At 63.7% G+C, this 222,996-nt stretch carries 199 protein-coding genes, 10 tRNA genes, 1 other RNA gene and 10 pseudogenes (1 of these 220 cut by a window edge); 132 read left to right on the plus strand and 88 right to left on the minus strand.

Annotated elements, in window-relative coordinates; genetic code table 11:
• Nucleotides 1–228 precede the first annotated feature (228 nt).
• On the plus strand, nucleotides 229–1,011 hold the full coding sequence (locus CCZ28_RS01465; protein ID WP_140215294.1) for a PhzF family phenazine biosynthesis protein: 783 nt from the start codon (nucleotides 229–231) through the stop codon (nucleotides 1,009–1,011).
• A gap of 42 nt (nucleotides 1,012–1,053) precedes the next feature.
• Here the strand turns inward: CCZ28_RS01465 and argF are convergent, their stop codons facing one another.
• Together argF and CCZ28_RS01475 are read right to left on the minus strand one after the other, a co-directional pair.
• Nucleotides 1,054–1,971 carry an ornithine carbamoyltransferase gene (gene argF / locus CCZ28_RS01470; protein ID WP_140215296.1) on the minus strand — a complete coding sequence of 306 codons (918 nt, stop codon included), beginning with the start codon at nucleotides 1,969–1,971 and terminating at the stop codon, nucleotides 1,054–1,056.
• 212 nt (nucleotides 1,972–2,183) lie between these two features.
• Nucleotides 2,184–2,588 (minus strand): DUF3597 domain-containing protein, encoded by a 405-nt coding sequence (locus CCZ28_RS01475; RefSeq protein WP_140215298.1) that lies wholly within the window; start codon nucleotides 2,586–2,588, stop codon nucleotides 2,184–2,186.
• A gap of 236 nt (nucleotides 2,589–2,824) precedes the next feature.
• Here CCZ28_RS01475 and grxD point away from each other — a divergent pair, with 236 nt between their 5' ends.
• Nucleotides 2,825–3,151: a Grx4 family monothiol glutaredoxin gene (gene grxD / locus CCZ28_RS01480; protein ID WP_007162748.1), complete on the plus strand. Its 327-nt coding sequence runs from the start codon at nucleotides 2,825–2,827 to the stop codon at nucleotides 3,149–3,151.
• A 57-nt stretch (nucleotides 3,152–3,208) separates the two neighbouring features.
• On the opposite strand, the gene bfr is transcribed toward grxD, so the two are convergent.
• The 4 genes from bfr to pyrC form a co-directional block, all read right to left on the minus strand.
• Nucleotides 3,209–3,685 carry a bacterioferritin gene (gene bfr / locus CCZ28_RS01485; protein ID WP_140215300.1) on the minus strand — a complete coding sequence of 159 codons (477 nt, stop codon included), beginning with the start codon at nucleotides 3,683–3,685 and terminating at the stop codon, nucleotides 3,209–3,211.
• A gap of 190 nt (nucleotides 3,686–3,875) precedes the next feature.
• Complete coding sequence (locus CCZ28_RS01490; RefSeq protein ID WP_058760977.1) at nucleotides 3,876–4,091, minus strand: bacterioferritin-associated ferredoxin; 216 nt, start codon at nucleotides 4,089–4,091, stop codon at nucleotides 3,876–3,878.
• A 266-nt stretch (nucleotides 4,092–4,357) separates the two neighbouring features.
• Nucleotides 4,358–5,029 carry a ribonuclease T gene (rnt, locus tag CCZ28_RS01495; RefSeq protein ID WP_205894660.1) on the minus strand — a complete coding sequence of 224 codons (672 nt, stop codon included), beginning with the start codon at nucleotides 5,027–5,029 and terminating at the stop codon, nucleotides 4,358–4,360.
• A 2-nt stretch (nucleotides 5,030–5,031) separates the two neighbouring features.
• Nucleotides 5,032–6,075, minus strand: coding sequence for a dihydroorotase (gene pyrC / locus CCZ28_RS01500; RefSeq protein WP_140215304.1), 1,044 nt, complete (start codon nucleotides 6,073–6,075; stop codon nucleotides 5,032–5,034).
• 140 nt (nucleotides 6,076–6,215) lie between these two features.
• On the opposite strand from pyrC, the gene CCZ28_RS01505 reads away from it, so the two are divergent.
• Together CCZ28_RS01505 and CCZ28_RS01510 are read left to right on the plus strand one after the other, a co-directional pair.
• Entirely contained in the window at nucleotides 6,216–7,166 is a 951-nt protein-coding gene (locus tag CCZ28_RS01505; RefSeq protein ID WP_140215306.1) for a flagellar protein MotY, read from the plus strand.
• A 188-nt stretch (nucleotides 7,167–7,354) separates the two neighbouring features.
• Complete coding sequence (locus CCZ28_RS01510) at nucleotides 7,355–8,572, plus strand: argininosuccinate synthase (protein WP_140215308.1); 1,218 nt, start codon at nucleotides 7,355–7,357, stop codon at nucleotides 8,570–8,572.
• 50 nt (nucleotides 8,573–8,622) lie between these two features.
• Here the strand turns inward: CCZ28_RS01510 and CCZ28_RS01515 are convergent, their stop codons facing one another.
• From CCZ28_RS01515 to CCZ28_RS01535, 5 genes are all read right to left on the minus strand, one after another.
• Nucleotides 8,623–8,802, minus strand: coding sequence for a PA3496 family putative envelope integrity protein (locus CCZ28_RS01515; protein WP_140215310.1), 180 nt, complete (start codon nucleotides 8,800–8,802; stop codon nucleotides 8,623–8,625).
• 142 nt (nucleotides 8,803–8,944) lie between these two features.
• Nucleotides 8,945–9,583, minus strand: a complete 639-nt coding sequence (gene nth, locus CCZ28_RS01520; protein WP_140215312.1) for an endonuclease III — start codon at nucleotides 9,581–9,583, stop codon at nucleotides 8,945–8,947.
• On the minus strand, nucleotides 9,580–10,665 hold the full coding sequence (locus CCZ28_RS01525; protein ID WP_437179244.1) for an RnfABCDGE type electron transport complex subunit B: 1,086 nt from the start codon (nucleotides 10,663–10,665) through the stop codon (nucleotides 9,580–9,582). Before CCZ28_RS01525 ends, nth begins: the two co-directional genes overlap by 4 nt.
• A 64-nt stretch (nucleotides 10,666–10,729) precedes the next feature.
• Nucleotides 10,730–12,769, minus strand: a complete 2,040-nt coding sequence (gene metG / locus CCZ28_RS01530) for a methionine--tRNA ligase (RefSeq protein ID WP_140215316.1) — start codon at nucleotides 12,767–12,769, stop codon at nucleotides 10,730–10,732.
• Nucleotides 12,770–12,868: 99 nt separating this feature from the next.
• A complete protein-coding gene (locus CCZ28_RS01535) occupies nucleotides 12,869–14,020 on the minus strand; it encodes a M14 family metallopeptidase (protein WP_140215318.1) in 1,152 nt (383 codons plus the stop codon).
• 121 nt (nucleotides 14,021–14,141) lie between these two features.
• Between CCZ28_RS01535 and apbC the strand changes: the two genes are divergently transcribed.
• The 5 genes from apbC to CCZ28_RS01560 all read left to right on the plus strand — a co-directional run bounded on the left by apbC (nucleotide 14,142) and on the right by CCZ28_RS01560 (nucleotide 18,697).
• Nucleotides 14,142–15,236 (plus strand): iron-sulfur cluster carrier protein ApbC, encoded by a 1,095-nt coding sequence (gene apbC / locus CCZ28_RS01540; RefSeq protein ID WP_140215320.1) that lies wholly within the window; start codon nucleotides 14,142–14,144, stop codon nucleotides 15,234–15,236.
• An 80-nt stretch (nucleotides 15,237–15,316) separates the two neighbouring features.
• The gene (dcd, locus tag CCZ28_RS01545) at nucleotides 15,317–15,883 is read left to right on the plus strand and encodes a dCTP deaminase (RefSeq protein WP_007162761.1); all 567 of its coding nucleotides are present in this window, start codon (nucleotides 15,317–15,319) and stop codon (nucleotides 15,881–15,883) included.
• A gap of 118 nt (nucleotides 15,884–16,001) precedes the next feature.
• Nucleotides 16,002–16,934, plus strand: a complete 933-nt coding sequence (locus tag CCZ28_RS01550) for a chemotaxis protein CheV (protein ID WP_140215322.1) — start codon at nucleotides 16,002–16,004, stop codon at nucleotides 16,932–16,934.
• Between the two features lie 72 nt (nucleotides 16,935–17,006).
• The gene (locus CCZ28_RS01555; protein WP_140215324.1) at nucleotides 17,007–17,810 is read left to right on the plus strand and encodes an MOSC domain-containing protein; all 804 of its coding nucleotides are present in this window, start codon (nucleotides 17,007–17,009) and stop codon (nucleotides 17,808–17,810) included.
• Nucleotides 17,807–18,697 (plus strand): S66 peptidase family protein, encoded by an 891-nt coding sequence (locus tag CCZ28_RS01560; RefSeq protein ID WP_140215326.1) that lies wholly within the window; start codon nucleotides 17,807–17,809, stop codon nucleotides 18,695–18,697. The genes CCZ28_RS01555 and CCZ28_RS01560 overlap by 4 nt, the downstream gene beginning before the upstream one ends.
• 21 nt (nucleotides 18,698–18,718) lie before the next feature.
• Here the strand turns inward: CCZ28_RS01560 and CCZ28_RS01565 are convergent, their stop codons facing one another.
• Complete coding sequence (locus tag CCZ28_RS01565; RefSeq protein WP_140215328.1) at nucleotides 18,719–20,572, minus strand: pyruvate kinase; 1,854 nt, start codon at nucleotides 20,570–20,572, stop codon at nucleotides 18,719–18,721.
• 211 nt (nucleotides 20,573–20,783) lie between these two features.
• Here CCZ28_RS01565 and nadA point away from each other — a divergent pair, with 211 nt between their 5' ends.
• On the plus strand, nucleotides 20,784–21,842 hold the full coding sequence (gene nadA, locus CCZ28_RS01570; RefSeq protein WP_140221257.1) for a quinolinate synthase NadA: 1,059 nt from the start codon (nucleotides 20,784–20,786) through the stop codon (nucleotides 21,840–21,842).
• An 18-nt stretch (nucleotides 21,843–21,860) separates the two neighbouring features.
• On the opposite strand, the gene CCZ28_RS01575 is transcribed toward nadA, so the two are convergent.
• Complete coding sequence (locus CCZ28_RS01575) at nucleotides 21,861–23,300, minus strand: M48 family metalloprotease (protein ID WP_140215330.1); 1,440 nt, start codon at nucleotides 23,298–23,300, stop codon at nucleotides 21,861–21,863.
• 96 nt (nucleotides 23,301–23,396) lie between these two features.
• Here CCZ28_RS01575 and CCZ28_RS01580 point away from each other — a divergent pair, with 96 nt between their 5' ends.
• Nucleotides 23,397–23,651 carry a sulfurtransferase TusA family protein gene (locus CCZ28_RS01580; protein ID WP_140215332.1) on the plus strand — a complete coding sequence of 85 codons (255 nt, stop codon included), beginning with the start codon at nucleotides 23,397–23,399 and terminating at the stop codon, nucleotides 23,649–23,651.
• Here the strand turns inward: CCZ28_RS01580 and CCZ28_RS01585 are convergent, their stop codons facing one another.
• Both CCZ28_RS01585 and CCZ28_RS01590 read right to left on the minus strand, forming a co-directional pair.
• A complete protein-coding gene (locus tag CCZ28_RS01585; protein WP_140215334.1) occupies nucleotides 23,652–24,125 on the minus strand; it encodes a peroxiredoxin in 474 nt (157 codons plus the stop codon). It abuts the gene before it with no gap.
• A gap of 26 nt (nucleotides 24,126–24,151) precedes the next feature.
• Complete coding sequence (locus CCZ28_RS01590) at nucleotides 24,152–24,712, minus strand: glycine cleavage system protein R (RefSeq protein WP_140215335.1); 561 nt, start codon at nucleotides 24,710–24,712, stop codon at nucleotides 24,152–24,154.
• A 313-nt stretch (nucleotides 24,713–25,025) separates the two neighbouring features.
• Here CCZ28_RS01590 and dapA point away from each other — a divergent pair, with 313 nt between their 5' ends.
• The 6 genes from dapA (at nucleotide 25,026) to CCZ28_RS01620 (ending at nucleotide 31,066) form a co-directional block, all read left to right on the plus strand.
• Complete coding sequence (gene dapA, locus CCZ28_RS01595; protein ID WP_140215337.1) at nucleotides 25,026–25,904, plus strand: 4-hydroxy-tetrahydrodipicolinate synthase; 879 nt, start codon at nucleotides 25,026–25,028, stop codon at nucleotides 25,902–25,904.
• 14 nt (nucleotides 25,905–25,918) lie between these two features.
• Nucleotides 25,919–27,103, plus strand: a complete 1,185-nt coding sequence (bamC, locus tag CCZ28_RS01600; protein ID WP_140215339.1) for an outer membrane protein assembly factor BamC — start codon at nucleotides 25,919–25,921, stop codon at nucleotides 27,101–27,103.
• On the plus strand, nucleotides 27,042–27,800 hold the full coding sequence (locus CCZ28_RS01605) for an MBL fold metallo-hydrolase (protein WP_140215341.1): 759 nt from the start codon (nucleotides 27,042–27,044) through the stop codon (nucleotides 27,798–27,800). The genes bamC and CCZ28_RS01605 overlap by 62 nt, the downstream gene beginning before the upstream one ends.
• A 159-nt stretch (nucleotides 27,801–27,959) precedes the next feature.
• Nucleotides 27,960–28,670 carry a phosphoribosylaminoimidazolesuccinocarboxamide synthase gene (purC, locus tag CCZ28_RS01610; protein ID WP_140215343.1) on the plus strand — a complete coding sequence of 237 codons (711 nt, stop codon included), beginning with the start codon at nucleotides 27,960–27,962 and terminating at the stop codon, nucleotides 28,668–28,670.
• 80 nt (nucleotides 28,671–28,750) lie between these two features.
• A tRNA-Ser gene (locus tag CCZ28_RS01615) sits at nucleotides 28,751–28,840 on the plus strand.
• Nucleotides 28,841–29,401: 561 nt separating this feature from the next.
• Nucleotides 29,402–31,066, plus strand: a complete 1,665-nt coding sequence (locus CCZ28_RS01620; protein WP_140215345.1) for a hypothetical protein — start codon at nucleotides 29,402–29,404, stop codon at nucleotides 31,064–31,066.
• A gap of 69 nt (nucleotides 31,067–31,135) precedes the next feature.
• Here CCZ28_RS01620 and CCZ28_RS01625 read toward each other — a convergent pair whose 3' ends face one another.
• Nucleotides 31,136–31,672 (minus strand): hypothetical protein, encoded by a 537-nt coding sequence (locus CCZ28_RS01625; protein ID WP_140215347.1) that lies wholly within the window; start codon nucleotides 31,670–31,672, stop codon nucleotides 31,136–31,138.
• 516 nt (nucleotides 31,673–32,188) lie between these two features.
• On the opposite strand from CCZ28_RS01625, the gene CCZ28_RS01630 reads away from it, so the two are divergent.
• From CCZ28_RS01630 to CCZ28_RS01645, 4 genes are all read left to right on the plus strand, one after another.
• Nucleotides 32,189–32,527, plus strand: coding sequence for a helix-turn-helix domain-containing protein (locus CCZ28_RS01630; protein ID WP_140215349.1), 339 nt, complete (start codon nucleotides 32,189–32,191; stop codon nucleotides 32,525–32,527).
• Between the two features lie 128 nt (nucleotides 32,528–32,655).
• The gene (locus CCZ28_RS01635) at nucleotides 32,656–34,098 is read left to right on the plus strand and encodes an AAA family ATPase (RefSeq protein WP_140215351.1); all 1,443 of its coding nucleotides are present in this window, start codon (nucleotides 32,656–32,658) and stop codon (nucleotides 34,096–34,098) included.
• A gap of 77 nt (nucleotides 34,099–34,175) precedes the next feature.
• Entirely contained in the window at nucleotides 34,176–34,928 is a 753-nt protein-coding gene (locus CCZ28_RS01640; protein ID WP_140215353.1) for a hypothetical protein, read from the plus strand.
• Between the two features lie 230 nt (nucleotides 34,929–35,158).
• Entirely contained in the window at nucleotides 35,159–36,163 is a 1,005-nt protein-coding gene (locus CCZ28_RS01645; RefSeq protein WP_140215355.1) for a replication initiation protein, read from the plus strand.
• 109 nt (nucleotides 36,164–36,272) lie between these two features.
• Here CCZ28_RS01645 and CCZ28_RS01650 read toward each other — a convergent pair whose 3' ends face one another.
• Both CCZ28_RS01650 and CCZ28_RS01655 read right to left on the minus strand, forming a co-directional pair.
• Nucleotides 36,273–37,550 (minus strand): tyrosine-type recombinase/integrase, encoded by a 1,278-nt coding sequence (locus CCZ28_RS01650; protein ID WP_140215357.1) that lies wholly within the window; start codon nucleotides 37,548–37,550, stop codon nucleotides 36,273–36,275.
• A gap of 329 nt (nucleotides 37,551–37,879) precedes the next feature.
• Nucleotides 37,880–38,140, minus strand: a complete 261-nt coding sequence (locus CCZ28_RS01655) for a hypothetical protein (protein WP_140215359.1) — start codon at nucleotides 38,138–38,140, stop codon at nucleotides 37,880–37,882.
• A 635-nt stretch (nucleotides 38,141–38,775) separates the two neighbouring features.
• Here CCZ28_RS01655 and CCZ28_RS01660 point away from each other — a divergent pair.
• On the plus strand, nucleotides 38,776–39,237 hold the full coding sequence (locus CCZ28_RS01660) for a hypothetical protein (RefSeq protein WP_140215361.1): 462 nt from the start codon (nucleotides 38,776–38,778) through the stop codon (nucleotides 39,235–39,237).
• 23 nt (nucleotides 39,238–39,260) lie between these two features.
• Here the strand turns inward: CCZ28_RS01660 and CCZ28_RS01665 are convergent, their stop codons facing one another.
• Nucleotides 39,261–39,467, minus strand: coding sequence for a carbon storage regulator (locus CCZ28_RS01665; RefSeq protein ID WP_205894628.1), 207 nt, complete (start codon nucleotides 39,465–39,467; stop codon nucleotides 39,261–39,263).
• Between the two features lie 80 nt (nucleotides 39,468–39,547).
• On the minus strand, nucleotides 39,548–39,820 hold the full coding sequence (locus CCZ28_RS01670; RefSeq protein ID WP_140215364.1) for a hypothetical protein: 273 nt from the start codon (nucleotides 39,818–39,820) through the stop codon (nucleotides 39,548–39,550).
• Between the two features lie 260 nt (nucleotides 39,821–40,080).
• On the opposite strand from CCZ28_RS01670, the gene CCZ28_RS01675 reads away from it, so the two are divergent.
• A complete protein-coding gene (locus tag CCZ28_RS01675) occupies nucleotides 40,081–41,667 on the plus strand; it encodes a catalase (protein WP_140215366.1) in 1,587 nt (528 codons plus the stop codon).
• A 53-nt stretch (nucleotides 41,668–41,720) separates the two neighbouring features.
• On the opposite strand, the gene rfbD is transcribed toward CCZ28_RS01675, so the two are convergent.
• Complete coding sequence (rfbD, locus tag CCZ28_RS01680) at nucleotides 41,721–42,596, minus strand: dTDP-4-dehydrorhamnose reductase (protein WP_140215368.1); 876 nt, start codon at nucleotides 42,594–42,596, stop codon at nucleotides 41,721–41,723.
• Nucleotides 42,597–42,845: 249 nt separating this feature from the next.
• Nucleotides 42,846–43,670, minus strand: a complete 825-nt coding sequence (locus CCZ28_RS01685) for a sigma-54-dependent transcriptional regulator (RefSeq protein ID WP_240795214.1) — start codon at nucleotides 43,668–43,670, stop codon at nucleotides 42,846–42,848.
• A gap of 219 nt (nucleotides 43,671–43,889) precedes the next feature.
• Here CCZ28_RS01685 and crcB point away from each other — a divergent pair, with 219 nt between their 5' ends.
• On the plus strand, nucleotides 43,890–44,273 hold the full coding sequence (crcB, locus tag CCZ28_RS01690; RefSeq protein ID WP_140215370.1) for a fluoride efflux transporter CrcB: 384 nt from the start codon (nucleotides 43,890–43,892) through the stop codon (nucleotides 44,271–44,273).
• 17 nt (nucleotides 44,274–44,290) lie between these two features.
• Complete coding sequence (locus CCZ28_RS01695; RefSeq protein WP_140215372.1) at nucleotides 44,291–44,683, plus strand: hypothetical protein; 393 nt, start codon at nucleotides 44,291–44,293, stop codon at nucleotides 44,681–44,683.
• An 81-nt stretch (nucleotides 44,684–44,764) separates the two neighbouring features.
• On the opposite strand, the pseudogene CCZ28_RS01700 reads toward CCZ28_RS01695, so the two are convergent.
• Nucleotides 44,765–45,484, minus strand: a pseudogene (locus CCZ28_RS01700) (exodeoxyribonuclease III); the annotation flags it as partial.
• 450 nt (nucleotides 45,485–45,934) lie between these two features.
• Between CCZ28_RS01700 and CCZ28_RS01705 the strand changes: the two are divergent.
• Both CCZ28_RS01705 and CCZ28_RS01710 read left to right on the plus strand, forming a co-directional pair.
• Entirely contained in the window at nucleotides 45,935–48,634 is a 2,700-nt protein-coding gene (locus CCZ28_RS01705) for a glycoside hydrolase family 5 protein (protein ID WP_140215374.1), read from the plus strand.
• Nucleotides 48,635–48,858: 224 nt separating this feature from the next.
• Nucleotides 48,859–49,044, plus strand: coding sequence for a hypothetical protein (locus CCZ28_RS01710; RefSeq protein ID WP_140215376.1), 186 nt, complete (start codon nucleotides 48,859–48,861; stop codon nucleotides 49,042–49,044).
• Between the two features lie 19 nt (nucleotides 49,045–49,063).
• Here the strand turns inward: CCZ28_RS01710 and CCZ28_RS01715 are convergent, their stop codons facing one another.
• Both CCZ28_RS01715 and CCZ28_RS01720 read right to left on the minus strand, forming a co-directional pair.
• Entirely contained in the window at nucleotides 49,064–49,405 is a 342-nt protein-coding gene (locus CCZ28_RS01715; protein ID WP_140215377.1) for an FKBP-type peptidyl-prolyl cis-trans isomerase, read from the minus strand.
• 65 nt (nucleotides 49,406–49,470) lie between these two features.
• Nucleotides 49,471–50,568 (minus strand): LacI family DNA-binding transcriptional regulator, encoded by a 1,098-nt coding sequence (locus CCZ28_RS01720; protein ID WP_140215379.1) that lies wholly within the window; start codon nucleotides 50,566–50,568, stop codon nucleotides 49,471–49,473.
• A gap of 304 nt (nucleotides 50,569–50,872) precedes the next feature.
• Here CCZ28_RS01720 and CCZ28_RS01725 point away from each other — a divergent pair, with 304 nt between their 5' ends.
• From CCZ28_RS01725 to CCZ28_RS01745, 5 genes are all read left to right on the plus strand, one after another.
• Nucleotides 50,873–51,964, plus strand: coding sequence for an ABC transporter substrate-binding protein (locus CCZ28_RS01725; RefSeq protein ID WP_140215381.1), 1,092 nt, complete (start codon nucleotides 50,873–50,875; stop codon nucleotides 51,962–51,964).
• Between the two features lie 120 nt (nucleotides 51,965–52,084).
• A complete protein-coding gene (locus tag CCZ28_RS01730; protein ID WP_140215383.1) occupies nucleotides 52,085–52,906 on the plus strand; it encodes an ATP-binding cassette domain-containing protein in 822 nt (273 codons plus the stop codon).
• Nucleotides 52,903–54,150 (plus strand): sugar ABC transporter permease, encoded by a 1,248-nt coding sequence (locus tag CCZ28_RS01735; RefSeq protein ID WP_140215385.1) that lies wholly within the window; start codon nucleotides 52,903–52,905, stop codon nucleotides 54,148–54,150. Before CCZ28_RS01730 ends, CCZ28_RS01735 begins: the two co-directional genes overlap by 4 nt.
• 37 nt (nucleotides 54,151–54,187) lie before the next feature.
• On the plus strand, nucleotides 54,188–54,916 hold the full coding sequence (locus CCZ28_RS01740) for an SDR family oxidoreductase (RefSeq protein WP_140215386.1): 729 nt from the start codon (nucleotides 54,188–54,190) through the stop codon (nucleotides 54,914–54,916).
• Between the two features lie 4 nt (nucleotides 54,917–54,920).
• Complete coding sequence (locus tag CCZ28_RS01745) at nucleotides 54,921–56,543, plus strand: FGGY-family carbohydrate kinase (protein WP_140215388.1); 1,623 nt, start codon at nucleotides 54,921–54,923, stop codon at nucleotides 56,541–56,543.
• Between the two features lie 8 nt (nucleotides 56,544–56,551).
• Here the strand turns inward: CCZ28_RS01745 and CCZ28_RS01750 are convergent, their stop codons facing one another.
• The 3 genes from CCZ28_RS01750 to CCZ28_RS01760 all read right to left on the minus strand — a co-directional run bounded on the left by CCZ28_RS01750 (nucleotide 56,552) and on the right by CCZ28_RS01760 (nucleotide 59,757).
• Complete coding sequence (locus CCZ28_RS01750) at nucleotides 56,552–57,412, minus strand: pirin family protein (RefSeq protein ID WP_140215390.1); 861 nt, start codon at nucleotides 57,410–57,412, stop codon at nucleotides 56,552–56,554.
• A gap of 80 nt (nucleotides 57,413–57,492) precedes the next feature.
• Nucleotides 57,493–58,578: a sigma-54 interaction domain-containing protein gene (locus CCZ28_RS01755; RefSeq protein ID WP_140215392.1), complete on the minus strand. Its 1,086-nt coding sequence runs from the start codon at nucleotides 58,576–58,578 to the stop codon at nucleotides 57,493–57,495.
• Between the two features lie 12 nt (nucleotides 58,579–58,590).
• A complete protein-coding gene (locus tag CCZ28_RS01760) occupies nucleotides 58,591–59,757 on the minus strand; it encodes an acyl-CoA dehydrogenase family protein (protein WP_140215393.1) in 1,167 nt (388 codons plus the stop codon).
• A 211-nt stretch (nucleotides 59,758–59,968) separates the two neighbouring features.
• Between CCZ28_RS01760 and CCZ28_RS01765 the strand changes: the two genes are divergently transcribed.
• Entirely contained in the window at nucleotides 59,969–60,394 is a 426-nt protein-coding gene (locus CCZ28_RS01765) for a PAS domain-containing protein (RefSeq protein WP_240795215.1), read from the plus strand.
• 83 nt (nucleotides 60,395–60,477) lie between these two features.
• On the opposite strand, the gene CCZ28_RS01770 is transcribed toward CCZ28_RS01765, so the two are convergent.
• A complete protein-coding gene (locus CCZ28_RS01770; protein WP_140215395.1) occupies nucleotides 60,478–61,722 on the minus strand; it encodes an acyl-CoA dehydrogenase family protein in 1,245 nt (414 codons plus the stop codon).
• A 185-nt stretch (nucleotides 61,723–61,907) separates the two neighbouring features.
• Here CCZ28_RS01770 and CCZ28_RS01775 point away from each other — a divergent pair, with 185 nt between their 5' ends.
• From CCZ28_RS01775 to CCZ28_RS01785, 3 genes are all read left to right on the plus strand, one after another.
• Complete coding sequence (locus CCZ28_RS01775; RefSeq protein ID WP_140215397.1) at nucleotides 61,908–62,867, plus strand: ribonuclease Z; 960 nt, start codon at nucleotides 61,908–61,910, stop codon at nucleotides 62,865–62,867.
• 146 nt (nucleotides 62,868–63,013) lie between these two features.
• Nucleotides 63,014–64,135 (plus strand): YncE family protein, encoded by a 1,122-nt coding sequence (locus CCZ28_RS01780; protein WP_140215399.1) that lies wholly within the window; start codon nucleotides 63,014–63,016, stop codon nucleotides 64,133–64,135.
• A gap of 122 nt (nucleotides 64,136–64,257) precedes the next feature.
• Nucleotides 64,258–64,728, plus strand: a complete 471-nt coding sequence (locus tag CCZ28_RS01785) for an MEKHLA domain-containing protein (protein ID WP_140215401.1) — start codon at nucleotides 64,258–64,260, stop codon at nucleotides 64,726–64,728.
• Between the two features lie 110 nt (nucleotides 64,729–64,838).
• On the opposite strand, the gene CCZ28_RS01790 is transcribed toward CCZ28_RS01785, so the two are convergent.
• The 4 genes from CCZ28_RS01790 to CCZ28_RS01805 all read right to left on the minus strand — a co-directional run bounded on the left by CCZ28_RS01790 (nucleotide 64,839) and on the right by CCZ28_RS01805 (nucleotide 69,549).
• Complete coding sequence (locus CCZ28_RS01790; RefSeq protein ID WP_140215403.1) at nucleotides 64,839–65,507, minus strand: LutC/YkgG family protein; 669 nt, start codon at nucleotides 65,505–65,507, stop codon at nucleotides 64,839–64,841.
• On the minus strand, nucleotides 65,504–66,958 hold the full coding sequence (locus CCZ28_RS01795) for a LutB/LldF family L-lactate oxidation iron-sulfur protein (protein WP_140215405.1): 1,455 nt from the start codon (nucleotides 66,956–66,958) through the stop codon (nucleotides 65,504–65,506). The genes CCZ28_RS01790 and CCZ28_RS01795 overlap by 4 nt, the downstream gene beginning before the upstream one ends.
• Nucleotides 66,955–67,779, minus strand: coding sequence for a (Fe-S)-binding protein (locus tag CCZ28_RS01800; protein WP_140215407.1), 825 nt, complete (start codon nucleotides 67,777–67,779; stop codon nucleotides 66,955–66,957). The genes CCZ28_RS01795 and CCZ28_RS01800 overlap by 4 nt, the downstream gene beginning before the upstream one ends.
• Nucleotides 67,780–67,851: 72 nt before the next feature.
• Entirely contained in the window at nucleotides 67,852–69,549 is a 1,698-nt protein-coding gene (locus CCZ28_RS01805) for a lactate permease LctP family transporter (protein ID WP_140215408.1), read from the minus strand.
• Nucleotides 69,550–69,768: 219 nt separating this feature from the next.
• Between CCZ28_RS01805 and CCZ28_RS01810 the strand changes: the two genes are divergently transcribed.
• The 18 genes and pseudogenes from CCZ28_RS01810 (at nucleotide 69,769) to CCZ28_RS01885 (ending at nucleotide 88,082) form a co-directional block, all read left to right on the plus strand.
• On the plus strand, nucleotides 69,769–70,536 hold the full coding sequence (locus CCZ28_RS01810) for a GntR family transcriptional regulator (protein WP_140215410.1): 768 nt from the start codon (nucleotides 69,769–69,771) through the stop codon (nucleotides 70,534–70,536).
• 595 nt (nucleotides 70,537–71,131) lie between these two features.
• Entirely contained in the window at nucleotides 71,132–71,878 is a 747-nt protein-coding gene (locus CCZ28_RS24955; protein WP_437179245.1) for a methyl-accepting chemotaxis protein, read from the plus strand.
• Nucleotides 71,879–71,890: 12 nt separating this feature from the next.
• On the plus strand, nucleotides 71,891–72,262 hold the full coding sequence (locus CCZ28_RS01820; RefSeq protein WP_140215412.1) for a response regulator: 372 nt from the start codon (nucleotides 71,891–71,893) through the stop codon (nucleotides 72,260–72,262).
• Between the two features lie 19 nt (nucleotides 72,263–72,281).
• On the plus strand, nucleotides 72,282–72,587 hold the full coding sequence (locus CCZ28_RS01825) for an STAS domain-containing protein (protein ID WP_140215414.1): 306 nt from the start codon (nucleotides 72,282–72,284) through the stop codon (nucleotides 72,585–72,587).
• On the plus strand, nucleotides 72,584–74,749 hold the full coding sequence (locus CCZ28_RS01830) for a chemotaxis protein CheA (protein WP_140215415.1): 2,166 nt from the start codon (nucleotides 72,584–72,586) through the stop codon (nucleotides 74,747–74,749). Before CCZ28_RS01825 ends, CCZ28_RS01830 begins: the two co-directional genes overlap by 4 nt.
• Nucleotides 74,750–74,772: 23 nt before the next feature.
• A complete protein-coding gene (locus CCZ28_RS24960; RefSeq protein ID WP_140215417.1) occupies nucleotides 74,773–77,211 on the plus strand; it encodes a methyl-accepting chemotaxis protein in 2,439 nt (812 codons plus the stop codon).
• A gap of 47 nt (nucleotides 77,212–77,258) precedes the next feature.
• Nucleotides 77,259–78,554: pseudogene (locus CCZ28_RS24965) on the plus strand (MCP four helix bundle domain-containing protein); the annotation flags it as partial.
• Between the two features lie 12 nt (nucleotides 78,555–78,566).
• Nucleotides 78,567–79,430 (plus strand): annotated as a pseudogene (locus tag CCZ28_RS24970) (methyl-accepting chemotaxis protein); the annotation flags it as partial.
• 192 nt (nucleotides 79,431–79,622) lie between these two features.
• On the plus strand, nucleotides 79,623–79,886 hold the full coding sequence (locus CCZ28_RS01845) for a hypothetical protein (protein WP_140215420.1): 264 nt from the start codon (nucleotides 79,623–79,625) through the stop codon (nucleotides 79,884–79,886).
• 296 nt (nucleotides 79,887–80,182) lie between these two features.
• Nucleotides 80,183–81,361 (plus strand): annotated as a pseudogene (locus tag CCZ28_RS24975) (methyl-accepting chemotaxis protein); the annotation flags it as partial.
• A gap of 57 nt (nucleotides 81,362–81,418) precedes the next feature.
• Nucleotides 81,419–82,136: pseudogene (locus CCZ28_RS24980) on the plus strand (methyl-accepting chemotaxis protein); the annotation flags it as partial.
• A gap of 156 nt (nucleotides 82,137–82,292) precedes the next feature.
• Entirely contained in the window at nucleotides 82,293–82,796 is a 504-nt protein-coding gene (locus tag CCZ28_RS01855) for a chemotaxis protein CheW (protein WP_140215423.1), read from the plus strand.
• Nucleotides 82,797–82,879: 83 nt separating this feature from the next.
• Nucleotides 82,880–84,541: a methyl-accepting chemotaxis protein gene (locus tag CCZ28_RS01860; RefSeq protein WP_140215425.1), complete on the plus strand. Its 1,662-nt coding sequence runs from the start codon at nucleotides 82,880–82,882 to the stop codon at nucleotides 84,539–84,541.
• Nucleotides 84,541–85,023, plus strand: coding sequence for a chemotaxis protein CheW (locus CCZ28_RS01865; protein WP_140215427.1), 483 nt, complete (start codon nucleotides 84,541–84,543; stop codon nucleotides 85,021–85,023). Before CCZ28_RS01860 ends, CCZ28_RS01865 begins: the two co-directional genes overlap by 1 nt.
• A gap of 11 nt (nucleotides 85,024–85,034) precedes the next feature.
• On the plus strand, nucleotides 85,035–85,838 hold the full coding sequence (locus tag CCZ28_RS01870) for a CheR family methyltransferase (RefSeq protein ID WP_140215429.1): 804 nt from the start codon (nucleotides 85,035–85,037) through the stop codon (nucleotides 85,836–85,838).
• A 2-nt stretch (nucleotides 85,839–85,840) separates the two neighbouring features.
• On the plus strand, nucleotides 85,841–86,350 hold the full coding sequence (locus CCZ28_RS01875) for a chemotaxis protein CheD (RefSeq protein ID WP_140215431.1): 510 nt from the start codon (nucleotides 85,841–85,843) through the stop codon (nucleotides 86,348–86,350).
• Nucleotides 86,347–87,417, plus strand: coding sequence for a protein-glutamate methylesterase/protein-glutamine glutaminase (locus CCZ28_RS01880; protein WP_140215432.1), 1,071 nt, complete (start codon nucleotides 86,347–86,349; stop codon nucleotides 87,415–87,417). The genes CCZ28_RS01875 and CCZ28_RS01880 overlap by 4 nt, the downstream gene beginning before the upstream one ends.
• Nucleotides 87,418–87,506: 89 nt before the next feature.
• On the plus strand, nucleotides 87,507–88,082 hold the full coding sequence (locus tag CCZ28_RS01885) for a DUF1349 domain-containing protein (protein ID WP_140215434.1): 576 nt from the start codon (nucleotides 87,507–87,509) through the stop codon (nucleotides 88,080–88,082).
• Nucleotides 88,083–88,098: 16 nt separating this feature from the next.
• Here CCZ28_RS01885 and CCZ28_RS01890 read toward each other — a convergent pair whose 3' ends face one another.
• The gene (locus tag CCZ28_RS01890; protein ID WP_140215436.1) at nucleotides 88,099–88,569 is read right to left on the minus strand and encodes a MaoC family dehydratase; all 471 of its coding nucleotides are present in this window, start codon (nucleotides 88,567–88,569) and stop codon (nucleotides 88,099–88,101) included.
• 257 nt (nucleotides 88,570–88,826) lie between these two features.
• On the opposite strand from CCZ28_RS01890, the gene CCZ28_RS01895 reads away from it, so the two are divergent.
• From CCZ28_RS01895 to CCZ28_RS01910, 4 genes are all read left to right on the plus strand, one after another.
• Nucleotides 88,827–90,506 carry a long-chain fatty acid--CoA ligase gene (locus CCZ28_RS01895; RefSeq protein ID WP_140215437.1) on the plus strand — a complete coding sequence of 560 codons (1,680 nt, stop codon included), beginning with the start codon at nucleotides 88,827–88,829 and terminating at the stop codon, nucleotides 90,504–90,506.
• A 152-nt stretch (nucleotides 90,507–90,658) separates the two neighbouring features.
• Nucleotides 90,659–91,438 carry an SGNH/GDSL hydrolase family protein gene (locus CCZ28_RS01900; RefSeq protein WP_140215439.1) on the plus strand — a complete coding sequence of 260 codons (780 nt, stop codon included), beginning with the start codon at nucleotides 90,659–90,661 and terminating at the stop codon, nucleotides 91,436–91,438.
• Between the two features lie 142 nt (nucleotides 91,439–91,580).
• Nucleotides 91,581–95,606 (plus strand): ATP-dependent RNA helicase HrpA, encoded by a 4,026-nt coding sequence (hrpA, locus tag CCZ28_RS01905; RefSeq protein WP_140215441.1) that lies wholly within the window; start codon nucleotides 91,581–91,583, stop codon nucleotides 95,604–95,606.
• A gap of 58 nt (nucleotides 95,607–95,664) precedes the next feature.
• Nucleotides 95,665–96,387 (plus strand): Mut7-C RNAse domain-containing protein, encoded by a 723-nt coding sequence (locus CCZ28_RS01910; RefSeq protein ID WP_140215443.1) that lies wholly within the window; start codon nucleotides 95,665–95,667, stop codon nucleotides 96,385–96,387.
• Here the strand turns inward: CCZ28_RS01910 and CCZ28_RS01915 are convergent.
• Nucleotides 96,384–97,217, minus strand: a complete 834-nt coding sequence (locus CCZ28_RS01915) for a DUF1206 domain-containing protein (RefSeq protein ID WP_140215445.1) — start codon at nucleotides 97,215–97,217, stop codon at nucleotides 96,384–96,386. The genes CCZ28_RS01910 and CCZ28_RS01915 overlap by 4 nt on opposite strands.
• Before the next feature lie 141 nt (nucleotides 97,218–97,358).
• On the opposite strand from CCZ28_RS01915, the gene CCZ28_RS01920 reads away from it, so the two are divergent.
• Nucleotides 97,359–97,832, plus strand: a complete 474-nt coding sequence (locus CCZ28_RS01920; RefSeq protein ID WP_140215446.1) for a GreA/GreB family elongation factor — start codon at nucleotides 97,359–97,361, stop codon at nucleotides 97,830–97,832.
• A gap of 254 nt (nucleotides 97,833–98,086) precedes the next feature.
• Here CCZ28_RS01920 and CCZ28_RS01925 read toward each other — a convergent pair whose 3' ends face one another.
• The 5 genes from CCZ28_RS01925 to CCZ28_RS01945 all read right to left on the minus strand — a co-directional run bounded on the left by CCZ28_RS01925 (nucleotide 98,087) and on the right by CCZ28_RS01945 (nucleotide 101,421).
• Nucleotides 98,087–98,374: a hypothetical protein gene (locus CCZ28_RS01925; protein WP_140215448.1), complete on the minus strand. Its 288-nt coding sequence runs from the start codon at nucleotides 98,372–98,374 to the stop codon at nucleotides 98,087–98,089.
• A 16-nt stretch (nucleotides 98,375–98,390) separates the two neighbouring features.
• A complete protein-coding gene (locus CCZ28_RS01930; protein WP_140215450.1) occupies nucleotides 98,391–99,416 on the minus strand; it encodes a TerC family protein in 1,026 nt (341 codons plus the stop codon).
• A 143-nt stretch (nucleotides 99,417–99,559) separates the two neighbouring features.
• A complete protein-coding gene (locus CCZ28_RS01935; RefSeq protein WP_140215451.1) occupies nucleotides 99,560–99,991 on the minus strand; it encodes a DUF4440 domain-containing protein in 432 nt (143 codons plus the stop codon).
• A 125-nt stretch (nucleotides 99,992–100,116) separates the two neighbouring features.
• Nucleotides 100,117–100,428, minus strand: a complete 312-nt coding sequence (locus CCZ28_RS01940; protein WP_140215453.1) for a DUF6482 family protein — start codon at nucleotides 100,426–100,428, stop codon at nucleotides 100,117–100,119.
• A 90-nt stretch (nucleotides 100,429–100,518) separates the two neighbouring features.
• Complete coding sequence (locus CCZ28_RS01945) at nucleotides 100,519–101,421, minus strand: LysR substrate-binding domain-containing protein (protein WP_140215455.1); 903 nt, start codon at nucleotides 101,419–101,421, stop codon at nucleotides 100,519–100,521.
• A 198-nt stretch (nucleotides 101,422–101,619) separates the two neighbouring features.
• On the opposite strand from CCZ28_RS01945, the gene CCZ28_RS01950 reads away from it, so the two are divergent.
• From CCZ28_RS01950 to CCZ28_RS01970, 5 genes are read left to right on the plus strand one after another with little or no spacing between them, the layout of a single operon-like run.
• Entirely contained in the window at nucleotides 101,620–102,447 is an 828-nt protein-coding gene (locus CCZ28_RS01950; protein WP_058765008.1) for a transporter substrate-binding domain-containing protein, read from the plus strand.
• Nucleotides 102,448–102,457: 10 nt separating this feature from the next.
• Nucleotides 102,458–103,120, plus strand: a complete 663-nt coding sequence (locus tag CCZ28_RS01955; RefSeq protein ID WP_140215457.1) for an amino acid ABC transporter permease — start codon at nucleotides 102,458–102,460, stop codon at nucleotides 103,118–103,120.
• 7 nt (nucleotides 103,121–103,127) lie between these two features.
• Nucleotides 103,128–103,805: an amino acid ABC transporter permease gene (locus CCZ28_RS01960; protein WP_140215459.1), complete on the plus strand. Its 678-nt coding sequence runs from the start codon at nucleotides 103,128–103,130 to the stop codon at nucleotides 103,803–103,805.
• A gap of 11 nt (nucleotides 103,806–103,816) precedes the next feature.
• A complete protein-coding gene (gene argH, locus CCZ28_RS01965; RefSeq protein WP_140215461.1) occupies nucleotides 103,817–105,316 on the plus strand; it encodes an argininosuccinate lyase in 1,500 nt (499 codons plus the stop codon).
• Nucleotides 105,313–106,050 carry an amino acid ABC transporter ATP-binding protein gene (locus CCZ28_RS01970; RefSeq protein ID WP_140215463.1) on the plus strand — a complete coding sequence of 246 codons (738 nt, stop codon included), beginning with the start codon at nucleotides 105,313–105,315 and terminating at the stop codon, nucleotides 106,048–106,050. The genes argH and CCZ28_RS01970 overlap by 4 nt, the downstream gene beginning before the upstream one ends.
• A gap of 215 nt (nucleotides 106,051–106,265) precedes the next feature.
• Here CCZ28_RS01970 and CCZ28_RS01975 read toward each other — a convergent pair whose 3' ends face one another.
• From CCZ28_RS01975 to CCZ28_RS01990, 4 genes are all read right to left on the minus strand, one after another.
• The gene (locus CCZ28_RS01975) at nucleotides 106,266–107,318 is read right to left on the minus strand and encodes a lipocalin-like domain-containing protein (RefSeq protein WP_140215465.1); all 1,053 of its coding nucleotides are present in this window, start codon (nucleotides 107,316–107,318) and stop codon (nucleotides 106,266–106,268) included.
• Complete coding sequence (locus tag CCZ28_RS01980; RefSeq protein ID WP_140215466.1) at nucleotides 107,308–109,767, minus strand: ABC transporter permease; 2,460 nt, start codon at nucleotides 109,765–109,767, stop codon at nucleotides 107,308–107,310. The genes CCZ28_RS01975 and CCZ28_RS01980 overlap by 11 nt, the downstream gene beginning before the upstream one ends.
• Entirely contained in the window at nucleotides 109,764–110,429 is a 666-nt protein-coding gene (locus CCZ28_RS01985; RefSeq protein ID WP_140215468.1) for an ABC transporter ATP-binding protein, read from the minus strand. Before CCZ28_RS01985 ends, CCZ28_RS01980 begins: the two co-directional genes overlap by 4 nt.
• Before the next feature lie 63 nt (nucleotides 110,430–110,492).
• Nucleotides 110,493–110,783 carry a hypothetical protein gene (locus CCZ28_RS01990; RefSeq protein ID WP_140215470.1) on the minus strand — a complete coding sequence of 97 codons (291 nt, stop codon included), beginning with the start codon at nucleotides 110,781–110,783 and terminating at the stop codon, nucleotides 110,493–110,495.
• A gap of 255 nt (nucleotides 110,784–111,038) precedes the next feature.
• Between CCZ28_RS01990 and CCZ28_RS01995 the strand changes: the two genes are divergently transcribed.
• From CCZ28_RS01995 to CCZ28_RS02005, 3 genes are all read left to right on the plus strand, one after another.
• Entirely contained in the window at nucleotides 111,039–111,815 is a 777-nt protein-coding gene (locus tag CCZ28_RS01995; protein ID WP_140215472.1) for an FKBP-type peptidyl-prolyl cis-trans isomerase, read from the plus strand.
• A 150-nt stretch (nucleotides 111,816–111,965) separates the two neighbouring features.
• Nucleotides 111,966–112,430, plus strand: a complete 465-nt coding sequence (locus tag CCZ28_RS02000; RefSeq protein ID WP_058765028.1) for a YkvA family protein — start codon at nucleotides 111,966–111,968, stop codon at nucleotides 112,428–112,430.
• Nucleotides 112,431–112,436: 6 nt separating this feature from the next.
• Complete coding sequence (locus CCZ28_RS02005) at nucleotides 112,437–112,808, plus strand: hypothetical protein (RefSeq protein WP_140215474.1); 372 nt, start codon at nucleotides 112,437–112,439, stop codon at nucleotides 112,806–112,808.
• A 3-nt stretch (nucleotides 112,809–112,811) separates the two neighbouring features.
• On the opposite strand, the gene CCZ28_RS02010 is transcribed toward CCZ28_RS02005, so the two are convergent.
• A complete protein-coding gene (locus CCZ28_RS02010; protein WP_140215475.1) occupies nucleotides 112,812–114,557 on the minus strand; it encodes a bifunctional diguanylate cyclase/phosphodiesterase in 1,746 nt (581 codons plus the stop codon).
• A gap of 93 nt (nucleotides 114,558–114,650) precedes the next feature.
• On the minus strand, nucleotides 114,651–116,732 hold the full coding sequence (locus tag CCZ28_RS02015) for a carboxy terminal-processing peptidase (protein WP_140215477.1): 2,082 nt from the start codon (nucleotides 116,730–116,732) through the stop codon (nucleotides 114,651–114,653).
• 236 nt (nucleotides 116,733–116,968) lie between these two features.
• Between CCZ28_RS02015 and CCZ28_RS02020 the strand changes: the two genes are divergently transcribed.
• The gene (locus CCZ28_RS02020) at nucleotides 116,969–117,931 is read left to right on the plus strand and encodes an NAD(P)H-quinone oxidoreductase (protein WP_205894629.1); all 963 of its coding nucleotides are present in this window, start codon (nucleotides 116,969–116,971) and stop codon (nucleotides 117,929–117,931) included.
• 160 nt (nucleotides 117,932–118,091) lie between these two features.
• Here CCZ28_RS02020 and CCZ28_RS02025 read toward each other — a convergent pair whose 3' ends face one another.
• The 6 genes from CCZ28_RS02025 to CCZ28_RS02050 are packed head-to-tail and all read right to left on the minus strand — an operon-like array spanning nucleotide 118,092 to nucleotide 123,193.
• A complete protein-coding gene (locus CCZ28_RS02025; RefSeq protein ID WP_140215479.1) occupies nucleotides 118,092–118,745 on the minus strand; it encodes an HAD family hydrolase in 654 nt (217 codons plus the stop codon).
• A complete protein-coding gene (locus tag CCZ28_RS02030; RefSeq protein WP_140215481.1) occupies nucleotides 118,742–119,731 on the minus strand; it encodes an ABC transporter ATP-binding protein in 990 nt (329 codons plus the stop codon). Before CCZ28_RS02030 ends, CCZ28_RS02025 begins: the two co-directional genes overlap by 4 nt.
• Entirely contained in the window at nucleotides 119,728–120,513 is a 786-nt protein-coding gene (locus CCZ28_RS02035) for an ABC transporter permease (RefSeq protein ID WP_140215483.1), read from the minus strand. The genes CCZ28_RS02030 and CCZ28_RS02035 overlap by 4 nt, the downstream gene beginning before the upstream one ends.
• Nucleotides 120,500–121,333, minus strand: coding sequence for an ABC transporter permease (locus CCZ28_RS02040; RefSeq protein ID WP_140215485.1), 834 nt, complete (start codon nucleotides 121,331–121,333; stop codon nucleotides 120,500–120,502). Before CCZ28_RS02040 ends, CCZ28_RS02035 begins: the two co-directional genes overlap by 14 nt.
• The gene (locus CCZ28_RS02045; protein WP_140215487.1) at nucleotides 121,330–122,127 is read right to left on the minus strand and encodes an alkaline phosphatase family protein; all 798 of its coding nucleotides are present in this window, start codon (nucleotides 122,125–122,127) and stop codon (nucleotides 121,330–121,332) included. Before CCZ28_RS02045 ends, CCZ28_RS02040 begins: the two co-directional genes overlap by 4 nt.
• Before the next feature lie 4 nt (nucleotides 122,128–122,131).
• On the minus strand, nucleotides 122,132–123,193 hold the full coding sequence (locus tag CCZ28_RS02050) for an ABC transporter substrate-binding protein (protein WP_140215489.1): 1,062 nt from the start codon (nucleotides 123,191–123,193) through the stop codon (nucleotides 122,132–122,134).
• 190 nt (nucleotides 123,194–123,383) lie between these two features.
• Here CCZ28_RS02050 and CCZ28_RS02055 point away from each other — a divergent pair, with 190 nt between their 5' ends.
• Nucleotides 123,384–124,112, plus strand: a complete 729-nt coding sequence (locus tag CCZ28_RS02055; RefSeq protein WP_140215491.1) for a UTRA domain-containing protein — start codon at nucleotides 123,384–123,386, stop codon at nucleotides 124,110–124,112.
• 7 nt (nucleotides 124,113–124,119) lie between these two features.
• Here the strand turns inward: CCZ28_RS02055 and CCZ28_RS02060 are convergent, their stop codons facing one another.
• The 6 genes from CCZ28_RS02060 to minC form a co-directional block, all read right to left on the minus strand.
• Complete coding sequence (locus CCZ28_RS02060; protein WP_140215492.1) at nucleotides 124,120–125,409, minus strand: M18 family aminopeptidase; 1,290 nt, start codon at nucleotides 125,407–125,409, stop codon at nucleotides 124,120–124,122.
• Nucleotides 125,410–125,483: 74 nt separating this feature from the next.
• Nucleotides 125,484–126,062 carry a class I SAM-dependent methyltransferase gene (locus CCZ28_RS02065; protein ID WP_140215494.1) on the minus strand — a complete coding sequence of 193 codons (579 nt, stop codon included), beginning with the start codon at nucleotides 126,060–126,062 and terminating at the stop codon, nucleotides 125,484–125,486.
• Between the two features lie 50 nt (nucleotides 126,063–126,112).
• On the minus strand, nucleotides 126,113–126,748 hold the full coding sequence (locus tag CCZ28_RS02070; RefSeq protein ID WP_140215496.1) for an RluA family pseudouridine synthase: 636 nt from the start codon (nucleotides 126,746–126,748) through the stop codon (nucleotides 126,113–126,115).
• Between the two features lie 57 nt (nucleotides 126,749–126,805).
• A complete protein-coding gene (gene minE, locus CCZ28_RS02075; RefSeq protein WP_058765058.1) occupies nucleotides 126,806–127,060 on the minus strand; it encodes a cell division topological specificity factor MinE in 255 nt (84 codons plus the stop codon).
• The gene (gene minD / locus CCZ28_RS02080) at nucleotides 127,057–127,875 is read right to left on the minus strand and encodes a septum site-determining protein MinD (protein WP_027597673.1); all 819 of its coding nucleotides are present in this window, start codon (nucleotides 127,873–127,875) and stop codon (nucleotides 127,057–127,059) included. Before minD ends, minE begins: the two co-directional genes overlap by 4 nt.
• Before the next feature lie 134 nt (nucleotides 127,876–128,009).
• On the minus strand, nucleotides 128,010–128,756 hold the full coding sequence (minC, locus tag CCZ28_RS02085) for a septum site-determining protein MinC (RefSeq protein ID WP_140215498.1): 747 nt from the start codon (nucleotides 128,754–128,756) through the stop codon (nucleotides 128,010–128,012).
• Between the two features lie 151 nt (nucleotides 128,757–128,907).
• Here minC and CCZ28_RS02090 point away from each other — a divergent pair, with 151 nt between their 5' ends.
• Complete coding sequence (locus CCZ28_RS02090) at nucleotides 128,908–129,843, plus strand: lipid A biosynthesis lauroyl acyltransferase (protein ID WP_140215500.1); 936 nt, start codon at nucleotides 128,908–128,910, stop codon at nucleotides 129,841–129,843.
• Entirely contained in the window at nucleotides 129,844–130,980 is a 1,137-nt protein-coding gene (locus tag CCZ28_RS02095; protein WP_140215502.1) for a patatin-like phospholipase family protein, read from the plus strand.
• 21 nt (nucleotides 130,981–131,001) lie between these two features.
• Here CCZ28_RS02095 and CCZ28_RS02100 read toward each other — a convergent pair whose 3' ends face one another.
• Together CCZ28_RS02100 and CCZ28_RS02105 are read right to left on the minus strand one after the other, a co-directional pair.
• Complete coding sequence (locus CCZ28_RS02100) at nucleotides 131,002–131,718, minus strand: MlaA family lipoprotein (RefSeq protein ID WP_240795323.1); 717 nt, start codon at nucleotides 131,716–131,718, stop codon at nucleotides 131,002–131,004.
• Between the two features lie 94 nt (nucleotides 131,719–131,812).
• Nucleotides 131,813–133,120 carry a serine/threonine protein kinase gene (locus tag CCZ28_RS02105; RefSeq protein WP_140215505.1) on the minus strand — a complete coding sequence of 436 codons (1,308 nt, stop codon included), beginning with the start codon at nucleotides 133,118–133,120 and terminating at the stop codon, nucleotides 131,813–131,815.
• Nucleotides 133,121–133,382: 262 nt separating this feature from the next.
• On the opposite strand from CCZ28_RS02105, the gene CCZ28_RS02110 reads away from it, so the two are divergent.
• Nucleotides 133,383–134,237 carry a glycine betaine ABC transporter substrate-binding protein gene (locus CCZ28_RS02110; protein WP_140215507.1) on the plus strand — a complete coding sequence of 285 codons (855 nt, stop codon included), beginning with the start codon at nucleotides 133,383–133,385 and terminating at the stop codon, nucleotides 134,235–134,237.
• A 176-nt stretch (nucleotides 134,238–134,413) separates the two neighbouring features.
• Here the strand turns inward: CCZ28_RS02110 and folD are convergent, their stop codons facing one another.
• Nucleotides 134,414–135,268: a bifunctional methylenetetrahydrofolate dehydrogenase/methenyltetrahydrofolate cyclohydrolase FolD gene (gene folD / locus CCZ28_RS02115; protein ID WP_058762801.1), complete on the minus strand. Its 855-nt coding sequence runs from the start codon at nucleotides 135,266–135,268 to the stop codon at nucleotides 134,414–134,416.
• A 248-nt stretch (nucleotides 135,269–135,516) separates the two neighbouring features.
• Here folD and CCZ28_RS02120 point away from each other — a divergent pair.
• The 3 genes from CCZ28_RS02120 (at nucleotide 135,517) to CCZ28_RS02130 (ending at nucleotide 135,840) form a co-directional block, all read left to right on the plus strand.
• A tRNA-Arg gene (locus tag CCZ28_RS02120) sits at nucleotides 135,517–135,593 on the plus strand.
• Between the two features lie 35 nt (nucleotides 135,594–135,628).
• A tRNA-His gene (locus tag CCZ28_RS02125) sits at nucleotides 135,629–135,704 on the plus strand.
• Nucleotides 135,705–135,755: 51 nt separating this feature from the next.
• Nucleotides 135,756–135,840, plus strand: a tRNA-Leu gene (locus CCZ28_RS02130).
• Between the two features lie 121 nt (nucleotides 135,841–135,961).
• Here the strand turns inward: CCZ28_RS02130 and CCZ28_RS02135 are convergent.
• A complete protein-coding gene (locus tag CCZ28_RS02135) occupies nucleotides 135,962–136,165 on the minus strand; it encodes a hypothetical protein (RefSeq protein WP_140215509.1) in 204 nt (67 codons plus the stop codon).
• A 108-nt stretch (nucleotides 136,166–136,273) separates the two neighbouring features.
• Nucleotides 136,274–136,432 (minus strand): hypothetical protein, encoded by a 159-nt coding sequence (locus tag CCZ28_RS24355; RefSeq protein ID WP_167509194.1) that lies wholly within the window; start codon nucleotides 136,430–136,432, stop codon nucleotides 136,274–136,276.
• A gap of 422 nt (nucleotides 136,433–136,854) precedes the next feature.
• Here CCZ28_RS24355 and CCZ28_RS02140 point away from each other — a divergent pair, with 422 nt between their 5' ends.
• The 7 genes and pseudogenes from CCZ28_RS02140 to CCZ28_RS24995 all read left to right on the plus strand — a co-directional run.
• Nucleotides 136,855–137,217, plus strand: coding sequence for a hypothetical protein (locus tag CCZ28_RS02140; RefSeq protein WP_140215511.1), 363 nt, complete (start codon nucleotides 136,855–136,857; stop codon nucleotides 137,215–137,217).
• A gap of 199 nt (nucleotides 137,218–137,416) precedes the next feature.
• Nucleotides 137,417–138,202, plus strand: a complete 786-nt coding sequence (locus CCZ28_RS02145; RefSeq protein ID WP_140215512.1) for a sulfite exporter TauE/SafE family protein — start codon at nucleotides 137,417–137,419, stop codon at nucleotides 138,200–138,202.
• A gap of 112 nt (nucleotides 138,203–138,314) precedes the next feature.
• Nucleotides 138,315–140,183 (plus strand): annotated as a pseudogene (locus tag CCZ28_RS02150) (PAS domain-containing protein); the annotation flags it as partial.
• 165 nt (nucleotides 140,184–140,348) lie between these two features.
• Nucleotides 140,349–140,795: pseudogene (locus CCZ28_RS24985) on the plus strand (methyl-accepting chemotaxis protein); the annotation flags it as partial.
• Entirely contained in the window at nucleotides 140,792–142,261 is a 1,470-nt protein-coding gene (locus CCZ28_RS02155; RefSeq protein WP_140215516.1) for a chemotaxis protein CheW, read from the plus strand. The pseudogene CCZ28_RS24985 and the gene CCZ28_RS02155, both read left to right, overlap by 4 nt.
• A gap of 251 nt (nucleotides 142,262–142,512) precedes the next feature.
• Nucleotides 142,513–143,283 (plus strand): annotated as a pseudogene (locus CCZ28_RS24990) (PAS domain-containing protein); the annotation flags it as partial.
• A 105-nt stretch (nucleotides 143,284–143,388) separates the two neighbouring features.
• Nucleotides 143,389–143,826 (plus strand): annotated as a pseudogene (locus tag CCZ28_RS24995) (methyl-accepting chemotaxis protein); the annotation flags it as partial.
• Here the strand turns inward: CCZ28_RS24995 and CCZ28_RS02165 are convergent.
• Both CCZ28_RS02165 and CCZ28_RS02170 read right to left on the minus strand, forming a co-directional pair.
• On the minus strand, nucleotides 143,798–144,454 hold the full coding sequence (locus CCZ28_RS02165; RefSeq protein WP_140215520.1) for a histidine phosphatase family protein: 657 nt from the start codon (nucleotides 144,452–144,454) through the stop codon (nucleotides 143,798–143,800). The pseudogene CCZ28_RS24995 and the gene CCZ28_RS02165 sit on opposite strands and share 29 nt — an antisense overlap.
• 5 nt (nucleotides 144,455–144,459) lie before the next feature.
• Complete coding sequence (locus CCZ28_RS02170) at nucleotides 144,460–145,635, minus strand: sensor histidine kinase (protein ID WP_140215522.1); 1,176 nt, start codon at nucleotides 145,633–145,635, stop codon at nucleotides 144,460–144,462.
• Between the two features lie 633 nt (nucleotides 145,636–146,268).
• Between CCZ28_RS02170 and CCZ28_RS02175 the strand changes: the two genes are divergently transcribed.
• The 7 genes from CCZ28_RS02175 (at nucleotide 146,269) to CCZ28_RS02205 (ending at nucleotide 153,368) form a co-directional block, all read left to right on the plus strand.
• Nucleotides 146,269–147,036: an SDR family NAD(P)-dependent oxidoreductase gene (locus CCZ28_RS02175; protein ID WP_140215524.1), complete on the plus strand. Its 768-nt coding sequence runs from the start codon at nucleotides 146,269–146,271 to the stop codon at nucleotides 147,034–147,036.
• Nucleotides 147,037–147,046: 10 nt separating this feature from the next.
• Entirely contained in the window at nucleotides 147,047–148,231 is a 1,185-nt protein-coding gene (locus tag CCZ28_RS02180; RefSeq protein WP_140215526.1) for an acetyl-CoA C-acyltransferase, read from the plus strand.
• Nucleotides 148,232–148,243: 12 nt separating this feature from the next.
• On the plus strand, nucleotides 148,244–149,029 hold the full coding sequence (locus CCZ28_RS02185; protein WP_140215528.1) for an enoyl-CoA hydratase: 786 nt from the start codon (nucleotides 148,244–148,246) through the stop codon (nucleotides 149,027–149,029).
• A gap of 244 nt (nucleotides 149,030–149,273) precedes the next feature.
• Nucleotides 149,274–150,176 (plus strand): LysR substrate-binding domain-containing protein, encoded by a 903-nt coding sequence (locus CCZ28_RS02190; RefSeq protein ID WP_140215530.1) that lies wholly within the window; start codon nucleotides 149,274–149,276, stop codon nucleotides 150,174–150,176.
• 179 nt (nucleotides 150,177–150,355) lie between these two features.
• Nucleotides 150,356–151,666 carry an MFS transporter gene (locus tag CCZ28_RS02195; protein ID WP_140215531.1) on the plus strand — a complete coding sequence of 437 codons (1,311 nt, stop codon included), beginning with the start codon at nucleotides 150,356–150,358 and terminating at the stop codon, nucleotides 151,664–151,666.
• Complete coding sequence (locus CCZ28_RS02200; RefSeq protein WP_140215533.1) at nucleotides 151,663–152,916, plus strand: metal-dependent hydrolase family protein; 1,254 nt, start codon at nucleotides 151,663–151,665, stop codon at nucleotides 152,914–152,916. Before CCZ28_RS02195 ends, CCZ28_RS02200 begins: the two co-directional genes overlap by 4 nt.
• A 59-nt stretch (nucleotides 152,917–152,975) precedes the next feature.
• Nucleotides 152,976–153,368 carry an ester cyclase gene (locus CCZ28_RS02205; RefSeq protein WP_140215535.1) on the plus strand — a complete coding sequence of 131 codons (393 nt, stop codon included), beginning with the start codon at nucleotides 152,976–152,978 and terminating at the stop codon, nucleotides 153,366–153,368.
• 88 nt (nucleotides 153,369–153,456) lie between these two features.
• On the opposite strand, the gene lpdA is transcribed toward CCZ28_RS02205, so the two are convergent.
• From lpdA to CCZ28_RS02225, 4 genes are read right to left on the minus strand one after another with little or no spacing between them, the layout of a single operon-like run.
• Nucleotides 153,457–154,839 (minus strand): dihydrolipoyl dehydrogenase, encoded by a 1,383-nt coding sequence (gene lpdA, locus CCZ28_RS02210; protein WP_140215537.1) that lies wholly within the window; start codon nucleotides 154,837–154,839, stop codon nucleotides 153,457–153,459.
• A 2-nt stretch (nucleotides 154,840–154,841) separates the two neighbouring features.
• Complete coding sequence (locus tag CCZ28_RS02215; RefSeq protein WP_140215539.1) at nucleotides 154,842–156,134, minus strand: dihydrolipoamide acetyltransferase family protein; 1,293 nt, start codon at nucleotides 156,132–156,134, stop codon at nucleotides 154,842–154,844.
• 1 nt (nucleotide 156,135) lies between these two features.
• On the minus strand, nucleotides 156,136–157,194 hold the full coding sequence (locus CCZ28_RS02220) for an alpha-ketoacid dehydrogenase subunit beta (protein WP_140215541.1): 1,059 nt from the start codon (nucleotides 157,192–157,194) through the stop codon (nucleotides 156,136–156,138).
• Between the two features lie 4 nt (nucleotides 157,195–157,198).
• Nucleotides 157,199–158,431: a thiamine pyrophosphate-dependent enzyme gene (locus CCZ28_RS02225; RefSeq protein WP_140215543.1), complete on the minus strand. Its 1,233-nt coding sequence runs from the start codon at nucleotides 158,429–158,431 to the stop codon at nucleotides 157,199–157,201.
• 223 nt (nucleotides 158,432–158,654) lie between these two features.
• On the opposite strand from CCZ28_RS02225, the gene CCZ28_RS02230 reads away from it, so the two are divergent.
• The gene (locus CCZ28_RS02230) at nucleotides 158,655–159,116 is read left to right on the plus strand and encodes an Lrp/AsnC family transcriptional regulator (protein WP_058762821.1); all 462 of its coding nucleotides are present in this window, start codon (nucleotides 158,655–158,657) and stop codon (nucleotides 159,114–159,116) included.
• A 175-nt stretch (nucleotides 159,117–159,291) separates the two neighbouring features.
• On the opposite strand, the gene CCZ28_RS02235 is transcribed toward CCZ28_RS02230, so the two are convergent.
• Both CCZ28_RS02235 and CCZ28_RS02240 read right to left on the minus strand, forming a co-directional pair.
• On the minus strand, nucleotides 159,292–159,501 hold the full coding sequence (locus CCZ28_RS02235; protein WP_140215545.1) for a hypothetical protein: 210 nt from the start codon (nucleotides 159,499–159,501) through the stop codon (nucleotides 159,292–159,294).
• 65 nt (nucleotides 159,502–159,566) lie between these two features.
• On the minus strand, nucleotides 159,567–159,974 hold the full coding sequence (locus CCZ28_RS02240; protein ID WP_058762823.1) for a response regulator: 408 nt from the start codon (nucleotides 159,972–159,974) through the stop codon (nucleotides 159,567–159,569).
• Between the two features lie 395 nt (nucleotides 159,975–160,369).
• Here CCZ28_RS02240 and CCZ28_RS02245 point away from each other — a divergent pair, with 395 nt between their 5' ends.
• Nucleotides 160,370–162,142, plus strand: a complete 1,773-nt coding sequence (locus CCZ28_RS02245) for a glycoside hydrolase family 5 protein (RefSeq protein WP_140215547.1) — start codon at nucleotides 160,370–160,372, stop codon at nucleotides 162,140–162,142.
• A 58-nt stretch (nucleotides 162,143–162,200) separates the two neighbouring features.
• Here the strand turns inward: CCZ28_RS02245 and CCZ28_RS02250 are convergent, their stop codons facing one another.
• The 6 genes from CCZ28_RS02250 to CCZ28_RS02275 all read right to left on the minus strand — a co-directional run bounded on the left by CCZ28_RS02250 (nucleotide 162,201) and on the right by CCZ28_RS02275 (nucleotide 169,222).
• Nucleotides 162,201–162,752 (minus strand): ATP-dependent Clp protease proteolytic subunit, encoded by a 552-nt coding sequence (locus CCZ28_RS02250; protein ID WP_140215549.1) that lies wholly within the window; start codon nucleotides 162,750–162,752, stop codon nucleotides 162,201–162,203.
• Between the two features lie 133 nt (nucleotides 162,753–162,885).
• Nucleotides 162,886–163,686 carry a universal stress protein gene (locus tag CCZ28_RS02255; protein WP_140215551.1) on the minus strand — a complete coding sequence of 267 codons (801 nt, stop codon included), beginning with the start codon at nucleotides 163,684–163,686 and terminating at the stop codon, nucleotides 162,886–162,888.
• A gap of 344 nt (nucleotides 163,687–164,030) precedes the next feature.
• Nucleotides 164,031–165,083, minus strand: coding sequence for an enoyl-CoA hydratase/isomerase family protein (locus CCZ28_RS02260; protein WP_140215553.1), 1,053 nt, complete (start codon nucleotides 165,081–165,083; stop codon nucleotides 164,031–164,033).
• Entirely contained in the window at nucleotides 165,080–165,976 is an 897-nt protein-coding gene (gene mmsB / locus CCZ28_RS02265) for a 3-hydroxyisobutyrate dehydrogenase (RefSeq protein WP_140215555.1), read from the minus strand. The genes CCZ28_RS02260 and mmsB overlap by 4 nt, the downstream gene beginning before the upstream one ends.
• A 13-nt stretch (nucleotides 165,977–165,989) precedes the next feature.
• Nucleotides 165,990–167,498, minus strand: coding sequence for a CoA-acylating methylmalonate-semialdehyde dehydrogenase (locus CCZ28_RS02270; RefSeq protein WP_140215557.1), 1,509 nt, complete (start codon nucleotides 167,496–167,498; stop codon nucleotides 165,990–165,992).
• Nucleotides 167,495–169,222 (minus strand): AMP-binding protein, encoded by a 1,728-nt coding sequence (locus tag CCZ28_RS02275; RefSeq protein ID WP_140215559.1) that lies wholly within the window; start codon nucleotides 169,220–169,222, stop codon nucleotides 167,495–167,497. Before CCZ28_RS02275 ends, CCZ28_RS02270 begins: the two co-directional genes overlap by 4 nt.
• A 210-nt stretch (nucleotides 169,223–169,432) precedes the next feature.
• Between CCZ28_RS02275 and CCZ28_RS02280 the strand changes: the two genes are divergently transcribed.
• The 7 genes from CCZ28_RS02280 (at nucleotide 169,433) to CCZ28_RS02310 (ending at nucleotide 179,096) form a co-directional block, all read left to right on the plus strand.
• The gene (locus CCZ28_RS02280) at nucleotides 169,433–170,389 is read left to right on the plus strand and encodes a LysR family transcriptional regulator (RefSeq protein WP_140215561.1); all 957 of its coding nucleotides are present in this window, start codon (nucleotides 169,433–169,435) and stop codon (nucleotides 170,387–170,389) included.
• A gap of 98 nt (nucleotides 170,390–170,487) precedes the next feature.
• Nucleotides 170,488–170,934: a hypothetical protein gene (locus CCZ28_RS02285; protein WP_193756155.1), complete on the plus strand. Its 447-nt coding sequence runs from the start codon at nucleotides 170,488–170,490 to the stop codon at nucleotides 170,932–170,934.
• A 174-nt stretch (nucleotides 170,935–171,108) separates the two neighbouring features.
• Entirely contained in the window at nucleotides 171,109–172,419 is a 1,311-nt protein-coding gene (tig, locus tag CCZ28_RS02290) for a trigger factor (RefSeq protein WP_140215563.1), read from the plus strand.
• A gap of 89 nt (nucleotides 172,420–172,508) precedes the next feature.
• Entirely contained in the window at nucleotides 172,509–173,150 is a 642-nt protein-coding gene (gene clpP, locus CCZ28_RS02295; protein WP_140215565.1) for an ATP-dependent Clp endopeptidase proteolytic subunit ClpP, read from the plus strand.
• 109 nt (nucleotides 173,151–173,259) lie between these two features.
• Nucleotides 173,260–174,540, plus strand: a complete 1,281-nt coding sequence (gene clpX, locus CCZ28_RS02300; protein WP_058762833.1) for an ATP-dependent Clp protease ATP-binding subunit ClpX — start codon at nucleotides 173,260–173,262, stop codon at nucleotides 174,538–174,540.
• Nucleotides 174,541–174,666: 126 nt separating this feature from the next.
• Nucleotides 174,667–177,063 carry an endopeptidase La gene (gene lon, locus CCZ28_RS02305; RefSeq protein ID WP_140215567.1) on the plus strand — a complete coding sequence of 799 codons (2,397 nt, stop codon included), beginning with the start codon at nucleotides 174,667–174,669 and terminating at the stop codon, nucleotides 177,061–177,063.
• A 173-nt stretch (nucleotides 177,064–177,236) separates the two neighbouring features.
• Complete coding sequence (locus CCZ28_RS02310; RefSeq protein ID WP_140215569.1) at nucleotides 177,237–179,096, plus strand: SurA N-terminal domain-containing protein; 1,860 nt, start codon at nucleotides 177,237–177,239, stop codon at nucleotides 179,094–179,096.
• A gap of 92 nt (nucleotides 179,097–179,188) precedes the next feature.
• Here CCZ28_RS02310 and CCZ28_RS02315 read toward each other — a convergent pair whose 3' ends face one another.
• Nucleotides 179,189–180,472: an NAD(P)/FAD-dependent oxidoreductase gene (locus CCZ28_RS02315; protein WP_140215571.1), complete on the minus strand. Its 1,284-nt coding sequence runs from the start codon at nucleotides 180,470–180,472 to the stop codon at nucleotides 179,189–179,191.
• Between the two features lie 94 nt (nucleotides 180,473–180,566).
• On the minus strand, nucleotides 180,567–181,541 hold the full coding sequence (gene cysK / locus CCZ28_RS02320; protein WP_140215573.1) for a cysteine synthase A: 975 nt from the start codon (nucleotides 181,539–181,541) through the stop codon (nucleotides 180,567–180,569).
• A gap of 110 nt (nucleotides 181,542–181,651) precedes the next feature.
• Between cysK and CCZ28_RS02325 the strand changes: the two genes are divergently transcribed.
• Both CCZ28_RS02325 and CCZ28_RS02330 read left to right on the plus strand, forming a co-directional pair.
• Nucleotides 181,652–182,485 (plus strand): AAA family ATPase, encoded by an 834-nt coding sequence (locus tag CCZ28_RS02325; protein ID WP_140215575.1) that lies wholly within the window; start codon nucleotides 181,652–181,654, stop codon nucleotides 182,483–182,485.
• 8 nt (nucleotides 182,486–182,493) lie between these two features.
• The gene (locus tag CCZ28_RS02330; protein WP_140215577.1) at nucleotides 182,494–183,666 is read left to right on the plus strand and encodes a vWA domain-containing protein; all 1,173 of its coding nucleotides are present in this window, start codon (nucleotides 182,494–182,496) and stop codon (nucleotides 183,664–183,666) included.
• Between the two features lie 258 nt (nucleotides 183,667–183,924).
• Here the strand turns inward: CCZ28_RS02330 and htpX are convergent, their stop codons facing one another.
• Nucleotides 183,925–184,803 carry a protease HtpX gene (gene htpX, locus CCZ28_RS02335; protein ID WP_140215579.1) on the minus strand — a complete coding sequence of 293 codons (879 nt, stop codon included), beginning with the start codon at nucleotides 184,801–184,803 and terminating at the stop codon, nucleotides 183,925–183,927.
• Between the two features lie 194 nt (nucleotides 184,804–184,997).
• Complete coding sequence (locus tag CCZ28_RS02340) at nucleotides 184,998–186,209, minus strand: pyridoxal phosphate-dependent aminotransferase (protein WP_140215581.1); 1,212 nt, start codon at nucleotides 186,207–186,209, stop codon at nucleotides 184,998–185,000.
• A gap of 153 nt (nucleotides 186,210–186,362) precedes the next feature.
• On the opposite strand from CCZ28_RS02340, the gene msrB reads away from it, so the two are divergent.
• From msrB to CCZ28_RS02360, 4 genes are all read left to right on the plus strand, one after another.
• On the plus strand, nucleotides 186,363–186,764 hold the full coding sequence (gene msrB / locus CCZ28_RS02345) for a peptide-methionine (R)-S-oxide reductase MsrB (protein WP_140215583.1): 402 nt from the start codon (nucleotides 186,363–186,365) through the stop codon (nucleotides 186,762–186,764).
• Nucleotides 186,761–187,246, plus strand: coding sequence for a glutathione peroxidase (locus CCZ28_RS02350; RefSeq protein WP_140215585.1), 486 nt, complete (start codon nucleotides 186,761–186,763; stop codon nucleotides 187,244–187,246). The genes msrB and CCZ28_RS02350 overlap by 4 nt, the downstream gene beginning before the upstream one ends.
• 90 nt (nucleotides 187,247–187,336) lie before the next feature.
• Nucleotides 187,337–188,233, plus strand: coding sequence for an ATP-binding protein (locus CCZ28_RS02355; protein WP_437179187.1), 897 nt, complete (start codon nucleotides 187,337–187,339; stop codon nucleotides 188,231–188,233).
• On the plus strand, nucleotides 188,230–188,718 hold the full coding sequence (locus CCZ28_RS02360) for a GAF domain-containing protein (RefSeq protein ID WP_140215588.1): 489 nt from the start codon (nucleotides 188,230–188,232) through the stop codon (nucleotides 188,716–188,718). Before CCZ28_RS02355 ends, CCZ28_RS02360 begins: the two co-directional genes overlap by 4 nt.
• 24 nt (nucleotides 188,719–188,742) lie before the next feature.
• Here CCZ28_RS02360 and CCZ28_RS02365 read toward each other — a convergent pair whose 3' ends face one another.
• Nucleotides 188,743–189,507, minus strand: coding sequence for a hypothetical protein (locus tag CCZ28_RS02365; protein WP_240795218.1), 765 nt, complete (start codon nucleotides 189,505–189,507; stop codon nucleotides 188,743–188,745).
• Nucleotides 189,508–189,678: 171 nt separating this feature from the next.
• On the opposite strand from CCZ28_RS02365, the gene CCZ28_RS02370 reads away from it, so the two are divergent.
• From CCZ28_RS02370 to CCZ28_RS02405, 8 genes are all read left to right on the plus strand, one after another.
• Nucleotides 189,679–189,754: transfer RNA gene (locus tag CCZ28_RS02370), tRNA-Glu, on the plus strand.
• 5 nt (nucleotides 189,755–189,759) lie between these two features.
• Nucleotides 189,760–189,835, plus strand: a tRNA-Gly gene (locus tag CCZ28_RS02375).
• 63 nt (nucleotides 189,836–189,898) lie between these two features.
• A tRNA-Glu gene (locus tag CCZ28_RS02380) sits at nucleotides 189,899–189,974 on the plus strand.
• Between the two features lie 4 nt (nucleotides 189,975–189,978).
• Nucleotides 189,979–190,054, plus strand: a tRNA-Gly gene (locus CCZ28_RS02385).
• Nucleotides 190,055–190,117: 63 nt separating this feature from the next.
• A tRNA-Glu gene (locus tag CCZ28_RS02390) sits at nucleotides 190,118–190,193 on the plus strand.
• Nucleotides 190,194–190,197: 4 nt separating this feature from the next.
• A tRNA-Gly gene (locus tag CCZ28_RS02395) sits at nucleotides 190,198–190,273 on the plus strand.
• A gap of 641 nt (nucleotides 190,274–190,914) precedes the next feature.
• Nucleotides 190,915–191,049: a hypothetical protein gene (locus tag CCZ28_RS24815; protein ID WP_276613564.1), complete on the plus strand. Its 135-nt coding sequence runs from the start codon at nucleotides 190,915–190,917 to the stop codon at nucleotides 191,047–191,049.
• A gap of 159 nt (nucleotides 191,050–191,208) precedes the next feature.
• On the plus strand, nucleotides 191,209–191,847 hold the full coding sequence (locus CCZ28_RS02405; RefSeq protein ID WP_140215590.1) for an alanyl-tRNA editing protein: 639 nt from the start codon (nucleotides 191,209–191,211) through the stop codon (nucleotides 191,845–191,847).
• Nucleotides 191,848–192,136: 289 nt separating this feature from the next.
• Here the strand turns inward: CCZ28_RS02405 and CCZ28_RS02410 are convergent, their stop codons facing one another.
• A complete protein-coding gene (locus CCZ28_RS02410; protein ID WP_140215592.1) occupies nucleotides 192,137–193,138 on the minus strand; it encodes a sulfate ABC transporter substrate-binding protein in 1,002 nt (333 codons plus the stop codon).
• 170 nt (nucleotides 193,139–193,308) lie between these two features.
• Between CCZ28_RS02410 and smc the strand changes: the two genes are divergently transcribed.
• The 3 genes from smc (at nucleotide 193,309) to ligA (ending at nucleotide 200,405) form a co-directional block, all read left to right on the plus strand.
• The gene (smc, locus tag CCZ28_RS02415) at nucleotides 193,309–196,794 is read left to right on the plus strand and encodes a chromosome segregation protein SMC (protein ID WP_140215594.1); all 3,486 of its coding nucleotides are present in this window, start codon (nucleotides 193,309–193,311) and stop codon (nucleotides 196,792–196,794) included.
• Nucleotides 196,795–196,999: 205 nt separating this feature from the next.
• Nucleotides 197,000–197,905: a cell division protein ZipA gene (gene zipA / locus CCZ28_RS02420; RefSeq protein ID WP_140215596.1), complete on the plus strand. Its 906-nt coding sequence runs from the start codon at nucleotides 197,000–197,002 to the stop codon at nucleotides 197,903–197,905.
• Nucleotides 197,906–198,020: 115 nt separating this feature from the next.
• Nucleotides 198,021–200,405 carry an NAD-dependent DNA ligase LigA gene (ligA, locus tag CCZ28_RS02425; protein ID WP_140215598.1) on the plus strand — a complete coding sequence of 795 codons (2,385 nt, stop codon included), beginning with the start codon at nucleotides 198,021–198,023 and terminating at the stop codon, nucleotides 200,403–200,405.
• A 217-nt stretch (nucleotides 200,406–200,622) separates the two neighbouring features.
• Here ligA and galE read toward each other — a convergent pair whose 3' ends face one another.
• Complete coding sequence (gene galE / locus CCZ28_RS02430) at nucleotides 200,623–201,711, minus strand: UDP-glucose 4-epimerase GalE (protein ID WP_140215600.1); 1,089 nt, start codon at nucleotides 201,709–201,711, stop codon at nucleotides 200,623–200,625.
• A 358-nt stretch (nucleotides 201,712–202,069) separates the two neighbouring features.
• Here galE and CCZ28_RS02435 point away from each other — a divergent pair, with 358 nt between their 5' ends.
• The 10 genes and pseudogenes from CCZ28_RS02435 (at nucleotide 202,070) to CCZ28_RS02480 (ending at nucleotide 212,129) form a co-directional block, all read left to right on the plus strand.
• Nucleotides 202,070–203,248 (plus strand): glycosyltransferase family 1 protein, encoded by a 1,179-nt coding sequence (locus CCZ28_RS02435; RefSeq protein WP_140215602.1) that lies wholly within the window; start codon nucleotides 202,070–202,072, stop codon nucleotides 203,246–203,248.
• Nucleotides 203,239–204,417 (plus strand): UDP-galactopyranose mutase, encoded by a 1,179-nt coding sequence (glf, locus tag CCZ28_RS02440; RefSeq protein ID WP_140215604.1) that lies wholly within the window; start codon nucleotides 203,239–203,241, stop codon nucleotides 204,415–204,417. The genes CCZ28_RS02435 and glf overlap by 10 nt, the downstream gene beginning before the upstream one ends.
• An 8-nt stretch (nucleotides 204,418–204,425) precedes the next feature.
• Nucleotides 204,426–205,547 (plus strand): beta-glucosidase, encoded by a 1,122-nt coding sequence (locus CCZ28_RS02445; RefSeq protein ID WP_140215606.1) that lies wholly within the window; start codon nucleotides 204,426–204,428, stop codon nucleotides 205,545–205,547.
• Nucleotides 205,544–207,310, plus strand: coding sequence for an ABC transporter ATP-binding protein (locus CCZ28_RS02450; protein WP_140215608.1), 1,767 nt, complete (start codon nucleotides 205,544–205,546; stop codon nucleotides 207,308–207,310). The genes CCZ28_RS02445 and CCZ28_RS02450 overlap by 4 nt, the downstream gene beginning before the upstream one ends.
• A gap of 98 nt (nucleotides 207,311–207,408) precedes the next feature.
• Nucleotides 207,409–207,505, plus strand: an RNA gene (gene ffs / locus CCZ28_RS02455) — signal recognition particle sRNA small type.
• A 182-nt stretch (nucleotides 207,506–207,687) separates the two neighbouring features.
• Nucleotides 207,688–207,969 (plus strand): hypothetical protein, encoded by a 282-nt coding sequence (locus CCZ28_RS02460; RefSeq protein WP_140215610.1) that lies wholly within the window; start codon nucleotides 207,688–207,690, stop codon nucleotides 207,967–207,969.
• A 178-nt stretch (nucleotides 207,970–208,147) separates the two neighbouring features.
• On the plus strand, nucleotides 208,148–210,112 hold the full coding sequence (gene dnaX, locus CCZ28_RS02465) for a DNA polymerase III subunit gamma/tau (protein WP_140215612.1): 1,965 nt from the start codon (nucleotides 208,148–208,150) through the stop codon (nucleotides 210,110–210,112).
• Nucleotides 210,113–210,145: 33 nt separating this feature from the next.
• Nucleotides 210,146–210,472, plus strand: a complete 327-nt coding sequence (locus CCZ28_RS02470; RefSeq protein WP_058762856.1) for a YbaB/EbfC family nucleoid-associated protein — start codon at nucleotides 210,146–210,148, stop codon at nucleotides 210,470–210,472.
• A gap of 81 nt (nucleotides 210,473–210,553) precedes the next feature.
• The gene (gene recR / locus CCZ28_RS02475; protein WP_140215614.1) at nucleotides 210,554–211,153 is read left to right on the plus strand and encodes a recombination mediator RecR; all 600 of its coding nucleotides are present in this window, start codon (nucleotides 210,554–210,556) and stop codon (nucleotides 211,151–211,153) included.
• Between the two features lie 101 nt (nucleotides 211,154–211,254).
• Nucleotides 211,255–212,129: pseudogene (locus tag CCZ28_RS02480) on the plus strand (AraC family transcriptional regulator).
• A 130-nt stretch (nucleotides 212,130–212,259) separates the two neighbouring features.
• Here CCZ28_RS02480 and fnr read toward each other — a convergent pair.
• Together fnr and hemN are read right to left on the minus strand one after the other, a co-directional pair.
• Nucleotides 212,260–212,991, minus strand: coding sequence for a fumarate/nitrate reduction transcriptional regulator Fnr (gene fnr / locus CCZ28_RS02485; protein ID WP_074527668.1), 732 nt, complete (start codon nucleotides 212,989–212,991; stop codon nucleotides 212,260–212,262).
• A 63-nt stretch (nucleotides 212,992–213,054) separates the two neighbouring features.
• A complete protein-coding gene (gene hemN / locus CCZ28_RS02490) occupies nucleotides 213,055–214,437 on the minus strand; it encodes an oxygen-independent coproporphyrinogen III oxidase (protein WP_140215616.1) in 1,383 nt (460 codons plus the stop codon).
• A 112-nt stretch (nucleotides 214,438–214,549) separates the two neighbouring features.
• On the opposite strand from hemN, the gene CCZ28_RS02495 reads away from it, so the two are divergent.
• Nucleotides 214,550–215,197 (plus strand): alpha/beta family hydrolase, encoded by a 648-nt coding sequence (locus CCZ28_RS02495; protein WP_140215618.1) that lies wholly within the window; start codon nucleotides 214,550–214,552, stop codon nucleotides 215,195–215,197.
• On the opposite strand, the gene CCZ28_RS02500 is transcribed toward CCZ28_RS02495, so the two are convergent.
• Together CCZ28_RS02500 and CCZ28_RS02505 are read right to left on the minus strand one after the other, a co-directional pair.
• Nucleotides 215,194–216,762, minus strand: coding sequence for a rhodanese-related sulfurtransferase (locus CCZ28_RS02500; RefSeq protein WP_140215620.1), 1,569 nt, complete (start codon nucleotides 216,760–216,762; stop codon nucleotides 215,194–215,196). The two genes, CCZ28_RS02495 and CCZ28_RS02500, sit on opposite strands and share 4 nt — an antisense overlap.
• Nucleotides 216,759–217,361, minus strand: coding sequence for a cysteine dioxygenase (locus CCZ28_RS02505; protein WP_140215622.1), 603 nt, complete (start codon nucleotides 217,359–217,361; stop codon nucleotides 216,759–216,761). Before CCZ28_RS02505 ends, CCZ28_RS02500 begins: the two co-directional genes overlap by 4 nt.
• A 254-nt stretch (nucleotides 217,362–217,615) precedes the next feature.
• Between CCZ28_RS02505 and CCZ28_RS02510 the strand changes: the two genes are divergently transcribed.
• The 6 genes from CCZ28_RS02510 to CCZ28_RS02535 all read left to right on the plus strand — a co-directional run.
• Entirely contained in the window at nucleotides 217,616–218,395 is a 780-nt protein-coding gene (locus CCZ28_RS02510; RefSeq protein WP_140215624.1) for a class II aldolase/adducin family protein, read from the plus strand.
• Nucleotides 218,392–219,345, plus strand: coding sequence for an ABC transporter substrate-binding protein (locus tag CCZ28_RS02515; RefSeq protein ID WP_140215626.1), 954 nt, complete (start codon nucleotides 218,392–218,394; stop codon nucleotides 219,343–219,345). The genes CCZ28_RS02510 and CCZ28_RS02515 overlap by 4 nt, the downstream gene beginning before the upstream one ends.
• Nucleotides 219,342–220,316: an ABC transporter substrate-binding protein gene (locus tag CCZ28_RS02520; RefSeq protein WP_437179188.1), complete on the plus strand. Its 975-nt coding sequence runs from the start codon at nucleotides 219,342–219,344 to the stop codon at nucleotides 220,314–220,316. The genes CCZ28_RS02515 and CCZ28_RS02520 overlap by 4 nt, the downstream gene beginning before the upstream one ends.
• A 276-nt stretch (nucleotides 220,317–220,592) precedes the next feature.
• Nucleotides 220,593–221,621: an ABC transporter substrate-binding protein gene (locus CCZ28_RS02525; RefSeq protein ID WP_140215628.1), complete on the plus strand. Its 1,029-nt coding sequence runs from the start codon at nucleotides 220,593–220,595 to the stop codon at nucleotides 221,619–221,621.
• A 60-nt stretch (nucleotides 221,622–221,681) separates the two neighbouring features.
• On the plus strand, nucleotides 221,682–222,524 hold the full coding sequence (locus CCZ28_RS02530; RefSeq protein WP_140215630.1) for a MetQ/NlpA family ABC transporter substrate-binding protein: 843 nt from the start codon (nucleotides 221,682–221,684) through the stop codon (nucleotides 222,522–222,524).
• Nucleotides 222,521–222,996, plus strand: the 5' end (the start) of a protein-coding gene (locus CCZ28_RS02535; protein ID WP_140215632.1) for a methionine ABC transporter ATP-binding protein. Its footprint extends 619 nt past the window's final position; the window shows 476 of its 1,095 coding nt (coding positions 1–476); it begins with the start codon at nucleotides 222,521–222,523; its stop codon lies beyond the right edge, outside the window. Before CCZ28_RS02530 ends, CCZ28_RS02535 begins: the two co-directional genes overlap by 4 nt.

Consider the following 222,996-nt stretch of genomic DNA (forward strand, 5'->3'; position numbering starts at 1 on the left):
TGTTCGCAACCGAAAATCTAATTTCAAATATGAAAACTGTCAAAGCTCCTGAGCGCAAAAACAGTGACGACGTTCGACAATTCATTGCCAAGGCGACGCTGGCTGCTACCTTGGTCGTGAAGGTTCGCGAGACGATGCGCAGGTTGTCCGGTCTGATGCTGGACACCTCGCTGCCGTAGTGGCCGCCGTCGATGTCCGCTGTTTTCTCTCCCAGCCCAGGTAGCGCGCATGCCCTTTGAATTCCACCAGGTCGACTCCTTCACCGATCAGCCTTTCCGCGGTAATCCAGCGGCTGTCTATTGTCTGGAAAGCTGGCCTGACGACGAGCTGCTGCAGCGCATCGCCAGCGAACACAACCTCTCGGAAACCGCCTTCGTGGTGCGCGAGGCCGATACCTGGCGCATTCGCTGGTTCACCCCTCGGGTGGAAGTTCCACTCTGCGGTCATGCGACCCTGGCGACGGCCCATGTGCTGTTCGAGATCCTGGGTGAACCCGGTGATCGCCTAGAATTCATCAGTCAGGCAGGCAGCTTGCGGGTATTTCGCGAGCCGGATGGGCTACTGGCGCTGGATTTCCCGGCCTTGGTGCCGTCGGAGCTGGGGGTGACGCCCGAACTGGAACGGGCGCTGCGGCTGTCGCCAGTGGACGCTCTGGCGGCGGACAAGCTGCTGGTGCTGCTGGAGTCGGAGCAGGCAGTGCGCGACTGCAAGCCGGATCTGGCCGCCATAGCGCGTTTGCCCTGGCAAGGCGTCATCGTGACCGCACGGGGGCGGGAGGTCGATTTTGTCTCACGCTTCTTCGCGCCCGGCATAGGCATCGATGAAGACCCCGTCACTGGCTCGGCGCATTGCAGCCTGATTCCCTACTGGTCGCGCCGCCTGGCCAAGCGGATGCTCACCGCCCAGCAACTTTCCGCCCGTGGTGGCCAGCTCTGGTGTCGTCTGGACGGGGATCGCGTGAGTATCGCAGGGAGGGCGGTGACGGTCTTCAGCGGCCGTCTGCTGCTGTGACCGCTAGGCCGGGCGTCTGAAGCGCCCGGCCAGGGCCGCTCATCAGCCGTGCAGCGGCGGCTTGATGAGAAATTCGAGCAGCGCCTTCTGCGCGTGCAACCGGTTCTCGGCTTCGTCCCAGACCACGGCGCGAGGATCGTCCAGCAGCGTGTGACTGATCTCTTCGCCACGATGGGCCGGCAGGCAGTGCATGAACAGGACGTCGGGAGCTGCGCCGTCGAGCAGTTCGGCAGTGACCTGATAAGGCTTGAAGGCCGCCAGGCGCAGACGGGTTTCCTCTTCCTGGCCCATGGAGGTCCAGACGTCGGTACTGACCAGATGCGCCTGGGCCACCGCCTCGCGTGGATCCCTGACCAGTTGAACGCGATCACCCGCCCGCTCCAGGAAACGCGGATTGGGCTCGTAGCCTTCGGGGCAGGCGATGCGCAGGTTGAAGTCCAGCTGTTCGGCCGCCTCGATATAGCTGTTGCACATGTTATTGCCATCGCCGATCCAGGCCACGGTCTTACCCTGGATGTCGCCGCGATGCTCGAAGAAGGTCTGCATATCGGCCAGCAGCTGGCAGGGATGCAAATCGTCGGACAACCCATTGATCACCGGCACCTTGGAGTTGGCGGCGAAGGTGGTGAGCATTTCGTGGGCGAAGGTGCGGATCATCACCCCGTCGAGCATGCTCGCCATGACCCGGGCGCTGTCCGGCACCGGCTCGCCACGGCCGAGCTGGGTATCACGGGACGAGAGAAAGATCGCCTGGCCACCGAGCTGGATCATGCCAGCCTCGAAGGAGAGGCGGGTACGGGTGGAGGCCTTTTCGAAGATCATGCCCAGTACGCGATTGCGCAGGGGCTCGTGCAACACGCCCTGATTGCGCAGGGCCTTGAGTTCGATGCCGCGATTGATGAGTTGCCGCAGTTCCGCGGGGGAACAATCCATGAAAGAAAGAAAGTGCCGAGCCGTCATTTCGCTACCCTAGCGTCCCATCCCGGTAACGACCGCCCATCAGGGCGTGGCGAACCTGAGACCATGCCGTTTCGAACGGCGGAAAGACCAAAGGCGAAATGGTATAAGTTCATGTCGCATTTTACCACCATCGCAGGTGCGGCCTTTATCGCGAGGCCTCACCTGCGATGAGCGTACAGCTCTCTAGCACCCCAGTGGGCACTCAGTAGAGATCACAGCAGCTCGGCCGGTACGTTGCCGCCATTGTCGGCGAGCTTTTGCAGGACGGCCTTGTGCAGCCACATGTTCATCTGGGCGGAGTCGTTCAGTTTGTCCTCGGGGCAGTGCAACTCCTTGGCCAGTTCCTGACGGGCGGCCAGGCTGCTGTCCAGGTCGAGCAACTTGAGCAAATCGACGATGGACGTCTTCCAATTGAGCTGTTCGCCCTTCTGCGCGGCCAGGGCATCCAGCTTGGCGGTGACGTCCACCTGACTGATGGGCGCCGCGCTAGCGGTCGGAGCGCTGCTGCCGGCGGGGGCGGTGGTTTCGTTGGTGCTGGTGGTAGGTGCAGCGGCGGTATTGTCCGCCTGGGCTTCACCGATGCCGAGCTTGGATAGAATCTTGCTGAACAGGCTCATGGAATTCTCCTGGGTCTGGGGAAAAGAGGCACCAAGCGGCGCCTGCCCTTAACCTGACCACAGGTATGACGCCAAAGTTTGCTGGTCGATGATCACTCTTTTGCCGCGAACGGCCTGACGGGCGTGTGGTCGATTGGCAGATCATGGCGCGTCGGCTCTGGCCCGCCGGCATGGAAATTCCGGCGTGTGACTGGCCTTTCCGTTACAATCGTCCCACCGTATTAGCGAGGTGCATCGTGGACATCATCGATACCATCAAAGACCAGATTGCCAACAATCCCGTGCTGCTCTACATGAAGGGTTCGCCGAACGCACCCCAGTGCGGTTTCTCGTCCCGTGCCGCTCAGGTGCTGATGGCCTGTGGCGAGAAATTCGCCTACGTCGATATCCTGCAGAATCCGGAAATCCGCGCCAATCTGCCCAAGTACGCCAACTGGCCTACTTTTCCCCAGCTGTGGGTCGGTGGCGAATTGGTTGGCGGGAGCGACATCCTGGCCGAGCTGTACGAGAAGGGCGAATTGCAGACCCTGATCAAGCAAGCTGTGGAAACCAAGGACGCCTGAGTCCCTGGCCCATGAAAAAGCCCGCACTAGGCGGGCTTTTTCATGGGCGCGATTTGATCAATCGTCGTCGTGCATCTGCGACTGGATGTAGTTCTCGATACCGACGCTGGCGATCAGGGTCAGCTGGGTTTCCAGCCAGTCGATGTGTTCTTCCTCGGACTCCAGGATGTCCTTGAGCATATCGCGGCTGACATAGTCGCGGACCGTCTCGCAGTAGGTGATGGCTTCGCGCAGGTCGGCCACGGCGCTGATCTCCAGGCGCAGGTCGCACTGGATCATTTCCTGGGTGTTCTCACCGATCATCAGCTTGCCCAGGTCCTGCAGGTTCGGCAGGCCTTCCAGGAACAGGATGCGCTCGATCAGGCGATCGGCGTGCTTCATCTCGTCGATGGATTCCTTGTACTCGTGGTGACCGAGCTTGCGGATGCCCCAGTCGTTGTACATGCGCGAGTGCAGGAAGTACTGGTTGATGGCCACCAGTTCGTTGCCGAGGATCTTGTTCAAATGCTGGATAACGGTGATATCGCCTTTCATGGCCTGACCTGCGGAGGGGGTGGGATTGCCGGCAGTCTGAGCGCCGAAAAGCCCTTTGTCAAAAGCTTAAGTTGTTGAAAAATCGACGAAAATCGAACGGTAATCGAAAGCTTTTCCATCCTTCGCGTAAGCTTTTGATTAACCAATAAAAAAGCCGGACACAGGGTCCGGCTTTTGCTGCAGCGATTTTTTATACGCGGGGAACGTCGAGGGCGTAGGCGAGTTGCTGAGCGCCGTGCAATTCACCGAGCGTCTCCTTGACCACCTGCTTGGCGAGGCAAGCGCACTTGCCGCACTGGGTGGCGCAACCGGTGCTTTCCCGAACTTCCCGATAACTGCAGCAGCCGTCATAGATGGCTTCGCGGATCTGCTTGTCGGTCACGCCACGGCAAAGACACACGTACATGGATCGCCTGCTGTATGAGTGGAGGTGCCGCCAAAGCTAATGACAATGAGAATGATTGTCAAAGTTGTAGGCGGCGAAATCTCATTACAAAGGTGACCTAGGCGACGAACGGTAGATCAACTGGAGCGGTTAACAGCAGGTAGCGAGCGGTATCAGGAGGACGCCCTCATCGCGCAGGAACCTGGCCGAATTCAAGCGGGCATAGGACGAGTCCGAGCCCTGCACGTCTCCATCTGGTGGACGCGCAGGGGGTTTATCGGCCGCTCTCAGTCGAGATCGACCCAGCCACCCATTTCCCGCCAGCGATTGACGATGCCGCAGAACAGCTCGGCGGTCTTCTCGGTGTCGTAGCGGGCCGAATGGGCTTCGCGATTATCGAACTCGATCCCGGCGGCCTGACAAGCCTTGGCCAGTACCGTCTGGCCATAGGCCAGGCCGGCCAGGGTGGCGGTATCGAAGCTGGAGAAGGGATGGAAGGGGTTGCGCTTCAGGCCGCAACGGAGCACCGCAGCGTTGAGGAAACCCAGGTCGAAGCTGCTGTTGTGGCCAACCAGGATGGCTCTCTTGCAGCCACTGGATTTGAGCGATTTGCGCACGCCCTTGAAGATCTCGCCGAGGGCGTGCTCTTCGCTGACCGCCATGCGCAGCGGATGGTCGAGTTTGATCCCGGTGAATTCCAGGGCCGCCGGCTCGATATTGGCTCCGGCGAAGGGCTCGACGCGGAAGAAGTAGGTGTGATCCGGGTAGAGCACTCCTTCATCGTCCATGGCCACGGTGGTTGCGGCGATTTCCAGCAGGGCGTCGGTGGCGGCGTTGAAGCCGCCGGTCTCCACGTCCACGACCACCGGCAGGTAGCCACGGAAGCGGCGCGCCATGGGAATGCGCGAGTCGGACATCGGCTGGCTGGCGTCCAGCTCGTCGCTGAAGGTCTCGTCCATGCTCATGCGCCTACCTCCAGGCGCCAGCGCAGCGTTTCGCCGGCGCGCAGCGGCACGACGTCATGGTCGCCGAAGGGCAGGGAGGCAGGTGCCTGCCAGTCTTCGCGTACCAGGGTGACGGTCTCGGTGTTGCGCGGCAGGCCGTAGAAATCCGGACCGAAGTGGCTGGCGAAGCCTTCCAGGCGGTCCAGGGCGTTGCGGCTCTCGAATGCCTCGGCGTAGAGCTCCAGCGCGCCGTAGGCGGTGTAGCAGCCGGCACAGCCACAGGCCGCTTCCTTGGCGTGGCGGGCATGGGGTGCCGAGTCGGTGCCGAGGAAGAACTTGGGGTTGCCGCTGGTGGCGGCGTCCAGCAGGGCACTCTGGTGGGTGTTGCGCTTGAGGATCGGCAGACAGTAGAAGTGCGGCCGGATACCGCCCACCAGCATGTGGTTGCGGTTGTAGAGCAGGTGATGGACGGTGATGGTGGCGCCGACGTTGGCCGGGGCTTCGCGGACGAAGGCGGCGGCGTCGCCGGTGGTGATGTGTTCGAACACCACCTTCAGCGTCGGGAAACGCTGGACGATACGCACCAGGTGCTCGTCAATGAATTTTTTCTCGCGGTCGAAGACGTCCACCTCGGCATGGGTGACCTCACCGTGGACCAGCAACGGCAGGCCGACCTCGGCCATGGCTTCGAGGGTGGGGAAGAGGTTGTCCAGCGAGGTGACGCCGGAGTCAGAGTTGGTGGTGGCGCCGGCCGGATAGAGCTTCGCGGCGTGTACGAAGCCGGTGGCCTTGGCGGTGCGGACATCTTCCGGGCTGGTACGGTCGGTGAGATAGAGCACCATCAGGGGTTCGAAGCGACTGCCGGCGGGGCGGGCGGCGAGAATGCGCTCGCGATAGGCGGCGGCCTGCTCGGCATTGCGCACCGGCGGGACCAGGTTGGGCATGACGATGGCGCGACCGAACTCGCGGGCGGCGTCGGCGACGGTCTGTTGCAGGGCGGCGCCGTCGCGCAGGTGAATGTGCCAGTCATCGGGACGGGCAAGGGTGATCCGGTCGGTCATGCGGGATTCCAGGCTGCGGGAAAGTGCGGAAATGCTACCGGAAAAGCCAGGCTATCGGCACCCGCCGGGGTGGTCGGGCTCAAGTTTTCCGCCCGGTCGACCGATAGCTCTGGAGTCAGTCATATCCCCTGGAGCCCACCGTGCGCCCGCGTCACCTGCTACTTTCCGCTCTGCTGCTCAATGCGCCGGTTTGGGGGATGACCTTCCAGGACCGGCTCGAGAGCGCCGAATGGAAAGTGGAGGGCGACATCTTCGCCTGCCGCCTGCTGCAGCCGGTCCCGCGTTTCGGCAGCGGCGGCTTCCTCAAGCGTGCTGGTGAGGCGACGGTCTTCGAGCTGCGCACCACCGGTCCCTGGCTGGCCACTGGCAGCGCCAGTCTGCAGGCCGCCGCGGCGCCCTGGCGCCCGGGCCTGGGCAACGTCAACCTGGGCACGGTGCAATTGGTCGCGGGCGACCAGCCGCTGTCTTCCTCGGCGCAACAGGCGGTGCGCCTGCTCACGGGCCTGCGGGAAGGCCGGACGCCATTGGTGACTGGACGCGACGGCCTGGCCCAGCGGGTCGAGGTGCGGCTATTGCCGATGCGTTTCGATAAGGCCTACCAAGACTTCGAGGCCTGTACCCGCAAGCTGCTGGCGGTCAACTTCGAACAGATCCGCCATTCGCAGATCAACTTTCCGGACGGCGGCGATGCCCTGGACGACGTGGCCAGGGCCAAGCTCGACCTCATCGACGATTACCTCAAGGCCGATCCGCGCGTGAATCACGTGGTGGTCTCCGGCTATAGCGACAATCACGGCACCCGGCTGGACAATCGCCAGGAGTCGCGGCTGCGCGCCCTGGCGGTCATGGAATACCTCAAGGCCAAGGGCTTTCCGGCCGAGCAGATCGAGCTGCGCTTTTTCGGCGAGCAGTATCCGCTGGTCCCCAACACCAGTAAGGCCAACCGCGCGCGCAATCGTCGGGTGACCCTGGTGTTCTCCCAGGGACCGGCCACGCCGCCCCAGCCCACCACCGCGCCGACCGCCACCGCGGCCAATCCCGCCGAACCACCCGCACCCACCCCGGCACCACCGGCCAAGCCCAAGGGCTAGTGTGGTGCTTTAGACGTTCGCACCTGCCCAGGAACAAAAAGCGCCGCCAAAATCGTGCAGTCAACTTCTGAAGCGCCGCACTGGGTGTCGCCTCGACATCCGGCTGCGTCGCGCCTCTATAAAACCCCCGCTGTGATCGGTAGAATCGGCGCCTTTCCGATTCAACGCGACGCACGGGAGCAAATGGCATGGCGGATGTGAAGAAGGTAGTCCTGGCGTATTCCGGCGGCCTGGACACCTCGGTGATCCTCAAGTGGCTGCAGGACACCTATAACTGCGAAGTGGTGACCTTCACCGCTGACCTCGGCCAGGGTGAGGAAGTCGAGCCGGCACGTGCCAAGGCCCAGGCCATGGGCGTCAAGGAAATCTACATCGACGACCTGCGCGAAGAGTTCGTTCGTGACTTCGTCTTCCCGATGTTCCGTGCCAACACCGTCTACGAAGGCGAGTACCTGCTGGGTACTTCCATCGCCCGTCCGCTGATCGCCAAGCGCCTGATCGAGATCGCCAACGAGACCGGCGCCGATGCCATCTCCCATGGCGCCACCGGCAAGGGCAACGACCAGGTGCGCTTCGAGCTGGGCGCCTATGCGCTCAAGCCCGGCGTCAAGGTGATCGCGCCCTGGCGCGAGTGGGATCTGCTTTCCCGCGAGAAGCTGATGGACTATGCCGAGAAGCACCAGATCCCGATCGAGCGCCACGGCAAGAAGAAGTCGCCGTACTCCATGGATGCCAACCTGCTGCACATCTCCTACGAGGGCGGCGTGCTGGAAGACACCTGGACCGAGCACGAAGAGGACATGTGGCGCTGGACCAAGTCCCCGGAAGCCGCGCCGGACACCCCCACCTACCTCGAGCTGACCTACCGTAACGGTGACATCGTCGCCATCGACGGCAAGGAGCTGAGCCCGGCTACCGTGCTGGCCGAGCTGAATCGCATCGGTGGCGAGAACGGCATCGGTCGCCTGGACATCGTCGAGAACCGCTATGTGGGCATGAAGTCCCGTGGCTGCTACGAGACCCCCGGCGGCACCATCATGCTCAAGGCCCACCGCGCGATCGAGTCCATCACCCTCGATCGCGAAGTGGCGCACCTCAAGGACGAGCTGATGCCCAAGTACGCCAGCCTGATCTACACCGGCTACTGGTGGAGCCCCGAGCGGCTGATGCTGCAGCAGATGATCGACGCCTCCCAGACCAACGTGAACGGCGTGGTGCGCCTGAAGCTGTACAAGGGCAACGTCATCGTCGTTGGCCGCAAGTCCGACGAGTCGCTGTTCGACGCCAACATCGCCACCTTCGAGGAAGACGGCGGTGCCTACAACCAGGCGGACGCGGCCGGCTTCATCAAGCTCAACGCGCTGCGCATGCGCATTGCCGCCGGCAAGGGTCGTACCCTGTTGTAAGGGTCGCCTGGAAACGCAAAACCCCAGCTTTGGCTGGGGTTTTTTATGAGCTACAGATCGAAATCGTATTCGGAGATCTGCTTTTTCAGGCGGCGCTCTTCGAGCATGTTGTCGATCAGTCGCCGCTTGGTCAGGTTGGTCTTGCTGACGATGGGTTCGACGGTATCGGGCGCCTCACCCTCGGTCTCGAAATCTTCGTCTACATCGATATCGCTTTTGTCTTCGGCCATTGGTAACTCCTGCAAGGCTGAACAGGGTCACACGCCCGTCATCGACAGAACTGCGGGACCTTTTCGCGCACCTTATAACGACAAAGCAGGGGCCGGTAAAAAAGATTTTTTCAATCGCTAGAGGGCCTTGATCAGCCCTTTTTCAATCGTCGGAGGTTTTCGCCCTGTACTCGCACAGGTCTTCGATCCGGCAGCTGCCACAACGCGGTTTACGTGCCTGGCAGACGTAGCGGCCATGGAGGATGAGCCAGTGGTGGGCATCCAGCAGATAATCCTTGGGCACCACCTTGAGCAGCTTCAGCTCCACTTCCACCACGTTCTTGCCGGGTGCCAGGTTGGTCCTGTTGCTGACCCGGAAGATATGGGTATCCACAGCCATCGCAATCTGCCGAAAGGCGGTGTTGAGGACCACGTTGGCGGTCTTGCGGCCGACGCCGGGTAGGGCCTCCAGTTCTTCGCGCGTCTGGGGTACCTCGCCGCCGTGGCGTTCCAGCAGCAGTCGGCAGGTCTCGATGACGTTCTTGGCCTTGCTGTTGTAGAGCCCTATGGTCTTGATGTACTCCGACAGCCCCTCCACACCCAGGTCGAAGATGGCCTGGGGCGTATTGGCTACCGGATAGAGGCGGGCGGTGGCCTTGTTGACGCTGACGTCGGTGGCCTGGGCGGAGAGGATCACGGCGATCAGCAATTCGAACGGCGAGGCATAGGACAACTCCGTCTTGGGATCGGGGTTGTCCTCGTGCAGGCGACGGAAGATCTCCAGGCGTTTGGCGGCGTTCATGACGTGGTCTGTTCTTCCAGAGCGGCGAGGTGACGGGCGGCCTGCTGAGCGGCGGTGCGCAGGGCATCCAGCTGCTGGGCCTGCTCGGGCGCGGGGGTGGCACCAAAGGTCCGTTCGGCCTTGGTCAGCTGGGCGCGGGCCAGGGTGGCGGCGATGCGCGCCTGCTTGAGCGCGGCGGGATTCGGCGCCACGGTCGCGGCGGTCCCTTCTGCCTCTGGCTGCTGCGCAGCGTCCAAGGCTCGTTGGGCCTGCAGGGCGGCTTCGCGCAGCTGTTGTACCTGAGCCTCCAGGGCGGTCGTGCCGTATTGGGCCAGTTGCCGCTCGGCCTTCTGCAGAGCGACCCGGGCCATGGCGGCGGCGATCTTCAGCGGCTTGAGTGCAGGCTCCGTCGTTGCAGAGGCCACTGGGGGCGCCACGGCTACGGCGGGTGCCTGCCGACGCTGACGCTCGGCCTCCAGCCGCTCGCGCTCCCGCTGCAGGCGCGCCTGGCGGGCGTCGAAGCGCCGACGATAGTAGCGGGCACGCTCACGTTCCGCGGCGCGGTCGACCGGCCCGGGGGTCGCCACCAGATCGATGCAGTCCACCGGACAGGGCGCGAGGCAGAGTTCGCAGCCACTGCATTCGCTCTCGATCACCGTATGCATCAGCTTGGCCGCGCCGAGGATGGCGTCGGTGGGGCAGACCTGGATGCACTTGGTGCAGCCGATGCATTCGGCTTCGCGGATCACCGCGCGCTGGCTGGGCGTCACCGGGTAGGGCGAACCCAGTGGCAGCGCGGGGCGCTGGAGCAGCGCCGACAGTTCGAGAATGGTGGCCGTGCCACCGGGCGGGCACTTGTTATGCGCTTCGCCCGCGGCGATGCCGGCCGCATAGGGTTGGCAACCGGGATGGCCGCACTTGCCGCACTGGGTCTGCGGCAGCAGGGCGTCGATGGCGGTGATCAGATCAGGTTGAGCGTTCATGGTCATGACAGAAAGAACGGCGCCCTGAGAGCCTGTACAAAGTCGGCTGCGCGTCGGCCAAACTGCGTTGAAAATGGCTTCGGAATGCTCATTTACGCCTTGTAAACTCCGCTTCCTCAGCCATTTTCGCCTTGTTTGTCGCTAGCTCGCCCGCCTTTGAACAGGCTCTCGGGCGCCGTAGCTATCACATCACCCGCTGACCCGGCTTGGCGCCGCTGTCGGGGCTGAGCAGGTGGATCTCGCTGCCGCCGGGGCCTGCAGCCAGGACCATGCCTTCGGATACGCCGAACTTCATCTTGCGCGGCGCCAGGTTGGCGACGTACAGGGTCAGGCGGCCTTCGAGCTGGCTCGGCTCGGGATAGGCGCTCTTGATGCCGGAGAAGACGTTGCGCTTGGCATCGCCGATATCCAGGGTCAGGCGCAGCAGCTTGTCGGCGCCCTCGACGAATTCGGCCTTCTCGATCAGGGCGATGCGCAGATCGACCTTGGCGAAGGTGTCGAAGTCGATGGTCTCGGCCAGCGGGGCCTTGGTCAGTTCGCCGTTGCCGGTGGGCTGGGGCGCGGCCTGGGCGGCCAGGTCTTCCTTGGAGGCGTCGATCATGGTCTGGACCTTGGCGGGTTCGATGCGGGTGAGCAGCGGCTGGAAGGCGTTGAGCTGGTGATTGGCCAGGCGCTTGTCCAGGTCGGCCCAGGTCAGGGGAGCGACGTTGAGGAAGCTCTCGGCAGCGGCGACCAAGTTGGGCAGTACCGGCTTGAGCAGGATCGCCAACTGGCGGAACAGCTCGATGCCCTGGGCGCAGATGGCCTGGACTTCGTCGGCCTTGCCGTCCTGTTTGGCCAGGCTCCACGGCGCCTTGTCGGCGATCCAGGCGTTGGCGCGGTCGGCCAGCGCCATGGTCTCGCGCATGGCGCGGCCGAAGTCACGGGTCTCGTAGGCCTCGGCGATGCTCGGCGCGGCGGCGCGGAAGGCTGCCTCCAGCTCGGGGGCGGCCTGAGCGTCCACCAGCAGGCCGCCGTTGCCCTTGTGGATGAAGCCGGCGCAGCGGCTGGCGATGTTGACCACCTTGCCCACCAGGTCGGAATTGACCTTTTGCACGAAGTCCTCGAGGTTCAGGTCGATGTCCTCGACATGGCGCGAGAGCTTGGCAGCGAAGTAGTAGCGCAGGTACTCGGGATTCAGGTGATCCAGGTAGGTGCGCGCCTTGATGAAGGTGCCACGGGACTTGGACATCTTCTGGCCGTCGACGGTAAGGAAGCCGTGGACGTTGAGCGCGGTCGGCTTGCGGTAGCCGGCGCCTTCGAGCATGGCCGGCCAGAACAGCGCGTGGAAATTGACGATGTCCTTGCCGATGAAGTGGTACAGCTCGGCGCTGCTGTCCTTGTTCCAGAAGGCATCGAAGTCGAGGTCGTCGCGGCGGTCGCAGAGGTTCTTGAAACTGGCCATGTAGCCGATGGGCGCATCCAGCCAGACATAGAAGTACTTGCCCGGGGCATCGGGGATCTCGAAGCCGAAGTAGGGCGCATCGCGGGAGATGTCCCACTGCTGCAGACCGGCATCCAGCCATTCGGCGATCTTGTTGGCCACCGACTCCTGCAGGGCGCCGCTGCGGGTCCAGCCCTTGAGCATGTCGCTGAAGTCGGGAAGCTTGAAGAAGAAGTGCTCGGATTCGCGCAGCACCGGGGTCGCGCCGGAGATGGCCGACTTGGGGTCCTTCAACTCAGTGGGCGCATAGGTGGCGCCGCACTTCTCGCAGTTGTCGCCGTACTGGTCGGCGGCGCCACATTTAGGGCAGGTGCCCTTGATGAAGCGGTCGGCCAGGAACATCTGCTTGTCCGGGTCGAAATACTGGGTGACCGGGCGGGTAGCGATGTGGCCGGCGTCGCGCAGCTTCAAATAGATGGCGCGGGACAGCTCGCGATTCTCTTCCGCATGGGTGGAGTGGAAGTTGTCGAAGGCCACGCCGAAGTCGGCGAAGTCGGCACTGTGCTCGCGCTTGACGTTGTCGATCAGCTGTTCGGGCGTGATGCCCTCGCGCTCGGCGCGCAGCATGATGGCCGAGCCATGGGCGTCGTCGGCGCATACATAGAGGCACTGGTTGCCGCGCAGCCGCTGGAAGCGGGCCCAGATGTCGGTCTGGATGTACTCGACCATGTGGCCGAGATGGATGGAACCGTTGGCGTAGGGCAGGGCGCTGGTGACGAGAATCTTGCGGGGCTCGGTCATGGTCTTGGCTGGATCGCGACGCTGATAAGGTGACCGACCATCATAGCGAAATGGCCGGTCGGTTTCATCCGTGGGGGATGGGCAGGGGTAGGTCCGGACTCAGATATCCGCCAACTGCCAGTACAGGGCGCTGACCATCGCCGCGCCGAGGGCAGCGCTACGGGCACCGTTCCAGCCAACGTCCGGGCGGGGATCGTTGGCGTTGTCCTTGAATGGCAGTTCCAGGGTCAGGGCCAGGCAGCCGTAGGTGTGGCCGACGTACTTGGTGGCGAGCTTGAGCGTCTCGCTGCCGAAATGCCCGCGCGGGTAGCCGTAGCGGGTCTGGAAGTCCGGGCTGGCGCGCAGGAAGCGTTGCAGGAAGGCTTGCTGCTCGGCCTCTTCGCGCTCGCCGAAGTTGGGCAGGCCGTTGCAGCCGTCGACGAAGACATAGGGCAGGGCTTCGTCGCCATGGATGTCGAGGAAGAGGTCGCAGCCGGTCGCGGCGATGGCGCGGCGTACCGCCAGGACCTCGGGACTGCGTTGCTCATCCGGCTCCAACCATTCGCGATTGAGGTTGGCACCGGCGGCGTTGGTTCTCAGGTTACCCAGCGCCGAGCCGTCGGGATTCATATTCGGCACCACGTGCAGCACCGCGTGCTCCAGCAGCTTGGCGCCGACCGGATCGCCCTGGTGGTCGCCCAGGCCGAGCAGGCGTCTCAGCAGGCCTTCGACGAACCACTCGGCCATGGGTTCGCCGGGGTGCTGGCGGGCGATGACCCAGATGTTCTTCTTGCCGGTACCCGGCGTGCCGATGCGCAGCAGGTCCAGCGAACGCCCCAGCAGCGAACGGCCGACGGTTTCCAGACGGACGGCGGGATGCCGCTGCGCTTCGCCCATGAAGGCCAAATGACGGCTTTCCGGATAGGGCTCGAAATAGGCGAAGAACAGGCTGTCGTGCTCCGGGGTGACCGTCCAGCTCAGGGTCTTGCCGTCATAGCGGCTGGGGATGCGGAACCACTGCTGGCCGCAGTAGCTGGCCACCACGCCATAGTCGCGCCAACCTTCGGGGTAGGCGCACTCGCTGGCGTTGTCGAAGCTCAGTTGGCAGGGCAGGCCGCGGGCGCCCTCTAGGCGGAAATGGAACCACTGGGTGAAGGGCGAGGCGGTGTCGGGGCGGATGCGCAGGCGGATGTCGGTATGGTCGGCCAGGGACAGCACCTCGACGGCGCCGCTGTCGAAGGTGGAACTGATGTGCAGGGAAGAGGCGTTCACGCTGGGCTCCGCGGGCGAGGGGAAAGCCGGGAGTGTAGCGCCGCGTGGATAGGCTTTAGCAAGGACAGTGGGTAGCATAGGCCGCAACTGCTTTTCTCATCCGTCGTTTCCGGGAGTCTGCATGACCGCTCCGACTCGCGAGGCCATCGAGGCCGCGCTGCGCCAGTACCAAGATCCCTACCTCGAACAAGACCTGCTCAGCGCCGGCGCCCTGCGCGACCTCGCGCTGGATGGTGGTCGCGTGCGTGCCCGCTTCGAACTGGGCTATGCCGCCGGACTGTTCAAGGGTGGTCTGGCCCAGGTGCTCAAGACCGCTCTGGAGAACGTCCCTGGGGTCGAGACCGCCGAGATCCAGATCGACTGCCACATAGCGCCCCACGCCGCCCAGCCGCAGCTGGACGCCATGGGCAACGTCAAGAACATCATCGCCGTGGCGTCGGGCAAGGGCGGGGTAGGCAAGTCCACCACCGCCGCCAACCTGGCGCTGGCACTGGCCCGCGAAGGCGCCCGGGTGGGCGTGCTGGATGCCGACATCTATGGTCCCAGCCAGGGCATCATGTTCGGTTTCGCCGAGGGTACCCGCCCCGAGGTGCGCGACGAGAAATGGTTCATTCCGCTGCAGGCCCATGGCGTCGAGGTCATGTCCATGGCCTTCCTGACCAACGACAAGACCCCGGTGGCCTGGCGCGGGCCGATGGTTTCCGGTGCCCTGATCCAATTGATCACCCAGACCGCCTGGAACGACCTCGATTACCTGGTGATCGACATGCCGCCCGGCACTGGCGATATCCAGCTGACCCTGGCGCAAAAGGTCCCGGTGGCTGGCGCGGTGATCGTCACCACGCCCCAGGACCTGGCCCTGCTGGACGCCAAGAAGGGCGTGGAGATGTTCCAGAAGGTCAACATCCCGGTACTCGGGGTGGTGGAGAACATGGCAGTGCACATCTGCTCCAACTGCGGCCATGCCGAGCACCTGTTCGGCGAAGGCGGCGGCAGCAAGCTGGCCGAGCAGTATGGCGTGGACCTGCTGGCCTCGCTGCCGCTGGCCATGGCCATCCGCGAACAGGCCGATGCCGGGCGGCCCACCGCCATTGCCGATCCCGACAGCCAGATCGCGCTGATCTATCAGGAGCTGGCGCGCAAGGTCGGGGCGCGCATCGCCCAGAGCGGTCAGGCCGGTGGCGGCATGCCCACCATCACCGTCAGCGACGACTGATTTCGTCCGTTCGCCTTTGAGACCGCGCCGCTATCTAATAGAATGCGCGGTCATTTTTTCGCCCCGGAGCTAGACCTGCCATGAGCATCAAATCGGACAAGTGGATTCGCCGCATGGCCCAGGAGCACGGCATGATCGAGCCTTTCGTCGAGCGTCAGATGCGCGGCGCGGACGACAGCCGGGTGATCTCCTACGGGGTGTCCAGCTACGGCTACGACGTGCGCTGCGCCAACGAATTCAAGGTGTTCACCAACATCCATTCGGCGGTGGTGGACCCGAAGAACTTCGACGACAAGAGCTTCGTCGACGTGGTCAGCGACGTCTGCATCATTCCGCCGAACTCCTTCGCCCTGGCGCGCACCGTGGAATACTTCCGCATCCCGCGCGACGTCCTGACCATCTGCCTGGGCAAGAGCACCTATGCCCGTTGCGGCATCATCGTCAACGTCACCCCGCTGGAGCCCGAGTGGGAAGGGCACGTGACCCTGGAGTTCTCCAACACCACCACCCTGCCTGCGAAGATCTATGCCAACGAAGGGGTGGCGCAGATGCTGTTCCTGCAGTCCGACGAGGCCTGCGAGGTCTCCTACAAGGACCGCGGCGGCAAGTATCAGGGCCAGCGTGGCGTGACCCTGCCACGCGCCTGAGTCTCTCGCCGCTCGCTGAAGCCGCCCACTCGGGCGGCTTCGTCGTTTCTCGGTACTCAAGACCTGGCGATTGCAGCCGATAGCCTTCTACCTGACTTATCTTTGGAGCGGATTTTCCATGGCCAGTATTCTCGATACCGTCGATCAACGTACCCAGTTGGTTGGCGAGAACCGCCTGGAAATTCTCATGTTCCAGCTGTCCAGCCGGCAGATGTTCGCCATCAACGTGTTCAAGGTGCAGGAGGTGCTCAAGCTGCCGCGCCTGACCCTGATGCCCAAGCGGCACCCGGTGGTCTGTGGGGTCGTCCACCTGCGCGGCCAGACCCTGCCGGTGATCGATCTCGCCGCCGCCATCGGCATGCGCCCCATCACCCCCGACGAGAACAGCACCATCATCGTCACCGAGTACAACCGCTCGGTGCAGGCCTTCCTGGTGGGCGGCGTCGATCGCATCATCAACCTGAACTGGGACAGCATCCAGCCGCCGCCCGGTGGCTCCGGGCGCCAGCACTACCTGACCGCCATCACCCGCATCGAAGACAAGCTGGTGGAGGTCATCGATGTCGAGAAGGTGCTGGCCGAAATCGTCCCCTACAACGTCAAGGTCTCCCAGGAGCGCTTGGCCGATCCCTTGCTGGCCAAGGCCCGCGGGCGCGAGGTGCTGCTGGTGGACGACTCCAGCACCGCCATTGGCCAGCTGCGCGATACCCTGGTGCAGCTGGACCTGAAATTCCATGTCGCCACCGATGGCCTGCAGGCCCTGCGCAAGCTCAAGGCCTGGGCCGACGAAGGCGTGGTGCTGACCGACAAGCTCTTGATGGTGCTGACCGATGCCGAGATGCCGGAAATGGACGGCTATCGGCTGACCACCGAGATCCGCCAGGATCCGCGCCTCGCCGATCTCTATGTCGTGCTGCACACCTCCCTGTCGGGCAGCTTCAACGAAGCCATGGTGAAGAAGGTCGGCTGCAACGCCTTCCTCTCCAAGTTCCAGCCCGATCTGTTGGTCGAGGAAGTCCGCCGGCGCCTGGCGCTGGCCGAAGAGAGCTGATCCCCGCGGTTTCGCCTGCCCGGCACCTCCCTTACACTGGCGGCCCTCGTCAGCTGCCAGGAAGCCGCGCCCATGCCGCACCTCAGTGCCCTCTACCGTTATCCCGTCAAATCGACGGCCGTGGAAACCTTGTCACGCGCCGAGGTGGACGCCCTGGGCCTGGTCGGTGACCGGCGCTGGATGGTGGTGGACGCCGATACCGGTCGCTTCCTGACCCTGCGCCAACTGGCCCAGATGAATCGCATCGAAGCGCGTTGGCTGGCCAATGATCGCCTGCGCCTAAGTGCGCCCGGCCGCGAACCGCTCGAGGTCTCGGTGCCCGATCCCCAGGCCGAGCGCCTGGGCGTCACCATCTGGCGCGATACCCTGCAGGCGCCGGTGGCCGCCGCGGCCGATGCCTGGCTGAGCGACTTCCTCGGACGTCGCTGCCGCCTCGTACACATTGCTGAAAGCCACGCCCGCCAGATCAATACCGACTTCGCCGAGCCCGGCCAGAAGGTGCATTTCGCCGACGGCTTTCCGCTGCTGCTGACCAGCGAAGCCTCCCTGGCCGACTTGGTGGCGCGGGTGGGCAAGCCATTGGAAATGCTGCGCTTTCGGCCCAACCTGGTAGTGGAGGGTGCGCCCGCCTACGCCGAGGACGGCTGGAAACGGCTGCGCATCGGCACCGTGGACTTCGCCGTGGCCTGTCCCTGTGCGCGTTGCATCGTCACCACCCAGGATCCGCTCACTGGCGAGAAGGATCCCGATCGGCAACCGCTCACTGCCCTGCGCGAATACCGCTTCGAGGACAACCGCATGCTGTTCGGCATGAACGTCATCCCCTTGGGGTGCGGCGTCATCGAGGCCGGCATGCCGGTGGAGGTACTGGAATGAGCCCGTTGCGCCGAGTGGCGCTGGTCAGTCCAGCGGGTGCGGTCAAGGAAGAGCTGGTGATGGCGGCCATGGCGCGGCTACGGGAGGCCGGCATCGAGCCGCTGCTCGGCGAGCAGGCACTCAGCCGGCATCGCTATCTGGCCGGTACGCCGCAAGAGCGGGCGGCGGATCTGCACTGGGCCTTCAGTCAGGCGGACGTCGACGCGGTCTGGTGCCTGCGGGGCGGCTATGGATCCGCCCAGTTGCTGCCCTGGCTGGACTGGTCGCGCCTCTCCAGTAGCAAGGGGCGGCCCTTGATCGGCTATTCCGATCTGACGGTGTTGCTAGAGGCCTTCCATCGTCGTGGGTTGACCGCGATCCACGGGCCCGGCGCCCTGGACTGGGGGCGTCGTGACGAAGATCCCGAGGCTCAGACGGCACGAACTCGCTCGTTGCAGTCGGTGCTGGAACTGTGCGCCGGTGCGCGTCCGGCCTGGAACCTGGAGCGGCTGGCCGGTCCCGCCCAGGTCCCGGCGGGTGAGTTGATCGGTGGCAATCTCACCACCCTGGCCAGCGTGGTCGGCACCTCTGCCGCTCTGCGACCCCACGATGGCGCCATCCTCATGCTGGAAGACGTCGGTGAACCCTACTATCGGCTGGAGCGCAGTCTCTGCCAGTTGCTGGGCGGGCTTACCGAGCATCGCATCGGTGCGGTCTGCCTAGGCACCTTCACCGATTGCCCGCAACGCAACGTCGAGCAGTCGCTGGCAGAGATCTTCGCCGAATGGCTGGAGCCGCGCGGCATCGCCCTTTATCGCGGCCTGCCCAGCGGTCATGGTCCGGAGAACCAAGCCTGGCCCTATGGTGCGCGGGTACGGTTGGACGCGGGCCGCCTCCAGGTGCTCTGACGCGATCCGCCCCGGTCCGGATCAGTCCGGCCAGGGCGATGCCAGTTGCAGCTTGCGCAGCAGCTGGCGCTTCTTGCTGTTATAGCCCTGCATCCGTACCAGCAAGTCGTCCAGGGTGGCGACGGCCTTGAGGATGTGCGGGCCTTTATTGAGCATCACGCATTCGGCGCGCACCCCGGTGGCCGCATCGGTGATCTCGGCGCGGGAGGGCGAGCCCTTCTTGGCCAGATTCTCCAGTACCTGGGTCGCCCAGATCACCGGTACCTGGGCCGCTTCGCACAGGCAGAGGATGTCTTCCTGCAACGCCGCCAGGCGCTCGAAGCCGCCTTCCACCGCCAGATCGCCACGGGCGATCATCACGCCGAACCCCCCGCGGCGCATGCCTGCCAGCAAGAGCGCGGGAAGATTGTCGAAGCCGCGCCGCGTCTCGATTTTCAGGACCATGGCCAGCCGATCCGCCTGCAGTCGGTCCAGCTCCGCGAGCAGATCCTGGACGTCGTCCGCCGTATTGACGAAAGACAGTTCCACCCCATCCGCCTGCTCGGCGGCAAAGGCGAGTGCCGCGAGATCCTGCTCTCCCAGCGCTGCCAAGCGCAGGGCGCTTTGGGGAAAGTTGATCCCCTTGTCGCCCTTCAGCTTGACGCCGCCCGGCGCATGGGTGATGCGTACGCGCAACGCCTCCTGAGTGGCGCGCTCCACCACGCCGCCGAGCTTGCCGTCGTCGAACCAGACGGGCTCGCCAGCTCGTACGTCGGCGAACACCTGGGGTAGGGTGCAGCCTAAGGTCGCCGGTGTCAGCAACCGATCGCTGCTATCGTGGCTGGCGGGCCGCCCGGGTGTCTGGTCGGCGGTCAGGATGAGCAGATCGTCTTCCGCCAGTCGCAGGGTGCCTGGCTGGGGGGCGAACTCGCCGATGCGACTGTGCTTCCTGCGACCGTCGCGCTCGACGGTCAATCGCAGGCCGGGGGCAAGATATGAGGTCTTGTAGGCCTCCACCCAGCATCCGTCGGTGGTCACTTCGATGACCTCCAGCTGTCGCCGTGCCTGACGCGTATCCACCAGCCGAATCCGGTCGCCCGCCTGCAACCCGCTCAGCCAGCGAGTGCCCACCTGAAGGCAGGCCGCGGCGGAAGAGGGCGCCGGGCGCGGGTTACGCCGGCCCGTCAGCCAGACGCGCGCTGCCTGCCGTACGCGGCCCTGGCGGTCCCGCTCGGGTTTCACCTTGCAGACCATCGGGCCGGGGGCAATGGGGCCGGTACGCAACTTGGGTCCCGGCAGGTCCATGAAGATCTTGCACGGCTGTTCCAGCTCCGCACTGGCGCGCCGGGTATGTTTGATCATTCGCGCCCAGGTGGCGGGTTCGTCATGGGCGCAATTGATCCGCACACAGTCCATCCGCGCCGCGAGCAGGTCCCGAACCAGCGAATAGTCGTCCGCCGCCTCGCCGGGCAGGGTGACCATGATGCGTACCTCCCTTTGCCGCGGTGCCACGCCGAACAGAGCGCGAGCATGCTGTGCCAGGGAGTTGTCGGGCCTGGTCACCGCCCTGGTCGTCGGACTGTGCCCCAGCAGACGCTCCAGGGTGTCGATGAGGGTCGCCACGGCGGGGAGTACGGCGGCTTCGGAACGGCCGAGGGACGACAGTCCCTGGGCTGACAGCTGCAATTGCAGCCTGTGCAGGTCCTGCCGGCGCAGCGCCAGGTAGGCCAGCAGATTCTGGGCGCTGGCGCGGTAGCCGGGGTTGAGCGCTTGGTGTTCCAGGCGAGGATCTGTTGCGGCTTGCTCCAGCGTGGTGTGCAGGTTGCGCAGGTCGTCGAGCAGGTTGGCGAGCTCGTGGTCGGATGACCGGGAACGGGAGGTCGAACGAGGCGGCACGGTGGGTCTCCATGAGGCTACTGGCGAGGCGCTCGCCGGGCATTCCTGTCTCGGACCCGTGCCTGCACGAGAAGTGAAAAGCCAAGTGTTGCCAGACGTTAGCGGCAGATGGCCATTCATCAGCCACGATCACTGCTGGCGACCGTAGGGAGTCGGCCAGGATGCTGCTATGATTCGCGACCTTGACGACCCCCGTTTTCAGGTACCCGCCATGGCGCAGATTTCCGAACGTCTCCTGGTCCAGGCCCATCTGGCCGCCAAGCAGCCCAAGGCGCTCGGGCCGGACGAGATCGCGGCCTACAAGACCGCCATCGCCCGCGAGCTCAAGGCGCAGAACGCGGTGTTGCTGGCCCACTACTACACCGACCCGCTGATCCAGGCCTTGGCCGAGGAAACCGGTGGCTGCGTCGCCGATTCCCTGGAAATGGCCCGCTTCGGCAATCGCCATCCGGCGTCCACGGTGGTGGTGGCCGGGGTCAAGTTCATGGGCGAGACGGCCAAGATCCTCAATCCGGAAAAGCGGGTGCTGATGCCGACCCTGGAAGCCACCTGCTCGCTGGACCTGGGGTGCCCGGTGGATGAGTTCTCCGCCTTCTGCGACCAGCATCCCGAACGCACCGTGGTGGTCTACGCCAATACCTCTGCCGCCGTGAAGGCGCGGGCGGATTGGGTAGTCACTTCCGGCTGTGCGCTAGATATCGTCGAGCATCTGATGGACAACGACGAAACCATCCTCTGGGCGCCGGATCGGCACCTGGGTCGTTACATCCAGCGCGAGACCGGGGCGGACATGCTCCTGTGGGAGGGCTCCTGTATCGTCCACGAGGAATTCAAGGCCAGCCAGCTGGAAGACCTCAAGCGCCTCTATCCGGAGGCCGCCATCCTGGTCCATCCGGAGTCGCCCGAGTCGGTGATCGAGCTGGCTGATCACGTCGGCTCCACCAGCCAGATGATCAAGGCTGCCCAGACCCTGCCCAACCAGCAGTTCATCGTCGCCACCGACCGCGGCATCTTCTACAAGATGCAGCAGGCCTGCCCGGACAAGGTTTTCATCGAGGCGCCCACCGCCGGCAATGGTGCTGCCTGCCGCAGCTGCGCCCACTGCCCCTGGATGGCGATGAACACCCTCGAACGTACCCTCAATTGCCTGCTCGACGGCTCCGGCGAGGTCCTCGTCGATCCCGCGCTCATTCCTAAGGCGGTCAAGCCGCTCAAGCGGATGCTGGACTTCACCCAGGCCCTGCAGCTGAAGGTCAAGGGCAACGCCTAAGGCCCGCTACACCAAGACCTAGCGCAGGATCTCTTCGCTCAGCTTGCGCTGGGCGATCATCTCCTGCTGGCGGGCGTCGATTCGCGCGGCGAGCTGATAGTTGCTGGCTGCCCGCTGCTTGGCGAAGCCCAGTTGCTGGATGGCCTGGTTGTAGTCGCCGGTCAGGGCGAAGTACTCGGCGCGTGCCTGGTGCACGCCCACCAGATCACCCGCCTGGCCACGGATATCCGCTGCCAGGTTCCACAGATCCGGATCGATAGGACGCTGCTTGAGCAGCTTGTCCAGTAGTTGGCTGGCCGCCTTGGACTGTTTGGTCTTGTTGAGCAGGTCGACTTGAGCCAGGGCGACGGCCAGGTCGTCCGGATAGAGCTCCATCAGCCGCTGGGCGCGTTTCTGGGCGTCGGGCAGGCGATTGGCGGTGATGTCCAGGTCGACCTGGGCAAGGTTGTAGCTGACGTCGTCCGGCGCCTTGCGCAGCAAGGGGGCCAGGGTTTCGCGTGCCTCGTTGAGCTGGCCCTGGCGAGTCAGGGCCATGGCCAGGCCGTAGCGGACGGAGTCGTTGTCCGGATTTTCCTGCAACTGGGCTCTATAGCGCTTCACCAGCAGGCCGGCGGTTTCCTCGAAATACATCTGAGCACGCACCTTCATCAGCTGGAAGCGCTTGCTGTCCTCAATGCCGCCCTTGGGAAAACGCTCGGCGCGCGCCTGGGTATCGGCGATCCGGCTATCGGTGACCGGGTGAGTCAGCAGGAACTCCGGCGGGGTGCGGTCATAGCGATACTGGCGGGCGAGCCGCCCGAACATCTCCGGCATGGCGCGTGGATCGTAGCCGGCGCGCTCCAGATTGACGATGCCGACGCGGTCGGCCTCCTGCTCGTTGAGCCGGGAAAAGCGCAACTGGCTCTGGATCGCCGCCGCCTGGGTCGAGGCAATGGCGGCGATTCCCGCATCGCCGCCGCCCGCCGCAGCCGCCACGATCCCGGCGAGCAAGGCCGCCATCAGCGGCAGCTGCATGCGCTGCTGGTTTTCCACCCCACGGGCGAAGTGGCGCTGGATCAGGTGACCCAGCTCGTGGGCCATGACCGCGGCATACTCGGCTTCGGTTTCCGACTTGAGGAACAGTCCGCCATTCACCCCGATCACCCCGCCGGGCGCGGCAAAGGCGTTGATCTCGGGATCCTTGATCAGGATGAAGACCAGGCGGTGGTCCTGCAGGTCGCTGGTCTCGGCCAGCTTGTAGACGGTCTGTTCGACGAACTGCTTGAGCTGCGGATCGTTGATGGTCGGTACCTGGCCGCGCAGCATGCTCAGCCAGGCGCGGCCCATCTGAAACTCCTGCTCGGGCGAAACGATCGAAGAGCTGGCATCGCCCAGCGAAGGCAGATCGTTCGCGCCATGCGCCAGAAGCGGCGCGGTCAACAGCGCCAGGGACAGCAGGGCGGGGCGCAGAGCTTTCATAACATGACTCGTGAACGCAAAGTCGTTACTTTAGCGGCCCGTCGTCCGAGTGCCTAGCAAGCGCAGGCACTGTCGTATCCCGTACCGGAGAATCCCATGGCTGACATGAGCCAACCCTATACCGGCGCCGTGACCGCCCATCTCGACGCCAGCGGCCTGAATTGCCCCATGCCCTTGCTCAAGGCCAAGCTCGAACTCAACCGACTGGCCGCGGGCGAGGTCCTCGCCGTGGTGGCCACCGATGCGGGCTCGCAGCGTGACTTCCGCACCTTCGCCAAGCTGTCGGGACATACCCTGGTCGGCGAAGAGGTGGCGGGAGAAACCTTCCGCTATTGGCTGCGCAAGGCCTGATCAGGCCTGGTTCAGCGCCTGGGCGGCGGCCAGCACTTCCGCAACGTGACCGGGTACCTTCACGCCACGCCAGATCTGGCGCACCACGCCGTCGCGATCGATGAGGAAGGTGCTGCGATCGACGCCGATGTACTCCTTGCCATAGAGCTTCTTCGGTTGCAGCACCTCGAACAGATTGCACAGGGTTTCGTCCTTGTCGCTGATCAGCTCGAAGGGAAAGCCCTGCTTGGCGCGGAAGTTCTCGTGGGTGCGCAGGCTGTCGCGGGAGATGCCCAGAATCTGGGTATCGGCGGCCTGGAACTGCTCATGTAGATCGCGAAAGCCCTGACCCTGGGTGGTACAGCCGGGGGTGTTGTCCTTGGGATAGAAGTACAGCACCGCCTGGCGCCCACGCAGGCTGTCCGGCGAGACCGCAAGGCCGCTGGTGGCCTGGGCCTCGAAGGCGGGAAGCGGTTGGTCGAGGGTCACGCTCATGGACAGGTCCTCTGGTTGCTACGCGATTAGTTGCTTTGCGGCCGCCAGGGCTCGATCAGGGCGTCGAGATTCAGGGCGTCGGCGAAATCCAGGAACTGGTCACGCAGCCAACTGATCTGGGTGCCGGCCGGCAGGGTGACGGTGATGGTGGCGTTGAGCATGGTGCCACCGGTCTGCGGTGCCTGGTAGGAGTCACAGACCAGGTTTTCCACTTCGATCTTGTGGTCGGCGAAGAACTGGCACAGCTCGTTGAGGATGTCGGGCCGATAGGCGGCACTGACATAAACGACGTACGGCAGCGCCTGCGGACGATTCTCCAGCGCGGCGCTACGGGTGACCCCGACGGTGAAACCATGGCGTTTGCCGAGGCCGGCGAGGCCGCCTTCGAGGCGCGCCAGGCCATCCCAGTTGCCGGAGACCTGCAGGATCAACGCGCTGTATTCTCCGTGCCGGCTCAGGCGGCTGCTGACCACGGCGCAGCGATTGTCCATGCAGCTGCGAAAGAGCACGTTGGTCAGCTCCATGGGATTGGCGCCCATGGCACTGATGACGAGAAATTGTTCGCGAATCGGGGGGGTAGCGGACATTGGGGTTCCTGGCAGGGGAGATACGACTAGTGTGCTGTTTCAGACGTTCGCGCAAGAATTGGCGAGTGATTTTTTGCCCTGGGCTAGGCGCCGCGACGAGTCATAGCAGGGCTATGGCGAGGAGTGGCAACAACGCCCAGGCCGAAAAAGCGCCGCCAAAATTGTGCAGTCAACTTCTGAAACAGCACACTAGCAAAGGCGAAAGGGTAGCGAAAAGCGCTCGCGGGGGGAATGCCCGTCGGGGCGCGTTGCTTGTGCTGGCGCAGAGGCGTCAGTACCATTACCGCTCTCTTTTTCCGGCAGGAGCGGTTGCATGATTGCGGGGAGTATGGTGGCGCTGGTCACCCCCATGGACGCCCAGGGGCGTATCGACTGGGATAGCCTGACCAAGCTGGTGGACTTCCATCTCGCCGAAGGCACCGACGCCATCGTCGCGGTGGGCACCTCGGGTGAATCCGCCACGGTCGATGTGGACGAGCACGTCGCCGTGATCCGTCATGTGGTCGAGCAGGTCAAGGGCCGCATTCCGGTCATCGCCGGCACGGGCGGCAATTCCACCCGCGAGGCGATCGATCTGACCCGCGCCGCCAAGGACGCCGGTGCCGATGCCTGTCTGCTGGTCGTGCCTTATTACAACAAGCCGACCCAGGAAGGGCTGTACCAGCACTTCCGCATGATCGCCGAAACCGTCGCCATTCCGCAGATCCTCTACAACGTGCCGGGCCGTACCGCCTGCGACATGCTGGCCGAGACCGTCGAGCGCCTGGCCAAGGTGCCGAACATCATCGGCATCAAGGAGGCGACCGGTGATCTGTCGCGGGCACGGGACATCCTCTCCCGGGTCAGCAAGGATTTCCTGGTCTATTCCGGTGACGACGCCACCGCAGCCGAGCTCATGCTGCTGGGCGGCAAGGGCAACATCTCGGTGACCGCCAACGTCGCCCCCAAGGCGATGAGCGAGCTGTGCGCCGCCGCCATGCGTGGCGATGCCGACACGGCGCGCGCGCTGAACGAAAAGCTGATGCCGCTGCACAAGAATCTGTTCATCGAATCGAACCCGATCCCGGTGAAGTGGGCCCTGCACGAAATGGGCATGATCGACGCCGGTATCCGCCTGCCTCTGACCTGGCTCAGCTCGCGCTGCCATGAAGTGGTACGTCAGGCCCTGCGTCAGGCAGGAGTGCTGGCGTGATTAGGAAGCAGGCGATGAAACGTATCCTGGGTATGACGACGCTGGGCTTGGCCGTGGCCACCGCGAGTGGTTGCAGTTGGCTGTGGGGTGAGCACGGTTACTTCCGTGATCGCGGCAACGACTACCTCGAAGCCCGCGAGACGCCTCCCATGCAGATCCCGCCGGATCTGCACACCAAGCCGCTCGATCCGCTGCTGCCGATCCCGAACAATGTGCCGGACACCCAGAACCGCGCCTATGGCTACCAGGTGCCGCCGCCTCCGGCGCTGAGCGTCCAGGGCAGTGGCAACGAGCAGTACAGCGTGCAGCGCAGTGGCAATGCTCGCTGGCTGGCGGCGCAGAAGGTCCCGGCCTCTGTTTGGCCGACGGCGCGCCAATATCTGACCGACAACGGTTTCCGCATCGCCGAAGAGCGCCCGCAGACCGGTGAGATCATCACCGCCTGGCAGTCGCCCACGGAGCTGTCCACGCCGCTGGCGCGTAGCCTGAGCGCCAATGGTCGCCTAAAGCCGGGCAACGAGGTGCGGGCTCGGATGCGCATCGAGCCGGGCGTAGCCTCCGGTAGCAGCGAGATCTTCGTCCAGACCCAGACCCGCAGCCAGGGCAGCACCAGCGATCCGGCCTGGTCCAGCAGCCAGGACAGCTCGGCGCTCGACGATGCCCTGCTGAACCAGGTCCTGGCCGGTCTGGATCGCAGCGCCGAAGGCGGTAGCTCGGTTTCTCTGCTCGCCACGGGCGCTTACGATACCCCCGAGCGCGTCACCTACGAGCTCGACGGCAGTGGCGTGCCCATGCTGGTGCTGGATAGCGACCTGAATCGCGCCTGGTCCAGCGTTGGCCGCGCCATCGAAGGGGCCGATATCCGCGTCGACGACATGGATCGCAGCCTGGGCGTGTACTACGTGAACCTGGCCGAGGGCGCGCAGAAGCCCGAAGAGCGCAAGCCGGGCTTCTTCGGTCGTCTGTTCGGCAAGGGTGAGACCAAGGAAGAGGAAGACGCCCGCGCACGGCGCTTCCAGGTCCGTCTCACTCAGGTCGGCAACGCCGTTCAGGTCACCCTGGACAAGACCATCAATACCGCAGCACCCAACGATATCGCCGAGGGCGTGCTGAAAAAGCTTCAGACGAGCATGCAGTATGCGCTTCGCAATCCTGGGCAGCGGCAGTCGGGGCAACTCGACCCTGGTGCACAGCCATAACAGCTACATCCTGATCGACTGCGGCTTCTCCCTGCGAGAAGCCGAGCGTCGGTTGGCCCGGCTGGGTGTGGTACCTGCCCAGCTGGACGCCGTCCTGGTCACCCACGAACATTCCGATCACGTCCAAGGCGTAGAGCTGCTGGCGCGCAAGCACGGTGTGCCGGTCTACTACAGCGCCGGTACCGGTCGTGGCCTGCGCAAGCCCGTGGCGGCCCAGGGACTGCTGGTGGATGGCGAGCGACTGGTGCTGGATGCGCTGGAAGTGACGGTGGTGCAGGTGTCCCATGACGCCCTGGAGCCCACGCAGTTCGTCTTCGACGATGGCCGCAGGCGGCTGGGTGTACTCACCGATCTGGGCGAGGCCACCCCGGGCGTGTTGGCCCATTATCGCGGCCTGGATGCCTTGGTGATCGAGGCCAACCACGACAGCGCCATGCTCGCCGCGGGGCCCTATCCCTACCACCTCAAGGCGCGCGTCGGCGGTGTCCGGGGCCATTTGAACAACCGCCAGTCGGCCGATCTGGTGGCGGAGCTGGGCTGTCCTGGCTTGCAACACCTGGTGCTCGCCCATTTGAGCGAGAAGAACAACAACCCCTGGCTGGCGCGGGCCTGCTTCACCAACGTCCTCGGCTGCGAGGCGGATTGGCTGCAGATCGCCGATCAACAGCAGGGGCTGGAGTGGCGAGCGATCGCCTGAAACAACATCTACCGAGTTTCTTTGAGGACCACGCCTCGCCGCGCGGCCAAAAGATCCAAGATCCTATGTAAACTGCGCTTCCCGGCTGTATTCATCCCGAACCGCTCGCCTCGCCTGGGTTCGTCCACAGCCTGCAAGCCATTCGAACCGGAGTCCAAGATGGAAAAACGCGCAGAACTCTACCGTGGCAAGGCCAAGTCGGTATTCACCACCGACGATCCCGATCGCCTGGTCCTGTTGTTCCGCAACGACACCTCTGCCTTCGATGGCGAGCGCATCGAGCAACTCGACCGCAAGGGCATGGTGAACAACAAGTTCAACGCCTTCATCATGCAGAAGCTGGAAGACGCCGGCATTCCGACCCAGTTCGAGCAGCTGCTGGGCGACAACGAATGCCTGGTGAAGAAGCTCGACATGATTCCGGTGGAATGCGTGGTTCGTAACTTCGCCGCCGGTAGCCTGGTGCGCCGTCTGGGCGTGGAGGAGGGCCTGGAGCTGACTCCGCCGACCTTCGAACTCTTCCTGAAGAACGACGCCCTGCACGATCCCATGGTCAATGAAAGCCACGTCCAGGCCTTTGGCTGGGCCACCCTCGACCAACTGGCGGAAATGAAGACGCTGACCTTCCGCATCAACGACATCCTCAAGCAGCTGTTCGACGATGCTGGCCTGCTGCTGGTGGACTTCAAGCTGGAATTCGGCCTGTTCCACGGCAAGGTGGTGCTGGGCGACGAATTCAGCCCGGACGGCAGCCGTCTGTGGGACAAGGCAACCCGCAAGAAGATGGACAAGGATCGCTTTCGCCAGGGTCTGGGTGGCGTGATCGAGGCCTACGAAGAGGTCGCCCAGCGCCTGGGCGTCCCGCTCTAAACGCAAGCCGCTGATACCAGAGCTTTTTTTGCAATTGCTTGTTCGCTTTTGCAGTCATGGCTGGTATCATGCGCCGCGTTGGAGAGATGCCGGAGTGGTCGAACGGGACGGATTCGAAATCCGTTGAGTCAGCAATGGCTCCTAGGGTTCAAATCCCTATCTCTCCGCCATATACAGAAAACCCTTGCAAATCAGTCATTTAGGTTTGCAGGGGTTTTTTATTTCTACCCCTTTTTCTATCCCCTTTTCCTACCCGCTCTCAGCCGCCGCCGCGGCGCTTTCTCAGCCTGCTTTAGGGCACGCCCCTGCATATCCCGCTTCGTCCCTAAGCGAATTTCAAGCCTCTTTAAGCCCCATTCTTGGCCTACCTATTGCTCACCCCTTGCTAGCTCTTATTCAGCCTCAAAACGCACCAAAACAAGTTTTGGCACCTTTTGAGGCTCCGCCTAAAAGCCATCGCTTCGGTTGAATCCAACTCGCCGGGAAAATCCAGCGCAAAGCCGCCCTAACAAGTCAGGCTAGCCGGACAAATCCGGCTAAAAGCAAAGCAGGCTTCGACCCATTTTAAAAATGTTAAACTATTTAAGTGGGCATATATTAACCCGTTGGGCTTACCACCACACTTTGCTGCGCAAAGACGCTTCGCTTGCGGTAGTAAGCACGGGTTCCTTGCCGGAAGGGCAGAAGCAAGGCCGTTATAGCTTAAAATTAACAATAAATATGAGGAGAAAATGAGTGGCAAAAAAACTGTTTCGATGATTTTTAAAACTTTGAACTATACGAATGAAATTAAGAAGAAATCCACCAATGGTCATGGTGGGCGACGTCAGCTAATTAAGAGCTTACGCCATTCCTTACGAATACCAGCCAGCACTCCCAAACAATTGGAATGGATAGATGAACAATCCCATCTTAATTTAATTTGGTTGCCAGAGATGGGGGTAATCAAGCTGGATGATTTCTCAGAAGAGCAGAGAGAGGAATTGCTTTCCCGGATCACGGACGAGGCGGAATCACCAACTATTGCAAATGACAATAGATCGGAGCTTCTGGAGTTAAGAACAAAATTAAAGAACAAGGTAAAAAACGCCAGTAAACAAGAGACCAACGAAGCTACGATTTCGGCCTTTCAAAAAATTTTGAATGTGCAAGGTATTGCCGAAATAGATGAGTTATTGACAGCTCTTACCCAATTCGAAATTAGGAGAAAATCCCAAAAGCTAAGCACGGCTAGACAATTTCTTGAGTGTCATAATGAAATAGAACGTGGTCCGAAGCCACTTATTAGAAAAAATCAAGCGGTAATCCAGGAGGCTTTTTTCAAGTTCCCTTCAAAAAATCAGGTTGAGGGTCTGAGTGCTGAGCAACGAATTGAGCTAATCAAAGACTTTTATGGAGTTGTATTTCCAGAATACCCGATACATTTTGTGGTGTTGCACGGCGATGAAGATGCGGATCTAACAGATCATAGCGACCATCCGCATATTTTCATCTCAACCAAAAATAGCAAAACAGGGCGTTATGATCTTCGTGAAACGCAGATCAACAAGGTCAATTCTTATCTCAAGAAACATAGGCCAGGAACGATTCCAGTTAGCGAAAAACCTGACTTCTTAGAATCTCAATTATTGTTCGGCTATTTACAAGATATGTTCTATTCCTTCACCAATAATAGGCTGCTGAAAGCAACGCCTTATTTCGCCAGGAAAAATAGCAAGACCGAAAGGTATGCGAATACGCTTAGATTTATTAACGATGAGTCAAGAAAAGCGAAATCAGAGCGGGAATTTAGCCTATACCAGTTGATTAAGGAAAAAAGAAGTCGGGCAGCCCAAGATTTAGAACAGGCACAAAGGCAGGCAGCAGAAGCTAAGGAATATACCCACAAAGCTAAGCAATATGTTTCTGTCCAAAAAGCCAAGGCAAAAGACGCCCAAGAGTCTGCTAGGGATGCAGAACAGCGTCAAAAGCTTGCTGAAGAGGCAACTGAAGAAGAGTATCAGCGAGCTGCCGCTTATCAAAGGCGAAGCGATTCATTTATCCAGTCCTTGCACAAGTCAAGTGTGCAGTATGACAGGATACAAGATGAGATAGAGAAGAAGCGCAAACAGCTTAAGTTATTTAAAACTAATCTTACCGATCTGATTGACGGCATAATGCAATGGCTAGACGAGTTTTTCCAAGATAAAAAACAGGATTTACAGGAGTTATGTCTGGAGCGCGCTAGACAAGCTTATGCAAGAATTCGAGAGAATGACGAATCCTCTGATGGAATATTTGTAAGGCAAGCCGAAGAGGCCATTGATCAACAATTAGGGTTTCTAGATGAATATGGCACAGCGCTACCAGAATTGCCCAAAGCACTAGAAATAAAGAGAAAAATTATCAAGCCTTAAATTAGACAGACCTTAATATTACTGGTCTGTCTAACCTAAGCATATGGCTCAAGAAGCTACAACGCCTATTTAGCGAAATATAGTATACCGATACTCACTATTTCCAAGATAAGAATGGTTTTTGTAAAACCATTCTGGTGTCTTGATTTCGTCCATTCCATCGCGGACCAGATAAATCTGAACCAATCCTGTATTACTCCCAATATTTATTTCAGCAGCATACTGTGGTTCGACGCTCGATACTCCAGGTTTTTTTCTTATGTCTAGATAGGCACTCTGTCCGCCATTGATGCCGTTTGGCAAAAGAATGTTCGGATAACTAAAAAGGGGGTTTTTGAGCTTGTAGAAGCTGGGAGAAACTAATATGTTCACTATGGCGGTTAGATTATATTTACTTCCTTTCGGTGGGGAGCCGCATGCTTTAACCATCTGCTTAATATCTTCAATTTCTCGGCTTTTAATAAAGTCACGATCTTCATACGCCTGCCATTTTTTAATCGAAGCTATTGTGAGTTCAGGCTTATAGTAGTAATAGCGATCATTACAAGCGGCTTGCGACTTAGTTGTTAGTAATAATGAAACGCCAATCAATAGTATTCTCTTCATCTAGGCGAATCCCAACAAAAAGCCCCTTTAACGGGGCTTAGAAAGGTGATGGCTTATCTGAATGCGCCACGAATGGCGGAGCGGATAGAGCTAGACACCTCATTTTTCAGTGAGCTAGCAGCATCTTTCGCCATGTCTGTAACGAAGGATGAGCCTCCGTCTGAGCTATCCCTCTGTGTTCCAGTGCGACCAGAGGCGGACTGACTGGCCCCCAAAGACTGCACTGGTTGACCTCCTTCATAAGCGACCTGCTGATTGCCTGCCTGTGAGGATGGTGTGAATCCGCCTGCTTGCTTTTGCAGATCAGCACATCCGCCCAAAGCGAGGCTGACTCCGATTGCCAACGCCATAACTGCTTGTTTCATAGCGATTTTCTCCATTTGGTAGCGCAGGATGCCAAGCTGCATCAGCGATACTATACGAAAAATAGCTAGTTTTTGGCAATTTTATAGACTCGCTATGAGCTTTAAGGGGGTGCTAATAGGTGTAAGCATCTGATTTTTGTAGGATTTTCAGATGATGCACGCAGCTGCTAAGGCTCTTGGCAAGCGAATCAAAGACTTGCGATTAGACAAAAGGTGGACACAGGCTAACCTTGCGGAGGCGCTTGGCTGCGAATCCATGACCGTGAGTCGTTATGAGAGAGGTGAATATGCACCAAGCATTGAGGTTTTAGAGCAGATTGCAAAGGCATTAGATGTTGAAATCGGAGAATTTTTTAACAATCGACGCGATGATGCAATTGTGCACTCTAAGCTAAGGCATGATCTTTGCGATATTGCATATCGTGCTGATGCTGATGCCTTAAAAGAAATTGTTAACGCGGCAAACAAGATTTTAGCGAGAAAAAGGTGAAGTTTCTATATTCAGACTGTATTTCTAAGTCGCTTTCTGAGCGTTGAGATATTAGATTCCTCATACTTCTAATCATAGAGGTATTATACACTTAACGATGTGTTAGTCATATCAGAAGGGAGATTGATGTGAATTTCGAAAAGATTATAGATGGGATGAATAAATCCGATACGCAGTCTTCACCTCTAATAGCATCTATATCAATTAAGGGTCTGTTTGGGCTTTACGACTATGAACTCCCTGCAGATGGCCTTTTTTCCAACGCTGCAATTCTTTATGGAGACAATGGCGTCGGTAAAAGCACTTTGCTTAGGTTGGCATTTCATTTGCTCTCTCCTAGTAATCGGAATGGTCACAGGTCGGCATTATACGAGGCCGAGTTTGATGAGCTAAGCGCGACACTTGCGAACGGAGTAACTGTTCGCGCTAAAAAGCAAATGACCAGAACTCGAGTTGCATCTGGTGACCACCTGAAAAAACTCATTCTTACGGTAGAGCGCGACAACGCAATACTAGCACTATGGGAGTTTGTTCCACGAGCCTATCGGTCCGAAACGAATGACTACTATTATCAGGATGCTGATGGTTCAGTAGTGATTCGTAATTCAAAAAAGAATATCGCGGAAAGATATAAGGTCGGAAGTGATGTTGTGGGAGAAAGCCACTTCATCTCTAGGCTAGAAACTGTAGCGCCCAACATTTTTATATTGAATGCTGACAGACGTTTGGATAGTGATGCTGTTGCAGACCCCGGCGATGAAGTTGAGTTGCGACGGTTTATGCGTATGGATGAGCCAAGGCGGCTATATGACATCGTCACAAGGTCCAGACAGATAGCTCTTACTCAAGCTTTAACGTCTGCGAGTAGATGGATTTCTCGCAAAGCTATATATAGCGCCAACCGTGGTTCTGAAAATGTCCATACTGTCTACACAAATGTCATTAAACAGCTGACAGCGACCAACTCGTCACCTGAGATAGATCCAGATTTCGCTGAGCTTCAGAACAAACTGTCAAGAATTGAACACAAAACTAGTGAGCTCGCGCGATATGAGCTTGCTACACCTTTAAATACTCTTGAATTGAAACGCTCTCTCAGCTCAAGATCAAAAAGTAAGAAGCGTTTGGCTGCTGAGCTATTAGTTCCCTATATAGAAAGCTTGCATAGCCGTCTAGACGCTCTTAATCCAATCTATCAGTTGATTGAAAAGTTTGTTACAACTATCAATAGTAACTACCTTAGGGATAAATACATAACTTACAAGGTGAGTCAAGGCTTTAGTATATATAGTGCTAAAGGGGAGCCGTTAGAAGCTAAACATTTATCTTCTGGCGAACAGCAGCTTATGCTTCTGTTCTGTTATGTGCTTTCTGGTCGCGATAAGCCATGTGTTTTTATGATTGACGAGCCTGAGATTTCTTTGAATGTTAAGTGGCAAAGACAGCTTATACAATCACTGTTAGACCTCACGAAGGAAAGCAGAATACAGTTTATATTTGCTTCCCATTCTATGGAGCTGCTCGCACAGCATAGAGATCGAGTCGTTCCTATGCAGAGTAAGCCTCAATGATTCCGAGACGAAAAATTGAGGAGCTTATTGTTCGTCACCACTACGAGCCGACATTGCGGGATATCTATGTAGAGGGCATGTTCGACAAAGAAGTGCTGACGTCTTTTATATCATCGGCGGGTAGTGACCAGGTTGTTTATGAAATTGATGGTATTGAAGTTGGCCCTGATATATTAGCTAAGCATGGCCTGACGGAAGGTAATAAACAGCGAGTGATAGCTCTTGCAAAGGAGTTATCCGTAGTAACAGCAGATAGTCAATATCGTTGTATTGTAGATAAAGACCTAGATCATTGGATGGACCTAGTCGAAAATATTCCTCGGCTAACGTGGACTGAGCATACTTCCATAGAGCTTTATTTTTATACGAAAAAGATTCTGACTGACATTATTATGGTTTCGGCGCGAGCCAAGATTACTCACATCGATGAGTTTATGGACTCATTAGCCGTAGTGCTCAAGTCTCTCTACGCGTTACGCGTCGTAGATCGCGAACTTGGTTGGAATATGGAATGGGTCGAGCCATTCAAAGATTTGTCGACCAAAGGAAGCATTCTCACGCTCAATCTAACCAGCTATATAAATCGGCTCGTGTCTAAAAATGGCAGGCATCAAGATCGGGCTCGACTTGTTGAGCAGTTAGATGTTTGGTTGCCCAAGCTAACTGGAGATCCACGTTCTTATATAAGGGGGCATGACTTTGTAAGCGTTCTGGCTTGGAGCGCGAAGGAGTTTAAGGGGATCAAAGAACTTGGTGATCCTATAATTATAGAGCGTATGTTAGTTCTGATATCGCACTCAGTAGAGGAATTGGCCGTCCTGCTGGAGTAAGTCAAGATGCCATCTTTAACTCTCGTTTGACTAATTGTGAAAACAAAAACCCCTTAAGGCTTGCGCTTTAAGGGGTAAATGCTATTTTAAGTAAAGGAGTAGAGATTACAGGCCGGCAAGCTAATTAATTTCTACACTTGTCACTCGCTAATTCAGTTTAACATTTAAAAGCAAAGTCGCAAGGGTAAGGTCAAGAATCTCCTCCTAAATAGAAATTTATAGAGGAGAAAATGATAAATGCACAATTAAGACTTGAAAATACGCTTGAGCTTTACAAGTCAAAACTTCCGTCGAAGCCATATTATACCAATAATTTTTTTTTAGGGAAAAAAATAGGCCATCTTAAGACCGCCCTATGTGCGAGTCATATTCAGTCGAATTCGTCCACTCACAAGTATTTTATACTGCTCGATCTGGACAGTGAAACAAGCACGTTTGATTGGGCTGATAAAGGATTGCCAGCGCCTCACCTAATCGTTAGAAATTTAAACGATGGGCGATCTCACATGACTTATATTCTCAAAACGTCAGTTAAAGTTGATCTTCTTGGCCATTACAAGCCTATTAAGTATTGCTCTGACATTGAGCATGGGCTGGCTGTAAAAGTAGGCGCGGACATGAACTACAATGGTCTTCTAACTAAAAACCCATTCAAGTCATCTCTCTATAAAGTTTTTTCATTTCAAGATGAACCGTATGATCTCGATTATCTTCATGAGTTCGTGGATAAAGACCTTGTGAAAAGACATAAAGAAGCTAAAAGGGAAAAAGGGATTGAGGATGGTTTTGCGTCAGGCAGAAACTGCACATTATTCGAGAACCTACGTCAGTGGGCTTATAAAAATTGGCACAGATGTGACTTGGCGGAGTTGCAATCAATGCTCTTTTCCCAAGCAATGGAGTTCAATGCTTTTGAGTGCCCGCTAAGCACGAATGAAGTTAGCACCATAGCAGATAGCGTATTTCGCTTTATAAGGCGTAATTTTTCAATTGGAAGACTTAGTGAACTGAAAAGCGAGCGTGCCAAGCGTTCAAGGCAGAAGAGTAAAGGGAATGTGATTTACAATGGTGAAAAACCATGGGAGACGGAAGGCATTCCATCTTCTACTTACTACTATAGGAAAACGAATAGTGTTAAATCAGAACGACAAACAATTTCCGAGATGAAGCCTTGGAAAAAACTGGGTATAGGACGAACGAAGTGGTATGAGCTCGGTAAGCCGGATAGTATTTAGTTGCGGACAAAAGTTGGAATTTTACTATATCAGGATAATAGCCCTGTAAGGGAGCCTCCCTGGCGAAGGTTTTCCTTATATGCATATAGGGATTTTCGCGATATGGTTGTTAAATCTCGAAATTTAAACTCTCTACTGCATCTGACTTTTGTTTGAGGCTTGGGCCGGCACTATATATATCAAATGTTATAGAGTTTGTTTTATGTCCTACGATAGATGTAATGGTTAGTGGGTCTATGTTGTTCCTTTGAAGCTCAGTAATTAATGACTTTCTGAGTGAGTGAAATACATATTCAGAGCCAAACCCTAGCGCCGTCTTGTGCCTTCCGAATCGTTTAGACAAAGCATCGCTTCTATTCCCATACTTATTACCTGCGGAGCTTGGAAATAGATACTCATCATTAGGGTTAATCTTCTGATAGCTCTCAATTAAATCCTTAATGTGTGAGTGAATAGGAACTTTTCTTCGGCCTGCTTTTGTTTTGGCGCGGGAAACGTTGATGGATAATACGTCCTGGTGTTTCTCTATTTCGGCTTTCTTGATCTTAAATAACTCCTCTATTCGCATGCCGGTGTATGCGCCAATTTTAATGATGTTGCGCAAGTTTTCATCATCAGCCTTTTGGTGAATGTCTTTTATTTCTGCGACTGTAAAGGCTTTTCGCTCCTTTATTTCAACGCTCAGTTTTTCTCTTAAGTCATGGCTTTCAAAAGGATTTGCTAAGTCTTTGTATTTTTCCCGAACAGTTTTATCGTATTTCTTTCCCCACTTGAAAAAGCTGTTATAAGCGAATAAATATTGCTTCTTTGTTTTTTGTGAATGTTCTAGAGAGTTTAAATGAAGCTCTACACTGTCGAAATTGAGATCCAAGTCGTTTTTTTCAAGCCATGCTCTGAATTTTTTCAGCCTAGATAGTTGAGTGTCTATTGTTTTAGGTATTATCCGGTCGTTTTGAAACTCTGCGTATGCTTTTAGACGCGCATCAGTGAATATTGTTTTGGCAGTATAAGTAGACTGTTTGGTCAAAATATTGATGAGCTCGTCTCTATCCTCTACGCTCTTGATCTTGTGCTTCTCAACCAACTCAATAAATTTGATTGTCTCTATAGGAAGAGCGTTGCTCTCTTGTCGCATCGTTTCTGAGACGTATAGCGCTTCATCTTTCCAGTTTTCTTTGCGGCTTATACTTTTCTTCTTCCGTGCCTCAGCAATCTGTCGCTTCCACAGTTCGATAAATTCGTATTTCTTGTGATTCGCCTCGCTTTTAGAGGTGGTGCCAAGGCTTTTGGTCAAAACCTTGCGGTTCCCGAAGGCTTCGCGCACATCGACTGGGATGTCTAAGCGGACGTGGAAGATGCCCCGTTTGAGGATGAGCAGATCGGACATTTTTGGCGTCTCAGAGATTCAACTTCTATCCCGATTTCTACCCCCATTTTCTATCCCATGCAAGTCTGAAACCCTTGTATGATGCGGCATTGCTGGATTTTATAGTTCTTGTCATATAGTCCCTATCTCTCCGCCATATTGCAAATCGCTGAAGCCCCTGGAAATGTCGAATTTCCAGGGGCTTTGTCGTTTCTGGGCGATACGCTGGGACCACTTCGGGCCCGATGCAGCCTGCATCGTCCACCACGTCACTGTCTGACGCTTTGGGTTTGCAGCTCGCTGGCTTTAACTTGGCTGGCCTCGTTTGGCGATGTCTCGCTGCGGGAGTGTCACTCTTTGTGTGCTGCCGACTCAGTGGGGACGAGTGCATCGGCGGATGCGGAGAATTCCTTGATGCGGTGATAGCGGGTCAGCCAAAGGCCAAGTTCCAGGGTAAGCGTCTTGCGCTCCAGAGTGGTAAGCGCTGATAAATCTTCTCTAATAGCTCGCTCTGCGAATTCTATGGCTGCCAGTTGCCCAGTCGTACGTGCAGGGCAATTTTTAATCGCGTAGCGCAGTGCCTCTTTATAATCGCTACTCAAACCAGGCATGGCACGTCCTAATTAGTCTTTCGATAAGCAGTAATGTGTTGATGCTTATCGATAGGTGGTTGTTTGATATCTCGGCATTCTTGCCGCCTTTCACCTATCCCGAAGTGGCTGCTCGGCCCCATGGGTACGCTCGGGCTACGCCTGTGCTGCCATGAAAGGTGCTCAAACCCTCGTTGGCGCTCGATTCGTGTGGTGTGCTCAGCTCCTTTGGTCCGGAGAAGGCTAGGAGTCAATGATGTTTGGAGCGTAGCCGGATTGGTATCCCGTCTGGTGGCTTTTCCAGATTTAGTGATAAGCGGTCCATTAACTTGTACTCGATTTATATCGGGCTCTAAATCGGCACTTTTAAAGACTTTCGCCTATTAAAAGAGCCTCGGTATAAAGATAAAACCTGTATCGAAATTGGACGAAGCCGCGGGTACAGCCGCGCTGCACTGATCGGCCAGGGCTGCTGATCCATGCCGGCACAGCCGTCGAGCGGTAGGGGGGATCGCTGGAGATGGCTGGACGCGTTGTCTAAATGGAGCGATGCTGAAAACGTCCGCTGCAGAGTGGACGATCCCCTGAGCCAGGCCCGCAGTGCGGGGCCGGGGGGAAGTGGCTTCGCCGAATAAAAATAAGAGAGGAGTCGAGCGATGTTCTACAAGGTCAGCGTGTATTCACGGCCGGAAGATCGTGGGCTATTGGTCTGGCGGTGGAAGAAGCAGTTTCTCGGTGAATGGGTCGAGTCCCGTCAGGAGTTCGAGGACTGTGACCACTGCGTGCATCATGCACTGCTGGATGCCAAAGGCCAGCGCGTCCATCTTGAGACCGATCGCTGCACCCTGTATCGCTATCGTTTCCAGAGCATGCTTCACCAGTACGGAAGCTGCTACTGCCTGGGCGGTGGTCGAATGTCCGAGGCCATCCTCGATCTCATCGCCCAGATCGAAGAACGCCACAACATCATTGTCCTGCGGAACGGCCAGCCCTTCTTCGCGCATTACCGCGCCGACCTCCAGGCGGAGGGGACACTCGATCCCGAGTTATGGCAGGGTGTGGAATGGCGGAACCTGGAAGGGCGCTTCGAATACGCGCGCAATCCCAGACTACTCTGACCATCGAGCCAAGTTGGGGGAGCCTAGAAGGGTAGGAGTTCCTGGCGCATGATGCTGATGTCGGCAGGTGCCTGGATACCGACCTGTACCCGCTCCCCCTGGACCTTGATGATGCGGATGTTGATGCCGCCATTGAACAGCTGATCCAGCACCTGTTCCTCATCAGCACCTGGTTTCAGGGATAGATTGATGATTTCGTTGGTGCGGCGCGTCAAGACCAGATAAGACATGAGCATCCCTGCCATGATTTCAAGGTTCAGATGATAGCCAGTTCTGCTGAGTATGAGAACAAGTCGGCAGATTATTCGCTCTAGGACAGGAATCTCCGCCTATTCAGCCGCCGCTGCCGGGGTTTCAGTTGCCAACGCCGGATGACGAAACCCAGCAAGCCGGCAGCAATCGTCAGCAGATTCACCCGATCGGTAGGACCGCTGCCGTGATAGCCCGCGACAAATGCAACCAGGGTGGCGAGTGCCCACATCGAGATGGCTGACGCAATAGCGACGGCCATCTCATTCAAGTCCGAAGCCGGTGCTCGCCTCGCGGCCGGGAGCGCTTCGTTTTCGTAGTCTTCTTCAGGCATGGGGAGCTCCGGCGTGCGTCTTGTTTGAGATTATCGCCAAGTGTCTTATCGACTGCTTATGAGCAGTCTGGATGGGAGCGATAGCGCGATCAGCAATTTTTTCCGCCGAACGGACCAGAGGTACTCGCTAGAGCCATGGATGGTCAGCGGAAGCGGTCGAGGCGCCGTTTCGTTGTATGACAGCTCGTCTGACGGCGGACAACTGCTGAAGAAAAGGATCGGTCACTCCTGTGTTCGACGTGAACAGCCTGGAGACCATCATGAGCGACGACAAGATCACTCTCACTACCCGCCAGGGCCACCCGGTACGGGATAATCAGAGCCTGAGAAGCGTAGGGGAGCGCGGCCCGGCGACGCTGGAAAACTATCAGTTCATCGAGAAGATCACCCACTTCGACCGGGAGCGGGTACCCGAACGGGTCGTGCATGCCCGAGGAACCGCCGCCCATGGTTGGTTCGAGGCCTACGGCACCATCGGCGACGAGCCGGCCAGCCGCTATACCTGCGCCAAGGTGCTGACCAAGACCGGCGTGAAGACACCGGTCTTCCTGCGCTTTTCCACGGTGATCGGCGCCAAGGAATCCCCCGAGACCGCGCGGGATCCCCGCGGCTTCGCGATCAAGTTCTATACCGAAGACGGCAACTGGGATCTGGTGGGCAATAACCTGAAGGTGTTCTTCATCCGTGATGCCATCAAGTTTCCCGACATGATCCATGCCTTCAAGCCCGATCCCATCACCAACCGCCAGGAACCATGGCGCTTCTACGACTTCGTCCAGCACCATCCAGAAGCCCTGCACATGGTGACCTGGGTGAAGAGCCCCTGGGGTATCCCCGCGGACTACCGGCACATGCAGGGATCGAGTGTGAATACCTACAAGCTGGTCAACGACCAGGGTGTGGCAGTGCTGTGCAAGTTTTCCTTCGAGCCCAAGCAGGGCATCAAGAATCTCACCAGCGAGAAGGCGGCCGACATCCAGAAGTACGACGTGGGCCATGCCACCCGAGATCTCTACGACGCCATCGACCGCGGCGACTACCCCGAATGGGAGATGTGCGTGCAAATCATGACGGATGAGGCGCACGACGAGTTGCCCTTCGATCCTTTGGATGACACCAAGCGTTGGCCCGAGGATCAGTTTCCCCTGCTGCCAGTGGGTCGGCTGGTGCTGGATCGCAATCCCTCGAATGTCTTCGCCGAAACCGAGCAGGCGGCCTTCGGGACAGGGGTCCTGGTGGAAGGGATCGACTTTTCCGACGACAAGATGCTGCAGGGGCGGACGCTGTCCTATTCCGATACCCAGCGCTATCGGGTCGGTGCCAATTACCTGCAGTTGCCGATCAATGCGCCCAAGTGCCCCTATGCGACCAATCAGCGCGATGGCCAGATGGCCCTGCAGGTGGATCGCAGCGGCAGCAATCCCCATGTCAATTACGAGCCGAGTTCCGAGGGCGGCTTGAGCGAGGCACCGCGACCGCAACACGAGTATCGCCAGTGGATCGAGGGACACCTGGGCCGCTATCAGTCGCGCAAGACCGCGGCGGACTATCAGCAGACCGGCGCGCGCTACCGTTCCTTCGAGGAGTGGGAGCGAGACGACCTCATCGCCAATCTGGTCGCCGATATGCGGGCGTGTCCCGAGAACATCCAGCTGCGGATGGTCTGGCACTTCTGGCACTGCGATCCGGATTATGGAACCCGTGTGGCTAAAGGCGCCGGCATCGACCTGGAAAAGGCCAAGGCCTTGCCGAATCTACCGGGGCATCCAGCGCCCAACGAAGATGTGCCGGTCGCGACCTACCAGGGCGGTGAGCGGGAGGCGCCGAAGCCTGGACAGCCTGCCTAACCTGACGGCGACCCGACGGACAGGCGCCGTCGGCAGCGCCTTGATCAGCGCGGCTATTCGTCCCGTTCGAAGAGCATCCAGCAGCGGTCGAAATCCTCGCGCCAGTCGGGCAGGGCGAATGGCAGCACCGCCTGGGCCTTGCTGCAATCAAGCCGGGAATAGAGCGGTCGGGTGGCCGGGGTAGGATAGTTGCGCGTGGTGGTCGGATAGAGGCGGGCGCGCAATTCGCCACGGTTGGCCAGGCATTCGGCGATGGCTTCGGCGAAGCCGTACCAGGAGGTCTGGCCGGCATTGGTCAGGTGGTACAGACCGCCCAGTTCAGGCTGTTCGGTGAGGCGCTCGACCAGGTGACGAGTCGCCCGGGCGATCGTCGGTGCCCAGGTCGGAGCGCCTTGCTGATCGTCTACCACATGCAGTTCGTCACGCTCCGCGAGCAGGCGGCGCATGGTGTTGAAGAAGCACTGGCCATCGTGGGAGTAGACCCAGGAGGTGCGCAGGACCAGGGCGCGGCCACCGCTGGCCAGTACCGCTTGCTCGCCGGCCAGCTTGGAACGTCCATAGACGCTCAGCGGCGCTGGGGCGCAGCCTTCGGTATAGGGCTGGCGACCCGTGCCGTCGAAAACGTAATCGGTGGAGTAGTGGACGAAGGGGATGCCACGGTCACGTGCCCACTCGGCCAGGATCCACGGCGCCTCGGTGTTAATCGCGGTGGCGGTCTCGGCGTCGTCCTCGGCCTGATCGACCGCGGTATAGGCCGCCGCATTGATGATGAGATCGGCAGTGAGAGTTTCGAGCGCCGCGCGCAAATGGGAGGTCTTGGCGAGATCCAGCTCCGCCTGACCGATGACGGTGAGCCTATGGGTACTGGCGAACTCGCGCTGCAAGGCACGCGAAACCTGGCCGGAACGGCCGATGATCACAATATTCATGAAACCATACCTGGGCGCCTGGCTACGAAGGCGCACGTCCTGAAAATCGATTCCTGAAAAGCCCAAGGCTTTTCCCACACGAAAGCCAACCAGCCGCACGGGGCGACAAGCTTGGATTTCCGGTCATCTTTCGCGAGAAAGATGGCAGCCGCTGGCTATGGCGGAGTGAGCATCGATTGGCTGGACGAGGTGGTCATGGTGCGACTCGAAAGGGATACGCGGCTAGGACTGCCATCCATCGGCGTGAGTTCAGCTTGGACGGGACAGCGGTGCCAGCAGCTTGCCAAGCTCCAGACCTGTCGTCGAGGCGGTCAGCACGGCGGTATGGAGAACCTGTTCAAGTTCGCGGATGTTGCCGGGCCAGGCATAGGCGAGCAGGGCGGCTTCGTCCTGGGGCGTCAAGGCAGGCGGCGAGCGACCGAGACGCTCGGCGTGTTGCGTGACGAAATAGCGGGCGAGCGGCAGTAGATCGGCCGGACGCTCTCGCAAGGCGGGCACTGGTAGCTGCCCAGGACTTAGCAGCCGCCAGAGTCCAGCGTCGAAATTGCCTGCCGCGACCGTACGTTCGAGGTCCACACTGGAACCGGCGACCAAGCGCACGTCCACGGCGGTACGCTGGTTGCTCCCTTCGCGCAGGATGCTGCCGTCTTGTAGAACCTGGGCCAGCTCCTGCTGAAAGGCAAGCGGCAGATCGGCGATTTCATCGAGATAAAGGGTGCCGTGCTGGGCCGTACCGAACCAACCCATGCGACTACCCGAGGTACCCGCGTAGGCGCGGGGCAGATAGCCGAACAATTCGGCACCGGCATGGCGCCGGCTCAGCGAGGTGCAACTGAGGCTGCTGAACAGGCCGGAACGGCCACTGCGCTCGTGGAGGCGCCGGGCCAATAGCTCCCGGCCGGTGCCCCATTCGCCGGAAAGCAGGACGGGGTAGGGATGAGGGGCGAATTCATCGAGCTGGTCGAGCAACTGGCGTGAACGGGGATCGGCGAAGGCCAGCGCCTTGGCGCGAATGGTGAGGGTGTTCTGCTGATCCGCAGGTACGATCAGCAGATCATGGGAAAGGGTAGGCATGGTGACGTCACAGGCTGGCAAGGCGCCCAGCATAAAGGCTGAGCGTTATAGCTAAAAATAAGCATTAGCTATGCTTTTAGCTGTTTTGGTTATTTTGCCGAACGTCTGTCCCTGACGGGTATCGATATAGAATTCTCCGGTTGGCCATCGGTCCGCCGACGTGTCACGGAATCTAGCAGCCCGCTGGACGGATCCACCTTGAGTACAGGAGGCTCGGCTTTGGCTTTTTCTCTGTTGGCAGTGATCGTTGGCGGCGCCCTGGGGTGCGTGCTGCGCTGGTTGTTCGCGTTGAAATTCAACGGGCTGTTTCCCTCGCTGCCGCTGGGTACCCTGGCGGTGAATCTCATCGGTTGCCTGGTCATTGGCGTGGCTTTGGCCTGGTTCGCCAAGGCGCCAGGACTGGACCCCGCTTGGCGTACCCTGATCACGACCGGCTTCTGCGGCGGGCTGACGACCTTCTCCAGCTTTTCCGCGGAGGTGATCACCCTGCTGCAGGACGGTAAGCCAGGCTGGGCGCTGACGGCCATGGCGGCGCATCTGGTCGGCTCTTTGCTGATGACCGCCTTGGGGTTCGCGCTGGTGAACGGGTTCTACCGCGCCTAGCGCCGAGGTGAAGTTCTATGGCCGTCCTCCGTACGCCCTGTCCTCCCGGTGTCTGTACCTGCGAGCGTGAGCGCGTATTGGCCGATCCGCATCTCGATGCGCGGGCGCTGCTGCTCAACCGCACGGAAGAGCAGCGGCTGCTGGCACGCTTGGAGGAGGTCGCCAGTCTCTCCGACTTGCAGCGCTTGCAGCAGCGGCTAATCGACCAACTGGGTATCCATCTCGAAATCGCCCCGGGCCTGGGGGAGGTGCGCAGCGCGCGAGGCTTGGTGATCGAGTTGCAACCCCGTCCTGGGCTGTGTCGCAAGCTGCATCAGTCGATACCGGCAGCCATTCGCCGTGGACTGACGCAACGGCCGGAGATCCTCTACGAGCTGCTCAACGCCAACGACCTGCTACGCGACGCCTGAGCGGTTTCAGGCCTAGGTCGGCGCCGCGAAGTTAATCCAGGTAGGGGCATGGTCGCTGGTTTTCTCCTGGCCCCTTACCTAGCGATGTACGCCGGCGTCCTCCAGGTGGGGTGCCAGCGCGGGGCTCAACAGCAGATGGTCGATGCGCAGGCCCGCATTGCGCTGCCAGCGCTGCCGAAAATAGTCCCAATAGGTGTAGATCGCCTCATCCGGGTGTCTCGCGCGCAGGGCATCCAGCCAACCCTGGTCGAGCAGGCGTTGGAAACAGGCACGACTCTCGGGTTGCAGCAGGGCATCCTTGCGCCAGGACTTGGGATCGTAGATATCGCGGTCGGTGGGCACTACATTGTAGTCACCCGCCAGCACCACGGGGTGGTCGCTTTCGAGCAAACCCTGGGCATGCTCGATGAAGCGTTCGAACCAGGCCAGCTTGTAGTCGAACTTGGGCCCCGGCCAGGGATTGCCGTTGGGTAGGTATAGGCAGGCCACGACCACGCCTTTCACCGCCGCTTCGAGATAGCGACGCTGAGGATCATCCTCCATCCCGGGTAGGCCGCGACGGATCTCCAGCGGTTGATCATCGCGCGCCAGGATGGCCACCCCATTCCAGGATGGCTGGCCATCCCAGAGCGCACCGTAGCCTGCCGCTGCGAGCTCCGCCTGAGGAAAGTCGGTCGCCTTGGCCTTGAGTTCCTGCAGGCAAACGATGTCCGGGCGCTCCCGCTCCAGCCATTGCAGCAGGATGGGCAGCCGCGCGCGGATGCCGTTGACGTTATAGGTCGCGAGAGTCAGGTCGGCCATCTTGTGCTCCTGCAGGAAGTATCAAACCTGACCCATCAGGCTATAACTCGGTTCCTTGTCATAATTTATGTGATGCAGTTCACTTTAATTAATGACTTACTTTTTTTGGCACCTTCGGGAACTTTTGGTCGCCTGCCGAGATTTCCGCAAAGAAAAATTGACGATGAAGATGAAATCTCTGTTTCAGTGCTTGGTTTTAGAATGACCAGTCAAGCGAGGCGACGAGTGGTAAATATAAAATATCTATAAAAATCAGTGTCTTGAAATAATATAATGTAGTAGCCAAATAGTGGCCACCTTAATAAAGCGCAGAAGTTGGCATATCGCTTGTATGGATCGATAGGCCTGGAGGCATCGCTTCGCTGCACCCTGTCAGCGAAGCCCTTCTCTCACTTCATATCGGCGAGTGTTCAAGGAGAGCGTTCACGTGTCGATTTAGCGCAGTTGGTGATGATGAAACAAACCATCCTGAAGTTTTCCCGTGGGGTCGCGCAGACGTTACCCTTCATTGCCGCCCTGGCACTCGCTCCCAGTGCCAAGGCCGAACAGGTCAATCTGGTAGGTCTCAACCTGTCCGGTGCCGGCTTTGCCGGCCAGGTACTACCAGGCGTGAACGGTACTCACTACATCTTCCCGGTGGAGGCCTACTTCAAACAGTGGAGCGCCAAGGGGATCAAGCTGATCCGCTTCCCAGTCATCTGGGAGCGCTTGCAACCGACCCTGGGCGGACCGCTGGATTCGACCTATGCGGCCCTGATCGACCAGACCTTCGCCAATGCGCAGAAATACGGCATGCGCATCATCCTCGATCTGCACAACTACACCTTCTATCGCGGGTCGGTCATTGGCAGTGCCGCGGTTCCCTATGATCGCTACCAAGAGATCATGACGCGCATCGCCCAGCGCTGGAGCAACCAGCCGTCGCTCTATGCCTACGACATCATGAACGAGCCGCACGACTCGATGGCGCAGTGGCCGATCGCCGCCCAATACGGCATCAATGGCGTGCGGGCGGTCGACAAGACCCGCATCATCATGATCGAGGGCAATGGCTGGTCGGAGGCGACCCGCTGGCCGCTGTGGAACGACGCCCTGCTGGCGCTCAAGGACCCCTCCGACAACCTGGTCTTCCAGGCGCATTCCTATTTCGACGAAAGCGCTGGCGGCAACTACACCGGCATCGACGTGGGCAAGCTGAGCCAGGACTATGGTGTCGAGCGCGTACGGCCCTTCGTGGAGTGGCTGAAGAAGCACAACAAGAAGGGGATGATCGGCGAGTTCGGTGTGCCGGACAACGATCCCCGCTGGCTGCCGCTGATGGACCGCATGCTGGCCTATCTCAAGCAGAACTGCATTCCCTCGACCTATTGGGCGGCGGGCCCGGGCTGGGGTAATTACTTCCTGTCGGTGGAGCCGATCAATGGCGTCGACCGGCCGCAGTGGCCGACGCTGCGCAAGTACATCGACGACAGCAGCTGTACCTCAATCGGACCCATCGCCAGCGGCTCGGGCAACTCGTCCGGTAGCGGTACGGGTGCCGCAAGCGGCTCCAGTGGCTCCAGTGGCTCCAGCGGCAGTAGCGGCTCAGGCAGCAGCAGTGGCAGCAGCGGTTCGGCCAGTGGTGGCACGGCGGGAGCGGGCAGCGGAACCGACAGCGGCAGCGGCTCGACGACTACCACCGGGGTGACTACCTCGATCAACGATTTCACCAATGAAGACTGGCTCCATGGCGTCTATCGCAAGGCTGCGGGTTTCTCGATTCCGGCTTCCGCCGCGAACGTAGGGGCCTTCAAGGTCGGTGCGCTGCTCACGCCAGCCGATGGCAAGAGCTACAAGGTGACCTATGCCCAGGTCGTGGGCAGCAATATGAGCGTCTTCATCGAAAGCCCGCAGTTGGATGGCAATGTCTTCGGTTATCCCAAGACCTTGCGCACCGGGACCACCACGTCCGGGTCGAGCACCGCTGCGCCGGCTGTGACGACCGGCTCGACGGCTAGCAGTGGCAGCTCCGCCAGTTCCGGCTCGAATGCCAGTTCCGGCAGTGCGACGTCTGCCGTGACGGTACCGTCCGGGTCGGGTGCGTCCAGCAATGGAACCGGCGCCTCGACGTCGACGGGCAGCACCACGACGGCTAGCACTACCGCGCCCTCGGGGGCCACCACGGGTTCGACGGGAACCGCGGCGAATACGGCCAAGCTCAACCTGGTCGGGTTGAATTTCTCGGGTGCGGCCTTCGCTCCGCAGACTCTGCCGGGCGTGCTCAACGTCAACTACATCATGCCGGTCGAGGCGCATTTTCAGCAGTGGAGTGCCAAGGGGGTGCGCCTGATCCGCTTCCCGGTGATCTGGGAGCGCCTGCAGACCCGTTTCTTCGGCAGTCTGGAACCGGAATACACCCGGCAGGTCACCCAGGTGCTGGAACTGGCCAAGAAGTACAACATGAAGGTAATCCTGGCGCTGGATAACGGTGGTCGCTACAAGGGCACCGTGATTGGTACCGGCAACGTCACCAACTTCAACTACTGGGACCTGACGTATCGCCTGGCCTACCAGTGGGGTAACCATGCCGCGCTCTATGGCTACGACATCATGGGCAAGCCCAACGGGGCGGACAGCAGCTGGCCGGTGACGGCGCAGTCCGGTATTGACGGGGTGCGCACCATGGACCGGACCCACCCGGTGATCGTCCAGGGTAATGCCTGGGGCAGCGCAGTGAACTGGCCGGGCGCCAGCAACGCCTTGCTGGGCCTCAAGGATCCGGCGAACAACCTGATCTATGCGGCCAACGTGTACCTGGATCAGGACGGCAGTGGCAACTACGCGGCACAGGACATGAACAGCGTCGATCCGCAGGTCGGGGTCAATCGCGTCAAGCCCTTCGTCGAGTGGCTCAAGCGCAACGGTAAGCGTGGGATGATCGCCGAGTTCGGCGTGCCGGCCGGGGACAGCCGCTGGTTGACGGCCACCGACAATCTGCTGGCCTACCTGCAGCAGAACTGCATGCCGCTGACCTATTGGGCCGCGGGACCGGGCTGGGGCAGCTATGCCCTCGCGGTGGAGCCGGTGAACGGAGTCGAGCGACCCCAGTGGCCGATCCTGAAGAAATACGTGGATGCCAGCAACAGCTGCACGGCCATAGGGCCACGCTAAGCGCCACTCGGCTAGCCGGAGCGGCGGCGGATTCCCTGGGGAATTCGCCGCCGTTTTCGTTTTGGGTTATTGCGAGAGTCAGACTTTCCGCTGTCACATCGAGCAGGAAAGGGCAGCGAAACGGCTCTGGAACAGGTCTTAGGCGGACGACGAACGGCTATAGCTCGACTTATTGGCTCACGGGTAGAGTCCAGTTGTCACTTCAAGCACAGGGAGTAGGTGCCATGACGCAAACCACTCAGCAACGGCTGCAAAACTTGGAAGAACAGATCCTGAATCATCGTCAGGATCTCGCACGGAGTCGGCAACGCTTCCAGGAGCAATTCGTCATCTATACCAAGAAGCATGCTCGTCTGAGCGTGCTCGAAGCCCAGCTCGAGCTGGTACGCAAGAACGCCAGGACAAGTTGAAGCCCGGCGGCGCCATGGCTCAATCGTCCCGTGTCAGGACTTCCAGCAGCTCGATTTCGAAGGTCAGGTTGGCGTGTGGCTTGATCAGCGCGCCGACCTGACGTTCGCCATAGGCCAGCGCTGCCGGGACTTCCAGCCGCCGCTTGCCGCCCACCCGCATGCCCATCAGGCCCTGATCCCAGCCCTTGATCACTCGCCCGGTGCCGATGACGCACTGGAACGGGCGGCCCTTGGCGCGGGAAGAGTCGAACAGGGTACCGTCGTCCAGCCAGCCCTCGTAATGGGTGGTGATCAGGGCACCCTTGACCACGGCCTTGCCGTCGCCTTCCTGCAGGTCCTGGATCTTCAGGCTGTCGTCCATCGTCGTGCTCCTCGGCGCAAAGCGCGGATTCTAGCGGGAGGCGCGCGCTGCTGCAGCGGCCGCGATCAGGGTGTTTCGTCCTGTGCAATTGGCTGGTCCCACGTCGCATCGCTGGCAGGACGATCCAGCGGGCTGGGCAGGGCCGTGCGCGGTGGTACCAGCAGGGGCGGAACCTTGTGCAGGCGCACCGTGGCTTCGGGCTGATCCATCAGGGTGAAGGCGAGGTCCAGGATACGGTCGACGTTCTGCCGCATCATGTAGATCGGGAAGGGCAGGAAGGAGGCGAAGGGGTCGTAGTCGAAACAGCCCACCACCAGGTCGTTGAGCACCTCTGCCGACTGCTGCGGCAGCACGCCCAGCAGACCTTCCAGATTGATGGTGGAGTTGATGAAGACCCCCCGGGGCAGTCGCCCCTGGCGCTGGATGTAGCTTGCCAGGGCCTGGTGGGTCAGCGCTGGCGAATAGCCGGCGGCGCTGAAGACGTCTTCGCTGGCCGAGCTGCCGAAGTGCGCGCGTTTGGCGGCGACGAAGCCGCGCATTCGCTCGCGGCTGGCGTAGTCGGAATAGCCGCCGAACAGGCAGAGATCCTCGGCGACGAGATCTGGACGGCTGGCCAGTTCGCCGAGGATCGCCTGGGTCAGCTCGAAGGCGCCGACGTAGTTGTCGCTGGTCACCGAGGTCGCCAGGGTGCCCGGCAGGTCGAGGTTGAGATGCCGCACCCCGGCGCGTTCGCAGGCGCGGTGGATGCTGTCGGGATCGGTCGCGCCAGCGATGAACAACTCGTCGATCGAATAGGCCAGCAGCGACTCCACGGTACTGCGCTCCAGCTCGGGATCACGGCAGCCACTGACCACCAGCGGGCAGAGCCCACGGGCCCGTACCCGCGCCTCGAAACCCTGGGCCAGCGCCGAGAAGAAGCGGTTGTCGTACAGCGGCAGCATCAGCCCTACCAAGCCGGAGCGCGACTGGCGGAGCCCGCGCGCCTGTAGGTTGGTGCTGTAGCCATGTTCTTCGGCGAGGGACTGGATGAACTGGGCGGTGGCTTCCTTGATTCGCCGCTTGCGCCAAGAGCCGTTCAGCACGGCGCTGACCGTGGACGCGGAGCTGCCCGATAGCTGGGAGAGATCGTAGATAGTCGCTTTTTTCTTGCCACCAGGGGCCATGCTAGAGCTTTCCATTGGTCGTCGAGCCACTTGACAGTAGTGGATTTCACGGAGTAATTCTATTTGCACCATCGATTGTGCAATCTGTGCAGCATCGTCGAGGGGATTGCAATCCGGTCTGCAAGGCTGTGCCGCTGGCCGTATCCATCAGTCGTCGGGTCTCGTGATCGGCGCCGGTTGGATGCGCGCTGTCGGTGGGGAGTATAGCGATCCAGGTAGTCCCCACCGCAGCCGTTCCGCCCATCGGCGGAGCCACGGCTGGTGAAGTGTCCGGTTCGAAGCCCTATCCAAGGAAAACAAGAAAATGGCGCGAATCTCCAAGCTATCCCGGTTCACCCGCACCCTCCTGGCCGCGACCGTCGGGACGGGGCTGGCCGTCTCCGGTGTGCAGGCCGCGACGCTCACCGCGGCACCGGTGGCCTTCCTGATGCCCGACCAGAGTTCCACCCGCTACGAAGAGCATGACCTGCCAGGCTTCCAGCGGCAGATGAAGACGGTCTGCGCGGAGTGCCGGGTGATCTATCAGAACGCCAATGGCGATGCCTCGCGGCAACAGCAGCAATTCAACGCCGCCTTGGCCCAGGGCGCCAAGGTGATCGTCTTGGACCCGGTGGACTCCAAGGCTGCCGGGTCGCTGGTACGCATGGCCCATGCCAAGGGTGTCAAGGTGATCGCCTATGATCGTCCGGTCACCTCGGTGCCGGTCGATTACTACGTCTCCTTCGACAACGAGGCCATCGGCAAGTCCATCGCCACCTCCCTCGTCGAGCATCTGCAGGCGGAAAAGGTCGACCCCAAGAGCGGTGGCTTGCTGGTGATCGGCGGTTCGCCCACCGATGCGGCGGCCGGGCTGATCAAGAAAGGCATGCTGGCGGGCCTCGCCAACAGTGGCTATTCGATCCTGGCGGAGTACGACACCCCCGAGTGGGCGCCGTCCAAGGCTCAGCAATGGACCAGCGGCCAGATCACCCGCTTCGGCAAGCGCATCCTCGGCGTGGTGGCGGCCAACGATGGCACCGCCGGCGGTGCGGTGGCGGCGTTCAAGGCGGCCGGCGTCAATCCGGTACCGCCGATCACCGGCAACGATGCCACGGTGGCGGGTCTGCAACTGATCATCGCCGGCGATCAGTACAACACCATCTCCAAGCCCAGCGAGATCGTCGCCAGCGCGGCGGCCGACGTGGCCGGCGAGTTCCTCGCGGGCAAGACGCCCAAGCCCGAGACCACCCTGTACGACGCGCCCTCGCGGTTGTTCGTGCCGAACCTGGTCACCGCCAAGAATCTCAAGGCGGAGATCATCGATCAAAAGGTGGCCGGCCAGCCGATCCAGACCGCGGCCCAGCTGTGCACCGATCGTTATGCCGAGGGTTGCAAGCAGCTCGGTATCCAGCCCTGAGCCGCAGTGGGCGGCCGGGGTAGGGCGGGCGACACGCCGCGCCTGCCCGGGTCGCTCGCTCGGCTGGATCTTCTGACGACCGGCGCCCCAGGCGCCCACAACAACAATAGAGAGTCGAACATGGCTGAACAGTCCGGCCCGACGGCCCCGCGCGAGCCCGTGCTGAGCTTGCGTGGCATCTGCAAGAGTTTCGGTGCGATCTCGGTGCTCGCCGATATCGACCTGGATCTCTATCCCGGCGAGGTGGTGGCCCTGGTGGGCGACAACGGCGCCGGCAAGTCCACCCTGGTCAAGATCATTTCCGGCGTGCACCAGCCGACGTCCGGCTCGCTCAAGGTGGCGGGTCAGGAGGTGAGTCTCGCCAGCCCCGCCGCGGCCCAGGCGCTGGGTATCGCCACGGTGTTCCAGGACCTGGCGCTGTGCGAGAACCTCGACGTAGTCGCCAACATGTTCCTTGGCCGGGAACTGCAGCCCTGGGCGCTGGACGAGACCACCATGGAGGTGCGCACCTGGACGCTGCTCAGCGAGCTGTCTGCGCGCATCCCCAGCGTGCGGCTGCCCATCGCCGCGCTGTCCGGCGGCCAGCGCCAGACCGTGGCCATCGCCCGGTCGCTGCTGCTCGAACCCAAGGTCATCCTGCTCGACGAACCCACCGCCGCCCTGGGCGTGGCCCAGACCGCCGAGGTGCTCAACCTCATCGAGCGAGTGCGCGACCGCGGTCTGGCCGTGGTGGTGATCAGTCACAACATGGAAGACGTCCGGGCGGTGGCCGACCGGATCGCCGTCCTGCGCCTGGGCCGCAACAACGGCATCTTCGCCCCGGACGTGAGCGCCCAGGAGCTGATCGGCGCCATCACCGGCGCCGATGACAATTCGGTATCGCGGCGCGCTCGTCGACGCCAGGCCGCCTCCCTCGAAGCCACTCAGGAGCAGCCGCTATGAGCCAGCCCCACGAATCGGCCGCCTTGCTCGACCGCAGCGACAGCCGCGTCAACCAGACCGTGGGCCTGGCCGCCAGTCTCAAGGCGACGGCCGACCGCATCCGCTCCGGTGATTTGGGCCCGCTACCGGTGGTAATCGGCCTGGTAGTGATCTGGACGGTGTTCGGCATTCTCAACCCGGTGTTCCTGTCCAGCGCCAACCTGGCCAACTTGCTGTTCGACGCTGCCACCGTCGGCATCATTTCCCTCGGCGTGGTCTGCGTCTTGATGGTGGGGGAGATCGATCTCTCGGTCGGCTCCATCAGCGGCTTCGCCTCGGCCTTGGTGGGCATCCTCTGGGTCAACCAGGGCTGGCCGGTGGGCGCGGCGATCCTGGCCGCCCTGGCGGCCGGTGCGCTGATCGGCAGCCTCTATTCGCTGCTGTTCACCCGCCTGGGCATGCCCAGCTTCGTCGCCTCTCTGGCTGGCCTGCTGGCAGTACTGGGGTTGCAGCTCTATCTGCTGGGCAACGCCGGCTCCATCAACCTGCCATACGACTCCTTCCTGGTGAGCTTCGGCCAGCTCGATACCCTACCGCCGTTGTTGGCCTATCTGCTCGCCGCCGTTAGTGGACTGGTGCGCTTGCTGCTGGGTTACCGTGCCCATCAGCGGCGGCGCCAGGCCCAACTGTCGACGCCTTCGCTGGCCGGGGTGGCCCTGCAATCCCTGGCGCTCATGGCGCTGTTGGGCTTCGTCGCCTACTACCTCAACCAGGACCGCGGGGTGCCGTGGATCTTCGTCTTCTTCATGGCCCTGGTGGCGGCGATGCATTACGCCTTCACCCGTACCCGCTGGGGGCGCAGCCTGGCCGCGGTGGGCGGCAACCGCGAAGCGGCCCGTCGCGCCGGCATCAACGTGCGGCGTATCTACACCTCGGCCTTCGTACTGTGCGCCAGCTTCGCCGCCCTGGGCGGCATCCTCGCCGCAGCGCGCCTGGCGTCGGCCAGCCAGCAGGCGGGGACCGGTGACGTCAACCTCAATGCCATCGCCGCGGCGGTGATCGGCGGCACCAGCCTGTTCGGCGGGCGTGGCAGTGCCTATTCCGCATTGCTCGGAGTGATCGTCATCCAGTCCATCGCCAGCGGCCTGACCATGCTCGATCTGTCGTCCGCACTGCGCTACATGATCACCGGCGCCGTGCTGGCCCTGGCGGTGATCATCGACGCCCTGGCGCGTCGTTCGCGGGCTTCCCACGGACGGGCCTGAGGCCTGCCGTTCCTTTTCCGAATTCAGGGGTGAACACATGAACAAGAAACTGTCCCAGAAAGTCGCCGCCATCACCGGGGGTGCCTCCGGCATCGGCCTGGCCTGCGCCAAGGAAATGCTCGCCGCCGGCGCCCAGGTGGCCCTGGTCGACCGCTCTCGCGAAAACCTGGAAAAGGTCTGCGCCGAGCTGGGCCCCGATGCCTTTCCAGTGGTGATCGACCTGCTCGATCCGGCCAGCGTCAAGACCATGTTGCCGCAGATCCTCGAACGTTTTGGCCGCCTGGACATCTTCCACGCCAACGCCGGGGCCTACATTGGTGGCGAGGTGGTGGAGGGCGATCCGGATCAATGGGATCGCATGCTCAATCTCAACATCAACGCCGCCTTCCGTTCGGTGCATGCGGTGCTGCCGCACATGGTCGAGCGCGGCAGTGGCGACATCCTGCTGACCAGCTCCATCGCCGGGCTGATCCCGGTGGTCTGGGAGCCGATCTACACCGCGTCCAAGCACGCTATCCAGGCCTTCACCCACAGCCTGCGTCGGCAACTGATCAAGCATGACATCCGCGTGGGTGCGGTGGCGCCCGGGCCGGTGGTGACGGCGCTGATCAGTGACTGGCCGCAATCCAAGCTCGACGAAGCCATGGCCGCAGGGGCGCTGATGGAGGCCAGCGAAGTCGCCGAGGCGGTGCTGTTCATGCTGACCCGGCCGCGCAACGTGGTGGTCCGCGACCTGATCATCATGCCCAGCAGCGTGGATCTGTAACGCCATGCGCCGGCATTTCATAGGGGTCGACGTGGGAACCGGCAGCGCCCGGGCGGGGATCTTCGATGCCAGCGGGCGCCTGCTGGGTGCGGCCAAGGCGCCAGTGGAAACCTGGCACGCGCCGGGGCAGCGGGTAGAGCAGTCCGGCGAGCAGATCTGGCAGGCCATCGCCAGCAGTGTACGCGGTGCCCTAGTCGAGGCGGCGGTGGCGCCGGAGACCATCGGGGGCCTGGGCTTCGACGCCACCTGCTCGCTGGTGGCGGTGGCCGCCGACGGCAGCCCGGTCGGCATCGGTGATTCCGGTGACGACCAGCGCAACGTCATGGTCTGGATGGACCACCGGGCCACCGAGGAAGCCAACGAGATCACCGCCAGCGGCCATCCGGTGCTGCGCTACGTGGGGGGGCGCATCTCACCGGAGATGGAAACGCCCAAGCTGCTCTGGCTCAAGCGACATCTGCCCGCGGCCTTCGCCCGAGCCGGACACTTCTTCGATCTCGCCGACTACCTGACCTGGCGCGCCACCGGGGATCTGGCCCGCTCGGCCTGCACGGTCACCTGCAAGTGGACCTATCTCGCCCACGAGCAGCGTTGGGACGCTTCCTATTTCGAGACCATAGGCCTGGGCGAGTTGGTCGCCGAGGGTTTCGCCCGGATCGGCACGCGCATCGTCGAGCCGGGTACGCCGTTGGGCCAGGGCCTCGGCGCCGCTGCTGCGGCCGACCTGGGCTTGCTGCCCGGCACACCGGTGGGGGCGGCGCTGATCGACGCCCACGCAGGGGGCGTCGGCTCCCTCGGCGGTGCGGATGCTCAAGGGCGGACGGCGGTGACCCGGCGCCTCGCTTACATCTTCGGTACCTCGGCTTGTTCCATGGCTTCCAGCGAGCAGCCCGCCTATGTGGATGGCGTCTGGGGCCCCTATTATTCGGCCATGCTGCCCGGACTCTGGCTCACCGAAGGTGGCCAGTCGGCGGCGGGGTCAGCCATCGACCACCTGGTTTCCCTGCATCCCGCCGCCACGGCGGCGCGTGAGGTGGCCGAGCGTCAAGGGCAGGCGCTGCTCCCCTGGCTCGAAGCCCAGGTGGCGGTCCGGGGTAGCGCCGCGGTAGCCCTGGCCGAAGGGCTGCATGTGGTGCCCGAATTCCTCGGTAATCGATCACCCTTCGCCGATCCGGATGCCCGGGCGGTCATCGCCGGATTGACCCTCGACCGTGAGGTGGAGGGGTTGCCGGCCCTTTACGTCGCTGGCCTCTGCGGCATCGCTTACGGCCTGCGCCAGTTGCTCGAAGCCCTGTCACGCGACGGCATCGCTATCGAATTGATCGTCGCTAGCGGTGGCGCCGCCCAGAGCGATTTCGTCCGGCAATTGCTGGCCGATGCCACGGGCGTGCCGGTGGCGGTCAGCGATACGGAGGAACCGGTGCTGCGGGGCGCGGCGATGCTGGGGGCGGTCGCAGCGGCTGATGGCACCTCGCTGCTTGATGCCATGGGCCGCATGGCACGCCTCGACCGGGTGTTCAGCCCGGTGCAGGGCGCGCTCGCCGAGGAACACCGTCGCCGCTACGCTGCCTTCGAGATCCTGCAAGGCGCGGAGCGGCAGGTGCGAGGGTTGTTCGCCGCCCGCTAGGGCGGGCGTCAGTCCGGCACGTCGCCGAAGAGGCCCGCCTGGTAGTCACGGATCGCCTGGCGGATTTCCTCGGCGCTGTTCATGACGAAGGGCCCATGGGCCACGATGGGTTCGGCGAAGGGGGCGGCATGGCCATAGAGCAGCACGGCGCCGTCGCGGCTGGCGATCTCGACCTGGTCGCCATCGTCGGCGAATTCGAAGAGCTGCCAGGGGGCTTCGTCGCGGCCGGCGATCTGCAAGGTACCGCGGACGCCGTAGCAGAATACCGTCGTCCCGGCCGGGGCCGGCAGCCTGGCCGTGCCGCCAGGGGCGATTTCGACGGTCATCAGGGTGATGGGCGTCGGCGTCTGCACGGCGCCCTGGATGCCCTGGTGCGTGCCGGAGGCCAGCCGGATGCGTACCCGGCCCTCGTCCTCTTCGGTCAGCGGCATGGCCTCGGCGGGCACGCCATGGTAGGCCGGCGGTGTGAATTTGAGACGGGCGGGCAGGTTGACCCACAGCTGCAGGATCTCCAGGTCGCCACCGTCGCGCTTGAAGGCGGCCGGTGACAACTCGGCATGAACCAAGCCGCTGCCGGCGGTCATCCACTGGATACCGCCCGCTTCGATGACGCTCTCGTGGCCGCCACTGTCGCGGTGAGCGAGGGAGCCGGCGAGGATGAAGGTCACCGTCTCGAAACCGCGATGGGGGTGAGGCCCGAAGGGCAGGCCGGCGTTGTGGGGCGGATAGACCTGCGGCCCGTGGTGATTGAGGAAGAGGAAGGGGTCGAGATGGGGCAAGCCGGGGCCGGGCAGGGGGCGGCGGGTGTGGAGTTCGCCGATGTCGTCACGCTGGGCGGGATGACGATGCAGCAGGGTACGGGCGCTCATGCGGGACCTCGGGAGGCTAAAACCCCAGTGTAGGGCGACCCTCGCGACGCGGGTATCCCCAGGTGCTGCCGCCCGTGCTCTCAGATGGAGAACTGCACCTCGCGTTCCGGTCGCTGGGCGATCGGACGACGGTGATTGACCACCAGCTCGCCGATGCGGATGAGGTGGGCGCGGGTGACGTTGCGACTCAGCCCCAGCAGGCGGGCGGTGTGGACCTGGTTGCGGTGGCAGAAGCGGTAGGCGGCGCGTACCAGGGCATCTTCGACGCGCTCGTGCAGGCCATCGGGCTGTTCCTCGAACAGCTGGGTGAAGGCCTCGGTCAGCAGGGAATCGGTCGGGGCCGGCTCGGCGGAACGGGTCGGGGAGGTGGCCAGGGCAGGGCGCTGGACGAAGACCAGGTCGCCAGCGTCCAGCACACCCTGGGGCTTGAGCAGCAGGGCGTGCTGCAGGGTGTTTTCCAGTTCACGGATATTGCCGGGCCAGGGGTGTTCCAGCAGGCGCTGCTCGGCTGCCGGACTCAAGGAGACCGGCGCCTGGGCGTAGGCATGGAGGAAATGGCGGGCCAGCGGCAGGATGTCGCCCCGGCGCTGTCGCAGGGGCAGCAGCGGCAGGTTGACCACGTTGAGGCGATACCAGAGGTCTTCGCGGAAGGTCCCTGCGGCCACGGCCCGCTCCAAGGGTACGTTGGTGGCGGCGATGATGCGCATATCCAGCGGGATGCTGCGTCGGGATCCGAGGCGCACCACTTCGCGTTCCTGCAACACCCGCAGCAACTTGACCTGTACCGGGAGCGGCAGGTCGCCGATCTCGTCGAGGAACAGGGTGCCGCCATTGGCCTCCTCGAACCAGCCGGCACGAGCACCCAGGGCACCGGTGAAGGCGCCCTTTTCATGGCCGAACAGCTCGGCCTCGACCAGGCTTTCGGCGAAGGCGCCGCAGTTGACGGCGACGAAGGGCCCGGCATGGCGATGGCTGAGTGCATGGATATGGCGGGCGATCAGCTCCTTGCCGGTGCCCGTCTCACCGATCACCAGAACGCTGGCCTCGCTGGGGGAGATCTTTTCCAGATGCGCCAGCAGCTCGCGCGAACGCGGGTCGGCGAAGACCTGGGCGGTGGCCCGGTAGCGGGGTACCTCGGGAGTGCGCGTCAGGGTCAGCAGAGTCATGCGGGGTCCTCGTCAGGAGTAGAAGCTGGGGGTGGGCAGGACGTCGTTCAGGGCCCAATCGCCCAGTTCGTGCAGCTTGTAGTCGACCGGATCGTGCAGGGTCTGGGTGCGCAGGTTGCGCCAATAGCGATCCAGGCGCAGGGCACCGGCGGTGGCGCGGGCGCCGCCCACCTCGAACAGCCGGCTGGCGATCTCGAGGCCGTGCCGGCTGGCGGCGACCTTGGCGGTGGCGATGGCGATGGCCAGCTCGCCCCGCGCCTGTTCGGTGAGAGCTGTGCCCTGGCCCCAGGCCTCGGCGAAGTTGCCGTTCGCGCGCTCGACCAGCAGGCGTGTGCTTTCCAGGGCCACCCAGAATTCACCGTAGTGTCGCAGGACGTAGGGGTCGCCGCTGGCGGTGCTGGCGGGCGACTTGAACCAGGGGCGAGCCTGGGTACTGGTATAGCGCCGCGCCTCGGCGAAGGCGCCTTCGGCCAGCCCCAGGAAGATGTTGGCGAAGATCAGTTGCGCCAGCAGCGGGCGCAGGCAGGCGAAGGGCGTACTCAGCGGACCGGGGTCGAGCAGCCATTCCTGCTGTTCGACACGCACGCCGTCGAAGCGGGCGCTGCCGCTATCGGTCTGGCGTTGCCCGTTGTTGTCCCAATCATCGAATAGCTGGATACCGGTGCGCCCAGTGGGTACCACGGCGATCAACAGCCGGCCCTGGTCGTCGTTCTCCAGCGCCGAGAGCAGCAGTAGATCGGAGTCCAGGGCACCGCTGCAGAAACTCTTCTGGCCGTCCACCTGCCAGGCGTCGCCCAGGCGCCGCGCCACGGTCCGCCGATCCAGCGGGTTTAGGGCATTGCCCCAGAACAGCGCCTCCCGGGCGGTGCGTTCCAGCCAGGGACGCCACTGCTCGGGCCGGCCGAACAACTGGGCGGTGGCCAACAGCAAATGGTGGAAGCCGAAGACGTGGGCCAGGGAGCTGTCGACCCGGGCGAGTCGGCGCACCGCCTCCAAGGTTTCGTCCCAGGGCGCACCCAGGCCACCCAGCTCTCGTGGAATGCTCAGGGCCAGCAGGCCGCTGTGGCGCAAGGCGTCTCGTTCTGCCTTAGGCGTTCCGCCTTTGCGGTCGCGCTCCGCGGCCGTGGCAGCGAACGCCGACAAGAGGGGAATGAGGGGTTCCAGCAGGGGATAGGACATGAGCGACTCTTGTAATAGAGGGATTCGGCACTTGTTAGAACGTAAAGCCACTCAAACCCTTAGATAAAATATTTTTTTGTTATTAGGTAATGGTCAGGCTCCATCCGTCTCCCCGAGAGACCGTCTGGTTACCGGGTCAATTATCGGGCTGAAGGCCTGACTAATGCCCGTCGATACAGGTCTAACTCAATCTCGCGGGTAGGGACGTGCCATGTTCAACAAAGGCTTAAAACAAGAACTGCAACGCCTGCGGGAGCAGGTCGATTCGTTCAAACGGCTCAAGGCCGCGCTCGATGTGGAGATGATGGGCGTGGAGCTGGACGGCAGGGGCTGCGTCACGGCCGTGAACGTCAATTTCGAAAAGGAAATTGGCGTGCGCGCCGCGGATATGCTGGGCCGGCCCTTGGTGGACTCGATCCCGGCACATGTCAGGAACCAAGAATACAGCCGTCGACTCCAGCAGAGCCTGAACCGGGGTGAACCCTACAGCGGCGCCCTGCACTTGCTGCGCGGCGATGGTCGTGAAGCCTGGTTGCGCGGCATCCTGCATCCCTTCCATGACAGCCAGGGCCAGCAGGACGGTGCCCAGCGGGTGGTCGGTGCGGTGGGGCGTTTCGCCCGGCAGTTGTCCAGCTGACATCCGTCTTTCCGGGAGGCGAACGATGAAACGGCAACCCTGGGGTTGCCGTTTCGCGTTTGGCGCTGTTGCGAAGGGCGCGGCTAGCCTTGCTTGCTGCCGCCGCCGATTTGCCACACATAGGGCGGCTCGGTGCCTTCGATCTCCCAGGCGCCGACGATGCGCTCCTTGTAGATCAGCGGATTGTGCGAGGCGGCGGTGCGGGCGTTGCGCCAGTGGCGGTCGAGTCCCTTGGCCTGGCTGGTGCCCGAGGCGCCCAGGGCGTTGAACAGGTCGCTGGTGGCGCGCAGTACCAGGTCGGCTACCGCCGCCTGCGCCTGGGCCGATTCCAGTTCGGCCGCCACATTGGCCTGGTGCTCGGCTGCCTCGTCGCCGGCATAGCGGGCTTCGAAGGCGGCCTGGGCCGCTGCTGCCGCGCTCAGGCTGGCCGCCTCGGCGGCGTAGACGAAGGCCGAGGCCTTGCCCACCACCTGCTGCACCTGGGGATCGGCACTGGCCGCGCTGGCGTTGCCGTGGCTGTAGACCCTTTTGCGCGCCCGTACTTCCTGGGAAAAGTCCCGTACCGCCGCCCGGCCACTGCCGGTGACCACGGCGAGCAGCACCAGTTGGTAGAAGGCGGTCTGGTACTTGAAGCGGGTGGCGAAGTCGATGAGATTCTCCGGCTCTACGGTTACGTCTTCGAACACCGAGGTGCCGCTGGCGGTGGTGCGCTGGCCGAAGCCATCCCAGTCGTCGGATTGGCGTACGCCCGGCTGGTCGGTACGGATGGCGGCGATGACATCACCACCGGTGTCGTCGCGCTGGGCGTAGACATCGATCCAGTCGGCGAACAGGCTACCGGTGCTGTAGTACTTGGTGCCATTGAGGCGCCACTGGCCGTCACGCTGGCTGACGCGGGTGATGACCTCACCGAGCTTGACGGTGCCGATCTCGGTCCAGGCGTTGCCGACCAGCTCCCCGGCGACGAAGCGGTCGAACCAGACCTGCTGGGAAGCGCTGGCATGGGCGTTGAGGCGATCCTCGACGAAGGCGAAATGGCCACGTAGGGCCTGGGGCAGGTTACTGTCGGCCGCCGCCAGCTCGATCAGCAACCGCACCAGCTGCGGCAGGCTGGCGCCGCTGCCGCCGAACTCCACGGGCACCCGCACGGCGCCGAAGCCGGCCTCCTTGAGCCAGGCGACCGGGGCATAGGGCAGGGTGCGGGTACGTTCACGCTCCAGGGCACCCTCGGCGATCCGGGCGAAGATCGGCCGGAAGCGAGCGGCCAGCTGTTCGTAGTCGGGCGCAGCGGAACGGGCGGGTGGCAGGTGGCGAGCGGGCAGATTCATGATGGTCCTCGGCGGATGAAAGATCGACGGCAGAGCCATTGCAAGAGCGCTGCCAGCCCGCGAAGGCCGTCTTTGCTGGGTTTTTCGGCCGGTGGCCTGCCCTGGATGCAGCAGTGCTGCCCGATCACTGTTGCCGGGGCGACACCTGGCCGGTCACGCTAGACTGCCGCTTTTGCGGAGCGCCCATGGACATCCTCTTTCTCGGCACCTCGGCCGGGGTGCCAACCCGCCGGCGCAACGTCGCGGCCCTTGCCCTGATCGAGGACCAGGGCAAGGGCTGGTTTCTCGTCGACTGCGGCGAGGCCACCCAGCATCAGCTCCTGCGCACGCCGTTGTCGGTGGCGGACCTGCGGGGTATCTGCATCACCCATGTGCACGGCGATCACTGCTACGGTCTGCCGGGCCTGCTGGCCAGTGCCGCCATGAGCGGTCGCAGTGCGCCGCTGGCGTTGATCGCCCCGCAGGCCGTGCAGGACTGGCTCGCCGCCACCCAGGCGCTCACCGCCTTGCACCTGCCGTTCGAGTTGCAGTTCCAGGCCCTGGAAACCTTTACGGGCCTGTCGTTGGGCGGCTGGGACATCGACGCCTTTCCGCTCTCCCACCGGGTCCCCAGCCATGCCTTCCGCTTCCGCGAGACCCGCCGGCCGCAACGCCTGGACCCGCTGGCCCTGGCCGCGGCCGGGGTGCCGCGTGGGCCGCTGTGGGGGCGTCTGCACGCCGGCGAAGACGTGCTGCACGAGGGACGCCTGCTGCGCAGTGCCGACTTTCTGCAGGCCGCCTATGCGGAAAGGCGGTTGGTGGTAGCGGGGGATAATGACCGTCCCGAGCTGCTCGCCGAGGCCTGTCGCGGCGCCCAGGTACTGGTCCATGAGGCCACCTACGCCCAGGCGCATATCGACAAGACCGGCCAGAGTTGGGGCCACAGCAGCGCGGCTGGCGTTGCCCGCTTCGCCCAGGCAGAGCGACTGCCGGCCCTGCTGCTCACCCATTTCAGCCCGCGCTACCAGGCCGATCCGGGGCGCTTGCCTTCCATTGAGGAACTGCGTGAGGAAGCCGCGGCGTTCTTCCATGGCGAGTTGCAGCTGGCCGAGGATTTTTCGCGTTTCCGCCTGGATCGTCAGGGTCGGCTCAAAGCCGTGGACTAGAGCGGCGGGTAGGGCGCGCGGTGAAATCCGGGCGGCAACGGCCGGATGATTCGACCTTGTCTGACCTGTTCTGCTTGGGCATAGTGCGAACGTTTATCATTTCCGGGGTCACGCGATCCCTCGCACCTTATCCGTAGGAGAAGCAAATGGCGGTGTCTTTCAACGAGGTTTCCAAGCTGGGCGCCATGGCGCTGCTGTCGCTGGCAGTGGCTGCCTGCTCCACCCGCTCGGAGGCGCCACCGCCAGCCCCTCCCGCGCCGACGCCAGTCGCCGCCCAACCCGCCACACCCCAGGCACCGGCCGAGCTCAAGCGTATCGAGCTGGGCTATGGCGTCTACGAACTGGCCTACAGCCCGGCCAAGCAGTCGGTCTATGCGGCGACCGCCCAGTTGACCAAGGGCGTCACCGGCGGGGTGATCTACCAACTGGACCCGGTCACCCTGGCGATCACCGGGCAGATCCATACCGATCTGAAGAACTTCGCCCTGACCACCGATGCCAGTGGCGAGACGCTGTTCGTCACCAACTCCCTAGACGGCGGCCTGAGCCGTATCGATCTGCGCACCGGCAAGGTCGAGAAGCGGCTGAAATTCAACGAGATGGGCCGCGATGGCCATCCGGTCAATCCGCGCCAGGTCATCCTGCACGATGGCTTGCTGTACGTCGGCGGCGTCGGCGATCCGGGCGTCATCTGGGTGGTGGACGCCAAGACCCTGACCCTCAAGGCGCGCATTCCCAACGCCGGCAAGTGGGTCACCGGCCTGCTGTATTCCGATGACACCGGGCGCCTCTATGCGGCCAACGGCAGCGGCGAAGTGCTGGTGATCAATCCGCGCACCCGCAAGATTGAGCACCGCTGGACCCCCGGCGACGGTGGCAAGTACCTGCTGCTGAACCTGGCCGAGGATCGGGCGAACCATCAGTTGTTCGTCACCGACAACTCGGAAGCCAAGACCGTGCTGGTCTTCGACATCCGTACCGGCAAGGTGATCAAGCGCCTGCCGGTGGGCGATGCCCTGGCCATCAAGCTCAATACCCAGCGTAACGAGCTGTACATCACCCAGCGCGAGACCGGTCGCCTGCTGATCCTCGACGCCACCACCTACGCCGAGAAGAAGGCCTACGACCTCAAGCCCAATCCCAACAGCCTGCTGGTCAGCCCGGATGGCCAGACGCTGTATGCGACGGTGAAGACGCCCTTCGACAAGGAGTACATGAATACCGCGCCGGAAAGCGTGGTGCGCATCGACCTGACCGCGATCAAGTAAGACCTGCCTGGCGGTGGTCCGCCGCGCGCTGCGGACCGCCCGAAGGCGGACAGGGCTTCCCAAGCCCGCCGGCGTGCTCTTGAATGCGATGACGCCTGTCGCGGTCTTCGAGGAGAGCACGCTTGTCCGCCACCGATCTCACCCTGCTTCCTCTGTTGGAAGACTCCTATCGCCACTGGCTCGGCCAGTGTCTGCCGCGTCCCGCCGGGTTACCCCAGGCTGAGGCCTTGACCTGGCTGCACGAGCGAGCGCCCTATGCCTTGCTGGCCCACGGCAACGAAAGCGATCCGCTGTTCTGCTACGCCAACGAGCAGGCCCTGCGCTGCTTTGGCTATCCACGCGCGGAATTCATCGGCATGCCATCCCGGTTCAGCGCCTCGCCGAAGGACCGAGCGGCGCGTCAGGTATTGATGGAGACGGTCGTGCGTCAGGGCTATGCCAGTGGTTACGAAGGCTGGCGGGTAGACCAGGCGGGAAGGGCCTTCATGATCCACGCCGGGGTGGTGTGGAATCTGCTCGACAGCGATGGGCAGCGCCTGGGACAGGCGGCGTTGTTCTGGCCGGATAAGGAGCGGATCGGCCAGGTGAAGTGAGGGCGGCGTGGGATTGTTGGGCTTCGCTGCGCTCAACCGCAACCTAGGATGCAACACCTGGCGCCCCCTCTCCCTGAGGGAGAGGGCTGGGGTGAGGGGGATGGCACAGCTCACTCATCCTCCACGATCAACACCACCAGATCCTTCGGCCCATGGGCGCCGTAGGCCAGTACCTGCTCGATATCGGCGGTCTTCGACGGTCCCGAGATCAAGAGCGCATTGGTCGGCATGCCGCTGCGCCAGTCGTGCTGTTGCTGCAACTCGTAGAAGTTGTCGACCACGGTGCTGGCTCTGAGCAAGGCGATGTGCAGCGGTGGCACCAGGCTCATCAGGCGTGGTTCCTGGCGATCCGGCCAGAGCACCAGGCTGCCGGTGGAGGCCAGGGCACCGAGGGTGCCGGTGAGGCTGGCGGGGGTGTCGTCGAATAGTTCGGCTTTCCACTCTTCCACAGGGCGGTCATAGGCCTTCCAGCGCGGCTGGCCTTCGCCCTGCCAGCGCTCCACCAGCCGCGCGCCGTGGGGCGTGCCGGGGGCGATCAGCAGCTGGTCCAGGCCGCGCTCGGCGAGGAGGCGCTCCACCAGTGCCGGCCAGTCCGCCGTGGTGGTGAGATGGGTTTCGGTGTGTACCGTCTCCATCAGGGTGCGTAGACGGGCGACGCGCTCCCCAGGCGGATAGAGCCAGGGCTTGGTCACCAGGGCTTCGTCGAAGTCGTCGGCCAGGGGCTGGGTGCCCTGGAGACTGCCGCGCAGCTTGGCGAGGATGTTGGCGCGGGCGCTCATGGGCGTCTCTCCAGGTGTTCGCGGGCCAGTTCGTGCAGCGAGCGCCGCGCCGGTTTGGGGGCGCTGTGGTGCTCCGTCCAGGGGCCGAGCTGGCCGGGGGTGAAGCGGCCGAAGCGGGTCGCCAGGTAGCTGAAGCCGCGATAGAGCAGCGGCGAGGTATAGAGATTCTGCCAGGCATGCCAGGTCCAGCGCTCCCGGGCGGAGAACTTGCTGCCCTGGCCGCGCAGCAGGTGCGGCTCGGCGTCGGGCGCCTTGACGTTCTCTTCGCGCAATCGCCGCAACAGCGCCGGAATCGGGATCTTGACCGGGCAGACCTCGCCGCAGGCGCCGCACAGCGAAGACGCGCTAGGGTGATCGGGCGCCCGCTCCAGACCTACCAAATGCGGGGTGATGATGGCGCCGATGGGGCCGGGATAGACCTCGCCATAGGCGTGGCCGCCGATGCGGGTGTAGACCGGGCAGTGGTTCATGCAGGCGCCGCAGCGGATGCAGTTGAGGGTCTGGCGCAATTCGCTGTCAGCGAAGGCCTGGCTGCGGCCGTTGTCCAGCAGCACCAGGTGCACCTCGCGAGGGCCGTCCAGTTCCTCGGCCTTGCGTGGCCCGGAGATCATGTTGACGTAGGTGGTGATGGGCTGGCCCAGGGCCGAGCGGGTCAGCAGCGACAGCAGGGGCACCACGTCGCGCAGATTCTCCACCACCTTTTCGATACCGGTCACGGCGATGTGCACCGGTGGCACCGTGGTGGACATCCGCCCATTGCCCTCGTTTTCCACCAGCAGCAGGGTACCGGTCTCGGCCACCGCGAAGTTGACCCCGGAGATGCCGATATCGGCCTCGAAGAATTTCCGCCGCAGCACCCGCCGGCCGGTCTGGATGAGTTCGTCGACGTCGGTGGTGTAGGGCTCGGCCAGGTGCTCGTGGAAGAGAGTGCCTACCTGCTGCCGGTTGAGGTGGATGGCCGGCATGATGATGTGCGACGGCTTCTCCCCGGCGAGCTGGATGATGTACTCGCCCATGTCCGACTCCAGGCAGTCGATGCCCTGGGCGCCGAGCACGTGGTTCATGTCCATCTCTTCGCTGACCATGGACTTGCCCTTGATCAGCAGTTTGGCCTCGTGGCGCTCGGCGATCTGCTGGACGATGGCGTTGGCCTCGGCGGTGGTCTCGGCCCAATGTACCTGGACGCCATTGCGCGTCAGATTCGCCTCCAGGCGCTCCAGCAACTCGGGCAGCTTGGACAGCGCCCGGGCGCGGATGCGATTGCCCAGCTCGCGCAGCCGCTCGCGTTCGTCGGCATCGCTCATGCTGGCCAGGCGCTTGGTCATCAGCGAATCCATGGCGGTGCGGAAGTTGCGCCGCAACTGGTCGTCGCCCAGGGCCCGACGCGCGCGTGCCTTGAAGGGAGGCGCTTCGCTGACGTCGGTCAGGGGAATCTTCAACATCTCGTTCATGCGGCACCTCCGATACGGCGCCAGAGGAAGCTGGCCAGGTGTTCGCCACGCAGGGCGGCACGCTGTTTCTCCAGGGCACCGTTGATGTTCATCAGGCAACCGCAATCGGCGGTGATCAACTGGGCGGCGCCACTGTCCTGCAGGGCGCGGGTCTTGTCCGCCACCATGGCGCCGGAGATGTCCGGCATCCGTACCGAGAAGGTGCCGCCGAAGCCACAGCATTCGCTTTCGTGGTCATGGTCGACACGCTCCACGGCTTGTAGCTGGCCGAGCAGGGCACGCCCGTGCAGGTGGGTCTGCATTTCGCGGCGAGCGCTGCAGGAGGTGTGCAGGGCTACCTTGAGCGGGGCGCCGCGGTCCTGGTAGTCCACCTGGCAGACGTGCAGGAGGAATTCCGCCAGTTCGTAGGTGCGGCCGGCCAGGTCCTGCACCTGCCGCAAGGTCTCGGGTTCGTCGGCGAACAGCTCGGCGTAGTGATGGCGCAGCATCCCGGCGCAGGAGCCGGAGGGCACCACCACCGGCCAGGGTTCGGCGAACAGCGCCAGCTGGGCACGGGCCACGGTGCGGGCCTCCTCGGTATAGCCCGAGGTATAGGCCGGCTGACCGCAGCAACTCTGCGCCTGGGGGAAATGCACGCGGAGGCCTTCGCGCTCCAGCAGGCGGATGCTGTCCATGCCGGCTTCGGGATAGAAGAGGTCGACCACGCAGGTGCCGAACAGATAGACCTGGGTCGGCTTCTCCGACGGATAGGTCCGCGGCGGCGCCAGCGGCGGCGCGGTCCGGGTGGCGTTGGGGGCGGCGTTGTAGAAAAGATCATTCATCAGGCGTACTCCGGGTTGGCCCGGTCAAAAGAGAACCGGCGGCGACCGGGGCCGCCGCCGGGAACCGCACGATCAATGCACCAGCATGCCGGTGAACACATAGGCCTGCGCCAGGGTGATCAAGCCGACCAGCACGGCGAAGCCGATGCTGTGGCGCACGGTGAAGCGAAACAGGTCGGACTCCTTGCCCACCATGCCGGTGGCGGCGCAGGCCACGGCGATGGACTGCGGCGAGATCATCTTGCCGGTCACGCCGCCGGAGCTGTTGGCGGCCACCAGCAGGGTGTCGGAAACGCCGATCTGGTGCGCGGTGGTCGCCTGCAGCGAGCCGAACAGGGCGTTGGACGAGGTATCCGAACCGGTCAGGAACACCCCCAGCCAGCCGAGCAGCGGCGAGAAGAAGGGGAACAGTGCGCCAGTGCCGGCCAGCAGCAGGGCCAGGGTGGTGGACATGCCCGAGTAGTTGACGACGAAGGCGAAGGCCAGCACCAGTCCGATGGACAGGATCGGCTTGCGCAGCTCCACCAGGGTTTCCTTGAACACACCCAGGGCGGTCGAGGGCTTGATGTGGAAGATGGCCATGGAGATCAGCGCCGAGATCAGGATGGCGGTGCCCGAGGCCGACAGCAGGTCGAGCTTGTAGACCGCCGGCATGGGGGTGGGCGTGGCGACGATGGGCGCTGCCTTGAGCACCAGCTTGTCCAGATAGGGCACCGGCACGTTGATCACCAGGGCGTACAGGGCACCGCCGCTGGCGAACAGCGCCTTGAACGCCTTGGTGGTCCAGATGGTGACCACCACGGTGAGGATCAGGAAGGGCGACCAGGCCTTGATCACGGTGCCGAGGGAATGCTCCGGCGGCAGACGACCGCCGCTGCCAAAGCCGGCGCCGCCGCCCAGCATGGCGGCCCCCCCGCCGCTGCCGACCATGGTGGTGGCACCCGCGGTGGCATGCTGCGGCTGGCGCAGCTTGAGGTAGCCGGTGAGGGCGATCATGGCGGCCAGCGACGAGGTGATGTCGGGCAGTTCCGGGCCGATGAAGTTGGAGGTCAGGTACTGGAAGACGGCAAAGGTGCCACCGCAGATCAGCGCCGGCTTCCAGGTTTCCCGCAGGCCGCGCAGGCCATCCATCATGAACATCAGCCACAGCGGCACCAGCAGCGACAGCAAGGGTAGCTGGCGACCGGTCATGGCGCCGATCTTGAAGGCATCGATACCGGTGACCTGACCGGCGACGATGGTCGGGATGCCCAGGGCGCCGAAGGCAACCGGCGCGGTGTTGGCGATCAGGCAGAGACCGGCGGCCTTCAGCGGATTGTGGCCCAGGCCCACCAGCAGGGCAGCGGTGATGGCCACCGGGGCGCCGAAGCCGGCCGCGCCTTCCAGGAAGGCACCGAAGCAGAAGCCGATCAGCAGCACCTGCAGGCGCTGGTCATCGGTGATGGAGAGCACCGAGCTGCGGATGATATCGAACTGGCCGCACTTGACCGTCAGTTTGTAGAGGAACACCGCCGTCACGATGATCCAGGCGATGGGCCAAAGACCGTAGAGGAAACCGTAACCGGCCGCGGCCAACGCCTTGTCCACCGGCATGTGGTAGACGAACAGCGCGATGAGCAGGGCGATCCCCAGGGTCAGGGCGCCCGCCACGTGCCCTTTCAGGCGCAGACCGGCGAGGGCGACGAAGAAAAACAGGATGGGCAGCGCGGCGACGAAGGCCGAAAGGCCCAGGCTGCCAAGGGGGAGGTAAATCTGTTGCCAGGTTTCCATCGAGTGCTCCTTGATTGTTTTTGTAGGGAGGCGGCGGGACGGGGTTGCATCGCATCGCGGCTTGTGGCAAAAATTGGTAAGACCAATTTACAAGGGCGACTTCCCGCACGTTATTCGCGGTCTTTGTCGCTGTCAAACGCGTTATCGTGCGACTTTAGTCTTTGGCGTTTTCTGCTGGTCGAGTCCCAGGCTCTGCCACGCGCTCTTTCAGAGGCCCCCATGAGTTTCGAACCGGTCAAACAACGTCGTCTGTCCGACGACATCGTCAAGCATCTGGAGGCCCTGATAGCTGAGGGCTCGCTGCGACCTGGCGAGCGGCTGCCCGCTGAGCGCGCCCTGGCCGAGCGCTTCGGCGTCTCCCGGCCGTCGTTACGCGAGGCGATCCAGAAATTGACCGCCCGAGGTCTGCTGCTCAGTCGTCAGGGGGGCGGGACCTACGTCACCGAAGCTCTCAACAGCGCCTTCACCGATCCCTTACTGCCCCTGCTGGAAAGCCGTGAGGAAACCCGTCGCGATTTATTGGAGTTTCGTCACACGTTGGAAGGCGCCTGTGCCTATTACGCTGCTCAGCGTGCCACGCAGCCGGATCTGGCACGGCTCACGCTGGCCTGGGAGCGGCTGGAAGATTGTTATCGTCGGCGTGAAACCCTTAGTCGGGAAGAAGAAGGAGATGCCGACGCCGCCTTTCACATGGCAATCGCCGAAGCCAGTCATAACACCGTTTATTTGCATAGCATTCGCAGTCTTTTCGAACTGCTACGCCACCATATGGTGACCAATATTGGCGGCATGCACGCCCATCGGCGGGAGACTCGCGAAAGACTGCTCGAACAACATCGGGCGTTATATGAAGCCATCGTCGAGGGGCGCGCCGACGAGGCTAGAGCGGCGGCCAGCCGGCACCTGGATTACGTTCAGGAAGTGCTGGTGGAAGCCGGTGCCGTGGCCCACCGATTGGCCCGGGCTAGACGTCGAGATGAGTTCTAATATCCTAAGATACGACATAAGATAAGAGTGTAATTTGACCACGTTTAATAATGGCCTTTTGCTATCATCGATCTTTTTTAAACAAGTAAATTAAAGTTTTTGCTGTTTTGAGCTGATAACCCGGTCACACTATCCCGCCTGAAGGCGTCTAGACCGGTACTCGACAGTGGCAAAAATTCCTCCTGAGCTTTCTGTTTCCGCCTTTCCGCTGGCGCCCGTACTGCTAGGTACGACTTCGGTCCTGGCGCTGTTCGGCATCGGCGGCTTTTCCACCCTCACCACTGTCGTAGCGCTGGCCCAGGCGGGCCTCGCGACCGGCGTGGGCTTCTGGCAAGCCCAGCAGTCGCGAAAGCTGCAGCGTGACATCCATGCTTTGCAAAGCACCGAGGCGAACACCATCGCCACCGGGCGGGACGAAGCCCTGGAAAACCTCTGCGTTGCCGTGTTGCCGGTCTGGTCCGAACAGATCGAGGCGGCGCGTTCCCACACCGAGCAGGAGATCGTCAGCCTGACCAGCCGCTTCGCCGAGCTGGCGGGGCGCATCGAAAGCGTGGCGGGCAACGATCAGGGCAGTGGCGATCGCCTGGTGAACCTGATGGCCACCAGCCAGAACCAGCTGGACGGCATCTTGCGATCCTTGCGTGAAGCCCTGTCCAGCAAGAGCGCGTTGCTCAATGAAATCAACGGCCTGGCTGCGCTCACCGAAGAGCTCAAGAACATGGCCAAGGATGTGGGTGATGTGGCCCGGCAGACCAACCTGCTGGCGCTGAATGCCGCCATCGAAGCCGCTCGTGCCGGCGAAGCCGGTCGTGGCTTCGCAGTGGTCGCCGACGAGGTTCGCAAGCTGTCCACCCTGTCCGGCAACACCGGTCAGAAGATCGGCGAAACCGTGGAAACGGTGAATGGCGCCATCGCCCGCACGCTGGAATTGTCGCAACTGCATGCCGAGCGTGATACCGGTACCCTCAATACCTCAGGCCAGACCATCGAGCAGGTCATCGGCGCCTTCGGCGGCACCACCCGTGACGTCGTCGAGCGCAGTGACGCCCTGGCCAACAATGCTTCGGCCGTAGGCGGCGCCATCGCCGATGTACTGGTCGCTTTGCAGTTCCAGGACCGGGTCAGCCAGATGCTCGGGCACATCCGGGACGACCAGGCCCGTCTGGAGCGTCTGGTAGTGGAGCGCCGGGCCCTCGCCGCTCGTGGCGAGCCGCTGCCGGCGCTCGATACCCAAGGGTGGCTCGCCGAGCTGGCCCGCACCTACACCATGGCCGAGCAGGTCGCCGTGCACCACGGCAAACGACCCGCGGCGGCTGCCGAATCCGATATCACCTTCTTCTAGCAGGGAAGTTCCATGAGCAACAAAACCATCATGATCGTCGACGACTCCATCTCCATCCGCCAGGTGGTGGCCATGACCCTCAAGGGCGCTGGCTACGACGTCATCGAGGGCTGCGACGGTCGCGATGCCCTCACCAAGCTGGATGGTCGCAAGATCCATCTGATCATCAGTGACGTGAACATGCCCAACATGGATGGCATCACCTTCGTCGCGGCGGCCAAGAAGCTGCCGGCCTACAAATTCACCCCCGTGATCATGCTCACCACCGAATCCGATGCCGCCAAGAAGGCTGCCGGTCAGGCCGCCGGCGCCAAGGCCTGGATGGTGAAACCCTTCCAGCCGGCCCAGATGCTGGCTGCCGTTTCCAAGCTGATCATGCCCTGATAGCCCCTGGAGGCTAGCCATGAACGACGTCGTTCGCACCCGGTTGCCCGTCGCAGGGCCGCTGACCATCTACACCGCAGCGGACAGCAAGCCGCTGTTGATGGAACCCCTGAGCGCGGGTGTCACCGTCGCGCTGGAACTTGCCGAGGTCGACGAATTCGACTCGGCTGGATTGCAGCTGCTGCTGCTGGCCCACCGCGAGGCACGACGTCTGGGGGGCAACCTGGAATTGGTTGATCCCAGTCCTGCGGTTACCGAATTGCTGGAACTGGCCGGCCTGACCGACTTCTTCGCGTTCGCTGCGGCGGAAGGAGTGGCAGCATGAATCTGGACGAGATCCTCAAGACGTTCATCGCCGAGAGCGAGGAGCTGCTGCAGCAGATGGAAGCAGCGCTGCTGCAGATCGAGCAGGCCCCGGACGATGTCGAGCTGATCAATGCCATCTTCCGCGCGGCCCACACCATCAAGGGTTCGGCAGGGCTCTTCGGCCTGGACCACGTCGTGGCCTTCACCCACGTTGCCGAGAGTGTGCTCGACCGCATCCGCAGCGGTGAGCTGGCATTCGACGAAACCCTGTCCGCGTTGTTCCTGGAAGTCTGCGACCACCTCAATGGGTTGATCGCCCAGGTGGCCGCCGGCAGTGCCGCCGAGGCTGGCTTCGAGGCCGCCGGTGCGGCCCTGGTGCTGCGGCTGGAGCGCTATCTGCAAGTGGAAACCAAGCCCGAGGCCACCGCGCCCTCGCGTAGCCTGGTCATGCACGCGGACGGCGTCGCGGCTAGCCATTGGCACCTGTCGCTGCGTTTCGGCCCCGACATGCTGCGCAACGGCATGGACCCGCTGGCCTTTGTACGCTACCTCAACAGCTTCGGTCGCATCGTCAACATCGTCACCCTGACCGATGCCATCCCGGCGGTCGCCGAGATGGACCCGGAAACCTGCTACCTGGGTTTCGAGGTGGCGTTCGACAGCGATGCCGACAAGGAAACCATCGAGTCGGCTTTCGAATTCGTCCGCGAAGACAGCGAAATCCGCATCCTGCCGCCGCACAGCCGCAGTAGCGATTATTGCCAACTGATCGACGCCCTGCCGGAAGAAGACCTCCGCCTGGGCGAGATACTGGTGCGCTGTGGCACCCTGACCGCCACCGAATTGGACGAAGTCCTGCGGCGCCAGGCCGATCCCGCCATTCCCCGGCAACCCATCGGCGAAGTGCTGGTGGAAGCCCATCTGGTCAATCCACCGGTGGTGGATGCGGCGCTGAGCAAGCAGCGCAAGATCCAGGAGCAGCGTGCCGGCGCGGGCGGCGAGGGTCAACTGATCCGCATCGACGCGACCAAGCTCGACCAACTCATCGACCTCATCGGCGAACTCATCATCGCCGGTGCCGGCACCCAGCTCATCGCCCAGCAGAGTGGTCTGGCTGCCCTGGTGGAGTCCACCGGTGTCCTGTCGCGCCTGGTGGAAGAGGTACGGGACACCGCCCTGACCCTGCGCATGGTGCAGATAGGCACCACCTTCAACCGCTTCCAGCGGGTGGTGCGCGATGTGTCCAAGGAGATCGGCAAGGACATCGCCCTGCGCATCAGCGGTGGCGAGACCGAGCTGGACAAGACCGTGGTGGAAAAGATCGGCGATCCCTTGACCCACCTGATCCGCAACGCCATGGACCATGGCATCGAATCGGCCGAGCTGCGTCTCGCCCGCGGCAAGCCGGCCCAGGGTACCGTCGGACTCAACGCCTATCACGAGTCCAGCAGCATCGTCATCCAGGTCACCGATGACGGTGGCGGTCTCTCCCGCGAGCGCATCCTGCGCAAGGCGACCGAGCGCGGCCTGATCGCCGAGGGCCAGGTACTTCCCGACAAGGACGTGCTCAACCTCATCTTCGAACCCGGCTTCTCCACCGCCGAGCAGATCAGCAACCTCTCCGGTCGCGGCGTCGGCATGGATGTGGTCAAGCGGAACATCACCGCCCTGCGCGGCAGCGTCGACCTGACCAGCGAGGAGGGCCGTGGTACCACGGTGACCATCCGCCTGCCGCTGACCCTGGCGATCATCGACGGCTTCCTCATCGGGGTCGGCAAGGCGACCTACGTGGTCCCGCTGGACACGGTGGAAGAGTGCATCGAACTCAGCGAATCGGCGAGCGCCGAGGTACGCGGCAACGACTACCTGGATCTGCGTGGCGAGGTACTGCCCGTGCTGCGGCTGCGCCAACTATTCGCCATCGAAGAGGCGCCGCCGCGGCGCCAGAACGTGGTGGTGGTGAGCTACGCGGGGCGGCGTGCCGGCCTGGTGGTGGACCAACTGTTCGGCGAGTTCCAGACCGTGATCAAGCCGCTCGGTCCGCTGTTCGGCCATAACCGCAGTCTGGGTGGCTTCACCATCCTCGGCAGTGGTGCCGTGGCCTTGATCCTGAGCGTTGGGGGCCTGATCAGCGAGGCATCCTTGAACATACTGCCGGCGTCCGCGCCGGCCGTCGCCTGACCTCTTTCTGGAAGCCGATCCCTATGACTGTCACCAAACGCATGTCCCTACTGGTTCTCTCCGCGCTGCTGGGCATCCTCCTGCTCTCCGGTCTGGGCTACTTCCAACTGCACAAGGTCTACGAAAGGGCCAACTACGGTAACGATAGCGCCATACCCTCGATCCTTGGCATCGACGCGATAGATGCTCATTCGGCCGATATCATCACCAACATCTATCGTCATCTGGCGGCGAACGGCGACGTCGCTACCGAGCAAGCCGAGAAGGAGTTGGGTGAGTCCCAGAATCTTACTCAGGAAGCACTCAAGGCCTATGAAGCACGGGTGTCCAACGATACTGACCGACGTATGCTGGATGACGACCGTACGGCCATCGCCGCTCTGAACAAGCTCGCGGAGCGGGTGATACCCCTGTCGCGAGCGAGCCAGGACGAAGAGGTCAAACGCATCCTCGATGAGAATAGAAAAATCATCGATCACGTGGGTGATGTCCTGGATGCCCATCGAGCCTTTAACCAAAAACTGGGTATCAATGAAGCTCAGGTCGCCGCTCATGCCCGCGACCAAGCTATCCTGATGTCCATCAGCATTTCGCTCGCCACCCTGCTGGCGATCGGTCTGCTCGGTCTCTTCATCACCCGCAATCTGCTGCGTCAATTGGGCGGCGAGCCGGCGGCGGTCGCGACCGTGGCCAATCGGGTGGCGGCAGGCGATCTGCCCGACGACCTGCGTCTGCGCGAGGGGGACGACGCCAGTCTGATGGCCGCCATGCAGCGCATGGTGCTGACCCTGCGCGGCCTGGTAGCTGACATGACCTCCATGGCGACCGAGCACGATCGCGGTGAGACCGACGCGCGCATCCCGGCGGAGCGTTTCCAGGGCACTTTCCGCAACATGGCCGAAGGGGTCAATGGCATGGTGGCCGGCCATCTCGAGGATTCGCGCAAGGCCATGGCCTGCGTGAAGAGCTTCGGTGAAGGCGATCTGGCTGCCACGCTGGAACGCTTCCCGGGCAAGAAGGCGGTGATCAACGACAACCTCGAGCAGGTGCGCGGCAACATCCAGACGCTGGTGGCCGAAATGAACCTCGTGTCGCAAGCCCATGATCGCGGCGAGACCGACGCGCGCATTCCAGCGGAACGCTTCCAGGGCACCTTCCGCAGCATGGCCGAAGGCGTCAATGCCATGGTGGCCGGTCACCTGGAGGATTCGCGCAAGGCCATGGCCTGCGTGAAGAGCTTCGGCGAGGGCGACCTGTCCGTTACCCTGGAACGTTTCCCCGGCAAGAAGGCGGTGATCAACGACAACCTCGAGCAGGTACGCGGCAACATCCAGCGCCTGGTCGAGGATGCCAATCAACTGAGCCAGGCCGCCATGGTCGGGCGCCTGGATGCCCGTGCCGATGCCGCCGCCCACCAGGGCGACTTCCGCCGCATCGTCGCCGGTATCAACGGCACCCTGGATGCCATCGTGGCACCGCTCAACGAAGCCATGGGCGTGATGGGCGGGCTGTCGCAAGGCGACCTGAGCCGTACCGTACAGGGCGACTACCAGGGCCAACTGCTGGAACTCAAGAACTCCATCAATGGCACCGTCGGCAAGCTGAACCAGATCATTGGCGATGTCCGCCTCTCGGCCGATGCCCTGGCCAGCGCCTCGGAGGAAATCTCCGCTACCGCCCAGAGCATGAGCCAGGCCAGTACCGAGCAGGCGGCTTCCGTCGAGGAGACCAGTGCCAGCGTCGAAGAGATGTCGGCCTCCATCGCCCAGAACACCGAGAACGCCAAGGTGACCGACGGCATGGCCGGTAAGGCCGCCCGCGAGGCGCATGAGGGTGGCCAGGCCGTGGGCGAGACCCTGGTGGCGATGAAGACCATCGCCGACAAGATCGGCATCGTCGACGACATCGCCTACCAGACTAACCTGCTGGCGCTCAACGCCGCCATCGAAGCCGCCCGTGCCGGTGAGCACGGCAAGGGCTTCGCCGTGGTGGCCGCCGAGGTACGCAAGCTGGCCGAACGCAGCCAGGTCGCGGCCCAGGAAATCGGCACCGTGGCCAAAGGTAGCGTGGCCCTGGCCGAGCGCGCCGGAACGCTGCTGGACCAGATCGTGCCCTCCATCGGCAAGACGTCGGAGCTGGTCCAGGAAATCTCGTCGGCCAGCGAAGAGCAGAGCAGCGGTGCGAGCCAGATCAACAGCGCCATGATGCAACTGAGTCAGATCACCCAACAGAATGCCTCGGCCTCCGAGGAACTGGCGGCTACCGCGGAGGAAATGAGCGGTCAAGCCGAGCAATTGCAACGATTGATGGGCTTCTTCCATACCGGAGAGAGCAGGGTGGTGAAGGATCTGGAGCGGGCGCTGGATGCCTCGCGACCCAAGGCATCCCGACAACCGGGCAACGCGTTGCGTAGTGGTACCCATTCGAATGTTCCCGAAGGCTTCACCTCCTTCGACTCCTGATCCTTCATACCCGGCCGCTCCCCAACGGCCTCTTCGAGAATGCCGCTATGACTGTCGTAAAGAAAATGCTGTTGCTGGTGCTTTCCGCCTTGTTAGGCATCCTGCTGTTGGCGGGTGTGGGCCAGTATGAAATAGACCAGGTCTTCGATGCGGCCAACTACGGTAATGACAATACCGTGCCCAGCCTGAAGGCACTCGGCGAGATCAACGACAGCCGTTCCGACTATGTGACGGCGATTTATCGCCACGTGCTGTCGACCGATGCCCAGGGCATGACGGAGGTCGAGCAGGACCTGGCCGCGGCCAAGCAACGGGTCGAGCAGAGCCTGAGTAAGTACGAAGGCCTGTTATCGGATAATCGCGACCGCGAACTGCTGGCCGCCGATCGCGCCGGCATCAACGCGCTGTTCGCCCTGGGCGACCAGGTGGTGTCGCTGTCGCGCCAGAATCGCAATGAAGAGGCTCAGGCCTTGTTGCGCAGCAAGGCCGATGTGCTCAATGCGGTCAACAAGTCACTGGACGAGCATGTTAGCTACAACCAGAGCCTGGCCCAGCAAGGTGTCCAGGTCGCCGTGAAGACCAAGGTCCAGGCGACCTGGCTGGCGATGTCCATCGCGCTGGCCACCCTCTTGGCCGTTGGCCTGCTGGGGTTCTTCATCACCCGCAACCTGCTGCGTCAACTCGGCGGTGAGCCGGCGGCGGTCGCCGCGGTTGCCGGTCGGGTGGCCGCAGGCGATCTGCCCGACGACCTCAAGCTACGCGCAGGTGATCAGACCAGTCTGATGGCGGCGATGCAGAACATGGTCAAGACCTTGCGCGGCTTGGTGGCAGAAATGACCGCCATGTCGACCACCCATGATCGCGGCGAGACCGATGCGCGAATTCCCGCCGAGCAGTTCTCCGGCACCTTCCGTACCATGGCCGAGGGCGTCAACGGCATGGTGGCCGGTCACCTGGAGGATTCGCGTAAGGCCATGGCCTGCGTGAAGAGCTTTGGCGAGGGCGACCTGTCCGCGCCGCTGGAGCGTTTCCCCGGTAAGAAGGCGGTGATCAACGACAACCTCGAACAGGTACGCAGTAACATCCAGCGCCTGGTCGAAGACGCCAACCAACTGAGCCAGGCCGCCATCGTCGGGCGCCTGGATGCCCGTGCCGATGCTGCCGCCCACCAGGGCGACTTCCGCCGCATCGTCGCCGGTATCAACGGCACTCTGGATGCCATCGTGGCACCGCTGAGCGAAGCCATGGACGTGATGGGTGGGCTGTCGCAAGGCGACCTGAGTCGTACCGTACGGGGCGACTACCAGGGCCAGCTGCTGGAGCTGAAGAACTCCATCAACGGCACCGTCGGCAAGCTGAACGAGATCATCGGTGAGGTCCGGGTTTCGGCCGATGCCCTGGCCAGCGCCTCGGAGGAAATCTCCGCCACCGCCCAGAGCATGAGCCAGGCCAGTACCGAGCAGGCGGCCTCCGTCGAGGAAACCAGCGCCAGCATCGAAGAGATGTCGGCCTCCATCGCCCAGAACACCGAGAACGCCAAGGTCACCGACGGCATGGCTGGCAAGGCGGCGCGTGAAGCGGACGAGGGTGGCCAGGCGGTGGGCGAGACCCTGGTGGCGATGAAGACCATCGCCGACAAGATCGGCATCGTCGACGACATCGCCTACCAGACCAACCTGCTGGCGCTCAACGCCGCCATCGAAGCGGCCCGGGCCGGCGAGCACGGCAAGGGCTTCGCCGTGGTGGCCGCCGAGGTGCGCAAGCTGGCCGAACGCAGCCAGGTCGCCGCCCAGGAAATCGGCACCGTGGCCAAGAGCAGCGTGGCCCTGGCCGAACGCGCCGGCTCGCTGTTGGACGAGATGGTGCCCTCGATCAGCAAGACCTCGGACCTGGTGCAGGAGATCGCGTCCGCCTCGGAAGAGCAGAGCTCCGGCGTCGAGCAGATCAACGGCGCCATGATGCAGCTGAGCCAAATCACCCAGCAGAACGCCTCGGCGTCCGAGGAACTGGCGGCCACCGCCGAGGAAATGAGCGGCCAGGCCGAGCAACTGCAACGCCTGATGGGCTTCTTCCATACGGGCGAAGCGCGCGCTGTCCAGCACCTCGAACGCGCCATCGAGCAGGTACGTCCCGCTCGCGCGGAGCCTGCTGCGGCAGCACGGCGACCCAAGGCCGCTGTTGGTGCCACACCGGACGGCTACGTGCGCTTTTCGGAGTGAGGAGAAATCGGGTGCCTGTCTGCTGAGGAGCATTCAGGCCCCCAGCAGTACCGGCATCTGGTGATCATGGTTGCGGGTGAAACCCAGGCGGTGGATCCCCCTCCTTGCATCGGATCCACGCGTTCCGTCAGTTGACCCTGGTGCTGCGGATGACTGCCCGCGTCCGCGGCCAATCAACCTGTCGGCGCCCTGATGCCCACTGTCGATCTGAAAGTGCGCTGCAACGACAGCCGCGACCTGCTCGGGGCACATCCTGGCAGCGTCCCGCTCATCGCCCGTGGCGATGGAGAGACTCGACTGGTGAAGCGTCGCGCTGCCGGCGACGAGGAGGTACTGGAGATCCAGCCCGCCCAGGCTCTACCGGCGCGGGCTTTGGGCGGTCGTCTACCGTTTGGGTTCATCGCCGGCATGGTCACCTCGGTCGATGATTTCGTAACGCTGCCCGAGATGGCGTAAGTGATGGAAGCCGGTGAAGGTGCCGGCTTGGCAGGTTCCCGCAACAAAAAATACCGGGCTTTCGAACCCGGAATTACAACCGAGACTCAGGAGACATGACCATGATTAGGTCATTCCAAGGTTCCACTCGTATCCACGTGATCTTTGCCGGCCTGGCGGTGGGCGTACTGCTCCTGCTGGGAATTTCCTGCTACCAACTGAGTGCCCAGGGCGGATCGGTCCAGTGGTGGATAGGCATGATCGGCGCCTTGGTGCTGGCGATGATCATCCTGGGCGACGTTCTGATCGTACGCGGCATGCGCGACATCCTAGACCAGAGCCTGGCCGATCAGGACAAGGTCAGGGCTTGCCTGCATGCCTTCAGCCGGGGTGACTTCGACCATCCGCTGGAAACCTTGCCGAGCGGCATGGCAACCCTCGGCGAAACGGTCGAGCGGCTGCGCAGCACGGTACTGACGCTGTCCAAAGAGCTGCAGCGGATGTCCCGCGAGCACGATGCCGGCGACATCGAGGTCACTATCGATGCCGATCGCTTCCAGGGACTCTTTCGCGAACAGGCTGCCGGCATCAATGCCCTGGTGGCGAGCCATATCGCGGTCAAGAAAAAGGCCATGGCCTGCATCAAGGCCATCGGCGAGGGCGACCTGTCCGCGCCGCTGGAGCGCCTGCCCGGCAAGAAGGCCTTCATCAACGACAGCATCGAGCTCTTGCGCGGCAACATCCAGGCGCTGATCGACGAGATGCAGCGCATGTCCCAGGAGCACGACGCCGGGGACATCGACGTCTTCATCGACGCGGCGCGCTTCCAAGGCTCCTATCGGGGTATCGCCACGGGCATCAATGCCATGGTGGCTGGCCATATCTCGGTCAAGAAAAAGGCCATGGCCTGTATCGAGGCCTTTGGCGCAGGCGACCTGTCCGCGCCGCTGGAGCGTTTCCCCGGCAAGAAAGCCTTCATCAACGACAACATCGAACGGCTGCGCAGCAATATCCAGGGGCTGATGAGCGAAATGCAGCACATGTCCCAGGAGCACGACGCCGGGGACATCGACGTCTTCATCGATGCCGCGCGCTTCCAAGGCTCCTACCAGGAGATCGCCCATGGCATCAATGCCATGGTGGCCGGCCACATCTCGGTGAAGAAAAAGGCCATGGCCTGCATCAAGGCGTTCGGCGAGGGCGACCTGTCCGCGCCGCTGGAGCGCTTCCCCGGCAAGAAAGCCTTCATCAACGACAACATCGAGCAGGTGCGCGGCAACATCCAGCGGCTGATCGACGACGCTCAACAGTTGAGCGAGGCTGCCATGGCCGGGCGCCTGGATACGCGTGCCGATGCCAATGCCCATCAGGGCGACTTCCGCCGCATCGTCGCCGGCATCAACGGCACCCTGGATGCCATCGTGGCACCACTGAGCGAAGCCATGGGCGTCATGGCGGGTTTATCCCAGGGCGATCTCAGTCTCAAGGTAAAGGGCGACTATCACGGCCAGTTGCTGGAGCTGAAAACCTCCATCAATGACACGGTCGACAAGCTGAGCCAGATCATCGGTGACGTACGGGAAGCGGCTGATGCTCTGGCCAGCGCCTCGGAGGAAATCTCCGCCACCGCCCAGAGCATGAGCCAGGCCAGTACCGAGCAGGCGGCCTCGGTCGAGGAGACCAGTGCCAGCGTCGAGCAGATGTCGGCCTCCATCGCCCAGAACACCGAGAACGCCAAGGTCACCGACGGCATGGCCGGCAAGGCCGCCCGCGAAGCGGACGAGGGCGGTCAGGCCGTGGGCGAGACCCTGGTGGCGATGAAGACCATCGCCGAAAAGATCAGCATCGTCGATGATATCGCCTACCAGACCAACCTGCTGGCGCTCAACGCCGCCATCGAAGCCGCCCGGGCCGGCGAGCACGGCAAGGGCTTCGCCGTGGTGGCCGCCGAGGTGCGCAAGCTGGCCGAGCGCTGCCAGGTCGCGGCCCAGGAAATCGGCTCCGTGGCCAAGAGCAGCGTGGCCCTGGCCGAGCGAGCCGGGTCATTGCTCGACGAAATAGTACCGTCCATCACTAAAACCTCCGATCTAGTGCAGGAAATCGCCGCTGCGTCCGAAGAACAGAGTAGTGGGGTCAATCAGATCAATAGCGCCATGACGCAACTCAACCAGATCACTCAGCAGAACGCCTCTGCCTCCGAGCAACTCGCGGCCACCGCGGAAGAAATGAGCGGCCAGGCCGAGCAGCTGCAGCGGCTGATGGGCTTCTTCAACAATGCCGAAGCTCGGGCCGTTCAGCATCTGGACCGCGCTTTAGAGCAGGTTAGACCCGCCACGGGGCGTGTACCGCAGTCGTTTGGGCGGACCGGCCAACTGAGCGTAGGCAATTTTCCGGACGGTTACGTCCGTTTCCCGGAGTGAGCAATTTATGACCGCCCTGACCCTTACCGACGCCTTCCAGGAATCCCTTGGCCACCAGCACCTGACCTTCATGGTGGATGGCGAGACCTATGCGGTGGATACCCTGGCCGTCCGCGAAATCATCGAATTCGGCCAGTTGACCCAGGTGCCGCTGATGCCGGCCTGCATCCGTGGAGTGATCAACCTACGCGGCGCCGTGGTGCCCGTGATCGATCTGGAGGCGCGCTTTGGCGGGACGCCGACCCGGGTCGGTCCGCGGACCTGCATCGTCATCCTCGAGGTGTTCGATGCCGAAGACACCCAGGTGCTGGGCGTCGTGGTGGATGCGGTGAGCGAGGTGTTGGAGATCGAGCCGGCGCAGATCCGTCCGGCGCCGGCCTTCGGCAGTCGCCTGGCACCGCATTTCATCGCCGGCATGGTCAAGTCCGGCGAAGGTTTCATCGTGGTACTCGATGTCGCCCGTGTACTAGACGTCGGCGAACTGGCCAGTTTGGCCCAAGCAAGCGCATAGCGATTCGCAACGCAGTGTCAGCGGCGATCCCGTATGGAAACGCCAAAAAAAGAAGTAACAACCGCGCCGGAGGCGCACCCGACATGCTCAATAATCTTCGCGTCTCGACCAAGTTGGCGATCGGCTTCGGTGTCGCCATTTTGATGCTCATGCTGACCATCGGCGTAGCGCTCCTGAACATGGAAAAGATGAAGGAGGCTGCCGACACCATGTCGCAGCGTTACTTCCCGATTACGGTCCAGGCCAATACGCTGACCCGCAACACCCTGGATTCCGGTCGGCTGCTGCGCAACCTGTTGTTACTGGACAATGCCGATGCGTTGGCCAAGACCCGCAGCGATATCGCGCGGATTCGTAGTGAGAACAACGATATTCTGATCGACCTGGGCAAGAAGGTGCGCAGCGACGAAGGCAAGCGCAAACTCAATGCCGTGCTGGAAAGCCGCCAGCGATTGCAGGACAAGTACACTGAATACTTCCGCCTTGTGGAGGCGGATCGTAATCAGGCGCGCGATTATCTGCTCAATGTCTTCGCTCCGAACAACAACGAGTTGGTGGACGCCGCCAGTGCCTTCAATGAGCATCAGGCACAGCGCATGGTCGAGGCGGGCGAGAATGCGAATGCTGCCTATACGGATGCGCGTAACCTGATGACGGTCATCGGTGCCGTTGCACTGTTGGTCTCCGTCCTGCTGGGCTATCTCATCGCGCGCAGCCTGATCCGGCAACTGGGCGGCGAGCCGGCCTATGCCGCCGAGGTGGTGCAGCGCGTCGCCAAGGGCGACCTGACCGTCGAGGTGGTGACCCGCGAGGGTGATACCACCAGCATGCTGGCCTCGGTGCGCGTCATGACCACCACCCTGGCCCAGATCATCACCGACGTACGCAGCTCTGCCGATGGCCTGGCCAGCGCTTCGGAAGAAGTTTCCGCTACCGCCCAGAGCATGAGCCAGGCCAGTACCGAGCAGGCGGCTTCCGTCGAGGAAACCAGTGCCAGCATCGAAGAGATGTCGGCCTCCATCGCGCAGAACACCGAGAACGCCAAGGTCACCGACGGCATGGCCGGCAAGGCCGCCCGGGAAGCGGTGGAAGGCGGTCAGGCGGTGCGTGAGACCCTGGTAGCGATGAAGACCATCGCTGACAAGATCGGCATCGTCGACGACATCGCCTACCAGACCAACCTGCTGGCGCTCAACGCCGCCATCGAAGCCGCCCGTGCCGGTGAGCACGGCAAGGGCTTCGCCGTGGTGGCCGCCGAGGTACGCAAGCTGGCCGAACGCAGCCAGGTCGCGGCCCAGGAGATCGGCACCGTGGCCAAGAGCAGTGTCGCCCTGGCCGAACGCGCCGGCTCGCTGCTGGACGAGATGGTGCCCTCCATCAACAAGACCTCGGATCTGGTCCAGGAGATCACCGCGGCTTCCGAGGAGCAGACCGCCGGGGTCGAGCAGATCAACAGCGCCATGATGCAGCTGAGCCAGATCACCCAGCAGAACGCCTCGGCGTCCGAGGAACTGGCGGCCACCTCCGAAGAGATGAGCGGCCAGGCCGAACAACTCCAGCAACTGATGGAATACTTCACCGTGAACGGCAGTGGCGCGCCCAGTCAGGGCATTTCGCGTACGGTGTCCAGGAAGGCGGGCACGGCGCCGGTCGAGCACGCCTCGGCGCGGGCAAGCGTACCTTCCTACCGCCGTGGGCGGGATGTCGTGCCGGATGGCTTCGCTCGCTTCGAGGAGCAGGTGTGATGAGTAGTACGGAGCTGTCCCGGCAATTCCTGACCTTCCAACTGGCGGGCGACCTCTACGGTGTGAACACCGGCTGCGTCCGGGAAATCATCGAGTATGGCGCGGTCACGGCGGTCCCCATGCTGCCGCCGACGCTGCTCGGCGTCATCAACCTGCGCGGCGCCGCCGTGCCGGTGATGGACCTCGGCATGAGATTTCGCAATCAGTTGACCGAGACATCCCGCCGCAGCTGCATCGTGGTGCTGGAGACCCAGGTGGGCGAGGGCGCCCAGGTCTTCGGCGTCGTCGTCGATGCCGTATGTGAAGTCCTGGAAATCGCTGCGGACACCATCGAGCCGGCGCCGCGTTTCGGCGCTTCGGTTCGCACCGACTTCATCCTGGGCATGGCCAAGCAGGGCCAGGGCTTCGTCATCCTGCTCGACATGGATCGCGTACTGGGTGAGGACGACCTCGCCCAACTCGCCGATCTCTCGGCTGCTTGAGTGGGGATGTAATGGAGCTTCCCGCGCTGACCGACAGCGAATTCCGCCAATTTCGCAGTTTCATCTTCAAGGTCGCTGGCATCAGTATGTCCGATGCCAAGCGTCCCTTGGTGAGCGGCCGACTCGCCAAGCGCGTGCGGCAGCGCGGAACCCCCAGCTACGAGGCCTACTTCCAGTTGATCCAGCGCGATCAGGCGGAATGCCAGATGGCGGTGGATCTGCTGACCACCAACGAGACCTATTTCTTCCGCGAGCCCAAGCACTTCGATTTCCTGCGCGACAAGGTGCTACCGAACTGGGACCGGCGGCAGCCGCTGCGGCTCTGGAGTGGTGCCTGCTCTTCGGGCGAAGAACCCTATACCCTGGCGATGACCCTGGCCGAAGGCCTTGGTGAGCGGCCCTGGGAAATCGTCGCGTCCGATCTCAGCACCCGGGTACTGGCCAAGGCACGCCAGGGTCAGTATCCGCTGACGGAGGCCGAGAGCATTCCGCCCGCCTTGCTGCGGCGCTACTGTTTCAAGGGCGTGGGCGAAAACGAGGGCACCTTCCTGGTCGATCCCAAATTGGCCGCGCGGATTTCCTTTCGGCAGATCAATCTGAACAACACCCTGCCCGAAGTGGGGACCTTCGACATCATCTTCCTGCGTAACGTGATGATCTACTTCGACCTGCCGACCAAGCGCCAGGTGGTGGAGCGTCTGGTCCGCCATTTGCGGCCCGGTGGCTACTTCTTCATCAGCCATTCGGAGAGCTTGAACGGCGTGACCGATACGCTGAAGATGATCAATCCTTCCATCTATCAGCGACCGTTCTAACGATGCCCACCCTGCCGGAGGTCTTCCTGCGTCCTGGCGACTGGTACTTCGGTCAGGGTGATCGGCTTATCCGTACCATCCTCGGCTCCTGCGTATCCTTTGTCTTTTGGCATCCGGGGCAGCGCCTGGGTGGCATGACCCACGCCTTGCTGCCATCGCGGCAGCGCCCCGCGCCGGGCGCCCCGCTCGACGGTCACTATGTCGACGAAGCGCTGGAGCTGATGCTGGGTGCCATCGCCCGCCATGGCGGCGATCTGCCGGGCTACCAGGTACACCTCTATGGCGGCGGCAACATGTTTCCGCAGATCCTGCGCGGGCGGGTCAAGAACATCGGTGACGTCAACGTCGATACCGCCTTGGCCCAGCTCGCCCGCGTAGGGCTACGCTCCATTCGTACCCATGTCAGGGGCGACGGTCATCGCAAACTGTCCCTGGATCTCGCCGATGGCCGGGTACTCATACAACAGGTGGAGGTCACCCAGACTCCGCCGCTCACGAGACGTACTCCATGAACAAGATCAAGGTCCTTATCGTCGACGACTCCGCGGTGGTGCGTCAGGTCCTCGCCCAAAGTCTCGCCGAGGACCCCGCCATCGAGGTCATGGGCGTCGCCGCCGATCCGGTGTTCGCGCAAGAGAAGATGCGCAAGCAATGGCCGGACGTGCTGGTACTGGACGTGGAAATGCCGCGCATGGATGGCATCACCTTCCTCAAGAAGATCATGGCCGAACGCCCCACGCCGGTGGTGATCTGTTCGACCCTGACCGAGAAGGGCGCCGCGACGACGCTGCAGGCCATGGCCGCCGGTGCCGTCAGCATCGTCACCAAGCCCCAGGCCAACCTCAAGCAGTTCCTCAAGGACGCCTCGGATGACCTGACCAGCGCGGTCAAGGCGGCGGCACGCGCCAATCTCAAGCGTCTGGCGCCGCGCGCCGCACCCGTCGTCCCGCCGCCCAAGCTGAGTGCCGATGCCATCCTGCCCGCCGGGAGCGGCGGTGCCATGGCGCGCACCACCGAGCGAATCGTCGCCCTGGGTACCTCCACGGGCGGCACCCAGGCATTGGAAGCCGTCCTCACCATGCTGCCGCGGGTCTGTCCGGGCATCGTGGTGGTCCAGCACATGCCCGAGCGCTTCACCGCCGCCTTCGCCGAGCGCCTGGATCGGCTCTGCGAGTTGGAGGTGCGTGAAGCCCGTCATGGTGACCGCGTCCTGCCCGGACGGGTACTCATCGCGCCGGGCGGTCGCCACATGCTGGTCAAGCGCAGTGGTGCCCAGTACCAGGTGGACGTCGTCGACGGTCCGCCGGTCAGCCGACATCGGCCCTCGGTGGACGTACTGTTCCGCTCGGTGGCCCGCGCGGCGGGCAGCAACGCCCTCGGCATCATCATGACCGGCATGGGCGACGACGGTGCCCGCGGGCTGAAGGAATTGCGCGATGTGGGTGGCCGCACCCTCGGCCAGGACGAGGACAGCTGCGTGGTCTATGGCATGCCCAAGGAAGCCATGAAGCTCGGCGCGGTGGAGCAGGAGATCGGTCTCGGTCAGATCGCCGCGGCCATTCTCAAGGCAGGCTATTGAGTCATCCCGGAGCAGGCGCTTTCCGGCAACGGCGAGACGAACTTGCGGGGTGCGCCGGACTCCAAGCGCCAGTCTGCGAGGAGAGCGCCATGTTCGACATCTGCCACTGGATCAACGAGCCCGAGACCTGGCTGGCCGAGGCCGATCGGTTGAGAGTCATCACCGATCGGCACAGCGACTTCTGGAACCTGACCCACGACGGCGCCGAACGCCATAGCGGCCATTTCTTCGGCGCCCGGGTTACCAGCGGCTTCACGGCGCAACTAAGGGTAGCGGCGCGCTGCAAGAACCAGGGCGATTACGCCGGGCTCATGGTGCGCATCGACGAACAGCTCTGGCTGCGCGCCGGCATCGGCTACTTCGACGATACTCCGCAGTTGCTCAGCGTCCTGACCCAGGGGCGCTCGGATTTGGCGCTGGGCGCACCGCTGGGAGAGCAGGAAGAGGTCTGGCTACGGGTGACCCTGACCCAGGGCAGCGTGCGCGTACAGGCCTCCCTGGATGGCCAGCGCTGGCCGCTGCTACGGCTGGCCAGCCTGCCGCCGGCAGCCGAGTATCGAGTGGGCCCGGCGTGCGGCACGCCGGAGCGCGGCGGCATGGAGGTGGCGTTCAGCGACTTCAGCCTGCAAGCCCCGCTGCAACGGGGCCTTGCCGATCTGAGTTGAGGCGGGTAGAGGGGTATTAGCCGACGGTGACCGGGGGCAGTTCGACCTGCTGCACCTGCACCTGCTTACGCGGTGCTACCACCTTGGCGACGCCGTCCACCACCTTGTCACCGTGCTGGTTGAAGACGCGGGTCGCCAGGTTCACGCGGAATTTCGGCAGCTTCTCCAGCACCTCGATTTCCACGGTGAGGGTATCGCCCAGCTTGACCGGCTTCTCAAAGGTCATGGTCTGGTCGACATAGAGCGTCCCAGGTCCCGGCAGGTTGCAGGCCACCGCGGCGCTGATCAGGGCACCGCTGAGCATGCCGTGGGCAATGGGCTCGCGGAACAGCGTCTTGGCCGCGAACTCGGGGTCCAGGTGCAGGGGGTTGCAGTCACCGGACAGGGCCGCGAACAGCAGGATGTCGCGCTGTTCGATGGTGCGGTTCACCGTGACCTTCTGGCCGATCTCGAGGGCTTCATAAGGAATGTTTTCGGTCAAACTCATGACGCGCTCCAGCAGCATTGAGAAGGCGGCAGGGGCCGCGAAGCGGGGCATTCTACCCAGGCACGCGGCCCGAGGCTAATGGGGGCTGGAAAAACCCTGAAACAGCATGACTATTATCGACTGATCAGTCATTAAGTGACGTTTAGGGCGGATATTGATGCTGTTGCGTCCCAGGCAAAACTGCTAGGCTCGCAGGGCCGATCCAGCACGATACGGCACTCTCCCACGAACAATAACCAAGAGCAGGAGCGGGCTGCATGATGCCGAATTTCTGGAGTGACAAATATCCCGAGGGCATCCAGACAGACATAGATCCGGGACGCTATCGCAACGTCCTGGCGGTGTTTCGCGAGGCCTGCCAGACCTACGCCGACCGGCCGGCCTTCAGCAATCTGGGCCGTACATTGAGTTACCGCGAACTCTACGAGCTGTCCGGTCAGTTCGCCGCCTACCTGCAGAAGCACACCGACCTGCAACCCGGTGATCGCATCGCCGTGCAGATGCCCAACGTGCTGCAGTACCCCGTGGTGGTCTTTGGCGCCATGCGCGCCGGGCTGGTGGTCGTGAACACCAATCCGCTGTACACGGCGCGCGAGATGCAGCATCAGTTCAAGGATTCCGGCGCCCGGGCGCTAGTCTGCCTGGCCAACATGGCGCACCTGGCCGAGCAGGTGCTGCCGCAGACCGACATCCGTCACGTCATCATCACCGAAGTCGGCGATCTGCTGCCGACCTTCAAGCGGCTACTGGTCAACGCCGTGGTGCGCCACGTCAAGAAGATGGTGCCGCCGTACCGCATTCCCCAGGCCATCCGCTTCGTCGATGCCATGACCAAGGGCGAACACGTCGACTTCGTCGACGCCGATCCGGCCAGCGAGGACGTGGCCGTCCTGCAATACACCGGCGGTACCACCGGCATCGCCAAGGGCGCCATGCTGACCCACCGCAACCTGGTGGCCAACATGCTGCAATGCCAGATGCTGATGACCAAGTACCTGGGCGCGGACGCCCAGGTGATGGTCGCGCCGCTGCCGCTCTATCACATCTACGCCTTCACCATTCACTGCATGGCCATGCTGATCCAAGGCCATCACAACGTCCTGATCACCAATCCGCGCGATCTGCCGGCATTGGTCAAGGAACTCAAGCAGTGGCGCTTCAACGGCTTCGTCGGGCTCAACACCCTGTTCGCCGCACTGTGCAACAACGAAGACTTCCGCCAGCTGGATTTCTCGGGGCTGCGGGTGACCTTCTCCGGCGGTATGGCCCTGCAGCAATCCGTGGCTCAGCGTTGGGAAGAGGTCACCGGCTGCGGTATCTGCGAAGGCTACGGCATGACCGAGACCAGCCCGGTGGTGAGCTTCAATCCCCTGGAGCGTCGGCGCCTGGGTACCATCGGAATGCCGGTGCCGGGTACCGACTGCAAGGTGGTGGACGCCGACGGCGTGGCGCTGGGGTTCGACACACCCGGCGAGCTGTGCGTCAAGGGCCCGCAGGTCATGAAGGGCTATTGGCTGAGACCCGAGGCCACCGCCGAGGTGTTGGATGCGGAAGGGTGGCTGCGCACCGGTGACATCGCCGTGATCGAGCCGGATGGCTACCTGCGCATCGTCGACCGCAAGAAAGACATGATTCTGGTGTCCGGCTTCAACGTCTATCCCAACGAGCTGGAAGAGGTACTCTCCCAACTGCCCGGGGTGCTGCAGTGCGCGGCCATCGGTCTGCCGGACGAGGTGGCGGGCGAGAAGATCAAGGTGTTCGTGGTGCCCAAACCTGGTGCTTCCTTGACCACCGAGCAGGTGCTCAAGCACATGCACGACCACGTCACCGGCTACAAGCGGCCCAAGCTGGTGGAATTCCGCGACAGCCTGCCCACGACCAACGTCGGCAAGATCCTGCGTCGTGAACTGCGTGACGCGGAGCTCAAGAAGGCGTAACCAGGCATCAGCCGGCACCCGGTATCGCTACCTCTCGTCGACTGGTAGCGCTACGGCAGGGGCGCGAGCATGGTTTTCGCAAGAGGTTCGGGTATAAACCGCAGGCGGCATTGTGCCGTCATCTATCCGACCTCTCTTCCTGAGGACACACCATGCGAATTCGCGTACGCCAGGCCTTGCTGGGTCTCCTGCTGCTGGGCTCCAGCGCGCTCGGCCAGGCCTGGGCCGGTGAGCCCATCCGCGTCCTGTTCGTGGGCAACAGCTATACCTTCGTCAACGATCTTCCGGCGATGGTTCGTCAAATGTCCGTCGATGCCGGCCAGGCGCGCCCGCTGGACGTCAAGCACATCACGTTCAACGGTGCCAGCCTTGAGGAACATTGGAAGCGCCACGATGTGCAGGACGAGTTGGCCAAAGCCAACTACGACTACGTGGTGATCCAGGATCACAGCATGATGCCGGTGAAGAATCCGGACCTCACCCGCCAGTACGTGCGCCTCATCGCCGATCTCGCCCGCAAGGACGGTGCCCAGCCGATCCTTTACCTGACCTGGGCGCGGCAGAACAATCCGACCATGCAGGCGCAGCTGGACAGCGTCTACACCCCCCTGGCCAAGGAAACCGGTGCGCTGCTGGCGCCGGTGGGCCAGGCCTGGCAGAAGGCGCTGGCCGAGCAGCCGCAACCCGGCCTGTTCCTGCCCGATGGCAGCCATCCGTCCTTCACCGGCACCTACCTGGCCGCCTCGGTGTTCTATGCGCTGATCTATGGCAACCGTCCGCCGCTGCCCGCCGCTGCCGAAAAGATCAAGTTCGATCACGCCGATCCGGCCGATCTGCAGCAGGACGCCTGGAAGGCACTGCAGTCCCTGGACATGGCCCTGCGCACGCCGCCAGCAAAACTGAACATGGCCAGCGCCCAAGCCAAGCGCTGATCCCTGTCAGGCCCTGCGCGACGTCCGTCGCGCAGGGCCTCTTACCTCGCTTCTTTTCCCCGCCATCTTCTTGTAAAGCCCCGCCACACCCCCCAACTCTTTTACACTTACCGGTCCAAGCGACCGCCGTCGAAAGAGTTTCATGACCGATACCCCCTCCGTTGCCCGTCTTGCCGCCAACCTGGATCAGGCCTTCAACGCCGACCGCCATCGCCTGAGACGCCAGCTCCAGGCCTTGCAGAAGCAACCCGATCCGGATCGCGAAGCCCAGTGGCTGGAGCGCTTCCAGGCCTCTTGCGCCAAGGTCGAGGCGCGGCGTGCCAGCGTGCCGACCATCCGCTACGACGACGCCCTGCCCATCGCCGCCAAGCGCGAGGAGATCAAGCGGGCCATCGCCGGGCACCAGGTGGTGGTGATCGCCGGTGAGACCGGCTCGGGCAAGACCACCCAGCTGCCCAAGATCTGTCTGGAATTGGGCAGAGGTGTGCACGGCCTGATCGGCCACACCCAGCCGCGGCGACTGGCGGCGCGCAGCGTGGCGGCCCGGGTGGCCGAGGAGCTGGCGTCGCCGCTGGGCGAGTTGGTGGGCTACCAGGTGCGCTTCGAGGACCAGAGCACCGACGCCAGCCTGATCAAACTGATGACCGACGGCATCCTGCTGGCCGAGACCCAGCACGACCGCTTCCTCGAACGCTACGACACGATCATCGTCGACGAGGCCCACGAGCGCAGTCTCAACATCGATTTCCTGCTGGGCTTCCTCAAGACCCTGCTGCCGCGCCGGCCCGATCTCAAGCTGATCATCACCTCGGCGACCATCGACCTGGAGCGCTTCTCCAAGCACTTCGATGGCGCGCCCATCGTCGAGGTGTCCGGCCGTACCTATCCGGTGGAGACCTGGTACCGCCCCCTCAGTTCGGAGGTGGATGAAGACGGCGAGCGCCTGGTGGACGACCTCTCGGTGGACCAGGGCATTCTCCAGGCGCTGGACGAGATCGCGGCCCACGAGCGCAGCGTCGGCCAGCGTCCGGGCGATGTGCTGGTGTTCCTGCCCGGCGAGCGCGAGATCCGCGATTGCGCCGAGGTGCTGCGCAAGGCCCAGCTGAAATTCACCGAGGTGTTGCCGCTCTATGCGCGGCTGACCCCGGCCGAGCAGCAGAAGATCTTCCAGCCGCGCCCCGGGCGCAAGATCGTGCTGGCCACCAACGTCGCCGAGACCTCGCTGACCGTACCGGGCATCCGCTACGTGATCGACAGCGGCACGGCGCGCATCAGTCGCTACAGCTATAGAGCCAAGGTCCAGCGGCTGCCCATCGAAGCCATCTCCCAGGCCAGCGCCAACCAGCGCAAGGGCCGCTGTGGCCGGGTCGAGCCGGGCATCTGCATCCGCCTGTACAGCGAAGAAGACTTCCTCGGCCGCCCGACCTTCACCGATCCGGAAATCCTGCGCACCAACCTGGCGGCGGTGATCCTGCAGATGCTGCATCTGCGCCTCGGCCGGATCGAGGATTTCCCCTTCATCGAACCGCCGGATGGCAAGGCAATCAAGGACGGCTTCACCCTGTTGCAGGAGCTCTCGGCGGTGGACGTCGAGGGTCGGCTACTGCCGCTGGGTCGCCAACTGGCGCGGCTGCCCATCGATCCGCGCCTCGGGCGCATGCTGCTGGAAGCCACGGAGCAGGGTAGCCTGGCCGAGGTGCTGATCGTCACCAGTGCCCTCTCGGTGCAGGACCCGCGCGAGCGTCCGGCGGATCGCCAGACCCAGGCTGACCAGGCCCACGCCCAATGGAAGGACCCGGATTCGGACTTCGCCGCCCTGGTCAATCTCTGGCACGGCTTCGAAGAGCAGCGCCAGGCGCTGGGTTCCAATGCCCTGCGCAGCTGGTGTCGCAAGAACTTCCTCAACTATCTGCGGCTGCGTGAGTGGCGCGACGCCCACCGCCAACTGACCCTGCTGTGTCGCGAGCTCGGACTCAAGACGCGCAAGGCCGAGGCCGAACAGCCGGCACCTGCGGTCGCCAGCGACAAGCCGGTGCTCACCACCGACAAGAGAGTCAACGCCAAGGCCCAGCAACAGGCCGAGGCCAGCGAGGCGGCGCTGCGTGCCCGTGGCTATGCGGCCCTGCACAAGGCGATTCTGGCTGGCCTGCTCAGCCAGATCGGCCAGAAGAGCGAAGACGGCGACTACCTCGGTGCCCGCCAGCGGCGCTTCTGGATCCATCCCAGCAGCGTCATCGGCCGCAAGAAGCCCAACTGGATCATGGCGGCCGAACTGGTGGAGACCACCAAGCTGTTCGCCCGCATGGTCGCCAAGATCGAGCCTGACTGGATCGAGCCGGTGGCCGGGCACCTGGTCAAGAAGACCCATCTGGAACCCCACTGGGAGAAGAGGCGTGGTCAGGTGGTGGCCTTCGAACAGATCAGCCTCTATGGCCTGATCATCGTCGGGCGGCGCCCGGTGCACTTCGGCCCCATCGATCCGCCCGCCGCCCGCGAGTTGTTCATCCGCGAGGGCCTGGTGCGCGGCGAGATTAACAGCCGCGCCAAGTGCCTGGCGGCCAATCGCGCTCTGTTGGAGCGGCTGGACGAGCTGGAGGCCAAGGCGCGTCGGCGCGACATCCTCGCCGACGAGGAAACGCTGTTCGACTACTACGCCGCGCGCTTGCCGGCGGACGTCTACCAGACCGCCACCTTCGACAGCTGGTACCGCCGCGAAAGCGCCAAGCAGCCGGATCTGCTGATCATGCGCGAGGAAGACGTCCTCGCCCGTGAGGCCAGCGAGGTCACCGCCGCCCAGTATCCGGATACCCTGCGCCTGGGCGAGCTGACGCTACCGCTGTCCTACGAATTCGACCCGACCCATCCGCGCGATGGCGTCACCCTGCGCGTGCCGGCGCCCTTGTTGCCGCAGCTGCCGCCGCAGCGGCTGGACTGGCTGGTGCCGGGCCTGCTCTATGACCGCTGCGTGGCCCTGGTACGCAACCTGCCCAAGGCGCTACGCAAGAACTTCGTGCCGGTGCCGGATTTCGTCCGCGCGGCGTTGGACAAGATCCCCTTCGGCGAGGGCTCGCTGCACGAGGCTCTGGGGCGCGAGCTACAACGCATGACCGGCGCGCGCATCCCGGACGAGGCCTGGCCGGAAGCCGAGGCGGGTCTCGACCGCCACCTGCGCATGAATCTGGAAGTCGTGGATGCCCAGGGCAAGCCCCTGGGCGAGGGCCGCGATCTGGCCGAGGTGACGGCGCGTTTCGCCGAGGAAAGCCAGGCGGCGCTGGCCCTGCCGACGCAGAAACGCCAGGAGCAGCGCCCGGTGGAGGCCAAGGCCTTCGCCGAGGTGGCGGCCAAGACCCAGCAGCAGGTGGCAGGGCTGTCGATGACGGTCTATCCGGCGTTGGTGGACGAGCAGGGCACGGTACGCGAGGGGCGCTTCGCCACCCAGGCCGAGGCGGCCTACCAGCACCGGCGGGCGCTGCAACGGTTGTTGTTGCAGCAACTGGCGGAGCAAGCCAAGTTCCTGCGCGGCAAGCTGCCCGGCCTCACCGAGTTGGGCCTGCTGCACCGCGAGCTGGGCCGACCTGAAGCCCTGGTGGAAGATATCCTGCTGGCCAGCCTGGACGCCGCCATCCTCGCCGATGAAGCCGAGCTGCCGCGGGATGGCGCTGGCCTGGCTTCCCTGGCCGAGCGGCGCAAGGCTGGTTGGACCGAGCAGGCCGAGCGCCTGGCGCGGTTGACCCTGGAGATCCTCAAGCTCTGGCATGGCCTGCAGAAGAAGTTCAAGGGCCGCATCGACCTGGCCCAGGCGGTGGCCCTGAACGACATCAAGGCGCAGCTGGCCAGCCTGGTCTATCCGGGCTTCGTCCGAGCTACGCCGCTGGAGTGGCTCAAGGAGTATCCGCGTTACCTCAAGGCCATCGAGCAACGCTTCGACAAGCTCGGCGGCCAGGTGCAGCGTGACCGCGTCTGGAGCGGCGAACTGGCGGGGCTCTGGGAACAGTACCGCGCCCGCGCCGCCAAGCATGGCCAGGAGGGCAAGCGCGACGCCAACCTGGAACTCTATCGCTGGATGCTGGAGGAATACCGGGTTTCGCTCTGGGCCCAGCAGCTGGGTACGCGGATGCCGGTCTCGGACAAGCGCCTGAACAAGCAGTGGAGCCAGGTGGAGGCCTGACCAGGGTCATCCATCGGAAGCGGCGCCGACCTGGGACGACCCCTGGCATAGTGAGGCCATGACCCAGGCCAGTTTTCGCTTCCATGGTGCCCTCGAACGCTTCCTGGCCCCGGCCCATCGCGGCCGGGCGATCTGGGTCGAGTGCGCGGCGGTGGCGAGCGCCAAGCATCAGATCGAGGCGCTCGGCGTGCCCCATACCGAAGTGGGGCTGCTGCTGATCAATGACCAGAGCGCCGCGCTCAGGCAACGCCTGGCTGATGGCGACCAGGTAGTCGTGCATCCAGCCCGGGCGGCTGAGGGGGAAATCCAGGGTGGGCAGCAGCCGGCAGGGCGTCCGCGCTTCGTCGCCGATGCTCATCTGGGCGCCCTGGCGCGGCGGCTGCGCATGGCCGGTTTCGACACTCTCTACGACAACGCCTACGCCGATCCCGCCCTGGCCGAACTGGCCAATCGCGAAGAACGCATCCTGCTCACCCGGGACCGGGAGCTACTCAAGCGGCGCAATGTACTCCTGGGCTGTTACGTCCATGCCTTGCAGCCCGAGGCGCAACTGCGCGAACTCTATGAACGCCTGGCCTTGCGGGCCTGGGCGGCGCCGTTTTCCCGTTGCCTGGCCTGCAATTCGGGGCTTCAGGCAGTAGATCTTGCGCAGTTCAGCGAGCGGGTACCACCGCGCGTGCGGGAGCGTCATCGGCATTTTCTCTACTGCCCCCAGTGCGACAAGGTGTTCTGGGAGGGGAGCCATTGGCAGGCCATGCGCCAACGGCTGACGCTGGTCTAGCGCGGCAGCACCTGGCGTAGCGACCCGCCGACGTCCGGCAGGTCCATCTCGATGCGCCGCCAGTAGGCTTCGGCGAAGCTGTAGAGGGCGAAGGCGATCAGGCCGAGGCCGACCACCGACAGGATGAGGGTGCCGAAGGGCAGGTTCTGCAGGCCGTTCAGCGCATCCTTCATGCCTGGGGGATGCAGCGCCTGGTAGCGCGAGCCACTGATCATCAGCAACACGGCGATCTCGACGAAGGCCACGCCACGGGCGACCAGACCGAAACGGCCAATGGGGCGAATCAGGCGAAGCTGTTCGGGACTGGCTTCGAGATAACGCTCGAAGCTGGCTTTCCAGCCCTTCACGAAATGCGCCAGGCCCACGCCCAGGGGGATGAGCGCGGCGACGTACACCAGCAGGTTGGAATAGCGCCAGCTGAGCAGCAGTTGCAGGAAGTCGTTGGTGTTGCCGCCCGAGCCGCCGCTCTGGCGCAGGCCGCTGACCAGCAGGCCGAGGGCGAAGAAGGCGAGGGCGCCATAGGTGATACCGCCCACCAGCAGGCCGGCGCGAATCACCAGGCCCTTGGGCTTGCGACCGTGGTCGTCGACGTCGCGTAGCGCCTGCAGGATGCGCCAGGCGGCGAAGGCCACCAGGCCCACCACCACCAGGCCGACCAGGAAATGGCCGAAGGGTTGGGTGAGCAGGGCTTCCAAGCTGTCGTGGCTGTCCGCCGGCTGACCGGAGCCCCGGGCGGCGAGCAGGGCGAGCACCCCGATGATCAGGTAGACGAGGCCACGGGCGGCGTAGCCGCTACGGGCGAGCAGGGTGAGTCCGGTACGGGTGCGCATCTGTTTGATCCTGTTACATCTTGCCTTCTACTGACCGGTGGCTCGCGCACGGGTTCTGGCCAGCGGACGGACGCTTCGCCCAGGCTGGCGGGGCGAAGAGTTTAGCCTTAGGCTCGCACCCTTTGCCCCGGCGATGGCTTCATGGACAAAGCACGACTGCTCACCCTCATCCTTCAGGCCCTGGAACAGGACCGCGACGTGCTTCGCCAGCAACTGGCGGCCAGCCACGAGGCGGCCACCCACAGCGAAAGCAAGGCCGAGAACAAATACGATACCCGTGGCCTGGAAGCCGCCTATCTGGCCGACGGCCAGCGCCGCCGCTTGCACGAGATCGAGCTGGCCCTGGCGGCCTACCGGGCGTTGACGCCAGTCGCGATGGACGACGGCATCCGCGTCGGCGCCCTCATCGAATTGGCCACGCCAACGGGTAGTCGCTGGCTGTTCCTCGGGCCGGATGGCGCAGGCCTCCGGGTGAGGTTCGAAGAGCAGGAGGTCTTGGTGATCTCGCCGCGGGCACCGCTTGGTCAGGCCCTGCTGGGCCGGGACGAGGGTGATGAGGTCGAGGTCAAGGTAGAGGGCAAGGTACATCGCCAGGAAATTGTGGCGGTGTATTGACCCTCCAGGGTCCGTCGTAGGTTGGGTCGAGCGTAGCGAAGCCCAACCTCGTCCAAGATCGAACACCCTTGTTGGGCTTCGACGGTGGAGCCGTCTCAACCCAACCTACCCGACGACACCGTAGGTTGGGTTGAGCGCAGCGAAGCCCAACATTGCCCAACATTGAGCACCCTTGTTGGGCTTCGCCGATGAAGCCGTCTTAGCCCAACCCAAGCGCCATCGCGGTCGTAACCCTGATCAGGGCGATAGAGTCTTCAAGTCTCCACTCCCTCCACCGACTTGCCGACCCTGCCCGGTGGCGCTTCTTCCTTCTCCTGCTTCGGCCCATGCTGATCCAACCAGGCGCGGCCCTGCTTCTGGGCTTCGTCGACCTTCTTGTTGAGTTCGTCGAGGGTGCCGCCCAGGGTTTCCCGGGCCTGTTCCCGGGCGGCCTGTTCCACCTTGGTGGCGAAGCTGTCCGCGGCTTTCTCGGCGCTGTCACAGCCGCCGAGACCGAGGAGCAGGAGGATGCTGGCGAGGCCGAGGGTGGTCTTGAACATCATGATCTTCTCCCTTTGCTCACGAAGGTTTCTTCAGCGAGTCGTGCGCGGCATGACCCGCAGAGGCGTTCTTGGCCTCGCCACGGGTCTTGTACAGCGACACCAGCACGCCACCGGCCAGCAGGCCCAGGGTCACGCTCAGGGAAATCGCCGGCGGGATCTTGCCGATGATGCCCACTAGGAAGATCTTGCAGCCTATGAACACCAGGACCAGCGCCAGGGCGTACTTGAGGTAGGCGAAGCGATGGATCATCGCGGCCAGGGCGAAGTACAGGGCGCGTAGGCCGAGGATGGCGAAGACGTTCGAGGTGTAGACGATGAACGGGTCCTGGGTGATGGCGAAGATGGCCGGCACGCTGTCCACGGCGAACACCAGGTCGGCGCACTCGATCACGATCAGCGCGAGGAACATCGGCGTCACCCAGAGCACCGTCTTGCCACTGGCATCGGGCTTGCGCACGAAGAAATGCTCGTTGTGCATCTCGTCGGTGACGCGCAGTTTCTTGCGCAGGAATTTGATGAAGACGTTGTCGTCGAGGTTGGGCTCTTCATCCACCTTGGCGAACAGCATCTTGACCCCGGTGATCACCAGGAAGGCGCCGAAGATATAGAGGATCCAGTCGAACTGGTGGATGAGTGCCGCGCCCAGGCCGATCATGATGGCGCGCAGCACGATCACCCCGAGGATGCCCCAGAACAGCACCCGGTGCTGGTATTCGCGGGGGATGGCGAAGAAGCCGAAAATCACCGCCATCAGGAAGACGTTGTCCATGGACAGCGACTTCTCGATGAGAAAGCCGGTGACGTAGTCGAGACTGGCGTCGGCGCCCTTGAGCTGCCAGACGAAGAGGGCGAACAGCAGCCCCGCACTGATGTAGCCAGCGGAGAGCAGCAGGCTCTCCTTCACCTCGATGGGTTTGTTCTCCTTGTGGAGCACACCCAGGTCGAAGGCCAGCAGGGCGATGACGACGGCGAAGAAGGTGAGCCACATCCAGGTGGCGGTGCCGAGGAAGTCGGCGAAGAAAAATGCATGCAGGGCGTTCATGAGCCCCTCCTTAGTCAAGTTTCAAGACTATGACTCGACATGGCGGCTTAAGCCGTCAGAGGGGCCCGGGTCACCCAGACAGGATTTAGAACTGACGCACATTCGGCAAGGACTGCATCTTTACAAAATGCAACCGCTCTAGCTCAGGCCTCTCGGGAGGAGTGGTGGCCGGTGATCAGCCAGCGACCGTCGATCTGCTCGAAGGTGAAGAGAAAGCGGGCGGGGACGCTGACGACGGCGTCGCCCTCGTGGTAATGGAAGACATAGAGACCACCGACCACCACGGTACTGAGCTTGCTGCTGACCCTTTTCTTGAAGATCTGCACGTCGCACACCAGGCCTTCGTTGGCGAGGAAGTTGCGGAAGTATTCGCGGCGGCTGTCTTGGCAATCCCGCACTTCGTTGGACAGGGTCGGCACCAGGATGGCATCCGGCGCATAGAGAGCGAGGATGGCCTCCACATCACGGGTGGCGACGGTCGCGGCCCAGGTATGTAGGGCAGCCTTGGCGCCGGCCAGGCAGGCGATCTCTTCATTGGAGCGGGCGGGCGCCGGGGCGGGAATAGCGTCTGACATACGATGATCCTCAAACGATGCTGAATTGTTATATTATAACAATTCAGCATCGTTTGGTTCTTGGCAATCACCGCTTGATAGGGTCTAGTTGCAGTGGGAGCGGCAGCCCGGAAATATTCAGCGGATCAGCGATTTTCCACCTTGGACCGCAGCGGGATTTCCTCGCGGGAATCGGTCTGGGTCTCGGGCTGGCCCACCATCTCCTCATAGACCGCCGGCTGGGCGATGAACAGGCGGACGTCCTTGACGTCGTCGAGGATGCGGCGCGCTTCTTCCACCGAGGCCACATGCAGGGTCGCGCCCTTGTCGTCGGCGACCGGAACCGAGGTGCCCTCCACCAGCGCATGGATGACGTAGGAGCCACCCTCCATGGAGACCAGGTTGACTTCCTGTACCGCGCCGGCCTTGACCTGCTGATTCAGCTCTTTGACATTCATCGAGACACCTCGGTTATCACGCTAACGAACCCTGCGCAGTGGCTAGGGGTGGATATGGATTCGAGGTGGGAGCGGTGCCGGGAGTTCCGGTCATTGCCATTGCCGCACGGCTTCCTGCAGGGTGGCGCGGATCTCCGCGGCAAAGGCCAGGGTGAGGGTGCCGGCTGGGCGGTGATCGGCCAGCAGCAGATAGCTGGTGAAGCGGATCGCCGGCTGGAAGGGGCGCATTTCCAGGCCGGCGTGCAGGTAGTCCAGCGCCACCAGGGGACTGACGATGCTGACGCCCAAACCGAGGCCGACCATGGCGCAGATGGTGGCGGCATAGGGTGTCTCCAGATTCAGTCGACGGCGTTCGACCGGTTCCTGGAAATGGCGGTCGATGCGCGTGCGGGTGCTGTCGCCCGGCACCAGCGAGATGAATTCCTCGCCGGCCAGGTCGGCCGGTGTCACCTCGCTGAGTTGGCTCAGACGATGTCCGCGCGGGAAGACGCAGACTCCGGGCACGTCGCTGAGCAACTCCGCCGCCACGCCCGGTAGCTGCTCACCCACATAGGAGGCCAGGCCCAGGTCGCAGAACTGGGAGGCCGCCCAGTGCGCCACCGTGGGGGAATCGCTGGTGTGGATGGTGATGGCCACCTGCGGGTGCCGCTCGCGAAAGCGTTGTACCACCCGCGGCAGCAAGGTGAGCGACAACGAAGGCACCGCGGCGAGGCGCAGCCGTCCGGTGCCGCCCTGGGCGATGGCGCGGGCCGAGGCCTGTAGGCTGCCCAGGCCGACGAAGGCGCGCTCCACGTCGCGGAACAGCGCCGTGCCTTCCTCGGTGGGCAGCAGGCGTCCGGCGATGCGCTCGAACAACCGGAAACCGCAGCTGCGTTCCAATTGGCCGATGAGTCGGCTGATGTTGGGTTGCGAGGTATGTAGGGCCTCGGCGGCTGCGGTCATGGAGCCAGACAGCATCGTCGCGCGAAAGGCTTCCACCTGCTTCATGTTCATCCGCTCACCCCATATCAGATCCGTATGGCTGCCTAGCGTATTGGCATTTGCCAGCATGGCGCCATAAGTCTTACAAAAGACCCAAGGCGCAATGAACGCCAGCCACAGACGACCCCCCGCTGCACCCTTCGATCTGCCCTCGTAGCCCTGCCGCCGGCCACCGGCCCCGCGGCTGTCACCGCTCTTCTAGGAGGCAACATGTCGTATCGCGCGTTTACCGGTGCCGTCCTGGCGCTGGGTCTGGCCAGCCTGGTGCAGGCTGCAGCCTTGCCCCCCGTACCGCCCGCCCTCACCGAAGCCGGTACGTTGCGCGCCGGGGTGCGTTGCGATCAGCCACCCTATGGCTACCAGGACAGCAACGGCGATTTCGCCGGCGTGGAGGTGGAGATGTCCCGGCAGATCGCCGAGTGGGCATTGGGCTCCCGGGACAAGGTGAGCTTCACCTGCGTCACCGCCGAGAACCGGGTGCCGCAACTGCTCGGCCGCAAGGTGGACATGCTGATCGCCACCCTCGGGGTGACGCCGGAGCGGCAGCGGGTGATCGACTTTACCACTCCCTATCGCTGGGGCGCGAGCGATGTGCTGGTGCGCAAGGACAGCGGCATAGATTCCATCGCCGCCCTGCGTGGCAAGACCCTGGCCACCCTCAAGGGCTCGGTACAGGCCAAGTGGTTCGAAGACCACGAGCCGGAGATCAAGACCCTGCGCATGAACAGCGCCGCCGATGCCCTGCAGACCTTTCGCCAGGGCCGGGTCGATGCCTATACCCACGACGCCGCCACCCTGGTGGTGGTGACCGCCCACGACGACAGCGTCCGCCTGGTGGGCGAGCCCTTCCAGATTTCCGACGCCGCCATCGGGGTGCGCAAGAACGAGGCCGAGTGGCGTGACTACCTCAGCGCCGCCGTGGCGCGCATGCACGAGGAGCACCTGTTCCGTCCCTGGGTGGAGCGCCTGGTCCCGGAGAACATCCGCAGCTACTACCTGAGCGTCTTCGAACAGCCGCGGCCTGCGGAACGCCACTAGGAGCGCGGCGATGGACTTCGATCTGGACTATCTTTGGGCCCAGTGGCCGGCGCTGCTCGACGGCCTGCTGATGACGCTCAGGGTCTCGCTGCTGGCGATAGCACTGTCGCTGGTCATCGGCGTGGTCGGTGGGGCGGTTCGGCTGTTTCGCGTGCCGTTGCTGGCGCAACTCGCCGCCGTCTATGTCGAGGTGATCCGCAACACGCCGATCCTGGTGCAACTGTTCTTCATCTTCTACGGCCTGCCGGCGGTGGGCCTGGGGCTGTCGCTGTTCTGGTCCGGGGTGGTCTGCCTGTCGCTGTGGGCGGGTGCCTACCAGATCGAGAATCTGCGCGGCGGCCTGGCGACGGTGGAGCGGGGCATGCGCGAGGCGAGCCTGGCGCTCAATCTCAAGCCCTGGCAATTCTTCTGCCTGATCGCCTTGCCCATCGCCGTGCGCACCGCCTTGCCGGCGGTGCTCAACACCGCCATCTCGCTGCTGAAGAACTCTTCCTACCTGCAGGCCATCGGCCTGGCCGAGCTGACCTTCGTCGCGGTGGATCGCATCGCCACGGATTTTCGCGCCCTGGAGATGTTCAGCGCCATCTGCGTGCTCTACCTGGGGCTGGTGGCGGTGCTGGCCCTGGCTACGCAGCGCCTGTCCGCCCACCTGCAACGACCCTTTCGGCAGTGAGGCGAGCATGAGCTTCTTTCTGGAAAACTGGAATTTCGTGGTCAAGGGCCTGCTGATGACCCTGCAGTTGGCGCTGGTGGTGCTGCTCTTCACCACCCTGGTCTCGGCGGTATTCGGAGTGCTGGCCACCTTGCCGCAGCGCTGGCTGGGTTGGCTGATCCACGGCTACGTCGAGTTGTTCCGTTCCATCCCGCTGATCGTCAACGTCTTCTTCATCTTCTTCGGCGCCCCGCTGCTGGGGCTGGACCTGTCGCCCTTCGCCGCGGTCACCACCGGCCTGACCCTCTGGGGCAGCGCCAACGGCATCGAGATCGTCCGCGGCGGCTTGCAGGCAGTGCCCCGGCACCAGTGGAAGAGCGCCTGGGCGCTGGGCCTGCCGCGCTGGCGCATCTACCTGCACATCGTCGGGCCCCAGTCGCTCAAGGCCATCCTGCCGGCCTATACCGGACTGCTCACCCTGCTGGTCCAGGCCACCTCCCTGGGCGCCCTGGTTGGGGTGGGCGAATTCCTCAAGACCGGCCAGACCCTGATCGAGCGCACCACCATGATGACCGGCGCCAGTCCGGCCTTCACCGTCTACGGCACGGTGCTGCTCGTCTACTTCGTCATCTGCTCGCTGCTCAGCTGGCTCAGCCGCTACCTCGAGCGGCGCCTGGGTCGTCCGCTGACCCGCAATCCGTCCTAGAGAGGCATCCCATGCAAGAATCCAAGGTCAGCCGTCGGCTCCGGGAGGCCACCGCGCCCGAGGTCTGCGACTTCATCTATGCCCCGCGCCTCGCCGGCTTCGCCGAGGGCTTTCCCTATCTGGGTGACGTCAACAAGGCCCATGTGGTGATGCTCGCCGAACAGGGGCTGATCGACCGCGCCCAGGCTGCCGCCCTGGCGCGCGGCATCCTCGACTTGGAAGCTGCGGGTCCTGGCGCGGTACCCCTCGACCCGCTGCGCGAGGATGCCTATTTCAACTACGAGGCGGCGCTGATCGAACGCCTGGGCACGGACGTCGGCGGGCGGCTGCACATCGGCCGCAGTCGTAACGACATCCTCGCCACCCTGGATCGCCTGCGCGCCCGGGATGTCCTCGCCGAGGTGTTGGAGACGCTGCAGCAGGTGCGCGCCACGGCCCTGGAAGGGGCCGAGCGGCATGCCGCCACGGTCATGCCGGGGCATACCCATCTGCAGCCGGCGCAGCCGATCACCTATGGCTTCTATCTCGCCGGCGTGGCCCAGGCCCTGGAGCGCGACAGCCTGCGCCTGGCCGCCACCCTCGACAGCATGAATCAGAGTCCGCTGGGTGCGGCGGCCTTCGCTGGCACGCCCTTCGCCATCGACCGGGCGCGTACCGCCGAGCTGCTCGGCTTCGACGGCTACCTGGACAATGCCCTGGACGCCGTGGCCTCCCGCGACTTCATTCTCGAAGGCCTGTCGCACCTGAGCTTGCTGGCGGTGTTCTGGAGCCGGGTGGCCCAGGACTATTTCGTCTGGGCCACCCATGAATTCGGCCTGGTGGAGTTTCCCGACAGCGTCGCCGGCACTTCCAGCATCATGCCGCAGAAGAAGAATCCGGTGGTGCTGGAGTACCTCAAGGGCCGCAGCGGCCACATCGCCGGACTGCTGATGGCCGCCACCATGACGGTCAAGGGCACCCACTTCAGCCACAGTGGCGATGCCAATCGCGAAGGCACCCGCGGCTTCTGGGAGGCCGCGGAGGAAAGCCTGCGCTGCCTGCGGCTGTTGGATCTGGTGCTGCGTACGGCGCAGCCCGAGGCCGCGCGCGGACTGGAGCGCAGCGCCCGGGATTTCTCCACCGCCACCGGCCTTGCCGATCTCATCGTGCGCGAGGGCGGACTGTCGTTCCGCGAGGCGCACCATGTGGTGGGCGCCGTAGTACGCCAGGCGTTGGACGCGGGGCTGCCCGCTCACGCCATCGACAGCGCCATGCTCGACCAGGCCGCCCAGGCGGTGATCGGTCGCCCCCTGGGGCTGGACGCCGCGCGCGTCGGCGAAAGCCTGGACCCCACCGCCAACGTCGCCTCGCGGCAATCGCCCGGCGGTCCTGGTGCCCCGGCCCTGGCCCGGACCCTGGCGGCCGCTCGGGCGCGCCTGACCCTGGAGCGGGAGCGCCAGGAGGCCCGGCGCGCCCGGCAGGTGCAGAGCCAGGCGCGCCTGGACGCCAATCTGCGGGCGCTGACCCAATGAGCGCACTGCTGAAGGTGCGGGGCCTGAGCAAGAGCTTCGGCGAACAGCAGATCGTCCGTGGCGTGGACCTGGACGTCGCCGCCGGCGAGGTGGTGGTGGTGATAGGGCCCAGCGGTTCGGGCAAGTCGACCCTCATCCGCTGCCTCAACAGCCTGGAAGAGCCTTCAGCCGGCACCGTGGAGCTGGACGGCGTTCCGGTGCACGCCGGCGACCGTCGCGCCCTGGCGACGCTGCGGCAGAAGGTCGGCATGGTGTTTCAGGACTACACCCTGTTCCCGCACCTCTCGGTGCTGCGTAACCTGACCCTGGCGCCGGTCAAGCTCGGGCGGCTGAGCGCCACCGAGGCCGAGCGCCAGGCACGGACGCTGCTCGCGCGAGTCGGGCTGGCGCACAAGGCCGACGCCTATCCGGCCGAACTCTCCGGCGGTCAGCAGCAGCGGGTAGCCATCGTCCGGGCGCTGGCCCTGCAACCGCAACTGTTGCTGTTCGACGAGCCGACGTCGGCGCTGGACCCGGAGACGGTCAACGAGGTGCTGGCGATCATGAAGGACCTGGCCCGGGAGGGCATGACCATGATCGTGGTCACCCACGAGATGGGCTTCGCCCGCGAGGTGGCGGACCGGGTGCTGTTCTTCGACGCGGGCCGCATCCTGGAAAGCGGCGCTCCGGCACAGTTGTTCAGCGCGCCCCGGGAGGCCCGCACCCGGCAGTTTCTCGCCAATGTGTTGCACTAGGCTCTGTACGAAAAGTCGCCGAGCGAAGGTTAGGCGAGGCCTAGGCGGCTCCGCGAAAAAAGCTGAGGAAGTGGATCGGAGTCGCGCTCGACCGGGCTCGCGAACGAGTTTACAAATGGTAAATGAGCATTGCGACGGGGCCGCCTAGGAGGGCCTGGCCATCCAGGCCTTTTTCAACGAAGCATCACCGAGCGCAGGCATTTTTCGTACAGAGCCTAATAGCCCGTCATCTCCAAATAGCCCACCCCCTTGGCGCTACCCTCCACGCTGACCGGGCCCTCCCAGTAGGGGGTGCCCAGGGCCATCCAGGCGTTGGGGTTGAGCGCGCTGATGCGCAGGTCGACGTCTCGCCCCGGCAGGATGATGGACCAGCGCACCGGCACCTCGCGGCCGGCTACCGGGTGCGTTGACAGGGGCGCGAGGCGGATGTCGCCGGGATGCAGGGGCTGGTTGTGGCCGTCGGCGGCGATCAGGTTGCCGAACAGATAATGCTGGCCATCGGCCTGGCGCAGGCGATAGAGCATCAGCTGGCGACCGTCGTCCAGGTGCAGGGAAAACCAGTCCCAACCAAGCTGGTCCGCCGCCAGGTGCTGGCTGCTCCACTCGCGATCCAGCCAGGCCAGCCCCTGCACCGGGATACGCCGGCCCTCGATCTCCAGTTCGCCCTGGGCCTGGAAGAACGGCTGACTGTAGTAGTAGGACGCCTGACCGCTGGCGGATTTGCGACTCACCCCGCCTTCGCCCTGCAGCACCAGCGGGCCGGTAGCGACGAGGTCCAGTCGATAGGCGAAGCCCGGGCCTTGGGCTTGGACCTCGGCCTGGCCCGCTAGATCACCTTGCAGACGCCAAGCGTCGATCCAGGCGGCGAAGGGGCTGGCCGTTACCCCGGCCTGGCCGACGCCGCCCCGCGCCTGGGTCTGGGCGGAGAATTGCCGCGTCTCGGTGGTGAGTCCGGCATGGCCCAGCCAGAGATTGCCGTTGCCCCAGCCGGGTTGGTCGGCCGCAGGCCGCAGCGCGCTACGGAACAGCGTCCACTGCACACCGTAGCGATGGCCGGCGGCGTCGCTGAGATTGGCGGTGACGTACCACCACTCGATGCGAAAATCCGGATGGGCCCCGTGATCCGCCGGGAAGCTGAAGACCTTGCCGGGCACCACCGGCGCGAAATGCTCGCTGCCCTGGCCTAGCCCGGCGAAGCCTTCCGGGGCCGGTTTGTCATCGCAACCGGTCAGCAGCAGGAGCGCGACCAACAGGGCCCTAGCGTTCATTGCCGAGCTCCCGGAGCAGGTCCAGCGGTTGGCTGCGCCTGAGTCGCAGCAGGGGCCAGGCAGCGGCCAACAGGGTCGCCAGCAGGGCGATACCGGCAAGCGCCAGCAACTGACCGGGGAAGACTTGCAGCGGTAGACGCCAGCCAAAGGCCTGTACGTTCACCACGGCCACCAGGCACCAGGCGAGCAGGATACCCAGCGGAATGGCCAGGGCCAGGGTGAGGAGCGCAAGGCCCAGCAGTTGCCCAAGGCTGAGCAGGATCAACCGCGGACGTTCGATCCCCAGCGCCCACAGCGGCGCGAGTTGGCCGAGGCGGCGCTGCGCCTGGCCGAGCAGGGCGATGAACAGCGCCAGCCCGGCCACTGCCAGGGTCAGGGCGTTGAGGGCTGCGGTGGCGCTGAAGGTGCGCTCGAACACCTGGTCGGCATAGCGGCGCAACTGACCCTGGTCGATGGAGCGACTGGCATCCAGGCCGAACTGCTGCTGTAGCCGTTCACGCAGGGCATCCACCTGGGGCGGTGCCAGGCGTACCACGATGCGGATCAGGCTCGCCTCCGGCCACAGCGCGCGCAACCGTGGCTGGGGCAGCAGCAGATGGCCGCGCGGATTACCGTAGTCGGCATAGGTGGCGAGGATGGGCGCGGACCACCTGCCCTGGCTACCCTGCAATTCGATCCGCTGGCCGGTCGTCACCTGCAGGCGCCGGGCCAGCTGTTCGCTGAGCATCACCCCCTCACCGGCGAAGAAGGGTGTCCAGGCGGCGGCCCGGGCATCGAGTAGCGGCCAGTGCTCGCGATAGAGCTCATCGTCCACCACGCCGCTCAGGGTCGTCGGTTGTCCCTGCAAGGTGATCTCCTGTTCGTACACGGGCAAGACCGCCCGGACAGACTGCTGGCTCGGTAGCCAGGCTTGCAGGGCCGCCGCCTGGTTGGCGTCGGTCGGGCGCAGGTAGAGTTCGGCTGTCAGGCGTTGATCGAGCCAGCCGTCGAAGGTGCGGCGAAACCCTTCGGTCATGCTGCCGGCGCCGACATTGGCTGCCAGGGCCAGCAGCAGCGCCATCAGTGCCTGGGACAGTCCGGGCAATTGCTGCCGCGCATCGGCGAGGAACCAGCGGGCAAGCGGCCGCTGCGCCCGCTGCAGCAGCAGGTCCAGCACGGCACTCAGCAGCGGTGGCAGGGCCAGGGCCGCGGCCAGTAGCAGACAGCCGAGCAGGGCAAGTCCACTGGCCAGGCTGTTGCCACCCAGCAACAGGCCCAGGCCCAGCAGCGCCACCAGCAGCGCGGCCAGCGCCTGGCGCCTGAGCCAGCGGCCATGGGCGGCGCGCCAGGCTTCGCCCTGGGCCAGGGCCAGCACGGGTAGCCGCGCCGCGCGCCAGAGGCCGTCAGCCCCGGCCAGCAGCGCACCGCCCAGACTCAGTCCGAGTCCGGCCAGCCACCAGGCCGGGCTCAGGGTCAGGCTGCCGGCCACCTCCGCGCCATAGAGCCCGCGCAGGCTCGCCGCCACGTCCGGCAACAGCAGGGCCGCCAGGCCATAGCCACTCGCTACGCCCAGGGCACCCGCCAGCAGGGCGATGAGGGCCAATTCCAGCGCCAGCGCCGTGACCAGGGTTGCCGCCGCGAGGCCACAGGCGCGTAGGGTGCGCAGTAGGGGGCGACGCTGTTCCAGGGCCAGGCCAATGGCGGCATGGACGATGAACAGACCCACGGCGAAGGCCAGTAGGCCGAGCGCCAGCAGATTGAGGTGGAAGCTGTCGGTCAGTCGCCCCAGTTCGGCACCCTGGTCGTTCTCCACCCGGTGCAGGCGGGTACCCTCCAAGGGCGGCAGATCGCGCTGGAAGGCTTTGGGCAGGATCAGCCGTGACAGCTGGTCCGGTGCATCCAGCAGCCGCTGCGCCTGTCCGATATCCACCACCAGCATCCCGGGCGCCAGACCCGGACGGTGCTGGAGCGGCGGCAAGGCCATGCCGTCCGTACGCCGCAGCACCTCGCCTTCCCGCAGGTGCCATTCACGCAGGGTTTCCGGGGCGATCCAGGTAGTGCCCGCTGGGCTGAGAAAGTCGAACAGGGCGGCGGGCGGTGCGCTGGCCGCAACGCCGCCATCGGTGGGCAGGCTGACCGGCTCGATACCCAGCAGGGGCACTGGACGTTCGCGTCCCGCCAGGGCCAGCCGTCCTTGCAGCACGGGCGAGACCGGCCAGCCCTGGCGACGCAGGTCGACGAACACCTGCTGCGGGAAGCGACCGCCGTCGCGCGCCTCCAGGGCGGCCTGGTTGGCGCCGAACAGGGCACTGGCCTGGGCATAGCTCTGCCGCGCCTGGGCGTTGAGCGCCAGCACGCCGATGAGCAGGGTAGTGGCCAACCAAAGTCCCGCCACCAGCCCGGCGAGTTGCAGCGGATGGCGTCGCCAATGACTGGCGAGGCTGTGCAGGCTCCAGTAGAGCAGTCTCATGGGGCCGCGCCGCTCAGGCGCCCCCGTTCCAACTGCAGGGTACGGTCGAGCTGGCTGGCGATACGAGCGCTGTGGGTGACCATCAGCAGACTGCTGCCGGTCTCCGCCACCAGCTCCAGCAGCAGGGCCAGGGCCTGGTCGCCGCTGGCTTCGTCGAGGTTGCCGGTGGGTTCGTCCGCCAGTAGCAGCGGCGGGCGCGAGGCGAGGGCTCGTCCCAGGGCGACGCGTTGTTGCTGACCTCCCGACAATTGCTCGGGATAGCGATCCAGTAGGGCGGCAAGCCCCAGCCTGGTGGCCAGTTCGGTCTGCCAGTGCGGATCGTGGCGGCCGGCCAGACGCGCCTGGAAGGCGAGGTTATCCCGCACCGTGAGGCTGGCGATGAGATTGAATTGCTGGAAGATCAGCCCGATGCCCTCGCGGCGCCAGGCGGCCAGGGCGCCTTCGTTCAGGCGGGACAGCTCACGACCTGCCACCTCGATACGGCCACCATCGGGTCGGTCGAGGCCGGCGACCAGATGCAGCAGGGTGCTCTTGCCACTGCCGGATTCGCCCATGAGGGCCAGGCTGGCGCCCCGGGCCAGGGCGAGATCGACGCCACGTAGGACGGGTAGGGGGCCCTGGGGCGTCGCATAGCTCTTGTGCAGATCGGTGATGGTCAGCATCGCGCCTCCCGCGCCGGTCGTCATGGACAGTCGACCGGGCGCCGGCTGCGTCGTTCGGTCCGGCTAACGGCGTTTCGAGTTGGCCTTGCCGGCTTTCTCGTCCGCCTCGCGCTGCAGGCGCTCGCATTTGCGGACCATGGCGAGGTAATACACGGCACTGCCGACGAACAGAATGATGGGCAGGGCCATGGACATCTGCAGCAGGTCGCCGGGGAAAGCGGAGGGCACCCAGTGGTGGTAGAGGAGGATGCCGATGGCCAGCAGTACCGAGTACAGCAGACCATAGCCACCGGCCTTGCGCGATTCGCGGGCAAGCTCCAGGGGCGGGCGATTCAGATCATTGGGCTCGAACATGAACGTCTCTATCAAGCGCTGAGGAAGGCGCCAGTTTAACGCCTGGGACGGCGTCAGTCGTGCCCTTGCGGCTGGCGGTCGCAGCCCGGCAGCAGGCACGCCTGCACCTCGTTCACGCAACGTTCAGGCAGACCTAAGCTTGAAATCTTATCCTTTGCAGCCATTTAGAGGCCTGGCCATGGCAAGCGAGCAGGTCTCCTTGTAAGCTCGATCAGTTATTTGAACGCGCACGATGCGCACGGATAAGGAATCAACATGAAACAGTATCGGTTAGCAGCAGCGGTGGCCCTGGTGGGTCTGGTTCTGAGCGGCTGCGACTCCAAGCCCAAGGTCGAACTGGAAAGCCCGGCCCAGAAGGCGTCCTACGGCATTGGTCTGAACATGGGCAAGAGCCTGGCCCAGGAAGGTATCGACGATCTGGATCCCAAGGCCGTCGCCCTCGGTATCGAAGACGCCGTCGGCAAGAAGGACCAGAAGCTGACCGATCAGCAACTGACCGAAGCCTTCGCCGCCCTGCAGAAGCGTGCCGAAGAGAAGATGGCCAAGGTCAGCGAAGACAATGCCAAGGCCGGCAAGAAATTCCTCGAAGAGAACGGCAAGAAGCCTGGCGTCATCACCACCGCTTCCGGCCTGCAGTACGAAGTGGTCAAGAAGGGTGATGGCCCGCAGCCCAAGCCCACCGATGTGGTCACCGTGAACTACGAAGGCAAGCTGGTCGACGGTACCGTGTTCGACAGCTCCATCAAGCGCGGTACCCCGATCGACCTGCCGGTCAACGGCGTGATTCCGGGTTGGGTCGAGGCGCTGCAACTGATGCACGTCGGCGAGAAGATCAAGCTGTACATCCCTGCCGACCTGGCCTACGGCGCCCAGAGCCCGAGCCCGGCGATTCCGGCCAACTCGGTACTGGTGTTCGACCTGGAGCTGCTCGGCATCAAGGATCACGGCGCTGCGGATGCCGAAGACGCCCCGGCTGCACCGGCCGCCGACGCGGCACCGGCAGCGACCGAGAAGGCACCGGCCAAGAAGTAACGGGCCGCACCAAGCCCTCAAACGCCCTGCTTGCAGGGCGTTTTCCATTGGGGTACCGGGAAACCCTCGCGGCCCTTTGCGATCAGAGTGTTAGCATGCCGTGCCGCATAGGCTCGCGCACCGGCCATGTCCCTAACGTTCGAGGTGCCCATGAAGCCGCCGAAGAATTTTGATCGCTATCTCGGTATCGCCCAACGCCTACTGATTCGTGGACGCCTGCCCGCCTTGCTGCTGGGGGTGGCGCGCAAGACCCGCCAGCGTGGTCTCAAGCTGGGTGATGCGCGCGATACCCTGAACCTGTTCCATCAACTGCTGCTGGCCTGGTGGCGCGGCCAGTACCGGGGCATCAGCCGCAAGACCCTGCTGACGGTGGCCGGTGGTCTGGTCTACTTCCTGCTGCCCATCGATCTCATTCCCGACTGGGTACCCATGTTCGGCCTGCTCGATGACCTCGCCGTATTGGCCTGGATCGGTAAGGCCTGTAGTGGCGAGCTCGACGCCTTCCGTACCTGGCGCGACAATAGATCCGCCACCCAGCAGGCCGCCCTGGCCGCGCTGCCGGACAAGCACGAGCGCCCCGCACCGGGTGTGGCCCTCGACCAATTGCGGGACTGAGTTCTCTTGAGTGTACGTATCAGCCGCCAGCATTGGTTGGCCCTGCTGGATGAGTTGGAAAGCGCTCGGCGCAGCCGCAGCCTCCTGACCTACCGCTCGCTGATCGAGCGGTTGGGGCTACCCCAGCCGGCCATGGTGACCCTGACCACCGCTCTGGAATACCTGGCTGCCCTCGACCGCCGCGAAGGCAGGCCACTGCGCAGCGCTCTGGTCGTGAGCCAGAGTGGCAGCCGCATTCCCCGTGAGGGCTTCTTCGACTGCGCGCTACGGCTGGGCGCCCTGGAGGGCTCGCCGCAGGTGAGCGATGCAGTCAGCTGGCATGCGGCCGAGGTGACCCGGGTGTTCGAACACAGCTATCCCGATCACCGTCAGGAATAGGCCTCAGGCGCGCATCAGGTGCAGGCTATAGCCGGGGACCATCTTGGCATTGCGCTTGGCTTCCGACGCCAGACCTGCCAAGGCGCTGGCATCCACGCGCTTGCCGGCATCCTGATCCAGTTCCACCACCCCGAGCGACAGCGACAACAGCGGATACTCCCGCCGGCGGCCGTCCCGGTCGTAGGCCAGGAAGCAGCCGGCCTCCAAATGCTCGCTGCGATAGAAATGCCGGCAACGCTCTTGGAAGGCGGCCATCAGGCCATTGAGTCGTTGGCGCCAATCCGTGGAACCCAGCACCACCAGGAAGTCGTCACCGCCGATGTGGCCGACGAAGTCCTGATGCGGGTCCAGGCGCTCGGACAGCGTCTGCGCCAAGCAGAGCAACACCTCATCGCCCTTGGCGTAGCCGTATAGATCGTTGAAGGGCTTGAAGCCATCGATGTCGACGTAGCACACCACGGCTTCGCGGCGCTGATCCAGCAACCGGGTCAGGCACTGCTGGATGGGCACGTTGCCCGGCAGCTGGGTGAGCGGGTTGGCATGCTTAGCCTGCTGGATGCGCTGTTCGGTGATCAAGCGCAACAGGTCCATGACCCGGCCGACCCCGACGTAGCGACCACCTTCGGTGATGATGAAATCTTCTTCGATACGCTGGCGCGCGCGGGCAGTGAGCAGGCGACTGACCTGTTGCAGGGACTGGGTGGTTTCGGTCGCCAGGAAGTCCTGGCTCATCAGCCGCGCGATGGGCTTGCGGGCGAACACCTCGTGGGCGAAGGGCTTGAGCAAGGCCGAGCTCAGTTCATGGTGATGGATGATGCCCACCGGTCGATCATCGTCGTCCACCACGGCCAGGGTGTTCAGGCTGGGTTGCAGGCGAAAGCGCTCCAGGACATCGGGGATGAGCATGTCCTGGCCGACCGCCACCTGTTCGATCCTGAGGCTGGCGATGGTGGTCGACTCTTCGGCGAGCTCGGGACTGCGGGTAACGATGACCGGCAGCAGGGTCTGGATCTCCCGCGGCGGCGTCGCGCTCGGCCGACTCAGTAGATAGCCCTGGACCAGGTCGACGCCCATGTTCGCCAGCGTGGACAGTTCCTCGTGGGTCTCGATGCCTTCGGCGATCACCCGTGCCCGGGAGGCCTCGGCCATCTTCAGGATGGAACCGACGAACTCGCGCTTCACCTGGTCGCGGTGGATGGACTCGATGAAATGGCGGTCGATCTTGACGAAATCGGGGCGCAGTTCCGACCAGCGCCTGAGGCTGGAATAGCCGGCGCCCAGGTCGTCCAGGGCAATGGAAAAGCCCATGGCGCGATAGTGGTGCAGGGCGGTGGCCAACAGTGCGAAGTCGTCGATGGGGGCCTGTTCGGTCAGCTCGATCACCACCTGGGCCGGCGAGAGCCCCAGCCGCTGCAGCAGCTTGAGAGTCTGACCGGACTGGTGCGCAGGCTCCAGGAGGGTTTCCGGGCAGACGTTGAGAAACAGCAGCCCTTCCAGGCCCAGTTCACGAAAGCTCTGACAAGACTGCTGGCGGGCGGCGATTTCCAATTCGGATAGGCGCCCTGCCTGGCGTGCCGTGGCGTAGAGCGGCAGGGGCGAGTGCAAAGGAGTGTTGGAGGCGCCACGGATGAGCGCCTCATAGCCCAGGATCCGGCGCTCGCTGAGGGACACTATGGGTTGGAAGAGCGAATGCAGCTCCCGATTGGCAAGAATGCGCTCCAACACTCCAGCCTGGTCATTCAGTGTCATGGTTAAGCCTGCGAGAACCCTATAACGAAAATGCCCGGGGGCCGTCTTTAGCGGCCCCCGGGCATTTCACGACAGTCTTGTGACGTTTTGATGTCAGCGCTTGGGCGGGGTATGGCTCAAGTCCAGGTAGTCCAGCAGTACATGGCCGGATTCCATCAGATAGGCATCGTCCTGGGGCTTGGTCTTGTTGTCGTCGAGGGCCGGGTTGTCCTCGTCGATCTTCTTCAGCTCCTTGAGCGGCGCCTCACCCTTGGCTTTGCGCTTCTCGTTCTCCATGGCCAACTGGCGCTGGTCGAGGGCATCCTGCTCGGCGCGGCGCTTCTGTTCGTTGAGGCTGACCGTGGTATCGGCGGCCAGCTCCTCGGCGAGCTTGAGGCGCTCCTTGGCGAAGATGAAGTCCGGATCCTTCTGTACCCGGGTGTCATGACGCTTGATTAGATCCTTCATGTAGGGCGCGAAGGGGTTGTTCGGATCGCTGATGACCGGGGCGATGGTGTCCCAGGGCATGGAGTTGGGCAGGGCGCTCTCGCCGATCTGCTTGGTATCCACCACAGCCGGGTAGTCGATGTCCGGCAGCACGCCCTGGTGCTGGGTGCTCTGGCCGGAGACCCGGTAGAACTTGGCAATGGTTAGCTTGAGTTCACCGTGATTGAGCGGTTGGATGGTCTGCACCGTGCCCTTGCCGAAGGTCTGGCCACCGAGAATGAGCGCGCGGTGGTAGTCCTGCATGGCGCCAGCGAAGATCTCCGAGGCCGAGGCCGAAAGCCGGTTGACCAGTACCGCCAGAGGGCCCTTGTAGTAGGCGCCGCCTTCGTCGTCGTTGAGCACCTCGACCTTGCCGTCGCCATTGCGTACCAGCACGGTGGGGCCCTGGTCGATGAACAGGCCGGTCAGTTCGGTGGCTTCCTGCAGCGAGCCTCCGCCGTTGTTGCGCAGGTCCAGGACGATGCCATCGACCTTGTCCTTCTGTAGCTCGCCAATGAGCTTCTTCACGTCACGCGTGGTGCTCTTGTAGTTGGGGTCGCCGGCACGATAGGCCTTGAAGTCGAGGTAGAAGGCCGGCACGGTGATCACGCCGAGCTTGTAGTGCTTGCCTTCGTGAAGAACGTCGATCACGTGCTTCTGGGCAGCCTGCTCCTCGAGCTTGACCGCCTCACGGGTGATGGTGACGATCTTGGTCTTCTGGTCGCTTGGGGCGTTGCTCGCCGGGATGATCTCCAGGCGTACCTTGGAGCCCTTGGGTCCGCGGATCAGCTTGACCACCTCGTCCAGCCGCCAACCGACCACGTCGACCATCTCGCCGTCGCCCTGGGCCACGCCGACGATCTTGTCGCCGGGCGCGACCTGCTTGGACTTGTCCGCCGGACCAGCCGGCACCAGGCGCAGGATCTGCACGTAGTCGTTGTCGTTCTGCAGCACCGCGCCTATGCCTTCCAGCGACAGGCTCATGTTGATGTCGAAATTCTCGGCGCTTTCTGGCGAGAGGTATTCGGTGTGCGGGTCGTAGGACTCGGCGAAGGCGTTGATGTAGGTCTGGAAGACGTCTTCGCTGCGGATCTGGTTGAGGCGTGCCAGCTGATTCTTGTACCTCTTGGTCAGCTGCTGCTGGATCTGGGCGTCGGTCTTGCCGGAGAGGCGCAGTCGCAGCACCTCGTCCTCGAGCTTGCGCTTCCAGAGATCGTCCAGAGCAGCCGTGTCGGCCGGCCAGGGCGCCTTCTCGCGATTGGTGTCGAAGCTCTCGTTGGTGTTGAAGTTGAGCTTGTCGATGCCGGCGCTCAGTAGCCCCAGGCCATAATTTAGTCGCTCGGCCACGCGCTGGGCATAGCGACGGTAGATGGCGAAGCCCGGTTCGAGGTTGCCCTGCTTGAGGTAATCGTCGAAGCGGGTGCGGGACGCATCGAATTCGCGAATGTCGGCGGCATTGAAATACAGCCGCGCGGGATCAAGCATCTTCAGATAGCTGTCGTAGATCTTGATCGACTGGGCATCGTTGAGCGGTGGCTTGCTGTAATGATGGCGCTTGAGCAGCTCGACGATGTTGAGGCTGGCGATGACCTGGTCGCGGTCGGGTTGCAGCTTGTCGACGCTAACCGGTGAGTTGGACTTGGCGTAGAGGGGCGTTGCGACGACGCCAAGCATTACAACGAGGGCGGTACGGGACAAGAGCTGCTTCATGTGTATTCGACTAATGCACGGAAAGGAATAGGCTATAGGCCGTCCCGGGCCCGGGCGGTTCCGCGGCCGAGGGAAGTATGACGGGCGCTGACGAAAGTCGTCTGGAGGCGGTCTGAGGGTGGGAGCGACAAGTAGACGCGGCTGTGACAGCCCTCCGTCTTCGGGTCCGCTCGACTCCCGCAGAACCCGCCGGCGCAGGCGCTTTTCGTCAAAGCCTGAGCCACTATGGAGGCACCGTGAACGCATTGCAAGGTATCGAAGGGCAACTGGAATGGCAGTCATTGAGCGCTCGCGCTCTGGCGCCAGGGGAAATCCGCATCCGCGTAGCGGCTGCCGGTCTCAACCGCGCCGATCTGCTGCAATTGGCGGGAAATTACCCGCCGCCGCCCGGTGCGCCGGCTACCCTGGGCCTGGAGTGTTCGGGCGTGGTCAGCGAGACCACCGCGGATTCGCGCTGGCAGGTGGGTGATAGGGTCTGCGCGCTGCTGGCGGGAGGCGGTATGGCCAGCGAGGTCGTGGTGGACGGTCGCCAGGCCGCCGCCGTACCCGAGGGCGTGTCGCTGATCGAAGCCGCCGCGCTACCCGAGGTCTGGGCGACCGCCTGGAGCAATCTCTTCGATCTGGCCGCCTTGCAGCCGGGCGAGAAAGTCTTGCTGCACGCCGGAGCCAGTGGGGTCGGCTCGGCGGCCATCCAGCTGTGCAAGGCCTTCGGCAATCCCTGCTGGGTCAGCGTGGGTTCCCAGGAGCGTCTGGCCCACTGCGAGCGCCTGGGCGCCGAAGGCGGGGTGCTGCGCAAGACCGATCTGGAAGGCCTGCGGGACTTCGCCCCCTTCGACGTGATCCTCGATCCGGTCGGCGCGGGTTATGCACCGCTCAATCTGGACCTGCTGGGCCGGGATGGTCGCTGGGTGCTGATCGGACTCATGGGCGGGCGCGAAGCCGAACTGGATCTGGCCAAGATCCTCGGCAAGCGCATCCGCCTGATCGGCTCGACGCTGCGCAACAGGTCCGTCGAGTTCAAGGCCAAGACCATGCTGGCGCTGGAGGAAAAGGTTTGGCCGCTGTTCGCCAAGGGGCAGCTGAGCGTCAACCTGGAGCGCCGCTTTTCCGCCCAGAACGCCGAGGCCGCCTTCGCCGCTCTCGAAAGCAACGAAGTGAACGGTAAGGTGGTGTTGGTGCTGGATGAAGGGCTGGAGTAACTTTTAGATGTTGATATCGCGGCCATGGGCCGCTCCTACAAAGTGAATCAAGACCTGTAGGAGCGGCCCATGGCCGCGATACGCCGTAGCGTTTTCAGCTCGGGCTTGGGCACGCAGCAATAGTGGATAAGGCTAAGCTGTTATCCACCCTGTACGTTACCTAACGCCAGCTTAGGATCGGCCAGCCCGCCTGTTCGGCGTGTTCGCGCAGCACGGGGTCGGGGTTGACCACATGGGGTTTGCCTACGGCTTTCAGCAGCGGGAGGTCGTTGCGTGAGTCGGAATAGAAGCTGGCGGTGGCGAGCAGGCTCTGGTCACCGTCGAGCAGTTCCAGCAGCCGGGTCAGCTTGCCTTCGCGATAGGTCAGCACCCCTGCCACCTGGCCACTGTAGACGCCATGGCTGACCTGCAGGTCGATGGCCAATACCTCTTCCACGCCCAGCCGCTCGGCAATGGGCTGCACCAGATGTACCCCGGAGGCCGAGATGATGATTACCCGGTCGCCGGCGGCACGGTGGGCGGCGATGCACTTCATTGCGTCGCTGAAAATTATCGGTTCGATCACGTCTTCGACCCAGGGGCCGACCTCGAAGTCCACTTCCTCGGGCGTGCGGCCCACCAGGGGTTCGAGGTGGAAGGCCATGTAGTCTTCCATCGCCAGTTCGCCCTTGGCGTAGGCCGCCATGAGTTCGGTGTCGCGTTGGATGAAGGATTCAGAGTCGACCCAACCGAGTGCGCCCATCTGCCGGCTCCAGAGGCTGGCACAGTCACCGTCGATGAGGGTTTCGTCGAGATCGAAAATCGCCAGGGTCATGCCACTTCTCTCAGGCTGTCGGAATTGACGGCTAGAGTGACGGCCGTACCGTTCGAGTGCAAGGCCTCTGGCCCGTGGTTGAGCACATCGACGTTGAGTTCGCAGGCTTCGGTGGCGATCCGGTAGCGGATCACATTGCCCAGCAGGCTGTGGCCAACGATCCGGCCCGGGATACCCCCGGCACCGCCGAGGCGAATGGCCTCGGGACGAATCGCTACCTGGCTCTTGAAGGTCTGGCCGAACAACCGGCTGGCCTGGTCGGCTTCGAGCAGATTGTAGTTACCGATGAAGCCAGCGGCGAAGACGTCCACCGGCGCCGTGTAGAGCGTCTCGGCGTCACCGCTCTGGACGATGCGGCCCTCGCGCATCAGCACGATGCGGTCGGACAGGGTGAGGGCCTCTTCCTGGTCGTGGGTGACGAACACCGTGGTCAGGCCCAGTTCCTGCTGGATGGCGCGGATCTGCTCGCGCAGGTGCCGGCGGATGCGCGCGTCCAGCGCCGAGAGGGGCTCGTCTAGCAGCAGCAGGCGAGGGCGGACGATCAGCGAGCGCGCCAGGGCCACGCGCTGGCACTGACCGCCGGAGAGCTGGTGCGGATAGCGCTCGGCGTAACCTTCGAGTTCCACCAGCGTCAGGGCCTCGATCACCCGCCGGCTGACCTCGTCCCGCGCCAGGCGCTGCATGCGCAGGCCGAAGGCGACGTTCTGCTCCACGGTCATGTTGGGGAACAGGGCGTAGCTTTGGAACACCATGGCGATGCCGCGGCGCTGGGGGGACAGGGCGGTGATGTCCTGGCCTGCCAGCACTATGCTGCCGCGGTCGACCTCGGTGAGACCGGCCAGGCAGCGCAGCAGGGTGGACTTGCCGCAGCCCGAAGGGCCGAGCAGGGTGACCAGTTCGCCTTGTTCGGCATGGAAGTCGATGTCGGTGAACAGGGTGTTGGCGCCATAGCGCTTGTGCAGTCCCTTGACCGCGAGATAGCTCATGTCCGCTCCCGATTCAGGCAATTGGCGATCCAGGTCATCAGCAGGACCGCGACGAAGTACGAGATGACCAGGGCGCTGGTGAAGTGGCCGCTACCGTTGCGCAGGTTGTAGAGATAGACCTGCAACGTCTCGTAGCGGGTGCCCACCAGCAGGTTGGCGAAAACGAATTCGCCGATGAGGAAAGAGAAGGACAGGAACAGCGCCACCATTAACCCGGTTCTCAGGTTGGGCAGCACCACCAGCAGGGCGGCGCGCCAGGAGCTGGCGCCGAGCAGATGGGCCGCGTCCATCAGGTCGCGCAGATTGAGCGCTTGCAGGTTGTTGCTGATGGCCCGGTACATGAAGGGCAGGGCGATGGTGAAGTAGCAGAACACCAGGATCCAGGGTGTACCGGTCAGCGGCAGCGGCCCGCTGGCGTAGAGCTGCAGCAGGCCGACCGCCGAGACCACCGGGGGCACGGCGAAGGGCAACAGGATCAGCACGTTCATCAGCGCATCCAGCCGCGGGAAGTGATAGGCGATGGCGAACATGGCCGGCAGGATCAGCACGCAGGAGAGCGCCAGGGCGCCGAAGCAGATCGCCAGGGAGCGGCCGAAGGCGGCGAGAAAGCGCGGATCGCTCCACAGCTGCAGGTACCACTTGAAGGTGAAGCCGGCCGGCAGCAGGGTCGCCGACCACTGGGTGGCGAGGGAATAGACCAGGGTCGCGGCCAGGGGCGCGAACAGGATCAGGAACAGCAGCCAGACCACCAGGCGGTGGTAGAGACGCTCAGTTCTGGACATGGCGACTCCGCCGTAGCAACCACTGGTGGACCAGGGTGATGAGAGTCATGAAGACCACCAGCAGCATGGCCAGGGCCGCCGCCAGGTTGGGCTCCAGATCGATGTCACCGGACACCAGGGCGGCGATGCGCACCGGCACCACGTTGAAGTTGCCGCTGGTGAGGGCGTAGACCGTGGCATAGGCGCCCAGGGCGTTGGCCAGCAGGATGATGAAGGTACCGATCAGCGCCGGGCTGAGCACCGGTAGCCCGATCTGCCGCCAGTATTGCCAGGTACCGGCGCCCAGTAGCGCCGCTGCCTCGCGCCAGTCCTGCTTGAGGGCTTCGAAGGCGGGGAGCAGCAGCAGGACGCCCAGGGGGATCTGGAAATAGGTGTAGATGAGGATCAGCCCACCCCGGTTATAGAGATTGAAGCTTTCCAGCAGGCCCAGGCGCTGGAGCGCCAGGGTCAGGCAGCCGTTGATCCCCAGCAGGATGATGAAGGCGAAGGCCAGGGGGACCCCGGCGAAGTTGCTGGTCATGTTGGTGAAGGCCACCACGAAACCGCGCAGGCGTGACTCCACCCGCGTCAGCGAGTAGGCACCGATCAGGGAGATGGCCAGGCCCAACACGCTGGACCAGAGCGAGATTTCCAGGGAAAGGCGGATGGCCTGGAGGTAGAAGGGCGAGCCGAGGATTTCACCATAGTTGGCCAGCCCCCAGCTGCCGTCGCTGGCCTGGAAGCTGTTGAACGCTATCCAGGCCAGGGGCGCAAGTTGGAAGGCGCCGAACACCAGCAGGAAGGGCAGCAATAACAGCAGGGCGAACCAGGGGCGCCTCATGCCAGCAACTCCTGGCAGCAGGGCTTGTCGTGGGCAAGGCCCAGCAAGGAGCAGACCGTGCCACAGATTTCCACCTGGCGTGGCGTGGCCTCGCCCAGGGAAAAACCATCGCCAAAGACGAACAGCGGAACCTCGCGCTCTTCGGCCAGGGTGCCGCCATGGCTGCGGTCGTCGTTCATGCCGTGGTCGGCGGTCACCAGCACCTGGTAGCCGGCGTCCAGCCAGGTGGGCAGGTAGTGGGACAGCAGGCCATCGGCGCGCCGCGCGGCGTTGCGGTATTCGGGGCTGGAGAGACCGTGCCGGTGGCCGGCATCGTCGATGTTCATCGGATGCACCAGCAGGATGTCCGGGGCATGCGCCAGGCGCAGGTGCTCGGCGTCGTCGAACAGGTGGGAATCCGGGTAGTGATCGGCGTAGTAGAAGTGCCCGTGTTGGATCGGCAGGCTGGTGTCGCTGACGTGCCTGTCCCGTGCCGGCTCGAAGGGGGTGCGGTTGTAGAGTTCGCTGACCCAGTGATAGGCCGCGGCGGCGGTGGTGAGCCCGGCGGCCTGGGCCAGCTGGAAGAGACTTGTCTGGTTGGAGAGGCGATTCACGCCGTTGTGGACGATGCCGCTGCTCACCGGCGGTATGCCGGTGAGCAGGCATTCGTAGAGCGGACGGGAGAGCGAGGGCAGCTCGCACTCCAGCCGGTAGAGGCGACCCCGGCCGGCCAGGCACAGGGCCTGGAGGAAGCCGAGTCCGTGTTCGGCGACCCTCAGAGCGAGTCCGTCCAGGACGACCAGGATGACCTTCATGGCGTTACTGCTGCATGTTGATCAGGACGCGCTCCTGCCAGAGCCGCGGCAGGCGCTTGGCGGTCTCCTCCCAAGCCTTGGCGTCGGCGATGGGGCGGGCTTTGGCGTATTCCGCCTGGGGCAGCAGCTTGGCCTGTACATCGGCCGGCAGGGTCAGGTGCTCAGCGCGGATCGGCCGGGCATAGCCCTCGGCCAGATTGATCTGGCCGGCGTCGGAGAAGATGAACTCGCGGGTCAGCTTGGCGGCGTTGGGGTGCTTGGCGTACTTGTTGATGATGGTGGTGTAGCCGGAGGTCACCGAGCCATCGGAGGGAATCAAGACGTCGAAGCGACTACGGTCGATCTGGTCGCGATAGTTCAGGGCATTGAAGTCCCAGACTACGCCGACTTCCACTTCACCCTTCTCGATATTGGCCACCACCGGGTTGGTGAAGGACAGGCGGCCCTGCTTGGCCAGCTTGGCGAAGAAGTCCAGCGCCGGCTGGATGTTCTTCTCGTCGCCACCGTTGGCATAGGCCGCCGCCAGGACGCCACTCACTGCCTGGGAAGAGGCGCTGACGTCACCGATGGTGACCTTGTACTTGCCCTTGAGCAGGTCGGCCCAGGAGTGCGGCACGTCCTTGACCGTCTGCTTGTTGACGATGAAGGCGATGGTGCCGGTGTAGGCCAGTGCCCAGTAGCCGTCCTTGTCCTTGGCCCAGGCCGGTACCTGGTCCCAGGTAGTGGGTTTGTAGGGCTGGACCACGCCCTTCTGCACGGCGACGGGGCCGAAGGAGGCGCCCACGTCACCGATATCGGCAGAGGCGTTCTCGCCTTCGGCGGCGAACTTGGCGATCTCCTGGGCCGAGCTCATGTCGGTATCCTGGTGCTTGAGCCCGTACTTCTGCTCGAGATCGCGCCAGGTGGCTTTCCAGTTCGCCCAGGAGTCGGGCATGCCGACGCTGTTCACTTGGCCTTCCTTGCGGGCGGCGGCTTCGAGGGCTTTGAGGTCGACGGTATCGGCGAAGGCGGTACCGGCCTGTACCGCAATCGCAGTGGCCAACAAGGAAGCAAGTAGACGGGTCATACGAGGGCTCCAGGGTCGATGGCTGGTCTAGGTCAATAAGACACGGGCCAATCTAGGAGCTGGGTATGACGTTTTAATGGCAATCCGCCCTGTTCCAGCGCTGGCACGGGCACTGCAGTCGTCACCAAGCGGTCATCTGACCGTCTTAGTCTCCAACCAAACCCTAGTCGAGGCGCTCCGGGTGCCCCCATTGGCAACTGGTCTAGTCCAAACGAGTACGTCGGGTGCCGGTGCCATCCGCCAGGCGCTGCAGGAACAGATCGCCCATGGGCTGCTGCCGGCCATGGGCAAGTTGCCGTCCGAGCGGCAGCTGAGCGAATTGTTCGCCACCACCCGTATCACCCTGCGTGAAGCCCTGCTGCAGCTGGAAGCCCTGGGTCTGATCTATCGCGAGGAGCGCCGCGGCTGGTTCGTCGCGCCGCCGCGCCTGACCTACAACCCACTGGCGCGGACCCACTTTCATGCCATGGTGGAAGCCCAGGGCCGCCGACCGGCGACCGAAGTGCTGGCGGCGCGGCAGATGTTGGCTTCAGCCGAGATCTGCCGCGTGCTGGAGTTACCGGCACTTTCCAGTGTTTATCAGATCAGGCGCGTGCGCCGGATCGATGGCCGCCTGGTGCTCTATGTCGAGCACTACCTCAATGCGACCTATTTTCCCGGTCTGCTGGAGCATGACCTGCAGCGCTCCCTTACCGAGCTGTATCGCGACCGCTATGAGATCCGCTACGGCGAGGTGCGCTTCGAGATCCTGCCCACGGCGCTGTTGCCGGAGGCGGCCCAGGCCCTGCGGGTAGCGCAGGGCAGTCCCGCCCTGCACATCACCCGCATCAACCATGACCAGCAGGGCCGGCTGATCGACTGCGACCTGGAATTCTGGCGGCATGACGCCATCCAAGTCAGGGTTGAGGTGCCTGACTAGTCGGGGCTCAGAGCGGCAGCTCCGAGCTGGCGTAGAAGGCCGTTAACACCTTGATCAGATAGCCCAGGTCACGACTGCCGGCCAGTTCGCGGATGGAGTGCATGGCGAAGGTGGGCAGACCGATGTCCACGGTGCGCACGCCCAACTGCCCGGCGGTGATGGGGCCGATGGTGGAGCCGCAACCCATGTCGCTGCGCACCACGAAGCTCTGCACCGGTACCCCTTCGCGCTGGCAAAGATCGCGGAAGAAGGCCGCGGTCTCGCTGCTGGTGGCATAGCGCTGGTTGGCATTCACCTTGATGACCGGTCCGGCGTTCAGTTTCGGGCCGTGGTTGCCATCGTGCTTGTCGGCGTAGTTAGGGTGCACGCCATGGGCGTTGTCGGCCGATATCAGCAGCGAGCGCTGCAGCGTGCGGGTAAAGGCATCCCCTGCGGGCAGCAGGCGCTGCAGCACCTGTTCGAGGAAGGGACCGTCGGCGCCGCAGCAGGAGGTGGAGCCCACTTCCTCGTGATCAGTGCAGACCAGCACGGCGTTTTCGTCACCCTCGCTTGCCAGCAGGGCTTCCAGGCCGGCATAGCAGGACAGCAGGTTGTCCAGGCGCGCGGCGGCGATGAAGTCGTCTTCCAGGCCGACCAGGGCAGCCGGCTGGACGTCATAGAAGCTCAGTTCGAAATCCAGTACCTCGGCGTCGCCGATGCCGTGTTCCTGTTGCAGGCGGGTGGCCAGCAGGGCGCGGAAGTCGCGCCGCTCGCCGGCAGGCACCTGGGCCAGGATCGGTGGCAATTCGTTCTGGGCATTGATGGCCCAGCCCTGGTTGGCTTCGCGATTGAGGTGGATCGCCAGGTTGGGAATGATCGCCAGCGGTTTGCGGAAATCGACCAGGCGGCTCTGTACGCGCCCCTCGGTGCGGAAGGTTACCCGTCCCGCCAGCGAGAGGTCACGATCGAACCAGGGAGCCATGAGCATACCGCCGTAGACCTCGACGCCGAGCTGCCAGAAGCCCTGCCGATGGAGTTCCGGCTGCGGTTTGACCTTGAGGCAGGGACTGTCTGTGTGGGCGCCGACCAGGCGCAGGCCGCGCTCCAGCGGCTGGCCGCCCAGGCGCACGGCGATCAGCGAGGAATCGTTGCGGGTGATGTAGTAGCGGCCGCCGGGCTGCACGGACCAGGTCTCACGCTCATCCAGCCGCTGGTAGCCAGCCGCGTCGAGGCGACGGGCGAGGCTGGCAGTGGCGTGGAAGGGGGTAGGGGAGCTGGAGAGGAAATCGACGAGGCCTTGGATCTGATTGGTACTCATGAATGACTCCGGACGACGAGGCGCCCAGTCTAGGTTCTAAGGCCCGGATGAGTCGAGCACAGCGCCTTTGCTGCTCAGCGCCGACGCAGCACCAGGTGATGGATATGCCAGTGCTTGGGCTGGCCGACGGGGGTGTGGCCATCCTCTTCTTCTTCCCGATGATGCAGGACGTCCCATCCCTCGAGCAGCCGCTGCAGCCCGACCTCGCTCACTACCGTCACGCCTTTGCGGGCCCAGCTATCCCGCTCGCCGAACAGTTGGCCGCAGAAGAGCCCACCCGAACGGGTTGCCGAGGTGATCCGTGCCCAAAGCTCGGCGAAGCGGGCCGGCTCGCAGAAGGGCAGGGCGAAGCTGGAATTGACGAGGTCGTAGCGCTCCAGTTCCAGCGTCTCGAAGGATGCCTGGCGCGTATCCAGCCGATCGCTCAGGGCGTTCGGCACCCGCTGGCGCAATTCGCTGAGCGCTGCGGCTTCGGCATCCACCGCCAGCACCTGCCAGCCGCGCTCCAACAGCACCAGGGTATCGCGGCCGGTGCCACAACCCAGGTCCAGTGCCCTCGCCGGCGGCTCCGACCAGAGCGCCAATCCCTGCAGCAGGGTAGCGCGCGGAGCGCCGCCCGCCGTGGCGGCGTAGTAGGACGTCCAATTCGACAAGGCACGCTCCTCGAAGGTAGGTTCCGTCAGTATGCCAGCGCCGCTGGGCGTCAGAAGGGCGCGGGGCTCTCGAATCTCAGCCGCTCGCCCGAGGTGGGATGGGTAAGTACCAGCAGGCTGGCGTGCAGGCACAACCGCGAATGAGCGGCCAACGCTTCGGGGTGGGCATAGAGCTGATCGCCCAGCAGCGGATGGCCGATGCTCAGCATATGGACCCGCAACTGGTGGGAACGGCCGGTGATGGGCGTGAGCCCCACCCGGCTGTAATGACCATGACGTTCCAGCACTTGCCAGAAGGTCAGGGCATGGCGGCCCAGTTCGTGATCCACCACATGACGCGGTTTGGTCGGCGGATCGTAGCGCAGCGGCAGCTCGATCCGGCCGCTGTTGGCTTCCGGCTCGCCCCAGCACAGGGCGATGTAGGCCTTTTCCGTCTCCCGGTCATGGAATTGCCGCGACAGCTCGCGATGGCTATCGGCATCCCGCGCCAGCACTATGACCCCGGAGGTCTCCCAGTCCAGGCGGTGGACGATGCGCGCCTCGGGATAGCCGTTTTCCTGCAGGCGGGTCACCAGGCAGTCGCGGTTGTCTTCGGCGCGACCGGGGACGGAGAGCAGCAGGGTGGGTTTGTCGACTACCAGCAGGGCGTCGTCCTGATGGAGGATACGAATGTTGGAAAGAGGCATGGGATTCCTAAACGCCAACGGCGGCCCTGGGGCCGCCGTTGTCCTGCACCTTGCGCCTCAGCGGTCGGGCAGGGTGATGTTGAGTTCCAGGATGGAGCAACTGCCCTGGTTCTCCAGTTCCACCTGGATCTGGTCCTGCTCGATGGGCACGTACTTGCGGATCACCTCCAGCAAGTCCTTCTGCAACTGCGGAAGGTAATCCGGTTGGGCATGACGACCGCGCTCGTGGGCGACGATGATCTGTAGCCGTTCCTTGGCTATCGAAGCGCTGTTCTGCTTCTTCCGATCGCGAAAGAAGTCGAAGATGCTCATTCGCCACCACCCCCGAACAGACGTTGCAGGAAGCCTTTCTTCTTCACGTCGAGGAAGCGGTAGGCCACTTCCTTGCCGAGCAGTCGCTCCACGGTATCACTGTACGCCTGGCCGGCATCGCTCTGTTCGTCGAGAATCACCGGAATACCCTGGTTCGAGGCCTTGAGCACGGCCTGGGATTCCGGGATCACGCCGAGCAGGCGGATGGACAGGATCTCTTCCACGTCTTCGACGCCGAGCATTTCGCCCTTGGTGACGCGCTCCGGGTTGTAGCGGGTCAGCAGCAGGTGCTCCTTGATGGCTTCCTCGCCTTTCTCAGCGCGGCGGGACTTGCTGGCCAGCAAGCCGAGCATGCGGTCGGAGTCACGTACCGAGGAGACCTCGGGGTTGGTGACGACGATGGCTTCGTCGGCGAAATACATCGCCAGGTGGGCACCCTTCTCGATGCCGGCGGGGGAGTCGCAGACGATGAAATCGAAGGTCTGCTTGAGTTCGTTGATCACGCGCTCGACGCCGTCCTGGGTCAGGGCGTCCTTGTCGCGGGTCTGGCTGGCGGCCAGCACGAAGAGGTTCTCGAGACGCTTGTCCTTGATCAGGGCCTGGGTCAGGGTCGCCTCGTTGTTGATCACGTTGACGAAGTCGTACACCACCCGGCGCTCGCAACCCATGATCAGGTCGAGGTTACGCAGGCCGACGTCGAAGTCGACGATGACGGTCTTGTGCCCACGCAGGGCGAGGCCGGTGCCGATGGCAGCGCTGCTGGTGGTCTTGCCGACGCCGCCTTTGCCGGAGGTGACTACGAGTACTTTGGCCAAACTGATTCACCTTGATCGAAAGTAATAACTGAAACGACTCGACGCCCTCGGTGACGAGATTGCAGGCGTGTTCGCGCTTCGTTCGAGCGTTGGCGGCACGGCCGCCAATTGCGAAAAATTCGCGGAAGTATCCGTTAAAGGCGGGTGATGTTCAACACATCTCCCACCAAACTGACCTGTACGGGATTGCCCCATTGTGGATGGCGTCGCAGGTCTTCGGCGACCTTGTACTGGCCAGCGATGGAGAGCAGTTCCGCGGTCAACTGCTGGCAGAAGATCCGCGCTTTGGTATCACCTTTGACGCCCGCCAGGGCGCGGCCACGCATGGGGCCGTAGACGTGGATGTTGCCATCGGCGAGCAATTCGGCGCCGGGGCTGACCGGTGCCAGTACCACCAGGTCGCCCGCTGGCGCATAGAGCTGCACGCCGCCACGCACGGGCGCGGTGATGATCTTGGTCGGGTTGACCGTTGGCGCGGCGGGCTTGGGCGGCTCCACCGGCTTGGCCGGCTCGCGGTCACGGGCTTCGATCTGACGCTCGCGCCCGCCGGAGCTGGGCGGCAGGATCGGCAGGTCGTAGTCATTGGCCGCGGCCAGGTCCTCGCTGCGGCTGGCGCGCAGGGCGAGGGTGCGCAGGCCGTGGCGGCGGCAGAGGTCGAGCAGGGCGCCGAGGTCGAGTTGGCCGGCGTCCTCGCCCAGTTTGTCCAGGGCCAGGACCAGTGGGGTTTCCTGGAAGAAGTTGGGCGCCTGGGCAACCTTCTGTGCCAGTTGCCGGTCCAGGCGACCCAGGTCGTTGCGGAGAAGCTCCAGGACGGTCACGGCGAGCATATTGCCCTTGAGCTGGAAGACGGAGTCGCTTTCGGAGGGATCGGCTGCGGTCATGGTGGGTACTTGTGCTTGGATGGCGGGACTTATAGCGGGATGCCCGGCGTGTCGCAACCCTCGCCGGGTGATCCGGGTCTCGACTGTGAAGGCTACGGGAAATCTGTGCGAGGCCTGTAGAATGGCGCGACTTTTTCATGCAGGAGTTCCGATGGAGCGGCCGTCTTTCCGCCTCGCCTTTCTCAATCCACGTTACTGGCCGCTCTGGCTGGGGCTGGGCCTGCTCTGGCTGCTGGTGCAACTACCCTATGGTGTGCTGCTGCGTATCGCCGAGGGCCTCGGCTGGGTGTTCTATCAAGTGGCTGGTCAGCGCCGAGCCATTGCCCGTCGCAACCTCGAACTGTGTTTTCCCCAATTGGACGAGCGGGCTCGTGAGCTCCTGCTCAGGCGCAATTTCGCCAGCAGTGCCATGGCACTGCTGGAAATGGCCATGAGCTGGTGGTGGCCGCGCCAGCGGCTTGCCCGGCTGGCGCACATCGAAGGCTTGGAGCACCTGCAGGCCGCCCGGCGCGACGGGCAGGGCGTGATTCTCATGGCGCTGCATTTCACTACCCTGGAAATCGGCGCCGCGCTGCTCGGCCAGCGGCACACCATCGATGGCATGTACCGCCAGCACAAGAATCCGGTCTTCGATTTCATCCAGCGCCAGGGACGCGAGCGGCACAACCAGGATGCCACCGCCATCGAACGCGAGGATGTGCGCGCCATGCTCAAGGTGCTGCGCGCCGGACGGGCCATCTGGTACGCGCCGGATCAGGACTACGGCGCCAAGCAGAGTCTGTTCGTTCCGCTGTTCGGTATTCCGGCCGCGACGGTGACCGCGACGACCAAGTTCGCCCGGCTGGGACGGGCACGGGTATTGCCCTTCACCCAGGAGCGCCTGGCCGATGGCTCCGGCTACCGGCTAATCATTCATCCGCCGTTGGCCGATTTCCCCGGCGAAAGCGAGGAGGCCGACTGCCGGCGTATCAATCAATGGGTGGAGCACTGCGTCAGCGAGTTGCCGGAGCAATACCTCTGGGCACATCGTCGCTTCAAGACGCGGCCGCCGGGAGAGCCCAAGCTGTATCCGGAGAAGAAGCGCTAGATGAGCGAATCGCCCGAGCAGCGTACCGGACTCATCCTGGCGGGCGGTGGCGCCCGGGCGGCCTATCAGGTCGGGGTACTGCAAGCCGTGGCAGCGACTCTGGGCCAGCGGGCGGACAATCCCTTTCCCATCCTGGTCGGGACCTCGGCGGGCGCGCTCAATGCGGCGGTGCTCGCCTGTGGTGCTATGGATTTCAGCCGTGCGGTCGAGCGACTGGCGGCGGTGTGGTCTGGTCTCGAAACCGGGATGATCTATCGCAGCGACTGGCTCGGCGCGACCCGTCAAGCCGGTCGTTTCGGCTTGCAGACGCTGTTCGGCGCCTGGCGCCAGGAGCCGCTGGCACTGCTGGACAACGCTCCGCTTAGGGCGCTGCTGACCCGCGAGTTGGACTTCTCCGGTATCACCGCCGCGTTGCGCGCCCGTGCGCTGCGGGCGGTGGCGGTCACGGCCTTCGGTTATGCCTCCGGCCAGGCGATGACCTTCTATCAAAGCCATGGCGTACTCGACCCCTGGTTTCGCCATCGGCGGGTTGGCGTGCCAGCACGGCTGGCGGTCGACCACCTGATGGCCAGCACGGCCATTCCGCTGTTCTTCCCGCCGGTAAAGGTGGAGCGGGAGTTTCTCGGCGACGGCTCGGTGCGGCAGACGGCGCCCATCAGCCCAGCGCTGCACCTGGGGGCGGATCGTGTGTTGGTGATAGGGCTGGGTGCCCCAGGGGGCAATGAACATGCCTTGCTGGGGCGACCGCCCAGCGTCGCCCAGATCGGCGGTCATCTGCTCAACAGCACCTTCGTCGATGCGCTGGACAGCGATACCGAAACACTACGGCGGCTCAATCTGCTGAGCGCCGCCCTGCCGGCGGGCGATCCGGTCAACGGTAGGCTGTGTCGCCCGGTCGAGATGCTGGTCATCTCGCCGAGCCAGCCGCTGGCGGACATAGCTACAAGGCACCGCAAGCGCTTGCCGCCAGCTCTGCGGCAATTGTTGCGGGGCGTCGGCGTCAACCGACCTTCGGGTAGTGCCCTGCTCAGCTATCTGCTGTTCGAGTCCGCGTATTGCCAGGAGCTAATGGCCCTTGGGCGAGCCGATGCGCAACTCCGGCTGGCGGAGTTGCGCACCTTTCTCAGGTTGTCCTGAGATCTCAAGGTGTCTTGAGGTTCATTCGGCGATCTGCAACTCGCGCGCCTTGGTATAGAAGTAACGCAGCTTCTCGTACTCGAAAGGCGAGTCGAATTGGCCGTAGCGGAACGGATTCACGTACCTGAGGTTGACGGCGCGCAGCAGGATGATCTCCGGATGGCGACCGCTTTCCTGGCTGACGTTGAGGAAGTTGATCTGGCTCTCGGCGGTGAAGTCGAAGGCCAGGCCCGTGGTGTCGCGCAGGTTGGACGGACCGAGCACCGGCAGCATCAGGTAGGGACCGGCGCCGACACCATAGAAGCCGAGGGTTTCGCCGAAATCCTCGGGCTGCCGCATCAGACCCATGCGGGTAGCCGGGTCCCACAGGCCGAAGACGCCGAGGGTGGTGTTGATCAGCAGGCGGCCGGAGGTGTCCAGGGCGCGTCGGCCCTTGAACTGCAGCAGGCTGTTGACCAGGTTGGTCACGTCGCCCAGGTTGGCGAAGAAGTTGCTCACGCCGGAGCGGACGAAGCCCGGGGTGATGTAGCGATAGCCGTTGACTACCGGCAACAGGACCCATTGGTCCAGCCGGTAGTTGAAGTGATAGACGCGCCGGTTCCAGGGCTCCAGCGGGTCGTAGACGTCCAGTGCCTCGAGAGAGGCGCGCTCGAATTCGCGCTGATCGAGACCTGGGTTGTACTTCAGCGTCGACAGCGGATTGGTGAAGCCATCCGCGCCTACCGGGGCCGGCGGCATGGTGGTGGAGGATTGGGTCAGCGAGGAAGACGCGGCGTTCGGCTCGGCAGCGAAGGCAGAGGCACTGGCCAGCAGCAGCAGGGCGAGAAGGGATCTAACCACGGGCGAAGAACTCCAGCATGGCGTTCGCATTGACGCGGTAGTTGATGTTGCCGCAGTGACCGCCGTAGGGGTAGACGGTCAGGCGGTCACCGAAGGTCTTGCGCAGGAAACCGAGGTCGCCGGGGCCGAGGATGATGTCGTCGGCGTTGTGCATGACACCGATCTTCTTGCTGGTGCGTAGGTAGTCTTCCAGGGCGGGCAGGCTGGACTGGTAGGCCAGTTGGCTGACCGCATGGCCCTTGAAGGCCTTCTGCCAGAAGGGCAAGACCTGCTCGGTCATGTAGCAGTCGAAGTCGCACTGCAGTGAGCGGGCCAGGAAGGGCGTCAGGCTGGTGCCTTCGGTGATGGGGTAGTTCGGGGGAGTGATCAGGCCGCGACGGTTGATCAGATCCGCGGTGAAGGAGATATCGGCTGCCGAGAAGCGGAAGACCGAGCCGATCAGCATGGCCATCTCCTCGTTGCTCAGACGCTCCGGGGAGTCCTGGAGATCCTGGACCACGGCATCATTGAAATCGACATAGCCCTTCTCGCGGAAGTAGCGCGTCAGCTTGGCCAGGATCAGCTCGTAGAAGGTGCGGGTGTTGGTCACTCCCTTCACTTCGGTCTGTACCAGGCGGTCGAGGTTACGCACCGAGGTCAGCAGGTTGACCGGCGGATTGACCATCAGCACCCGCTTGAAGTTGAAGCTGCGCATGCTTTCGTCGAGCTGGGCGACGAAGGCGGCATCCAGGCCGCCGAGGCTGTAACCGGTGAGGAAGTATTCGGTCACCGGCAGCTTGGGATGCTGGGCGCGGATCGCCTGCATGGCCCGGTAGAGATCCTCGGCGTCCTGCGGCGTGTAGCCCGGAGTGGCGGTACGCGAAGCGGAGGCCATGAAGTCCCAGCTGGTCGGCGAGGACACCTGCACCACATGGTAACCGGCGGAGTAGTAGAGCCGCTTGAGGTAGTCCACCGTACTGGCGGCGTAATTGGCTCCGGTACCGGCGATGATGAAGATCAGCGGCGCCGGGTGCGACTGGCGGGCCAGGATGTAATGGAATTTCTTCACCGGCCAGAAGTTGTCCGGCAACTGGTACTGACGCTCGGGGCGCAGATTGATGGTGTATTCGTCCTGGTCGATGCTGCTGTTCTTGGGCAGCTCCGGACGCAGGGCTTCGGGCGTGGTGGTGATGGTCGCTTCGAAGGGATTGATCAGCGGATAGCCGTAGGTGGCGGCATCCACGTCCGCCGCCTGGGCGACGCCGAGCAAACCAGGTAAGAGCGCGCCCAGCAGGGCGACGACGCGCAACGGATGACGCATGGACAGAGTCCTTTCAGGGGGCTGAGAGCGTTAGTAAGACAACGGCCCTTGGATAGGTTGCATCGACAGCCGCCGCTTTTTGCGAGGCGTCGATTACAGAGGGCTCCGTGCTTGCCGTCAAGCGACAGTCGTTGTCGCGATAAGTGCGGTTGCTGTCGCTAAGGGTTCGCTGCACGTCGCGGGGATGGCAGTGCCGATCTTTCGGAATCCGAATGATTGGGGTAGGGCATTCGCCCGAATTCCACTGCGAGAGGACTGCTGCATGAGCATGGTGAAGAAACTGTTAGGGATTGGACTCGGTGTCGCGCTCACCACGGCCATGGGTATTGCCCAGGCGGCGGCCAAGCCCGAGATCACCATCGGTTATGTCGATGGCTGGGCGGACAGCGTGGCTACCACGTTCACCGCGGCTACCGTGATTCGTGAAAAGCTGGGCTATGAGGTCAAGCTGATGCCGGTCGCGGCCGGTATCATGTGGCAGGGCGTTGCCCGCGGCAAACTGGACGCCATGCTGTCCGCCTGGCTACCGGTCACCCATGGCGCCTATTACGACAAGATGAAGGACCAGGTGGTCGATCTGGGCGTCAATACCCCCGACGCCAAGATCGGCCTGATCGTGCCCGAATACGTCAAGATCAACAGCATCGCCGATCTGGAAGCCCAGAAAGCCGAGTTCGGTGGTCGGATTATCGGTATCGATGCCGGCGCTGGGGTCATGCTCAAGGCCGACCAGGCAATCAAGGACTACGGTCTGGACTACAAGCTGGTTGCCAGCTCGGGTAGCGGCATGATCGCCGAGCTGACCCGTGCCGAGAAAGACCAGAAGCCGGTCGTGGTCACCGGCTGGATACCGCATTGGATGTTCGCCAAGTGGAAGCTCAAGTTCCTTGAAGATCCCAAGGGTGTCTTCGGTGGTTCCGAGCATGTGGATACCGTCGCCAACCCTGCCCTGGAAGCCAAGGCCAAGCCGGTCTGGGACTTCCTGAAGAAGTTCGCCTGGAAGCCGGGTCAGGTCAACGAGGTGATGCTGGCGATCGAAGAAGGCCAGACGCCTGAAGCCGCCGCCAAGGCCTGGGTCGCTGCCCACCCGGAAGAGGTCAAGTCCTGGGTGCAGTAAGGACCAAGGTAATAAAAAACGGGCCCTCGGGCTAATGCCGATCAGTTAAGGAAAAACGCCGCGTTCTTGCGAAGAGAACGCGGCGTTTTTTGTGGCTTCCAGGGTGGTCAGAACCATTGGATGGACTGCAATCGGGGCTTAACTGACTGGCATTAGCCCTTGGGCCCGTTTTTGCGTCAGCTGTGCAACTGCTCGGCAGCGTACAGCGTGTTTTCCAGCAGGCAGGCGCGTGTCATGGGACCAACGCCGCCGGGCACTGGTGTGATCCAGCTGGCTCGTTCGCGGGCGCTCTCGTATTCCACGTCTCCTACCAGGCGACCGTCGGCTTGGCGGTTGATGCCCACGTCAATGACGATGGCGCCTGGCTTGATCCATTCGCCTTTGACCAGGTCCGGCTTGCCAACCGCGACCACTACCAGGTCGGCCTGGCGCACGTGATGCTCAAGCGAGCGGGTGAAGCGGTGGGTGACCGTCGCCGTGCAGCCCGCCAGCAACAGTTCCAAGGCCATCGGGCGTCCGACGATATTGGAGGCGCCGACGACGACGGCGTCCAGGCCATAGAGATCGACACCGGTGCTGTGCAGCAGGGTCATGATGCCCTTGGGCGTGCAGGGGCGCAGCAGGGGATTGCGTTGCGCCAGGCGACCCAGGTTGTAGGGATGGAAACCATCCACGTCCTTGTCGGTGCGGATGCGTTCGAGCAGCTGGGTGGCATCCAGGTGCGCGGGGAGCGGCAATTGCAGCAGGATGCCATCGACGCTCGAGTCTTCGTTAAGGCGATCGATCAGGGCTTCCAGCTCGTCCTGGCTCGTGGTGGCCGGCAGGTCATGGGCATAGGAGTCGAAGCCGACCTCCTCACAGTCCTTGCGCTTGTGCGCCACATATACCCGTGAAGCGGGATCGTCGCCGACCAGGATGACGGCGAGGCCGGGGGCGCGCAGTCCGGCGCTACGACGTTGGGAGACTCGCTGGGCAATATCCTGGCGCAGGCGGGCGGCAATGGATTTGCCATCGATCAGTTGAGCGGTCATGGGCGGTTTCTGGTGGTGACAGGAAAAAGGTCGCGTATTTTCGCACGGACGGGCCTGCTGGCAACAGCGACCGCTCAGCGAGGCCTAACTCATTCTTCTGCTTAAAATTTTTTAAGAAATTTGTTGACGGGCAGTCGGGAGCTTTATAACATGCGCCCCGCTTGCCGAGCACAGCCCAAGTCACTGACGAAGGGCAAAGCCAGAGGCTTCACACCAAAGAAGTCTCGGCAAGGGCAGCTGCCGAACAGGCGCCCGTAGCTCAGCTGGATAGAGCATCCGCCTTCTAAGCGGATGGTCGCAGGTTCGAGTCCTGCCGGGCGCGCCATTGGCGGTTCGGCGACGGCAAGCATGAAAGATATGGTGGGCGTAGCTCAGTTGGTAGAGCACAGGATTGTGGCTCCTGGTGTCGTGGGTTCGATTCCCATCGTCCACCCCATATTCTGCGAACGCCAGACCTCGTGTCTGGCGTTCGTATTTCAAGCGTCTCGCGGACGTGGTGGAATTGGTAGACACACCAGATTTAGGTTCTGGCGCCGCAAGGTGTGAGAGTTCGAGTCTCTCCGTCCGCACCAATTAAGCTGCACAGTAGAAAAAACCGGCCAAGTGCCGGTTTTTTCGTTTCTGCGATCCGCGCGCTTCATTGACTCGGACCCTCTGGCTGAAGCGAGTGCTCGGACGTTTGTCGTGCGAACACTACAGCCAGTAGCGAAGTGGAAAAAGCGGGATGACACCCAGAACGGTGAAGCAGACCGACAGGCCGAGCAGCAGCGAGGTGAAAGCGCGTTCCGCACCGCTTAGATTGGACGGCTTTTCGATAGGTGTGTCTGCGTCGATACCGGAAGCTGATGCCGCCTCCGGCTCGAACAGCGTGATAGATCGGGTCAGTTGAGTTCGCATGGACGTACCTCAACATAGGCACTGATGGATGTTCGACTGATAGTCGTAGACCGCAGTCGAGCTTTTCGCGCAGTCGCCCTCTCCGGTATAGCTCTCAATAGCGCTTTGTCAAACGTGTGCCCGCGTTTCGCCTGGTTGATCATGCTCAATTCGAGTGATCATTTCGATCAGCAGGAACAGGGCGCCACCTAGTATTTCGCTGTTGATCAGTACCAGGCTCATCAAGGCGCCAGCCACCAACTGAGCGATGTCGTCGTCCGTTTTCATGCCGACCTCCCAGAAGTGGAGGTCCAGCACTACTGATCGGGGGTTGCAGCGATACGACAGCTGCTGTCCGAGCCGTCCGGGGGCGCCAATTGGTTGGGCCCAGATCACCGAAGTGTCTGTTCTTCGCCGAGGTGTCCGGCTGCACAGGGGGCGCAATCGCAATACCCATGAACGCGGCGCTGATTCTTTCCCGCCTGACCGAATACCGCTATGCCTTTGTCGCGTAAAAGGTGCGCTGCGAGTTTCCCTGCCTAGGCCTCGTTCCAGGCACCTTTGTAGCGAGGACGTAGGCTCGGGCGCCTCAATCTCAGAGATCGGTTGAGAAAATATTGTACGACCTCACTGAAAAAACACGGTTGCGCAGGGTCTCAGGTGACTTAGGTAGTCGTTGAGGGCTATCGGTGGTAAGGAAGAAAGGTTAAATGAGCAGGAAATCGACGCGTAAGTTATTGGTGCTCAGTGCGGGGTTCGCGTTGTTGGTGGCGGCGGCTCTGCTGACCACGCACAAGACCGATTCCGAAAGTAGCGAACCCGCCGTGGTCGCCACGACCACGCCTCCGGTGGCGGCCCACGCCCCGACTACGGGAACGCATTCAGTCACTGAGGCGCACAAGCAGGATCTGGACAGTTTCATCGCCCAGTCGAATCTGACGCCCTGTCCTGCGCCCATGCCCAAGACCATCACGGAGGTGGCGTGCCAGGATTCGGTCGAGGCCCATGCCCGGCGCGCAGGCTATAGCCCGGAAGAGGTGAGCGCTTATCTCGAGGCGCATCGTGCGCCTTGACCCGGGTTCGGGGAAGCGACCGAGGTGACAGAGAAGGGCGTGCTCAACAGGTATTTTCGTGTCTGGTCGTGGGCAGTGCGCTGCGGTAGGAATTGATATTTAGGTTATAAGCAAAGAGCTTTTAGGTATATCCCGACATAAATGGAGTCGTTATCCTGTTCCGCCTCTGAATGAGCCGACAACGGCAATTGGGACGGTAATGGAAGTAGGGGCAGCAGGCTTCGTCATCGCGGGGCTGGTGGTAGGTTTCATCGTTGGCATGACCGGTGTGGGCGGCGGATCGCTCATGACCCCCATCCTGCTGTGGTTCGGCATCAACCCTGCTGCAGCCGTTGGCACCGATCTGCTCTATGCGGCCATCACCAAGGCCGGGGGTGTCTGGGTTCACCAGCGCAATCGCAACATCGACTGGAAGGTGACCGGCTGGCTGGCTGCGGGCAGCGTACCGGCGGCTGCCCTTACGCTGCTGGCGCTGGCCCTGTTGCCGGGCGATCAACATGCCACCAATGCGCTGATCAAGCAGGCGCTGGGCGTCGTGCTGTTGCTGACGGCGACGGCCATCCTGTTCAAAAAGCAGATCTTCGCCTTCGCCAGTCGCCATGCCGGGGATGGCTTTCATCTGAGCGCTGGCCGCCTCAATGGGCTGACGGTACTGACCGGGGCGATCCTCGGTTTCATGGTCACCCTGACCTCCATTGGTGCCGGTGCCCTGGGTACGGTGGCGCTGTTCCTGCTGTATCCGCTGATGGCGACGCGTCGCCTCGTGGGGACCGAAATCGCTCACGCGGTGCCTCTGACCCTGGTCGCGGGGCTGGGCCATGCCGGCCTGGGCAACCTGGATTGGCAGGTGCTGGGCTTTCTGTTACTGGGCTCGCTGCCCGGTATCTTCCTCGGCAGTCATCTCTCCGGTCGGGTACCGGATACGGTGCTCAGGCCCTGCCTCGCCATCATGCTGATGCTCATCGGCGCCAAGCTGGTAGCCTGATCGGCCGGTCAGCGTTCGGGGCAAAAAATACGGCTGCCAGGATAGGGATGTGCTCAATTTGTTATCGCGATTGCCGATAACGGGAGGACAAGACCTATCTCTGGAGTTGCCCATGCTTTCCTCACCTGTCGAGCCCGCTGCCGTCGACGTGGCTTCCACTTACCATGCCTTGCGCCAGGCATTGGACAAATCGCTCGCGATCATCGAATTCGATCTCGAAGGCACGGTGCTACAGGCCAACGACAACTTCCTGCAGACCTTCGGCTACTCCCTGGATGAGATCCGCGGACAACACCACCGGTTGTTCTGCCCGACAGAGGTGATTGAAAGCGGCGACGACTACCAGAGCTTCTGGGAAACGCTAGGACGCGGTGACTTTCATAGTGGCGTCTATCGGCGTCAGCGCAAGGACGGCGGCGTGGTGTGGATCCGCGCGACCTACAACCCGCTGCTCGATGCCGAAGGGCAACCGGTACGGATCATCAAGTTCGCCACCGACATCACCGAGAGTCGCCTGCAATCGGTGGAGTACGAGGGCAAGATCGCGGCCATCCATAGATCCCAGGCGGTGATCGAGTTCGACCTGCAGGGCAATGTGCTCTGGGCCAACGAGAACTTCCTCGGCATGACGGGTTATGCGCTGGAAGAACTACGCGGTCGCCATCACAGCCTGATGTGTCCGGCCGACTATGCGCGGTCGGCAGACTACGCCTTGCTGTGGAATCGGCTCGGGCAGGGCAAGTTCGATTCCGGCGTGTACAAGCGCATCCGCCGCGACGGTCGACCGATCTGGATCCAGGCTACCTACAACCCCATCCTGGATGCCGACGGCCGACCCTACAAGGTGGTCAAGTTCGCTACCGACGTGACCGCTACGCAACTGCAGGCGGCGGAGTTCCAAGGCAAGATGGCGGCCATCGACCGTGCCCAGGCGGTGATCGAGTTCGATCTGCACGGCAATATTCTCGATGCCAACGAGAATTTCCTGTCCGCGCTTGGCTACAGCTTGGAAGAGGTGCGTGGCAAGCATCACCGGATCTTCTGCGAGCCGGACTATGCGCGCTCGCCGGCCTATCGGCTGTTCTGGGAGAAGCTCGGGCGTGGCGACTTCGATACCGGGCTGTACAAGCGCCGCGCCAGCGATGGTCGCCAGGTGTGGATACAGGCGACCTACAATCCGATCCTCGATGCCGAGGGGCATCCCTACAAGGTGGTGAAGTTCGCCAGCGACGTGACCGAAAGCCAGCTGCGCAACAGCGATTACGAGGGCAAGGTCGCCGCCATCGACCGTTCCCAGGCCATCGCCGAGTTTTCCGTCGACGGCACGGTGCTCACCGCCAACCGCAATTTCCTCCTGGCGCTGGGCTACCAGGCGGACGAGGTAGTGGGCAAGCACCACCGTATCTTCTGCCCCGACGACTACGCGCGCTCGGCCGAATACCGGTTGTTCTGGGACAAACTGGCTCGGGGCGAATTCGACGCCGGGGTGTACAAGAGGCGCAACAGCCGCGGCGAGGAGATCTGGATCCAGGCCACCTATAACCCGATCTTCGATGCCGACGGCAAGCCGTGCAAGGTGGTGAAGTTCGCGGTGGACATCACCGAGAGCCAGATCCGCAACAGTGACTATGCCGGGAAGGTGGCGGCCATCGACCGCGGCCAGGCGGTGATCGAATTCGATCTCACCGGCAAGATCCTCGAGGCCAATCGCAATTTCCTGGCGACCCTGGGCTATCGCCTGGAGGAGATCCGCCATCAGCATCACCGCATCTTCTGCGAGGAAGAGTACGTGGCCTCGGGCGAGTACCGCGAGTTCTGGGCGCGGCTGGCACAGGGCGAGGTGTTCGGTGGGCGGTTCATGCGGTTGAGCAAGTTCGGCCAGCGGATCTGGATCCAGGCCACCTACAACCCGATCTTCGATGCCGAGGGTCAGGTGCACAAGGTGGTGAAGTTCGCCACCGACATCACCCGCCAGGTGGAGATGGAGCAGCGCGTGCGGCAGAAGATCGAGCAGATGAATCTGTCGTTGCAGGCGTTGACCCGTTCCATCAATCAGATCGCCGAGACCACCGACGATGCCAACCGCATCGCCCGGCGGACGCTGGAGGAAGCGGAGCGCGGCTCGCTGACGCTGACCCGTTCGCTCGACGCCATGGAGACCATAGGTACCACCGCGGGAGGCATCCAGGACATCGTCCAGGTGATCAGCGACATCGCCAGCCAGACCAACATGCTGGCCTTCAATGCGGCCATCGAGGCGGCCCGTGCCGGTGAACACGGTCTGGGCTTCTCGGTGGTGGCTGACGAGGTGCGCAAGCTGGCCGAAAAGTCGTCCCAGGCGACCAAGGAGATCAACAAGCTGATCCTGGAGTCGGTCAAGAGCATCGCCCAGGGCAGCGAGATCTCCCGCAGCGTGGGCGAGGCCTTCGGCCTGATCGCGGAAGGGATGGGCAAGACCCAGAGATCCATCGAGGCCATCAATGGCTCCACCGCGCAGCAGCTCGGCGATGCGGCGCGAGTCAACCAACTGATCCAGGAGCTGGATGCGGCGACCAATGCGGCCAGCCCGCTTCCGGCCGGAGGGCGTTCGTGAGCCTGGCTCAGGGCGTCGTGCGGATCGGTACCCTGAAGGTCGCCATTCCCGCCCAGGCCCTGGAGCGGGTGGTGTCCTGGCCGGAGCGCCTGGCCCCCCATCCCAGCGCTGCGCCCTGGCTGCTGGGATTGTTCGAGTTGAGCGGGCGACCGCTGCCGTTGGTGGACGGCCATGCCTTGCTCGGCCTGCCCGTGCCTGATACACCGCGCAGTGTCGCGGTGATCCATCACGGCGGCGGCCGTTTCGGCCTGGGCATTGACGGCGTGGTGGATATCCTCACCCTGGCGGACGAGGTGATCGACCGCTTGCAGGGCACTGCCGACCGGCTGTTGGGGCGGATCCATCTGGAGCCGCGCACGGGGCGGCTGGTGCATCTGCTCGATCTGGAGCTGTTGGTGAGGCTGCCGGGCTTCGAACTCAGCGCCGACTCGCCCAGGGATAGACGCGAACTGGCTGGCGCGGGCAATGGCCAGGAGCGCCTTTACCTGCTGTTCGAGTGCGATGGCCGGCGCCTGTGTCTGGATGCGGCGGTGGTACAGGAACTGGTGGACCGGCCGCAGTTGACGGCCAGCGAGTTCGCCAGCGATGCCTGCCGTCACGAGGTGCAGTTGCGCGGCCAGACGCTGCCGGTGCTCGAGTTGTCCGGGCTGTTGGGCCTGGCCTCGCCGGTGAGCGGGGGGCGTCAGCATCTGCTGGTGCTGGCCGCGGGGACCCAGGGCGAGTATCGCGTGGCCTTCGGCTTCGAGCGGCTGCTCGGCATGTGGCGACGCGATCCGGCACACTGCACGCCGCTGCTCGGGTTTGGCCTTGCGCAGCCGGAGTTGCTGCGCGGGGTATTCGCCGATCCCGAGGGCGAGTCGGCCGTGGTGATCGATCATCGGGCGCTCGGCTGCCTGGAAGCGACGGTAGCCTATGCGCGCATCTATCGAACCGATCGCAATCTGCTGGTCGAGCAGCACCGCCAAGGGCAGCGCCAGCCCTGTCTGGCTTTCCTGGCCGGGTTGCTGTTCGCCGTGCCCCTGGAGCAGGTCGCCGAGGTGCTGCCGTTACCGGCGCGCTATCTGCGCCTTGGGCAATCCGATGCCCGCCTGCTCGGCCTGATGGAGGTACGCGGCCAGCAGATCACCTTGATCTGCCTGCGGACCCTGGCGGGCGAGCAGGGCGTCGAGTCAGTCGCCAGCGACCAGGTCATCGTGGTGCAGGGGCAGCAGCGACGCCTGGGCTTCGTCGTGCAGCAGGTGGAGGCCATCGATACCTTCACCGGGTTGCGTGAGGATGCCTTGGAGCGCAGTTGGAAACCGCCGCTGGACGGCGGGGTGGTGCCGGCGCAACGGGCGCAAAGCTGGGTGGGGATCGGCTCGCCGGGCAACAGCCGGCAGGCCACCCTGATCGATCTGGCCGAGCTGGTTCGACGCCTCGAAGAGGGGACGCGCCAGGCCACGTCGAGCCTGGTCGCAGCTCCTTAGGCGAGACCGTTCGTCGGGTCGCTGAACGGTATTTTGCCGGACAAATGACTGTTGCTCGGGCCCCCATGGCGTCGCTCAAGCGAAGCCATGGGGCAGGCTAGAGCCGACGGGCTCGCGACCCCGCGCTCCGTCTGGTGGTGGCTAGCGCAGCCCGGGCTACAGGTAATGGTCAGACAACTCGTCCGGAGATACGTCAAGAAATGTCTTGGCGCGTCGAACCAGAGAAAGACACAACTTTCCTGGGTGATCCCATGTTCAACTCTTCGCTCAAACGCCGTATTGCCGAACTGGAAGCCGAACTGGCGGACCATCGTCAGCTGCGCACGGCATTCTGCAATGACGCCCTCTGCCTGCTGTTGGACGCCCAGGGACGGATCGAGGATTTCAACGAGAATTTCGCGCTCTGCCTGGGCTACGCGCCGGGCAGCCTGACCGGTCGCTATCTGGACGACATCATTCCCGACTATGTGAAGAGTCTGGACTGCTACCGGGAGCTCAAGCGCAGTTTCACCGAAGGTCGCCAGGCCAGCGGTATCTACCGCCTGCTGCGGGGCGCCGGTGGCGTGGCCTGGCTCTATGCGATCTGGACGCCGGTACGCGATGCCCAGGGTCAGGTCCGGCAGATCCGTTGCTATGCCTATGACCGTACCGAGCAGGTGGAAACCTCCACCGAGCACTCGGGGATCATCAATGCCCTGCTGAGATCCACCGCGGTCATCGAATTCAATCTGGCCGGCGAGGTACTCACCGCCAATGAGCGCTTCCTGCAGGGCATGGGCTACTCTCTGAGCCAGATCGTCGGCAAGCATCATCGGCTGTTCTGCACCCGCGACGAAGCGGAGTCGGCCGACTACCGTGCCTTCTGGGAGCGCTTGAATCGCGGCGATTACGTGGCCGGACGTTTCCAGCGGATCGACAGCCAGGGTCGCACCGTCTGGCTGGAGGCCTCCTACAACCCGGTGCTCAATACCCGCGGCGAGTTGTACAAGGTCATCAAGTTCGCCACCGTGATCACCGAGCAGGTGGAGCAGGAGCTGGCCGTGGCGGAGGCAGCGCGGGTGGCCTTCGACATTTCCCAGACCACCGACGAAAGCGCCCGTCAGGGGGCGGCGGTGGTGCAGGATACGGTGGCGGTGATGACCCGCATCGCCGATGAGATCCAGGTCGCTGCCAATGGCATCGAGGATCTGGGCAAGCAGTCCCTGGTGATCAGCGCCATCGTCAAGACCATCAGCGGCATCGCCGAGCAGACCAATCTGCTCGCGCTCAATGCCGCCATCGAGGCGGCGCGGGCCGGCGAGCAGGGTCGCGGTTTCGCCGTGGTGGCCGACGAGGTTCGCCAACTGGCCGGGCGCACCAGCAAGGCGACCGAGGAGATCGTCGGCGTGGTGCAGCAGAACCAGCAATTGGCGCAGACCGCGGTGGCCAACATGGCGGCGAGTCGGCAGCAGGCGGAGCAGGGGTTGCAACTGGCGAACGATGCCGGGGCGCGCATCACCGAGATCCAGGACGGCGCCCGCCAGGTGGTCGGTGCGGTCAGCCAGTTCGCCCGGCGTCTGAGTTGAGGCGGACTTCCGGATCCTTGGCGTCGTCGGCCCAGTCCGCGGCGCTGTACCAGCGGTAGCCGCTCTCATCGAGCTCCAGCCAGCGACCCTGGTGGATGACGAGCTGGGTGGCTACGCTCGGGGTGGCCAGCCCGGTTGCTATCAGCAGACTCCGGATCAGCGCGCCATGGGCGACCAGCAGGGTCGGTCCCGCGAGGCTGACCAGCAGCGGGCGTAAGCGTTCAGCGACTTCCGCGTAGCTTTCGCCGCCGGGCGCGCGGAAGTCATAGGGTGCGCGGGCCCGCTGGGCATATTCCTGGGGATAGCGCGCGGCTATGGTCTGGGCATCCAGGCCTTCCCATTCACCAAAGGCCTTTTCCGCCAGGCGGGCGTCGGTGCCCCGGGAGCGGGGGCTGCCTGGGTATTGCGCCAGGATCAGGTCCAGCGTCTCGCTCGCCCGTATCAGAGGACTGCTCAGGCAGGCGAAGGGGGTGATATCGAAACGCTCGCGCAGGGCAAGGCCGACGGCCTGCGCCTGGGCGCGTCCGCGGGCGTTGAGCGGAATGTCCTGGCGACCCTGCAGGCGGCCGCTGGCATTCCAGTCGGTTTCGCCGTGACGGATCACCAGCAACGGGAAGGGTAGCGACAAGGGCGTCAGTCCAGAGCGGTGGGAAGGGTCAGGGTGAAGTACTGGCGACCGTCCAGCGTGCGGGCGGTGAGGCTGCCACCGTGGCCACGAACGATTTCCCGGGCCAGATACAGCCCAAGGGCGAGACCTGCCGGAGTGCCCGTAGCGGGCGGGACTAGCACAGGCCGGAAGCTCTGGGCGGGGGCCCCAGGCTGCATTGGCGTACCTGGGCCTTCCACTTCGAGGAGGTAGGCGCGTTCCCTGATTTCGCCGCTCAGGCGAATGACCTGACCCGGCGCCGTCTGGTTCGCAGTGTAATCCAGAAGGGCTTCCAACGCCTGCAGCAGGCGCGGCAGATCCAGGCGCACGGTGGCGGGTAAGGTCGGTAGGGTGGTGTGGAAAACCGGGTCGGGATAGCGTCTTCGGAGGCTGGCGACCAGGGCTTCGATATGGCCGTTCATCCCTTCGACCGCCGTCGGCTTCAACAGCGGGCCATGGCCCAGCCGCGCGCGAACGAAATCGGCCGCCTCGGCGCTGCGTCGTGCCAGGCGCCGGGCCTCGGCCTGCCAGCGTTGCGCGACGGGAAGCTGCTCGATGCCCTCAGTCGCCGCCGCCAGGGTGTGCAGCGGTTGTTCGAGGTCTTGCTCGAAAAGCACCAGTAGTTGGTCATGCAAGGCCTGTAGGTCGGCCTCGCCACGCGGACCTGGGGCTTCGTCGCGCCGTTGTTCCTCGCGGGCGATCAACTCGCCCAGCAGCCGGGCGAAACCCTCCAGGCTGCCAATCACCGCAGGCTGGTCGAGCAAGGGAGCAGGCTGCCGATCGAATCCGCACAGGGTGCCGAAGAAGGTCCCATTGGGGCGGAACACCGGTAGCGACAGATAGCTCTTCCAGCCGTAGCGTTGGGGCAGCGGATGGTCGCAGTAGGCGGCGTCCTGGGCCACGTCGGCGATGATCACGGCGTCGTGGGAGGAGCGGACGTGGTTGCAGAAGGTGGCTTCGAGGTCGAGTTCGGTGCCCACGGTCAGGCCGTAGTCCAGCCGGTCATGGACGGCGCAGGCGATCCAGCGCTCTGCGGAGACTTCCGCCACGGCGGCGAACTTCAGGCCGCTGAGATCGCAGGCGACCTTGAGCAGCGTAGCGACGGCGTCGAGCGAGTCCAGCAATTCGATGCTCTCGACGGCGCTGGAATGTTGATCGGGCATAGCGGTGCAGCTCTTCAGCGGTTCGAGCCTGAACGCTAGGCTACGTCGCGTCGAAGGGCAACCATCATCCGCGCCTGGGCGACTCGCCGGTGAAGGCGTCGGCTAACCGATGAGATCGGTGGCATACGCCAGAACGGTGAGGCAGAGCAGGATGAACAGCAAGCTGCCTGGGGTGATTCTTTTCATCAGCGAGATCCTCTCACTCAAGGCCTGTTCCTTGTCCAGGCACGCCTGGCGTGATGAAAACGGTGCGGTACACCTCGACGGTCGAAGTGGATGGGTTCATCTCTGCGTCTCGATACTGCTGGCGAAGGACAGCTGTCGGAACACCACTGTCGCCGTTGGTTCAGCGGGTGCCAGGGTAGGTGCGACGTCTGGTCGAAGCGGCGGCGCGAGCGGTTTGCCTGACCGGCGCGCCCGGTGACGATCTGCCCTGCCGAACTCCAGGGTGAGGCTCTGAGGGGCGACGGTGACCAGCATCGCGGTCCGGCGGGCTGTGCCTTTTGCGGCTATCAGGCAAGCCGTCGCTCTGGTGCAAGTGGGCCGAATCGCTCAGCGCAGGTGAGCGATTCGGCCCTTGTCCGACCTCTGCCCGGGTCCGAAGATGCCGGCATCACCTCGGGGAGCTAGCCCATGCGCATCGACGATCGAACCTTCCTGGTAACCGGCGCCGGTTCCGGCCTCGGCGCCGCTACTGCACAGCTGTTGGTCGAGTCAGGCGCCCGGGTGGCCCTGCTGGATCTGCAGGCCGAGGCGGTGCAGGCCCAGGCCGAACGCCTCGGCAGCCAGGCGCTGGCGCTTCCGGTGGACGTGACCGATGCCGAGGCCCTGAACGCTGCCGTCGACGCCCTCCTGGAGCACTGGGGCGGCTTGCACGGCGCGATCAATTGCGCCGGTGTCGTCGGCGGGGCGCGCATCCTCGGGCGTAACGGTCCCCATGACCTGGCCGCCTTCGCGCGCATCGTCACCGTCAATCTGGTGGGCAGTTTCAACGTGCTGCGGCTGGCGGCGGCGGCCATGGCGCGGGGTGCGGCCGATGCCGGCGGAGAGCGCGGCGTGATCGTCAACACCGCGTCCATCGCCGCTTTCGATGGCCAGATCGGCCAGGCCGCCTATGCCGCGTCCAAGGGCGGGGTCGCGGCCCTTACCCTGCCTGCCGCCCGTGAATTGGCGGGGCAGGGCATCCGCGTCATGACCATAGCGCCGGGGGTGTTCGAGACGCCCATGATGGCTGGCATGACGCCCGAAGTCCGCGAGGCGCTGTCCGCCAACGTGCCTTTCCCACCACGGCTTGGGCGGGGCGAGGAATTCGCCGCCCTGGTCCGCCACATCATCGAGAACCCCATGCTCAACGGCGAGGTAATCCGTCTCGACGGCGCCCTGCGCATGGCCCCCCGCTAGGAGATCCGCCATGAAAGATCCGGTCGTCATCGTCGCCGCTGCCCGCACGCCCATGGGGGCGCTGGGGGGCGAACTGGCTGCGCTCGCGGCGCCGCAACTGGGCAGCGCCGTGGTTCGCGCGGTGCTGGAGCGGGGTAGCTGGTCGCCGGAGCGGGTCGACGAGGTGTTGCTCGGCTGCGTCTTGCCCGCCGGTCTCGGCCAGGCCCCGGCGCGCCAGGCCGCCTTGGGGGCTGGCCTGGCCCAGAGCACCCGTTGCACCACCCTGAACAAGATGTGCGGCTCGGGTATGCAGGCGGTCATCTTCGGCCATGACCTGTTGCGCGCCGACAGCGCCGAGGTGGTGCTGGCCGGGGGCATGGAGAGCATGAGCCGGGCACCCTATCTATTGGAGAAGGCGCGCAGTGGCTATCGCCTCGGCCATGGCGCCCTGATCGACAGTATGTTCCTCGACGGGCTGGAGGATGCCTATGAGCCCGGCCGGCTGATGGGTACCTTCGCCGAGGATTGCGCGGCGCGTCTGGGGATAGGTCGCGAGCGCCAGGATGCCTATGCGCTCAGTTCCCTGGAGCGGGCGCGCCAAGCCCAGGCCAGTGGTGCCTTCGCCGCCGAGATCGTCCCGGTCGAGGTAGTGGGGCGCAAGGACACCCAGCGCGTCGACAGCGACGAGCAACCCCGGCGCGCCGATCCCGCCCGCATTCCTACCCTCAAGCCGGCCTTTCGCGAAGGCGGCAGCGTGACGGCGGCCAACGCCAGCTCCATTTCCGATGGCGCCGCGGCACTGCTGCTGATGCGCGCCAGCACGGCGGCGCGTGAGGGCCTGACCCCTCTGGCGACCATTCGTGGCCACGCCGCCCATGCCGGCGCACCGGGCGACTTCCCCACCGCGCCCATAGGCGCCATCCGCAGCCTGCTGGACCGCGTCGACTGGCAACTGGCGGATGTCGACCTGTTCGAGATCAACGAGGCCTTCGCCGTGGTGGCCCTGGCCGCCCAGGACGCCCTGGGGCTGGACCCGCAGCGCCTGAACGTGCACGGTGGGGCCTGCGCCCTCGGCCATCCCATCGGCGCCTCCGGTGCGCGCATCCTGGTGACCCTGATCCATGCCCTGCGGCAGCGCGAGCTGCGTAGGGGCGTGGCAGCCATCTGCATCGGCGGCGGCGAAGCCACCGCCTTGGCGCTGGAACTCAACGATTAGAAGGACAAGACCATGAGCGAAGCCGCTGCCGAATCGACCCTGCTGCTGGACATCCAGGATCGCGTCGCCCTCGTCACCCTCAACCGGCCCAAGGCGCTCAATGCCCTCAACGCCCAGCTGCTAAGCGACCTGGATAACCTACTGGCGCGCCTGGACGCCGATCCCGCGGTGGGTTGCATGGTGCTCACCGGGTCGGCCAAGGCCTTCGCCGCCGGCGCCGACATCAAGGAGATGGCCGGGCAGGGCTATCCGCAGATCTACCTGGACGACTACTTCCGCGTCGCCGACCGCCTCGCCGAGCGGCGCAAGCCGTTGATCGCCGCGGTGGCGGGCTACGCCCTGGGCGGCGGCTGCGAATTGGCGCTGCTGTGCGATTTCATCTACGCCGCGGACACGGCGCGCTTCGGCCTGCCGGAGATCACCCTCGGCGTCATCCCCGGCATCGGCGGTACCCAGCGCCTGACCCGCGCCCTGGGCAAGGCCAAGGCCATGGAGCTGTGCCTCACCGGTCGGCAGCTGGACGCCGCCGAGGCCGAGCGCGCCGGCCTGGTCGCCCAGGTGTTTCCCGCGGCCGAGCTGCTGGAGCGTACCCTGGAGACCGCTCGCGGCATCGCCAGCCGTTCCCTGCCGGCGACCCTGCTGCTCAAGGAAAGCGTCAACCGCGCCTTCGAGACCAGCCTGGCCGAGGGTATCCGCTTCGAGCGCCGGGTGTTCCACTCGCTGTTCGCCAGCGCTGACCAGAAGGAGGGCATGGCCGCCTTCGTCGAGAAGCGTCCGGCCAAGTTCGAGCACCGCTGAGGCCGCAATCCGCTTGCCAGAGACGCTAGTGTGGTGTTTCAGAAGTTACCTGCACAATTTTAGCGGCGCTTTTTTGGCCGCAGCGGCGGACCGTCTAGGCGTTGTTGCCACTCCTCGCCATAGCCCTGCTATGACTCGTCGCGGCGCCTAGCCCAGGTCAAAAAATCACTCGCTAATTCTTGCGCGAACTTCTGAAACACCACACTAGACTGGCCCTTCCAGCCCAGCGCCTCGAAGACCACGGATGCGTATCGATCCCTTACCACCTCTAACCAACCTGATCGCCTTCGAGGCGACGGTGCGGCTCGGCAGCTTCACCCGCGCCGCGCTGGAGCTCAATCTCACGCAAAGCGCCATCAGCCGCCAGGTGGCGCAGTTGGAGGCCTTTCTCGGCCGCGCGCTGTTCCGCCGGGAACACAAGCGTCTGCACCTGACGGTGTCCGGGCAGCGCTACGCCGAGCGGGTCCAGCAGTTGCTGGCGGGGCTCGCGGAAACCACCGCCGAGGTCATGGACCACAGCGGCGAGCAGCAACTGGTGCTGGCTTGCTCGTCGGGGGTCGCGGCGCTCTGGCTGGGGCCGCTGATCGGCGAGTTCATCAAGGCCTTCCCCTCCATCGACGTGCGCCTGCGGGTGCTCGATAACCTCGATACCCTGCTCAAGCCGGAATTCGATCTGGCGCTCTACTTCCTGCGTGAACTGCCGCCGCCGGGGCTGGCCGGACGCCAGCTGTTTCCCGAGTGGGTCGGTGCCTACTGCGCGCCGGACTACCTGGGGGGCCGCCAACTGCCTCCTGCGGCATTGCTCGACCAGCGCCTGCTGATGATCGAGGACGGGCAGCGCCGTTGGCTGTCCTGGGAGGAATGGTTTTCCCGCCTCGGCCACCCCGCAACTCGGATTCGCCAGCGGTTGACGGTGAGCCAGTATCCCATCCTGGTCGACCTGGCCGTGGCCGGCCATGGCGTGGTGCTGGGCTGGCGACCCATGATCGACGGTCATCTGCGCGCGGGCACCCTGGTGCCGGCCTGCGCGGACTATGTGCAGGGGCAGGGCGGCTACTACCTGCTGTGGCCCGGCGATCGTCTGCCAGGCCTGGCGGCACGTCGCTTCGAAGCCTGGCTGAACGAAAGCCTGGCGGCGCCGCGCTAGCGCCTTTTGCATGCGCCAGGCGCATGCAAACCCCTGCAATCAGCGTTTTCACCGCTCGTGGTGGCCTCTTAAGCTCGGCAGCAGAGGGCAGAGATCCTCGTCCTGTTTCCCCATTGAAACTGCCGTCGCCGTAGTAGGAGGCCTGGGCTTCCTGCGCCAGCAGCATTCAGGAGCCAACAATGCAGAGCAGCACGACTTTCCCGGGGCAACCGTCCCTCGTCCAGCGCCGCCAGGCCAACAAGGCGGTCGTCGCCACCGTGATCGGCAACGGTCTGGAGTGGTTCGATTTCACCGTCTACAGCTTCTTTTCCGTCATCATCGCCAAGGTGTTCTTTCCGAGCGCCAGCGAACTCACCTCCTATCTCTTGGCGCTGGCCACCTTCGGCGTTGGTTTCTTCATGCGTCCGGTAGGGGGCATCCTGCTCGGTATCTACTCCGACCGCCGGGGTCGCAAGGCCGCGCTGTCGCTGACCATCCTGCTGATGGCCGCCGGCACCCTGATCATCGCCGTGACCCCTGGCTACGCCCAGTGGGGCCTGTTCGCACCGGCGCTGATCGTCTTCGCCCGCTTGCTGCAGGGGTTTTCCGCCGGCGGTGAAATGGGCAGTGCCACCGCCTTTCTCACCGAGCACGCGCCCGCCGGGCAAAAGGCCTACTACTCGAGCTGGATCCAGGCCAGCATCGGGGTGGCGGTGGCCCTGGGCGCGGGCTTCGGCGCGTTGCTCTCGGCACTGCTGACCCCGGAGCAATTGGAGAGCTGGGGCTGGCGCCTGCCGTTCCTGTTCGGCTCCCTGATCGGCCCCATCGGTTTCTACATCCGTAGCCGCATCGACGAGACCCCGGCCTATGCCACCGTCGAGCGCGCCCAGTCGCCGCTGCGCGAGGTCCTGCGTATCTATCCGCGCCAGACGGCGATCAGCTTTTCCATGATCGTGCTGTGGACGGTGTGCACCTACGCCGTGCTGTTCTACCTGCCGTCCTATTCCACCCGGGTGCTGGGCCTGCCCAGTGGCCTGGGCTTCAGCGCCGGCGTGCTCGGTGGCCTGGTGCTGCTGGTCGCCACGCCGCTGGTGGGCCGTCTGGCGGATCGCTACGGCAAGCGCCGCTGGCTGCTGGGTTCAGCCCTCGCCATCTTCTGCGTCGCCTGGCCGCTGTTCTGGATGCTCAATCGCTGGCCGGGCCTGGCGTCACTGCTGGTATTCCAGCTGGTGTTGGGGCTGTTGATCTCCGGCTATCTCGGCGGGCTGCTGGCGGCCTTCGGCGAATTGTTGCCGACGCGGGTGCTCTCCACCGGACTATCGGTGGCCTACAACTTCGCGGTGACCCTGTTCGGCGGCTTCGCCACCTTCACCGTGACCTGGCTGATCGCCGCCACCGGCAGCCATCTGGCGCCGGCCTTCTACATCATGTTCGCCGCGGCCATCAGTGCCGGGGGCGCCGCGCTGTTCCGCGACGCATCCAGCGGCCATCAATCGGAAGCCTCCGCATGACTAACAGTACCTCCCTGCTGCTGCGCAACGGCAAGCTGCTCGACCTCGAAAACGGCACCCTGATCACCGGTAAAGAAGTCCTGGTGGAAGGGGATCGCATCACCGCCGTGCGCGACCAGAGCGCCCTCTCGCCGGAAGGCGTGACCGTCATCGATCTGGGCGGTCGCACCCTGATGCCGGGGCTGATCGACTGCCATGTGCATGTGCTGGCCTCCAGCGCCAACCTGGGCTTCAACGCCCTGCAGCCCAATGCCATCATCATGTATCGCGCACTGCCCATCCTCGAAGGCATGCTTGCCCGCGGCTTCACCACCGTACGGGATGCCGGCGGGGCGGATTGGGCGCTGGCGCGCTCCATCGCCCTCGGGCTGGTGCCGGGACCGCGCATCTTCGCCTCCGGCAAGGCGTTGTCGCAGACTGGCGGCCATGGCGACATGCGCGCCCGCGGCGAATTGCTGCTTAACGAGCCCTGCAGTTGCTGCTTCCGCGCTGGTGCCATCGCCCGGGTGGTGGATGGCGTGGACAACGTGCGCAAGGCCGTGCGCGAAGAGCTGCAGCAGGGTGCCACCCAGATCAAGATCATGGCTTCCGGCGGGGTGTCCTCGCCGACCGATCCCATCGCCAATACCCAGTACAGCGAGGCCGAGATCCGCGCCATCGTCGAGGAAGCCGAGGCGGCCAATACCTATGTGATGGCCCATGCCTATACCGCCCGGGCCATCCGCCGCGCGGTGGAATGCGGGGTGCGCACCATCGAGCACGGTAACCTGGTGGACCGGGAAACGGCGCAACTGATGCACGAACGGGGGGCCTTCGCGGTGCCGACCCAGGTGACCTACGAGATGCTCGCCGAGCACGGTGCCCGCTATGGCCTGCCGGCGGACTCCGTGGCCAAGATCGAGGACGTCCGCCTGGCCGGTCGCCGCGCCCTCGAATACTTTGCCGAGGCGGGCGTCCCCATGGGCTATGGCTCCGATCTGCTGGGCGAGATGCACGAGTACCAGACCCAGGAACTGCGCATCCGCGCCGAGGTGCTGGGTAATCTGGAGGCCCTGCGCAGCGCCACCAGCGTGGCGGCGCGCATCCTGCAACGCGAGGGCGAACTGGGCTGCATCGCGAGCGGCGCCCTGGCGGATCTGCTGGTGGTGGATGGCGATCCGCTGGCCGACATCGGCTGCCTGGTAGGGCAGGGCGAGCGACTGGACGTCATCCTCCAGGGCGGACGGCTGGTGAAGAATCGCCTGGGTTGAGGGAGCCTTGGCGGCTGGACGAGGTCACCTTAGCAGTCACTGCCAACGGAGACCTCGCCATGCCTCTTACCCCTGCCGAACTCGGCAGCCATTACCGGGCCTATCTCGATTGTCTCAACCGCCATGCCTGGGCGGAGCTGGCGCTTTATGTCGACGAGGCGGTCGAGCATAACGGTCGTCCCCTCGGCCTGGCTGGCTACCGGGCCATGCTCGAAGGCGATCACGCCGCCATCCCTGATCTGCAGTTCAGCGCGCGGCTGCTGGTAGTGGAGCCGCCTTGGCTGGCGGCGCAGCTGGATTTCGACTGCACCCCGCACGGGGAGCTGTTCGGTTTGCCGGTGAACGGCCGTCGGGTGCGCTTCAGTGAGCATGTGTTCTATCGCTTTGCCGAGGGACGCATCCGCGAGGTGCGGTCAGTGATAGATAGGGCCGCGATAGCCGCGCAGCTGTAACGGGGCATCAGTCACCTGGCCAACGAAAAACCACTGGCTGAGTGGCGCCTGGCTCGGGCCTCGTCGAGGCCAAGCCAGGCAGGCGCCGTCACAGATGCAGCGCTCGGCCCAAGGCTTTCAGCGCCGCCTCCTGCACCGCCTCACCCAGGGTGGGGTGTGGATGCAGGGTGGCCGCCACGTCTTCCAGCTGCATGCCCATCTCCAGACTATGGACAAAGGCCGTGGCCAATTCCGCCACCTGCTGCCCGGTGGCCTGCCAACCGAGGATGCGATGGTCATCGGCGCGGGCCACCACCCGCACGAAGCCTTCCGGCGCTTCCAGGGTCAGGGCACGGCCGTTGGCGGCGAAGGGAAAACTGGCGACCTTGATCTCCAGCCCCTGGGCCTTGGCCTGCTCGGGTGTGAGGCCGACCACCACGATTTCCGGATCGGTGTAGCAAACCGCCGGAATGGCCACCGGAGCGAAGTGCCGCCGCTTGCCGGCGATCAGCTCTGCCACCACCTCGCCCTGGGCCATGGCGCGATGGGCCAGCAGGGGTTCGCCGGTGAGGTCGCCAATGGCCCAGACGTCGGTCATGCTGGTACGGCAGCCATCGTCGACGCGGATGTAGCGGCCGTCATAGTCCAGCGGCAGCCGTTCCAGGCCCTCGGTACGAGGGCGGCGCCCGGCAGCCACCAGGATGCGTTGGGCGGGCAGCACCTGCTCCTGGCCATCGCCCATGGTCATCCGCAGTCCGGCGCCATCCTCCGTCAAGCCGGCGACCCGGCAATTCAGGTGCAATTCGATGCCCAGTCGTTCCAGGTGCTGGCGCAGTGGCGCGGTGAGTTCGGCGTCGTAGCCTGGCAGCAGCCGCGACTGGGCCTCGACCACGGCGACCTTGGAACCCAGCTTGCGATAAGCGATGCCCAACTCCAGGCCGATATAGCCGGCGCCCACCACCACCAGATGCTCTGGGATCTCCGTGGGCGATAGTGCTTCGGTGGCCGAGATCACAGTGCCGCCGAAGGGCAGGTTGGGCAGTTCCACCGAGGTGGAGCCCATGGCCAGCAGCAGGTGCTCGGTGCGGATACGCAGCCGCTCGCCTCCCGTACGCTGCACCTCGACGGTCTTGCCGTCGAGGATCTCGGCCCAGCCCTCGATCACCGTCACTCCCTGCTTCTTCAGCAGGCCGGCGACACCGGTGGTGAGGCGATTGACGATACCGTTCTTCCAGGCCACGGCCTGGCCGAGGTCCAGCTCCGGGCGGCCGTGGCGGATGCCCAGGCTGCCCTGGTCGGCACGCCCGCAGGCGCGATGGTATTCCTCGGCGACATGGATCATGGCCTTGGAAGGAATGCAGCCCACGTTGAGGCAGGTACCGCCCAGGGCGGCACCCTCCACCAGGGTGGTGGTGATGCCCAGCTGGGCGGCGCGCAGGGCGGCGACGTAACCGCCGGGGCCGCCGCCGATGATGAGGAGTCGGGTGTCCATGGCTACTCCAGGAAGAGGGTGGCGGGTTGTTCGAGCAGCTGGCGCACGGCCTGGATGAAACTGGCGGCGTCCTGCCCATCGATCAGCCGGTGGTCGAAGGAGGCGGAGAGATTCATCAGCTTGCGCGGCACCACTAGCCCATTACGGAAGGCCGGGCGCTCGACGATGCGGTTGACGCCGATGATGGCCACCTCGGGATGGTTGATGATGGGCGTGGAAGCGATGCCGCCCAGCGGACCGAGGCTGCTGATGGTCAGGGTGGAACCGCCCAGTTCATCACGACTGGCCTTGCCGCCGCGCACCGCGGTGGCAAGGCGCGCCACCTCCTGGGCACAGCCCCAGAGATCCAGCGCCTCGGCGTGGCGGACCACCGGCACCGCCAGGCCCTGGTCGCCCTGGGTGGCGATGCCCAGGTGCACCGCGCCATAGCGCGTCACCGTGCTGCTTTCCTCGTCGAAGCGCGCATTCATCTGCGGGAAATCCCGCACCGCTACCACCAAAGCCCGCGCCAGGAAGGGCAGCAGGGTGAGATGGGCACGACGCCCCTGCCAGCGCTGGTTGAGGCTGGCTCTCAAGGCTTCCAGTTCGGTGACATCCAGCTCTTCCACATAGGTGAAGTGGGGTATATGGCGCTTGGCCGTCTGCATCTTCTCGGCGATCTTGCGCCTCAAGCCGATCAGCGGAATGCGTTCCTCGCCAGTGCGTTTGGCCAGCCCATTGCCGCCGGTGGCCGGCGGCAGGCCGGCGTCGCGCTGCTGCACATAGGCGTCCAGATCGCCATGCAGGATACGGCCGCCCTGGCCGCTGCCGGTGACGAATCGCAACTCGATACCCAGGTCCCAGGCGTGCTGGCGCACCGCCGGGGAGGCCAGCGGCGGGCTGCCGGGGGCCGGGCGGGAAGCCGGTCGGTCGTCGTCGCGCTGGGCTGCGGGCGCGGGGTGCGACGGGACGGCGGACGGTATCGGCTCAGGCTTGGGCGCTTCCGCCTTGGGTGCCGGTGCGGGAGTTGACTCCGCGGGTGCAGGGCGACTGGCCTCACGCTGGTTGCCGTCGCCGGCCACTTCCAGGCGGATCAACTCGGCGCCGACCGCCAGCACCTGGCCGGGCTCGCCGCCGAGGGCGAGCACCCGGCCCACCACCGGCGAGGGAATCTCCACCATGGCCTTGTCGGTCATGACATCGGCGAGGGTCTGGTCTTCGCTGACCTCGTCGCCCACCGCCACGTACCACTTGACCAGTTCCACCTCGGCGATGCCTTCACCGATGTCCGGCATCTTGATGACATGGGTACCCATCTCAGACCTCCATCGCGCGCTTGAGCGCGGCGCCGACCCGCGCCGGACCGGGGAAGTAGTCCCACTCCTGGGCATGGGGATAGGGCGTGTCCCAACCGGTAACCCGTTCTATGGGTGCCTCCAGGCGATGGAAACAGTGCTCCTGCATCAGGGACACCAGCTCGGCGCCATAGCCACAGGTGCGGGTGGCTTCGTGGACCACCACGCAGCGGCCGGTCTTGTTCACCGAGTCGGTGAGGGTCTGCAGGTCCAGCGGCCAGAGACTGCGGATGTCGATCACCTCGGCGTCGATGCCGGTCTCGGCGGCCGCTGCCAGGGCCACCCAGACAGTGGTGCCATAGGTCAGCACCGTGACCTGCTTGCCCGGGCGCACCACGGCGGCGCGCTCCAGCTCGACCCGGTAGTAGCCGTCCGGTACGGCGCTGGCGGGATGCCCCGACCAGGGCGTCACCGGGCGGTCGTGGTGGCCGTCGAAGGGGCCGTTGTAGAGGCGCTTGGGTTCGAGAAAGATCACCGGGTCGTCGCTTTCGATGGCGGCGATCAGCAGGCCCTTGGCGTCGTAGGGGTTGGACGGCATCACGGTGCGCAGGCCGCAGACCTGGGTGAACATGGCCTCGGGGCTCTGGCTGTGGGTCTGGCCGCCGTAGATGCCGCCGCCGCAGGGCATGCGGAACACCAGCGGTGCGGTGAATTGGCCCACCGAGCGATAGCGCAGGCGTGCCGCTTCGGAGACGATCTGGTCGATGGCCGGATAGACGTAGTCGGCGAACTGGATCTCCGCCACCGGCCGCAATCCATAGGCGCCCATGCCCACCGCGGCGCCGGCGATGCCGTTTTCCGAGATGGGCGCATCGAACACCCGCGCGGCGCCATACTTGGCCTGCAGGCCCTCGGTGCAGCGAAAGACGCCGCCGAAGTAGCCGACGTCTTCGCCGAACACCACCACGTTGCTGTCGCGTTCGAGCATCACGTCCAGCCCCGAGCGGATGGCCTGGATCATGGTCAGGGTGCTGCGGCTGCCGGCCTGGGTCGGCAGGTCGGTTTCCTGTTGTACGGTCATGGCATCACTTCCCGAGCTGTTGGCGTTGGCGACGCAGGTGCGGCGGCAGGACCTGGTAGACCTCCTCGAACATGTCGGCGGCGCTGGGTGCGAGCTCGCTGGCGAAGGTGCCATGGGCCTCGGCAGCCTTCTGGGCAGCGGCTACCTCGGCTTCCAGCTCGGCGGTCAGCGCCTGGTGCTGTTCGTCCGACCAGAGACCCCGGCCGATCAGGTGCGCCTTGAGCCGGTCGATGGGGTCGCCCAGGGGGAAGTGCGTCCAGTCGTCGGCGGGACGGTACTTGGACGGATCGTCCGAGGTGGAGTGGGGGCCGGCGCGATAGGTCACCCACTCGATCAGGGTCGGTCCCAGATTGCGCCGGGCGCGTTCGGCGGCCCAGCGCGACGCGGCCAGTACGGCGAGGAAGTCGTTGCCATCCACCCGCAGCGCGGCGATGCCATAGCCGAGGCCGCGGGTGGCCAGGGTGATGCCTTCACCCCCGGCGATGGCCTGGAAGGTGGAGATGGCCCACTGGTTGTTGACGATATTGAGGATCACCGGCGCCCGGTAGACGTGGGCGAAGGTGAGGGCGGCGTGGAAGTCGCCTTCGGCGGTGGCGCCGTCACCGATCCAGCCAGCGGCGATGCGCGTATCGCCCTTGATCGCCGAAGCCATGGCCCAGCCCACCGCCTGGATGTACTGGGTGCCCAGGTTGCCGGAGATGGAGAAGAAGCCGAGGTCGCGGTAGGAATACATCACCGGCAGCTGGCGGCCCTTGAGCGGATCGCGGGCGTTGGACAGCAGCTGGCAGATCATTTCCTCCAGCGGCGCCTCGCGGGCGATGAGGATGCCCTGCTGGCGATAGGTGGGGAAATGCATGTCGTCCGGGCGCAGGGCCAGGGTCTGGCCGACGGCGATGGCTTCCTCGCCCAGGCACTGCATATAGAAGGAGAGTTTCTTCTGTCGCTGCGCCTTGAGCATCCGCGCATCGAACAGCCGCGTCTTGAGCATGGCGCGCAGTCCACGCAGCAGCAGCTCGGGCGCTTCTTCCGTGGCCCAGGGGCCGACAGCCTTGCCGTCGTCGTCGAGGATGCGGATCAACTGGGTAGCCAGCTCGCGGGTATCCACTGGCGCCACGTCCACCGGCGGCTTCTCGGCGCGGCCGGCTGGGCAGAGTTGCAGGTAGCTGAAGTCGGTGGGGCGTCCTGGACGGCCACTGGGCTCGGGGACGTGCAACTGCAGGGGAGGGTAGTCGCTCATGACCGCACCTCCGGAAAATTGGGGGTACGGACGGGTCGCGGGACGGGTTGGCCGTCCGAGTGCGATGCAGGGTGCCACATGGTGGAGGCCTCGGCATTCTTGTTATGGGTGACTTGAGTATAGGCCGGCATCGCTAGCCGTTTTGCCGCAATTTCGGGGTGGGCAAGGCTAGCCTTTGGTGTTATTGAACCTCCTACAAGAACAACATTAGAGGTTTTGCACCATGGCTGGTCTGGACCGTATCGACCTGCGCATCCTCAACGCCCTGTCTGCCGACGGCCGCCTCAGCTGGCGCGATCTGGCCCAGAAGATCGGGCTGTCGTTGACCCCCACGCTGCGGCGGGTCAAGCGGCTGGAAGACGAGAAATACATCCAGGGCTATCACGCCCAACTCGACGAGACGCGCCTGGCCGGCAGCGTCAGTGTCTTCGTCTCGGTGCGATTGGAGAAGCAGTCCACCGACTACCTGCAGGCCTTCGAGCGTGAGATCGTCAAGGCGCCCCAGGTGATGAGCTGTTTCCAGATGACCGGGGATGCGGACTACGTATTGCGGGTGGTGGTACAGGATCTGACGGCTTATCAGCATTTCCTGGCGGAAACCCTGACCTGCATTCCGGGGGTGGCCAGCGTGACCTCGGCATTTTCGCTGAAGGCCGTACTGCTCAGGCCGGCACCGCCGCTGTAGCAAAGTAAGCTGCTAGTGTGGTGTTTCAGAAATTACCTGCACAATTTTGGCGGCGCTTTTTCGGCCTGGGCGTTGTTGCCACTCCTCGCCATAGCCCTGCTATGACTCGTCGCGGCGCCTAGCCCAGGTCAAAAAATCACTCGCCAATTCTTGCGCGAACTTCTGAAACACCACACTAGCGCTTCAGCAACTGGCGGATCTGAGCCACCTGGCTCTCGCAATAGCCGGCATCGCGCAGGCGGCCGCTGTCCAACATGAGGGTGAGGCGCGGCCCGCCTGAGCGGTCGCCGAATTGAATGGGCAAGGCGCCATCAGGCGTCAGGGGGCCGAATAAATAGCTGACGTTCTGTAGGCGGGATTCGAGTTGATGGGTAAGGGCAAGCATGAGGATAGACGCGGCGAATAAGGTGGCAATGTGACATCAGTCACATTACCCGAGTTCCTCGCCCGTCAGGCGCTTGGCGTCACCGAATAGGCCACGCCGTTGACGGTATCGATCAACTGACCAATCGACCAGGGCTTGGGCAGGAAACGGACCTTGCACTTGATGCTCGCCGTCGAGGGGGTCTCGTAGCCAGACATGACGATAATGGGCATATCCGGCCAGCGTTGACACACCGTATTCGCCAGTTGAGCGCCATCCATGGACCCCGGCATACGGATGTCCGTCAGCAGGATGTCGATATTGGCCTCTTCCTTTTCCAACAGCGGCAAGGCGGTGTCGGCGGAGTCAGCGGCGATGATGTTGAAGCCTTCCGGTTCGAGGATCTCGCGGACGAAATCCGCGACCAGTGGCTCGTCGTCCACCACCAGGAGGGTGGGTCGGAAGACAGGGGTTTCCGGCTGTTCTGCGCGCATGACTGGACCTTATATACAAGACGTTGCTGTGCCTTGGAAAACGGTGGCAACAGAAAATTCCCCGCGCCAGAGGATGCTGATCACTGGCGTCAGATTTTCGTCTCAAGGCATTAATTCTTTTGCCATCCGTAGCTTTCCACCCCTGCGACTCCATGTCACGCACATTTGGTTACGTTTCCCGCAACGCCTCTAGCCTGGTGCTTTGGGAGCCGCCTGCACGTGAGGCGTTGGGAATTAAGCCTGACTAATAAGACAGCTGGCATATGACTTGTATTGCAAAGGTCACTGCAGGACGCAGCGCGTTTTTTGTCACGTCCTCGTGGCCTTACCTAAACCCAGGCTTTGCTCGTACACAAAGGATATCGACGCCACGCCTCCCAAAGCAGTACCTGTCCATGACTCCGAACCGTCTCTCCCTCGCCGCCCTCCGTCGTCCGCTCGCTGCAGTCGCCGCCGTTCTCGCCCTGTCCGCAGGGGCCGCCCAGGCCGAACCCGTCAGTCTGGTGGGTCTGAATCTCTCCGGCGCGGGCTTCGCACCCCAGGTGCTGCCCGGCATCAACGGCACCAACTACATCTTCCCGGTGGAAGCCTACTTCCAGCAGTGGAGCGCCCGGGGCGTCAAGCTGATCCGTTTCCCCATCATCTGGGAGCGCCTGCAACCCACGCTCGGCGGCCCGCTGGACAGCGCCTACGTGGCCCTGGTGAACCAGACCTTCGGCTACGCGCAGAAGCATGGCATCAAGATCATCCTCGACCTGCACAACTATGCGCGCTATCGCGGCCAGGTGATCGGCACCAGCGGCGTCCCCTATGCCCGCTATCAGGAGATCATGACCCACATCGCGCGGCAGTGGAGCGGTCAGTCGTCGCTGTACGCCTACGACATCATGAACGAGCCCCACGATGCCATGGCCTATTGGCCCACCGCGGCCCAGTACGGCATCAATGGCGTTCGCGCGGTGGACAGCGTTCGTCCGGTCATCGTCGAAGGCAACGGCTGGTCGAGCGCGACCCGCTGGGCCGAATTCAACGACTCCCTGCTGAACCTCAAGGATCCGGCGAACAACATCATCTTCTCGGCGCATTCCTACTTCGACGAGAACGCCGGCGGCAGCTACGACAAGACCGACGTCAACAAGCTCGACGCCAACTACGGCGTGACCCGGGTCAAGCCCTTCGTCGACTGGCTGAAGAAGAACGGCAAGCGCGGCTACATCGGCGAATTCGGCGTGCCGGACAACAATCCGCGCTGGAACCTGCTGATGGACAACATGCTGGCCTATCTCAAGCAGAACTGCATTCCGGCGTCCTACTGGGCGGCGGGTCCGGGCTGGGGCAGCTACTTCATGTCGGTGGAGCCGATCAATGGCCAGGAGCGTCCGCAGTGGCCGACCCTGCGCAAGTACCTGGATGACAGCAGCTGCACCGCCATCGGCCCGATCGCCAGCGGCAGCACCACGCCGTCGACCGGTAACAGTGGCACCGGCAGCAGTGGCTCCACCGGTGGTAATGCCGGGGCCGTGGGCAACACCGGCAGCAGCAACGGTGGCAGCTCCAGCAATACCGGCAGCAGCGGCAGCAATGCCGGGGTAGAGGTACCGGCCACCGGCGGCGCGACTGCCGGGACCGTGACCTCGGTGCTCAACGACTTCACCAACTCGGACTGGCTCAAGGGCGTCTACCGCAACAAGGCCGCCGTGTCGGTACCCGGAACCGCCGTGAATCGCGCCGCCTTCAAGGCCGGTGCCTACCTGACTACCGCGGACGGCCAGGTACGACGGATTTCCTACGTGCAGGCAGGCAACAGTCTCGGCGTCTTCACCGAGGGGGCAGCCTTGAACGGTAACGCCATGGGCTATCCCAAGACCGTCACCGTATCGCCCACCGGGGTGAGCAGCGCCGCCAGCGTGAGCAGTGCCATCAACGACTTCACCAATGCCGATTGGAATCGGGGTGTCTACCGCCGTGCGGCGGCCATCTCGATCCCCGCCACCGATGCCAATCGTTCGGCCTTCAAGCTGGGCGGCTCGGTCCGCCTCGCCAACGGCCAGGTCGCCAAGATCAGCTACGTGCAGGACGGTGCGAAAAACCTGGGGGTATTCCTCGACGCCAGCCGCCTGGATGCCAGCGTCGGCTACCCCAACACCCTGGTGTCCTTCAGCCGCTGATCGCGGCTGGTGCTGGAACGGGACGACCCGGTGGCTCATGGCCACCGGGTTTTTTCGTTTAGAGGTGGATGAAGCTGACAGTCTCGCCCGGCTGCACCAGGCACTCGTCCATGGCGTGGATCACCCCGGTCGTCAGGGCCGCTTCCGGGCTCAGCAGGCGGGCGTTGGCCTTCAGGCAGCTATGGATGTCCAGCGCCTCGGCGGCGCCAGCGGTGCGCTCGGCGACGATGCGGGCATAGAGATCCAGGTCATAGTCCAGGCACATGGCGTATTCCGCCATACGGGCATGGTCGACCGAGTTGTTCAGGTTCCAGTAGAAGGAATGATAGAGGAACTTGCTGTGGCGACTCGCCGTACGGTGCTGGCCGGCCAGGAAGAGAATGTTGCCCATGGATTCGACGGTGCCCAGGTTGTGGGTGTGCACCGGCAGCGGCAGGGACAGCAGGAAGTTGTACATGGTGAAGCCATAGCTGCAATCGCCACCCATGGTGGCGATCTTGAGCAGGATGCGCGAGGCGTCCTGCTGGACCGCCTGGGAACACTGGGCGATCAGCTGGCCGCAGCTGTTGGAATTGATGGGAGCGGTGAAATGGATGACATGGGTGCTCATGGGGCCTACCGACGCGCCGGGGAGCCCGGCGGAGGACCAGGCTCTATATATGCTGCTTCGGCGTCTTTCGGATCGGCTTGAGCGCCATCGACGAATCGCCGACGAAGCGTGTCTGGTAGGGATGGGCTGCGGGCTAGCGCAACAATAGCAGCGGCACTTCGGTCTTGTGCAGCAACTGGGTGGTCCGACTGCCGCGCAGGAAGCGCCAGACCGAGGAGTGGCTGTAGGCGCCCATGATCAGCAGGTCGGCTCGGCGTTCGTCGAGATGGCGGGGGACGATGCGCTCCACGTCGCCATGGGCGACCGTGGTATCCACCCGGCAACCGGCGCTGCGCAACAGCAGGGCCAGGTCTTCCAGGCGCTTGCGCTGGGTGGGATCGTCCTCGCCGACGCGCAGCAGCGTACCGCTCATGCCCGCCAGCAGCGGACTGCGGGCCAGGGCCAGCACGCCTTGGTGGGTGGCTTCCCGGCCATCATAGGCGATGGTGAATTGCCGCGGCTGCTTGAAGGGGCCGGAGCACACCAGGATCGGCCGGTGCACGGCGCGCACCACGTCTTCCAGCTGGCTGCCGATGCCGCTATCGCCGGAGCGCTCGCCGCGCTTGCCGATCACCAGCAGCCGGGTGTCCGCTTCCAGCGTCTTCAGGGTATCGACCAGGCCCTCCGGCCGCCGCAGGATCTGCGGGGGCAGGGGCAGGCCCTGTTGCAGCAGCCGCTGGCGGGCGTTGAGCAGCAACGCCTTGGCCATCCCGGCGCCTTCGTCGTCCTCGACGAAGACTGGAGCGCCGTTGGCGACCTTTTTTCCGCTAGCTGCCGACTCCTGCACATGCAGCAAGGTGACCGGTGCGTCCAGCCGCCGGGATAGCCAGGCGGTGTGATCGCAGACGCTCTCGGCGTGGGGGGAACCATCGATGCAGGCGAGCAGGGAAGCCATAGCGGTAGTCCTTGGCGAGGCGGGGCTTCGGATGACCCCAGGCCTGAGCGTAGCACCCGTGTGGCGCCGACCCGATGACGTGGAGATGTCATCTTTGGCTTTTGCTGGGCAGGTCACGGCAAGCATCCCGGACGCCCTCACATTTCTTCGCGATCCAGTTTCCAGGTGACCGGCAGGCGTGGCTTTCAAGGACTCCTTCGTCGAGCTGGGGGTGCGGATATCGCGGTAGGAGCGCGTCATCGGAGCTTCCGCCGGATAGCCGTAGCCAGCACGGAGGCTGGCTAGACTTGGAGTTCAGCCGTTGGCCGATTTTGGTGGCCGACGACTCGCCTGGGCGGCTTCGCTCAGGCATGGCGAAAATCGGTGAAAAAGGCCGCGACGCGACGCGGGTCCAGCTCCTGCCAGCGGGCTGGGTTCCAGTGCGGCGTGCGGTCCTTGTCCACCAGCATGGCGCGTACCCCTTCGACGATCTCGCCCTTCTCGAACCAGCGGCGATCCAGATGCATTTCCAGGGCGAAGCACTGTTCCAACGACAGGCCGCTACCCTGGCGCAGCAGTTCCAGTGCCGTGGCCACGGCCAAGGGCGAGCGGGCATCCAGGGTGGCCAGGGTTGTCAGCGCCCAGTCGCGATAGGCGGGACGATCCTCCTGCTCGAGACCGGCACGCAGCTCGGCTACCGTGGCGGCAGCGAAGTGCTGGTCGATGGCCGGGCGCAGCTCGGTCAGTTGGGCGGCCTCGCCTGGTGCCGTGGCGAATTCCTGGAGCAGGGCGGCCAGGTCGGTCGGACCCTGGGCGGTGGCCTCTTCCAAACGTCGCTCCAGCGCCTCGTTCAGGTCTTCGGCAATGAAGGCATCGGCGAGGCCGGCAGCCAGGGCATCGGCCGGGCCGATCTGCACCCCGGTCAGCCCCAGGTAGAACCCCAGGTGATCGGGTAGGCGCGGCAGGAAGTGACTGGCGCCGACATCGGGGAAGTAGCCGATGGCGGTCTCCGGCATGGCCATGCGCGTACGCTCGCTGACGATCCGCAACCGCGCCCCCTGCACCAGGCCCATGCCGCCGCCCAGCACCAGGCCGTGGGCCAGCGCCAGCACCGGCTTGGGATAGCGGTGCAAGGCGAGGTCCAGGGCGTATTCCTCGGCGAAGAAGGTCTGGTGCAGGTCGTCGCCGCGCTGGTAACTCTCGTACAGCGCGCGGACGTCACCGCCGGCGCAGAAGGCCTTGGGGCCGTTGCCGCGCAGCACCACCACCCGCACGCTGGGGTCTTGCTCCCAGTCGCGCAGGGCGCCGTGCAGGCTGCGCACCATCTCCAGGTCCAGGGCATTGAGCCCGGCCGGGCGATTGAGGGTCAGGTAGCCGACCCCACCGCGTCTTTCCAGCAATACCTTGGCGTCGCTCATGCACCGTCCTCGTCCAGGTAGTCCTGGATGATGGCCGAGAAATCCAATCCGCCGCCACCGGTCTGGCTGAACCTCTGGTAGAGCTGCTGCGCCACGGCGCCGAGGATCACCGGCTGGCGCACGGCGCGGGCAGCCTCGGTGGCCAGGCCCAGGTCCTTGAGCATCAGGTCGGCGGCAAAACCGCCTTGATAGCCGCGCGAGGCGGGGGCCTGGGGCAGGACGTCCGGGTAGGGATTATTCACCTCCGAGCTCCAGCAACGGCCGCTGCTGGTATTTATCACCCCGGCCAGGGTCTTGGCATCCATGCCCAGGCGGGTGCCCAGGGCCATGGCCTCGGCCACCCCGATCATGGAGATGCCGAGCAGCAGGTTGTTGGCCACCTTGGCCACCTGGCCGTTGCCGCTGGCACCGCAGTGCACCAGGTTGCGACCCATGGCGGCCAGCAGTGGTTGGGCGCGCTGGAAGCCGGCCGCACTGCCACCGACCATGAAGGTGAGGGTGCCGGCCGCGGCGCCACCGGTGCCACCCGAGACCGGTGCATCCAGCAGCTCCAGTCCGCGCTCGGCGGCGGCCGTGGCCACCGCGCGGGCGCTGAGCGGATCTATGGTGGAGGAGTCGATCAGCAGCGTGCCCGGCCGGGCGTGGGCGATCAGGCCGTCCTCGCCCAGATAGACCGTCTTCACATGAGCGGCCGCGGGCAGCATGGTGATGATCACATCGGCACCCCCGTCCGCCACCGCGGCAGGGGAGGCGGCTACCTCGGCACCCTCGGCCTGCAGGGCCGCGAGGGCGGCGGCGGAGACGTCATAGACGGTCAGCCGATGGCTGGCCTTGAGCAGGTTGCGGGCCATGGGCGCGCCCATGTTGCCCAGTCCCAGAAATCCCAGATGCATACTGGCGTCCCTCTTATTTGAGCGTAATGGTGGTGTTCACGGCGCCGCTGACATCCTGCTCGTCGGGCCAGCGCGTAGTGATGGTCTTGGTCTGGGTATAGAACAGCACCGCCTGCTTGCCGTAGGGGCCGAGGTCGCCGAGCTTGGAGGCGCGCGAACCGCTGAAGGAGAACAGCGGCACCGGCACCGGGATGGGCACGTTGATGCCCACCTGGCCGACGTCGATGTCCTCCTGGAAACGCCGCGCCGCCGCGCCGGAACGGGTGAAGAGGGCGACGCCGTTGCCATTGGGATTGGCGTTGATCAGGGCGATGGCCTCGTCCAGGGTCGCTGCCTGCATCACGCAGAGCACCGGGCCGAACAGCTCTTCGCGGTACAGGGTCATCTCCGGGGTCACGCCGGAGAACAGGGTGGGACCGACGAAATTGCCTTTTTCGTAGCGGTCGACCTGGACGTTGCGCCCATCCAGCTCCAGCGTCGCCCCTTCGCTCACGCCGCGCTCGATCAGCCCACTGACCCGGTCCAGCGCCTGGCAGGAGATCAGCGGGCCGACGTCGGTACCGGTCTCGTGGCCCGCGCCCACCTTGAGGCTGCGGGCCTTGGCCACCAGGTCCGGCACCCAGCTGTTGGCTTCACCTACCAGCACCACCACCGAGACCGCCATGCAGCGTTGGCCGGCCGCGCCGAAGGCGGCGCCCACCAGGTTGGCGAGGGTCTGTTCGCGCGGCGCATCGGGCATGACCACCGCATGGTTCTTGGCGCCCATCATGCACTGCACGCGCTTGCCGGCCTCGCTGGCGCGGCGATAGACATGGGTGCCGACGCGAGTGGAACCGACGAAGGACAGCGCCTTGATGTCCGGGTGATCGCATAGGGCATCCACTACCGCCGGGCCGCCGTGCACCACATTGAGCACCCCGGGCGGCACCCCGGCTTCCAGCGCGAGTTCGGCCAGACGCATGGTCACCAAAGGATCCTGCTCCGAGGGCTTGAGCACGAAGGTATTGCCGCAGGCGATGGCCATGGGAAACATCCACAGCGGGATCATCGCCGGGAAGTTGAACGGCGTGATGCCGGCGCAGACGCCCAGAGGTTGCAGCAGGGTATAGGTATCCACCCCGTTGGCGACATTGTTCGCCAGCTCGCCCAGTTGCAGATTGCCGATGCCCGCCGCGTGCTCCACCACCTCCAGGCCACGGAAGACATCGCCTTCGGCGTCCGCCAGGGTCTTGCCCTGCTCGGCCGTCAGTAGGGCGGCCAGCTCCGTCATGTGTTCGCGAATCAGTTGCTGATAGCGCAGAAAGATCCGCGCCCGCGCGCCGATGGGCGTCTTGCGCCAGCTGGCGAAGGCCGTCTTGGCACTGGCGACGGCGCGCTGCACCTCTTCAGCGGTGGCGAAGGGCACCCGCGCCAATACCTCCTGGGTGGCCGGATTGATCACCTCGCGGCTCTCGCTGTTGGTGGAGGTGACGAATTGGCCGTCGATCAGCAGCGGCACGTTACGGATAGCGATCTGGGTCATGACAGGGATTCCTGGGCAGTGGGAGCGGAAGCGGGGTGGTCGGCGAAGTCTTCTTCGGCATAGTCGTGGGCGTCGGGTGTCTCCTGGCCGCGGCGCTGCACCTCGCCCAGGCGCAACTCGATGCGGCGGATCTTGCCGGACAGCGTCTTGGGCAGTTCGCTGACGAACTGCAGGCGGCGTACCCGCTTGTAGGGCGACAGGCAACCGCGGGCGAAGTCGAGCAGCTCCTTGGCAAGGGGCGCCGAGGGCGGGTGACCCGCGGCGAGGATGACGAAAGCCTTGGGTACATTGAGGCGCAAGGGATCGGGGCTGGGCACCACGGCCACTTCCATCACGGCGGGATGCTCGATCAGCGCGCTTTCCAGTTCGAAGGGGCTGATGCGGTAGTCCGATGATTTGAAGACGTCATCGGCGCGCCCGACGAAGGTGATGTAGCCGTCGGCGTCGCGCACCGCGGTATCGCCGGTGCGGTAATGGCCGTCGCGCATCACCTCGGCAGTCTTCTCCGGGCTGTCTTCGTAGCCCAACATCAGGCCAGCCGGTCTTGGCTGCAGCGCCAAGGCCACCTCGCCGTCATCGCCCGGCTGGCCGTCGGCGTCCAGCAACGCCACGTGGCAGCCCGGTAGGGGCCGGCCCATGGAGCCCGGCTTGAGTGGCTGGCCCGGCGTATTGCCCACCAGCGCCGTGGTTTCCGATTGGCCGAAGCCGTCGCGCAAGGCCAGGCCCCAGGCGGCTTGCAGGCTGTCGATGATTTCCGGATTGAGCGGCTCGCCGGCCCCGACCAGCTCGCGCAGCTGCAGCCGCTCGCGATAGGCCGCCAGATCCTCCTGGATCAGCATGCGCCACACTGTGGGCGGCGCGCAGAGGCTGGTCACCGGATAGCGCGCCAGCACTTCCAGCAGCGCCTGGGCCTTGAACCGCGGGACGTCATGAATGAAGACGCAGGCACCGGCGTTCCAGGGCGCGAACACGCAACTCCAGGCATGCTTGGCCCAGCCCGGGGAAGAAATGTTCAGATGCACGTCGCCCGGTTGCAGGCCGATCCAGTAAAGCGTGGAGAGATGTCCGACCGGATAGCTGCTGTGGCTGTGCAGCACCAGCTTTGGCCGCGAGGTGGTCCCCGAGGTGAAATAGAGCAGCAGCGGATCCTCGGCTCGGGTCGGTCCATCGGGGAGGAAGTCGCTGGCGCAGTCGGCCGGTGCATAGGGTTGCCAGCCGGCCACCGGCGCGCCGACGCAAATGCGGGTGAGGGCAGGGTCCAGACTGGCGCAGCGCTCCGTGTGGGCGCTGCCCACCACCAGATGGGCGATGCGGCCACGCTGCACGCGATCCTGCAAATCGGCATCGCTCAGCAGGGTAGTGGCGGGCACCACCACGGCACCCAGCTTGAAGGCCCCCAGCAGCGTCTCCCAGAGCGCCACCTCGTTGCCCAGCATCACCAGGATGCGCTCGCCGCGGCGCACGCCCTGGGCGCGCAGGAAGTTGGCGGTGCGATTGGACGCCAGGCTCAGTTCGGCGAAGCTGTAACGCTCCTCCCGACCCTCGGCATCCAGCCGCCACAGCGCAGGGCCGGGCTGCTCCGCTGCCAGCCGATCGAAATGATCGAGCGCCCAGTTGAAGTACTCCAGCTGCGGCCAGCGAAAATCGCGGACGGCGGTGGCGTAGTCGGTGCGATGGCGCAGCAGGAAGTCGCGCGCTTCGCGAAAGGCTTCACCGGTCGTCATGGCGTCACCCCGGGGCGGCAACGTGCGGACAACGTGGGACGACATCCGGCCTGGCAGCCGGGCAGGGCGTGATCATGGGTCATGAGTGACTGCTCTCTTTATTGTTGTTGGCTAGCAGCTGGCCGCGCCGTCACCACTCGTGACGCGACCTGGTAAGCAGTATAGTTCTGGCAAAAGTCCCTTGGCTTCCGACAAAAACGCCAGACCGATATGCAAAAATCCAATAACCCGGCCGCGCGTCTCGACTGGGATGATCTCAGGTTCTTCCTGGAGGTCGCCCGCACCCAGAAGGCCAGCAGCGCCGCGCGACGGCTGGGCGTCGACTACACCACCGTCTCCCGGCGGATCTCCTCCCTGGAAAAGGCCCTGGGGGCGCTGCTGTTCGAAAAATCGCGCAGCACCGGCTTCAGCCTCACCATGGAAGGCCAACGACTGCTGGTGCATGCCGAAACCCTGGAAAGCACCTTGCAGACCGCCTGCGAGCAGATTTCGGATACCCGCCTGGCGCCTTCCGGTCAGGTGCGCATCGGTGCCACCGAAGGCTTCGGCAGCTACTTCGTGGCGCCCCAGCTGAGCTTTTTCCAGGATCGCTATCCGGGTATCACCCTGGAGGTGCTGCCCGTCCCGCACTTCGTCAACCTGTCGCGCCGCGAAGCCGATATCGCCATCACCCTGGAGCGCCCCGAGCGCGGGCCCTACGTCTGCCGCAAGCTGTGCGACTACCGGCTGCGCCTGTACGCCACCCCCGAGTACCTGGCGACCCATCCAGCCATCGCCGAGCCCGCGGACCTGCGCAACCACAGATTCATTACCTATGTCGACGACCTGGCCTTCAGTCCCGAACTGCTCTACCTCGAACGCATCCTGCCCGAGGCCAGCAGCGCCCTGCGCAGCACCAGCGTGATCGCCCAGTACCAGGCGGCGCTCTGTAGCCACGCCCTGGCCATCCTGCCGTGCTTCCTCGCCGAGCCCGATAGCCGGCTGGTGTCGCTCTTGCCGGAGCAGATCCAGATCACCCGCCAGTTCTGGCTCTATTACCGCGAAGACCTGCGCCGCCTGAGACGCATCACCCTGGTCTCCGACTACTTGCGTGCCTGCGCCGATGCCAATCGCGACTTCCTCCTCGGCGAAACCCGAGTGCCGCGGCTGGGCTGGCTGGAGAGTTGAAGTCCGTCACCGACCGCTGCGGCACCCCCGGACAACGTCGGGGTCTCAAACCTGTCGGTCGTCCGTCGACGGCCTCCAGTGAACAGATGGGAACGGCAATGGAACGATATCAGGCATTGAGTCAGGCGCTGAGCAAGGCGGCCGAGCGGGAAGAGGCCTATTGGCAGGGACTGGAGCGCCGTCTGCATGAATTGCCGGACTGCTTCACCCGCTATCTGGGGTTGACCCCCACGGATCAGGTGGACGCCGGGCTGGGCCTGGAAAGGCGCGTCGATGGCAATATCGTCCGCGAGCTGGAAGTCTATGCCCGCTACGACCTCACGGTGATCGTCGATGACCTGGCAGGCAATCCCCAAACCTTCGCCGTGGGTCTGTCCTTCTTCTATACCAACGATCATTTCGTCCTGAAGGAACGCGAGGGTGAATTCTCCGTCGCTCTCGAGCCCCAGGACGATCCCGACCGCTTCTGGGCCGAGGGTTGCCGGGAAATCTACGACTCCCTCGCCCGTCGCATCCGCAGCAAGACGCTGCCCGCCATCGAATGAGGGAGGCGGGCGATCTGCCAGGAGGGCGGTCGTGACCTGGTTGCCGTTCCGATGGACAGCGTGCGCACCCTCGGATCATGCCAGGTGACTTCGCTTGAGACTCTCTCTAGAATGGTTGCCCTTGATTCTGGGGGGTCGGGTTGCCGGCCCGTTCTTGTGCCACGAGGAATATCCATGCAAGTTTCCGTTGAAAACACCTCTGCTCTCGAGCGTCGCATGACCATTGGCGTGCCGGCCGAGCGTATCGAAACCGAAGTGAACAAGCGTCTGCAGCAGACCGCGCAGCGTGCCAAGGTTCCCGGTTTCCGCCCGGGCAAGGTCCCCATGAGCGTCATCCGTCAGCGCTACGAAGCCTCGGCTCGTCAGGAAGCCTTGGGTGATCTCATTCAGGAAACCTTCTACGAAGCCGTCGTCGAGCAGAAGCTCAACCCGGCCGGCGCACCCGCCGTCGAACCCAAGGTGTTCGAGAAGGGCAAGGATCTGGAATACGTCGCCACCTTCGAAGTCTTCCCCGAGTTCGAAGTCAAGGGCCTGGACGGCATCGAGATCGAGCGCCAGGAGTCCAGCGTCCAGGACGCCGACATCGACAAGATGCTCGACGTACTGCGCAAGCAGGGCACCCGTTACGAAGCCGTCGACCGTGCTGCCGCCAATGACGACCAGGTCACCATCGACTTCGTCGGCACCCGTGATGGCGAAGCCTTCGCTGGCGGTTCCGCCGAAGGCACCAAGCTGGTCCTGGGCTCCGGCCGCATGATCCCCGGTTTCGAAGGCGGCCTGGTTGGCGCCAAGGCCGGTGAAGAGCGCGTGCTCGACCTGACCTTCCCCGAGGACTATCAGAACCTGGACCTGGCCGGCAAAGCCGCGCAGTTCAAGGTCACCGTCAAGGAAGTGGCCGCTCCCGAGCTGCCCGAACTGAACGAAGCCTTCTTCAAGCAGTTCGGTGTGGAAGAGACCACCGTCGAAGGTTTCCGCACCGAAGTGCGCAAGAACATGGAGCGCGAGCTGCGCCAGGCGCTCAAGACCAAGGTCAAGAACCAGGTCATGGACGGTCTGCTGGCCGCCAACCAGATCGACGTTCCGGCTGCCCTGATCAGCAACGAAGTGGACCGTCTGCGTGTCCAGGCCGTTCAGCAATTCGGTGGCAACATCAACCCCGAGCAACTGCCGGCCGAGCTGTTCAGCGAGCAGGCCAAGCGTCGCGTACTGCTGGGTCTGATCATCGCCGAGATGGTCAAGCAGTTCGAGCTCAAGCCCGATGACGCCCGCGTTCGCGAGCTGATCGAGGAAATGGCTGCCGCCTACCAGGAGCCCGAGCAGGTCGTGAAGTGGTACTACCAGAACGAGCAGCAACTCAACGAAGTGCGTTCGGTTGTACTGGAAGAACAAGTCGTGGATACTGTCCTCAAGCAGGCAAAAGTCACCGACAAGCAGGTCTCCTACGAGGACGCGGTCAAGCCGGCCGAGGCTCCGCAAGCAGCCTGATCTGCCTGAAATCGCTAATCCACATAAGCCAGCCTCGCGCTGGCTTATGTGTTTTTGACAGGTCATCCAGAAGGGAGCTAGTGCAGGACATGTCCCGCAATTCTTACATGCAATCCATGCCCGATATTCAAGCCGCTGGCGGTCTGGTACCCATGGTGGTGGAGCAATCCGCCCGGGGCGAGCGCGCCTATGACATCTACTCCCGGCTGCTCAAGGAGCGCGTCATCTTCCTGGTTGGCCAGGTCGAGGACTACATGGCCAACCTGGTCGTCGCCCAGTTGCTGTTCCTGGAAGCCGAGAATCCCGACAAGGACATCCATCTCTATATCAACAGCCCGGGTGGCTCGGTGACCGCTGGCATGTCGATCTACGACACCATGCAGTTCATCAAGCCCGACGTCTCCACCATCTGCATCGGCCAGGCCTGCAGCATGGGTGCGCTGCTGCTCGCCGGTGGCGCCGCCGAGAAGCGCTTCTGCCTGCCGCATTCGCGGATGATGATTCACCAGCCGCTGGGCGGCTTCCAGGGTCAGGCTTCGGACATCGAAATTCACGCCCGTGAAATTTTGACCATCCGTGAGCGTCTGAACAAGGTACTGGCGCACCACACCGACCAGCCCATGGACGTGATCGCTCGCGATACCGACCGTGACAACTTCATGAGTGGCCCCGAAGCCGTTGCCTACGGCCTGATCGACAAGGTCCTCGAGAAGCGCAACATCCCCGCCTGACCCCGCCTCGACCACCTGCCCAGGCGCTGGCGTTTGGGCAGGTAGGCTTGAAAAACCGTGCAATTGGCTCCATCTTGTTGATGTAAGCACATTCCATTGGATCGATCGAATGACAGATACGCGCAATAGCGACGATAACGGCAAGCTGCTTTACTGCTCCTTCTGCGGCAAGAGTCAGCACGAAGTACGTAAATTGATCGCTGGACCCTCCGTCTTCATCTGCGACGAATGCGTCGACCTGTGCAATGACATCATCCGTGAGGAAGTTCAGGAAGCCCAGGCCGAAAGCAATGCGCACAAGCTGCCCGCGCCGAAGGAAATCAGCGCCATCCTCGACCAGTACGTCATTGGTCAGCAGCGTGCCAAGCGTGTCCTCGCGGTTGCCGTCTACAACCACTACAAGCGCTTGAACCAGCGCGAGAAGAAGGATGACGTCGAGCTGGGCAAGAGCAACATCCTGCTCATCGGCCCCACTGGCTCGGGCAAGACCCTGCTCGCGGAAACCCTGGCTCGTTTGCTCAACGTACCCTTCACCATCGCGGATGCCACCACCCTGACCGAAGCCGGTTACGTGGGTGAGGACGTCGAGAACATCATTCAGAAGCTGTTGCAGAAGTGCGACTACGATGTGGAAAAGGCCCAGATGGGCATCGTCTACATCGACGAGATCGACAAAATCTCGCGCAAGTCCGACAACCCCTCCATTACCCGAGACGTTTCGGGTGAGGGTGTGCAGCAGGCGTTGTTGAAACTGATCGAAGGCACCGTGGCTTCGGTACCGCCCCAGGGTGGTCGCAAGCATCCCCAGCAGGAATTCCTGCAGGTCGATACGCGCAACATCCTGTTCATCTGCGGCGGCGCCTTCGCTGGCCTTGAGAAGGTCATCCAGAATCGCTCCACCAAGGGCGGCGGCATCGGCTTCAACGCCGAAGTACGCAGTCAGGAGCTGGGCAAGAAGATCGGTGAATCGCTACGCGATGCCGAGCCCGAAGATCTGGTGAAATTCGGCTTGATCCCCGAGTTCGTTGGCCGTCTGCCGGTCATCGCGACCCTGGACGAGCTGGACGAGCCGGCGCTCATGCAGATCCTCACCGAGCCGAAGAACGCCCTGACCAAGCAGTACGCCAAGCTGTTCGAGATGGAAGACGTCGACCTCGAATTCCGTCCCGATGCGCTCAAGGCCGTTGCTCGCAAGGCCTTGGAACGCAAGACCGGCGCTCGTGGCCTGAGATCCATTCTCGAAGGCATCCTGCTCGAGACGATGTACGAGATTCCTTCGCAGAAGGATGTGAGCAAGGTGGTCATCGACGAGAGCGTCATCGATGGCAGTTCCCAGCCGTTACTCATCTACGAGAACAGCGAGCCCGCGAAGGCGGCACCAGACGCGTGACAAAAGGGGCTTCGGCCCCTTTTTCATTTCCGCAACGGTTGTATTTTGCGGCGGTCAACCTCATGTTAGAGAAAACCGAGGCCTTAACCGCATCTGCGGCCGATTATTTGCCGAGACCCGTACCCCATGACTACGACGATAGAACTTCCCCTGCTGCCCCTACGTGACGTAGTGGTCTATCCCCACATGGTCATCCCGCTGTTCGTCGGAAGGGAAAAGTCCGTCGAGGCTCTGGAAGCCGCCATGGCTGGCGACAAGCAGATCCTGCTGGTCGCCCAGAAGAATCCCGGCGATGACGATCCTGCCGCGGATGACATGTATCACATGGGTACGGTCGCTACCGTCCTCCAATTGCTGAAGCTGCCCGATGGCACCGTCAAGGTGCTGGTCGAGGGTGAGCAGCGCGGTCGCATTGACTCCTTCGTGGAGAACCAGGCCTACGCCCGTGCCCTGGTCACCCTGATCGACGACAGCGAGGCGCCGGATCGTGAATCCGAAGTCTTCTCGCGTAGCCTGATGAGCCAGTTCGAGCAGTACGTGCAGCTGGGCAAGAAGGTGCCGGCCGAGGTCCTGTCCTCGCTGAACAGCATCGAAGATCCCAGCCGCCTGGTCGATACCATGGCCGCCCACATGGCACTGAAGATCGAGCAAAAGCAGGAGATCCTCGAGATCACCGAGCTTGGCGCGCGCGTCGAGCACGTCCTGGCGCTGCTGGATGCGGAAATCGACCTGCTGCAGGTGGAGAAGCGCATCCGTGGCCGCGTCAAGAAGCAGATGGAGCGCAGCCAGCGCGAGTACTACCTCAACGAGCAGATGAAGGCCATCCAGAAAGAACTGGGTGACATCGACGAGGGGCACAACGAGGTCGACGACCTCAAGCGTCGCATCGAGGCCGCTGGGCTGCCCAAGGATGCCCTGACCAAGGCCAATGCCGAGCTGAACAAGCTCAAGCAGATGTCGCCGATGTCGGCCGAGGCCACCGTGGTGCGCTCTTACATCGACTGGCTGGTGAACGTACCGTGGCAAGCCGAGAGCAAGGTGCGTTTGGACCTGGGCCGTGCCGAGGAGGTCCTGGACAAGGATCACTACGGTCTCGAAGAGGTGAAAGAGCGCATCCTTGAATACCTCGCCGTGCAGAAGCGCGTGAAGAAGGTTCGCGGGCCCGTGCTGTGCCTGGTTGGTCCGCCCGGGGTGGGCAAGACCTCCCTGGCCGAGTCCATCGCTCGCTCCACCGGCCGCAAGTTCGTGCGCATGGCCCTGGGCGGTGTGCGTGACGAAGCCGAGATCCGTGGTCACCGGCGGACTTACATCGGCTCCATGCCGGGCCGGCTGATCCAGAAGATGACCAAGGTTGGGGTGCGCAACCCGCTGTTCCTGCTCGATGAAATCGACAAGATGGGCAACGACATGCGCGGTGATCCCGCTTCCGCCTTGCTCGAGGTGCTCGATCCGGAGCAGAACCACACCTTCAACGATCATTACCTCGAGGTGGATTACGACCTCTCCGACGTGATGTTCGTCTGCACCGCCAACTCCATGAACATTCCGGCGCCGCTGCTGGATCGTATGGAAGTCATCCGCCTGCCTGGCTATACGGAAGACGAGAAGGTCAACATCGCCACGCGCTACCTGATTCCCAAGCAGGTCAAGGCCAATGGTCTGAAGAAGGGCGAGGTTGAATTCGACGAAGCCGCGCTACGCGACGTCATCCGTTATTACACCCGGGAAGCGGGCGTACGGAGCCTCGAGCGCCAAGTGGCCAAGGTGTGCCGCAAGGTGGTCAAGGAGCATGCGCTGAGCAAGGAGCGTACCGCTAGCGTCAGCGTGGACACCTTGGAACACTGGCTGGGCGTACGTAAATTCCGCTACGGCCTGGCCGAGCAGCAGGATCAGATCGGTCAGGTCACCGGCCTGGCCTGGACCCAGGTGGGCGGCGAATTGCTGACCATCGAATCCGTGGTCGTGCCCGGCAAAGGCCAGATGATCAAGACCGGCTCCCTGGGCGATGTCATGGCCGAGTCCATCACCGCGGCACTGACCGTGGTGCGTAGCCGCGGTCGCAGCCTGGGGATTCCGAAGGACTTCCACGAGAAGCACGACATCCACATCCACGTTCCCGAGGGCGCTACGCCCAAGGACGGCCCAAGTGCTGGTATCGGCATGTGTACGGCGCTGGTCTCCGCTGCCACACGCATTCCGGTGCGTGCCGATGTGGCCATGACCGGTGAGATCACCCTGCGTGGTCAGGTGCTGGCCATTGGCGGCCTCAAGGAAAAGCTGCTCGCGGCTCACCGGGGCGGCATTCGCACCGTGATCATCCCCGAGGAAAACGTCCGCGATCTGCGGGACATTCCGGACAACATCAAGGCCGACTTGCAGATCAAGCCGGTCAAATGGATTGACGAGGTCTTGGAGGTTGCGCTGCAATACACGCCGGAGCCGCTTCCGGACGATGGTCCGGAGCTCGTCAACAAGGACGAGAAGCGGGATCAGGAAGGCAAGGAGCGCATCAGTACCCACTGATGGCGTCCCTAGCCTGATGGGTGGGTCGCCAGGCAAGCATGCTGGCGCGCCACCCTCCTGCTGGATGCAAGGTCCTTGATCGACGAAAAGGCGCATCTCGAGATGCGCCTTTTCGCTATTTGGTATTCGACGATTTCGCCATGGCCGGTCTGGCCACAGCTCGTGGGGGGCACATGCTACAAAACATCAGGGACCGTTCTCAGGGATGGATTGCCAAGGTCATCATCGGATTCATCATCCTGCTGATGGCACTCACCGGTTTCGAGGCGATCATCCGCGCAACGGGCCACCAGGGCGCCGTGGCGCTGGTCAATGGGGACGAGATCAAGCAGACGGACCTCAACCAGGCGATGGAAATGCAGCGCCGCCAGCTGCAGCAACAGCTGGGACAGGGTTTCGATCCGTCCACCCTGGATGACCGCCTGCTGCGCGAATCGGCGCTCAAGGCCCTCATCGACAAGCAGCTACTCTTGCAAGCCGCCAAGGCCGATCATTTCGCCTTCTCCGATCAGGCGCTGGACCAGTTGATCCTCAACACTCCTGAATTCCAGACCGAAGGGCGGTTCGATCCGCAGCGCTTCGATCAGGCCGTTCGCCAGATGAACTATACCCGCCTGCAATTCCGTGACCTGCTGCGTGATGAGATGCTCATCGGCCAGCTGCGCGCCGGGATCGTCGGCAGCAACTTCGTCACCGATGCGGACATCGAGGCCTTCGCCAACCTGGAGCGTCAGACCCGTGACTTCTCCATGCGCACCGTCAAGGCCGCGACCGCCGGCATCGCGCCGACCCAGGCGGAAATCCAGACCTACTACGACAGCCACAAGAACGAGTTCATGACGCCCGAGCAGGTGGTCATCGAATACGTCGAGCTGAAGAAGAGCGCCTTCCTGGCCAAGGCCAAGGTCGACGAGAGCCGCCTGCAGGCCGCCTACAAGTCCGAGATCGCCAATCTGTCGGAACAGCGCGACGCGGCGCATATCCTCATCGAGGTCAATGACAAGCAGACCGACGAGCAGGCCAAGGCCAAGATCCAGCAGATCCAGGAGCGCCTGAACAAGGGCGAGGATTTCGCCAAGCTCGCCAAGGAGTTCTCCCAGGATCCGGGTTCCGCCGCCAACGGTGGCGATCTGGGCTATGCCGGTCGCGGTGTCTATGATCCTGCCTTCGAAGAGGCGTTGTACGCCCTGAAGCCCAATCAAGTTTCCGCGCCGGTGCGTACCAGTTTCGGCTGGCATCTGATCAAGCTGAAGGGCATTCAGGCGCCGGAAATACCCACCCTGGCCAGCGTGCGGCCACGTCTGGAGCAACAACTCAAGGCCGAAGACGCCGATCGCTTGTTCATCGAGGCAGGTCGCAAGCTGGAGAGCGATGCCTACGAGGCCTCCGACCTGAGTCAACCGGCCCAGGACATGGGGCTGCAGGTGCAGACCAGCAAGCCCTTCGGTCGCGAGGGTGGCGAAGGTATCACCGCCAACCGCCAGGTGATCGAGGCCGCTTTCAGTGAAGACGTCATGCAAAACGGTGCCAATAGCGCCGCGCTGCAACTCGATCCGGACACCATAGTGGTGCTACGTGACAAGGAACACCGTGCGCCACAGCTGCAGTCCTTGGATCAGGTCAAGGCCGAGATCGTCACCCGCCTGACGCAGGAAAAGGCTGCGGCCCTGGCCAAGAGCACGGGTGAGGAGCAGCTCAAGGCACTGCGCGATGGCGGCAAGGTCACCGCTGGCGACTGGCGCACCGTCGAGGCTGCGACCCGCAATCAGGAGGGGATCGATCCTCAGGTGCTGCAGGCCGTCTTCCGCATGGCCAAGCCGGAAAGCGACAAGCAACCGTCCTATGCTGGCGTTAGCCTGCAGAACGGCGATTTCGTCCTGCTGCGTCTGCAAGGCGTTGGGGTACCCAAGGAAGCCTTGAGCGCCGAGGACAAGGCGCTGTATCGCCGCTACCTGGCATCGCGAGCCGGTCAGGTCGATTTCGCGGCCTACCGCCGGGCCCTGGAGGCCAAGGCCGAGATCAAGAATCTCTGATACGAAAAAAGCCCGGGAAACCGGGCTTTTTCTTAGGCTGTATTTAAGGTTCGTTTGAAGATCGCAGAGCGCTAGCTCTGTGCAGCCAGCGCCTAGATCGCCAGGCGATCCCTGAGGCTGTAGTACCAGGCGCCCAGGGCGGAGAAGGGTACTCGCAGCAGGTGCCCACCGGGGAAGGGATAGTGCGGCAGCTGGGCGAAGGCATCGAAGCGCTCGGCCTGGCCGGCGATGGCTTCGGCCAGGGCCTTGCCAGCCACATGGGTGAAGGTCACGCCGTGACCGCTGCAGCCTTGGGAATAGTAGACGTTGGCACCCAGGCGACCCATCTGCGGCAGGCGCGAGAGGGTGAGCAGGAAATTACCCGTCCAGGCGTATTCGGCGCGGATGCCCTTGAGCTGCGGGAAGGTCTTTTCCAGCTTGGGCATCACCAGCCGTTCGATGTTGGCTGGATCGCGCGCACCATAGACCACGCCGCCGCCATAGATGAGTCGACGGTCGGCGGAGAGACGGAAGTAGTCGAGCAGATAATTGCAGTCTTCGACGCAGTAATCCTGGGGCAGCAGGCTCTTTGCCTGTTCCTCGGTCAAGGGCTCGGTCGCCAGGACCTGGGTACCGCAGGGCATGGACTTGGCTGCCAGTTCGGGAATCAGATTGCCCAGGTAGGCGTTGCCTGCCACCACCACGAAACGCGCCGTGACGCAGCCTTCGGGAGTATGCACGACGGGCTGGGCGCCGTGCTCGATCCGGATGGCGGGTGAGCGCTCATGGATGATGCCGCCCAGCGATTCGAAGGCCTTGGCTTCGCCGAGCGCCAGATTGAGCGGATGGAGATGACCGCCGCCCAGGTCCAGCATGCCGCCGACGTAGCGCTCCGACGCCACGCAATTCTGGATGGCGCTTCGGTCGAGCAGTTGCAATCTGTCGTAGCCATAGCGCTGCCAGAGCCGCTGCTGGGCCTCGAGGTGCCCCAGCTGCCGCTCGTTCAGGGCGGCGAAGATGCCGCCGTCCTTCAGGTCGCAGTCGATCCCATAGCGCTGGACCCGCTCACGGATGATGGCGCCCCCTTCGAACGCCATGCGGCCGAGCAATTGGGCGGCGGAGGCATCCACGCTCTTTTCTACGACATCCAGGTCGCGGCTGTAGCTGTTGACGATCTGGCCGCCGTTACGACCCGAGGCGCCGAAGCCGATGCGTTGCGCTTCGAGCAGGATGACGTCATAGCCCTTTTCCCGCAGGTGCAGGGCGGTGGACAGGCCGGTGTAGCCGCCGCCGATGACGCAGATGTCGCTACTGTGGCTGCCTTGGAGGGAAGGGCGCTCCGGCCCCAGATGGGCACTGGCGGCGTAGTAGGACGCCGGGTAGACGGTGTTCGACATCTTGTTCCCTCCGTTGAAAATTCTGGACAACCGAGGGTGATGGTAGCCGGTGCGCCGATTGGCGGCTATAGCCCCAACCGGCGTCTCGCACGCCCTATTGGACGAGTTCCTGCTCGTCGAAGAGGCCGTCGAACAGCATCGTCGACAGATAACGCTCACCGGAATCCGGCAGGATCACCACGATGGTCTTGCCCTGCATCTCCGGCGCCTCGGCCAGGCGTACCGCGGCGGCCATGGCGGCACCACAGGAAATACCGCACAGGATGCCCTCTTCGCGCATCAGGCGCTGGGCCATCAGCTTGGCCTGGTCATCGCTGACCTGTTCCACGCGGTCGACCATGCTGAGGTCCAGGTTACCAGGGACGAAGCCCGCGCCTATGCCCTGGATCTTGTGCGGACTGGGTTTCACCTCTTCGCCGGCGAGGGTCTGGGTGATCACTGGCGAGGTTTCCGGTTCGACCGCCACCGACAGGATGGGCTTGCCCTTGGTGTTCTTGATGAAGCGCGAGATGCCAGTAAGGGTGCCGCCGGTGCCGACCCCCGCCACCAGGACATCGATGGCGCCGTCGGTGTCGTTCCAGATTTCCGGGCCGGTGGTCTTCTCGTGGATGGCCGGGTTGGCTGGATTGTCGAACTGCTGCGGCATGAAATAGCGACCCGGCTCGCTCTCGGCGATCTCCCGGGCCTTTTCGATGGCGCCCTTCATGCCCTTGGCCGGTTCGGTGAGGACCAGCTCGGCACCCAGCGCCTTCAACACTTTGCGGCGCTCCAGGCTCATGGAGGCAGGCATGGTCAGCACCAGGCGGTAGCCGCGGGCGGCAGCGACATAGGCCAGGCCGATACCGGTGTTGCCCGAGGTGGGCTCGACCAGGCTCATGCCGGGTTTGAGCAGGCCCTTGGCCTCCGCATCCCAGATCAGGTTGGCGCCGATGCGGCATTTGACCGAATAGCCCGGGTTGCGCCCTTCGATCTTGGCGAGCAGGGTGACCCCCTTGGGGCCGAGGCGATTGATATAGATCAGCGGCGTATTGCCGATGGACTGGGCATTGTCAGCGAAGATGCGGCTCATGGCGGATCCTGTGCGGCGCGGAAAACTCGCAGCCTAGGCCTTGCGTCTGGTGGCGTCCAGCCCAGGCGCGGCGTGCTATCGTCAGGCGAAAGCGATGACGAGGATCGACGATGGCATTTCAGGGTACCGACCGTTACGTGGCTACCGCCGAGCTCAGCCTGGCGGTGAACGCCGCGATCCAGTTGGGGCGGCCGCTACTGGTGAAGGGAGAGCCGGGCACCGGCAAGACCCTCTTGGCCGAGCAGGTGGCCCAGAGCCTGGGTGCACGGCTCATCACCTGGCACGTCAAGTCCACCACCAAGGCCCAGCAGGGGCTCTACGAGTACGACGCGGTGAGCCGCCTGCGGGACTCGCAATTGGGCGATCCCCAGGTGCAGGAGGTGGCGCACTACATCAAGCCGGGCAAGCTATGGGACGCCTTCACCGCCGAGGACCCGGTAGTCCTACTAATCGACGAGATCGACAAGGCTGACATCGAGTTTCCCAACGACCTGCTGCTCGAGCTGGATCGCATGGAATTCCATGTCTACGAGACGGGTGAGACCATTCGCGCCCAGCGGCGGCCGGTCATCATCATCACCTCGAACAACGAGAAGGAACTCCCGGATGCCTTCTTGCGCCGCTGCTTCTTCCACTTCATCCGCTTCCCGGAACGGGAGACGCTGGAGCGTATCGTGCAGGTACATTACCCCGAGCTCCAAGGACGCCTGGTCAAGGAAGCGCTCGACCTCTTTTACGACCTGCGCAGTGTGCCGGGGTTGAAGAAGAAGCCCTCCACCTCGGAGCTGGTGGACTGGCTGGCCCTGCTGCTGGGTGACGAAGCCGCGCAGCGAGCGCTGCACGGGGAGGGCGGCCTCCCACCGCTGGCCGGTGCCCTGCTGAAGAACGAGCAGGATCTGCAACTGCTCGAACGCCAGGCCTTCATGCGCCGCCGTCGGAGCTGAGGGCGGGCATGTTCCTCGACTTCTTCACCCGACTCAGAGGTGCCGGCATCCCGGTGTCCATCGGCGAGCTGCTGGATCTGCACGCCGCGCTGGATGCCGGTCTCGCGGTTGGCGATCCCGAGGCCTTCTATCTGCTGGCCCGCGCCCTGTTGGTCAAGGACGAACGCTTCTTCGATCGCTTCGATCTGGTCTACGCGGGAGAGATGGCCAGGTTCGAGCGGCCGGCGGCGACCGCGGTACCGGAGGAGTGGCTCAGGCTGGAGCTGCAGCGGCTGCTGTCCGAGGAGGACCGCCAGCGGCTGCAGGCCCTGGGCGGCCTGAATGAATTGCTCGACGCCCTCCAACAGCGGCTCGCCGAGCAGCGCGAGCGGCATGCCGGGGGCAACAAGTGGGTCGGCACCGGTGGTACCAGCCCTTTCGGTAGCGGCGGCTACAATCCTTTCGGCGTCCGTATCGGCGAGGCGGGCACGCGGCAGGGACGAGCGGCCAAGGTGTGGGAGCAGCGGGACTATCGCAACCTGGACGATCGCGCGCCCCTCGACCGGCGCAACCTGCAACTGGCTTTGCGCCGTTTGCGGCGCTTCGCCCGGCAGGGGGCGGCGGCGGAGTTCGATCTGGAAGGTACGGTGGCGGCCACGGCGCGCGAGGGCGGATTGCTGGACGTCCGCTATCGTCCGGAGCGGCACAACGCGACCAAGGTGCTGCTGCTGCTCGACATTGGCGGCTCCATGGATCTGCATGTACGGCTCTGCAGTGAGCTGTTCAGTGCCTGCCGGCTCGAGTTCCGGCATCTGGAGTACTACTACTTCCACAACTGCGTCTATGAGCGGGTATGGCGGGACAATGCCCGGCGCCATGACGACAGCCTGGCGACCGAGGAACTGTTGCGACGTTACAACGCCGACTATCGATTGGTGATCGTCGGCGATGCCAGCATGGGGCCCTATGAGATCACCCATCCGGGTGGCAGCGTCGAGCATTGGAACGAAGAGCCGGGCGCGGTCTGGATCCAGCGCCTGTGCCAGCATTTTCCACGAGCGGTCTGGCTCAACCCCTATCCGCAGGAAGGCTGGGCTAGCAGTACCTCGATCCAGCTGCTGCGTGAACTCATGGCGCAACGGATGTTTCCGCTGACTGGCGAGGGGCTGGGAGAGGCCATACGGTCCTTGACGCGCTCATAAAAAACCCCGGCCGAAGCCGTAATGCTGTTCACTTAAGCATTTGAGGTTTGACGGGAGTCCTTCAAAAGATCGCTGCCAGCCTCCAGGCAGCGATCTTTTGTATGGTTTTGGGCATTGAGCGGTGCTCCGACGCCTAAATCACCCCGCACAGGATAGAAATCAGGCCACGAAAAACGCCACGGCTCTCATGGAGTCCGTGGCGTTTCTTAAGTGAACAGCATTACGGCCGAAGCCGGGGTCGTTTTGTGCAGCTAGCGCTTAGCGCTGGCCGTAATGGCGCAAGGCCTCGATACGCTCTTCCAGCGGCGGGTGGCTCATCAGCAGGCCGGCCAGGCCGTTCTTCAGCGAGCCATTGATACCGAAGGCGTTCAATGTATCGGGCATCTGCACCGGAATGCCTTGCTCGGCGCGCAGGCGCTGCAGGGCGCCAATCATGGCGTTCGGACCGGCCAGGCGGGCACCGGCTTCGTCCGCACGGAATTCACGCTTACGCGAGAACCACATGACGATGATGCTGGCCAGGATACCCAGCACCAGTTCGGCGACGATGGTGGTCACGAAGTAGGCGATGCCATGGCCTTCTTCATTCTTGAAGATGGCCTTGTCGACGAAGTTGCCGAAGATCCGCGCGAAGAACATCACGAAGGTGTTCACCACGCCTTGGATCAGTGCCAGGGTCACCATGTCGCCGTTGGCGACGTGACCGATCTCGTGAGCCAGCACTGCCCGTACTTCGTCAGGCGAGAAGCGCTCCAGCAGACCCTGGCTCACCGCGACGAGGGCATCGTTGCGATTCCAGCCGGTGGCGAAGGCGTTGGCCTCGTAGGCCGGGAAGATACCGACTTCCGGCGTCTTGATGCCGGCTTCGCGCGACAGCTCCTCGACGGTCTGTAGCAGCCACTGCTCATGGCGGGTACGCGGCTGGCTGATGACTTCGGTCCGGGTGCTCATCTTCGCCATCCACTTGGAGATGAACAGCGAGACCAGCGAACCGGCGAAGCCGAACACGGCACAGAACACCAGCAGACTGCCATAGTTCTGACCGGTGTAGCGATCCACGCCGAGCACCTTCAAGGTGATGCTGGCAACGGTCAGCACCGCCAGGTTGGTAGCCAGAAACAACAGAATGCGCATCATGGTGGGGTACAGCTCCTCACAGGTTTATCTGCCGGCTATATAAGGTTCGGCCCCGATCCATTCAACGTTTCCTCTATTGCAAACTGTGTCGTCTGCTGGCTAGGCGGCCGTTGTCTGGTCAAGGAGCGAGCGCCAGTGCCGATTGACGCCCTGGCGGGCGCCAATCGGTGAAAGACGCGGAAATGCTTTGCTTGCTACTGGGAATAGCCGCCGAGGAAGTTGCCGATGCGGCCGATGGCCTGTTCCAGGTCATCGACGCGGGGCAGGGTGACCACGCGGAAGTGGTCGGTCCAGGGCCAGTTGAAGGCAGTGCCCTGGACGATCAGCAGCTTTTCCGACAGTAGCAGGTCGAGGGCGAATTTCTCGTCGTTATGGATGGGGCAGACCTTGGGGTCGATCCGGGGGAAGGCATAGAGCGCGCCCATCGGCTTCACGCAGCTGACGCCCGGGATGTCGTTGAGCAGCTTCCAGGCGCGGTTGCGTTGTTCCAGCAGGCGGCCATTGGGCAGGACCAGGTCGTTGATGCTCTGGTAGCCGCCCAGGGCGGTCTGGATCGCGTGCTGGCTGGGCACGTTGGCGCACAGGCGCATGTTGGCGAGGATGTCCAGGCCTTCGATGTAGCTCTGGGCACGGTGCTTGGGTCCCGAGACGATCAACCAGCCGGAGCGGAAGCCGGCGACGCGATAGGACTTGGACAGGCCGTTGAAGGTCAGGCAGAGCACGTCTGGCGCCAGGGAGGCGGTGGAGATGTGCACGGCTTCATCGTAGAGGATCTTGTCGTAGATCTCGTCCGAGAACAGCACCAGGTTATGGCGCCGCGCCAGTTCGACGATCCCTTCCAGGACCTCCTTGGAATAGACCGCGCCGGTGGGGTTGTTGGGGTTGATCAGGACCAGCGCCTTGGTGTTGCTGGTGATCTTGGCTTCCATGTCGGCCAGGTCAGGGAACCAGTCGGCCTGTTCGTCACACAGGTAGTGCACCGGCTTGCCACCGGCCAGGCTGACCGCGGCGGTCCATAACGGATAGTCGGGCGCCGGGATCAGCACCTCGTCGTTGTTGTTGAGCAGTGCCTGCATCGCCATGACGATCAGCTCGGAAACCCCATTGCCGAGATAGATGTCTTCGATGCCGACACCCTCGATGCGCTTCTGCTGGCAGTACTGCATGACCGCCTTGCGCGCGCTGAACAGGCCCTTGGAGTCGCTGTAACCCTGCGCCGTCGGCAGGTTGCGGATGACGTCCTGCAGGATTTCCTCGGGGGCTTCGAAGCCGAAAGGTGCCGGGTTGCCGATGTTGAGCTTCAGGATGCGGTGGCCTTCCTCTTCGAGGCGCTTGGCATGCTTGAGGACCGGGCCGCGGATGTCATAGCAGACATTGGCGAGCTTGTTCGACTTGGAGACCTGCATGGTGGACTGAATCCTGAAAGGGCGAGAAAGACTCGGTGATGACGGACGCCGACCGGCGCTTGGCAGCTTCTGGGGGTGGATGCCAGACTGAGCGGGAATCATACGGCCGCATCGGCTGTTACAAAAGATGCGCCGGCATCCAGAGAGGTCATCATGGAAAAAGTACAGCGTAGCCCGGACGATTGGCGCGAGCGCCTGACCGACGATCAGTTTCGCGTCTGTCGACTGGCCGCGACCGAAAGACCCTATACCGGTGCCTACTGCAACACCAAGACGCCCGGCGTCTATCGCTGCGCCTGCTGCGAGCTGGCGTTGTTCGACTCCAGCACCAAGTTCGACTCCGGCTGTGGCTGGCCCAGCTATTACGCGCCCATCGCGCCAGAGGCGGTGACCGAGAAGGAAGACTTCAGCCACGGCATGCACCGGGTCGAGGTGTTGTGCGCGCGTTGCGATGCGCATCTGGGGCACGTCTTCCCCGATGGACCGCCGCCGACCGGCTTGCGTTATTGCATCAATTCCGTAGCGCTCCACCTGCAGCCCAGGGAGCCGGCGTGACTTCAGAGATCCTGCATGTGCCGTTCAAGATGGCGGATGGTCAGTCGGCCTGCCTGGCGGATTGGCCCGCCCGGGCCTACCTGGTGGTCAATACCGCCAGTCGGTGCGGTTTTACCCAGCAGTACGCCGGACTCGAGGAATTGCAGCAGCGTTACCGCGCCGATGGACTGCGTGTGATCGTCTTTCCCTGCAACCAATTCGGTAACCAGGAGCCGGAAGGCGACGCGCAGATCCAGGCGTTCTGCCTTACCCGTTTCAACGTCAGCTTTCCGGTGATGGCCAAGATCGACGTCAACGGTGACGAGGCCCATCCTTTGTTCACTGCCTTGAAACGGGCGGCGCCTGGCTTGCTGGGTACGGCCATCCGCTGGAATTTCACCAAGTTCCTGGTCAGTCCAGCGCAGGATCGGGTACGGCGTTTCGCACCCGTCACCAAGCCGTTGCAACTGGAAAAGCACCTGCAGCGTGCCCTGGGGCGCTAGGCTTCGAAATCGTGTTTCCAGGGGTTTTAAAGTCATACAATATTGGGCGGGCGGGGTGATGCCTGCCTGCTATTTCTGATTGTCGTAAGGATGATTCCCGTGAGTGCTTCCCTAGAAGAGTTTCTCCTGCACGCAAGGCAGGTGCTTGAGCGGCTCGAGCCGCTGTTGCCGCATCGACGTGAACCGCTGGATTGGCAACACTGCTATGCGGCGCGCTGGCGTCGCGAGGGGCATAGCGGCTATCTCCAGCCACTCGACGTCAATCTTGAGCTGCGTCTGTCCGATCTCCTCGGTATCGATCGGCAGCGTGAGCAACTGGCTCGCAATACTCGCCAGTTCGTGGCTGGACTGCCGGCGAATCACACGCTGCTGTGGGGCGCCCGCGGGACGGGCAAATCATCGCTGATTCGCGCACTGCTGGCCGAGTACGCCGCTCAAGGCCTACGGCTGATCGAGATCGAGCGCGACGATCTCGCCGATCTGCCGCGCGTGGTGGAGCAGATCGCCGGGCAAGAGCAGCGCTTCGTACTGTTCTGCGATGACCTGTCCTTCGATGCCGGTAGCGACGACTACCGCGTGCTCAAGAGCGTGCTCGACGGCTCGCTCGAACAGGCGCCGGACAACGTGGTGCTCTATGCCACGTCCAACCGGCGGCATCTGGTCGCCGAGCGGCAGAGCGACAACGACAATTGGGAGCATGTCGATGGCGAACTGCACCCGAGCGAGGCCGCGGAGGACAAGATCGCCTTGTCGGATCGCTTTGGTCTGTGGTTGTCCTTCTATCCCTTCACCCAGGATCACTACCTGTCCGTGGTTCGGCACTGGTGCACGGCCCTGGCCGGCAAATCCGGACTGACCCTGGAGTGGTCCGAGGAGGCCGATCGCGAAGCTATTCGCTGGGCTTCGGGTCGCGGCAATCGCAATGGCCGCTGCGCCTATCAATTTGCCCGGCAGTGGGTCGGGCTCAAGCTGTTGGAGCAAGCATGACGGTAGAACTCTCAGGTGTAGGCGCTGGGCTCGAAGGCTATGCCATGTTGGCCGCGCAGGTCGAAGCCTTGTTGGCTGGCGAGCGTAACCTGGTGGCCAACGCTGCCCAGTTGTCGGCCTTCATCTACCAGGAGGTGCCAGACCTCAACTGGGCCGGCTTCTATTTCGTCGACGGGCCGGATCAACTCCTGCTCGGCCCCTTCCAAGGCAAGGTGGCCTGCATGCGTATCCCTTTTAGCAAGGGGGTCTGCGGGGCGGTGGCCAGCGAGCGGCGGACGCAACGCGTCGAAGACGTGCATGCCTTCCCCGGCCACATCGCCTGTGATGCTGCCTCGCGTAGCGAATTGGTAGTGCCTTTGGTCAAGGAAGGTCGACTGATCGGCGTGCTCGATCTCGACAGCCCGAATCCAGCACGCTTCAGCGCAGCGGATCAGGTCGGCATCGAGGGGCTGGTAGCGGCGTTTCTGGCGGCTACCGACTGCTGACGGCAGAGGAGGGCAGGGAAGCCCTCATTCATAGTCGTTCTTCTTACGCCAGCTGTCGTCCTTAAGAGTATCGACGCTGTTCGACAGCTCGTTGGTGCCGCTGGCCCGTTCGGCCAGTTCGCTCTGTTGCTGTTTCACCTGGGCGATCTGCTCTTCCAGCTGGACTACCAGTTCGCTATAGCGCTCGGGCTGCTGCTGTTTGCGGATCTGCATGATAGCCCGCTCGTACGCCTGGCGAGCCTGGATGAAATGCTCATTTTTGATCTGCTGTTCGGCTTGGAAGCGGAAGAACTCCACGTAGCTGGTGGTGAGCATGAAGCGCATCTCGGCAACCCAGCGCTGCGCTTCCTGGCCATCCATGATGCCGATCTGGCTGGCATGGGCTACCAGGGCATGCAGCATTTCCAGGTAGCCGCGGATTTCCTTCACCCGTGCCTCGGTATGTACCGGGCGGGGGGCATTGGTCGATTCGATGTCATCGCCTTTGGCCAGTGCTTCTTCCAGTTCCGTCTTGCGAGCGGTCAGGGAGGCTGAAGGCGACTGCAGGGCAGCAAGCCTGATAGTCAGGCCCAGCTCGATGCGATTGAACAACTGCTTGAGCGCCGGCGTCATGAATTGACCCGGCAGGCTGGCAGCCAATTGGCTGCAACGCTTGATGCGGTCGGTGAGGTCGGCGATCAGGCGCTGCTTTTCCAGGCGACCTGCTTCCAGCTTCTGATTGACGAAGGCGATCATAATGACCAAGAGGATGCCAAGCCCCACTACCGCTGCAATCATCGTTGAGGACATGACCTTCTCCGTGGTGCCGGCTCGCCGTTTATCGTGCGAGCGAAGTCGTTGATTTGAAAAGTATTTAATCAGCTATTGACGCCTAGGGTAAGGCTCCCTAGAATGCGCGCACTCCCAGCGGCGGCAAGCGTCAGCCGAGTGGTAGGCCAGAGTCCTCAGGGATTCTACCTGGTCCCCTTCGTCTAGTGGCCTAGGACACCGCCCTTTCACGGCGGTAACAGGGGTTCGAGTCCCCTAGGGGACGCCAAAATTGCGGGAATAGCTCAGTTGGTAGAGCACGACCTTGCCAAGGTCGGGGTCGCGAGTTCGAGTCTCGTTTCCCGCTCCAAATTGAATTCATCTGTCTAATGATGGATGAATGCAAGGTGAAAGGCCTTGCGGAAGAGGTAACGTCCCCTTCGTCTAGTGGCCTAGGACACCGCCCTTTCACGGCGGTAACAGGGGTTCGAGTCCCCTAGGGGACGCCACATTGCGGGAATAGCTCAGTTGGTAGAGCACGACCTTGCCAAGGTCGGGGTCGCGAGTTCGAGTCTCGTTTCCCGCTCCAAATATAATCCACCTGTTTCATGACAGCTGGATGCAAGGTGAAAGGCCTTGCAGAAGAGGTAACGTCCCCTTCGTCTAGTGGCCTAGGACACCGCCCTTTCACGGCGGTAACAGGGGTTCGAGTCCCCTAGGGGACGCCATATTGCGGGAATAGCTCAGTTGGTAGAGCACGACCTTGCCAAGGTCGGGGTCGCGAGTTCGAGTCTCGTTTCCCGCTCCAAATAAACGAAAACACCGCCCCCGGGCGGTGTTTTCGTTTGTGCGTCTTTTAGCGGCTGTCCGATGCCCGGCAGCGAGCCGGGCGCGGAAGATCACTGGGCGGGCGTGTATATCTGGTCGAATACGCCGCCGTCGGCAAAGCCCGCTGCCCAGGACCCGCGAATCACTACGCTCCTTATCACTCGCCACATTGATTTTACTAATGCAGCGGCCTCTCCTGTCGACTTTGCGATGCTTGCACCTTTGAAGACTGACTGGTAAACCAATAGCCATTGGCTATTGGTTTACCTTGGTTGGCACGCAGAATTGAGAAGCAGATTGCTAAGTGATCTTGGGGAAATTCAGTACAGGACTGCCAGTCAGCAGATTGCACGGGTGTTGAAGTAGGAGATTTTGGAGGGCCGTCTCCCTCTGTGCACAGGTCTTCAATGTCAGTCGGATGCCATTTTGTGAGGCTCTGAAGAGGTTGGAAGGGCAAGCTCTGTTGGGCTTTGTTCCCCAATCGTGACACGGCTTTCCAAGGCTGATGGGCTTGATAACTATGCTATCAGGTTGACACTGGAGCCGGCCCCTCATTAGGTGCTCGATTCCATGTAGGGCCGATACCTACGCTTTCATTTGTCGGTCATGGGGCGGGAGCATATGTCTCAAGATGAGCATTTGGCGATGGAGGAGTCAGCAGTCGATCAAGATTTGGATCGTGCTGAAGCTTTGGTTCGCCAGCACGTGATGAAAGCGGCTATTGCTTTTGAAGGTTTTTTGGCTCGAAAAAGCTGAGTGTGCGCTGATTGGAGTTGAGGGCGGGTCGTGATTATAGTGCGTTGATATTGGAGGTCCTTTTTTGGCTAAGGATGTCGGGCGCTTTCTTTCTATTTAATGCTTGTTTTAGAGTTTAATTGCTTTAGCCGCCCTCATTGAATAGGGGATTTAAGCCGTATGGAGCGTGCATTCTGGAATGAGCCTTACCTTTCGAGCCTAGATGCTCGGGTACTTAGCGTAGATGGGCGCGATGTCGTCATCAGTCCAACAATTTTCTTTGCCGAGTCGGGCGGCCAGGAGTCGGATCGGGGCACTATCAACCGCATTGAGGTCAGCCAGGCGAGTATCGTCGATGATCGGATCGTTTACCGTCTAACCGCTGATCCAGACTTTGCCGTAGGTGACCTGGTAAATGTACAAATCGACTGGCCTCGTCGATACGCGCTGATGCGCTTACACTTCGCCGCGGAAATCGTACTGGAGTTGTTCTATAAGAAATTTCCTGCTCTGGAAAAAATCGGTGCCCACATTGGCCAGAGCAAGGCACGGATCGATTTTGTTTTTGAGGGGAATGTCAGCCAGTACCTTCCAGGTATCCAGCGGGATGTCGAGCAACTGGTCACTGCCAACTTGCCAATAGAGAGTCGGTTTACCGATGCGGAGCGTTTGCGCCGATGCTGGTGCATAGAGGGCTTTTCCCAAGTGCCTTGTGGTGGTACGCATTTGCGTAGCACGGGAGAGGTTGGACGTATTCGCCTCAAACGCAACAATATTGGTGCCAGTAAAGAGCGTGTTGAAATCTACTTGGTGGATTGATCGCGTGGGGCAGGGTGGAAGCATATGCTGGACGTAATGTTTGCACCGGGGTTGCTGTTAATGATGCCGATGCCGACGACTACGCGACTGTTTTCAAGAGGGGCGTAGCGGTTTATTTATGGGCTAGCCCCTGATGTCCGCAGGCTCAATGCTTAAGGCGATTGCAGAGCGTGGGGAGTCATTGCCTTATTCCGACGCCAATCATCAAAACACCGCCCTCGGGCGGTGTTTTCGTTTGTGCGTCTTTTAGCGGCTGTCCGATGCCCGGCAGTGAGCCGGGCGCAAGAGATCACTGGGCGGGCGTGTATATCTGGTCGAAGACGCCGCCATCGGCGAAGTGGGTCTTCTGGATGCCGCTCCAGAGGCCGAACTCCTTTTGCGCATCGATCAGTTCGAGCTTGGGAAACCGATCGGCGTATTGCGCCAGTACGGTGGCATTGCGCGGGCGCAGGAAGTTTTCCGCGGCGATCTTCTGGCCTTCGTCGGACCAGAGATACTTGAGGTATTCCTCGGCCTCGGCGCGGGTGCCTTTCTTGTCGACGACACTGTCCACCACGCTCACCGGTGGCTCGGCCTGGACCGAGATACTCGGGTAGATCACTTCGAAGCCGCCACGGCCGAATTCGCGCGCGATCATCTCGGCTTCGTTCTCGAAGGTCACCAGGACATCGCCCTGCTGGTTCTTCATGAAGGTGGTGGTCGCGGCGCGACCGCCGGTGTCCAGGATGGGCACGTGCTTGAACAGATCGCTGACGAAGGTGCGCGCCTTCTCTTCATTGCCGCCTGGCTGGTGCAGGGCATAGGCCCAGGCGGACAGGTAGGTGTAGCGCCCGTTTCCGGAGGTCTTGGGGTTGGGCACTATCACCTGGACGCCATCCTTGAGCAGGTCGGACCAGTCGTGAATGCCCTTGGGGTTGCCCTGGCGCACGATGAGCACGGTAGCGGAGGTGAAGGGCGCGCTGCGATCGGGCAGGCGGCTTTCCCAATCCTTGGGCACCAGGCCGCGATCGGCCAGGGCCTGGATGTCGGTGGCTTGGTTCATGGTGATGACATCGGCCTGCAAGCCGTCGATGACCGCGCGGGCCTGCTTGCTGGAGCCGCCGTGGGACATCTGGATCACCGGGGTTTCCCCGTGCTCGGCTTTCCAGTGGGCCTGGAAGGCGGGGTTGTAATCCTTGTAGAAGTCACGCATCACGTCGTACGAGACGTTGAGCAGTGGCGGCTGGGCGGCCAGGACCTGGGCGCTGACCGCCAGGGCGGCTGCGAGCAGGGTGAGGCGAGGTATTTTCATGGGGGCATCCTGCGGGTGTGAGGTGCGGGACTATAACTTGTCGCCCCGGCTCCCGTGCAGAACGGCTGGAAATAAGGTAATGCACGGCGACGGCAGCAGGGCCCGCCGATGGTAGACTCCCAGCTTTTGGCCCGCGGTTGGGCACGGCGCGGTGGACAAGGGTTCCTGAGATGCGGTTGAGGTCGATCAAGCTGGCGGGATTCAAATCCTTCGTCGATCCGACGACGGTGAATTTCCCGAGCAACATGGCAGCGGTGGTCGGCCCCAATGGTTGCGGCAAGTCGAACATCATTGATGCCGTGCGCTGGGTGATGGGCGAGAGCTCGGCCAAGAATCTGCGCGGCGAGTCGATGACGGATGTCATCTTCAACGGTTCCAACAGCCGCAAGCCGGTATCCCAGGCCTCCATCGAGCTGATCTTCGACAATTCCGACCATACCCTGGTAGGCGAGTACGCCAGCTACGCGGAAATCTCCATTCGCCGCCGGGTGACCCGCGAAGGGCAGAACACCTATTTCCTCAACGGCACCAAGTGCCGCCGCCGCGACATCACCGATATCTTCCTGGGCACCGGGCTGGGGCCGCGCAGCTATTCGATCATCGAGCAGGGGATGATTTCCAAGCTGATCGAGGCGCGCCCTGAGGATCTGCGGCACTACATAGAAGAGGCGGCGGGCATCTCCAAGTACAAGGAGCGCCGTCGCGAAACCGAGAATCGCATCCGCCGCACTCAGGAGAATCTCGCTCGCCTGACCGACCTGCGCGAGGAGCTGGAGCGCCAGCTGGAGCGGCTGCATCGCCAGGCGCAATCCGCCGAACGCTTCCAGGCCTTCAAGCAGGAGGAGCGGCAGCTCAAGGCGCAGTTGCAGGCGGTGCGCTGGCGCGAGCTGGATGAGCGCGTCGCGCAACGCGAGAAGGTGATCCGTGACCAGGAGACGGCGTTGGAGGCCCTGACCGCCGAGCAGCGCCAGGCGGATGCCGGTATCGAGCGGCTCCGCGACGGTCATCACGAGTTGAGCGAGGCCTTCAACCAGGTGCAGGGGCGCTTCTACTCCCTGGGCGGCGACATCGCCCGCCTGGAGCAGACCATCCAGCATGGCCAGCAGCGCCAACGCCAGTTGCAGGACGATTTGCGCGAAGCCGAGCAGGCCCGCAGCGAGGCCGAATCCCATCTGGAGCATGACCGGGTACTGCTGGCCACCTTCGAGGAAGAGTTGGCGATGCTGGAGCCCGAAGAAGAGGCGGCGCGTGCGCTGGGTGAAGAGGGCGCTGCCGCCTTGGAAGAGGCGGAGTTGGCCTTGGCGGACTGGCAGCAGCGCTGGGAGACGCTCAGCGCGGCCAGCGTCGAGCCGCAACGGGAGGCGGACGTGCAGCAGGCGCGGATCCGTTCCCTGGAGCAGAGTCTGGAGCGCGGTGTGGAACGGCAGCGCCGGCTGCGCGACGAACGTACCCTGCTGGGCGAGGACGGTCCGTCCGACAGCCTGATCGCCCTGGAAGAACAGATCGCCGAGGATGAATTGCTGCTGGAAGGCTTGGCCGAGCAGGAATTGCAGGTGGCCGACGGTCTGCAACGACTGCGCGAGGAGTTGCTGACGCTGGCCAACGAGCAGAGCCAGCGCCAGGGCGAGCTGCAGCGGCTGGAAGGTCGCATCGCCTCCCTCGAAGCACTACAGCAGGCTGCCCTGGCCCCCGATACCGGGGCGGCCCGGTGGCTCGAAGCGGAGGGGCTGGCCCAGGCGCCCCAGTTGGCGGAAGAGCTTCAGGTCACTGCAGGCTGGGAGCTGGCGGTGGAAACCGTGCTCGGCAGCGATCTGCAGGCGGTCTGCCTCGACGAGCTGGCGCCGCTGCGGCTCGAGACCTTCGCCAGTGGCGCGTTGAATCTGGCGCTGCCTGGCCAGGCGCCCGTCGCCTCGGGCAGCCTGCTGGAAAAGGTCCGGGCGCCCCGGGATCTGTCGCCCTGGCTGGGCCAGGTGCTGGTCGCCGCCAGCTATGACGAGGCGCTGGCGCGGCGTGCCGCTCTGGCGCCGGGGCAGAGTCTGATCACCCCGGAAGGCTATTGGGTGTCCCGACACTTCCTGCGCGTGCGGCGCGCCCAGGCGGCGGAGGGCAGTGTCCTCGCCCGCGGACGGGAATTGGAAGAGTTGCAGACCCGGCGTCTGGAGTTGAGTGAAATGCTCGAGTCGCAGGATGACCTGTTGGAGGAGCGCCGCGTGGCCCAGCAACGGCTGGAGGCCGAGCGCGAGGAGTCGCGGCGGCGGCAGCAGCAGGAACAGCAACGCCTGGCCGAGCGCCGGGCGCAGCTTTCCGCGCAGCAGGCACGTGCCGAGCAACTGGGTATTCGGCGGCGGCAGTTGGGGGCCGATCTCAGCGATGTCGAGCAGCAACTGGCGCGGGAGCAGGAAGAGCTGGGCGAGTGCCGGTTGCGCCTGCAAGACGCCCTGGACGCCATGGCCGTGGATACCGAACAGCGTGCGCAACTGCAGGATCAACGCGAGCTGCATCGCCAGGCGGTCGAGTCGGCGCGGCAACGGCAACGCCTGGCCCAGGAGCAGCTTCACCAGCTCACGGTACGGCTGACGGCGCTGCGTGCGCAGCGTCAGTCGACGCTCCAGGCCCTGGAGCGTCTCGAACAGCAGACCGCACGCCTGGGCGAGCGCTGCGAGCAGCTCAGCCTCAATCTGGAGGAGGGCGGCGAGCCGCTCGACGAGTTGCGCCTGCGCCTGGAAGAGTTGCTCGAACGACGCCTCCAGGTGGACGAAGAGATGCGCTCGGCAAGGATGGCGTTGGAAGACGCCGATCGGGAGTTGCGCGATTTCGAGCGGCGGCGCCTGCAGGCGGAGCAGCAGGCCACCTTGCTGCGTGGCCAACTGGAGCAGCACCGGCTGGAGTGGCAGGGGCTGGCGACCCGGCGCAGTGGCTTCGCCGAGCAGTTGGCGGCCGACGGTTACGACCTACCGACGGTGATCTCTACTTTGCCTGAAGCGGCGAGCGAGGCGGCCTGGGAGCAGGAGTTGGAAGCCGTGGCGGCGCGTATCGCCCGGCTGGGGCCGATCAACCTGGCGGCCATCGACGAGTATCAGCAGCAGGCCGAGCGCAAGACCTATCTGGATGCCCAGAACGCCGATCTGGTCGAGGCGCTGGAGACCCTGGAAAGCGTCATCCGCAAGATCGATCGGGAAACGCGCAATAGGTTCAAGGATACCTTCGACCAGATCAACCACGGCTTGCAGGCGTTGTTCCCGAAAGTTTTCGGTGGCGGCAGTGCCTACTTGGAACTTACCGGTGAAGATTTACTCGATACCGGGGTTGCGATCATGGCGCGCCCGCCGGGCAAGAAGAACAGCACCATCCATTTGCTCTCCGGTGGAGAAAAGGCGCTGACCGCTCTGGCATTGGTCTTTGCCATCTTCCAGTTGAATCCGGCGCCGTTCTGCATGCTCGACGAAGTGGATGCGCCGCTGGATGACGCCAACGTTGGACGTTATGCCCGCTTGGTTAAGAGTATGTCGGAGAAGGTGCAGTTCATTTACATCACGCACAACAAGATCGCCATGGAGATGGCCGACCAGCTATTGGGCGTGACGATGCATGAACCGGGTTGTTCACGGCTGGTGGCCGTGGATGTGGAGGAAGCGGTGGCCATGGTGGACGCGTAGTAACCCACAGCCTCGCGGTGTGGCGGTGTAAAGTTGACGGCAGTCGTGCTAGCTTATGGCCGCTTCGGCGGTAGGTATAAAAAGCTAAGAAGAACACTGACTTGGCGTAGGTTTCGGACGTTTTGGAAAGGCCTCGCAGGCGATGACTTTCCAAAGTTTCCCGACGGGTGTCGGTCCATTATTTTTACAGGGGTATGTCTTTTTCATGGATATGGGTCTGCGCGAGTGGCTGATCATCATCGGCGTCATCGTCATCGCCGGTATTCTGTTCGATGGTTGGCGTCGCATGAGCGGCAAGGGCAAGCTCAAGTTCAAACTTGACCAGTCGCTGAGCAATCATCCGGAACACGAGGGCGATGATCCGGAAATCATTGGCCCGACCCGCGTGGTAGAGCAGAAGGAGCCGTCGCTGGACGATCCGGGCGAACCGACGCCACCGCGCTCTACCCAGCGCAAACGACGCGAAGAGCGTCGTGAAGAGCCCAGCGCCGACAGCTTCGATCTATCCGCAGCGGACGAGGGGCTGGCTGGCTTGTCCGCCGATTCCGACGACGTCGTGGTGCGTGGTCGGGACAAGCCGCGCAAGGAAAAGCCGCTCAGCGCCAAGGCGCCGGAACGCGAAACCGCTAGCGAGCCCGTCAGCAGTGGCAGTGGCAACAGTGGTGGGGCCATGGCGCCGGTGGACGAGGTGCTGGTCATCAATGTCATTTCCCGTGACGAGAAAGGCTTCTCCGGTCCGGCGCTGCTGCAGAATATTCTCGAGAGCGGCTTGAGATTCGGCGACATGGACATCTTCCATCGTCATGAGAGCATGTCGGGCAACGGTGAGGTGCTGTTTTCCATGGCCAATGCCGTGCGTCCGGGCACCTTCGACCTGGATGCCATCGACGATTTCCACACCCCGGCGGTGAGCTTCTTCCTCGGCCTGCCCGGCCCGCGCCATCCCAAGCAGGCCTTCGATCTGATGGTGGCTGCGGCGCGCAAGCTGTCGTCCGAACTCAATGGCGAGTTGAAGGACGAGCAGCGCAGTGTGATGACCGCCCAGACCATCGAGCACTACCGCCAGCGCATCGTCGACTTCGAGCGCAAGAGCCTCATGCTCAAGCGCTGAGTGCGCCGGAGCGAACCAAGAGCAGCCTCGGCTGCTCTTTTTGTTTGTAATCCTTGCAATGGCGCCACAGATGGCGCCCGGGCCACCCCCGGGGTGGCGACAGTGAGAGACCGCCATGACCGACGCCCAGAATGCCGTCACCCGCATCGCTGCCCTGCGCAGCGAGATCGACGCCCACAACTACCGGTATTACGTGCTGGACGAGCCGAGCGTGCCCGATGCCGAGTACGACCGCCTGTTCGGCGAGCTCAAAGCGCTGGAGGCCGAGCATCCCGAGTTGGTGACGCCCGACTCGCCGACCCAGAGGGTCAGCGGCTCGGCCCTGGCGGCCTTTGGCACCATCCGGCACGAGGTGCCCATGCTCAGCCTGGGCAACGCCTTCGCCGACGAGAATCTGCAGGATTTCGACCGCAGCGTGGGCAAGCGCCTGCGTGAGGAGTTCGGCGAGACCGACTTCGCCGGGCCGGATTCGGGTGTGGAATACACCTGCGAGCCCAAGCTCGACGGTCTGGCCGTCAGCCTGCTCTACGAAGAAGGCCTGCTGGTGCGGGGCGCCACCCGCGGCGACGGCACCACCGGTGAAGACATCACCGCCAACGTACGCACCATTCGCAATGTGCCGCTGCGCCTGCAGGGCGAAGGCTGGCCACGAGTGTTGGAGGTGCGCGGTGAGGTGTTCATGTCCCGCGCCGGTTTCGAAGCGTTGAACGCCCGGGCCATGGAAAGCGGCGGCAAGACCTTCGCCAATCCACGCAATGCCGCGGCCGGTAGCCTGCGCCAGTTGGATTCGCGCATCACTGCCCAGCGGCCGCTGGAGTTCTGCTGCTACGGTTTCGGGCGCGTCGAGGGCGGCGATCTGCCGGACACCCAGTACGATATCCTCCAGCAGCTAAAGGAGTGGGGCATTCCCATCAGCCGCGAGCTGCGCAAGGTACAGGGCGCGGAAGGCTGCCGCGCCTACTATGAGGACATCGGGCGGCGCCGCGATGCCCTGGCCTACGAGATCGATGGCGTGGTCTACAAGGTCAATCGCCTGGATTGGCAAGGCGAACTGGGCTTTCGCGCGCGCGAGCCGCGCTGGGCCCTGGCCCACAAGTTTCCCGCCCGGGAAGAGCTGACCGAGCTACTCAACGTCGAATTCCAGGTGGGCCGTACCGGTGCCATCACCCCCGTGGCCCGTCTCAAGCCGGTGCAGGTAGCGGGCGTGACCGTGACCAACGCCACCCTGCACAACATGGACGAGATCGCCCGCCTGGGCGTGATGATCGGTGACAGCGTCATCGTCCGCCGCGCCGGGGACGTCATCCCGCAGATCATGCAGGTGGTACCTGAGCGGCGGCCGGCGGATGCCCGGCCAGTAGAGATTCCTACCCATTGCCCGGTGTGTGGGTCGGCGGTGGAGCGCACCCAGTTGGTGAAGCGCGGTAAGGGCAAGGAGTCGGTGAGCGAGGGTGCGGTCTATCGCTGCGTCGGTCGCCTGGCCTGCCAGGCCCAGCTCAAGCAGGCGATCATCCATTTCGCCTCGCGCCGGGCCATGGATATCGATGGCCTGGGTGATCGTATCGTCGAGCAACTGGTGGATCGCGGACTGGTGAAGTCGCCCGCCGACCTCTACACCCTGACCTACGAGCAGGTCGTCGAGCTCGAAGGTTTCGCGGAGGTGTCGAGCCGCAATCTGCTCGCCGCCATCGACGCCAGCCGTACCCCGAGCCTGGCGCGCTTCATCTTCGCCCTGGGCATCCCCGAGGTGGGCGAGGAGACCGCCAAGCGCCTGGCGCGCGCCCTGGGCAGTCTGCAACGCATCCGCGAGGCCCTGCCCGAGGTGCTGGTCTATCTGCCGGACATCGGGCCGGAGGTGGCCTTCGAGATCCATAACTTCTTCCAGTCGGAACACAATCGCGACGTACTGGAAGCGCTGCTGGCCAATGGCATCCAACTGGCCGACGAAGGCGAGGTGCACGCCGAATTCTCCGGCTATGCCGCCTTCGCCGACTTCCTCGACCAGTTGCACATTCCCTACCTGGGCAAGACCGGCGCCAAGACGCTGGCTGCGGCCTTTCCCAGCCTGGCCGCGCTGATCAAGGGCTCCCAGGACTGGCTGACCTTCAAGACCCTATCCGGACTCAACGAAAGAGCCAAGCAGGGCCTGCGCGAATACTTCGCCGCGCCGGATAAGGTCGCCAAGGCGCTGGCCATCGAGGCGCAGCTCAAGGCCTTCGGCATGCACTGGGAGAGCACCCGGCAGGCCGTGCAGGGGCTGCCGTTCGCCGGCCAGACCTGGGTGCTCACCGGCACCCTGGAGGCCATGAGTCGCGACGAGGCCAAGGAGCGGCTGGAGGCGCTGGGCGCCAAGGTCTCGGGTTCGGTATCGGCCAAGACCGCCGTGGTGGTGGCCGGCCCGGGCGCCGGTTCCAAGCTGACCAAGGCGACGGAGCTCGGCGTCAAGGTGCTGGACGAAGCCGCCTTCCTGCAGATCCTGGAGGCTCAGGGCGGACGCTGAGAGCAGAGGTCAGCCCCGGAGCCGCTGACCTTTTCACCAGTTACTTAAGCGCAGCCATAATCAACGATAGCGAAGCGATAATAATAAAATTCAAGTTGTATTTTATCGCTTCGTTTATAGCCTTTGTTGGGGCGGTACTCTTCGAGAGAATAGTGGATGACAACGCTTCGCTAACAACAGGCGAAGCGTTGTAATTCGATAGGCTGATTTTATCTTTTCAAGCGAAACGAGAGTTCGGTGCCCGGGACGGTTCTTTTTCCTGAACGGGTTCTTCCACGGCAATAGTCGCCTTGGACGTTTTCCGATAACCCTGGGGATTGAGCGACTGCCAACGCCAGGCATCTTCCAGCATGGTGGAAAGTTCGCGCTCGGCGCGCCAGCCTAGTTCACGCCAGGCCTTGTCCGGGTCGGCCCAGCAGAGCGTTACGTCGCCCGCGCGGCGGGGTGCGACGCGGCAGGGGATGGTGCGGCCCAGTTGGCGTTCGAGGGTGGCCACGACTTCCCGGACCGAATGTCCCCGGCCGGTGCCCAGATTCCAGAGCGAGACCCCGGGACGTTCCGCCAGGGCGTTCAAGGCCGCCAGGTGCCCCCGTGCCAGATCCTGTACGTGGAGGTAGTCGCGGATACCGGTGCCATCGGTGGTGGGGTAGTCATCGCCATAGATCTCCAGCCAGGGTCGCCGGCCGCTGGCCACCTGCAGCAGGTAGGGCACCAGGTTGTTCGGTGTGCCCTGGGGGTCTTCGCCGATCAAGCCGGAGGGGTGGGCACCGATGGGGTTGAAGTAGCGCAACACGGCGATGGACCAGTGTGGATCGGCCGTCGCCAGCCCGCGTAGGACCTGCTCGGCCATGAGTTTCGACTGGCCGTAGGGATTGGTGGGCTCGGCGGTCGGACAGCTTTCGCTGATTGGCGGAGTGCAGTGCCCATAGACCGTGGCTGACGAACTGAAGACCAGCTGATGCACGCCGGCAGCGGCCATGGCCTGGCAGAGCACCAGGGTGCCGCCGACGTTGTTGTCGAAGTAGCGCAAGGGGTGCTGGACGCTTTCGCCGACCGCCTTGAGGCCGGCGAAGTGCAGCACCCCGGTGATCGGCAATTCCCGCAGCAGCCGATCCAGCAGCGGCCGATCGCGGACATCACCCTGCACGAAGCGCGGCGCGCGCCCGGCCAGGGTGGCGATCCGTTGCACCGCTTCCTGCCGGCTGTTGACCAGGTTGTCCAGGATCACCACCTCATGGCCCGCCCGCAGCAACTCCAGTGTCGTATGAGAACCTATGTATCCTGCGCCACCCGTGATCATCAACATGCAACCGCCCTCGCGTCACCCGTAGCCGCCGAATAAAAATAAATATGTCGTGCAGGTTTTTGTGCAACTAAGGCTTCGCTTGATAAAGACTTTAAACGAAGCGTTAGTGTTGCCGATTCGTCGAGCAGATAAGCTTCTGAAGTTGTGCGGGGGCAAAGGTTCTAGCGAAGCGCAAGTTGCTCATAAAGTTATGAACCCTTGTCGATTCGATAAGTCGATAACGTTGCTCGATATCGCGTAGTGCTCTTGGCGATAAGGTCGGGACGGTCTTTGGATGTTTTACGAATTGCCCTTGCGCAGGCTGGCCGCGGGTGTTCTGCAGCGGTCGGTCTCGCGTTCGACATGACAGGAGCACAAGATGAGTTGGGCCGGCCCTCATACCGAAACGATAGGCAAGACCGCACACCCGGTACGGATGGCGGAACGCCCCCTGGACCCAGGCAGACCCTTGTTGCTCTGCCTGGCGCATCTGCGCTGGAGCTTCGTCTACCAGCGTCCGCAACACGAGATGGTGCGCTTCGCCGATCACTACAACGTGCTCTATTGCGAAGAGCCCCTGGACGCGGCGGACGATAAGGCGCATTTGGACGTGCGCGTGGAAGAGAACGGCGTGCGGGTACTGGTACCGCGGTTGCCCGCAGGGCTGTCGAGCGAGGGGCGCGCGAGTGCCCAGCGAGAGCTCCTGCAGACCTATCTGCGCGAGTTGCAGATGCCGGTGGCGGTGGCCTGGTACTTCACGCCCATGGCACTCGATTACGCCGGCGAAATCCCTGCGCAGACCCTGGTATACGACTGCATGGACGAACTGTCCGCCTTTCGTGGCGCGCCTCCGGCGCTCTTGGAGCGGGAGGCGCAATTGCTTGAGCGCGCCGATCTGGTCTTCACCGGCGGCTACAGCCTCTACGAAGCCAAGCGCGACCGGCATCCACGGGTATTTCCCTTTCCCAGCAGCGTGGACGTGGCGCATTTCGGCCAGGCCCGCGAAGCCTTGCCGGAACCCCTCGATCAAGCGGACCTGGCGCAGCCGCGACTGGGCTTCTATGGCGTGATCGACGAGCGCCTGGATCTTGCGCTGCTGGCGGCGGTGGCCCGGCTGCGGCCGCACTGGCAGTGGGTGATGCTGGGGCCGGTGGTCAAGATCGCGCCCGACAGCCTGCCGCAATTGCCCAATCTGCACTACCTGGGCGGCAAGACCTACGATGAATTGCCCGCCTACCTGGCCGGCTGGGACGTGGCCCTGATGCCCTTCGCCTTGAACGAAGCCACACGCTTCATCAGCCCCACCAAGACCCCCGAATACCTGGCGGGGGGCTGTCCGGTGGTCTCGACACCCATCACCGATGTGGTGCGTAGCTATGGCGACAGCGGCGTGGTCTGGATCGCCGAGGGCGCCGAGGCCTTCGTCTCTGCCTGCGAGGCGGCGCTGGCCAGTCAAGATCAGCGCGAAGCCTTTCTGGCGCGTGCCGATGCCCTGCTGACCGGGATGTCCTGGGACAGCACCTGTGACCTGATGCGGGAGAAGATCCAATGGCGGTAACGGCGCTGGAGCGTTTCGATTATCTGATCGTGGGGGCTGGCTTCGCCGGCAGCGTGCTGGCGGAGCGTCTCGCCGCCGGGCTGGGCAAGCGCGTGCTGGTGGTGGATCGGCGGCCGCATATCGGCGGCAATGCCTACGACCACTACGACGATGCCGGCGTCCTGGTGCATCGCTATGGTCCGCATATCTTCCATACCAATTCCCAGCGCATCGTCGACTACCTGTCGCGCTTCACCGAATGGCGTCCCTACGAGCATCGGGTGCTGGCCGAGGTCGACGGCCAGCAGGTGCCCATTCCGATCAACCTGACCACCCTCAATCGGCTCTACGGTCTGGAACTGGACGAAGCCGGCGCCGAGGCCTTCCTCGCGGCGCGGGCCGAGCCGGTGGAGGATATCCGTACCTCGGAAGACGTGGTGATCAACCAGGTGGGGCGCGAGCTCTACGAGACCTTTTTCCGCGGCTATACCCGCAAGCAGTGGGGCCTGGACCCCTCGCAGCTGGATCGCTCGGTGACGGCGCGGGTGCCGACCCGCACCACCACCGACGACCGCTATTTCGGCGACACCTTCCAGCAGATGCCGCTGCATGGCTTCACCCGGATGTTCGAGCGGATGCTGGACCATCCCAACATCAAGGTGATGGTCAACACCGACTACCGCGAGATCCGCGACCTGATCCCGCACGAGCATCTGGTCTACAGCGGGCCGATCGACGAATTCTTCGACTATCGCTTCGGGCGCCTGCCGTATCGCTCCCTGACCTTCAAGCACGAGACGCGGGACGAGCCGCGGTTCCAGCCGGTCGCCGTAGTCAACTACCCCAGCGAGACAGTGCCCTATACTCGTATCACCGAGTACAAGCACCTCACCGGTCAGAGCCACGCGCGCACCAGCCTGACCTACGAATACCCCAGCGCGGAGGGCGAGCCCTATTACCCGATCCCGCGCCCGGAGAATGCCGAGCTCTATCGGCGTTACCAGCACCTGGCGGAAGCGACGCCCCACGTCATCTTCATCGGCCGGCTGGGGACCTATCGTTACTACAACATGGACCAGGTGGTGGGCCAGGCGCTGGCTGCCTACAAGCGCATCGAGGAAGCGGAGCGCGGGCCGGCGGCAGGGGAGAGCGCCGAACACCACGAAAGCCTGGCGCGGCAGGCGCCGTGAGGGATGCGATGACCCCTGACGCCCCGTTCCAGAGTTTCTTCATGGCCGGTTTCGAATGCTCCTGCCACCGCCGGGCCGATGGTCGGCGGCTGGACTTGCTCGCCAGCACCGCCCACGACCGCTGGGCGGCGCAGGACTATGACGCCGTGGCGGCCCAGGGCCTGCGTACCGTGCGGGACGGCATCCGCTGGCACCGCGTGGAAAGCCAGCCGGGGCAATACGACTGGACGAGCGTCCTGCCGCAACTCCGGGCGGCGCAGACGGCCGGCGTCCAGGTGATCTGGGACCTCTGCCACTACGGCTGGCCCGACTACCTGGATATCTGGCGCCCGGCCTTCGTCGAGGCCTTTGCCCGCTTCGCCGCGGCCTTCGCCCGGCTATTGCGGGAGGAGGGCGAGACCCAGCCGTGCCTGGCGCCCATCAACGAAATCTCCTACTGGGCCTGGGCCGGGGGCGACCAGGGACTGTTCAATCCCACGGCCCGCGGACGCGGCCAGGAACTCAAGCACCAGCTGGTGCGGGCCAGCATCGCCGCCATCGAGGCGATTCGTGCCGAGCTGCCCGGTACGCGCTTCGTCGCGGTCGATCCGCTCATCAACGTGGTGGCCCGCCGCCCCGAGCAACGCGAGGTGGCCGAGGCCCACCGCCAGGCCCAATTCGAAGCCTGGGACCTGCTCAGTGGCCGCCAGTGGCCGGGCCTGGGCGGTCGCCCCGACTACCTGGACATCCTTGGCCTGAATTACTACTCGGACAACCAGTGGTATCTCGGCGGTGGCACCCTGGCGCCGGAAGATCCGGCCTATCGACCGTTGCAGGGCATCCTGGCCGAAGTCCACCAGCGATACGGTCGCCCGCTGCTGATCGCCGAGACCGGCGCGGAAGGCCCGTTGCGGGCGAGTTGGCTGGACTACGTCGCCGACCAGGTCGGGCGCGCCGTCCGCCAGGGCGTGCCGGTGCAGGGCATCTGTCTCTATCCGGTGCTCGACTATCCCGGCTGGAACGATGACCGCCTCTGTCCCACCGGGCTGTTCGGCATCGCCGATGGGGCAGGGCGGCGCACCCTCTATGCGCCGCTCGCCGAGGTCTTGCAGCGGCATCGCCAAAGCCTGGAAGGCAGGAGTCCTGCATGAAGGCGTCCGCTCGACGTGAGCGCCGGCGGGCCGAGTGGCCCCTGCCGGAGCGGGTCGGCGCCTTCCTCTGGCGCTATGTCCGCCTGCGGCCCTGGCATTTCGGCGGCCTGCTGTTGCTGGTGATAGGGGCGGCGACCTGTGCGGTGGCGGTGCAGTACGGCATGAAGCTGCTGGTCGATGCCATGGCCGATCCCGGACACCGCGCCCAGGTGTGGAGTCCGTTCTGGCTGTTCATCTCGCTGATCGTCCTGGAAAACCTATTCTGGCGCTGTGGCGGCTGGCTCGGTTGCCGCACGGTGGTGGCCAGTTGCGCGGACATGCGCGTCGACCTGTTCCGTTACCTCACCGGGCACCCGATGCACTATTTCGCCCAGCACTTCGCCGGGGCCCTGGGCAATCGGGTCTCCGCCACCGGGATGGCCGCGGGTGCCATCTATGGCGGCCTGGCCTGGAAGATCATGCCGCCCTGCGTCGATTTCATCGGCGCGGTGGTGGTGCTCTGCACCGTGGATCTGCGCATGGCCGCGGCGCTGGTCGCCTTCGTGGTGATCGTGGCCCTGGTGATCACCACCTTCGGCATCCGCGGGCGGGCGCGTCACCAGCGCTTCGCCGCCCAGTCGGCCCGGGTCAGTGGCGAGCTGGTGGACCTGGTACAGAACGTCTGGACCATCAAGGCCTTTTCCGCACGGGAGCGCGAGGTGCAGCGCTTCGCCCAGGCGGTCGGCGTGGAAGCCCGCGCCCAAAGACGCAGCTGGATGCACCTGGAGAAGGCCCGGGTGCTGCACGACACCTGCCTGTCGCTGATGGCCGGTGGCATGCTGGCCTGGGCCATTGCCCTCTGGACCCGCGGCGGCATCACCGCGGGGGACGTGGTCATGGTCAGTGCCCTGACCTTTCGTATCCTGCACGGCTCCCGGGATCTGGCCCTGGCGCTGGTGGATACCACCCAGCAACTGGGCGCCATCGGCGAAACCCTGCGCATCCTCATCCAGCCGCACGCCCAAAGCGACGTCGAGCGGCCACTGGTGCAGGCGCGCGGTGCCCTGCGCTTCGAGGGGGTGCACTATCGTTATCCCGATGGTCGTCAGGTATTCCAGGGCCTCAGTCTACAGGTGCCGGCCGGGCAGAAGGTCGGGTTGGTCGGCCCCTCGGGAGCGGGAAAATCCACCCTGATCGGCCTGCTGCAGCGCCTCGACGATGTGCAACTGGGCCAGATCCGCATCGACGGCGAGGACATCCGCTCGGTGAGCCAGGACAGCCTGCGCCAGCGCATCGCCGTGGTGCCCCAGGAAACGGCACTGTTCAATCGCAGCATTCGCGAGAACATCCGCTATGGCCGCCCCGAGGCCAGCGATGCCGAGGTGGAGGAGGCCGCCCGTCATGCCTACTGCGACGACTTCATCCGCCAGCTACCCCAGGGCTACGACACCCCGGTCGGCGAGCGCGGGGTGCTGCTGTCCGGCGGCCAGCGCCAACGCCTCGGCATCGCCCGGGCCTTTCTCAAGGACGCCCCCATCCTCATCCTCGACGAGGCGACCTCGGCGCTGGATAGTCACTCCGAGACGGTCATCCAGCGGGCGCTGCTGGAGCTGATGGAAGGGCGTACCGTCTTGGCGGTAGCCCATCGACTCTCCACCCTGAGCGGCTTCGATCGCATCCTGGTGCTGGAGCAGGGCGTCATCGTCGAGGATGGGCCGCCGCAACAATTGCGCGAGGATGACGGCCGGTTCGCCGCACTCTGGGAGTTGCAGGCGGCGCAGTAGCAGCCTGTCCCGCTGCTAAGTCCTTGTATGGCTTGCAACTTCACCCCAACCGCGTAGAATGGCGCACCTCACCTAAGGGTGGGGCGTTATGGTGGCTCCGTCGGTCCCCCCGCAACGATCAGCCGTGAACCCGGTCAGGCCCGGAAGGGAGCAGCCGCAGCGGTGATGTCGTGTGCCGGGGTGTGGCTGGCGGGGCCACCTCCATTTCTGCTCCAGCTTTTTTCTGCCTTTCCCTCCTCGCGTTTCCTCTTCCAGCCTTTTTCCTCACGTTAACCACTTCGCGAAACAATCGTGAGGCGGTCACTGTTTTGGTTCCTGTCTCCGTGCCATCATCCACGTTGCATTCTCATCTATGGACGGACGTCCAAGGAACGCTCGTGAAGAACGGACTCGAAAGCGCAGGGCGCGCACTCAGCCTCGGCCTGCATCCCTATCGCATCATTTGCCGACGCGATACCGACGCCCTCCTGGTTGCCCAGATCTATCACCCCACTGAACCCCTGTTGTTGCTCAAATTCGACCTGAGCGACGACGACGCGCTCAATCCTTTCAAGATGAACGCCACCGTGGCAAGCCTGCGTGTCCAGCTGGATGCCCTGGCGGCCTATGTCGCCAGCGTGGTGCTGGCCGATGGCGAGGACCGTTGCCTGCGCGCCTGAGACGCACCCTGTCACTGCGGTTTCCCTGGCGGATCGCTTGAAAGGTCGGGTGGCTGCCTCCATCTAGGGAGGTAGCGCCAGCCCCTCGGACGGCCTGGCGGTCGAGCATGCGGGGTGCATTAAACGCACCTCTTCGTTAGCATGTGCTCCCTTCCCGTCTTCTCCCGATCAGGTCTCGATGAGTTACCAGGTTCTTGCGCGCAAATGGCGCCCGCGGTCGTTCCGCGAAATGGTCGGCCAGACCCATGTGCTCAAGGCGCTGATCAATGCGCTGGACAATGAGCGGCTGCACCACGCCTATCTTTTTACCGGCACCCGCGGGGTGGGCAAGACCACCATCGCGCGGATCCTGGCCAAGTGCCTGAACTGCGAGACCGGCATCAGCTCCACCCCCTGCGGGACCTGTTCGGTGTGCCGTGAGATCGACGAAGGCCGTTTCGTCGATCTCATCGAGGTGGACGCCGCCAGTCGCACCAAGGTCGAAGACACCCGCGAACTGCTGGAGAACGTGCAGTACGCGCCTTCCCGCGGACGCTACAAGGTGTACCTCATCGACGAGGTGCACATGCTTTCGACGCACAGTTTCAATGCGCTGCTCAAGACGCTGGAAGAGCCGCCGCCCCACGTCAAGTTCCTGCTCGCCACCACTGATCCGCAAAAGCTGCCGGTCACCATCCTCTCGCGCTGTCTGCAGTTCGCCCTGAAGAACATGCCGCCGGAGCGCGTCGTCGCGCATCTGCAGCACGTCCTGGCGGCGGAGAGCATTCCCTTCGAGGACGATGCCCTCTGGCTGCTGGGTCGCGCGGCCGACGGCTCCATGCGCGATGCCATGAGTCTGACCGACCAGGCGATCGCCTTCGGCGAGGGCAAGGTGCTGGCCGCCGACGTGCGCGCCATGCTCGGTACCCTCGACCATGGCCAGGTCTACGACGTCCTGCATGCCCTGCTGGAAGGCGATGGCCGCGCGGTGCTGGAGGCGGTGCGCCATCTGGCCGAGCAGGGGCCCGATTGGAGTGGCGTGTTGGCCGAGTTGCTCAACGTGCTGCATCGGGTGGCCATCGCCCAGGTACTGCCCGATGCGGTGGACAACGGCCAGGGCGATCGCGAGCGAGTGCTGACGCTGGCGCAAGCGCTGCCCGCGGAAGACGTTCAGTACTACTACCAACTAGGTCTGGTCGGGCGGCGCGATCTGCCGCTGGCGCCGGACCCACGGCATGGCTTCGAGATGGTGTTGCTGCGCATGCTGGCCTTCCGGCCGGCAGGTGTGGCTCTTCCCGAACGGCCGGCGTTAAAGACGACGGGAGCCAGCCCGGCCACGGCTGACTCCGACTCGCGTCCGGTGGCCGCGGCGGCTCCCGTGGCGGTGGCGCCTGCGCCGGTAGCGGCAGCTCCGCAGCCGCCAGCGCCGGTTACGCCGCTCGTCAGTAATACCACCCCTATAGAAGAGCCAGTCGATCTCCCCTGGGAGGAACCTGCGCCTGAGACGAACAAGGCGGCGCCGGTTTCGCCAGCGCCGCCTGCAGCGCCGACCGCGCCGGCCGTGCCCTATGTCGAGGCGACGTCCGTGGCCACGGTGATCGCCGATGTGCCGGCGGACACCTCCGGTGACGATCTGGACGGTGACGAAGAGCCGCCGCCGGCCGAGGATTATTACGAGGTGGGGCTGGACGATTATCTCGACACCCTCGGTGAGCCGGAGGTCGACACTATCGCCGAGACCGCCTCGACGGTGGCGGTACCGCCGGCCACGGGATTGGCCGCCGATTGGCAGGCGCTGTTTCCCGAGCTCAAGCTGGGCGGCCTGACCGCCAGCATCGCGGCCAACTGCACCCTGGTGGCGGTGGAGGGTGATCGCTGGCACCTGCACCTGGACCCGGCGCAAAGTGCACTGTTCAATGCCAACCAGCAGCGCCGGCTCAACGATGCGCTGAGCCAGCAGCAGGGTCGTCCCATCACGCTCGAGGTGACCATCCAGACGCCCGAGCAGGAGACGCCCGCCCAGGCGGCCGCGCGGCGCCGTGCGGAGCGCCAGCGTGAAGCGGAGCAGTCCATCCAGGACGATCCGCTGATCCGCCAGATGATTCAACAGTTCGCCGCCACGGTGCGCGCGGGTACCATCGAGCCGGTCGACACCCAAGCCTGACCGGCTTCCAATTCATAGTTCGAGGTAGCAGACATGATGAAAGGTGGCATGGCCGGCCTGATGAAGCAGGCCCAGCAGATGCAGGAAAAAATGCAGAAGATGCAGGAAGAGCTGGCGAACGCCGAAGTGACCGGTCAATCCGGCGCCGGCCTGGTCAGCGTCGTCATGACCGGTCGACACGACGTCAAGCGCGTCAGCCTGGACGACAGCCTGATGCAGGAAGACAAGGAAATCCTCGAAGACCTGATCGCTGCCGCGGTGAACGATGCCGTGCGCAAGATCGAGCAGAACAGCCAGGACAAGATGTCCGGCATGACCGCCGGCATGCAACTGCCGCCCGGCTTCAAGATGCCTTTCTAGTTTTCATCTGAAAAGAGCCTGGGCTCTTGCCACGGGTGCCCCCAGGCACCCGTTTTCTTTCGCTCTCCAGTACGGTAGTCCATGAGCTTCAGTCCCCTGATTCGCCAACTGATCGATGCGCTCCGCGTGCTGCCCGGCGTCGGGCAGAAATCCGCCCAGCGCATGGCCCTGCAACTGCTCGAACGCGAACGCCAGGGTGGCCTGCGTCTGGCGAGCGCCCTCAACGCGGCCATGGAAGGGGTGGGTTACTGCCGCCAGTGCCGCACCCTGAGCGAGGACGAGATCTGCGGTTTCTGTGCCGATACCCGCCGTGACGACAGCATCCTCTGCGTGGTGGAGGGGCCGATGGACGTCTTTGCCGTGGAGCAGACCGGCTACCGCGGGCGCTACTTCGTGCTCAAGGGGCACCTGTCGCCCATCGACGGCCTGGGGCCGGACGCCATCGGCGTACCCGAGCTCGAACGGCGCGTCAGCGAAGGCAGCTTCCAGGAAATGATCATCGCCACCAACCCCACGGTGGAAGGCGAGGCGACCGCCTATTACATCGCCCAGCTGCTGGCTCCCAAGGGCCTGACCATCTCGCGTATCGCCCATGGCGTACCCCTGGGTGGCGAACTGGATCTGGTCGATGGTGGCACCCTGACCCATGCCTTTGCCGGGCGCAAGCCGATCAGTCTCTAGTCTTACATTCATCAGCGACAGGCCATTGCGCAAGGACGGCTAGGTATCGTCACCCCGAGATAGGCGATCCTTGGGCGGTCGAACAACACCAGGCCAGCCCCATGGATCTGCCCGTCATCCCTTCGCCCGTCACCTATCCCCATCGCCTCGAAGCGGTTCTCGCCTATATCGAGGCGAATCTGGACGGTGACCTGTCGGTGAGCACCCTGAGTCGGGTCGCTGCCTTCTCGGCCTTTCACTTCCATCGACAGTTCACCGCCTTCCTGGGGATGCCGGTCGCCCGTTACGTGCACCTGTTGCGCCTGCGGCGTGCGGGGTTGGGCCTACTCGCAGCCAGGCGCCGCTCCGTGCTGGAAGTGGCGCTGGAGGCCGGCTTCGAGAGTCCGGAAGCCTTCAGCCGGGCGTTTCGGCGGGTGTTCGGCCAGGCGCCGCGGCAGTTCCGTCAGCAAACCGATTGGCGGCCCTGGCATCAGGTATTCGACATTCCTCGTCTATCCAGGAGTCTCGTCATGCACCTACGTCTAGTGGAATTCACCGTGGTCAGGATCGCCGCCTTCGAACACCGGGGACCGCGTCACCAGCTCGAGGAGAGCGTGCGCCTCTTCATCGACTGGCGTAAACGCAGCGGCCAGTCACCGGTGGCGACCAGTCGGACCTTCGGCATACCCTTCAGCAATCCCGATACCACCCCCGCAGAGGACTTTCGCTTCGCCATTGGCGGCGAGATCAGCGAAGACGTCTGGCCCAATGCTCAGGGGTACGGGAGTTGCTCATCGCGGGTGGCCGTTATGCCGTGGTCCGCCACCAGGGCTCGACTGACCGAATAGACGAAAGCATCTATCCGCTCTACCGCGACTGGCTGCCCGGCAGCGGCGAGGAATTACGAGACGAGCCGCTGTTCTTCCACTACCTGAGCGTCTATCCAGAAACGCTCCAGGCGCTCTGGCAGACCGATATTTACCTGCCTCTGGTGTGACAGGGAGGGAGTCACGGACCTTGGCTTGCTAGCGCTTGGGGCCTTCACGGTCCGCGATATGAACGGCTGGCGGCTGGCAATGGCAGCGTCCAGAAAACGCGGCGGCGCCAGGAGTCGCGCCGTCCCGTCGTCAGCCTTCCAGTTGGCCGCCGGCCAGGGCGCAGAGGCGGGCCGAGTCGAGGATGCGCACTTCCTTGCCTTCAGCGGCCAGCACGCCGCTCTGTTGGAAGCGGGTGAACACCCGCGATACCGTTTCCACCGCCAGGCCGAGGAAGTTGCCGATTTCGTTGCGCGACATGCTCAGGCGGAATTGCTGGGCGGAAAAGCCGCGGGCATGGAAGCGCGCCGAGAGATTGACCAGGAAGGTGGCGATGCGCTCGTCGGCGCTCTTCTTGGACAGCAGCACCATCATCTGCTGGTCGTCGCGGATTTCCCGGCTCATCACCCGCAGCAGTTGCCGGCGCAGTTGCGGTAGTTGCTCGGAGAGTTCGTCCAGGCGCTCGAAGGGGATCTCGCAGACGGTGGTGGTCTCCAGCGCCCGTGCCGAGACCGGATAGCGTTCGCTGTCCATGCCCGATAGCCCCACCAGTTCGCTGGGCAGGTGGAAGCCGGTGATCTGCTCCTCCCCGGCGTCGCTCAGGCTGCTGGTGCGCAGGGCGCCGGAGCGCACCGCATAGACCGAGCCGAAGGTATCGCCCTGGCGGAACAGATGGTCCCCCTTGGCCAGCGGCCGACCGCGCTTGACGATCTGGTCGAGGGCGTCGAGGTCTTTCAGATCGAGCGACAGTGGCAGGCACAGCGAGGCGAGGCTGCAATCCTTGCAATGGGCCTGGGCGGTGCGCAGCTTGAGGGGCTCGGTCATGGGAGAGGGTCGCTTCTCGTCTGATTCCAAAAGTCTAACTCTAGCAGTCATGGCAGGCATGGGTCATATCACCCGAGAAAAGCGCTGGGGATCGCCGTCCGGCAGGTAGCGGTCGAACAGCATGCATAGGGCGCGGATCAGCAGACGGCCCGGTGGCAGTACCTGGATGCCTCGCTCATCGAGGCGGATCAGGCCGTCGGCGGCCATGGCGCTGAGTTGCGGCCAGGCGTCGGCGAAATACTGGCGGAAATCCAGTTCGCAACTGCGCTCGATGGCGGCGAAATCCAGTTGGAAATGGCAGATCAACTGGGCGATCACCGCGCCGCGGATGCGGTCGTCCCGCGAGCGGCGCAGGCCGCGGGCGATGGCCAGTTCACCGTGGGTCAGGTGCTCCTGATAGTGAGCGAGGTCCGGGCTGTTCTGGCAGAGCACCTCGCCGACCTGGCTGATGGCGGAAACGCCCAGGCCCAGCAGGTCGCAGTGGCCGTGGGTGGTGTAGCCCTGGAAATTGCGCTGCAGGGTGCCGTCTTCCTGGGCGATGGCCAGGTCGTCGTCGGGCAGGGCGAAATGGTCCATGCCGATGTAGCGATAGCCGGCGGCACTCAGTTGTTCCACGGTGCGCTGTAGCATTTCCAGCTTGGCCGCGGGAGTCGGTAGTTCCCTGGCCTCGATGCGCCGCTGCGGCGGGAAGCGTTGCGGCAGGTGGGCGTAGTTGAACACCGATAGCCGATGGGGCTGCAACTCCAGCACCCGGTCCAGGGTATGGGCGAAGCTGGCCGGGGTCTGCCGCGGCAGGCCGTAGATGAGGTCCAGGTTGATGGAGCGGTAATCGAGGGCGCGGGCGGCCTCGACCAGGGTGCGGGTATCGTCGAAGGGTTGCAGGCGGTTGACCGCCAGCTGTACCTGCAGATCCAGGTCCTGGACGCCGAAGCTGACCCGGTTGAAGCCCAGTTCGCGCAGCAGCCCCATGGTGCTCCAGTCGGCCTCGCGCGGATCGATCTCGATGGAATAGTCGCCGCGGTCGTCGTCGGCCAAGGTGAAGTGGCGGCGCAGGTCGGCCATCAATTCGCGCAGTTGCAGCGGATTGAGAAAGGTCGGGGTGCCGCCGCCCAGGTGTAGCTGTTCCACCCGCTGCCCAGCATCCAGGTGCCGGCTGGTGAGGGCCATCTCCTGACGCAGGGCCGCAAGGTAGGCGACGCTGCGACTGCGGTCCTTGGTGATGACCTTGTTGCAGGCGCAGTAGTAGCAGATGTTGGCGCAGAAGGGCACATGCAGGTAGAGCGACAGCGGGCGTCCGGCCTGGCGGCTCAGGCGCAGGGCGCCGAGCAGGTCGAAAGGGCCGATGCCGTCGTGGAATTGCACGGCGGTGGGGTAGGAGGTGTAGCGAGGGCCGGCGCGATCGTAGCGGGCGATGAGATCGGCGTCCCAGGCGAGGGCGGCTGTCATGCCGGGCTCCAATGGTTTCGAGGTGACCAGTGTGAGGGGCACGGTCCCAACTCTATTGATCCAGATCAATGAACGCCGGGTTAAGCTCCGCGGCTTTGACGAGGAGTAGCCCATGGCAGACGAGTTGTATCTCGGGAGCTTTCGCGAATGCCGCCCGAATGGCACGCCCCTGGCGACCCTGCTGCTGGCCCATGGCGCCGGGGCGGGGATGGACAGTCCCTTCCTGCAGCAGCTAGCCGAGGAGCTGGCGCGGCGCGACGTCCGTACCCTGAGGTTCGAGTTTCCCTACATGGCCCGGGCCCGCGCCGAGGGCAAGCGGCGTCCGCCGAATCCGGCGCCGGTATTGCTGGAGCACTGGCGGGCCGTGGTCGCCAGCTGGCGTGCGGCGGAAAGCGGGCCGTTGTGGCTGGCGGGCAAGTCCATGGGCGGGCGGATGGCGAGTCTGCTGGCCGACGAGCTGGGGGCGACCGGGCTGGTCTGCCTGGGCTATCCCTTCCATCCGGCCGGCAAGCCCGAGCGGCTGCGTACCGAGCACCTGGCGACCCTGGCCACGCCGACGCTGATCGTCCAAGGCGAGCGGGATGCCTTGGGCAACCGCGCGGAGGTGACCGATTATGCGCTGGCGCCGGCCATCGAGGTGCAATGGATCGCCACCGCGGACCATGACCTCAAGCCGCTCAAGAGCAGCGGCCTGAGTCAGACCCAGGTATTGGCTGACACGGCGGCCTGGATCGCCGCCTTCGTGCGGACCGGCGGCTAGATCACCCGGAAGCCGCTGGTGCCATCGCGCCGCAACTGCTCGACCAGGCCGAATTCCCAGTCCAGGTAGGCCTGCATGGCCTCGCGCGGGGCGTCAGTACCCTCGTAGGGACGGCGATAGCGGTCACGGCGGCTCGACAGCAGGCGCGTCTCGCCGCTTTCCACTGGCAAGCCGGCAGCCAGCCAGGCCGCGGTGCCGCCCTCCAGCAGCAGGACGGGGCTATCGGTGCTGGCCTGGACATCGACGGCGGCGAAGGCGGCCAACTGGCCGCTGCCGCAGGTGAAGACATAGCGCTCGGCCGGTGGCAGGGCGGCGGGTAGATCGGCGCGCAGCACCCAGGCGGCACCGGGGATATGGCGCTGCACGTAGTTGGCGCTGGCGGTGACGTCCAGCACCAGGGTGCCCGGTTCGGCCAGCAGTTCCTGCAGGCGGGCTACGGAGATGCGCTCCACCGGCCCAGGGGTGGGAGTGGGTGCCTGCCAGGGGCCGCTGGCACTCAGGGCGGCGGCCGGGATGTCGTCCACCACCGCCACCTCCCAGCCCATCTGCGCCAGCCAGGAGGCGCTCATGTTGGCGCGCACGCCATCGTCGTCCACCAGCGCCAGGCGCGCCCCGCGTATCGGGGCGCTGTGGTCGGTCTCCTGCACCAACTGGCCACCCGGGGTGGAGCGGGCGCCGGGGAGGTGGCCGGCGGCGAATTCCTCGGGGGTGCGCACATCGATCAGGTAGTTGGTCCGCAGGGCATTGGCTCGCCAGGCGTCCAGCTCGGTGAAGGGGAGGCGGGCGACACCGGCGCGGTCGGCCACCTGGCGAGCACGGGTGGCAGCGGTCGCCCGAGTCGCCGGGCTGACGTCGCCGAAGCGGCGCGCCTGGCCGTGTTCCAGGGGCTGGCCGGCCAGGGTCCAGCCGATGGTGCCGTTTCTCAGGGCGGCTACCGGGTTGGGGATGCCGGCGTTGATCAGCGACTGGGCGCCGATCAGGCTGCGGGTACGGCCGGCGCAGTTGACGATGACCCGCGTCTGCGGATCGGGTGCCAGCTCGGCGACGCGCAGCACCAGTTCGGCGCCCGGCACGCTGACGCCACCGGGAATGCTCATGGTCTGGTATTCCTCGAAGCGGCGGGCGTCGAGGATCACCACGTCGGCGTCCTGATCCAGCAGCGCCTTGACCTCTTCGGCCGGCAGCGAAGGCGTATGGCGCCTGGCTTCCACCAGTTCGCCGAAGGCCTTGCTCGGCACGTTGACGTCGATGAACAGCTCGCCACCGCTGGCCTGCCAGCCCGCCAGGCCGCCCGCGAGCAGGGCCACATCGGTATAGCCCAGGGCCTGCAGACGCTCGGCGGCGCGTTCGGCCAGGCCTTCGCCATTGTCATAGAGGGTGATGGCCACGTCGCGGCGGGGCAGGCGGGACCAGGCCTCCAGTTCCAGGCGCGACAGCGGCAGGTTGGCGGCCCAGAGGGGATGGCCGGCGGCGAAGGGGTCTTCCTCGCGGACATCGAGCAGGGCGACTTCCGCGCCGGCGAGCAGGGCCTGGCGGATATCTTCGGGGGTGCGGAAGGCGGTCATGGCGTGGCGGTCTCCTGGGACAGGTCCCACAGGTTGGGCAACTGGCGGTTGGTGTAGCCGGAGATGAAGGGCTTCTCCTGGCCATCGTCGGCATAGACGGCGCGGCGCACGGCACCGATATTGCCGCCATAGACGTGGATGCTGATGGAGGTGCGGTCGGCATAGGCATTGCTGACCTGGTGGATGTCGCCTACCCGCGGCGACACCGCTTCCACCTGGCCCGGCTCCAGGCGCACGGGAGCGCCTTCCGGGAGCAGGCGGCCGTCGGGCGCGCGGGCGAAACCCTGGGCGGTCTCGGCGCCGCGCAGCATGCCGATCAGGCCCCAGGTGCGATGATCGTGTACCGGCGTGGCCTGGCCCGGACCCCAGACGAAACTCACCACGGAGAAGCGTTGGCGGGCGTCGGCATGGAGCAGGTACTGGCTGTAGCGCTCCGGCCGGGGCTGGGCGCAATCCTCGGGTAGCCAGTCGTCGTGGCGGACCAACTCGCCGAGCAGGACGGCGCCGCGCGCCAACAGTTCGGGTTCGGCGGGATGCTCATCGACCAGGGTGGCGAGGTCGTGCAGGAAGAGGCGCAGGCGGTCGAGCCTAAGGGTCATGACGGGGCTCCGCGAAGAGTGGCGGGTGGGCGTTGCGGCTCATTAAAGCAGGGCGGGAGCCTTCTTCCTTAGATTCATTGGTTCTTTGCTGAAAACCTTATTGAGCATAATTTCCTAATTTATATATCCGTATTGAGCATATTAGGTTATGCGTAATCGATATTTATGGATGGCGTCCAAGCAGAGTTAGGTTCTAAGCAGACCAGGGCAACGCCTGTCGCCCTGGCACCTTTTCCTGCTTTCGGAGCCCTTGCATGACCGCCTTCGTCCACTCACCCGCCAGCGTTCGCGCCCAGGTGTCCGCCGCCGAATGGGAGGCGCGGGTCAAGCTCGCGGCTGCCTACCGGCTAGCCGCCCGTGAACGCTGGACCGACCATATCTACACCCACTTTTCCCTGCGGGTGCCGGGGCCGGAGGCGCACTTCCTGATCAATCCCTTCGGCCAGACCTTCGACGAGATCACCGCCTCCTCGTTGGTGAAGGTGGATATCGACGGCGAGATCGTCCTCGACCCCACGGGGCTTGGCATCAACCCGGCCGGCTACGTGATCCACAGCGCCATCCACCGGGCCCAGCCCGAGACCCATGCGGTGCTGCACACCCACACCGCTGCTGGCATCGGCGTCTCCGCCCAGCGCGATGGATTGCTGATGATTTCCCAGCATGCCATGAGGTTCTTCGGCCGCCTGGCCTATCACGGCTACGAGGGCGTGGCCCTGGATCTGGACGAGCAGAGCCGGCTGGTGGCCGACCTCGGTCCGCACCAGGCCATGATCCTCTGCAATCACGGGCTGCTCACCGCTGGCCAGAGCCTGGAGGAAGCCTTCTGGCACCTCTATTACCTGGAGCGCTCCTGCTCCGCGCAGTTGGCGGCCCAGAGTGGCGGCGCCGAGCTGGTGATAGCGCCCGACGCCGTCGCGCAGAAGGTCAGCGATCTCATCCCCGGCAACCTGGCGCGCGGGGCCCATGTTCGTCATTGGGAGGCGGCAGTACGCCAGCTGGAGCGTCACGAAGGCCGGGAGTACGCGCAATGAAGCGACTGCTCGCTACCCTGGGTCTGGCCTTGCTGCTGGGGCAGGCCCAGGCGGCGCCGGATCTCTCCGGGGTGACCCTGGTGCTGGGCGACCAGGCCCGCGGCCTACGCGCCATGATGGAGGCCGCCGGGAGCCTCGAAGGAGCGCCTTACAGGTATCGCTGGGCCAACTTCCAGGGCGCCGCGCCACTGTTCGAGGCGCAGCGCGTCGGCGCGGTGGATACCTCCTATGCCGGCGATCTGCCGGTGCTGATGGCCGCCTCCGGGGGTGTGCCGCTCAAGCTGATCGCCACCAATGTCGGCTTTCCCCAGGCCAACGGCCTGCTGGTGCAAAAGGATTCGCCGATCCGCTCGGTGCGGGATCTCAAGGGGCATACCGTGGTGGTGTCCTCGGCCAAGGGCAGCATCTCCCAGCATCTGCTCTATGCCGCCCTGGAAGAAGCGGGGCTCAAGCGCGAAGACGTCACGGTCAAGTTCGTGCTGCCCACCGATGCCAGCGCCGCCTTCAATGCCGGGCAGATCGAGGCCTGGGCCACCTTCGATCCCTATCTCGGCATCGCCGAGCAGCACGGTGCCCGGCTGCTTCGCGACGGTGAGGGGCTGACCACCGCCCTGGGCTTTCTGACCGCCACCTCGGCATCCCTGGAAGACCCGGCCAAGCGCGCCGCCATCGCCGATTTCGCCGGTCGCCTGGCCCAGGCGCGGGCCTGGGCGGTGGCCCATCCGCAGGATTACGCCCGCATCTATGCCGAGCTGACCCGCCTGCCGGAGGACGCGGCCAAGGTCATTTCCGCCCGCACCTCCCACGGGCTACGCCCGGTGCAGCCTGCAGACGTTGCCGCCGTGCAGAAGGTGGCCGATCTCTTCAGCGAACTCCAGGTGCTGCCCAAGCCGGTCGACGTCGCCGCCCTGGCCGATGCCAGCGTCTTCACCCAGGAAGCCAAGCCATGACCTCAATCCGCCGTACCTTGCTGGCGCTACCGCTGCTGCTCGCCGCCAGCGCGGCCCTGGCCGCCGAGACCCTCACCCTGCGCATCGCCGACCAGAAGGGCAATATGCGCGCTCAGTTGGAAGCCGCCGACGGCCTGCGTGACCTGCCGGGCTATCGCATCCAATGGGCGGAGTTTCCCGCCGCCGCGCCCCTGGCCGAGGCGCTCAACGCCGGCGCGGTGGACGCCGGCATTATCGGTGACGGGCCCTTGCTGTTCGCCCTGGCCGCTGGCGCGCCGGTGAAGGCCATCGCCGTGGACAAATCCGATCCCTATGGCACGGCGGTGATCGTGCCCCAGGACTCGCCGCTGCGTTCGGCGGCCGATCTCAAGGGCAAGCGCATCGCCACCGGGCGCGGCTCAATCGGTCATTACATCGCCCTCAAGGCGCTGGATTCGGTGGGCCTGACCGCCCAGGACGTGAGTTTCCGCTTCCTTGGCCCGGTGGACGCCAAGATGGCCCTGGCCAATGGTTCGGTGGACGCCTGGGCGACCTGGGAGCCCTATACCGCCCAGGCCGAGCAGGTGGACGGCGCCCGGGTGCTGGTCAATGGCCGCGGGCTCTGGGCCGGCAACAGCTTCCTCGCCGCCACCGACAACGCCCTGGCCGATCCGGCCAAGCGCGCGGCCTTGCAGGATTACCTCGACCGCCTCGCCGCCGCCCAGCGCTGGGGCTACACCCACCTGGACAGCTATGCCAAGACCCTGGCGCAGATCATCGGCTTTCCCGAGGCGGTGGCGCGGCTGCAGTTCGAGCGGCGCAAGCTGCATTGGGAGCCCATCGATGCCCAGGTGGTGGCCGACCAGCAGGCGGCGGCGGACTTCTACCACCGCAGCGGCCTGATCCCCCAGCGGCTGGACGCCCAGGCGACCTTCGCCCAGGGCTTTCGGGTCGCCAAGCCGGACGAGCCACGGCAGGCGGCACGGGATTAGGGGGTTGCCAGGCGGATAGCGCGCTGTGTTGGGCTTCGCTGCGCTCAGCGCCAACCTGCGGTGATGGTTGAGGGCCCGGAGCGGGGTGGTGTTGGGCTTCGCGTTGCTCAGCGCCAACCTACGTACGACGGTGCGCCCCCTCTCCCTTTGGAAGAGGGCTGGGGTGAGGGAAAAACCACACCGACACCCGACCTATCCATATAACCCTTACTTATTTCAAAAAATCCAAAAACCCTAAGTAGGCTATAAGCCAACTCCATGGATGAGCGCTCCACGATGCCCCTACGTCTTCCCTTCACTCGTCGCCCCCTGATGCTGGGCTTCGCCGCCAGCCTGCTCACCGGGCTGGTCGCCGCGCCCCAGGCCGCGCAGGCCGAAGGCACCCTGCGTATTTCCGAGCAGTTTGGCGTTGTCTACCTGCTGTTGCACGTGGCGCGTGACCAGGGGCTGATCGAGAAGCACGGCAAGGAGGAGGGCGTCGACATCAAGGTCAGCTGGACCAAGCTCTCCGGTGGCGCGGCGGTGAACGAGGCGGTGCTCTCCGGCGCGGTGGACGTCGGCTCCGCCGGACTCGGCCCGCTGCTGACGCTATGGGATCGCACCCGCGGGCGGCAGAACGTCAAGGCGGTGGCCGGCCTCGGTGCCTTTCCCTATTACCTGGTGACCAACAATCCGGCGGTGAAGACCCTGGCCGACTTCACCGCCAAGGACCGCATCGCCGTGCCGGCGGTCACCGTCTCGGTGCAGTCGCGCTTCCTGCAATACGCCGCCGCCCAGGCGTTCGGCGAGCAGAACTGGAATCGTCTGGAGCCCCTGACCGTCGCCGTGCCGCACCCGGACGCGGCCGCTGCGGTGATCTCCGGGGGGACCGAGATCGATAGCCACTTCGCCAATCCGCCGTTCCAGGAACAGGAACTGGCCAGCGGCAAGGTGCACAGGGTGCTGAGCTCCTACGACGTCATGGGCGGTGCCAACTCGCCGACCCTGGTGTTCGTCACCGAGAAATTCCGCCAGGACAACCCCAAGACCTACAAGGCCTTCCGCGAGGCGCTGATCGAGGCCGGGCAGATTATCGCCAAGGACAAGGCCGCCGCTGCCCGTACCTACATCAAGGTGGAGAACTCCAAGCTCGATCCGGCGCTGGTCCAGCAGATCATCGAAAGCCCCGAGGTCAACTTCGACACGGCGCCGCAGAACACCCTGAAGCTCGCCCAGTTCATGTACCGCATCGGTGCCATCCGCAACCAGCCCAGCTCCTGGCAGGACTATTTCTTCGTCGACGCGCCCGATCAGCAGGGTAGTTGATTCTTTCCCTACGGGTTCCACCGGACCGCCGGACGAGCCCTCGACATCTCGAGGTCTCCCATGACTATTCCTTCCTTTCTTCAACGCCTTGGGCTGTTCCTGGCGAGCAGCATCCTGGCGCTGTCCGCCCAGGCGGCCGATCTTCAGAAAATCCGTCTCGGTGTCACTGAAAGCCCGCAGAGTGCCGCCCTGGAACTGGCCGCTAAACTGGCAAGGGAAAAGGGCGTGGACGTGGAAATCGTCTCCTTCAGCGACTGGAACACGCCGAACCTGGCACTCGCCCACGGCGATATCGACGTCAACTACTTCCAGCACCAACCGTTCCTGGAGAACGCCAACGCTCAGAACGGCTACGGCCTGGTGCCCATCGCCTATGGCGTGGAGAACAAAGTAGGGCTCTATTCCAAGCGGGTGAAGAGCTTCGCCGAGGTGCCGGACGGCGCCACCGTGGCGGTGGCCGATGATCCGGTCAACCAGGGCCGCGGACTGCAGCTCTATGCCCGTGCCGGCTTGATCCAGCTCAAGGCCGACGCCGGACCCAAGGCCAGCCTGCAGGACATCGTCGCCAATCCCAAACATCTGAAATTCATCGAGTTGCCCGGTCCGCAATTGGCCCGGGTGCTGGATGACGTGACCCTGGCGCAGAGCTATCCCTCGTACATTCTCTCCGCGGGTACCGCCGATCCTGGTAGCGCCTTGCTGTTCAGTGACGACGAAGCCAACGGCCATCTCTATGCCTTGCGTTTCGTGACCCGCCCGGAAAAAGCTAACGATCCGGCCATTCGCACCTTCATCCAGGTGTTCCAGAGCGATCCGCGGGTGCGTGAGGCCATCGCCAAGGCCTATGGCAATCCGAAGCTCTACAGCCTGGCCTGGCTGAACCGGCAGGAGGCCGCACGATGAGCAACGCCTTGCTGAAAGCGTTGGAGCCGCAAGCGCCGGCCGAACCTCAGGCCATCGCAGCCCGGGAGCACTTGCGCCTGAGCGGGGTGCAGAAGGTCTATACCGGCGGCGCGGTGCCGGTGACCGCCCTGGCGGACATCGACCTGTCCATCGCCCGCGGCGAGATCTTCGGCATCATCGGCCGCAGCGGGGCCGGCAAGTCCAGCCTGATCCGCACCCTCAATCGTCTGGAAGACGTCAGCGCCGGCCAGGTGCTGGTGGATGGCGTCGACATCGGCACTCTGGCCGGCAGCCAATTGGTGGCGCTGCGCCGCCGCATCGGCATGATCTTCCAGCACTTCAACCTGCTGGCCTCGCAAACCGTGCTGGAGAACCTCGCCCTGCCACTCAAGGCGGCCGGCTTCCGCCGTGACGAGATCGAGACGCGCGCCCGGGAATTGCTGGAGCTGGTGGGTCTGCAGGGCAAGGAGCA

Source organism: Pseudomonas oryzihabitans, assembly GCF_006384975.1.
In the GTDB taxonomy this organism is placed as follows: domain Bacteria; phylum Pseudomonadota; class Gammaproteobacteria; order Pseudomonadales; family Pseudomonadaceae; genus Chryseomonas; species Chryseomonas psychrotolerans_B.

What these genes read in the sequence shown, in the direction of transcription:
- CCZ28_RS01465 (WP_140215294.1), top strand. Translation starts at nt 229, where the DNA reads ATGCCCTTTGAATTCCACCAGGTCGACTCCTTCACCGATCAGCCTTTC.
- argF (WP_140215296.1), bottom strand. Translation starts at nt 1,971, where the DNA reads ATGACGGCTCGGCACTTTCTTTCTTTCATGGATTGTTCCCCCGCGGAA.
- CCZ28_RS01475 (WP_140215298.1), bottom strand. Translation starts at nt 2,588, where the DNA reads ATGAGCCTGTTCAGCAAGATTCTATCCAAGCTCGGCATCGGTGAAGCC.
- bfr (WP_140215300.1), bottom strand. Translation starts at nt 3,685, where the DNA reads ATGAAAGGCGATATCACCGTTATCCAGCATTTGAACAAGATCCTCGGC.
- CCZ28_RS01490 (WP_058760977.1), bottom strand. Translation starts at nt 4,091, where the DNA reads ATGTACGTGTGTCTTTGCCGTGGCGTGACCGACAAGCAGATCCGCGAA.
- rnt (WP_205894660.1), bottom strand. Translation starts at nt 5,029, where the DNA reads ATGGACGAGACCTTCAGCGACGAGCTGGACGCCAGCCAGCCGATGTCC.
- pyrC (WP_140215304.1), bottom strand. Translation starts at nt 6,075, where the DNA reads ATGACCGACCGGATCACCCTTGCCCGTCCCGATGACTGGCACATTCAC.
- CCZ28_RS01510 (WP_140215308.1), top strand. Translation starts at nt 7,355, where the DNA reads ATGGCGGATGTGAAGAAGGTAGTCCTGGCGTATTCCGGCGGCCTGGAC.
- CCZ28_RS01515 (WP_140215310.1), bottom strand. Translation starts at nt 8,802, where the DNA reads ATGGCCGAAGACAAAAGCGATATCGATGTAGACGAAGATTTCGAGACC.
- nth (WP_140215312.1), bottom strand. Translation starts at nt 9,583, where the DNA reads ATGAACGCCGCCAAACGCCTGGAGATCTTCCGTCGCCTGCACGAGGAC.
- metG (WP_140215316.1), bottom strand. Translation starts at nt 12,769, where the DNA reads ATGACCGAGCCCCGCAAGATTCTCGTCACCAGCGCCCTGCCCTACGCC.
- apbC (WP_140215320.1), top strand. Translation starts at nt 14,142, where the DNA reads ATGACCGCTCCGACTCGCGAGGCCATCGAGGCCGCGCTGCGCCAGTAC.
- dcd (WP_007162761.1), top strand. Translation starts at nt 15,317, where the DNA reads ATGAGCATCAAATCGGACAAGTGGATTCGCCGCATGGCCCAGGAGCAC.
- CCZ28_RS01550 (WP_140215322.1), top strand. Translation starts at nt 16,002, where the DNA reads ATGGCCAGTATTCTCGATACCGTCGATCAACGTACCCAGTTGGTTGGC.
- CCZ28_RS01555 (WP_140215324.1), top strand. Translation starts at nt 17,007, where the DNA reads ATGCCGCACCTCAGTGCCCTCTACCGTTATCCCGTCAAATCGACGGCC.
- CCZ28_RS01560 (WP_140215326.1), top strand. Translation starts at nt 17,807, where the DNA reads ATGAGCCCGTTGCGCCGAGTGGCGCTGGTCAGTCCAGCGGGTGCGGTC.
- nadA (WP_140221257.1), top strand. Translation starts at nt 20,784, where the DNA reads ATGGCGCAGATTTCCGAACGTCTCCTGGTCCAGGCCCATCTGGCCGCC.
- CCZ28_RS01575 (WP_140215330.1), bottom strand. Translation starts at nt 23,300, where the DNA reads ATGAAAGCTCTGCGCCCCGCCCTGCTGTCCCTGGCGCTGTTGACCGCG.
- CCZ28_RS01580 (WP_140215332.1), top strand. Translation starts at nt 23,397, where the DNA reads ATGGCTGACATGAGCCAACCCTATACCGGCGCCGTGACCGCCCATCTC.
- CCZ28_RS01585 (WP_140215334.1), bottom strand. Translation starts at nt 24,125, where the DNA reads ATGAGCGTGACCCTCGACCAACCGCTTCCCGCCTTCGAGGCCCAGGCC.
- CCZ28_RS01590 (WP_140215335.1), bottom strand. Translation starts at nt 24,712, where the DNA reads ATGTCCGCTACCCCCCCGATTCGCGAACAATTTCTCGTCATCAGTGCC.
- dapA (WP_140215337.1), top strand. Translation starts at nt 25,026, where the DNA reads ATGATTGCGGGGAGTATGGTGGCGCTGGTCACCCCCATGGACGCCCAG.
- bamC (WP_140215339.1), top strand. Translation starts at nt 25,919, where the DNA reads ATGAAACGTATCCTGGGTATGACGACGCTGGGCTTGGCCGTGGCCACC.
- CCZ28_RS01605 (WP_140215341.1), top strand. Translation starts at nt 27,042, where the DNA reads ATGCGCTTCGCAATCCTGGGCAGCGGCAGTCGGGGCAACTCGACCCTG.
- purC (WP_140215343.1), top strand. Translation starts at nt 27,960, where the DNA reads ATGGAAAAACGCGCAGAACTCTACCGTGGCAAGGCCAAGTCGGTATTC.
- CCZ28_RS01620 (WP_140215345.1), top strand. Translation starts at nt 29,402, where the DNA reads ATGAGTGGCAAAAAAACTGTTTCGATGATTTTTAAAACTTTGAACTAT.
- CCZ28_RS01625 (WP_140215347.1), bottom strand. Translation starts at nt 31,672, where the DNA reads ATGAAGAGAATACTATTGATTGGCGTTTCATTATTACTAACAACTAAG.
- CCZ28_RS01630 (WP_140215349.1), top strand. Translation starts at nt 32,189, where the DNA reads ATGATGCACGCAGCTGCTAAGGCTCTTGGCAAGCGAATCAAAGACTTG.
- CCZ28_RS01640 (WP_140215353.1), top strand. Translation starts at nt 34,176, where the DNA reads ATGTTCGACAAAGAAGTGCTGACGTCTTTTATATCATCGGCGGGTAGT.
- CCZ28_RS01645 (WP_140215355.1), top strand. Translation starts at nt 35,159, where the DNA reads ATGATAAATGCACAATTAAGACTTGAAAATACGCTTGAGCTTTACAAG.
- CCZ28_RS01650 (WP_140215357.1), bottom strand. Translation starts at nt 37,550, where the DNA reads ATGTCCGATCTGCTCATCCTCAAACGGGGCATCTTCCACGTCCGCTTA.
- CCZ28_RS01655 (WP_140215359.1), bottom strand. Translation starts at nt 38,140, where the DNA reads ATGCCTGGTTTGAGTAGCGATTATAAAGAGGCACTGCGCTACGCGATT.
- CCZ28_RS01660 (WP_140215361.1), top strand. Translation starts at nt 38,776, where the DNA reads ATGTTCTACAAGGTCAGCGTGTATTCACGGCCGGAAGATCGTGGGCTA.
- CCZ28_RS01665 (WP_205894628.1), bottom strand. Translation starts at nt 39,467, where the DNA reads ATGTCTTATCTGGTCTTGACGCGCCGCACCAACGAAATCATCAATCTA.
- CCZ28_RS01670 (WP_140215364.1), bottom strand. Translation starts at nt 39,820, where the DNA reads ATGCCTGAAGAAGACTACGAAAACGAAGCGCTCCCGGCCGCGAGGCGA.
- CCZ28_RS01675 (WP_140215366.1), top strand. Translation starts at nt 40,081, where the DNA reads ATGAGCGACGACAAGATCACTCTCACTACCCGCCAGGGCCACCCGGTA.
- rfbD (WP_140215368.1), bottom strand. Translation starts at nt 42,596, where the DNA reads ATGAATATTGTGATCATCGGCCGTTCCGGCCAGGTTTCGCGTGCCTTG.
- CCZ28_RS01685 (WP_240795214.1), bottom strand. Translation starts at nt 43,670, where the DNA reads ATGCCTACCCTTTCCCATGATCTGCTGATCGTACCTGCGGATCAGCAG.
- CCZ28_RS01695 (WP_140215372.1), top strand. Translation starts at nt 44,291, where the DNA reads ATGGCCGTCCTCCGTACGCCCTGTCCTCCCGGTGTCTGTACCTGCGAG.
- CCZ28_RS01705 (WP_140215374.1), top strand. Translation starts at nt 45,935, where the DNA reads ATGATGAAACAAACCATCCTGAAGTTTTCCCGTGGGGTCGCGCAGACG.
- CCZ28_RS01710 (WP_140215376.1), top strand. Translation starts at nt 48,859, where the DNA reads ATGACGCAAACCACTCAGCAACGGCTGCAAAACTTGGAAGAACAGATC.
- CCZ28_RS01715 (WP_140215377.1), bottom strand. Translation starts at nt 49,405, where the DNA reads ATGGACGACAGCCTGAAGATCCAGGACCTGCAGGAAGGCGACGGCAAG.
- CCZ28_RS01720 (WP_140215379.1), bottom strand. Translation starts at nt 50,568, where the DNA reads ATGGCCCCTGGTGGCAAGAAAAAAGCGACTATCTACGATCTCTCCCAG.
- CCZ28_RS01725 (WP_140215381.1), top strand. Translation starts at nt 50,873, where the DNA reads ATGGCGCGAATCTCCAAGCTATCCCGGTTCACCCGCACCCTCCTGGCC.
- CCZ28_RS01730 (WP_140215383.1), top strand. Translation starts at nt 52,085, where the DNA reads ATGGCTGAACAGTCCGGCCCGACGGCCCCGCGCGAGCCCGTGCTGAGC.
- CCZ28_RS01735 (WP_140215385.1), top strand. Translation starts at nt 52,903, where the DNA reads ATGAGCCAGCCCCACGAATCGGCCGCCTTGCTCGACCGCAGCGACAGC.
- CCZ28_RS01740 (WP_140215386.1), top strand. Translation starts at nt 54,188, where the DNA reads ATGAACAAGAAACTGTCCCAGAAAGTCGCCGCCATCACCGGGGGTGCC.
- CCZ28_RS01745 (WP_140215388.1), top strand. Translation starts at nt 54,921, where the DNA reads ATGCGCCGGCATTTCATAGGGGTCGACGTGGGAACCGGCAGCGCCCGG.
- CCZ28_RS01750 (WP_140215390.1), bottom strand. Translation starts at nt 57,412, where the DNA reads ATGAGCGCCCGTACCCTGCTGCATCGTCATCCCGCCCAGCGTGACGAC.
- CCZ28_RS01755 (WP_140215392.1), bottom strand. Translation starts at nt 58,578, where the DNA reads ATGACTCTGCTGACCCTGACGCGCACTCCCGAGGTACCCCGCTACCGG.
- CCZ28_RS01760 (WP_140215393.1), bottom strand. Translation starts at nt 59,757, where the DNA reads ATGTCCTATCCCCTGCTGGAACCCCTCATTCCCCTCTTGTCGGCGTTC.
- CCZ28_RS01765 (WP_240795215.1), top strand. Translation starts at nt 59,969, where the DNA reads ATGTTCAACAAAGGCTTAAAACAAGAACTGCAACGCCTGCGGGAGCAG.
- CCZ28_RS01770 (WP_140215395.1), bottom strand. Translation starts at nt 61,722, where the DNA reads ATGAATCTGCCCGCTCGCCACCTGCCACCCGCCCGTTCCGCTGCGCCC.
- CCZ28_RS01775 (WP_140215397.1), top strand. Translation starts at nt 61,908, where the DNA reads ATGGACATCCTCTTTCTCGGCACCTCGGCCGGGGTGCCAACCCGCCGG.
- CCZ28_RS01780 (WP_140215399.1), top strand. Translation starts at nt 63,014, where the DNA reads ATGGCGGTGTCTTTCAACGAGGTTTCCAAGCTGGGCGCCATGGCGCTG.
- CCZ28_RS01790 (WP_140215403.1), bottom strand. Translation starts at nt 65,507, where the DNA reads ATGAGCGCCCGCGCCAACATCCTCGCCAAGCTGCGCGGCAGTCTCCAG.
- CCZ28_RS01795 (WP_140215405.1), bottom strand. Translation starts at nt 66,958, where the DNA reads ATGAACGAGATGTTGAAGATTCCCCTGACCGACGTCAGCGAAGCGCCT.
- CCZ28_RS01800 (WP_140215407.1), bottom strand. Translation starts at nt 67,779, where the DNA reads ATGAATGATCTTTTCTACAACGCCGCCCCCAACGCCACCCGGACCGCG.
- CCZ28_RS01805 (WP_140215408.1), bottom strand. Translation starts at nt 69,549, where the DNA reads ATGGAAACCTGGCAACAGATTTACCTCCCCCTTGGCAGCCTGGGCCTT.
- CCZ28_RS01810 (WP_140215410.1), top strand. Translation starts at nt 69,769, where the DNA reads ATGAGTTTCGAACCGGTCAAACAACGTCGTCTGTCCGACGACATCGTC.
- CCZ28_RS24955 (WP_437179245.1), top strand. Translation starts at nt 71,132, where the DNA reads ATGGCCACCAGCCAGAACCAGCTGGACGGCATCTTGCGATCCTTGCGT.
- CCZ28_RS01820 (WP_140215412.1), top strand. Translation starts at nt 71,891, where the DNA reads ATGAGCAACAAAACCATCATGATCGTCGACGACTCCATCTCCATCCGC.
- CCZ28_RS01825 (WP_140215414.1), top strand. Translation starts at nt 72,282, where the DNA reads ATGAACGACGTCGTTCGCACCCGGTTGCCCGTCGCAGGGCCGCTGACC.
- CCZ28_RS01830 (WP_140215415.1), top strand. Translation starts at nt 72,584, where the DNA reads ATGAATCTGGACGAGATCCTCAAGACGTTCATCGCCGAGAGCGAGGAG.
- CCZ28_RS24960 (WP_140215417.1), top strand. Translation starts at nt 74,773, where the DNA reads ATGACTGTCACCAAACGCATGTCCCTACTGGTTCTCTCCGCGCTGCTG.
- CCZ28_RS01845 (WP_140215420.1), top strand. Translation starts at nt 79,623, where the DNA reads ATGCCCACTGTCGATCTGAAAGTGCGCTGCAACGACAGCCGCGACCTG.
- CCZ28_RS01855 (WP_140215423.1), top strand. Translation starts at nt 82,293, where the DNA reads ATGACCGCCCTGACCCTTACCGACGCCTTCCAGGAATCCCTTGGCCAC.
- CCZ28_RS01860 (WP_140215425.1), top strand. Translation starts at nt 82,880, where the DNA reads ATGCTCAATAATCTTCGCGTCTCGACCAAGTTGGCGATCGGCTTCGGT.
- CCZ28_RS01865 (WP_140215427.1), top strand. Translation starts at nt 84,541, where the DNA reads ATGAGTAGTACGGAGCTGTCCCGGCAATTCCTGACCTTCCAACTGGCG.
- CCZ28_RS01870 (WP_140215429.1), top strand. Translation starts at nt 85,035, where the DNA reads ATGGAGCTTCCCGCGCTGACCGACAGCGAATTCCGCCAATTTCGCAGT.
- CCZ28_RS01875 (WP_140215431.1), top strand. Translation starts at nt 85,841, where the DNA reads ATGCCCACCCTGCCGGAGGTCTTCCTGCGTCCTGGCGACTGGTACTTC.
- CCZ28_RS01880 (WP_140215432.1), top strand. Translation starts at nt 86,347, where the DNA reads ATGAACAAGATCAAGGTCCTTATCGTCGACGACTCCGCGGTGGTGCGT.
- CCZ28_RS01885 (WP_140215434.1), top strand. Translation starts at nt 87,507, where the DNA reads ATGTTCGACATCTGCCACTGGATCAACGAGCCCGAGACCTGGCTGGCC.
- CCZ28_RS01890 (WP_140215436.1), bottom strand. Translation starts at nt 88,569, where the DNA reads ATGAGTTTGACCGAAAACATTCCTTATGAAGCCCTCGAGATCGGCCAG.
- CCZ28_RS01895 (WP_140215437.1), top strand. Translation starts at nt 88,827, where the DNA reads ATGATGCCGAATTTCTGGAGTGACAAATATCCCGAGGGCATCCAGACA.
- CCZ28_RS01900 (WP_140215439.1), top strand. Translation starts at nt 90,659, where the DNA reads ATGCGAATTCGCGTACGCCAGGCCTTGCTGGGTCTCCTGCTGCTGGGC.
- hrpA (WP_140215441.1), top strand. Translation starts at nt 91,581, where the DNA reads ATGACCGATACCCCCTCCGTTGCCCGTCTTGCCGCCAACCTGGATCAG.
- CCZ28_RS01910 (WP_140215443.1), top strand. Translation starts at nt 95,665, where the DNA reads ATGACCCAGGCCAGTTTTCGCTTCCATGGTGCCCTCGAACGCTTCCTG.
- CCZ28_RS01915 (WP_140215445.1), bottom strand. Translation starts at nt 97,217, where the DNA reads ATGCGCACCCGTACCGGACTCACCCTGCTCGCCCGTAGCGGCTACGCC.
- CCZ28_RS01920 (WP_140215446.1), top strand. Translation starts at nt 97,359, where the DNA reads ATGGACAAAGCACGACTGCTCACCCTCATCCTTCAGGCCCTGGAACAG.
- CCZ28_RS01925 (WP_140215448.1), bottom strand. Translation starts at nt 98,374, where the DNA reads ATGATGTTCAAGACCACCCTCGGCCTCGCCAGCATCCTCCTGCTCCTC.
- CCZ28_RS01930 (WP_140215450.1), bottom strand. Translation starts at nt 99,416, where the DNA reads ATGAACGCCCTGCATGCATTTTTCTTCGCCGACTTCCTCGGCACCGCC.
- CCZ28_RS01935 (WP_140215451.1), bottom strand. Translation starts at nt 99,991, where the DNA reads ATGTCAGACGCTATTCCCGCCCCGGCGCCCGCCCGCTCCAATGAAGAG.
- CCZ28_RS01940 (WP_140215453.1), bottom strand. Translation starts at nt 100,428, where the DNA reads ATGAATGTCAAAGAGCTGAATCAGCAGGTCAAGGCCGGCGCGGTACAG.
- CCZ28_RS01945 (WP_140215455.1), bottom strand. Translation starts at nt 101,421, where the DNA reads ATGAACATGAAGCAGGTGGAAGCCTTTCGCGCGACGATGCTGTCTGGC.
- CCZ28_RS01950 (WP_058765008.1), top strand. Translation starts at nt 101,620, where the DNA reads ATGTCGTATCGCGCGTTTACCGGTGCCGTCCTGGCGCTGGGTCTGGCC.
- CCZ28_RS01955 (WP_140215457.1), top strand. Translation starts at nt 102,458, where the DNA reads ATGGACTTCGATCTGGACTATCTTTGGGCCCAGTGGCCGGCGCTGCTC.
- CCZ28_RS01960 (WP_140215459.1), top strand. Translation starts at nt 103,128, where the DNA reads ATGAGCTTCTTTCTGGAAAACTGGAATTTCGTGGTCAAGGGCCTGCTG.
- argH (WP_140215461.1), top strand. Translation starts at nt 103,817, where the DNA reads ATGCAAGAATCCAAGGTCAGCCGTCGGCTCCGGGAGGCCACCGCGCCC.
- CCZ28_RS01970 (WP_140215463.1), top strand. Translation starts at nt 105,313, where the DNA reads ATGAGCGCACTGCTGAAGGTGCGGGGCCTGAGCAAGAGCTTCGGCGAA.
- CCZ28_RS01975 (WP_140215465.1), bottom strand. Translation starts at nt 107,318, where the DNA reads ATGAACGCTAGGGCCCTGTTGGTCGCGCTCCTGCTGCTGACCGGTTGC.
- CCZ28_RS01980 (WP_140215466.1), bottom strand. Translation starts at nt 109,767, where the DNA reads ATGAGACTGCTCTACTGGAGCCTGCACAGCCTCGCCAGTCATTGGCGA.
- CCZ28_RS01985 (WP_140215468.1), bottom strand. Translation starts at nt 110,429, where the DNA reads ATGCTGACCATCACCGATCTGCACAAGAGCTATGCGACGCCCCAGGGC.
- CCZ28_RS01990 (WP_140215470.1), bottom strand. Translation starts at nt 110,783, where the DNA reads ATGTTCGAGCCCAATGATCTGAATCGCCCGCCCCTGGAGCTTGCCCGC.
- CCZ28_RS01995 (WP_140215472.1), top strand. Translation starts at nt 111,039, where the DNA reads ATGAAACAGTATCGGTTAGCAGCAGCGGTGGCCCTGGTGGGTCTGGTT.
- CCZ28_RS02000 (WP_058765028.1), top strand. Translation starts at nt 111,966, where the DNA reads ATGAAGCCGCCGAAGAATTTTGATCGCTATCTCGGTATCGCCCAACGC.
- CCZ28_RS02010 (WP_140215475.1), bottom strand. Translation starts at nt 114,557, where the DNA reads ATGACACTGAATGACCAGGCTGGAGTGTTGGAGCGCATTCTTGCCAAT.
- CCZ28_RS02015 (WP_140215477.1), bottom strand. Translation starts at nt 116,732, where the DNA reads ATGAAGCAGCTCTTGTCCCGTACCGCCCTCGTTGTAATGCTTGGCGTC.
- CCZ28_RS02025 (WP_140215479.1), bottom strand. Translation starts at nt 118,745, where the DNA reads ATGACCCTGGCGATTTTCGATCTCGACGAAACCCTCATCGACGGTGAC.
- CCZ28_RS02030 (WP_140215481.1), bottom strand. Translation starts at nt 119,731, where the DNA reads ATGAGCTATCTCGCGGTCAAGGGACTGCACAAGCGCTATGGCGCCAAC.
- CCZ28_RS02035 (WP_140215483.1), bottom strand. Translation starts at nt 120,513, where the DNA reads ATGTCCAGAACTGAGCGTCTCTACCACCGCCTGGTGGTCTGGCTGCTG.
- CCZ28_RS02040 (WP_140215485.1), bottom strand. Translation starts at nt 121,333, where the DNA reads ATGAGGCGCCCCTGGTTCGCCCTGCTGTTATTGCTGCCCTTCCTGCTG.
- CCZ28_RS02045 (WP_140215487.1), bottom strand. Translation starts at nt 122,127, where the DNA reads ATGAAGGTCATCCTGGTCGTCCTGGACGGACTCGCTCTGAGGGTCGCC.
- CCZ28_RS02050 (WP_140215489.1), bottom strand. Translation starts at nt 123,193, where the DNA reads ATGACCCGTCTACTTGCTTCCTTGTTGGCCACTGCGATTGCGGTACAG.
- CCZ28_RS02060 (WP_140215492.1), bottom strand. Translation starts at nt 125,409, where the DNA reads ATGAGTACCAATCAGATCCAAGGCCTCGTCGATTTCCTCTCCAGCTCC.
- CCZ28_RS02070 (WP_140215496.1), bottom strand. Translation starts at nt 126,748, where the DNA reads ATGCCTCTTTCCAACATTCGTATCCTCCATCAGGACGACGCCCTGCTG.
- minE (WP_058765058.1), bottom strand. Translation starts at nt 127,060, where the DNA reads ATGAGCATCTTCGACTTCTTTCGCGATCGGAAGAAGCAGAACAGCGCT.
- minC (WP_140215498.1), bottom strand. Translation starts at nt 128,756, where the DNA reads ATGACCGCAGCCGATCCCTCCGAAAGCGACTCCGTCTTCCAGCTCAAG.
- CCZ28_RS02090 (WP_140215500.1), top strand. Translation starts at nt 128,908, where the DNA reads ATGGAGCGGCCGTCTTTCCGCCTCGCCTTTCTCAATCCACGTTACTGG.
- CCZ28_RS02095 (WP_140215502.1), top strand. Translation starts at nt 129,844, where the DNA reads ATGAGCGAATCGCCCGAGCAGCGTACCGGACTCATCCTGGCGGGCGGT.
- CCZ28_RS02100 (WP_240795323.1), bottom strand. Translation starts at nt 131,718, where the DNA reads ATGCCGCCGGCCCCGGTAGGCGCGGATGGCTTCACCAATCCGCTGTCG.
- CCZ28_RS02105 (WP_140215505.1), bottom strand. Translation starts at nt 133,120, where the DNA reads ATGCGTCATCCGTTGCGCGTCGTCGCCCTGCTGGGCGCGCTCTTACCT.
- CCZ28_RS02110 (WP_140215507.1), top strand. Translation starts at nt 133,383, where the DNA reads ATGAGCATGGTGAAGAAACTGTTAGGGATTGGACTCGGTGTCGCGCTC.
- folD (WP_058762801.1), bottom strand. Translation starts at nt 135,268, where the DNA reads ATGACCGCTCAACTGATCGATGGCAAATCCATTGCCGCCCGCCTGCGC.
- CCZ28_RS02135 (WP_140215509.1), bottom strand. Translation starts at nt 136,165, where the DNA reads ATGCGAACTCAACTGACCCGATCTATCACGCTGTTCGAGCCGGAGGCG.
- CCZ28_RS24355 (WP_167509194.1), bottom strand. Translation starts at nt 136,432, where the DNA reads ATGAAAACGGACGACGACATCGCTCAGTTGGTGGCTGGCGCCTTGATG.
- CCZ28_RS02140 (WP_140215511.1), top strand. Translation starts at nt 136,855, where the DNA reads ATGAGCAGGAAATCGACGCGTAAGTTATTGGTGCTCAGTGCGGGGTTC.
- CCZ28_RS02145 (WP_140215512.1), top strand. Translation starts at nt 137,417, where the DNA reads ATGGAAGTAGGGGCAGCAGGCTTCGTCATCGCGGGGCTGGTGGTAGGT.
- CCZ28_RS02170 (WP_140215522.1), bottom strand. Translation starts at nt 145,635, where the DNA reads ATGCCCGATCAACATTCCAGCGCCGTCGAGAGCATCGAATTGCTGGAC.
- CCZ28_RS02175 (WP_140215524.1), top strand. Translation starts at nt 146,269, where the DNA reads ATGCGCATCGACGATCGAACCTTCCTGGTAACCGGCGCCGGTTCCGGC.
- CCZ28_RS02180 (WP_140215526.1), top strand. Translation starts at nt 147,047, where the DNA reads ATGAAAGATCCGGTCGTCATCGTCGCCGCTGCCCGCACGCCCATGGGG.
- CCZ28_RS02185 (WP_140215528.1), top strand. Translation starts at nt 148,244, where the DNA reads ATGAGCGAAGCCGCTGCCGAATCGACCCTGCTGCTGGACATCCAGGAT.
- CCZ28_RS02190 (WP_140215530.1), top strand. Translation starts at nt 149,274, where the DNA reads ATGCGTATCGATCCCTTACCACCTCTAACCAACCTGATCGCCTTCGAG.
- CCZ28_RS02195 (WP_140215531.1), top strand. Translation starts at nt 150,356, where the DNA reads ATGCAGAGCAGCACGACTTTCCCGGGGCAACCGTCCCTCGTCCAGCGC.
- CCZ28_RS02200 (WP_140215533.1), top strand. Translation starts at nt 151,663, where the DNA reads ATGACTAACAGTACCTCCCTGCTGCTGCGCAACGGCAAGCTGCTCGAC.
- CCZ28_RS02205 (WP_140215535.1), top strand. Translation starts at nt 152,976, where the DNA reads ATGCCTCTTACCCCTGCCGAACTCGGCAGCCATTACCGGGCCTATCTC.
- lpdA (WP_140215537.1), bottom strand. Translation starts at nt 154,839, where the DNA reads ATGGACACCCGACTCCTCATCATCGGCGGCGGCCCCGGCGGTTACGTC.
- CCZ28_RS02215 (WP_140215539.1), bottom strand. Translation starts at nt 156,134, where the DNA reads ATGGGTACCCATGTCATCAAGATGCCGGACATCGGTGAAGGCATCGCC.
- CCZ28_RS02220 (WP_140215541.1), bottom strand. Translation starts at nt 157,194, where the DNA reads ATGACCGTACAACAGGAAACCGACCTGCCGACCCAGGCCGGCAGCCGC.
- CCZ28_RS02225 (WP_140215543.1), bottom strand. Translation starts at nt 158,431, where the DNA reads ATGAGCGACTACCCTCCCCTGCAGTTGCACGTCCCCGAGCCCAGTGGC.
- CCZ28_RS02230 (WP_058762821.1), top strand. Translation starts at nt 158,655, where the DNA reads ATGGCTGGTCTGGACCGTATCGACCTGCGCATCCTCAACGCCCTGTCT.
- CCZ28_RS02235 (WP_140215545.1), bottom strand. Translation starts at nt 159,501, where the DNA reads ATGCTTGCCCTTACCCATCAACTCGAATCCCGCCTACAGAACGTCAGC.
- CCZ28_RS02240 (WP_058762823.1), bottom strand. Translation starts at nt 159,974, where the DNA reads ATGCGCGCAGAACAGCCGGAAACCCCTGTCTTCCGACCCACCCTCCTG.
- CCZ28_RS02245 (WP_140215547.1), top strand. Translation starts at nt 160,370, where the DNA reads ATGACTCCGAACCGTCTCTCCCTCGCCGCCCTCCGTCGTCCGCTCGCT.
- CCZ28_RS02250 (WP_140215549.1), bottom strand. Translation starts at nt 162,752, where the DNA reads ATGAGCACCCATGTCATCCATTTCACCGCTCCCATCAATTCCAACAGC.
- CCZ28_RS02255 (WP_140215551.1), bottom strand. Translation starts at nt 163,686, where the DNA reads ATGGCTTCCCTGCTCGCCTGCATCGATGGTTCCCCCCACGCCGAGAGC.
- CCZ28_RS02260 (WP_140215553.1), bottom strand. Translation starts at nt 165,083, where the DNA reads ATGAGCGACGCCAAGGTATTGCTGGAAAGACGCGGTGGGGTCGGCTAC.
- mmsB (WP_140215555.1), bottom strand. Translation starts at nt 165,976, where the DNA reads ATGCATCTGGGATTTCTGGGACTGGGCAACATGGGCGCGCCCATGGCC.
- CCZ28_RS02270 (WP_140215557.1), bottom strand. Translation starts at nt 167,498, where the DNA reads ATGACCCAGATCGCTATCCGTAACGTGCCGCTGCTGATCGACGGCCAA.
- CCZ28_RS02275 (WP_140215559.1), bottom strand. Translation starts at nt 169,222, where the DNA reads ATGACGACCGGTGAAGCCTTTCGCGAAGCGCGCGACTTCCTGCTGCGC.
- CCZ28_RS02280 (WP_140215561.1), top strand. Translation starts at nt 169,433, where the DNA reads ATGCAAAAATCCAATAACCCGGCCGCGCGTCTCGACTGGGATGATCTC.
- CCZ28_RS02285 (WP_193756155.1), top strand. Translation starts at nt 170,488, where the DNA reads ATGGAACGATATCAGGCATTGAGTCAGGCGCTGAGCAAGGCGGCCGAG.
- tig (WP_140215563.1), top strand. Translation starts at nt 171,109, where the DNA reads ATGCAAGTTTCCGTTGAAAACACCTCTGCTCTCGAGCGTCGCATGACC.
- clpP (WP_140215565.1), top strand. Translation starts at nt 172,509, where the DNA reads ATGTCCCGCAATTCTTACATGCAATCCATGCCCGATATTCAAGCCGCT.
- clpX (WP_058762833.1), top strand. Translation starts at nt 173,260, where the DNA reads ATGACAGATACGCGCAATAGCGACGATAACGGCAAGCTGCTTTACTGC.
- lon (WP_140215567.1), top strand. Translation starts at nt 174,667, where the DNA reads ATGACTACGACGATAGAACTTCCCCTGCTGCCCCTACGTGACGTAGTG.
- CCZ28_RS02310 (WP_140215569.1), top strand. Translation starts at nt 177,237, where the DNA reads ATGCTACAAAACATCAGGGACCGTTCTCAGGGATGGATTGCCAAGGTC.
- CCZ28_RS02315 (WP_140215571.1), bottom strand. Translation starts at nt 180,472, where the DNA reads ATGTCGAACACCGTCTACCCGGCGTCCTACTACGCCGCCAGTGCCCAT.
- cysK (WP_140215573.1), bottom strand. Translation starts at nt 181,541, where the DNA reads ATGAGCCGCATCTTCGCTGACAATGCCCAGTCCATCGGCAATACGCCG.
- CCZ28_RS02325 (WP_140215575.1), top strand. Translation starts at nt 181,652, where the DNA reads ATGGCATTTCAGGGTACCGACCGTTACGTGGCTACCGCCGAGCTCAGC.
- CCZ28_RS02330 (WP_140215577.1), top strand. Translation starts at nt 182,494, where the DNA reads ATGTTCCTCGACTTCTTCACCCGACTCAGAGGTGCCGGCATCCCGGTG.
- htpX (WP_140215579.1), bottom strand. Translation starts at nt 184,803, where the DNA reads ATGATGCGCATTCTGTTGTTTCTGGCTACCAACCTGGCGGTGCTGACC.
- CCZ28_RS02340 (WP_140215581.1), bottom strand. Translation starts at nt 186,209, where the DNA reads ATGCAGGTCTCCAAGTCGAACAAGCTCGCCAATGTCTGCTATGACATC.
- msrB (WP_140215583.1), top strand. Translation starts at nt 186,363, where the DNA reads ATGGAAAAAGTACAGCGTAGCCCGGACGATTGGCGCGAGCGCCTGACC.
- CCZ28_RS02355 (WP_437179187.1), top strand. Translation starts at nt 187,337, where the DNA reads ATGATTCCCGTGAGTGCTTCCCTAGAAGAGTTTCTCCTGCACGCAAGG.
- CCZ28_RS02360 (WP_140215588.1), top strand. Translation starts at nt 188,230, where the DNA reads ATGACGGTAGAACTCTCAGGTGTAGGCGCTGGGCTCGAAGGCTATGCC.
- CCZ28_RS02365 (WP_240795218.1), bottom strand. Translation starts at nt 189,507, where the DNA reads ATGTCCTCAACGATGATTGCAGCGGTAGTGGGGCTTGGCATCCTCTTG.
- CCZ28_RS24815 (WP_276613564.1), top strand. Translation starts at nt 190,915, where the DNA reads ATGTCTCAAGATGAGCATTTGGCGATGGAGGAGTCAGCAGTCGATCAA.
- CCZ28_RS02405 (WP_140215590.1), top strand. Translation starts at nt 191,209, where the DNA reads ATGGAGCGTGCATTCTGGAATGAGCCTTACCTTTCGAGCCTAGATGCT.
- CCZ28_RS02410 (WP_140215592.1), bottom strand. Translation starts at nt 193,138, where the DNA reads ATGAAAATACCTCGCCTCACCCTGCTCGCAGCCGCCCTGGCGGTCAGC.
- smc (WP_140215594.1), top strand. Translation starts at nt 193,309, where the DNA reads ATGCGGTTGAGGTCGATCAAGCTGGCGGGATTCAAATCCTTCGTCGAT.
- zipA (WP_140215596.1), top strand. Translation starts at nt 197,000, where the DNA reads ATGGATATGGGTCTGCGCGAGTGGCTGATCATCATCGGCGTCATCGTC.
- ligA (WP_140215598.1), top strand. Translation starts at nt 198,021, where the DNA reads ATGACCGACGCCCAGAATGCCGTCACCCGCATCGCTGCCCTGCGCAGC.
- galE (WP_140215600.1), bottom strand. Translation starts at nt 201,711, where the DNA reads ATGTTGATGATCACGGGTGGCGCAGGATACATAGGTTCTCATACGACA.
- CCZ28_RS02435 (WP_140215602.1), top strand. Translation starts at nt 202,070, where the DNA reads ATGAGTTGGGCCGGCCCTCATACCGAAACGATAGGCAAGACCGCACAC.
- glf (WP_140215604.1), top strand. Translation starts at nt 203,239, where the DNA reads ATGGCGGTAACGGCGCTGGAGCGTTTCGATTATCTGATCGTGGGGGCT.
- CCZ28_RS02445 (WP_140215606.1), top strand. Translation starts at nt 204,426, where the DNA reads ATGACCCCTGACGCCCCGTTCCAGAGTTTCTTCATGGCCGGTTTCGAA.
- CCZ28_RS02450 (WP_140215608.1), top strand. Translation starts at nt 205,544, where the DNA reads ATGAAGGCGTCCGCTCGACGTGAGCGCCGGCGGGCCGAGTGGCCCCTG.
- dnaX (WP_140215612.1), top strand. Translation starts at nt 208,148, where the DNA reads ATGAGTTACCAGGTTCTTGCGCGCAAATGGCGCCCGCGGTCGTTCCGC.
- CCZ28_RS02470 (WP_058762856.1), top strand. Translation starts at nt 210,146, where the DNA reads ATGATGAAAGGTGGCATGGCCGGCCTGATGAAGCAGGCCCAGCAGATG.
- recR (WP_140215614.1), top strand. Translation starts at nt 210,554, where the DNA reads ATGAGCTTCAGTCCCCTGATTCGCCAACTGATCGATGCGCTCCGCGTG.
- fnr (WP_074527668.1), bottom strand. Translation starts at nt 212,991, where the DNA reads ATGACCGAGCCCCTCAAGCTGCGCACCGCCCAGGCCCATTGCAAGGAT.
- hemN (WP_140215616.1), bottom strand. Translation starts at nt 214,437, where the DNA reads ATGACAGCCGCCCTCGCCTGGGACGCCGATCTCATCGCCCGCTACGAT.
- CCZ28_RS02495 (WP_140215618.1), top strand. Translation starts at nt 214,550, where the DNA reads ATGGCAGACGAGTTGTATCTCGGGAGCTTTCGCGAATGCCGCCCGAAT.
- CCZ28_RS02500 (WP_140215620.1), bottom strand. Translation starts at nt 216,762, where the DNA reads ATGACCGCCTTCCGCACCCCCGAAGATATCCGCCAGGCCCTGCTCGCC.
- CCZ28_RS02505 (WP_140215622.1), bottom strand. Translation starts at nt 217,361, where the DNA reads ATGACCCTTAGGCTCGACCGCCTGCGCCTCTTCCTGCACGACCTCGCC.
- CCZ28_RS02510 (WP_140215624.1), top strand. Translation starts at nt 217,616, where the DNA reads ATGACCGCCTTCGTCCACTCACCCGCCAGCGTTCGCGCCCAGGTGTCC.
- CCZ28_RS02515 (WP_140215626.1), top strand. Translation starts at nt 218,392, where the DNA reads ATGAAGCGACTGCTCGCTACCCTGGGTCTGGCCTTGCTGCTGGGGCAG.
- CCZ28_RS02520 (WP_437179188.1), top strand. Translation starts at nt 219,342, where the DNA reads ATGACCTCAATCCGCCGTACCTTGCTGGCGCTACCGCTGCTGCTCGCC.
- CCZ28_RS02525 (WP_140215628.1), top strand. Translation starts at nt 220,593, where the DNA reads ATGCCCCTACGTCTTCCCTTCACTCGTCGCCCCCTGATGCTGGGCTTC.
- CCZ28_RS02530 (WP_140215630.1), top strand. Translation starts at nt 221,682, where the DNA reads ATGACTATTCCTTCCTTTCTTCAACGCCTTGGGCTGTTCCTGGCGAGC.